Genomic DNA, 230,686 nt, shown 5'->3' with positions numbered 1-230,686 from the left:
TTGTGAGTTAGCTACGCGCCACTCAGCAATATCAGATGATTTACGGCTAAAAGGCTTCTGAAAATCAAGGCTTTCAATATTATCGGTAATTAAGCCATAGCGATCAACCATAAAGAATGCTTTATATGCATCTTCTCTTGTGATCCCATCATCAACCATTGCATCTAAAATAAGATTGGCAATCCCCACACCTGCAGATCCAGCACCTACTACTATAATTTTCTGTTTTGCTAGTGGTACTCCTGAAGCGATAGTAGCAGCAAGAAGAGCACCAACAACAATTGAGGCAGTACCTTGAATATCATCATTAAAAGTACATAATTCATTTTTGTAACGATTAAGCAGCTTTAATGCATTTGGCTGGGCAAAATCTTCCCACTGTAATAATACTTTTGGAAAACGTTTTTTTACTGCTGTAACAAATTTATCGATAAACTCATCATACTCAGCTCCGCGAATTCGCTTATGGCGCCATCCAATATATAATGGATCATTAAGTAACTGTTCATTATCAGTACCGACATCAAGAATAATCGGCAAAGTTTTGTTTGGGGCAATCCCAGCACAGCCAGTATATAAGGATAACTTCCCGATTGGGATTCCCATCCCACCAGCACCCTGATCACCAAGTCCAAGTATCCGCTCACCATCTGAAACAACGATAACTTCGGTACCATCAAAGTAATCATGATCAAGAATTTCATCAATTGCATCACGATTTGGATGACTAATAAATACTCCACGCGGACGGCGATAGATTTGACCAAAATGTTGACATGCCAAACCAACTGTAGGCGTATAAACTAAAGGCATAATCTTTTCGATATATTTATTTAATAAGGCATAAAAGAGAGTTTCATTTCTATCTTGTAGGCTACGTAAATATATATGCCGCTCAAGGTCTGTCGATTTATCAAGGATTACCTGAAAATTTTTATCAACAATTTCTTCAAGTGGAAAATTTGATGGTGGGACTATCCCACGTAATTTAAAATTAACCCGCTCTTCATGGGAAAATGAGCGTCCTTTATTCAGTAATGGATTATTAATCAAATCATAACCATACACATCCAGTTCAACGTATTTCTGACCTTTATCATCTTTTTTTATGTCAATTTTCATCTTTTCCATTCCATTAAATGCAATAAGCAATTATACTAAATATCGAGCCAAACTAAAGGCATAATTTGAGAAAATAACCACAATAAAAACCCACACTATTAAGCATGGGTTTTTATTTCAAGATTAAGTAAAATCAGTTGCCATGATAGGTGACGGTTTTTGGGTCATCAATAGCCATAGTTACAGTTTGGAGTGTATATGGTCCAGGTGAAGTATAGGTTACCCCTGGGGTTGGGTTATTACCTGGTCCACCAGGATTATAAAATGGTAAATACCCATTCGCAGCCGGAATTTCAACAGCGGTGATCAAACGCATTGCTGATTCATCACCCTTTAAAATAAAGTCAATGTAATTATCACTATCCTCAGTATATGCATCGTTTATTGACTCGCCAGCAAGACCTAAATCTGCAAGTCCAATTATTTCAATAGAACCTTGAGGGAAGCTATATACATAATTAGTGGCTGTCAGCCAAGTAACCTCACCAGAAGGACTAGTAACCTGTATCCTAAAAAACTTCTGAAAATCTTGAGGTTGAACAGCTGCAACCCCATCGGGAGAGAAACCACCAGTAGTATAAATACGTAGGCGATATTGTGCATTACTTTCTCCATAATAAGCCACCCCATTATTAGGATAACCACCAGAGAAGGCATTACTTTCTCCAACCCCTTCACCTAAGATAGACATTCTACTAAGTTTAGCTGCTACTAAAGTTGGTCCTCCATTGCTTGTATATGGATTGGTACTATCTTTACTTAATCCAACCGCACTAACCAAGCCTTGTGGACCAAGCATTTTAAGGTTTTTAACAATCGTTACTTTGGTCGGGTAAATTGCACCAGCTGTTCCCGGCGATAAGCGATTACCAAATTCTCCAAAAATAACTATGCAGCTACGTTCGTTATATTCAAGATTTGGACTTATCGATGCCACATAAGGCGTAACGACTTTTCCGGTATTTAAAGTAACTGCAAAATCTTCTCCCTTAACAGTACTTGGAAGAACAGGCCAGCTAAAAACAATTGGCATCGCATCAGCATAATAGGTTGGATAACCCCAAGCAAGTTCTACAACAGTAGGTGTTTTAGAGGAAGTAAGTGCTAAATACGGTGGATTTGGCGTGGTAACTATTTCCCATGCCCCTCCAGCAGCTATGACAAAGCTTTCCCCTTGCTGTACACCCTCGATTCCTTCAAAACCATAACCTGCAGACATTATTTCTGGTTTATCACTCCACAAATCGGCATTAATAATAATATCTTCCCATAAAGTATGCGAAGCTGGATTTGGAGAAACAACAACTTCAAGTGCTGGATTCACTGGATTATTCAGATTATCTGCAATAACCTGTATTTCCCCTGAGCTAGTATTTGTAATAAGATACTGATAGTAGTTACGAGAATCAGTAATATTTGACTCACTAGCAGGCAATTTAAAACTAAACGTATAACTTGCTCCAGGAGCTATATCTCCACTTAATGAAAGATTTGTATCTGTTACAATACTTTCAAGCCATGTAGCCAAGGTTATTTTTGGATTAATTATTGAAGTTGACTGAGACGTATTAGTTACAACTATTTCGGTTGTAGCCCCCGGACTGTAGAGTGGAGTATTAGTAGAAATACTAGTTGCTGTACTTGCATTACCACCTCCACTGCTACAACCATAGATTGTAAAAAGGATTATCGATGTAAGGCTTAAATTTCTCATTATAGGTTACTCCAGTTTTTTGAATTATATCACTATATAAATTCGTCTAGAGTAGCTGGTCTGGATATTTATCGAGCATCTTTGAGCCTAGATAATACATTTAAACAATAATAACTTGTTTTATTTAAATAATTAGATTAATACAGTATATTGCATTTCTACTACAACAATAGATCTCTTTTATAACCCATTATTTTACTATTAGGCTAGGAATAAAGACTTTAAGAAACAGATTAAGAAAGAGGTCTAATGAAGCTTAAGTTCGCACCTGTTCGACTGAGGCGACTGCCGACTCATTTTGGATATTGAGATCAGCCTGATAAAAATCTTGATTTTCGATTAGTGCCAATTGAAAACCATGTAATACCTGCAACTCAATAGTAGCTTCTTCAAGCTGAAAGCCAAAAACATGCCCACCAAGCCTACGTAAATCATCAATAAAGTGGAAATGAAATCCGGGTACATTTAGTTGTGCCATATACTTGGGAAACCAAACACCAACCATCACACCTGAAACGTTACTCGCGATAAAAGTTGTTTGTAAGTTAGGCAATATCTCAGTAAGTCGTTTATAAGGACGGCAGGTACAATGCTCACTTCTTAAATCAAGATGCTGAAATTTACCAGTTACACGAATGGCATAAATAAGATTGGATGAGATAAAATGCTCTGCAACTACAGCTTCAAGTGACTTAAAATCTAAATCTTTGACAGTAAACTTCTGCTCTGGAATAAATTTATTAACTACCGCAAAAGGAGTATGAATATCTTTATCTAATATGTGTAATTTACCAGTTGCATCCGCACGATAACATATTCCCTCATGAATTATCAATTCACCATCAATATTATCTAAAGCACCAAGCCCAAAATCACCATGCTGAAGCATCTGCTCCATACTAGTATCACCAGCATAAACAGCTTCTAACAATGAATTAATCGTACCCGTCTGATAGATATTGTGTTTGTTCATTTAGATACGATAAGTTGTTTTAGTCATTACTTTTGATGACAGCTTCATTATTTTTTTTACCACTTCGGGCAATTCAGCCGCACCATTATCATGCGCCATATGTGCATGTTTGATTTCATCTTCACGCATCTGTTCCAAAATTGCCCTACTTTTATTATCGTGCTGTGGCAATTTATCCAAATGTTCAGTCAAATGACTCTCAACCTGCTTTTCGGTTTCTTCAAGAAATCCAAGATTCCATTTATCGCCAAGAATACCAGCAGTCACCCCTATTGCTAGGCTACCAGCGTAAAACAATGGATTCAGAAGACTCGTCTTACCTCCTAATTCATGAATCCGATGTTCTGTCCATGCTAGATGCTCAGTTTCTTCAAGTGCAGCATGCTCAAAAGCTTCCTGATTAGCTTTATTTCGTGTAGTCAATGCCTGACCTTGATATAAACCCTGAGCACAAATCTCACCTGTATGGTTAACACGCATCAAACCAACTATATGCTTACGCTCAGCATCAGTGTATTCACCATCGCTAATTGTTTCATCCGGATGTGCTCTATTCGAAAGCGGCTTATGAAATAATGTCTTTAAAATTTTATCAAATTCAACTATTGCTTTATCAATCATGGCAGCACCTTTTTCTGATTATTTTCTATCAAATATAATATAGACAGTGTATAATTATACATCTTTAAATCTTAATTTACTAAATATATCATTTATGGGAGTCCCTGATGAATTTACAAAATATTGATGCTGGTAATGGTGATGAGTTTAATGTGGTTATTGAAATCCCTGCAGGTTCAGCACCAGTAAAATATGAAATGAATAAGGAAGCTGGCGTTTTATTCGTTGATCGTTTTGTTAGTACTGCAATGTCATATCCAGCAAATTATGGTTTTATTCCAAATACTTTATCTGAAGATGGTGATCCAGCTGACGTTATCGTATTTACTCCATATCCGATTGCGCATGGTAGCATGGTTAAATGCCGTGCACTTGGTGTGCTACGCATGGAAGACGAAAGTGGTGTTGATGCTAAAATTCTTGCTGTACCAACTAAAAAAGTATGCCCACTATATGCTGATATTGACACCTTAGATCAGTTTCCACAATTAGCTGTACAACAAGTGGTTCATTTCTTTGAAAACTACAAAAAACTTGAAAAAGGTAAATGGGTTAAATTATCTGGAATAGATGATGCAGCTGCTGCTAAAAAAGAAGTTGAAGTATCAATCGCAAAATATCATAAATAAGAAGTCTAAATTTCCTTATCTTTTTAATATTAAGCCAGAATAATTCTGGCTTAATATTTTTCTATTGTGCTGATCGTAAAATAAAGGGGAAAAACATGATCGGTAAATTAAAAAATCGTCATATTCAGATGATAGCTATTGGTGGCGCAATCGGCACTGGATTATTTTATGGTTCAGCCAAATCGATCCAGCTAACAGGTCCATCTATTGTTTTAGCCTACCTGATTGGTGGCTTTGTAATGTACGTGATTATGCGCGCGCTTGGCGAACTAACTGTTTATGCGCCAAACTCTGGGGCTTTTAGCCATTATGCTTATCAATACGTTGGCAATTATCTTGGTTTTCTATCTGGTTGGTTTGCTTGGTTTGAATACACAATCGTTTGTATGTTAGAAGTAACAGTGGTTGCGGCATTTCTTGATTACTGGATACCCGGTGTACCACACTGGCTCACAATCGCTGTAATTCTCGGAATCTTCTTCTTTGTTAATATGCTTCAGGCAGGGCTCTTTGGTGAATTTGAATTCTGGTTTGCCGGGATAAAAGTTGTAACTATCATATTAATGATTGCATTTTCAGCATATTTGATTTTTTTCAATGATAGTACCCATGTTGAAGCTATTGCCAACCTAAAATTCTCTGTTAGTAATAATCTTTTTGCCAAGGGATTAGAAGGGTTTCTATTTTCAATGGTTATGGTAGTATTTTCATTTGGTGGCGTGCAGTTTCTTGGAATTGCAGCGGCTGATGCCGAAAATCCAGCAAAAACTGTACCTGCTGCCGTAAATGGTGTAATTGTCAGAATCTTGATTTTCTACGTCGGTACACTACTTGCAATAGTTTGCCTTTACCCGTGGGATAAATTAAGCACTGATATTAGCCCGTTTGTGGATGTATTTGATAAAGTTGGTTTCCATTTTGCTGCCCAGATCATGAATATTGTCGTTATAACGGCTGCATTATCAGCTTTTAATAGCTGCTTATACGCTGCTGCAAGAATGATTGCTAATCTCGCAAGACATGGTAGTGCACCGAAGTATCTAGCAAATACAGATAAACAAAATGTACCCAAAAATGCCGTCATTACCACTTCAATAATCGTGGCATTGACGGTACTTCTTAACTATCTAGTACCAGAAAAAGCAATTAATTATTTGATAGCGATCACTACAACATCAATTATTATTACCTGGACAACCATCCTGATTTGTCATCTTGGCTTTCGGCGCAAAATTGCCAAGGAAAATATCAGCTATAAGCTACCATTATCGCCGTACTCAAACATTATTGCCCTTGTCATGCTAGCATCAGTAGTAGTGATAATGCTTTTCATGCCAGAAATGCAAATGGCAGTATATTTGATGCCGGTTTGGATTGGAATAGTAACCATTATGTATTTTATTGCAAAATTTAAAGATTCGCGTTCAATTCCAACTAGCCGTTAAACCTATCATCGAATAAGGTAAAAAGGAAGCCAGACTATTAAGTCTGGCGAGGGAATAAGTGGAAGTCGCAACCATATTTATGATTGCTAATGATATTGTACTTAAATTCACATCTACTGTTATATCCATTTTGGACAATTGAAACTAAATTTAGTTATACTTCTTCGCACCGCACAATAAATTTATGATAGAATCATTAAAAATCCATGAATCACATTCTCATCTCTGGGCAGGGCTAAATGACAGGTTTCAACTTTCAAGAAAAAGATAATTGCGGCGTTGGTGTAGTTGCCAATAAATTTGGTATCAAAGATCACGATATTTTACTAAAAGGTATCTCAGCATTAATCAAGCTTTCGCATCGCGGCGCTGTTCAATCAGATGGTCGTACTGGTGATGGCTGCGGTATTCTGACACAAATTCCAGCGGAATATTTCCATTCCTTATTGACTGAAGATGGCGATTTTCAACTAGAGGAATTATTTGCAGCGGGAAATATCTTCTTTTCCCTTGAACACATAAGTATTGGTGAACAAAGAAGAATAATTCGTGAGGAATGCGCGCGTATCGGCTTTGAAAGTATTTTTTTTAGATTAGTACCAATTAACGTTTCAGTTCTTGGACGGATTGCTAAAAATAGCCTGCCACATATAGAACAAATATTTATTAATGCTCCTGAAAATATCGATGCGACTAAATTTGAACAGTTACTTTATATATTAAGAAAAAATATTGAAGCACGCATGGCTACTCATCATGATTTTTTCGTTTGTAGTCTCTCAAGTAAGACTATCATTTATAAAGCACTCTGTTTACCGCGTATCTTAAAAGAATTTTACCCTGATCTGGCCGATCCATTATTTAAAACTAGTATCTGCGTTTTTCATCAGCGTTTTTCAACCAATACTCAGCCAAGCTGGCATCTAGCACAACCTTTTCGTTATTTGGCACATAACGGCGAAATAAATACTGTTTCAGCTAACCGAGCTTGGGCAAAAGCACGTAGGCTTGGTTTATTACCATCAGAGCTACAGGAAAAATTTATTAATGTAAGCAGCTTAGTTAGTGAATATGGGTCTGACTCATTTAGCCTAGATAATATGCTAGAAATGCTAATAATGAGTGGCATCGATTATAAACAGGCGCTACGCACCCTGATACCACCATTTTCGGAAGATAATAACCGTCTTGCAAGTGATATTGAAAAATGGTATCAAACTGTTGGCATTGGCTTTGAAGCATGGGATGGTCCAGCTGGGGTCGTAATGACTAATGGTACACATGTAATGTGCACACTTGATCGTAATGGCTTACGTCCGCTACGTTATTCAATTACTCGAGATGGAACAGTAATTGTCGCATCGGAAACTGGTATCATTGATTATGATAATGAAGAATTCATAACTAAAAGCCGACTTGCTGCTGGCGAGATGTTAGTCATCGATACCGAAAGTAAAATGGTATTATTTGACAAGGCAGTTTATCGCCAATTTAACCTTGATCTAATAAAAGATGACCATTATGCAACTATAAAACATGATTTAAACCATAATTTAGCACCATTAGCGGAAAATATTGATACCTATAAAAAACTATTCCACGTCAGCTATGAAGAAATGGAACAAGTTATGCGAGTTATGGCACTTGATGGTGTAGAACCAACCATGTCAATGGGTGATGATGCCGCAATAGCTGTATTAAGTAGTGCTATTCGTCCGCTTACTGATTATTTTCGCCAAAGCTTTGCCCAAGTAACCAACCCAGCGATTGACTCACTGCGTGAAAAATATGTAATGTCGCTAAATACCCATATCGGAGTAAAACCAAATCTGGTTACTAAAAAAGAATTGGCTGGCTATAAACTGGAATCTCCTGTTTTAGATAGTTTTCAGTTTAATCAAATACTTAGTGCGAAAAATAATTGGCAACGGAATCTACAGATCAATCTATCATACAGTAAATCAGAATCGCTAAAAGAATCGCTGATTATTCTTGCTGATAAATGCATAAGTGAAGTAGCATCCGGCATTAATGTGATTATCTTAAATGATGAAAATATCTCCAAAGAGGAATTAATTATTCCTGCCGCATTAGCTATTGGGGCAATTCATAACCGCTTAGTTGATGCAGGATTAAGACATCAGGTTGATCTGATCGTGGCAACTGCGACTGCACGTGATTCACATCATTTTTGTGTCTTATTGGGCTATGGCGCAACGGCGATTTATCCTTATCTTAGCTATCAGCTAATTGCTGAATTACACACTTCAATTAAATCTCAGGAACCATTAGCCAAACTGATAAATAATTATCTTGCAACCATCAATAAAGGCATATTAAAAATTATGTCAAAAATGGGGATTGCAACAGTAGCTTCTTATCGCGGTTCGCAATTATTTGAAGCCCTTGGGATTAGTAGTGAAATTTGTGATATTTGCTTTAACCAAACTAGCTCCAGAATTGAAGGGCTTAATTTTGCTAATCTCGAGGAAGAGTTGGCAATTACGCATAAAAAAGCTTGGGATAATAGCGAATATTTAGCTATGGGTGGTGTCCTCAAATACTCTTTCTTTGGTGAATATCATGGTTTTAATCCAGATGTGGTTGCCAAATTACAAAAAGCAGTCAATACTGGTAACCTAAATGATTTTTATGAATATTCAAATCAAGTTAACCAACGTAAGCCAATGTGTATTCGTGATTTATTCAAATTAAATCTTACTTATAGCTTAGGTGATCTATCAGAAGATGATTTATTAAATCCACGCATGGATGGCATTGATGAACTTTGTCGCAGGTTTGATAGTGCTGCCATGTCAATTGGTGCATTAAGTAAAGAAGCACATGAAGCATTAGCCCTAGCCATGAATACTATTGGTGGGCGTTCTAACTCAGGTGAAGGTGGCGAAGATCCGCTACGTTATGGCAGTATGACTAATTCCAAAATTAAGCAAGTTGCATCCGGACGATTTGGAGTAACTCCAAGCTACTTGATGAGTGCAGAAATAATTCAGATCAAGATTTCACAAGGTGCTAAACCGGGTGAAGGCGGACAATTGCCGGGTGAAAAAGTTTCCGTTGAAATTGCTAAACTACGCCATGCAACGCCCGGAGTAACGCTAATCTCCCCTCCTCCACATCATGATATTTATTCAATTGAAGATTTGGCGCAATTAATCTTCGATTTAAAACAGCTAAACCCCGGAGCAATGATCTCGGTAAAATTAGTATCCGAACCGGGAATTGGGGTCATAGCCTGTGGTGTTGCCAAGGCACAAGCTGATTTAATCACTATTTCTGGTTATGATGGTGGTACTGGGGCTGCTCCGGTAGTATCGGTCAAGCATGCTGGTAGCCCTTGGGAACTGGGTATTGCTGAAACTCATGCCGCACTCGTTGCTAATAACCTGCGCCATAAAATCCGCCTGCAAGTTGATGGCGGGCTAAAAACTGGATTAGATGTAGTAAAAGCAGCGATTCTAGGTGCAGAAACTTTTGGCTTTGGAACCGCACCAATGATTGCCCTAGGATGTAAATACTTACGGATTTGTCACCTAAATAACTGCGCTACCGGACTTGCAACCCAAAATGAAAAATTACGACAGGAACACTTTAATGGTATTCCTGAAATGGTAATTAATTTCTTCCGTGGAATTGCCCATGAAGTAAGACAAATCATGCATTATCTGGGTATAAATCATCTAACTGATCTAATCGGTAGAACTGATTTGCTAAGTATCCTTGAAAACCCAAATGGTAAAAAACTTGATCTAAAACCAATTCTAGAATTAGCGGCAATAAATTCAAACTATCCGCGTTATTACAGTGAGGCTAATATTGGACACGATCGCGGTGTATTAAACCAACGGATTTATGCTGACTGTATGGAAGCGGTTTATAATCTTGAGCCACTTAATAAACACTATGGCATCTATAATACCGATCGTTCAGCTGGCGCAACATTAGCTGGTGAAATCGCTAAAAATTATGGTAATCATGGACTTGATAATCCAATCCGGCTAAACTTTAAAGGAATTGCTGGGCAATCATTTGGTGTTTTTGCTTGCCGTGGAATGGAGTTATACCTTGAGGGTGAAGCCAATGATTATGTTGGTAAAGGTCTTGCTGGTGGGAAACTGGTTATTAAACATCAAAATCCAAATATTACTTCAGCCGTCACGGTAATGGGAAATACCTGTTTATATGGTGCAACTAGTGGCTTCTTATTTGCCAATGGCAATGCTGGAGATCGGTTTGCCGCACGTAATTCAGGTGTTGTTGCCGTGATTGAAGGCTTAGCTAGTAATGGTTGCGAATATATGACTGGTGGAGTCGTGAGTATCCTTGGGAGCATAGATCAAAATTTTGGAGCTGGGATGACTGGTGGACTTTGCTATATTTGGGATAATCTAGATAAAGTACGCGAAAATCTGAACCCCGACTTTATTGAAGCTGATTATCTAAAAAACATCACAGAAAATAAAGATGAACACTACGCATATCTCAAAGAACTGATAGAAAAGCATTATCAAGAAACGCGATCAAGCCGTGCAATGCAGTTTCTAGCTGATATTGATAGTAACATCAATGAAATTGTACTTATCAAACCTAAAGCAATAAAAGCCGCAGATTTAACCAGATTTCTGACAAGGTAATAACCATGAAAAAAAATGTTAATAAATTTATCGAAACTAATCGTCAGGATCCGGCAAAAATAAATCTGGAAGAACGAAAAAGCAGGTTTATTGAGATTTATCAGCCACTAGCGAATGAGCAGCTAAAAGATCAATCTGAACGCTGTCTAGATTGTGGTAATCCTTACTGTCAGTGGAAGTGTCCGGTACATAACTATATTCCATTATGGCTAAAACTGGCAAATGAAGGCAGGATCATAGATGCTGCCAAACTATCTCATTCAACTAACGCATTTCCTGAAATTTGCGGGCGTGTTTGCCCACAAGATAGGCTATGTGAAGGTAGCTGTACCTTAGAAAATGGGTTTGGCGCGGTTACCATTGGTAATATAGAAAAATATATCAGCGATGAAGCATTTAAACTTGGTTGGAAACCCGACTATCCAGAAAAAAAATCTGATAAAAAGGTAGCAATTATTGGTGCTGGACCAGCTGGATTAGCTTGTGCCGATCGCTTATTACAAGCAGGAATCAATGTTGTAATCTATGATCGGAATAGCTTCATCGGCGGCTTACTTACTTTTGGTATTCCTGCCTTCAAGCTTGAAAAAGAAATTATCAAAAATCGTTATCAGTTACTTCTTGATGCTGGTGCTGAATTTAAACTGGGCATTGAGATTGGTAAAGACATTGAATTAACAGAACTAGTAGCATCACATGCTGCGGTATTTATCGCAACCGGTACATATCAATCACTTAGTGAGCCAGCAATACTTAATCATGGAATATTTCATACTGAAGCGATTGACTATCTGCAACAGGTAAATCAGGACTTGATTGATAATAAAGAAATCAGCCTAAAAGGTTCAATTGAAGGCAAAAAAATTGTTGTCCTTGGTGGCGGTGATACAACCATGGATTGTATTCGTACCTCAATCCGTCTTGGTGCAAGTAAAGTAACTGGGATTTATCGGCGTAATGAAAAATCAATGCCGGGTTCTAAGCGAGAATATCAGAATGCTTGTGAAGAAGGTAGCGAATTTATCTTTAATTCTCAGCCAGTTGGGCTAATAATACGTGATGAAAAGCTACATGCGGTTAAGTTTGTCAAAACAGAGCAAGTAACTAACTCGGATGGTAAAACAAGCCTTGAACATATAGCTGGTAGTGAATTTGAGATTGAAGCTGATGTGGTAATCACTGCATTTGGTTTCAAACCTGAACAATATCAATGGTTAACCCAGCATCAGGTGCAAACTGATCATCATGGGCGAATTCGGGTACAAAAGGAACGCCTACAAACTGCCAATCCCAAAATCTTTGCTGGGGGTGATATTGTCAGAGGCGCAAGTTTAGTAGTCCATGCAATTGCGGATGGAATAGCTGCCGCTCGTGAAATCAAAGAGTTCATAGAAGGAAACTAAGAATGGATCCAGTTTATATCAATTCTTTCTGGGTAGCATTTGGGGCTATGCTGGTTCTTTTGATGAATTTTGGGCTCGCATTTTTCTATGCTGGACTTGTATCTGGAAGAAATGTGCTAAATACCATAAAAATGAGTATCATCACGCTTGGGATAGTACCAATTGTTTGGTGGCTATGCGGTTACTCGCTGGTATTTTCGGGGAATAATGCTTTCGTTGGTGGATTTGATTATCTTTTTCTAAATGGAATTAGCCCAGTAGATATTTTCCCTAATACCAAAGTTTTAACCATTGCTTTTATTTGTTATCAGGCAATGTTTGCCAGTATTGCCCCAGCAATCATTTCTGGCTCAGGGGTTGAACGGCTGAAATTCAATGCTTACATTGTTTTTATCGTGCTATGGATAGTTTGTGTCTATTGTACTATCGCGCATACAGTCTGGGATAGTAATGGCTGGGCAGCTCAATTTGGTGCATTTGATTTCGCTGGTGGTGTAGTTGTCCATGTTAGTGCCGGATTCTCTGGCTTAGCGCTAGCTGTAATGCTAAAACATCGCAAAATTAGCGGACTACATGGCAAACATAACTTACCCTTTATGGTATTAGGCTGTGGTATGCTTTGGTTTGGCTGGTTTGGGTTTAATGCTGGCTCTAGCCTTGAATTATCACCAATAGCAATGATAGCCTTTGAAAATACCATGTTTGCGGCATCGAGCGCAATGTTTGTCTGGATTCTTTGTGATATTCTTTTCAAAAACCCCAAAAGTATTTCCGGAATTTCCACCTCGTTGATTGTTGGGCTGGTAACGATTACCCCAGCTGCTGGTTATGTTAGCTGCTCATCAGCGATTGCAATTGGAGCAATAGCCTCAGCTATCAGCTATACTTTTATCTTACATGCTGCCAAATTTAAGCGTATGGTAGATGATACCCTTGATGTATTTATCTGTCATGGTATTCCAGGTTTTATTGGCGGTATTTTGGTAGGTGTCTTTGCTTCAAACAAAATTAATCCAGCAATTCCAGATGGCGCTATTTATGGTAACTGGTCACTGTTATACAAACAGTTAGTGGTAACTTCTCTTGGCGCACTTTTTAGTTTCACTGCAACATATGTATTACTTGCAATCATCCATAAAACCATTGGTTTACGCGTTAATGCTGATGATGAAGAGTCTGGGCTTGATTTGGCAGAGCACGGTGAACGCGCATATAATATTGACTAACTCTATAGTATTCCAAAATAATAAATCCGGTAATCTACCGGATTTATTATTTTCACCTCATCAATTAATGTAAAATATTACCAAAATTTTAAGGCTCATTATATAATTTATTGCCAGATTAATAGTCCATCTAGGAATCTCTGGCAGCCAAGCATAATATCTTCATTAGGAATTATTAGTGATGGAGTAAACCTAGTAACATTCGGTGAAGCCATCAGCGTTGCAACTTTATTCTTAAAACCTGCTTGCATAATTTCTTTGGCACGTCCAGCGTAGTTATCATTGAGTTCCATGCCAATTAATAAGCCTTTACCACGAATTTCTTTATAAATATCAAGCTTATTATTAATTTCTTCGAGATGTTGTCTAAATAGTTGTGCTTTTTGCTGGACACCATCTAGTACTTCTGGGGTATTGATGATGCTAAATGCTTTCGTAGCAACGGCACAAGCTAGCGGATTACCGCCGAAGGTCGTCCCATGAGAACCAATCTCAAACCCTGAGCTATATTTGTCTTTTACTAAGATAGCGCCAATCGGGAATCCTGCACCCAATGCTTTTGCCAGACAAATTATATCTGGCTCAATATCATAATGCTGATAGGCAAAGAGCTTGCCAGTTCTACCAACTCCAGTCTGTACTTCATCAAAAATCAAAATTGCTTGATGCTTATCACATAGTTCGCGTAGCTTTTGTAAGAATTCTGGGTTTGCCGGGATAATTCCGCCTTCAGCTTGTATCGGCTCAATAATCACGGCAGCTGTTGATTCATCAATCATAGCTTCGATACTCTCGAGATTATTATATTCTGCATGACTGATCCCAGTAGGTAACGGGGCATAATCTTCACTATATTTACTTTGTCCACCAGCTGAGACGGCAAATAAGGTTCTACCGTGAAAACTATTCTTAAATGAAATAATCTTATGTCTATCTTTGCCAAAGTTTTTCAAATTATAGCGCCTAGCCAGTTTTAGCGCGGCTTCAATCGCTTCAGTCCCAGTATTACAGATAAAAGCCTTATCACAGCAACTATTTTCAGTCAGTAATTTACCGAATTCCAGTGCTGGTTGATTTACCATGATATTACTTACATGCCAGAGTTGTTGTGCCTGAGCTGTCAATGCAGCGATTAATTCCGGATGGCAATGCCCAAGGCTATTTACCGCTATCCCGGCTGCGAAATCGATTACTTCCGTACCATCTGCATCGTACATCCTTGAGCCTTTGGCTGAAACAGGCATAAAATCAACCTGCCCATAAATATCAAGAAAGTATTTACTATAATCTTGCCGTATGTACATTGTTAGTTTTCCTCTACTGTTATCTAAATTAAATATACTCAATCAGATTGAAGATTCATGGTAGGCGACCAAGCGCTGTTGCCTACAACTAGTAAGCAAAGAGCTTAGCAACAAACCCAGGATGATGAATCTGTTTAAGTATACCTTATTGATTTGCTAGGTAATCAAGCATCAATTTACCCACCTGAGCATTACTAATTAGCGGAACATGATAATCAATAGCGCTCCGTCTAATCATATATTCATCTAGATTATTACTGGCATTATAATTATTTTCCGGTATATTAATGATTAAACCAAACTCCTGCTTTGCAATTGCTGGCTTAATTGTATCTCTCACATGATGCTTTACCTTGATTCCATTATCGGTGAGTAGCTGATAAGTATTGCAATAGCTACTAATTTCCCATCCTAAGCCTAATAATTTCTCTAGATTTGCTAGTGTTTCCTTATTAAGAATATATTCTGGTAGCTGAATTAATAATTTATTGCTATTAATATTCTGCCCGCTTGCAATCCATGATTTGAAAAATGTCGTAGCCAAGTTATCACCGATACAGGCAACTTCACCAGTAGCTGCCATTTCAACCTGACTAACTGGATCTGCCCCTTTAAAACGATTGTAGGAAAATACCGGACATTTCACACCGATCTGTTCGGGTGTATGGTTAAGCGCTGCAACCTTTTTCTCAAGTAAAATATCAGCAATCAGACTAACCAGATTAACCCCGCTTACCTTAGCAATAAAGGGTAGGGAACGCGATGCCCGAACATTGCATTCGATTACCAGTAAATCATCATCTTTTAGAATAAGCTGCATATTAAATGGACCATGTAGCGTAAGCTTTGCTGCTATCTTAATCGAGATTTCCTGAATCTTTGTCATAATCTCAGTAGCGAGGCTTTGTGCCGGATAAATAATCGTTGCATCGCCAGAATGCACACCTACATTTTCAACGTGTTCAGCAATCGCCAAGAAGATTATCTCACCATGCTGGCAAACTCCATCAACCTCGATTTCTTTGCCATCTTTGATGAATTGACTAATTACTGCCGAATTATCAGTGGAAACTTTATTTTTTGTCAGATAAGCGATTAGCTCATTATCATTATCAATTACTTTCATTGCTGAACCTGATAATACAAACGAAGGTCTGACTATCAGCGGATAAGCATGGGTGTTTATAAACGAACGAATTTCTTCAAGACTATTTGCATTTGCCCAGTGTGGTTGATTTATTTGACAACTAGCAAGCATAGTTGCAAATTCTTGCCGATTCTCAGCCTGTAGAATCTTATTTGCCGGTGTTCCAAGTATTTTATAATTAAACTCTGCTAGCTTTGGCGCTAGATTATTGGCAATTTGTCCACCTGCACAAACGATAGTAGCTGTCGGATTTTCAAAATCAAGAATATCGGCAACTCTTTCAAAACTAAGTGGCTCAAAATAGAGGCGCTCTGATTCGTCATAGTCGGTTGAAACTGTTTCAGGATTTGAATTGATAATGATTATCTGTTTGCCTTTTTGCCGTAAGCTTCTAGCTAGATTTACCGTACACCAGTCAAATTCAACTGACGAGCCAATCGAATATGGACCCGAGCCAAGAATACAGATATGTTCTTTTGATGCGGATAAATCATGATGAGTCCCATGATAAGTTAGATATAGATAATTGCTTTTGGCTGCCATTTCACCTGCGACGGTATCAATCTGCTTCACTACCGGGATGATTCCATAACCATAACGTAATTCTCTAATTTCATTTTCTGTTAGATTATGGATTTCACCGATAACTTTATCGCTTAAACCAAACTGTTTGGCAGCTAGTAATACTTCATAGTTAAGGCTAAGATTTGCCAAGTCTTTGGTAAAATTGGCAATCGCTGCTATTCCATTAAGAAACCACGGATCAATATGTGATAGTGTATGAGCTTTAGTAACTGTACCACCAGCAAAAAACCATTTATAAAGCGCAAATATTCTCCTATCTGTCGCAAATTCAATCTCGTTCTCAAGCGAAACCGCATCTCCGAATGGATAATCATGCAAACAAGAAGCCCCGATATTTAGCATTTGTACTGCTTTTTGTAGGGCTTCAGCAAAGCTTCTGCCTATACCCATTACTTCACCGACACTTTTCATCTCGCTGCCAATTTTTCTATCCGCAGCTGGCATTTTGTGGGTGTCCCATCTAGGAATTTTCACCACCACATAATCAAGAGCTGGCTCGAAATAAGCGCTAGTTGATTCGGTTAGGCTATTTTCTATCTTATAAAGTGGTAACCCAAGGCATAGCTTGGCTGCGACAAAAGCAAGCGGATAGCCTGTTGCTTTTGATGCTAGCGCACTTGATCTGGATAGCCGCGGATTCATCTCAATTACCCGATAATCACCATTTTGGGGATTAACTGCAAACTGAATATTACATTCACCGATTATGCCAAAAAGCTCTGCACATTTCAGTGCTACATCTCTTAGCTGTTGATGCTCATTATTAGTCAGGGTTTGGGCTGGTGCAATAACGATACTTTCTCCAGTATGGATACCCATAGGGTCAAGATTTTCCATATTGCAGATGGTAAGCGCATTACCTTCCATATCCCTGACTATTTCGTATTCAAATTCTTTCCAGCCAGTTAGGTATTCTTCGAGTAAAACCTGTGGTGTGACAGCTAGTGCCTGAGTTACTTTGGTAATTAATTCTTCTTCGCTACTAACTTTGCCAGAGCCAAGCCCACCTAATGAGAATGCAGAACGAAGCATTAATGGATAGCCAATTATCCCTGCATTGGTAATCGCTTCTTCCAATGAGTTAGCTGCTTTACTGAGTGGTGTTTTTATTTGCTTATTTTCAAGAGTTGCCTTAAAAAGATCGCGATCCTCAGTTGCTTTTATTGAAGCGATTGGCGAACCAAGTATTTGGATATTATACTTATCAAGGATACCACTGTCAGCTAGTTCCACCCCGAGATTTAATGCAGTTTGTCCGCCAAAACTAAGCGCCAGAAGCTGGATATTTTCTGTTTCAATTATGCTTGTTACTTCGGCTAGCGTTAATGGTAGCAAATAGGTTTTATCTGCCATTGACTCATCAGTCTGTACGGTCGCAATATTTGGATTAATCAAAATTACCCGATGACCTTCGGATTTAAATGCCTTGATTGCCTGTGAGCCAGAGTAATCAAATTCGCCTGCCTGTCCAACTCTTAATCCACCAGAGCCGATCAATAAAATATTTTTCATGTTACCAATCCCTGAATTTTAATCTGGTTAAAAAAATTCTCAAAGAGAAACGCTGTATCATTTGGTCCGGCGGCTGCCTCAGGATGAAACTGTACCGCTGAATATGGCTTATCACAATGACTGATACCTGCAACACTACCATCATGCAAATGTTTGAAGCTGATACTCCAGTCACTAGCGATGCTTTTTTCTTCCAGTGCATAGTTATGATTCTGTGCCGTCAGATAGCACTTTAGGGTATTGGTATCTTGACAAGGCTGGTTTTGTCCACGATGTCCAAATTTTAGCTTATACGTACTCGCTCCACTAGCTAAACCAAGTAATTGCGACCCTAAGCAAATACCAAAGATTGGCTTATTGCTTGCTAGTGTTTTTTCTAGAACCGTAATACTTTTCCCATAGTCTTCTGGGTCTCCCGGACCATTTGAAAGTAGAATCCCAGCATAGTCCTCATTGCTATAATCATAATCGTACGGTACCTGTTTGATACTGACATCAAAATTAAGTAGATAGCGGATAATGCTTTTTTTAACCCCACAATCAAGTAGGATGATTTTATGCTTACCATTGCCGTGATAGATGATTTCCTTCGTACCTGCCATTTCATGTTTTCCCGATAATTTAGGTAGAGTATTTTTATTTTCTGAGATTACACAATCCATAGTGCCATCTTCTCTAAGGTCTCTGGTTAGCTGCCGGGTATCAATTCCAGTAATAACTGGAATATCATGCTTTTTAAGCCAATCAATAAAGGATGTGATTGCTTGATGATGCTCTTGATTATCAACTATCTGATTGCAAATTATTGCTTTGACATGAATCTTGTCTGACTCAAGATTTTCCTGTAAGCGCACACCATAATTACCGATTAATGGATAGGTAAATACCAGAATTTGTCCTGCATAGGAAGGATCAGTTAATGTATCTTCATAGCCAGTCATCCCAGTATTAAAAACCAGTTCACCATTTATGTCCTGACTATTATAATTAGCTACCATTCCCGAATATTGCTGCCCGTTGGCAAGAGTTAGCCAGATTTGCATTTTAAGCTCCGTTAATTGATGAATTTTTGTGGTTTAAGTCTTAACGCGTTTAATTTGATAAACCCTTTGGCATCGGTTTGATCATAATTGCCAAGTTTATCCATGCTAGCAATATCATGGTCATAGAGTGAATTGGGTGAGTTTCTGCCAAGAATTATGACATTGCCTTTATATAAGCCTAATTTAACGCTACCATTGATGCTCTTTTGGCTAACTTGATTTGCTTGCATTAGCATCTGCATTTCTGGACTAAACCAGAAGCCGTTATAGATTAATTGCCCGATTTTTGGTGCATTAATTGCTCTTAGCAAGATAACTTCCCGATCTAGAACCATGGTTTCCAGATCCTGATAGGCTTTATGAAGAATAGTGCCACCCGGAGTTTCATAGATTCCTCTTGATTTCATGCCAACAAACCTGCTTTCCACAATATCAATTCTGCCAATTGCATTTTTGCCACCAACCTCATTTAGGTAAGAGAATATCGCTAGTAGGTTATGTTCAATAGTCTGTTTGTTATTATGATCAGTAACTTTTAATGGAATACCTTTGTTAAATTCGATAGTTAAAGTTAACATCTCATCCGGTGCCTCCATTGGTGACAAGGTTTTTTTATACATATCATCAGGTGGCGTTAACTCTGGATCTTCCAAAATCCCGGCTTCATAACTGGTATGCATCAGATTTTCATCGATACTATATGGTTTTGCCAGAGTTGAAGTTACCGGGATATTGTTATCTTTAGCATAGTTTAGTAAATCGGTTCTACCTGTAAATTTCTCTAGAAATTCAGCTTCTTTCCATGGTGCAATGATGGTTACATCCGGGATAAATTGCAAAAATACCAATTCAAATCTGATTTGATCATTGCCTTTCCCAGTTGCGCCATGGGCAAGGTATTTGATATTATGAGTAAGAGCATAATCAGCCATTTTTTTCGCAATTAATGGTCTTGCTAGCGAAGTACCAAGAAGATAGCGATTTTCATAAAGAGCACCAGTTTGTAATGCCGGGATTATATAGTCACTAACAAATTCCTCTTTACAATCAGCAATGATTACTTCTTTTGCACCGATTGCTAAAGCTTTTGCTTTAGCTTGTTTAAAATCTTCATCTTGTCCGACATCGGCAATGAAAGCGGTTACTTCATAGCCTTTGCTAATCAGCCATTTCAGAATTACCGAAGTATCAAGTCCGCCACTATAGGCAAGAAGTAGTTTTTGTGTCATAATGTGCTCCTTTTTATCTTACTCTTTGTCTTCCAGTCTTGTTCACGTCCAAAATTGAAATACTTTGAGTTTATATTGTTATAAAAAACTTTCTTAGACTAAAAATAGATAAATTTTGCGCTTCAAACTTAATAATTTACCTATTCTTATGATTTATAAAGTTCATCCTAAAGAATTTTGTTTTAAATCCTGAATTTGCTGATATAGTAAATCTAGCCCCAAATTTCCGGTTGCACCCTGATGCTTCTTTGCGAGTATATTGCTAACTGGATCATTTAACTCTAGTTTATCAATATTTAGTGCCGTTTCACGGTAAGCGTCACGAAATGGAACTCCGCTAGTAGCTAAAGCCAATGCATGATCTGTTGCAAAGACTTCCGGGCTAAAGCCTGCTAGGCATTTTTCTTCATTTACTGTAACTTTTGCCATGATTAATGCGACAACTTCCAGTGATTGCTGGGTAATCTCAAATGAGCTAATCAATGGCTCCTTGGTTTCCTGAAAATCACGGTTATAACCAGAAGGTAAGCCGCGTGAAATTTCCATTACCTGCATTAATTTACTAATTACGCTAGCTGATTTTGCCCGGATTAACTCAAATGGATCGGGATTTTTCTTATTTGGCATTAGACTACTTCCCGGACAAAACTCTTCTGGTAAATTTAGGTAGCCAAATTCAGGTGCTGCAAAGATAATTATATCGGTAGATAATTTTGCCAAATCGAGCATAATCTGACTTAATCCATGAATAATTATCCCTTCAAATTTACCGCGGCTATTATTAGCATATAGTACGTTGTTCTGTACTTTGTTAAAGCCCATTTCTTGGCTTGAATATTCTCTATCTAATTCTAAATTTACTCCGTAGCTGGCGGCAGAGCCAAGTGGTGACTGGTCGATGATCTGGTAAGCATTGTTTATTAGCTTTATATCATCAAGTAGAGATTCAAGCATTGCGCCACCCCAAAGTCCAAACGAAGAAGGCATTGCTTTTTGGAAATGAGTTCTACCGACATAGGGAATATTTTGATATTTGGAAGTAAAGGCATAGAATACTTCGAGTGCGGCTATCATAGACTGATAAATATCCTCAAGTTTAGCCTTGCTATATAATCTTAAGGCGGTTAATACCTGATCATTTCTTGATCTGCCAGTATGGATTTTTTTGCCAATATCACCAAGCTTTGCTATCAAATGGTTTTCAATTGCAGTATGAATATCTTCTTGATCCATGTCGATATTAAAACTATCCGTTACAAGTAGTTTGATTATCTCTTTTAGCTCAGAAGTAAGAGCCTCGCATTCAGTTGGGCTAAGTAAATTGATTGTTGCAAGCATTTTGGCATGAGCAATACTTGCTAGACAGTCATATTTAGCAATTTTAAGATCAAGTAATGGATCCGAACCTGCCATAAATGCTTCCAGATCGTGGTTTATCTGATAGCCTTTGTCCCATAGTTTAGTCATTTTATCTTCCTTATCTTATGGATAGATTGCGAGTTGAGTTAAGCCACTAGTTTCAGGTAGCCCAAACATCAAATTCATATTTTGGATTGCCTGTCCAGAAGCACCTTTTATAAGATTATCAATCGCGCTTATGATTATCAGGTAACCAGTTCTTTGATCCAGATGAAGACTAATATTGCAGTTATTAGTCCCAATGACTGTTTTAAGATCCGGGCGCGGTAGTGAATTAATCTTTATAAACTCTTGATGCTGATAAAAACTTTTATAACAGTCAATAATCTCGGTTTGGCTAATATTCTTCTTTACTGGTGCATAGATAGTTGCCATTAATCCACGTGGAATCGGGATTAAATGGGGCGTAAACTGAATGGTAAAATCTTTGCCTGCCAAAATGCCCAATTCCTGTTCAATCTCGGGAATATGCCGATGTATCCCACCTGCCTGATATGCCGAAAAGTTATTACTTACTTCACAAAAATGGGTATGTGGGTTAGGAGTCTTGCCAGCCCCGGATACCCCAGATTTTGCATCAATTACTAAAGGATGATTTAGCGGAATATCCAGAAGCTGATTTTTGATTAATGGGGCAATCCCCAGAATACTTGCGGTTGGATAACAACCCGGATTAGCAATTAGTGTTGCTCTTTTGATGTTAGCCGCATTAATTTCCGGAATACCATATACTGCTTGATCTAATAACGATTGACTAGCTGCTGGGTGCTGATACCATTTTTGATAATTTGCCCCATTTTTTAGACGAAAATCACTACTTAAATCAATTATTTTGCAATTATATTCAATTAGTTTACTAACCGCTGTGATTGATTTGGTATGTGGTAATGCCAAGAAAACCACATCGCTATTTTTTGCTATCGCTTCAATATCAGGGTTACTAAAACTATAATTATCAGCAGTATCAAGGTGTGGATAAATATCACCAACCTTACTTCCGGCATTATTCTCTGATACCAAATATTGTAATTTGACATTTGGATGAGCATTTAATAGCCGGATTAATTCTACTCCGGTATAACCAGATGCTCCAATTATGCTGGCTTTGATTTTCATGCACTTGCTCCTTTTGTTTGTAACGTACTTTTATCTATAGCTGTATTATTTGATGATGATTTATAAATAGTTGTGCCTATTTGAGCTATTCCCAAAGCTATATTAGCAAGTGCTGCGGCTTTATTGCCATTTATGATGTGTGCGGTATTTACCTTACTACCGACCGCCTGATAGCATGCTTCTAATTTTGGGATCATCCCAGCACTTATTGAGTTATTATCAGTCGTCAGTAAATGTTGTAACTCTGTCAAACTTAGTTCTGCAACAAGACTACTCGGATCTGGATAATTGCTATAATAGCCATCAATATCACTAAGGAGTATCAGCTTTTCGGCAGATATTGCCTTCGCAATCGCCGCCGCAGCAAGATCAGCATTTATATTAAGTATTTGCCAATTTTCATCAACCGCAAGTGGCGCAATCACTGGGATAAATCCATTTGCCAGTAGCTGATAGATTGGTTCTGGGTTTACGCTAGTTACCACGCCAACATAACCATAAGTAGCAATATCTAGCGTTTCTGCGATAAGTGCGCCTAAAGTATGAAGTGCCAAACCACTAGCCTTGATAGTTTGTTTATTTAGTTCCGCTACTAGCTTGGGATTAGTGATACCAAGTAGTGCCATTTGCGTAATTTCAAGCATCGCAGCATCAGTTACCCGTAAGCCATTTTTAAATTCAGACTTAATCCCAAGCTTATTGGCTAATTGGCTAATCTCCGGGCCGCCGCCATGGACAATTAGTGGTTGATAACCTTTTTCTATCAGCGATTTAATCCCCGCTATAATATGCGTAAGTTCAGCCTGATTATTAAGAATGGAGCCACCACACTTTATTACAACTCTCATGTTTTTTGAGTTTTCTACTTTGTCGGACATCAGGAAATTCCCTTAAAAAATCATTTTTCTAATAATTAAGCACTAATAAACTGCTAACCATATGTTGTAAGAATTAGGAACAAAGCGACGCAGTTTACATGAAACGTAAATAAGGAGCTTTGTGACGACGTTATTACAATATAGAGTGGGCAGTTACTTTCATAGCTTATGTCCGATAGGCTGCATTAATCTTGACATAATCATAGGTAAGATCACAGCCCCAAGAGGTGCTTTTTTCTTTGCCCAAACCAAGGTCAATATTGATTTTTACTTCTGCTTGCTTTAAAAGCTTGGTTGCCGTATCTTCGCAAAAATCAAGCGGTACTCCTGCGGAAAAAAGAAGCAGATTTTCAATTGCAATTTCTAGTTTATCGGCTTTTACCTGAGTATCAGAATAACCAACAGCACAAGCTATCCGCCCCCAATTGGCATCATTACCAAATACTGCTGCTTTGACTAGCGATGAAGAAACTACAGCTTTTGCGACTGATTTTGCCTGCTTAGAGGTTTTGGCACCAGAGACATTAACCGTGATTAATTTACTTGCTCCTTCACCATCCTTAGCAATTTGTTTGGCAAGATTTATGCAAAGCTCCAGTAGAGCATGGTAAAAAATTTGTCCATCAATTGACTGAAGGTTATCAATAGGATTATTTTTGGCAAGACCATTCGCCATCGCTACTAGCATGTCATTTGTTGATGAATCACCATCAACACTAATCATATTAAATGAATTTTCGGTTGCAAGACTCAATGCTGCTTGTAATGCTTCAGCTGTGATCAATGCATCGGTGGTGACAAAAGCAAGCATGGTTGCCATATTTGGATGGATCATGCCAGAACCTTTGGCAATTCCACCCAGCTTGATGATTGTTTCATTACTGAGTTTTACCTTAATCGCCGCTTCCTTGATAAAGGTATCGGTAGTTAAAATCGCGGTTGCAGCTGGATTACCAGTCTTATTATCTAGAGATTTAGTTAGCTTAGGGATCCCCTCAATTAGCGTATCAATAGCAAGAGGTACGCCGATCACCCCCGTACTAGCGACCCCAATTAAACTTGGGCTAATTGCCAATTCATCTGAGAGTGTAGCTATTGTTTGTTTGACATGGTTTACGCCATTTTTACCGGTACAAGCATTGGCATTGCCACTATTGATTATGATTGCCTGTAATTGTCCATTTTTAAGATTCTTTTTGGTTGCTAGTAATGGTGCCGCCTTAACCTTATTTTTGGTAAAGACACCCGCAGCGATTGCTGGTACTTCGCTATAAATCAGAGCTAGATCCGGCTTTTGCGATTTTTTCAATCCGGCACTTATCCCCGAAGCCTTGAATCCCTGTGGGGCACAGATATTTTTTTCGATCCATTGTGGTTTTTTATTCATTTTTTTATCCTAAAAATAAATCTTTACTTTGTTAATACTCACATCAGTGTCTTTTGGGACTTTTTAGTTTTGCTGTGGTGAGAGTGTTGCAACTAATAGAGCTTTTATTGTATGCAGCCGATTTTCTGCTTGCTCAAACACAATTGAATTTTTGCTTCTGAATACCTCATCACTCACTTCCTTAATATCGATTCCATATTCTTCGCTGGCTTTTTTCACGGCTAGTGTATGATCATCATGAAAAGCTGGTAAGCAGTGCATAAAAAGAGTATTCGGGTTTTGTGTCGCATTCATTAGTTCCGGCGTGATCTTGTAGTCTTTAAGTAAGCTGGCACGTTTTTGTAACTCATGCTCTTCACCCATTGATACCCAGACATCGGTATAGATTACATCGGCATTTTTTAAGCAAAGAGGATCGGAGCTAATTTCAATTTTTGCACCATTTTTATTTGCCGCCGCCAAAGCCTTATTCATAAATTCATCTTTAGGATGTAACTCTTTGGGACCAAAACCAACAAAATGCATGCCTAGTTTGGCACAACCATACATCCAAGCATTAGCCATATTGTTTCTGGTGTCTCCAATATAGGCAACCTTGATTTCAGATAATGGTTTATGTGGCAATTTTTCCTGAATAGTTAGTAAGTCTGCCAATATTTGCGTTGGATGATCTTCATCGGTTAGCCCGTTATAAACTGGGATGCCAGAATACTTTGCCAAATCTTCAACTGTCTTTTGGGCATAACCCCTAAATTCAATCGCATGGAAATATCCTGCCAGCACTTTTGCTGAATCTTCAACCGATTCTTTTTTACCAAACTGTGAACTAGAAATATCGATAAAGCTGGGATATCCACCTTCTTCAATAACACCGATTTCAAATGCACTTCTGGTTCTAGTTGAAGTTTTTTCAAATAAAAGAGCAATATTCTTTCCCTGTAATAAGTTACCTGGGATACCTTGTTTCCGTTTTAGTTTCAGTTTGGTAGCTAGATCTAGCAAATAGTAAATTTCGTTAGCAGTAAAATCGAGTAAACTAAGAAAGCTTTTATTGTATAAACTGATATTCATCATTAAACCTTTATTTATGGATTATTGGCTAATTTATAATTCCGCTAATCCGCTGATTAATATGATTTAATTTGAAATTGCATGTGTTATACTCAAACTGTTTGAAGTTCCTAGGTTGTTGCTTCGCTTCTTACCTACTACTTGTAGGCTGCGTCGCTCGCGCCTACCATGAATCTTCAATCTGATTGAGTATATAAGGCTATTATCTTGGCATAATTGGATAGTAAAATAGATCATTAATCTAGTTAACTACATAGAACTAATACCAATATCAGGAATATTTGCGCTGATGATCAGACAGATATAAAAATCTATTGAAAAGATAAAAATATCACGCTGAAATCAGGGTAATAAAATACCTGAATTATGCAATTTAAAATTTATGGATAAATGTTGAACTAAACTTATTTCATGAAGATGAAATGTTTAGTAGATGAAAGCTTTTAGCTTCGTCGAGAAGAAACTGAAGAGTATGAATTGAAATTAAATGCTGAAACTACTGAAGCAGTTTGGCTAGATAGCGGCGGTTTAAATTCGCATTGGTAGAGCGATTTTTTCATTTAAATACTCCATTAGGGAAAATAATTTAATTAAGTTTGGAAATTGTAACAATAGCTATTTAGATTTGTCAATATATTTTTCAAATATTTTTTGCACTGCACCCATCGAGGGTAGAAATTAGTTTGCTATTTCTGTTAAATTTAAACAATCTTTTTTTAGTGGATATATTAACAAAGTCAAAGATTTTAGTTTTGTCCTCGCCTCATATAAGAGAAGCACCCATAATTAGATAATGATAACATTTAGTCAAAATGAATAGTATTACTCCGGCAATCCCCAGTGGAACAATTTAGGATAACATGGTAACTATTCATTCAATATGATATTAATCAAATCTTATAAATCTGGTAGATCATCGGATTTTCTATTTTCACCTCATCCATTTACGTATAACAGTTATACATGAATAATCATCAAAATTCGTATAATACTTATACGAATTTAACTATTTCAATTAGATAGCCAATAGAGCTAAAATAAACACTGCATAGATAACTCTTCGTACTTCAATCTTAATATTGATTTTGTCCTGCGTGGATTGGAATTAATTAAGAATGCTGTAATACAATAACAAAGATTTCGAAGATATTAGATTTCTATATTAGGAGGAAATAAAATGAACAGTAATATAATATATTTAAAAATCCGAAAACCGCAAATGCTAAAAGTAACATCCGTTTTAATCGGAATATTTCTAGCTGGCTGTAATGGTGGAAATAGCTCATCTTCTACAACTTCGGCAACACAAGGAGTGATTGATAATATTAACATCAATCGAGATAGCCAGTTAGCCACTCAATTATCAATTGAGACAACATTATTAACAGAGAATCAAGCTAATAGCAAAGCTATTTCAGACAGTAGTTGTATGCAGATACTACCACAAAATGGTAAAAATATGATTACCAGCTACTCCGGCAATCAATATTATAGCCCAGCCCAAATAAAGTTTACGCTACAAAATAAATGTTCAACCTACATCAACTTAAATGGTTTGACCGCAGTACTCTCTGGTATTAATATCAATGGCAAATCTTTTGCCAGTGCTGGTGGTTCAATTAAATGGATTGATCAGGATCAGCTAAATGGCGCACCGTGGCTTAATATTTCTTCTGCCAATAGCGGTAGTAATATTACACTAAATCTTACAACCCCTAGCTGTAGTGGAAATTATTGTGACTGGGCAAAAATGCCACCTAATTCAAGTAAGACCATCACTATAAATACTGCAGTTAATAGCGCTATCAATAGCTTTACTGTTAGTAGTCTGACACTTGATGGAGTAACACCTCCACCAGCAGTTGAGAGCGGCTCATTACAGCTAATAATTGATAGTAGCTCGTTAAAGTCTTTGTGTACGACGACCAATTGTGCCATAGGACTAGATTTAATCTCTCCAGCATCACAAAAGATCGCTAGCATGAATATAAATCCAAAAGAAAGCCCAGTTTATACCGTTAAATATAATGGCTTATTGATTGGTAATTATACAGTTAGTGTTAATGGTAGTAGTTTGCCAAATCCACAGGGCGGAAGCATTACTTATAAAACTGAGCCAGCGTCGATACCGGTTAGTAAAAATACCACCACTAGTGCCCAAACTACCTTTAGCTATATCCCAGCTAAAATACTTGGTAGCTTGACAATTACTAATCAAAATTTCCCAGATAGTACATTATTTGCCAATATCGGTGGCTTACCAGGCAGTGTTACGAGTGCTAGTAACAGTTATCCATTTACTATTAATCTTAATAGTTCAGCAAATATCAGTGGACTAAATACTGGAAATTATACTATCAGCGTTCAGGGTCTAGCTGATCCGCTTAAAGGAGTTTATTACAAAGCCGATCCATTATCTCTATCAATAGTTGATAACCAAAACACTGCTAAAAGTCTGACATTTAGCAAATTAGCAACTAGTAGCCTACATAAAGTTACGTTTAGTGTAAGTAATCTACCTGCTACAGCAACTAATGTTAGCTTTGCTGGACAAAATGCTGCATTCAAATATAATACCGATAGTTTGAGTAATGGTGATTACTGGTTTGCCAATAATGAATCAGCGATTGCTATAAATATTGCTGTTCCAACAGGTTATACTGTCAGTTATTCACCACAGGTAATAACACCAGCAACAACTAGTGTGAGTATTAGTTTTCAGGCAATTACTAATAGCTATCTGACAACCAGCAATGGGCAAATTGTTGATAGTAGCGGCAATATTATTAAACTAAAAGGTATCAACTGGTTTGGCTTTAATAATGGTGGAACCATGCTTGATGGTCTATGGAGTTCTGATCCATTAAGTGGTGATTTTTCAACTACAGTTCAACGCATCAAGGCACTTGGCTTTAATGCTGTACGCTTACCATTTAGCTTCAAGGATCTGGCTAAATCACCCAATAATTTCAGCCATAGTAATTGTCCAACGGCAACTAATTCACAGCTTCTGGCAAATTTGACTAACCCTAGCGTTACACCAGCAAGTGGAACATCAATTCCACCATTAAGCTATGCACCAACCAGAGCTAGCAATATGTGTAATGACTATTTACCCAATAATTCAACGATGGATCGCTTTATCTGGGTGATTGATTTCTTTGCCAAAAATGGCTTTTATGTCCTTATTGATGACCATTTACGCGAAGATCAAACTATTTTAAATAGCGGTGTTAGCTCGTGGGCAAATCAATGGAAAGATCTGGCTACTCGGATCAAAAATGGGATGCCAGCTAGTAGCTCAAGTAAAGTTATGTTTGATCTATTAAATGAACCGGATAACTTTGGTATTCGCTGGGAAGCTAGTGGCTCAAATCCAAGCCTTGCTACTGCTTATCTAAGCGCAATGGATGCAATCGCCACAGTATTACCGAATAATATCTATATGGTTGAAGGTACAGGTCAATCCGGTATCAATGCTAACTGGGGTGATGGTTTTGCTACCAATAAAACTCTGATTAGTCAATCGGGATTAAGTGATCCAAATGGATTCTTTACTGCCGTATTAAGTAAGCCATATGTTAATCAGGTAGTTGTCTCGCCACATGTCTATCCACCGACAGTGACCAATGCTAGCAGCGATTATTTTGGTAGCGGTTTATATAATCGGTTGAATAATTCATTTGGTTATCTAAATTATACAGGTTATTGTGTAAATAGCAACTGTCATAAATTCCCGGTAGCAATTGGCGAATTTGGCTCAAGATTTACCGATAACCGTGATTTACTGTTTTTCAATAGTTTTGCTTCGTATTTAAATAGTAGCAATGATGCTAATGATGGCAAACATCAGCCGATTTATAACTGGTTCTATTGGTCATGGAATGCCAATAGTGGCGATACTGGGGGGTAGTAGATGATAGCTGGAAAAACATTAACTGGAATCGGATTGACTATCTAAGTCGTGGGATATTATCCGGACAAACAGTTATTAATCCTTCGGGAATCGGCTTACAACCATGGTATATTAAATAATGTAAAAATAAAGGTAGCCTATGGGTTACCTTTATTTTGCCTATACCAAAATCAATTATTCATGAATTATCTTCAAGCATTACAATATATTGCCGCCACAAACTTTGTGGTATCGTTTGGTGCAATTTTAGCTGACGGGCTAAATCTATTAGTCTGGCAGAATCATTAACTATATTAAACTTAGGGCATATTTGCGTTGAAATGGTTTTGGCAATAGTTCCCCTAGTCACTTTAAGCATCTGGGCAACAAGCTCTTGAGAAAAACCATTACAAATTAGGAATAAGATTTCATGTTGTCTTTTTGATAGACTAATCTCCAAATTTTCAGCCGTTAAAGAGTTAAGTGCTGGAATGCTATCAGCGTTGGCAGTTGAAATAAACTCATGCAAACCAAAAAGATAATGTTTGACTGAATTAGACAATAAGGCAACTACCTCTCCGGAAGGATGCAGGATCGGTGTTAAAATACACAAGTAACCATGAAATTGTCCAGCATAAGGAATCATATCTATATAGCTTACTGATTTTTTATTATTAATTGCAAGAAGTTGAGTCTGGTATATCTTTGCACAAGCTCCAAGTATATTATCCGTATCAAGCCTATATTTTTGCTTTAATCCAGTTATAGACTCTTCTAAGGGCGTAGCATAACTCATACCAATACACTTATCCGCCGAGTCAATTGCTATAGAAGCTGCACTTTTTTCGGTTATAAATAATATCTTTGCATCTGCCGAGAATAAAGTAGTAAAGGAATTGCTTTTTGACATCCATTGAAAAGCAGGCAAAATAATTTCCTGTACATATTTATCTCTTTCTTTATCAGTCAATTTTTTCATGATAAACTCCAGTTACTAACAAATGACAATTAGCGTAACATCCCTAATCAAAATAAAAATGTACTAAAATGACAAAGAACACTAAGATTCAATCCAGCAGAAAGATCTCTTACAATTTACTATTTTCCACCGCGCACAGACCAAACGGAGTAAGAGCCGGACAAATCAGAATAATATGCACTTAAGCCGGTAGCCATATTTACATACCAAGCCCCGCCACCAACACCACTATACGGTGTGGATGACCAGTAACCACTACCTTGTACATCACTAAATATTTCGGTACCATTTAGCCAATCTGCTTGGTTTCCATTTGTTGCAGAATAATTGAATAAACTTAATAGTTCATTAATATTGGGTAAGCGCCAGTCGCTATAGCCACATAAATGGTAGCCAGTTGCGCTCGAATCTGTATTCATTTGCGCTACTAGATACTGTGCTGTACCTACCGTAGAACTACTTCCCCAGCTACCAGTTCCAAGCAAGTTTCCATTTCTTGGCCACATCAAACCAGTTAGATTATCAATAACACACTCTTCAGTTGTATCTACAGTAAAACGTGTAGTTGGCCACTCTTTACCAACACCAGCCGCAGCAGTATCACCAGGTGCAGCTTTGGGGGCGTAAGCAATATTCGCTGCATTGGCTATAATAAAAAAGCTACTTAGAAGCAAAATTTTAACTATTTTATAATTCATAAATTTATCCCTTTTAATTCAATTGGCTGCTGAAATAAGAAGTAATTACCTACTTCGTACTGGCCAAACATAAGCACCACCAGCCAAATTTTTGGGTAAAGTACCATTAGAACCATCCGCCAGATTAAGAATCCAAACTGAAATATTATCACTCATTGGTGTAGATGACCAATAATAGTCAGCCTGAATGTTAGTAAACCCTTGAGCAATTAACCAAGCCGCTAAATCACCATTCGGTGCTGCATAATTAACTAAGCTCAGTAATTCTGTTTCAGTTGGCAATCGCCAGTCTGTATAACCGCAATATGTAGCGGGAATAGCAGGAGAAGTTTGTGCACTTGCCCATGTATAAGTTGTACTGCTTGGTGCTTGTACCCACATCAAACCTGTTAAATTATCCACCCTTACTTCCTGCCCACTTGGGCAAGCACTACCATTTTCAGCAGTTCCGGCTTCAAAACGTGTGCTTACCGTACCACCACTACCCCAAGTGATCCCGGTATTAGTATCTGATGCAATCCCTTCTTGTGGAGCAGGCAAGTAGATATACGGTGTAGTTATGATATAGCTGATTGAGTTACTGCTTACTCCAGTTCCGCTTATGGTTGCTCCATTAGTCGCTGATAATAGGATTTCCGTTTCATTAGGTGTATATGGGTCATAACTAGGTAGTCCTACTGTACTATTATCAAAACCAGTATACCATGGGATTATACTAAAAGTACAGTTAGTCGTACCAGACGTATCCAAGGCACATGGGCTTGGATCTGATACTATCGTCCCGGTTACTGAATTTGCAAGTGTCGCAGTTAATGTTGATGTGCCACTGCCACTTATTGTTGCAGTGAAAGTTATCGGCGAAATACCCATTACGTTTGTTGCATCACCTTGAAGATTACTAATAGTAATTGCTGGGGGCGCTGGAGGAGGAGTAAGGTTAACATACTCTTCTGTCCCACCCATTGGCTGATTAGTATATGTTCCAGAACTATCAGTCCAGCTGGCGGTCACATTCTGCAATAGAAGATTATGGCTGCCAGCATCTGCTGAATTTAAAGTATAAGTATCAGTACATGTACCATTGGTAGCCGCCATTGCTACATCATTACAACCATGAGTACTTAGTGTCCAGCCTGCGGGCGGTGTATAGCTAGTCGTAAAGCCGCTCGCATCTATTACAGAATCGTTAGTATAGGTTACATCCAGTGTATAATTGGTATTGATATATCCAATATATTGATCAATAGAACTACCATCTCCATCAATGAAGCTAGCTCCAGTTATTGCTGAAGTATAGGTTGCTGATGGAGCTGCGGTTACGCTACCATTTAAAGTAGCAGTATTGCTACTCTGGGTCGCTCCACCTGTATATGGAGTGTAACTAACGGCAAAACTAGCGATTTTTGCTCCAGTTGTTACATCATTAGCTGCTGGACCAAACTGCGTTGCAATAGTACATGTGGCTGGGCTTGCCTCTAATGTTCCACCAGAAAGACAACTTCCGCCAGCTATAACACTAAATAAACCACTATTCGTGCCAGTTATATTAAATGTAAGATTGCTTGCTGCAACTTCGCCACTATTTGATAGTGTAAATAATGAGCCAGCAGCACTGGTAGATGTGGCATTATTCGGAATTGATGCATAATTCATCGTACTTGGCGATAAACTTAGATTTGCTGTTGACTGGGTAACTTTATAATTTACGCCCACTGTTACTGGTGTTGCAGCTATACCATTATTATAGTCGTAAGCAATACTTATATTACCAGCCGCTTGTGCGGTTACCGTCGAATTGGTATAAGTCACCGTTACTGTACAATTCCCTCCATTTGCGGTAAGTGTATTACTAATCGTTGCTGGTTGGGTTACCGTACATTTTGTAGCTGGATTACTTCCGTCACTAATAGTGAAGTTATTTGGTAAAGTCAGAACAAAATTATTTTCATTGGTATTGCCGGTATTGGTGATTGTCAGCTGCCTTGAAGCAGTATCATTTGCTGTCGTTACAAAAAAATCATCATCCGGATTTAATATGGCGGTTAATCCTGTAGCTGGAACTGGCGTAGGTGTTGGAGTAGGCGTAGGTGCTGGAGTGGGTGTAGGCGTTGGTGTCGGACTTGGCGTTGGTGTTGGATTCACATTTTGATCAGCCGCCGCAGCAATAGTAACCTCTTTTTGTCCATTATAATAAGTCAATACTATTTCACCACTTGAGGCTGATTGAGTTGGATCTTTGAGTTTTAATATTGCAGTAGTTCTACCGCCACTACTTAATCCTCCAGAACTAAAGGTTACCTCAATATTTGGGTTACTTGCAGTAAGACTTTGTAACTCTGCTGTTACACTACCTGTGTTACTGAAGGTTACCGACTGCTCTGGATTGTTTTGATTCAAGTAAACTGCTGAGGGGAGCATTTCTACTATACCAATATCACTGGCAGTAGTTAAGGTGCTACTTGTAGTGGCTGTTGATACTATCTCTGTTGACGAAAGATTTTTCTTGGAAGATTCTGTAGATGATGTTATAAGTTGTGTTTGGACTTTTATAACCTGAGTCAGGTTATCGCCTACGGGTACTGGCAATAAGATACTAAAGGTTTTACCCTGGGTATATGCACCAGCTCCGGCAATCAGTTGCTGATTTGGAATAGGGGTATTATTGCCATCTACCAAAACCACATTATTGAAGTTGCCAGCATTGGCTGAGGCTACTAGCCCTGCTACTAATATATATGGCGTACCATTAATTACGGTATGGGAATAGTTTAGCGTAATTCCATCCGCACCACTCAGGTTATTATATGCAGATTGCTGGATTCCCATTGCCGGGGTTACGACCGATTGGGCTGACTTACTTAATTTGCCCAAAAGGCTATTATCATTATTTAGACTTATGCCTAAACTTCCAGCAACTGCTCCTATTGGTACAGTTACTTTCAGATTACATTGCCCGTAAGACTCTATCACACTACAGTTTGCTGCGCTTGATGGATCGATCTTTGCACCTTGTGCGCCACCAATTATATTATTCAGACTATAATGTAGATTCTTTACTGCTGTATTGCTTGGGTTATTAATTACTACATAACCAGTATTGGCAACACTAGGATTACTATAAATCGTCCTCGGTGTGATTATCTGTAGTGTATTTACATCCCCATTATTGCCACTACTACTTGATCCACCTCCGCCACCACAGGAAATTAACCCCAATAGTATTGAGCATAATAATGTTTTTTGGAATACACCATAAGATTTTAAATACTTCCTATTCACTCTACCCCCATCTAGCCAATCTGAAGATTGTAAATTATAACAGATATTCGTTACAAATCACAACGATTTGCCTGCTCACCGACATATCTACGGCAAAGGGGAACAACGCTATCATCATCCTGAAAAGATGTAATCCCCAAATCAATTGCATGACGTAAAGGGCTATTCATTTTAACGGCAAATGAGATCTCATCATTTTCCAAGGTTACTGGGCTTACGGTTAAATCATTCCGATTATGCTGCCTTAAATAATGAATTGCAACAGGAGTATCACTAACAATTCCGGCTACTTTATCCTTCTCCAGTAATTTGATTGCCGCTTCCATATCTCCTACCCGAGTAACTGGAATACCATTTTTTTCTGCAACTTCAACATCAAACTCACCAGAAATACCAGCTACACCAGCTATTTGCAACCCTTCAAGACTTCCTGAACGATGCGCATTTTCATAGCGTGCAATCGTAAGTGCTGAAGTAAAATTGGCGTTAATTGCAGTAAATATCGCCGCGGCAATTATGATCCAAAAAATACCGATAATCCGCCCCTGTGTAGTTACTGGCATATAATCAACTTTTTTTTGAAAAAGATGTAACCATATTCGTTGAGTTAAGTTTGGATATTGGATATTACTATTATTTAAACCACTTTTTACTTTTTTATGTTCAAATAGCCACAATAGTGTCAAATATCCAGCAAAAGATAGAATAAGAGCAACGATTATATGCAGAAGATTTTTACTAATTAAAATTTTTGCAATATCAAAAATTCCAAGCTCATGTTTTTTGATAATAACACCAATAGAACTTAGATAAAATGGTCGAGAAAAATCAATTACCTCAAGTCTTTTAGCTGAAACAGATACCGGACCTATTACTACATCAAGCTTATTAGTATTTGCAAGTGTATTAACTACACTTTCCATATTATCGCTACTTAATGGAATATAACGATACTCCCAATGATTTAATTTGGCAATTCTGTCCCAAATATCTACTGCAATACCGGAATAATGTCCATTAATATTTTGGGCAAATGGCATATCCATTAATACACCTACCTGAATTGGATGCTCTTTACTCCCTAAATCATCAGCAAATGAAAGCGTAGCCATAATAGTGAAAAAAAAGTAAAAGATCAGTCGTAAACTAGAGTTAAGTAATTTCATAATAATCGCCTCATAAGAATTACTTATTAACCACCAACAATAAGTCCACCATCCAAACGGATTGTTGGTTGACCAACCCCAACAGGTACAGACTGCCCATCTTTACCACAAACACCAACTCCACTATCAAGAGAAAAATCATTACCAATCATAGTGACGTGCTTTAAACATTCTGGACCACTTCCAACTAGGGCGCAACCTTTGACCGGATATGATAATTTACCTTTTTCAATTACCCAAGCAACTGAAGCATTAAATACAAACTGTCCAGAAGTAATATCAACCTGTCCACCTTCAAAATTTTCCGCATATAAACCATAATCTACGCTAGCAATAATTTCTTCTGGAGTATGCTTACCACCTAGCATATAGGTATTTGTCATCCTTGGAATTGGAGTTGAAGCAAAAGATTCACGCCGTCCATTTCCGGTAGATTTGGTATTCATTAGGCGGGCATTTAACTCATCAAACATATAACCTTTAAGAATACCATCTTCAATTAATACATTATGCTGAGTAGGATTTCCCTCATCATCAATATTTAACGATCCACGACGATCACTAATCGTACCATCATCAATTACTGTAACTCCCGGGCTTGCTACCCGCTCACCAATTTTACCACTAAATGCCGAACTTTCCTTACGGTTAAAATCACCCTCAAGCCCATGTCCAACAGCTTCGTGAAGAATCACACCAGCCCAACCATTACCAAGGATAACTGGCATTTCGCCATTAGGACCAGCTTTAGCATCTAATTTCAAAATAGCCTGATTATATGCTCGCTCAATATAACCATCAATAACTTCATCATTAAAATACGATATATCATACCTGCCACCACCACCTGCGCCGGCTCTTTCCATTTGTCCATTCCGGTTCACAATGATACTGATACTCATATGAATTAAAGGACGAATATCACTAAAATGTTCCTTATCACTACGCACTAGATAAATTTGATCATATTCAAGATTTATGCTCGCAATCACATTCATAACATGAGAAAGTTTACGGGCAAGCTGATTAATCCGTTCCAGAATTTTTATTTTACCGATACTTTCCATTGTTGCAATCGGATTACTTAAAGTATATAATGGACTAATTAGTTTTTTATCGTGTGAGTATTTCCCAGACTGGGTATTAACTGGCTCTAGATATAAATTAGCAACTAGATTACTGATTACTTTCTCATTAAGCGCATTAGCATAGCTAAAAAAGGTTTTTTCACCACAAACTGCTCGAATCCCAATACCTTGATTTACAGCGTAGCTACCCGATTTGATTATCCCTTCATCCAGCACCCAAGATTCAGTTGCCGTATGTTGCAGATAAAAATCTGCAAAATCTACTCCTTTAAGCGCTATTTTATTAATTTCTTGGTCAAGAAAGCTTGGTTCTAAATTATTTGCTTCAAGAATTGTAGTAATCACCTGTTGATTAAGCATTTTTCACTCATTAAAAATTTATTCATTATGGTTATGGCTAATTGCAATTCGTTGCCAAATGGCAAGACTTATTACAGCACAAAATATCCCTAGCCCAATTCCAGCAAAGCAATCGCCAAGGAAATGGTAATCAAGAAGTATCAAACACGTAATACCAAAAAACGCCAATAAAAACCAAATATACGCTAGTTTAGGATAAACATAGCTCAACCACATTGCACAAAATACCACATAGGTAGAATGACCAGAAGGGAAACTCCCTTGATTGCCAAAACCATGTAGCCAGTTAAACCCATAAACATTATCATGAATCAAGGAAAGATTATTATTAATCCAAGTTTTTGGCCAATACCTACCAAAAAAAATTTTTAGCCCAGTTTTTATTTCCATGGTTAGCTTCAGCATCAGATAAAAATAAATCGGTGCGGTAAAGCTTAATACTTTACGCTGTTTCTGCCAGTAGTAGATTATTAATGCCAGCATTGCTAATACACTGATAAAAACTGGCATTCCTTCGGTAATTTTACGTAGTTGCAAATAGCTGTCAACGCCATATTGATGAATGGATATCGCAAGTGGACGATCTATAACAAGAATTGAAGTATAAGCCAGTATCCAAAGTATAATGATTATAACTAAGGACTTAAACAGATTTGATTTATTTATTTGTATCATTTTTTAATACCATAAAACACTCTAAATGTTGCTGTAGTTTTGCCGAATTTGCATAATATGGAATCACCTTATCAATGGTATTGCCACAAAACTGTCCAATTAATTGAAATTTTCCTTTATTGGCAGCTAACTGTTGCCACTCAGTATCGCGAATAAATAAATAATAACTCTCGGTAGTAGGTAAATCAGCCAACTCATGCGCTTTGTGATATGGGTAGTTAGAATGAAATTCTAGCGGTAAAGCATTAACATTATAATCATAAACTGGGAGGGACTCTTTTTGGGCATTTACTATTTGCGCTGCCAAATAACCAAAATCATACCGAGCATAAATTCGTCCATTCACGAGCATAATAAACACAAAAGCAAAAGAAATTGCTAATGCCGGATAAATAGTTATCTGTGATAGATAACTGATCTTATTTTTAGTTTGGATAATATAGATTAGTAAACCTAATGGTAGAATAATACTAATACTAGCCATGTCCAGCTTAAATAAGTATAGCGTTAGACCAATTGTAAGTATTATCAATAAAACACTAATTACTAGTTGGAATTGTGCAAGCTTTTTGCCACTTTGTCGATACAAATAATCAGCACAAAGTATTACAGCAAATGGCATAATGATATTGGTATAGTGATCAAGCTGGAATTTGGTAGCACTAAACATAATGAATGTAAGCCAGAAAGCTGCCAATAGATAAACCTGTTTAGCTTTAAGTACTCTATTGGCTTCTTTTTTGAAATTTTTTATTAGCTGATAAGTAGCGATTATAAATACCATGCTCCACGGTAAAAATGCCCATAAATAGGTATGAACAAAGAAGAATATATCACCATGTTTATTGACTATTGGTCCACTATTAAAGAATCTACCAAACTGACTACCCCAGAAATACCAGAGTATCCCGGAAACATGGGTTTGTCCAAAGATTACTTTTTCTGGATGAGCATCAAACTGGAGATAAAGACAAATTAGTTCAGGTAAGATAAATACTAGACTTAGTCCATAACCAAGTAGCCATTTAGGAGTTATTATCTTCTTAAATTGACCACTATATATCCATGCTGCAACTAAACCACTAAAGATAGTAATTACAACAAAGATACCTTTAGTCATCAGTGCTAATGCGGTAAAGAAACTTGCCAATAACAATGATTTAACGGAAGATTCTTTATCGTAGATCAGCCAGTAGTAACAAGCAGGCATTATTTCACCAAGGAGATAAGCTTCTGCCCTGACATCCATTGCGGATAGCATCAGATGCAAACTAGTTACATAAATCAATGTAGCCAGTAAGCCAACTTCGTGATTATAAAGGTGTTTTGCTAGCCGATAAGTATAATAAGCACCAAGGATATGAAATAAATATCCCGGTAATACATAGGCAAATGAATTAATCCCAAATATCTTAAACGATAGCGCTGCCATCCAAAATGGGAAGTGGGGCTTATCGAGCCAATCCTGTCCACCAGAGTATAAATCAATCCAGTTATGTTGTAGAATCATCTGCTTGGCAATATTTGCATATAGCACCGGATCATCATTACGCATTAGCGGTTCAAATAAACCAATCGCCGTAATTGCCAAAGCAATTAGAATAATCAGATAAAAATTTTTATTGCGTATATCCAGCATACCCTGCCCAAATATATAATTTGTAGTATAATTAGTCAATTAAGGTAACTATTGATATAGTACATTCACTATAGCTGCCGGAATATGAGGCAATAGCAAGGCGCAAGGCGACGCAGTCTGGATTGAACTAAATAAGGAGCCTTGCAACATAGCTATTACGAAATAGTACGAGCAGTTACCAATTAAGTAATCATTATACTATCTTTTGGAGCAAGACTAATGGCTGATAGCATCTACACCTTTAAGGCACAGGATATTCATGGTAAAGAGTTTGATTTTGAAGAGCTTCGGGGCAAAGTTGTGTTAATCGTCAATACTGCTAGCAAATGTGGCTTTACCGGACAATACCGTGAATTAGAAGAACTACATAAAAAATACCATGCTGATGGACTTGAAATTATTGGCTTCCCTTGTAATCAATTTGGACATCAGGAGCCCGGTAGCGAACAGGAAATTCTTGAATTTTGTAACCTAAATTATGATGTTTCATTCAAGTTAATGAGCAAGATTGAAGTAAATGGCAATACCGCCCATCCACTTTATAAACACTTGAAACAAAAAGCACCTGGTATACTTGGCTCTAAAGGAATCAAATGGAACTTTACCAAATTCCTAATTAATCGTGATAGCACAATTATTACTCGTTATCCACCACAATTAAAGCCTTCGGAGCTTGAAATCGGAATACAAAGCCTACTAAACATGAAATAGTCCAATAAATAAATTATTCCCTACTCCTAATTTAACTGTTATTTTTTATGGAATCCTGATGAATAGAAATACTACAATAAAAAAATCTGTGCTGGGTGTTTTAGTCGCAACTAGTTTTTTTAGTAATGCTTATGCTGCCAATCAACCAGTTGCACCAGAAGTTGCGACCGCGAAGACGGATAAAGAACTGGTATTAGGTAAAAAAAGCATGGTTGTAACTAATAATCCTTGGGCAAGTCAAGCAGCAAGTGAGATCTTAGGTAAAGGTGGAAATGCTACTGATGCCGCAATTGCAGCAGCCTTTATGCTCGGACTTACTGAGCCACAATCATCGGGAATTGGCGGTGGTGGTTATGCAATGGTTTATAATGATAAGAAGATGAAAGCCTATGATGGACGTGAAGTAGCTCCAAGAAGCGCAAATCCACAGTGGTTTATCGGTAGTGATGGCAAGCCTTTAAGCTTTGATCAGGCAATGCTTAGTGCCAAATCAATTGGTGTACCATCTGAAGTTGCCTTACTTTATAAAATGCATCAAGATAGTGGAAAATTAGATTGGAAAAAACTATTAGAGCCTGCAATCAAGCTTGCGCAAAAAGGTTTTCCGATGAGCCCACGACTATATAATTTACTCGTAGCAGATCAGAATGTATTATCGGCAAACCCGGCAATTACTGCGGTTTATTTTAATAGCGATGGTAGTGTTAAAGCAATTGGTACTACAGTAAAAAATCCTGATTACGCAACTACACTACAAAAAATAGCCAAGGATCCACAAGAATTTTATACAGGTAGTATTGCCAAAGACATTATCAATATTATCAATGAAAAAGCAGGCACTGAGCTTTATACTAAAAAAGACTTAAAAGACTATAATGTAATTGTTTATGATCCAGTTTGTAGTCTCTATCGTAATCAATACAAAATATGCTCAGTGCCACCATCATCAAGTGGCGGGGCAACAGTTCTTGAATTAATGCAAATTTATGCCAATAACTATTCGGGCAATAACCCACAGGATGTTAAATGGGCATATAATTTCCTTGAAGCAAGTAAACTTGCTTATGCTGACCGTAATCAATACCTTGCTGACCCTGACTTTGTCAAACAACCAGTTAAAGGATTACTAAATACAGATTACCTTGCTAGCCGTAGTAAATTAGTAAGTGAAAGCGCACTGGCAACGCCTGTTAGTGCAGGGATACCGGATGGAATTGATAAGAAATATGCACCAGATCTAAGCCCGAAACCACATGGAACGACATCAATGTCAATTGTTGATAAAAATGGTGATGCGGTAACTATGACTGTGACAGTTGAACATCAATTTGGTAGCCATCTGTTTGTGGATGGGTTTTTCCTTAATAATGAATTAACTGACTTCTCATTCAAGCCAGTATCTGATAATGGAAAACCAATTGCAAACCGCGTCGAAGCTGGTAAACGTCCGCGCTCATCAATAGCACCAACCATGGTTTTTGATAAAAAAGGTAAGCTTTATGCCTTGACTGGTTCACCGGGTGGTAGTCAGATAATTTGCTATGTTGCCAAAAATCTGATTGGCATGCTTGATATGGGACTAACACCACTAGATGCGGTAAGTAGTGCCAATCTTTGTGCAGTTAATACCAATCCGGTAATTGAATCTGGTAATGACTGGCTAAATCAGCAAATACCACAATTGCAAGCTATGGGCGAATCAATTGTCCAATCCGATCTGGTAAGTGGCGAAACCAATATTCTTAAAACCAAGAATGGTTGGCTTGGCGCAGCTGATCCACGCCGTGAAGGTGTTGCGATTGGTAATTAGACCATCTAGTCGTAACTTTTGGGTGTTTTTATAGAAGAAAACACCGTTGCTCTGTTGATGAATGCTATGCATAGTACTACTATAGTGAGTATGCTATAGTAAATCACCACCATCAAAATGGGTATAAATTTTTATACCCTAAAACATTATAATCAGCCTCAACACACTCAAATATCCAATTGTTATATATACACATTTTAACAAAAGTTTTAACAGCAGCTTAATTGTGGGTATTTCTGCCCATATACAATTAATTCATTAAACACTTACAATCATGTCTATATAAATAATTGATTAAAATAACAATAATAGTCCGAATGAATAAGCATCTTGAAAAATATATAAGACACTGTGAAGATTTTTACAGTGATACCTTTATGATTGTCCTTGATAGAGATTTAATTGCAAGATTTGCAGGAAATCAATACTTAAAAGTGGGAAATAAAAATCTGCAATCAGTTGTTGGCAAACATATTCATGCAACAGCACTTATACCGGATGAAAATATTCAACCATCACTCAAAGCCTTTAACAAAGCAATAACCGAAGGTATAACAGTTCCAGTATTAATTGCGAACTTACTACATAAAATTGAGGATAAAATACAAGTTTTAGGCGCTTGTATTTCACCCATTATGGAACCAAATACAAGATACGTCATTGGCTTACGCTTTGAATTTTGTACAATAAAAATTGATACGTTTTTTCAAATATTGATAAAAAACGCGCAACCAATAGTAAATAATAATTTACCACATAATGATGAATTTTTAACTAAGCGTGAACATCAGATTGCCTTTTTATTGTTTTACTGCTCAAGCTATGTAGAAATTGCAGAAATTATCAGTCGATTTAATCAGCGAATTATTACCGAGAAAACGGTACGGAATATAGTTAGTCGTTATCTATACCCAAAATTTAACGTTAGTAATAAAGATAGTCTATTGGCTAAATTACAACTACACGGCTATCACAATAAAATACCAAACTCTCTTTTAAGCAATCGCTTTATTGATCTAAGTCGTTAATATAATCAATAATATAGTAGCATAATTAAAAAAACAATTTGTAGCCAATTTCATAATTAATCAGTTAACTTGATTAAAAGATCATGCATTAACATGAAATTAGCTATTGGCAATGCTAATATTATTAGCATTGCCTTTTATTTATTATATAACATTAATAGTATAACAATTAATTATGGAATTGTTCTACACAATAAAGATAAGCCTGCTGAGTACAAACCGGCCAATTCGAGATCCAATATTGAGGCGTATCACCCCAACCTGTTGTTCCTGAAACGGATCCTGAACCCGATGTCCAATCACTACAATTATAACCGGCACCTTGCCCCCCTGTCCAAACCCAACTCACAGATGGAGCTACGAAATTATCTAAACTTGCCAAATTGTTTCCATTACCAATACCAATTTGAGTAGTTTGATCTGGACGATAGTAAACTGTTCCATTATTAGTTGCACTATTCCCTTCTAGCATTGCTTTCCAGTATGTACTTCCTGACACAGGATTATTTGTATCATTCTGGCATAAGTAATTGGCAGCTTCAAAACCAGTAGTAATATTAGTACCGCCAGCAGAAACAGCCGCAGACACCAAATCACCATCAGTAGCACTTGATGTTGCAAAAATACGGCAATTTCCACCGCCACAAGAAGTTGGTGCAGGTGGGGATGCAATTGTAACTGGCGTACTACCATTTTGATACCCAGTTGCACTTGCAATAATAGTAAATTCTGTACCACCAGTACCTGTAGCAGCACATAAACCATTTCCATCACCAATAGTACAAGAAGGATTGGTTGCAAATATAGTACAAGTTGCAGTTCCTGAAAATGGTGCTCCACTAGGACCTGATCCAAACCCATAAGCATTAGCAGAAGTAGGATTTATGGTAACCGTTACAGTAGTATCTAATAAAACTGGGGAAGGGGCTGTAACTGTAACGTCACGGCATTCTGCACCTGCGGTAACAGTTGCACTGGTTGTGACAGTCAATGCAGGTCCAGGAGATGGACCTGGTCCCGGAGTAGGCGTTGGAGTCGGGGTAGGTGTCGGACTTGGCGTTGGTGTCGGCACCACATCTGGATTCACATTTTGACTTGTACCCCCAGTACTTGTCTCTGTCTGTCCACTCGGGTTCGTTCCTGTTACTAGTACCGCATTTGTTGTCGGTGCTACACTTGTATTAATCAACTCATACGTTACCTTGATTACTCGCTGTCCATTTAATATCTCATCTGCTACTGTTATCTTCACATTCGGACTGCTGCTCGTTACCGTTATCTGTGATGCTGTCAAATCTCCTATATTGTATAAGTAACCATACTGGATTGAATCTTTCTGTGTCAGATACACCTGATTTGGTGTTAATTGCAGATTGATGTTATTTCCCTGTGTAGTCAGTGTATAGGTTGCTGTACTCGTACTACTATTTGTCGTAGCTTTTAATGCCTCACTCTTCAGGTTTAGTCTCTCGGCTAAGCTACTTACCGCTGATGTAGCTAGTGTCTGGTACGATGTCTGTACTTTGATATTCTGCGTCAGGTTTACTCCCTGCGGAATCGGTAACTCTATCTCTACTACATCTCCCATTTGTAGCGGTGAACTACCTGGTCCTGCGTTATTACTTGTTACCATCTGGTTCGGAATTACATTCCCACTTTCATCTACCAACTCTATCGTATTGATTGTCCCTACATTTGGTGACTGCACTACTGCGGTTACCAAGATAAATGGTACTCCGCTTTCGCTATATTGCGCTTTGGGATAGAAATATAAGCCTACTCCATTTGCATTGGCTGATTCGCTATATGGTACTTGTTGCACTCCAATTGCTAACGGTGTTGCTGCTTCGGCTCCATTACTATCTATTGCACTTACTACCGTACCTCCTGCTATTGTTGATTCTGGTACTGAGAATTTCAGGTAACAGCTACTTTTTGCTGCTATATTTGCACAGGCTAATGCACTTGCCTGATCCATGGTTATGCTATTTCCTGAGCCTACCTGCTGCCCAACACTATACTTGATTCCACTTATCGCTACATCTGATGGGTTATATACTCCCATGTAGTTGATACCTGTCTTGTTCGCTAATGAAGGTAAGATACTTGGGGCTACAAAGATTAATTGACTATTTCCATTAGGTGGAACTGTGCAGCAGCCACCGCTTCCGCCTCCACACGCACTTAATACCGCTGCGGTTATCCCTGCTAATGCCAGATTCTGAATCCTACGACTTCTTCCATGTACGAATGTCTTTGTTGTCAGATTTTTCATGCATGCCTCTTATACCAATTATTTCTATATTTTTTATTTCTTATCTACCATGTATACTTAGTTTTGCTTTAGTAAATATGGTCATCTCTCAAAATAAACAGGATGATATTTCTTGTCTATCACCCTGCTCTCATGAAGGAATCTTTTATAATGTTGCTATTTAGAAATTGTACTGTACACCACCCAGTACCAAATTCGTTGCTCCAGCACTCTGATTTCCGCCACCAAATGGTACATAAATTGTATCTTCTACTCGTAAATCAAAATGATTACTAATCGCAAATGATCCTCCCACTCCTGCTAAACCTACAAAATTTGACATCGTACTATTCTGACAGTAAGATGATGGAGTGCCCGGATTAGTTGTGCCACTAAAGCTTTGATAGTTAAGACCAGCTCCCAAACGCCCATATAAAGCAAAAACACGACTTAATGGCAAAGTTCCTTTTGCTGCCACATCAAAAATATTATTATATTGTGATGCTCCATACTGACTGCTTGGTAACCATGCATAGCCACCCTCTAAACCAAATGAGCGGTTAAAAGCATAGCCTGCATTTAAGGTCGCGGCAAATGAACCTGTTGGTAAATACTGCATTGTCCCAAAACCAGCGTTGGCATTAATGTATGCTCCACTTCCAGTTAGTTGATCTGCATTACTTAATGCAACAAGCCCCAAACAAACTGCCATTACTTTTAATTTATTCATTTAAATCACTTGCTTTCTTAAAATAATTACACACTAGCAATTGTAAGCTCTCGCTACACTACTGGTATACGGGCAAAAACACCCACAAACATCCATCCAAAGAAAACACCATTTCTCAAAAATAAGACAAGTCAATAGATGCAGATACAAAAGTATTCGTTATCACTAGACACCACAAAATGATGAGGTATAAATTTTTATACCATAAAAATCAGCAAATGTTGTAAAATTACACAGATATAAAAAAACTAACATCATGGACACATCTAACCTATGGAATATAATTACACCCAATTAGAGCGCAAAAAAATCTCAACTAACCGTAAAGAGTACATAGATAGTTGCGGCTTATTGTCTAACTCACTGGCATATGCATTTGTAATACTTGACGAGTTAAATCGGATTTTATTTGTTAATGAAGCGTTTAATCAGTTATTGAAACTAGAAAAACCACCCAAGATTGGTGAAAATTTTATAAAAAAAATCCCAGGGATTTTTAAAGAAAGTAGCATAGAACAACTTATCAGAACTCATGCAGAAATAATTAAGACAAATCAACGTCGAATTTATCTTGAAGTGCGCAAAAATGAAAACATTGTTGATGCATATATTGTCCATAAAACTCCTGTATTTGATCTAGACAATAATTTTCTTTGCTTGCATCTACAGTATAAGCCCTTTACCGTAGCAAGACTTGCTAATCTGGGAGCTAAATTCCATAAATTAGAAGGCTACTACCCATTAAATCGCAACGATTTTGCCGAAGTAACCTTAACTCGGGTACAACAAATGATTATTTATCTTTATGTGCGCAATTATTCATATACGGAGATCGCTGACTGGATGACAAGATTTGGACATAAAATTTCACCAACTGCCGTGAATAAGCAATTACTCAAATTAAAGAGTATTTTTAATGTAACTACCAGTGATGCATTAAAGGACGTATCTTTTAAATACGGATATGATGTTGCCGTTCCGGCAGAGTTTCTACCGGAAGGTTCTCATGACATTACTCATGATGTATTTGATTTGTGGATATGTTAATTAACCCTAGAAGGCCCTAATGCCGCAGTTAACTGTATTTCAACTAAATATGTCGAATTTGCCAACCTTGCTTCAATACATGCACGAACCGGAGCTGTACCCGCTGGAAGCCAAGCATCCCATATTTCATTAAAGGCACCAATATGATTAATACTTGAAAGGTAAATCGTTGCCATTAAGATATTCGACTTATTACTACCTACCTCAAGCAATCGCGACTCTACTGACGAAAGCAGATTTTTTGCTTGTTCACTAATATTTCCATCAAGATTTGATGGCACTTCTACCAAATATACTGTATTATTGTGAATCACCGCATCCGACCACCTCGCGGTTGTTCCAATTCTTTTAACTGACATCGTTTTTAACACCTATAAAAGCTGATAGAGCATTACAAAATACGTTATAATTAAGTCTCCATTCTTTAGGAATCCAAATGGAGAATAAACCCTTATTATATAGTAAAAACTATGTCATTCGTTGGGATGATATGGATGCATTCAACCATGTCAATAATGCCGCGTATTTTACCTATTTACAGGAATGCCGTTTTGACTGGCTGTTGTCCCACAATATAATCATTGATCCAACTACTTTCGGTCCAATTGTCGGTGAAGTCGGTTGTAAATATCTGAAACCAATCACCTACCCAGCAGAAATAGTCGTTGAATTATACTTAAATCATAAAGCTGGTCGCAAAATATATCTTGAACATATTATTCGCGATAAAAATACCCCTGATCTAATCTATGCAACTGCGACCGCAACCGTAATTTGGATTAATTTTACTACCGGACGTAGTATAATGCCACCACCACAATACGATTATATACTTGAAGATATAAATAAAGTAAATGAGGAATTAAAATGAAAAAAAGGACTATTAATACAATTAATCTTATGCTGATCTCAGCGGGGTTTTTAATATCCAGCTGTGCTAATGCAACGGCTAACAACACTACACAATCAGCAAAAAAGCCGATTATTTATGTAGATGATGAGAGCAAGGTTTTTAGCGGTAAGCAACTGGTATTTTTCCGCGATAATAATCCAAGTGCAAATTCAAATGCCAAAGAAATTTCAGATATGGTAATAAAGAATGCTAAAAGAAACCCTAACTTAGACGTAAGAATCACTTATAAAGCTGAATCAGACTTAGCAAATCAGGTAGCAAACCAAGTACATGAACAGGTAAGTAACCAAATTTATATAGAGCATTGCTGCAAACTCGATAGCGGACGAGTTAATTTGAAGGGTAATCAGATAAATATTAGCTATTATAAATAAAAAAAATCGGGAAAGTATCCCGATTGTTTTATTTCAAGTGTACCTGCTATTGAGGTTGAGCCGCACAAATAAAACCACTTACCGAAGCATTACAACCAGTTGGAGTAGTATCCTGAGCCATAATTTGCTGTAGTTGAGTGGTAAATGGTCGCACATCCGCAGACACATCATTAGCTCCAGCATAATTTACATTTGCTGACCCACATATTGAAGAACCATAAGAATGCGCTCCAACCAGATTCCAGTTAGCACCATCCCAATAGAAGTCGCCACCACCAGAATCGCCACCACAAATAATACTATAATAAGCATTAGTTCCTGATGGTGAATAACCATTCATTAATGTGGATAAACCAGTTTCACCTTGATAGCTATTATTAGCAAAATATTCATAGGTAATATAAAACAAATTGGTATTGTATTGATTAGTATTTGTAATACCATATCCTAATGCCATAATATAGCTAGGTTGCGCCATAGTTAGACCACTTGGAGCAAGCTTTACTTGTGAGTTAACATTCATCGACTGAGCACTAGTAAAATTAACTTTTAATAATGCCAAATCGCCATTTTGTGCAGGAAGATAACCACACTCATAATTACCATACTGATTTAGTGTAAAAGGAGCTACCTGGCAATACTGGCTTGGAATATATACTGCAGTAATAGTCCCAGTTGTTCCTGTATTGTTAGAAGCATTTAAAGTTTGATTTATATAATTAACATGAGTATTAGTAACTGAGTCAATCTTAGTAAAAGTAGTTATATTATTAGCCGTAACCTCAGCACCAATAGATTTAGGGTTCCCAACTACACAATGTGCTGCACTTAACACATAACCAACACCTGTTGCAGGATTATAACTAAGTGGCGTTCCAGTACAATATCTACCACCCGTACCATTGGTTAAAGCAACCGCCATGCTTTCCAATGTTGCCTGTGTTGGCGCACTTACATTTTCAACTTGACAATCACTTCCATAAGCAATTTTAGCATTACCTCCAGAATTACTTGAAGATGTAGGATATCCACTAGGCAAGCACTGATAACCACTAGGCAATGTATTTGTAGGATTTGGTGGATAGGTTGTTGAACCACCGCTTGAAGAGCTACTACCGCTATTACAAGCAGTTAGACTTAGTAGCGATAATAAAACCAGACTTATTTTTTTCATTTACTGCACCTTATAACATTTTTTCAATTTTATCATCTGATACCCTACCTTAGCAAACCTCATTACGCCAAATAAGCTGATTTAAGCATTATAAATAATTTAACCATTTCAAATCAGTAAACTATAGATAAACCAAAATCCAACACTCGCCTCTTAATCAGAGAGTTAGTTTTTGACTATCAAGCCCATCATTAAAATTAATTGGCTAGATAAGATATAAATCAGTAATAATTACCCTCTCACCGATATTAAATATAACAAGGATTGATTATGACAACATCAGCGGGCAAATGCCCAGTAATGCATGGTGCAAATACTGAAAATGCTAATAATGTAATGGCATGGTGGCCAAAATCATTGAATCTAGATATTCTACATCAGCATGATAGCAAGACCAATCCACTTGGCAAAGATTTTAACTATCGCGAAGAACTAAAGAGTCTTGATGTAACTGCGCTCAAAAACGATCTAAAAACATTAATGACAGATAGTCAGGAATGGTGGCCTGCGGATTGGGGGCATTACGGTGGCTTAATGATCCGTATGGCATGGCACTCAGCAGGAACTTACCGGATTGCGGATGGGCGCGGTGGTGCTGGGACAGGAAATCAACGTTTTGCCCCACTTAATTCATGGCCAGATAACGTAAATCTAGATAAGGCACGCCGTCTTTTATGGCCGATTAAGAAGAAATACGGGAATAAAATCAGCTGGGCAGATTTAATGATTCTTGCCGGAAACATGGCTTATGAGTCAATGGGTTTACAAACCTATGGTTTTGCTTTTGGACGTGAAGATATCTGGCATCCAGAAAAAGACATCTATTGGGGTTCAGAAAAAGAGTGGTTGCAGCCTAGTGGTGGCGAAGGTAGTCGTTATTCGGGAGAACGTGATCTGGCAAACCCTCTTGCCGCAGTAATGATGGGGCTTATCTATGTTAATCCAGAAGGTGTTGATGGTAAACCTGACCCACTTAAAACTGCGCATGATGTCCGAGTAACCTTTGCCCGGATGGGAATGAATGATGAAGAAACCGTAGCTCTTACAGCTGGTGGACATACCGTAGGTAAGGCACATGGTAATGGTAATGCAGCAAAGCTTGGCGACGCACCAGAAGGAGCAAATATTGAAGAGCAAGGGCTTGGCTGGATTAATAACTCCTCACGTGGAATCGGACGAGATACCGTTAGTAGTGGGCTTGAAGGTGCATGGACAACTAATCCAACCAAATGGGATAATGGCTATTTTCATCTGCTATTAAACCATGATTGGGAACTGAGGAAAAGCCCAGCTGGCGCATGGCAGTGGGAACCAGTTAAAATAAAAGAAGAAGACAAGCCTGTGGATGTCGAAGATCCATCAATTCGCTGTAACCCAATCATGACTGATGCAGATATGGCAATGAAAATTGATCCTGAATATCGTAAAATTTCCGAACGTTTTTATAATGATCATAAATATTTTTCAGAAACTTTTGCCCGAGCATGGTTTAAACTAACTCACCGTGATATGGGACCAAAATCACGCTATATTGGTCCGGATGTTCCAAAAGAAGACTTAATCTGGCAAGACCCAATCCCAGCAGGAAATAAAAACTATGATATTGCTAGTATTAAAGAGAAGATAAATAATAGCGGTTTATCAATTTCTGAACGAGTTGCAACAGCGTGGGATAGCGCCCGAACTTTCCGTGGTTCAGATAAGCGTGGTGGTGCAAATGGTGCGCGAATCCGACTTGCGCCCCAAAAAGATTGGGAAGGGAATGAACCTACTCGCCTTACTCGCGTTTTAGCTATCTTTGAAAAAATTGCGCTAGAAACCGGAGCAAGTATTGCTGATATAATTGTATTAGCTGGCAATACTGCTATTGAAGAAGCTGCTAAAGCGGCTGGTTTTGCGATTAACATTCCGTTTATTCCCGGACGTGGTGATGCTACGGCAGACATGACTGACTGTGAAGCTTTTGAAGTACTTGAGCCTGTTGCGGATGGCTTTCGTAATTGGCTTAAATCCAATGATTATGTTGTGACTCCCGAAGAATTACTACTTGATCGTGCCCAACTTATGGGTTTAACGGCGCAAGAAATGACAGTACTAATTGGCGGTATGCGTGTACTTGGGGCTAATTATGGAAATAGTAACCATGGAGTCTTCACAAATCAGCAAGGCATCCTTAGTAATGATTTCTTTGTTACTCTTACCGATATGGCTTATAGCTGGAAACCAACAGGTAGAAATTCGTATGATCTGGTTGAACGTAAAACCGGCCTAACTAAATGGACTGCTACTAGAGTTGATTTAGTATTTGGTTCAAACTCAATTTTGCGGGCTTATGCTGAAGTTTATGCACAAGATGATAATAAAGCAAAATTTATTAATGACTTTGTTAGTGCATGGACAAAAGTGATGAATGCGGATCGCTTTGATACTCTATAATTAGTAGTACTCAAAGTAGCGCTTGGGCAGCCACTATTCTTTTATAAGTAAATTTATAAAAGCTCTAGTGCGCTGCCCATTTAAATCATTTAATGTGTACTGATCCAAATAATCATAAAATGCATTTACTGCTCCACGTAACATACCACGTAGATCACAATTGGAATGAAGGATACAGGCATCACAATCAAGTAATTCTTCCCGATTTTCCAAAATCATGATTGTCTGACCGAGCTTTAGGCTATCACTAGATAAATTATAGAATAATCCCCCATTGCGCCCACGGACTGAACCAATCCACTTTTGATGAACCATAAAGTTTAAAACTTTTATTAGATGATTGCGCGGTACATTAAATTTCCCAGCGATTTCATCGATAGTCACGAGATCCGATGATTGTTTAAGGTACATGATTGCTTTTAGAGCAATGTCAGTGAATAAGGTTAACTGCATTTTATCTATCTAAGTATCTATTTTTAATTATCCATAAATATACCATAGATAAGCCTCGCATATTCAATACTTATATTTTTAATGCAATTATTTTAAGGCTAATACTTGTATTTAAAATGCAATATTTGTTATAATCATGTTACCGAATAAACAAATGGAGATAAAAAAATGAAAGCTACGCATAAATCAGTTAGTTCTATTCATGATGCAATTGCATATGGATTAGTCAAATTTTTTAGGGCACTTGCAGATATCTACTTTGGTAAGCGATATGCTAATCGAGCAATCATGCTAGAGACAGTGGCAGCTATTCCGGGTATGGTAGCAACATGGCTACTTCACCTTCGCTGTTTACGGCGGATTAAAAATGATAATGGCTGGATCAATCAACTATACGAAGAAGCAGAAAATGAGAAGATGCATCTGCTAGTTTATATCCAAATTGGTAAACCAACCTATTTTGAACGCTTTGCTATTTATCTGGTCCAAATTTTGTTCACTCCTTTCTACCTTTTAATGTATATGCTCTCAAGCAAAACTGCGCATCGCTTTGTTGGCTATTTGGAAGAAGAGGCAGTAGTTAGTTATAACCACTATCTTGAAGCAATTAACAATGGACAAATTGCAAATACTCCAGCCCCAAAAATTGCAATAAACTACTGGAAACTTAATGAAAATGCAACTTTACGTGATGTTGTAATTGCAACTGGAATTGATGAATGTAAACATCGTGATATAAATCATCAACTATCTGATAATATCAATGCAGGCAATAAAATTCTACAGAATATTTATCCTGAAACAAAATGAATAGCTGAAAGCAGAACAAAATGAAACAAGATCTAGTAAATCGTAAAGATATAGAAAAATTGGTAAATACCTTTTATGATAAGGTAAAGATTGATCATAAAATAGGCATATTTTTTAATGAAGTTGCAAAAGTAAACTGGGAAGAGCATTTGCCACAAATGTATGATTTCTGGGAAAGTATCCTCTTCAGTAAAAATGTGTTTAATGGTAATCCAATGAGAAAACATATCGAATTAAATACAAAACAACCGCTAGCTATTGAGCATTTTGATCATTGGTTACAATTATTCACAAGTACTACCGATGAAATATTCTCTGGACCAAATAGTGAAAAAATTAAACAATATGCAGCAATCATAAAAGAAAATTTATCTGCCCGGGTTTTGACAAAAAATCAAATAGGAGAGCCGTCAATAAGATAAATACAAAATTTATTTACCGTCAAATATTAGTTTGTTACATCACAACTTAAATTGAAAAAGGAACATAAAAATGAAAAACTATTCAATCACCAACTTTTATGAAAACATTGAGTTTTCACAAGATAAAGTAATGATCAAGAAAATTCTTGAAACAGCGGTATCTAAAGAAATAAGAATTTGTCTCACTAAAGATCAATCAATGAAAGAACATACTGCTCCAGCCCCTATAATAGTTATGGTCTTAGAAGGCAAAGTTAAATTTACCGTAGCAAATAATGAATACGAGCTGAAAAAAGGGGATACGATAAATCTTGATGCAAAAATCCCACACAGTTTACTAGGAATTGAAAATTCGATTATCAGACTTAGTTTAGCTCAAACCAACCCTAAATAGTATGGAAGGCAGTTATTAGCTATTCTTTTTCCCTATCTGCTATAAGCCTAATACTGAAATTTTTATAATAACTCCGGTAAATTAGCCTTAATTTCCCCAAGAGATAATAGTATAATAAATTCTATAGTCCAATTCTTCGGCATCGACTTTGTAGTAAGTCTCCCCCGACCTTTTAGCTAGAAAAGATTAACCGACATGCCTCAAGAGAGTATATTGCAAGCCACTACCAACCAGATAGCAGGATTGAATAATTCTGTTGGATTTATCCTGACCGATCCAGATCTAAAGATTATTCAAATTAATCAAAAAGCTAAACATCAGCTCTCAATTACGGATGAAGCTAATTGTGGCAAAATCATTGATATTTTTAGCTCATCAAATAGTTACTATGCAAAAAATAGAAGTAGCGATAACTCACTAAATAAATTCCATCGTTCTAGTGATATTGAGAAAATTGTCAACATCATTTATCAAATTGTTATCAATGAAAAAACTCCCGTACAATATATTGCATTCTGGCCATATCAAGGAGAGTATAAATCATTATTAATACATGCTATTCCTGCCTTTGACCAAAAGGCAAGAGTCATTGCAGTAGAACACATCATTTCGGGATATAGTATGTGGGGAATCCAGGAGTATTTCTCATTAACCGAGTCGTTACAAGCAAATTTTCTAATCCCTATGCCGGATGACTTTAAGTTTAAGGTTCAATTAACAAATCGCCAGCACGAAGTTCTTTTTTTGATGGTTTCAGGAATCAGCCAGAGAATGGCATCACAAATTCTTGAAATCAGCTATGGAACTTTATCAAGGATAGTTCGCGAATCAATCTGTCCCAGATTTGGAATTGAGGATAATGACATAATTAAATTGGTAGCCAGAGCACGCAAAATGGGATACGATAAATACATACCACAAAGTCTTTGCCGACCATGCATAATTGTGCAAGACCACAATCTGGTTGTTAAATATTTCAATTTTTAATATAAATCATGGGTATCTAGAGCAATCGTAGTTGATGGTAGCATCTCGGTAGGAATAAGTCGGTTATAGCCAAGCTCTACAAGCTTTACATATAAAGCCTGTCGATTATATACACCGAACTTATGAAATAATTGATCAGTAAATACACAGTCAATTGTTCCCTTACTAATTTTCTTGCCCTCCATTTGATAGATAATCTCGACCATTTCGGCACTATTCAAATTAGCCAAAAATAAAAAGACTATTTGCTTCTCACGTTTACTCAAATTAGGCAATTGCTGATTTTGTTTTTGGGTAAGATTCAAATTTTGATACATATTAATAATTTGCTGTGCCGGATCAAGAGTAGCAAACTCAAATACCTGACATAAAATACCAATTACACTATCAGTCTTCTCCTCGATAATTGGTGATTTAATAAATGTCAATGGAGTCAATTTTCCCTTTATTTTATCAATATGAATAAATGGCAATGCCCTACGCTCTTGAATAATTTGCTTATCTTCACAAATCCGTGAGGCATTATTTTCCTCCCCAATAAACATATCATGTTTACCAACTATTTCTTCAACTGAATAACCAAGAAGGCTAGCAAAATTTGGTGAACAGTAGAGATAACGCGAATCAAGATCTTTTACTCCTATTATCTGGGTTGGAAGCATATTAGCCAAGCTAGCAAGTCTATCAATAAATAATTCAAGCATATGGTAGAGACCCCTGGCAAAAACAAGGTATGAAAATATAAAGGATTTCAATATAATCATGACATAAATTATTTTAGAGTATAAGACATGATTTATTTAATTCTTTTTCTGGCGTTTAACGCAATTGCCCCTATTATAATCTATTTCTGGGGACAAGATATTAATCATGATATTTTGATATTTATTTCTGCCGCTACAGCAATCATAAGCTTTCATTTGCTTAATTTTAGAAAAAATAAACAAACCTATGTCAGAATTATAAAAGATAAAAGCATTTGGGCTGGAATTACAAAAGTGATTGCAACTACAACTTTTATGTGGATTGCTGGGTTTATAATTCCTATTACTTATACTCCATTTATTTTTGTTTTTAGTTATCTGGGCTGGCCTAGTTTCTTTGGTGCTGTGGTAATGGCAACAACAACCCGTAAACCAGTGTATATAATTCAAAGTATAATGATAGCAATTACCTTTATCTTATTTTATTTTGTGACATTCAATAAGTTTTCCCTAATAAAAGCCAGCATTGGAATATTAGTTACAATGCTAACAGGATTATCATTATACCTTTATCTAAGATCATCCAAGGGACTTAATAATAAAGGAATGAACTCACGTCAAATTTTAGCATTACGATATTGGCTACTACTAATTCTGCCACTAGCATTAATCATCTACCGACATGAGTTTCATTTATTTACAACCATGATTGTTTTAAAGGGAGTTATTATTGGTATGATCACACTAGTACTACCACTTTATTTTGGTCAGTTGTGTATCGAGAAATTTGGCTCTGAGAAATTTTCATTAGCAATGGGCTTTACCCCAATACTTACCTTTACATTGCAGTTTATCATGCTAAAAGCTGAATTAGTGGCTATAACCATTGCTATGTCACTTGCAATAGCCATTGCATTCCCTTTACTTGCAAGTAAGGCTTACTCCATGAAAGCCCTACGCAGCAAGGCGGCAATCTAATGCACCATGTATGAGCCCTGTAAATGATTTAATAAACTCGATGGAATCTGTTTATAAACACCATTTTTTACTAAAAACTCTTTCAGATTAGAAATATGATTAAACTCAAGATCAAATTTATTACAAATCGCATTTTTCTTTTTAATAATGGCATCTAATGAACGAGGATGTTCTGGATATAATCGATTTAAAAAATTTTGAATCTGCGTAAGAGCCCAACCAATTGAAACGAGAAAACAAATTTCATGCTCATAAAGTGTAAGTTTATCAATTACTGGATTAAAATCAGAATCAGGAAACTTAACATCTAAATTATCACCCAGAGAATCCATAATTGACATACATTCATTATTTAAGCCAGAGGGAATTTCCTGACAAAGTATTCCAAGAACATCCCTAGTTTCGTTATCTACAAGCTTTGTCCTTAGTACCAATCTGGCATGAATATTATCTTTATAGGAAAAAAAATTAATAGCAGACATAGTTTCTGCGTCTGATCTTATTAATAGATCTTCTAACTCCATTGTCTGTTTACTTATTTTAGGATGGTTTTTCCCCATGAAGTCAATAATTGACTTTCCTAGTACTAATTCTACATTTTCAAGCCCATATACCTCAGCAGCATAATCAGTCATTGCTAAATAATTACCATTTTTATCTTTAAGATAAAAGACATATTTCATCTTTGAAAAAAAATTAATACTATTAATCGCTTGAGTTAAGACAGGATGTAACTCCTTTTTAAACTGCATAATTCCCCCAATTATTAACCAAATATTGCGAGATTCTAGCAGAAGAACTATCATTAGACAATCTGCCAAATTGGCAGTGTATGCTAAATAAAGGATAACCCATCTAACTAAAGAGTAATAAGATAGATAAAAGAAGGTAACCCCATAACAAGATCCTGACCAAAGGTCAGGAGGTTATGGAGGGAGATATGAACTTTTTGATTATTTTGTAGCTAATTTGTTGCTAATTGAAATTGTCGTAAGTCCGATGTGTCAATGCTTATACTCAATCAGATTGAAGAAGCATGGTAGGCGTGAGCTACCCAGCTTACGCTATTGTGTTGCCGTATTGTCTACTATCAACTATTTCGGCTCCACAAATGTAAAGACCCGGTATTATCCGGGTCTTTCTCTTGTATGGGAGCTTGGCAATGTCCTACTTTCGCATGGTATACCCCACACTATCATCGGCGATCACCCGTTTCACTGTCCTGTTCGAGATGGGAAGGAGTGGTTCCAGGTCTCTATTGTCACCAAGCAATTCTTTTGCACGTTCTTTTGAACTATGCGAATTCGGTTTAACAGATGGATTTTGTTTTGATATTAACTATGTTTATTTACTTAAGCTCTTCTCACACTTATCTCAGCAGTACTGCCATGCCTATTTGTAATAACTTCGTTACAAGACTCCTCATTTAATTTCATGTAAATCACGTCATCTTGCGTCTCGTTTTTACTTCATATGCTTTTGCAGTATTTTTACTAAAACTACTAAAATAATAGAGTCAAGCCTCTCGGGCAATTAGTATCGGTTAGCTTAACACATTACTGCGCTTCCACACCCGACCTATCAACGTTGTAGTCTTCAACGACCCTTCAGTGTGCTCACGGCACAAGGGAGATCTTATCTCGAGGCAAGTTTCCCACTTAGATGCTTTCAGCGGTTATCTCTTCCACACTTAGCTACCCGGCAATGCGACTGGCGTCACAACCGGTACACCAGAGGTGTGTCCACTCCGGTCCTCTCGTACTAGGAGCAGCCCCCTCAAATCTCCAACGCCCACGGCAGATAGGGACCAAACTGTCTCACGACGTTTTAAACCCAGCTCACGTACCTCTTTAAATGGCGAACAGCCATACCCTTGGGACCGACTACAGCCCCAGGATGAGATGAGCCGACATCGAGGTGCCAAACACCGCCGTCGATGTGAACTCTTGGGCGGTATCAGCCTGTTATCCCCAGCGTACCTTTTATCCGTTGAGCGATGGCCCTTCCATTCAGAACCACCGGATCACTATGACCTGCTTTCGCACCTGCTCGACTTGTCAGTCTCGCAGTCAAGCAACCTTTTGCCATTGCACTTTCCTCACGATTTCCGTCCGTGATAAGGTTACCTTCGTACTCCTCCGTTACTCTTTGGGAGGAGACCGCCCCAGTCAAACTGCCTACCATGTACTGTCCCCGGTGCTGTTACACCTAGGTTAGAACCTCAAACATATCAGGGTGGTATTTCAACGTCGGCTCCATTGTGACTAGCGTCACAACTTCAAAGCCTCCCACCTATCCTACACAAATATGGTCAAAGTCCAATGCAAAGCTGCAGTAAAGGTGCATGGGGTCTTTCCGTCTAGCCGCGGGGAGATTGCATCTTCACAAACATTTCAACTTCGCTGAGTCTCTGGAGGAGACAGTGTGGCCATCGTTACGCCATTCGTGCGGGTCGGAACTTACCCGACAAGGAATTTCGCTACCTTAGGACCGTTATAGTTACGGCCGCCGTTTACTGGGACTTCAATCAAGAGCTTGCACCCCATCATTTAATCTTCCAGCACCGGGCAGGCGTCACACCCTATACGTCCACTTTCGTGTTTGCAGAGTGCTGTGTTTTTAATAAACAGTCTCAGCCACCATTTCACTGCAACCCCTTACTGCTTCGGAAGTAAATTCCTACACATCATCGGGGCGCACCTTCTCCCGAAGTTACGGTGCTAATTTGCCGAGTTCCTTCTCCAGAGTTCTCTCAAGCGCCTTAGAATACTCATCTCGTCCACCAGTGTCGGTTTGCGGTACGGTCGTGTACAGCTGAAGCTTAGAGGCTTTTCCTGGAAGCTTAGTATCAACCACTTCTTACCCGTAGGTAATCGTCATCACACCTCAGTGTTAGAAAGCCGGATTTGCCTAACTTCCCCACCTACATGCTTAAACCAACTATTCCAACAGTTGGCTGGCCTAACTTTCTCCGTCCCCCCATCGCACTATACATCGGTACAGGAATATTAACCTGTTTCCCATCAGCTACGCATCTCTGCCTCACCTTAGGGGCCGACTCACCCTACGCCGATTAACGTTGCGTAGGAATCCTTGGACTTTCGGCGAGCGGGCTTTTCACCCGCTTTAACGCTACTCATGTCAGCATTCGCACTTCTGATACCTCCAGCATGCTTTTCAACACACCTTCATCGGCCTACAGAACGCTCCTCTACCACTCACATTACTGTGAATCCGCAGCTTCGGTTATCAATTTAGCCCCGTTACATCTTCCGCGCAGGACGACTTGACTAGTGAGCTATTACGCTTTCTTTAAATGATGGCTGCTTCTAAGCCAACATCCTAGCTGTCTATGCCTTCCCACATCGTTTACCACTTAATTGATCATTTGGGACCTTAGCTGGCGGTCTGGGTTGTTTCCCTTTTGACACCTGACGTTAGCACCAGATGTCTGTCTCCCGTGTATTACTTTCTCGTATTCGGAGTTTGCCATGGTTTGGTAAGTTGCAATAACCCCCTAGCCATAACAGTGCTCTACCCCAAGAAGTATCAACCACGAGGCACTACCTAAATAGTTTTCGAGGAGAACCAGCTATCTCCGGGTTTGTTTAGCCTTTCACCCCTATCCACAGCTCATCCGCTAATTTTGCAACATTAGTCGGTTCGGACCTCCAGTGCATGTTACTGCACCTTCATCCTGGCCATGGATAGCTCACCCGGTTTCGGGTCTACACCCAGCAACTATTCGCCCTATTAAGACTCGGTTTCCCTACGCCTCCCCTACTCGGTTAAGCTTGCTACTGAATGTAAGTCGCTGACCCATTATACAAAAGGTACGCAGTCACGGATCAAGTCCGCTCCCACTGTTTGTATGCATGCAGTTTCAGGTTCTATTTCACTCCCCTCCCGGGGTTCTTTTCGCCTTTCCCTCACGGTACTGGTTCACTATCGGTCGATTACGAGTATTTAGCCTTGGAGGATGGTCCCCCCATCTTCAAACAGGATTTCTCGTGTCCCGCCCTACTTCTCTATAGCTTAGTTCTTAATGTCGGATTTCAGATACGGGGCTATCACCCACTATGGCATACCTTCCCAGGTATTTCTCCTATCTCGTCACTATAACACTATACGGCTCCTCCGATTTCGCTCGCCACTACTTTCGGAATCTCGGTTGATTTCTTTTCCTCCGGGTACTTAGATGTTTCAGTTCTCCGGGTTCGCTTCCCTTGCGGGATGACCATTTCTGGCCGGGTTTCCCCATTCGGAAATCTGCGGATCAAAGTCTGTTTGCCGACTCCCCGCAGCTTATCGCAAGCTACTACGTCCTTCTTCGCCTGTAATCGCCAAGGCATCCACCACATGCACTTAGTCACTTGACTCTATTATTTTAATAGTCTCTTTACCGTATTAATAGCTAACTTTGTCAGCTTAGTTAACGCGATAAAAAATTCAAGTAAACTGCTGATTCTCAAAGATTCGTTTCCAAACCTCTAAGATTTTATTTTTTACTGTATGAGTTTCTTTTTGCTTAAGTTTTTTACATATGCAATCTACCCGCATATCCTTTACTCTTCCTAAACATTGCTGCTTAGTCAGATACTGTCAATAACTCTTTCAAATCATTGCCAGATTTTTATAAATATACGCGTTGGTAAATTTTTAATATCTAACTCTATCCATCTTGTTAAAGATCTTAGTACCAAAGTACTTAACATAAATGACTTAATCTTAATCTCATCTACATTAGACACTCTGTCTTGGTGGGTCTGGGAGGACTTGAACCTCCGACCCCACGCTTATCAAGCGTGTGCTCTAACCAACTGAGCTACAAACCCGTTATCTCACCTATACCTGGTGGAGGATGACGGGATCGAACCGACGACCCCCTGCTTGCAAAGCAGGTGCTCTCCCAGCTGAGCTAATCCCCCAAATGTCTTCGTACTACTTTGTCGCTCAATTGCTCATTTAGATCACTAAACTTTGCAATTTCGCTCCGCGTATTACTCGCATTTTTTATACTCTGTATTTCTACTTAGTACCTCTAATCTTAACTACTATAAACAACCAATAAATGTGAGGCATCCAACCATTCTCTAGAAAGGAGGTGATCCAGCCGCAGGTTCCCCTACTGCTACCTTGTTACGACTTCACCCCAGTCATGAAACATACCGTGGTAATCGGCCCCCTTGCGGTTAGCCTAACTACTTCTGGTATCCTCCACTCCCATGGTGTGACGGGCGGTGTGTACAAGACCCGGGAACGTATTCACCGCAGCATGCTGATCTGCGATTACTAGCGATTCCGACTTCACGTAGTCGAGTTGCAGACTACGATCCGGACTACGATAAGTTTTATGAGATTTGCTCCACGTCGCCGCTTCGCTTCCCTCTGTACTTACCATTGTATGACGTGTGAAGCCCTGCTCATAAGGGCCATGAGGACTTGACGTCATCCCCACCTTCCTCCGGATTAGCTCCGGCAGTCTCACTAAAGTGCCCAACTTAATGATGGCAACTAGTGACAAGGGTTGCGCTCGTTGCGTCACTTAAGACAACATCTCACGACACGAGCTGACGACAGCCATGCAGCACCTGTGTTACGGTTCCCGAAGGCACAATCTCATCTCTGAAATCTTCCGTACATGTCAAGAGCAGGTAAGGTTTTTCGCGTTGCATCGAATTAATCCACATCATCCACCGCTTGTGCGGGTCCCCGTCAATTCCTTTGAGTTTTAATCTTGCGACCGTACTCCCCAGGCGGTTTACTTCTCGCGTTAGCTTCGCTACTAAGGTTGCCCCCAACAGCAAGTAAACATCGTTTAGGGCGTGGACTACCAGGGTATCTAATCCTGTTTGCTACCCACGCTTTCGTGCATGAGCGTCAGTTTTATCCCAGGGGGCTGCCTTCGCCATCGGTGTTCCTCCAAATCTCTACGCATTTCACTGCTACACTTGGAATTCCACCCCCCTCTGACAAACTCTAGATGACCAGTCTTAAAAGCAGTTCCCAGGTTGAGCCCGGGGATTTCACTCCTAACTTAATCATCCGCCTGCGCACGCTTTACGCCCAGTAATTCCGATTAACGCTTGCACCCTACGTATTACCGCGGCTGCTGGCACGTAGTTAGCCGGTGCTTATTCTTCAGGTACTCTCAGCGATAGATGGTATTAGCATCTACCCTTTGCTCCCTGACAAAAGAACTTTACAACCCGAAGGCCTTCTTCATTCACGCGGCGTTGCTGGATCAGGGTTCCCCCCATTGTCCAAAATTCCCCACTGCTGCCTCCCGTAGGAGTCTGGGCCGTGTCTCAGTCCCAGTGTGGCTGATCTTCCTCTCAGAACAGCTACTGATCATCGCCTTGGTAGGCCTTTACCCTACCAACTAGCTAATCAGCCATCGGCCGCTCTTTCAGCGACAGGCCCGAAGGTCCCCGCCTTTCCTCCTCAGAGATTATGCGGTATTAGCACATCTTTCGATGCGTTATCCCCCACTAAAAGGTACGTTCCGATGTATTACTCACCCGTTCGCCGCTCGCCACCAACCCGAAGGTCGTGCTGCCGCTCGACTTGCATGTGTAAAGCACGCCGCCAGCGTTCAATCTGAGCCAGGATCAAACTCTTTTGTTTTAATCCTAGACTTATAGTCTACTCTTTTTATAGTGCATTCATACACGAACACACTCGCTTGACGTCTTTGGTTTCCCGTTAGACATCTGCTATTTTTTTGTAACACCATGAAACAGATTATTTAATAACCCACCCCACGGCACTACCTTTTCTATAGCTAGATGCCTCACATTTATTGATTGTTTATCTTGTTAAAGATCTGTTTTGTTTCTCTTTTTATCCCGCGTCTTCATTCGCGAGATCAGTATTATCACACAGCAAACACATCATTGTCAAATGTTTTTCTAGAATGATTAATATTTTTCATTAACTCCAATATGGGTAATCAAAACACAACAAAGAGATACCATCTAAATTATTTTACAAATTTACATTCATCAAGCACATTATTATGGTAATCACATTTAACAGGAGTAACTACCGTAGCATTAAATTCAACGGTAGTTTCCTTACGTAGAGCGTAATTACCAGATTCTTCATGAGTAATTTTGCAGTTATTTATAATATCCGCCGCAGAGGAATTACTATTTAAAGTATAAGTATTGCCACTTTCCCCCTGACAGGTTACTATCTGCTTATCCAAATTGAGACTATTAAATGCATGAACATTAACAATAATAAACATATTAATGATTAATAATACCTTTCTCATTTTTCAAATCCTCTCAAAACCTAGTAATAGCGAAATTAAAAAAAATTAATATATAAGTTAATTCTTAGCAATCTCAACCATCTTCTTATTTTTCTGGTTTAGTTTACGAATAATAATTTCTGCTTCATCAAGTGGTACTGAAATAAATGAGAATTTATCCATAATCCGAATATCCCGAACTTTACGCCCTGGTGTTTTACAATTTTGATGCAATACATCCAATAATACTCTTGGCGTCATACCATCTTTTTTACCTAGCGCGACAAATAATTTCACATTATCCGCACTAATCCGGTTTTGCTCAATTCTAGCATAACTTTCTTCAATAAATTCATCCTGATACTGATAACGTAATAGAGAGGCAACCAAAGTTACTGGGTCATTATTAGCCAGTAACTGATTCGCCAGTTTAGAATAAGAGTAAAAGTCTTTTTCATTGATAATTTCTTCGACGCAAGCTTGCAAATATTCTTCTTTTGCCTTGATTACATCTTTAATTGCTGGAATTTCCTGCTTCTTAATATCAGTTTTAGTGATTTTACGGATTTGCCCAAGACGTGACATTTCTTTTGGTGTAACAAAAGTGATTGCAATACCTTTTTGACCTGCACGACCAGTACGCCCAATCCGATGCACATAAGCCTCAGCCTCATGTGGAATTGAATAGTTAATCACATGCGTTAGATTATTTACATCAATTCCACGTGCTGCAACATCAGTTGCAACTAATAGATTGGTAATCCGCTCTTTAAACTCCCCTAGAGTTTTTGTTCTTTGCCCCTGACTGATATCACCATGTAAAGAATCAACTGCGTAGCCACGCGCTTTAAGGTGCTTAGTAACTTCATCAACTTCTACTTTAGTACGGCAGAATATAATTCCATAAAAATCTTGTTCAAAATCAAGTACTCGGCATAATGCTTCAAATTTGTCGCCTTCTTTGACTTCGAAATAAATCTGCTCAGTAAGTTTAGTAGTTAATTCTTTATTTTCAACTTTTAATATCTTATATTGCCCCATATAACGTTTAGCAATTTGTAAAATTGAGGGCGGCATAGTTGCCGAAAAGAAAAGCATATTTTTTTCAGCATTAGTTGATTCAAGAATTTTTTCAATATCTTCAACAAAGCCCATATTTAGCATCTCATCAGCTTCATCAAGAACAAAGAACTCAAGGTTATTTAACTCAAGAACGCGACGCTCCATCAAATCCATAATCCGCCCAGGAGTTCCAACGATGATATCACTCCCTTTACGGATGCTACGGATTTGTTGCTCAATCGAGGCACCACCATAAACTGCGGATACGCGTAAGTCACGTTTACCAATTAGCGAATACATCTCTTCACAAACCTGAATTGCCAGCTCACGAGTTGGGGTAAGAATAATAGCTTTGATACTACCATCTCTAGTGATACTTTCTATTATTGGAATTGAAAATGCAGCAGTTTTACCTGTTCCAGTTTGCGCCTGACCAATAATGTTAGCTTTTTCAGCCAGAAATTCAGGAATTACCAACGCCTGGATTGGGCTTGGATTTGTAAAACCCTTTTCATTTAAAGCATTTAGCATTTCCTGACTTAAATTAAAATCATTAAATGTTTTCATATAGTTTATCCTTTTTAGACTGCAAATATCTATTACTGCGCCAAAAAGTAAAACTTGATGCAGTTAGCATACTTAGCAAAGTATTAAAATAAAGAAGCAGGTGCAAAAGACCACCTGCTAAAGAATTGTTATCCCTGACGGTGAACCTTGGTCGCACGAGCTTGTCGACCAGCAAGAATCAGAGACTCAGCAAGATTAACATGAAGAGGAAGGTTTGCTGTATAGACTATCAAATTGGCGATATCTTCAGCCTGTAATGGTTCAAACCCATCATATACTTTTTCCGCACGTTCGGTATTACCATGAAACCGAACTTGACTAAACTCAGTATTTACTGCCCCCGGCAATATTTCACTCACTTTTATACCGTGCTCAATCATTTCTTCACGCAAACTTTGAGTAATTGCATGAACTGCATGTTTGGTTGCACAATATACACCACCTTTGGCATACGATTCAACACCAGCAACTGAGCCAATATTAATTATATGTCCAAAGCCTTGTCGTACCATTTTTTGGCTAATTAGCCTTAATACCGAAAGAAACCCTTTAATATTGGTTTCAATCATCGTTTCCCAATTATTCGGGTCATCATCAATAAAATTATCCAAACCTAAAGCCAACCCTGCATTGTTGACTAGAATGTCAATCTCAGAATATGCTTCAGGTAAGTGATTTAGTACCATCTCAACCTGCTTGGCATGGGTAACATCCATTCCAACCACAAATATCTCAATACCAAATTCAGACTGTAAACTCTCACGAAGAGCCTCAAGTCGATCAACTCTTCTAGCAGCAAGAATTAATCTGCAACCATAAGAGGCAAACTCTTTGGCACAAGCAGCACCAATCCCAGAACTAGCTCCAGTGATTAATACGGTTTTATCCTTGATACGATTTAACACCAGTTCGCCCTACCAAATGAAATGAGCATCATGCTGGTCGCCAAAGCGATTAGCACTCTCATAACTATAGTTTTTATAAGCATAACCACCACCAAGATCCTGATACAGCTGAACAATTGTATTTAACTGAGTTTGCTTACTATTCGCAACCGTGATTGCCGCATTATCCATGGTTACAGCATTATTCAGAAGTGTTGGTAAGCTATATAAGCCATCTTTAAAGCTTTGCTGAGCAAGCTTATACGCTACTACAGTACTGTCATAGTATTTAATTTGAGTATCAAGACTTTTGGTAACCTGATCATGTGCCGAGAAATCAGAATCAACTGAAGCAAAAGCATTACGAACAGTCTGTAAATAATTGTAATAAGCATTGTAATATTGACCTTTAGCCTGATCAATTTGTCCATAAATGCTAAAATTAAGGATTGGAATGGTTGCCGTAGCTGTATAGTTCCAGAATTCATTACCTGGAGTGAATAAGCTATTTAGAGCATTTGAGGCAGCACCAGCATTACCATTTAGGCTAATAGTAGGGAAAAACTGCGAAGTTGCTACACCAATATTAGCATTAGCTGCAATCAGCTGTTGCTCTGACTGCTGAACATCCGGACGATTACGTAGTACTGTTGATGGAATATTTGATGGAATCACACCATAACTATTAATCTTCATAAAATCCAAACCACGATCAACATCACCTGGATTTTCATTCAATAGAACTCTTAACGTATTACGTGAAGCTACAATATTTTTCTCAATAATCGGAACCTGTGCTAACGCCTGATTATAATTCTCAATATACTGCTGCAATTGATACAGAGAAATATAACCATCTTTATACTGCTGTTTAGCTAAAGTCAATATTTCACCCAAATCTTTTACCAGTTGTTTTTGCAATACTAGCAGATAGTCATTACCGCGTAAAGTAAAGTAACCACCAACAACCTGACTGATAATACTTAAACGCATTGCATCTTTAGCAGCCACCTGTGCTTGATAACTAGCTTCAGCATACTGAATACTACGAATTGCTTGGAAAATATTTATGGTGTATGCAGGCAGTAAACCAGCGTTATATCCTTCACCATAAACCGCACGCGTTTGATAACCAACCTGCGCACTACCAGTTGGAATCCACGCAGCCTGAACCTGTTGTAAGTATCCTTTTGCAGCAATAACATTACCAACTGCTGCCTGAATATTATTATTATTCTTTAATGCGCTTTCCATCAAATTATCAAGTACAGGATCATTAAATGATTTCCACCAAGCCATCGCAGGTAAATTATCACTTTCAGTTACGGATAAATAATCCCGACTAACCCATTTTTGCGGATCTTGTGTATCAGGCTTATCATAACTGGGCCCAAAGATCGCACATCCACTTAATGCTGATACTATAGACAGTGCAATTAAATTAGTTATTTTCTTGATGCGCATGCAACTACCTCTTGATTATTTATTCCGTTTTTTCCAACCATATACTGTAACCTGCTTTGTCCTTGCCAAAGTCAACTCGTTTTCTGGAGTATCTTCAGTAATAACTGACCCAGCACCGATTAATGAGCCATTTTTTAATGATACTGGTGCAACCAACATTGTACCAGAACCAACAAAAACATTATCACCTATTACAGTTTTAAATTTATTTTGCCCGTCGTAATTACAAGTAACACTCCCAGCTCCAACATTCACTTTACTGCCAATATTAGCATCACCAATATATGTCAGATGATTTATCTTTGAACCTTTACCTACCTGGCTTTTCTTGATTTCAACAAAATTACCGACATGCGTATCTTCCGCAAGCTCAGTCCCCGGACGCAGTCTAGCATATGGACCAATTTGCGCACCTGCTGAAATTCTAGCTTCCTCAATAATAGTATATGGCTTAATTGTAACATTATCTGCAATTGTAGCATTTTTGATAATACATCCAGCTCCAATAGTCACATTATCACCTAAAACCACATCGCCTTCAAAAATGCAGTTCACATCAACACAGCAATCTTTTCCAGCTTTTATACTGCCTCGAATCTCAATCCGAGTTTTATCATAAAGGGTAACTCCAGCCTCAAGCAATTTATTCGCCCGATTAAGCTGATAAATACGCTCCAGCTGCTCTAGCTGCAACTTATTATTAACACCTAAGACTTCATAATGATGCGGAGATAAAACATAGTCAATTTCTACTCCATCCTGATAAGCCAAGCCAATCACATCGGTAAGATAATACTCATTCTGGTTGTTATTATTGGATAAACGGCTTAACCAGTCAGCAAGTTTTTTATTGGGTAAAACATAAAACCCAGTATTGATCTCACGGATAAGTCGTTCACTCTGCGAGGCATCTTTCTCTTCAATAATCCCAGTTATTGCAAACTCACTATTTCTAACTACCCGACCATAACCAGCTGGATTATCAACTTCATCCGTTAGCATGACAATACTATCTTGATATTTAGCTAGCATTTTCTGTAAAGTCGCAAGACTTATTAGTGGCACATCACCATATAGAACTAAAGTAACCCCAGAATTACTTAAATAAGGTAAAGCACACTTTAAGGCATGCCCAGTCCCAAGCTGCTGATCCTGATGCGCCCATTGAATTTTATCACCATAAATAGGCAACAGTGTATTTTGTACCTGATCGCCACCATGCCCATAAACTACTATCAGTCTTTCTGGACTAAGTTCTAAAGCAGTATCAATAACATGTTGTAACATTGGCTTAGTACTAACTGGATGTAGGACTTTTGGCAAGGATGAGTTCATTCGTTTGCCTTGCCCTGCTGCCAGAATAACAATATTTACCGTTTGCATCATTTTTGACTTAATTCCATACACAAAAATCCTTGCTAATTTTAGAGCGTTGGTAATTATTATACCTGATTAATACCAAACCTCCAGCGGCTTTTTCCATTTTCGCCAAGAAGATTACTTATTTCATCAAGATTCTCATAACTTAGATTGCTGATTTGATATCCCTCACCCAAGCGTAAATAGCACTGTCCAGATTCATTTTTATAACGTATTTTTAATGGAATTGTACCTTCAGCCGATAAACTCAAATACTTTTGTAATTGTTGCCAGTTATCAACATTGCTTAACTCAAGTTCAAACAAATTTACCCGATTAGCAATCACTTCATTTAACTGTAACACCTGATTCGCATTAACCTTGATTTCATCACGAAATGAATCGTAACTAACTTCTCCAATAACAAAAACCAACTCATCCATTTTCAATAAGTGATTATATTTATCGTATTCTTGATTGAAAATTACAAATTCAAGTTCACCACTATCATCTTCAATCCGAATAAAACCAATTTTACCACCGCTCTTAGTTGGGCGCGACCCCATATAGTTAATTATCCCACCAATTAATACCTTTGGCTTATGCTTTTCATAACGAGCATTAATAATCTCTTGAATATCTTCATCTTCTAAGTTAAATTTGCTTAAAGAGACAATCTCAAGCTTTTTACAAATATCATGATAATCCTGAAATAGGCTACCAGAGAGATAATAACCGATTGCCTGTTTTTCCAAAGTTAGCTGATCTTTGGTATTAAATGGCGGATATTCATCAAGTTCAATAGTCGTTAATTCTGGTTCTTCACTGCCAAACACATCAAAAAGCGAACCCTGATTTTCATTCAGACGTTCCTGCTCGACAAACTCGATTATCTTACCAAGATTATTAAATAACTTAGCTCGATTAGCTTCAAGCGCATCAAATGCTCCAGCCTTTATCAAATTCTCTAGAGTCCGTTTATTGATTGCCTTCTTATCCACTCGGCGGCAAAAATCAATTATATCTTTATAATCACCATTTTTTTCCCGTTCGGCAACAATAATATCAACGACATTCTGACCAATCCCCTTAATTGCACCCAGCGCATAGCGGATTGAACCACCTTTTTCGCCCCTCTTCTCAGCTACAGGCGTAAAGCGATAAAAAGATTTATTAATGTCCGGTGGTAATATTTCAAGTTTATTATCGACACAATCCTGATAAAACTCATAAAGCTTGTCAGTTTTATCCAACTCTGAGGATAAAGTTGCCGCCATAAATGATGCTGGATAATAAGCTTTAAGATATGCGGTGTGATATGAAACAACCGCATAAGCAGCGGTATGTGATTTATTAAACCCATATTCGGCAAACATTGCCATCAAATCAAATAACCGTTCGGCTAAATCTTTATCATAGCCCTTAGCTAGTGCACCTTCAGTAAATATTGCCCGGTGCTTTGCCATTTCTTCTGGCTTCTTTTTACCCATAGCACGACGCAGAAGATCAGCCCCCCGAGCGTATAACCACCAATAGTCTGCGAAATCTGCATTACCTGTTCTTGATAAACAATCACCCCATAAGTTGGGTCAAGACAATCGCGTAAATCGGGGTGAAAGTAATCTATCTCAGCCTCACCTTTTTTTCGCTTAACAAAATCATCAACCATCCCAGAACCTAAAGGTCCAGGACGATAAAGTGCCAATACAGCAATAATATCTTCAAAACGGCTGGGTTCAAGTTTCACCAGTAAACGTTTCATTCCCTGCGACTCTAGCTGAAATATTGCAGTCGTATTTCCAGCTTGCAAAAGCTTATAAACATTTGGATCTTCAAATTCAGAATTAGATAGATGTAATCTTACTCCATGTAGGCGCTCAATATTCTCAACAGCCTCCTGAATAATCGTTAGATTGCGTAAGCCCAAAAAGTCAAATTTAACTAAGCCAATGGTTTCAACATCATCCTTATCTAGCTGTGAAGTTTGCATACCATCCGCGACATATAGCGGACAGAAATCAGATAATTTACTTGGTGCAATCAAAACGCCAGCTGCATGCTTACCAACATTTCTGGTTAAATCTTCAAGCTGCTTGGAGGTTTCCCATAAGCGTAATAAATCATCATCAGCATTATCAATTCTAGCTTTTAATTCTGGAAACTCATTATAGGCATCTTCAAGCGACCAGCTTTTTGCTGGAGTATTCTGGATAAGTTTAGAAATTGAATCACATAAACCATAAGGTAAGCCAAGTGCCCTACCTACATCCTTGATTACTGCTTTGGATGACATAGTACCAAATGTTGCTATCTGTGAAACAGCATCTGCACCATACTTATCCTGCACATACTGAATTACTCGTTCACGTTTATCTTGACAAAAGTCGATATCAAAATCCGGCATTGACACCCGTTCTGGGTTAAGAAAGCGCTCAAAAAGAAGGCTATAACGAAGGGGATCAATATCAGTAATACCCAAACTAAACGCAACTAGAGAGCCTGCGCCTGAGCCACGCCCCGGTCCAACGGGCACACCGTTATTTTTTGCCCAGATAATGAAGTCAGCAACGATTAGGAAATATCCGGCAAAGCCCATCTGAATAATCGTTTCAATCTCGCGTTCAAGTCGCTTAGAGTAAGTTTCAGTATTTTCTTTACGGATATTTTCATCCGGAAATAATTCAATAAGCCGCTGCTCTAAACCTTTATATGATAGTGATGACAGGTATTCATCAAGTAGCTGTCCATCGGGAGTTGCAAAATTTGGCAGAAAATATTTACCCAGAGTTAGTTCCAAATTACACTTTTTGGCTATTTCTAAACTATTTGTAAGTGCAATTGGAATATCAGCAAAAAGCTGATGCATTTCTTCGGCAGATTTAAAATATTGATCCTCGCTATATTTAGAAACACGTCTTGCATCATCAAGAATCTCACCATCGGCAACGCAGACACGAACCTCATGAGCAGTATAGTCTTCGGGTTTTAAAAATTGAACTGGGTGGGTAGCTACCAAAGGAATTTGCAATTCAGAACTTAGCTTGACAGTTTCCTGCAAGAGATCTTCGCTATCTTGGTATGAAACTCGTTGCAACTCAAGGAAATAATTATCAGCAAAGGCTTCTTGCCATTTCTGAGCGGCTGATAAAGCATCTTTGTAGCGATTTTGTTTCAAATACTGGCCTACGTCCCCATGATCTGCACCAGAAAGTAGAATCACATCTTGGCACGAAGTCGATCTTAGCCAGTCTTCCTTAATGTAGGGCATATCAAGAATTTTATTCTCAACATATGATCTAGTAAGCCATTCGCAAATCTGACGATAACCAGCCAGATTTTTTGCAAGTACCAATAAACAATAGTTAAATTCAGCACCCTCAACATTAATCTCACTGCCAATTATTGGCTTTATTCCAGCTTCGCGGCAACCTTTATAAAATTTCACCAAGCCAAACATATTTTGCAAATCAGTCATGGCTAAAGCAAGCATATTAAAATTTTTTGCCTGCTTAATAGTTGGCTTAATCCTAAGCGTACTGTCAGTTACTGAAAACTCAGTATGTAATCGTAGATGAACAAAATCACTCATAATATTATCTAATATCTTATATAGTAAAGTTTTTAAATTGCTGAATTAACCTATCTTTTACTCCAATTATTTCTTTTGAGGGAATATATTCAGGATGAGTAACTTCACCCCAAATGGGGTTTGGATAGTGTTTATCATAAATAAACCTAGGAATGATATGCCAGTGCACATGAGGTGTTACATTTCCAAGACTAGCAACATTTATTTTATCTGGATTATAAACATCTCGGATTATCTTTTCACTCTCTAATATGGCTTTAAATAAACTCAAAGCATCCTTATCATTAAGATCAGAAATTTCTTTTACATGCCTATTTAAAACAACACGAATAAACCCCGGATAGTCAGTTTCGGAGTCAATCAATATAATACGATATAGATCACAATTAAATAAAATTGTTCCACCTATATTGTCACAAAAAAAGCATGAATCCATTATTTTTCTCATATAGCCAAAGTAAAGTTCAATTAATTAGTATCAATAAATGACAAAAGATGCCATTAATGACACCTTTTATCATTCACACACCTTCATCAGCGAACGTAATGAAAACTTTGTGGCACCTCTTCAGGGTCGTCATAAGTTACATATTCCCAGCTATCCGGATGACTGAGTAACTTGCGAAGTAATTTATTATTAACTGCATGTCCAGATTTATAGCCCTCAAAGCCACCAATAACCTGATGACCAACAATATATAGATCGCCAATCGCATCAAGTATTTTGTGACGAACAAACTCATCATCAAAACGTAACCCGCCTTCATTAAGAATAGCATCGCCATCAAGAACCAGTGCATTATTCAGATTACCACCAAGCCCAAGACCATTATTACGCATACTTTCGATATCACGAACAAAACAAAATGTTCGTGCGCGACTAATTTCATCCACATAAGATTGCTTGCTAAAATCAATTTCACAGCTATTATTTTCAGGTTTAAATAATGGATGATTACCAAAATCAATACTTAATTTAACCTTATAGCCATCAAATGGTGTAAATTTTACCCACTTATCTGGTTCCACCACTTCTATTGGTTCTTTTATTCTGATATATTTTTTCTTTGCATTTTGATCAATAATCTCAGCTTGGCTTAGTAGATATAAAAAAGAATTGGATGAGCCATCCATAATTGGAATCTCTGGAGCAGATAATTCAACAATAATATTATCAATTCCATAACAGGCAAATGCTGACATTAAATGCTCAATCGTACCCACTCTTACACCTGCTTCATCAACAAGAGTAGAAGATAATCTGGTATCATTAATCAAAAACGGATGACATTGTATAGCAGGAGTATTAGGCAAATCAGTTCGAACAAAAGTAATCCCCTGATCAGCTTTAGCTGGCTTGAGTGTCAAAGAAACCCGGCAACCAGAGTGAAGTCCGACTCCAATTACTGAAATCGGATTCTTAATAGATCGTTGATGAATCATGAGCGATTTTTACGGAAAAATGCCGGAGTAGAAAATACATTTTTGTTAAAGTTAGCAAAAGGATCATTAACTTGCTCCTGCTGGCTTGTTTCTGCGGCACCTTCCACAGCTTGATTAGCAGCTAGACCCATATCCTCTTTGGCAAAAACTGGCTGAAATTCATTACCTGCGCGCATATCGGTAAGACCTGTTGCAATAACAGTTACACGTACTTCCTCTTCATCCATATCCTCTATCTCTGCCATGCCTGATTTAAAATCAGCTTCTGGGTGAATATGGCGCTGGATAATCCCAATAATTTCGTGGTACTCACGCATTTTTAATGCGCCAGGTGCAGAAGATATGTTCACTAATACACCCTTAGCACCATCAAGAGAAACATCATCCAACAATGGACTATAGATAGCCTTCTCGGTTGCTTCCTGCGCACGGTGCTGCCCTTTAGCCGCCGCCGAGCCCATCATGGCTAAACCACGCCCAGACATTACCGTCTTCACATCAGCAAAATCCAGACTGATTAAACCAGGAGTTTTTATAACCTCAGTAATCCCAGCTACCGCACCACGTAAAACTGCATCCGCAGCAGCAAATGCCTCACGCATAGATACATCTTCATCAAGTTCAGTCATCAATTTTTCGTTTGGAATAACAATCAATGAATCAACATGTTTACGTAATTCTTCAATCCCATGATCAGCAATCTTACGGCGTTTTTCACCCTCATAATCAAAAGGTCGAGTTACAACACCTACGGTTAGAATATTCAGGCTTCTAGCAATATCAGCAATTACTGGCGCAGCACCAGTTCCAGTACCACCACCCATACCTGCGGCAATAAATAGCATATCCGCACCTTTTAATAATGCTGCAATTTTCTCGCGGTCTTCCATTGCCGATTTTTGCCCAACTTCAGGCTGACTTCCAGCACCCAGCCCACGAGTTAATCCATGGCCAAGTTGCATCAAATGATGAGCTTTATTACGACTTAAGGCTTTGGCATCTGTATTAGCACAGATAAATTCAACATGTTTAATGCCATTTTTTACCATATTATCAACAGCATTACAACCACCACCACCGACACCAACTACTTTAATAACTTCACCGACATGAGTAAATACTGCTTCTATATTATAATTACTTTCCTGTTCTGCCATTTCAAAGAATTGATTCATTATAAAGCCTTTACGTATTTCTGAATATATTTTTTATTTTTTTAAAAACCTGACCAAAACCAATCCCAGAATCAGAATCATAATTATAAGATTTTTGTGTCAGCACTTCATTGGCATAATATAAGGCACCGAGGCTGGTAGCATAACGCGGATTACAAACCATATCCGCAAAATCACCATAATAATCTGGAATACCAACCCTTACAGGCACGTCAAAATATTGTGCCACAAATTCTTTTAGGTTTCCAAGCTGTGCCGAACCTCCAGTCACAACAATACCAGAGTTGATTATATCACATAAATCATTGTTATTCAATTGAGTTCTTACAAGCCCAAAAATATCTTTTAACCGCTCAACTATAACATCTGTCAAAAGTTTACGTGAAATCACAGTATTTTCACCACGATGATCAGTCAGGCTAATTCCCTCATGAGCATAGCGTGAATGACCAAAATTGCCACAACTACCATAATTAAGTTTTAGATCTTCAGCTAGATTTCTTGAGACTTTAAGTACCGCAGCAATATCACGCGTAATGTCTTCACCACCAAGTGGAATTGAACTCAAATGGCGGATAAAACCATTTTCATAAACAATTATATCCGTTGTACCCGCACCAATATCAATCAAACAGCAACCCAGCTCGCGTTCTTCATTATTAAGTACTGCCAGTGCGGAAAGCATTGCCGATGGAACAATTTTAGCCACATCAAAATTGCTATACGCGATTGCCTTTTTCAAATTTGTCAATGGTAATTTGCCCGCAACCATTATATTTATATTTGCATTAATGCTTTGGCAATTCAAATTTAGTGGGTTTACAGTATAACGCTCATCATCAATCAGATACTCCTGAATTTCAAAATCAACAATTTCATAGTTTGCTGGAATTGTAATTTCTCTAGCTTCATTAATCATATACCGGATGGTATCTTCCGTAACGACTGCGCCATTCATCTCCTGACGGCTATGTGAATAGACATTCCTGAGATGTCCTCCGGTCATATTAACAATTAGCGCGCCCTTGGAACAATCTGCACTAATTTGCGCTTCATGGAGGGTCTGTAATATTTTTGCGCCAACTTTCTCAACTTCACAAATAAGTCCATTACCAAGCATTTTAAAATCATTATTGAGCTTATTATTCACAAAATTGTAATTACTAAGTCCCAATACCTCTAATTTTTCACCTAAAAGTCCAACTAGTGAAGTAATTTTCGAACTTCCAATATCCAGACTGAAAATTAACCTGCCGCCACTCATTTAATGTACCCCTTTAGTTTGTACTGTAGACTCAGTTTTTTTCTTGATAAACACGCTACTTTCATAATTTATTGCTAATGCATTTTTATAGCATAAGTTAATACTATTAAGTTTTGGATTGAGTAAATAAAGCTTATTCCAGTATAAGTTAAGCCTTGCTAAACCATCAGTTAAATCTGAAGAACAAATTTCAACATTTAAATTATTTTTGGTTGAAAATTTGGTTATTAATGGCGAAGTTAGCCAAAGTTTAGTTACGCTATCACCATGCTGAACAAGCACACTCTCAATTTGCCGATATTTTGCAAGCGCTATAGTTGCTTTTGCTGTCGAAACATAAAAAACTGGCAGATTAAGCCCATCATCAGCACCATCAAATATTTCACCATTTTCAGCTAACATATCTTCATCACCAATTTTGGCTATAGCTTTATATTCGTTAATATGAACAATAATGGTATGCGGAAAATGACGCTTTACATTTACCTCATCCACCCATGGAATTTCTTGAAAAGCAGACTTTAATCCGGCAATATCTAAGGTAAAAAAAGTACCATAAAGACGGTTTTGCGCAATATAGGTTAATTGAACTGGCGTAACATGATAGATATCACCTTCAATGATTACCCGATTAACCGTAAACCAGTTTCTGGCGACATAATGGACTGCGCAATAAATAAGAATCAATACACTAGCAAAATTAATCAGATATGCCAAACGATTATTAAATTTGGCATTATCAAAACTTAATGCACCAAGTCTATTTAGCAATTGAAGCCCCATCAAGGATCATCAGACATAGTTGATCAAAACTATAACCCGCGGCAGCCAGTGACATTGGTACCAAACTATGATTGGTCATTCCCGGTAAGGTATTGATTTCAAGAAAATAAACATTATTCTCTTTATCAACCATAAAGTCAAGGCGAGCGACACCGCTAGCACCAATGGCATTATAGCCAGCTAATGCCCAATCATTGATTTTTTGCTGTAATGCACCCAAATCATACGGACAAATATATTTAGTATCATCAGTAAAGTACTTATTCTGATAATCATACTCTCCTTCCGGAGCTTCGATTTTTACAACGGGATATACCTTACCATCAAAAACCGTTATCGTATATTCATCACCAACTACCATCTCTTCAATCAAAACTCGTTCGGAATTTTGAAACGCAAAATCAATTGCCTGATAGAGCTGATTTTCATCATAAACTTTGCTTAAACCCAAGGTAGAACCATCATCAACCGGCTTAACAACGACAGGTAATTTAACCTGTAATTTAAAATCACCCTGCTTATAGCCTGTCTTCTCCAAATATTGCGATTTTGCCATTGGAATGCCAATAGACTGCCAAATCAGTTTAGTTCGGTGCTTATCCATACCAATACTACTAGCCATTACCCCAGAGCCAGTATATGGAATACCTAAATACTCAAGTGCACCTTGTAGTTTGCCATCTTCGCCACCTTTACCATGAATAATAACAAATGCCCGAGCATAACCATCAGATTGCAAATGCTGCAAAGGCTTTTCTGCAGGATCAAAGGCATATGCATCAACACCACTTTTTTGCAATGATTCTAATATTGCCCGACCACTAATCAATGATATTTCTCGCTCGGGAGTATTCCCACCCATCAATACTGCGACTTTACCATATTTTTTATTCATTACTTATTGGCTCTTAATTACGTTTAATTTAATCTTCAAATAATTAATGCGTACCCGCAAGTTTAGCTGGTAATTTACCAACACTTCCTGCACCCATGGTTACTACCAGATCACCATTTTGTAGTACATTAAAAAGTTTTGTCTCGGCATCATCCAGATCTTCGGCAAAAATTGCATTTTCATTACCCTGTAAGCGAATTGCCCGAACCAAACTTCGCCCATCTGCCAAAGCTAACGGCTTTTCTCCTGCCGCATATACTTCAGTTATAATCAGCTGATCAACATCAGTCAAAACAGAAACAAAATCATCAAATAAATCACGCGTCCTAGTATAACGATGCGGCTGAAAAACCAGCACCATCCGCTTTTTAGGATATGCACCACGTAAGGCACTCAAGGTTGCTTTAACTTCCACTGGGTGATGCCCATAGTCATCAACAAGAATCGCTGCTTTATCACCAACAACAATATCTGGATAATGTTGACAACGACGTCCAACGCCATGAAAGCCAGCAAGTCCACGTGCAATGTCTTCAATCTTGCCACCACAGTCTAATGCCATCGCAATTACAGCAAGGGAATTAAGAACATTATGTACCCCTGGCATATTTACTACAATCGGGTAACTTAAATTAAGCCATTTAATATGTACGCGATAATGCATTGTTCCACCAACCGCCTGTATCTCTGTAGCGTATAAATCAGCATAATCGCCAAAGCCATAAGTAACAAGCGGTCGTTTCACTTGCGGAATAATCTCTTGTATTCGCTTATCTTCAGCACAAACTATTGCCCGTCCATAAAATGGTAGGCGATGAAGAAAATCAACAAATGTTTGCTTCAATTTACCCTCATCATGATCATAGGTATCCATATGATCAAGATCAATGTTAGTAACGATAGAAATCATTGGGCTTAGGTAAAGAAAAGATGCATCTGATTCATCTGCTTCTGCAACCAAATAATCCCCATCACCAAGCTTTGCATTTGAACCAGTAGTTGCAAGCTTGCCACCAATAATAAATGTTGGGTCAAGCCCACATTCTTTTAATACTTCGGCTGCTAAGCTAGTAGTGGTAGTTTTACCATGTGTTCCAGCAATAGCAATTCCATATTTGAAACGCATCAATTCAGCCAACATCATTGCGCGTGGAACGATTGGAATATTACTCTCGCGAGCATAGCTAACTTCTGGGTTACTTTCATCAATCGCAGTTGAGGATACTACCACATCGGCACTCCCAACATTTTCGGCACGATGACCAATTGCAACTTTGATACCAATATCCAACAAGCGATCAGTATTATAACTTTGCATAGCATCGGAGCCAGTAACGCTATAACCAAGATTATGTAGGACCTCAGCTATACCAGACATCCCCACGCCACCAATTCCAATAAAATGGATCTGTTTTATCTTATGTTTCATTCTATACGCGTCTTATTGTTCTACAACATCAACACCTGCTGGTGCTTTAAATTTGAAATCATTTGCTGGAATATTAATACCAGTTTGTAGATTACTAAATTTCAAAGTAGATTGGTTTCCAAAATTATCAATAAATTGCATACTGGATAGTTTCTGTTTAGAATCAAAGCCCATTAATACCGTCTGGAAGCCATTATTATCATTGGCAGCTTTGGGCTCAATTTTCACCCAATTTAAACCATCACCCTTATCTGCAACAGAGGTAATTTTATATAGTGATTTAATGTTATTTGCCCCGGCAAGAACTGCTGCCGGAGATTTATCAATTGAAGAACCGAGTGCTTTTACTGTTACCTGCTGCAATGGCTGATCATAAATATAAATCTTACTCGCATCACTAACAATTAACTGTTTATCTTCGGTATATTCCCAACGAAATTTATTTGGGCGCATTATTTCCATTGTACCATGTGTAGTTCTGGTTTTTTTACCAGTTACAACTGTTTGGGTAAAGTCTGCTTTCATGGTTTTAGCATTGGATAAAAAATTATCCAGCGCTGCTGAATCCGCATAGGCATAAGAAGATACAGCGATTAACATAATTAAAAATTTTTTCATATCTAATACTCAATATAACTAAATAAATTCCGTTTTTTGTGCCCGAGCTATCAAATTAACCACTTCGGACTTAATATCTGAATTTTCATAAATTATCCGGTAAACTGATGCCACAATGGGCATATCAATGCCAAGACTCAATGCCTTTAAATGAATTTCTTTAGCGGTTAATACGCCTTCAGCAACATGCCCCAATTCATTAACAATAACATCTATAGACTTGCCTTTGGCTAATTCAAGCCCAACCTGACGATTACGTGATAAATCTCCAGTACAGGTAAGGATAAGATCACCAATCCCAGTCAAACCATAGATCGTCTCACGGCGTCCACCTAAAGCCAAAACCAATGCAGCTAGTTCATTGAGACTACGCGTAATAAGTGCCGCACGAGCATTAAAGCCTAATTGCATTCCATCTGAGATACCAACAGCAATCGCTAATACATTCTTGACTGCCGAACCAACTTCACTACCAATAATATCATCATGCGCATAAATTCTAAAATTGGGAATACCCTTTAATTTTTGCATCCAATTAATAGCAAAAGAAAGATCAAATGCTGCCAAGGTTATTGCTGTTGGTAATTGAAGCGCAACCTCTTTAGCAAAAGACGGACCCAACAACAAACCAAAGCGTTTAAACCCCGGTAATACCTCATTAACAATTTCATGAGAAAGTTTGCCGCTATTTGCTTCAAAACCTTTACTAACCAAGATCAGATCCGGAATTTGTTTAGTTTCATTGGCAATTGCCGCAAGCACTCCGCGAACCGCATTTAATGGCGTTGCTATAATAATCAGATCAGCATTACAAGCACTAGAAAAATCAGAAGTAACACTAATATTATCTGGAAAGATAACATCATCTGGAAGATACCCGTGATTAACTCGCTTAGTATGGATTGAAAACACCTGTGCCTGATCTCGCGACCACAACAGCACAGGTGCTACTTTACTAAAGGCACAGGCCAAAGCTGACCCCCATGAGCCAGCCCCGAGAACTGAAATACGCATTACAAGATTAATTTATTGCAATTGTTTCTGGCGCAGTAGATTGTGCCTGAGCCTGAATTTGCGCTTGTTTTTGCTGATATAAATATGCAAAATTAATTGGCGCAAGAATTACAGGAATAAAACCAGCACGTGTAGTTAAATCAGTTACTGCTTCACGTAGATATGGGAATATCATATTCGGGCACTCAATATTCTGAATCAATTCCATTTGATCAGCAGGAATATTTTTTAACTGGAATATTCCAGCTTGGTCTAGTTCAATTAAGAACATTTGCTGTTCACCAATTTTCGCATTTACAACTGCATGTAAAACTGTCTGATAAACACCTTCTTCTACTTTTTCAGTATTAAAGCTGATATTTAATTCAATATTTGGCTGTTCACGATTTAAAAAAATCTGAGGTGCATTTGGAACTTCAAGTGATACATCTTTAACATAAAGCTTATCAAGACTAAAAATTGGTTGATTATTTTGTTCTGACATAATATTTCCTTTTTAAATTAATAATTTTGTTATGATTACTATATACGTTATTTACCAAGCATTTTATCTAAATCACCACTGCGATTTAACTTAGCTAAATCATCAAACCCACCGACATGGGTTTCACCGATAAAAATCTGTGGAACAGTCATTCTACCAGTAATTTCAATCATTTTATCACGCTCTTCTGGGAGTAAATCAATACGAATCTCTTCAATATTATTCACACCCTTTTGCGCCAACAAATTTTTTGCCATAACACAATAAGGGCATGTTTCTTTTGAATATACTCTAACTTTTACCATTTATACATATTCCTTAATTAAAATGCCACGCTCCACCCAGCAATAAACTGGTAGCAGACCATGAACCAACATTTTGCCCATTAGATGACATACTTACTGGAAGTAAGCCACCGTAATTCATTGCCTCTAAATGTACATCCCACTGTTTAGATATCATATACTCAAGCCCTAAGCCCATAGCGACAGCAACACCAGTTCCAGAAGGAAGACTTCCCCCTCCAGCACAAGTAGTTGTACAGTATTGCCCCATTTGCGCATACGCTAAAGCCAATCCTAGTTTCGCATATACCGAAAAATTACTATCTTCAATCGGTAGTCTGCCAACAGCTAAAAGATCAAGTAACTGCGCATTCAGATTAAATGTGCTATTATCGTTATTTGAGCTAATTGTGGCTCCAGTTATGGTATTGGAATTAAAGAAATATTGATAACCTAATTCAACACCCCAATTTTTGGTAAAAAGATAGCCTGCATCAATTCCAAGCTGTGCCCCTGGTGAAGTTGCCGACACCGTCAGCTGTGAGTTACTAATCTGCTGTCCAGCCATACTATTATTGTAAATAAAGTTCTGCCAAGCAACTCCAGCATCCAGCCCAACATAAAACTCTCCTGCCGATGCAGTACCGATTGTAGCAAACAATAATAAAAATTTACGCACATTACGCATAAAGTTCTTTCAATCAAGCAATATTAAAAATTATAACTAACTAGATGAATATAATTATAATTTCTACTACCGCACTTAATCTTTGATTGGTATATAATAATGGACATTATTGTAACACAATAAACTAAACTGATTAATCAATAATTTATCGATTAGAGTGTAGAAGCATTTTACTGATTAATACTTAAAAAACCTCAGTTAAGAACCTATCAGCCTTAATTCAGGCAATTTTGATAATAACCAGAAAAAGCTTATGCAAAATTTAAACAAATAAACTCACACTCGGAATTATGAATAAACCCTAATGAAAGACAATCAATCATGATTTTAAGCATGACAGGCTATGCCAGCCGGACATTACAACTGGAATCTCAAATAATCCAGTTAGAGATTCGTTCAGTAAACCACCGCTTTCTTGACCTAACACTAAAACTATCCGAAGAAATAAAACACTTAGAATCTAATTTCAGAAGTCTAATTGCTGAAAATGTATCCCGCGGTAAGATTGATGTCAAAATCTACATAAAAGATAATAAAAGCACTTCAGTACAAATTAATCTAAACCAGCCATTACTACGTGAGTATTTGAAACTATCTGAAGAACTTCAAAAATTATGCACGCAAAATATAAGCATAAGCATGCATGATATCTTAAATTTTCCAGGCATTGTCAATCAGGAAGCAAGTTTTAGTGAAGAAATGAAGCTGGTATTATTTAGCGAGCTAGATAAACTAATTGCAGATTTTAGAGAATCACAAGCATCTGAAGGAAAAAAAATAACACAACTATTAACAGAGCGAACTAGCGAAATCTTTAGTGTCATTAAATCATTAAAACCACTTGTAGAAAATGCTACTCTCGAATATAAAGCAAAATTGACTGAACGGCTGAGAGATTTCCTCAAAGAATCCGATGTAAACGACACCAGATTACAACAGGAATTTGCATTCTTTTGCCAAAAAATAGATGTAAGTGAAGAGATTGATCGACTGCATGCCCATACAACAGAACTAAGCAATCTGCTAACTAAAGGCGGCAGTATTGGTAAACGCTTGGATTTTATCTGTCAAGAGATGAATCGTGAAGCCAATACCTTTGGCGCTAAATCAGTATCAATTCCAACCTCTAAATGTGCAGTTGAACTAAAAGTCCTGATTGAACAAATTCGCGAGCAAGTTCAGAATATTATGTAGCATTAGTTGCTATAAACTTTAGCTGCCGAACCAGTGGAGCTTACTTCAAGTTTAAAATCAATCGCGGTAGGCTCGGTAGCAGTACAACTAATATCTTGAGTAGTTTTACCATAAACTCGTACTGGTATCCACTGAGTATCATTACCAACTTTAAATTTATTTCCATCATAAAATTGGCATCTATAGTATAGTTGCTGGATTGAACCACTACTATTTATAACAGTTGCCTGTATATTAAGAAAATTATTTATACGGGCAGAGCGCAGATCCTGAACATCAAGATTATCCACATCGCCAACCTTTACTAAATGAGCATCAATTGAGTTCGGATTTGTCGCACACCCTGAAAGAAATAAAAAAGCAGCTAAACAACTAATTTTCTTCATTTTTAAACCTTTAACATTATTTTGGAATTATTGACTCATCAGGACTAAAATAAACCTGATTACCAATTACTCGCCAGCTGACAATATGATACGCCCCAGTGAGATTTACCTGTAAAGTTTTTTGCCCAAGCGCAGTATTCACAGTAATAGTATGTTTACCCCTAGGAACGCGTACACGGCTAAGATAAATCTGACTAGGCAACATTACCCATGCTCGCTCGTCAGCACGATTAAGGATAACTCCGGCACCTAAGGCAGCAATATTAAGTAAGGTACTACCGTTTTTACATGCCGACTGTTCTGCTGCCAAATCACGAGTTGCACGCAATATATTACGAATAAAAATATTTGGCAAATCATCGTGCAGATATCTCGCTGCCATCAAATTAATATTAGTAAATAAGTATGGCTGAGGATTCTGATTATCAATAGCGTAAGTGTTAGCAAAAGTATTTACTCGATCTGGCACTAAGCCCGGAAAAGATACTGAAATACTATTAGCACAGTTTCGACCATTAATAGAATAGAAGTATGGGATATTCAGGTTATGCGATTTTATCTGCGGTGCATGACCTATTTCTTCAACCAGTAATAAATCAGTCTGATTTTTTCCCGGCTTATTATTTTTATCAAGATTAGCAATACTTTGATTTATCATTGTATCGGCAGGATTTAATTGCAGGGCTTTTAAATAGCCAGGGCGGGAAAGACTATCTTCTCCAAGTGCCTCAAAGACAAAACCAGCTAGATAGTGAGAAAAAGCATTTTGATAACTATTTTTAAGTGCTAATACCTGAGGCGTACTTACTGAGTCAAAATCATAATTCGCTTCATTATTTGCAGCAAATTGATCATAGCTAACCATATTCTGCGGCAACTCCTGACTCTTTTGCGCCATTTCCGCGTACTGAGCATCACGATAATTTTGAATTAACTGCTCAAGCTGATACATCCGTTGAATCTGGATCCGAGCACCATCCCAATCACCCTGATTAAGAGCATTTAATGCGCGATAAGTTAGCAGCATTACTTTTTCATAATCTTTGATCTGATAGTCAAGCACGTTATCATTTACAAGCGTTGCCTGAAATGTATCGGCAATATTACCCCAAGTACCATTATGATAGCTCGCTGCCCATGCATCAACATAAGCATTGGCGGCAATGAAATTACTTTCACTTTGTGGGTATTTTATCCCCATCCGCAATAAGCTGCCATATTCAAGATGATAAAGAACATCATCATTATCATTAAGAGACTGGCTTGCCAAATCTAATCCATTTTGATCTAGTGCAGTGATTGTCCGATCTGTCTCTGACTTATAAGAACGCAACGGATTATTAGCACACGAAGCAGTTAGACATGCTAGAACCACTAATGAGAGTCTAGATATAATCTTAGTCATTGGGCACTAACCAATGATTTAGTTTTGTTGCCAGCTCCTCTATCCCCTGCCGCTTTGGTGCAGAAAATAGCTGAAGGCTCAGATCATTTATACCAAATTCAATTAGCTCTTTTTTAACCTGATTTAAAACTTGAATTTTTTCCTGATTGGTAAGTTTATCTGATTTAGACAATACTATATGTAACGGCTTTTTTGTTACTGAGAAAAACTCGATCATTTGCCAGTCAAGATCTTTTAACGGATGCCTGGAGTCCATTATCAAGACTAATCCGCAAATTTCTTTGCGCTCTTTAAGATAATTACCAAGTAACCCGACCCAGTGTTGACGAATCGCCTCAGGTACTTTAGCATAACCATAGCCGGGCAAATCAACCAAGAAAGTAGCAGGGGCAACTTCAAAGTAATTGATATGCTGCGTCCGACCGGGTGTTTTTGATGTATATGCTAGTCTAGTCTGATTAGTTAGCGTATTTAACAAACTAGACTTACCAGCATTTGATCGACCTACAATAGCTATTTCATAATTTGTCTGAGGTAAACTACGTAGATCATTTACTGTAGTATAAAACCTTGCTTGCTGGAAGTTATAACTCATATTACTTTCTTCTAACCTGAGGTTAATTGGGTTATAATATTAAGCCCCAAAATGCCGCTAGTATAAGCACTTTGCCCAATTGATGTACAGCTACCTGCCCCAGTAGTACTATTTGGGCAGGAATAAATGACACCTGATGAATTTGCAATATATATTACACCACCGTTATTATCAACAACCATTGCCACTGGGTTTTGTACCGTCCATGGAAAAGAAGTCAATGAACTAGTTTGTGCGCCTACATTACCATTTGCTGGAAACAGATAAAAATTACCTGTAGCGGTAGCAATATAGAGATTATTATTAATATCTGAGACTATTTTGATTACATTAGCTATTGCTGCCCCATTACCCGTTGTTACAGACACCCATGAATTAACCGGACTCCCAATAACTCCAGACTCTGCCCATAGCCCCCCAGCATTACCAGCAATAATACCGGTATAAACTGTGCCACTAGAAGCACTTAGCGTTGTATATCCAAGAGCGGTAATATTCCCACCATTGATTCCAACACCCTCCTGAGAACAGTTATTTCCGGTAGCATTTTGCGTACATACATAAGCATTATTAGCATTGGCAAAAAATAATCGAGTACCCGTTATTGCACTGATATTTGTAGTAGGATTAGTTAACCCCGTAGCATATTGCGTCCAGCTAAATGACTCTTTTTGCATACTTGCAGTATATACTGAATTGGAAAGTGATCCATTCGGATTACCATAAATTGTTTGCCCACTAATTATAAGATTAGTTGCTCCCTTAATTGAAGAAGAACCACCAGTTGCATTTCCGGCGTAATTTGAATTTCCGGAGAAGTAAATTCCACTATTCCCGGCAAGATAAAGAAAGCCATAGTAATTATCATTAGCTACAGCATTTGCAATACTCTCAGACTCAGCTTTAAAAGGAGTATTAAACCCATTATTATTGTATGTCTGGACATAGCCATTATAAGCAGGACTACTACCTGTCGAGGAAATCTGCAAACCTGGAGTTTCATAAACTGTCAAACTCGAAGTAGCACTATTCCCACTAGTTACCCAAGGTAGAGTATTATTAACTGTATAATTAGCATTGACGGTTATCGGAGTATGAGTTCCAACTCCGAAAGACTCACCAGTTAGCCATAAATAAAAAGTACAGCTACTACCAGGGTTAATTGTACTACCCAAACAGTTATTTGGATCATAGCTTGAGCCCTGTGCACTTGGATAACCTACGTTACTAGCTCCCGAAACATTCAAGCTAAGATTAGTTATTGGGTAGTTAGTACTATTAATATAATTTTGACCACCATTGTTATTCTGAATGGTAACTGCCATACAATAGGAGGCATTGGTAGAACCATCAGCACAATTCCCCTGCGTGGTAGAGAAATTAATATTATTTTCAACCCCACATGCTACCAGCATTAGCACCATAGCAAACAGTAAACCTTTTTTCATAACAAGATCCTAATATGGAGTTAACTGCGATGCTGTTTGCATTGCATTAATCGTACCACTAATACCAGTAATGGGTGTCCACTCACTAGATGCAGTACTGATGGTTGGAGAAATCAAGTACGCAACTGGTGCCGTTTGACCTGGATAATCATTACTTTGTAATGAGGTACCACCAACAAACACTCCCTGTGCATTATCGACTATAACATTACTAACCGTCCCTGAAACGATATTTTGTCCACTTGGGCTAAGTAATGGGATAAAAGCAGCATTACCACTTTCTATATAAACTGAAGGCTGATTACTTTCAATCTGGCTAATCCCAGCGTACCAGAAAGGACTTCCAGTAAAATTAACATTGTTAAAATAGGCAATCGAATTAACAGGCAAGCCAGGTAAACCAGTTGCTCCCGAATTAGGAATCGGTACCCAGTCCCCACCATTATATGCCCAAACTCCAGTCGCCCCTGCAATATTAAAAGTATTGACACTAGAAACCAACTGATTAATAACCGTATCCGGTCCAGTAATATAAACAGTTGGATTACAAGAAGTTGAAGATATTGTAGTCAAACTACAGTTATAAACATTATTATTATTTGATATATATAATTGGTTACTTACTACCTGCATTGATGTCGGATATGTCGAATTTATACTTGTTGTCCCCATATAATTTACCTCTAATGAGAAACTAGTATATTGTAATTGATAAACCTGTCCCAATGCTGTAATTAAATACACATTTCCTAGTGTATCTGCAGTCATTGCAAGAATAGATGCACCACCTGGCAAACTACCTGTTCCATTTGGAATCTGATACCAAGAAGAAATTGATTCTCCAGTATATTTATAAACATTTCCAAAAATATCACCCGTATATACATTACCAAATGCATCGCGGGTCATGGATTTAACCGAATAACTTTCCGGTGAGTTAGCAGAAACAAAAGTATTAATTGTTGGGGACGTATTTTGTGCATTAGTCAACACCACATTTTGCGGGAAACTACCACCAACATATAAGTTAGAGCGTTCGTTAATTGTCGTCCCAACCGAGTAATTCGCATTACCGTTGGTATAATTAACCGAAAAATTTAATGGATAAACACCAACAGGCATTGACTCATTTACAATCTGAACATAAAAGGTACAGCTATTTCCATTGGTATAAAGCGTTCTTACATTTGGACCTAAAGTAGTTACGCAATTGTTAGGATCAAATAAAGCAATGTTACTGATTTGTTGATAGGTATTACTAAAAGAACTTGAACTAACTCCTGCCGCATTAAAATCAATCATACTAGCAGTATAAGTTGTATTGCCACTTGGACTATAAGCACTAATATAGCTCATGGTAAAGCCGTAACCATTAACCTGAATGTTATTGGCATTCTGCCCGCTATTATTATTAGTCAATGTAAGAGCGATACAATACGGAGAGGTTGAAGGCAAATTTGCATTCATAGGAAACGCGGCTGAATAAGTGGTAGCTGTTGACTCATAACCAGGGTTTGTGCCCGTAACACATTGCCCTTGTGCTGCACTAAGACTTATACTATTAGGGGTTTGCGAACAGCCATAAATAGCACCAACTAGTATTGAAACTGCGATAATCTGTTTTTTCATCTAAATCTAACCCTTTATTAGAATGCAACATTTTTCGGAGTACGTGGGAACGGAATAATATCCCGTACATTCTGAACTCCAGTAATATAACTAACTGCTCGCTCCAAGCCAAGACCAAAACCAGCATGTGGCGCAGTACCAAAACGGCGTAAATCAAGATACCAATCAAGCGAGGCAGGATCCATGCCTAAAGCCTGCATCTTGCCAACTAAGACATCATAGCGCTCTTCCCGAGCAGCTCCTCCAACTATTTCACCAACACCTGGCGCTAGGATATCCATAGCCGCTACGGTTTTACCATCTTCATTTTGACGCATATAAAATGCCTTGATTTCTTTTGGATAATTAGTTACAATTGTCGGTTTACCAACTAATTCTTCACATAAGAACCGTTCGTGCTCGGATGCCAGATCAACGCCCCAATATAAAGGATTTTCAAATTTGCGTCCAGATTTTTCCAATCTAGCAATCGCATCGGTATAAGTTACGACTTCAAAATCATCATTTACCATTTTTTCTAGCCGCGTGGCTACACTCTTATCGATAAACTGTGCAAAAAATGCCATATCGTCGCCATTTTTATCAAGCACAGCCTTGAAAACATGTTTTAGCATGCCTTGTGCCACTGCCATATTATCATTTAGATCAGCAAATGCCATTTCTGGTTCAACCATCCAAAATTCAGCCAAATGGCGCGTAGTATTTGAGTTTTCAGCACGGAATGTTGGTCCAAAAGTATATACTTTAGATAAACCCATACAGTAAGTTTCAACATTTAACTGTCCGGATACGGTCAAGAATGATTCTTTGCCAAAAAAATCCTGTTTATAGTCAACTTTGCCTTTATCATCACGCGGCAATTTATCAAAATCAAGCGTCGTTACCTTAAATAATTCACCAGCTCCTTCACAATCCGAAGCTGTGATCAAAGGCGTATGTACCCAATAGAAGCCATTTGCCTGTAAGTAATCGTGAATAGCAACTGAAGCCGTATTTCTTATCCGCATAACCGAAGAAATCAGATTGGTTCTGATACGTAGATGAGCATGCTCACGTAAGTATTCTACCGTATGACGTTTCGGTGACACGGGGTAAGTATCTGGATTTTCAACAAAACCAGTAACCTCAATACTATCCGCAATAATTTCCACACTCTGTCCGCCACCTTGTGACTCGACTAATTTACCAGTTGCAATTACTGCACAATCTTTAGTCAAATTTACAATTTCTGAATTATAATTAGTAAGCTTATTTTCAGCAATTACCTGAATAGCATCAAAACATGAACCATCACTAACCGTAACAAATGAAAGTCCAGCTTTTGAATCCCGACGATTCCGAACCCATCCACGAACTGTTACACTATCACCAACTTTAGCCACACCAGCTAAAATCTGTTTTACCGAAAAAACCGCCATACTACTCTCTTTATACAAAAATTGCTTTTTTAAAATTATTAATAATACTTATTTCACCATAGCTTATCTTGAAGTTAAAAGTTTAACCGCAGGTAATTCCTTACCTTCTAAAAACTCAAGTAGCGCACCACCAGCCGTTGATACATAGCTGATTTTATCAAATAAATTAAATTTGTTGATTGCCGCGATGGTATCACCTCCACCAGCAAGGCTAAACCCTTTACTATCGGCAATCGCATTCGCTACGATTTTGGTACCATTCGCGAATTGATCAAACTCAAAAACACCAACTGGACCATTCCAGATAATTGTTCCAGCCTCGGCTATAATCTCAGCCAATTGATTAGCAAAGCTACTACCAATATCAAGTATCATCTCGCCTGATTTTATATCATCTAGATGCTTCTCTACCGCCTTGGCATCTGGCGCAAATTTCTCCGCCACCACCACATCATAAGGTAATGGCACTGAAGCACCACGAGCACTCATTTTATCAATAACTTGCTTGGCTTCATTAACTAAATCAACTTCCACCAAAGATCCGGCAACATCCTTACCATTTGCCATCAGGAATGTATTTAAAATACCGCCACCAACGATAAGGGTATCCACTTTATCCGCAAGGTTATCAAGAATAGTTAGCTTGGTAGAAACTTTAGAGCCAGCTACAACTGCAACGACTGGCTTTTGTGGCGAAGAAACTGCTTTAGATAAAGCTTCAAGCTCTTTTGCCATCAATAAACCAGCGCAAATTTCTTTGGCATATAAGCCAACTGAATTAGTCGAAGCCTCTGCACGATGCGCCGTTGCAAAAGCATCATAACAAAAAACATCACACAGTGCAGCATACTTTTTGCCTAACTCTTCGTTATTTTTCTTTTCACCAACATTACAACGGACGTTTTCTAACATAATGATTTTGTTAGTCGCGGGGAAAGTGACTCCTTGTTGCCAGTTATCCACAACTGGAATTTCACAATCAAGAAGTTTCCCTAATCTGACCGCAACTGGAGCTACCGAATCTTCAGCTCTGATATTTCCTTCTGCTGGACGCCCTAAGTGTGTAGCAACAATAACTTTTGCACCATTTTCAAGTGCATATTTAATGGTATTAACCCCAGCTTTTATTCTCGTATCATCTGTAATTATCCCATTATCATCTAATGGAACATTCATATCGGTGCGGATAAAAACCACCTTACCCGCCAGATTTAAATCTGTAATTTTATTAAATTTCATTCTAATTCCAATTTGTTACCACTAAAACCTAAACATGCTACAATAGCGCGAGCTAGTTTGTGTAAATATAAAATTAGTATTTTACACCAAAAACAGATTGTTACGACAGCGAAATTAATAAAAATCACAATTTTAGACCAATAAACACATATGAAACAAATAGTAGTTGCATCGAATAACAAAGGTAAGCTTGAAGAACTCAATACAATTTTTGCCACTTATGGTATTGAAATTGTTCCACAACAGGCATTAAAAGTCCCAGAAGCTGATGAGCCACATATCACATTCATTGAGAACTCATTGCATAAAGCAAGACATTGCGCACGAATCACAGGACTACCAGCCCTTGCCGATGATTCAGGAATTTGCGTAACTGCGTTTGGTGGTAAGCCAGGAATTTATTCGGCACGTTATGCAGGCACACCAAAATCCGATGTAAATAATTTAAATAAACTCCTTGATGAGATGAAAAACATTGATAACCGAGCCGCCTACTTTTATTGTAGCTTGGTTTTTGTTAGATCCTATGATGACCCACAACCAATAATTGCAGAGGGTATATTTTGTGGCGAAATATCGAGGGAAGCTCGCGGACAATTTGGGTATGGCTATGACCCAATATTCCTGATTCCAGAACTAGGAAAAACTGCCGCAGAGTTAGGCACTTCAGAAAAAAATCGCATAAGCCATCGTGGACAGGCGATGCAGCAAATGATAGCTAAACTAAAACAATTTAATTTAATTTCAGGAGAATAAACTCATGCAGCATGATCCAGCATTCGCATCTCTTGTAGATGAAATCCGACCGCTAATCAAAGAATTAACGGTTACACAGGTAAAGGAAAAATTTGACCGCAATGAACAATTTACCTTTATTGACGTTCGTGAAGATCACGAGTGGAACAAAGCATCTTTGCCCAATGCCATTCACATTGGACGCGGAATTCTTGAACGTGATATTGCAACACAGATTAATGACAAAAATCAGGAAATCGTCTTATACTGCGGTGGCGGCTTTCGCTCAGCACTTGCCGCTTATAATTTACAAAAAATGGGCTATACCAATGTTTATTCTATGGATGGTGGCTTTAGAGGCTGGCAGGAACTCGACTATCCGATCAATAACAAATGATATAAGTAGGTTTAATTATCTACCAATAGTCTATTAGTATCTAAATTACCCATAAGCAAGATGATAACTAATGCCCTGAGTTTGACAAGGCATTAGTTATCCAAGGGAAAGTAAGACTTAACTAGGGTAACTGACCAGAAATGGCAACTGCACCACCGGGAGCTGGAAAGTCAATATAAACCTGATTATTTGCTCCACTAACTCCGGAAACAACTACTCCAGTAACTCCAAATACCTGTCTAGTAGCAAGATTGATCACCGCAGGAATCCCGTTAATCAATACCGTCATTGGGGAAGCTGTACCATAGGCTGTTAAATTCGTCAAAGGAATATGATTACCTGTCGTTACCACACTTCCAGCACCAATTCTCGGGATAACATTATAAACATCTCCAGAAGGCGTTGGAGTCGGGGTTGGTGCTATCGTTGGTACTGGGGTTGGCTGATTAGGTGTTAAACCTGTACCGGGCGCAGGAAAATCAATTTCTACATTATTTCCTGATCCAGTAATATTTGAAACTACTATCCCATTTACTCCGCTAATTGATTTATGAATTAAATCAATAGTAGTTGCGACACCATTTATATAAACTGTAAATACTGGAGATGAAACTAAGAAAGATATTCTATCCGCAACTATCTCCCCATTGGCCTTTTTCACAACGCTGTTGGTACCAATTCTTGGAAATACACTATAAGAACCTATTGCAGGGGTCGGAGCAGGAGAAGGCACTGGTGTTGGAGCTGGAGCTGGTGGCGCAAAAGTTGGAGTTGGTGTAGGTACACTAGGTGTCACCCCGGTTCCTGGCGCAGGGAAATCAATAAATAAAGTATTACCCGGCTGAGATATTGATGAAACTACTACGCCATTTACCCCCACCACATTTTTACTTAACAAATCAATAACCGTTGTTGTGCCATTTACCAATACAGTAAGTGGTGAATTAGTATAGAATGTCGTGTAACTGCCAAGTGGCTGACCAGATAAAGTTGTAACAACACTACCATTACCAATCCGTGGAGTCACACCATATTCACCAGAAACCGGAGCAGGAGCTGGTGTTGGTGTTGGTACAGGAGTTGGTGTTGGCGATACAGTTGGAGTCGGGGTTGGACTTGGTACTGGAGTAGGAACAGGTATTACCACATCATCGGACAATGGAACAATATGAATCCCACCCGCAGATGGAGCAGGAAAATCAATTGAATAATCACTAGTAGAAGTATGATTAAACACTACCCCTGAAAGCATAGGGCTATTTGGCTTGACAATTAATGGATCAAGATAGATTTTAGCATCCTGACCATTTAGGTTAAGATGAAGTGGCATACTTACGTTGGTTAGGATCTGGTTATTATGAAGTACAGCATTATTGTAAGTAACTGTAGAAGTTGCGGGGATATGCACTGTAATATTGTATTTTTTATTATCAACATACGGATTTGGAATTGTAGTACCTGACATATCATGTAATGTAACTGTTAGCACTCCGGGACTAGCTGCATTTGGTTCGTGCAAAGTACCATCCTGACCCAATGCATCATCATAAGCAAAGGTATAAACTGGCTGATCATGACCATAACTATGTAATGCTTTTGAATATAAATCATACCACGGACCACCTGGCAGATTAAGTAATGAATTGAAAGTAAAAAATTTACTGCGGTTATTATCAAAAAAGCTGCGATTAATAATCGTACCACTTGGAGCTGGCAATAGCCCAACTTCAAAGGCAGAAGTCAATTGCCGAATTATAATAGCTTTTGGCGTATTGTTAGCGGCATCAAAAGTATCACCAGCGCCACCAAAAAATGGCGTTGAATCACTTGGCATATCAACGATAACCGTGTTGTTAGCTGCATTTTTAAAAACAAACTGATTACTACCATTGACTGTTCCTGTATAAATATCATTAGCTGTACCAAGTTCACTACAATCAATTTTTAAGGTATTACCATTTTTATAAAAATTAAGTATCTTATCAATATAATTGGCAAGATAGTCTTTATCAAATGGTACAGTTCCAGCCAAATTGGTAACCATAGCCTTACCCGGGGCAGTTAAACGAAGATCAGTCGTTGCGCCAGAAGTTGAATTAATATACTTTAAGACAAGCTTACTCCATTCATGAGTCGGAGTTTTATCTTCAGTAGCAAAAACATTAGCTACATCATTATAAATGGTATTTCTTGAAACAGTAAGTCCAGCTTTCTGTACCGTTACTGATGATGGCTGTTCCATGCTTATCGGTAATGAAAAGAAATCTACTGCGGTTGGATTTGCCCATACACCAATATCATTATAGCTAAATTCAACCTTGTCATAAAGTGTGTAATAATTGGTATCACGTGGATTAAATCCGTCGGGATCAATAACTAACCGACTATTTGGATCATAATATAGATCAAGCGGCTGCCCAATAGAAAAATAGATTCGCCCAGAAATAACTTTGGGCAGATAAATTAAAGTATTACCAGCATTATCTTTGGGCAAATCATTTAATGATACTTTTTCATAATTAAATAAGACTGTATTCGCATTAGTTACTTCACAAGTTCCGATTCCATTTGGATCAAACTTCATGACACATTGATCATTGCCGGCAGTGGCCTTGATGAAGAGATAAACCGGAACACCGCCAAGGTTGGTATGATTAACTATTTTTAGTGGTAAGTAACCTGCTTTTGTCTGTCCGGCACTTTTAGTAGTAACGACTAGATTACTTGCAGTAGTTGTACCTACCCCACCACTACTTCCAGAATTATTTGAGTAACAGGCTACTATAATCGGACTAAAAGCAACCAGTATTGATTTGCGTAGAATTGAATTCATTTTTTACTTCCCTTGTAAATGTCATTATTTGTTGACAGATTTGATTATCCCATAAACAAATTAATTTGAATAGCTGCCAAAGTGGCAGAGGGAAGCTAATTAAAAAAGTAAATCAACTCTGAGAGTAGATAGAATTTAGCCATAAAAAAACTCCGGGAGTAGTTTTCCCGGAGTTGATACAAGAGGCAGCAAAATAGTAGGTTCGATTTATTAATAAGCAAAAACCATGGGAACCTCAATTGCAATCAAGCACGTATTTTTAAGCGCCTTAAAAGAAACCTCACTAACTTCACTAATCGCAATCGCATCACGGGTTACTAACTTACTATTATCTAGTTGAATTTCGCCATTAATTAACATTAAAAATACGCCATTACCGGCTTTTTTGATTGAATATACAACTTCAGCATCCTGATCAAATTCAGCTAATGAAATATATGCATCTTGATTGATTTTAAGACTCTCACCATTACCATCGGGAGTAACTAGTGTATGCCAGATATTTTTCTGTTGCAGACGTTCGGTAAATGATTTTTGATCATAACCCGGTTTGATATCTTTGTATTTCGGGAATATCCAGATTTGAAAAAGATTCAAATCTTCAGTCATCGACGGATTACGTTCACTATGTGTAATCCCTGAGCCAGCACTCATTACCTGAATTTCGCCAGCAGTGATTTTTTCCCAGTTCCCCATACTATCCTGATGCTCAATAGTCCCGTTATGTACTATTGTAATAATTTCCATATTATTATGTGGATGGGTTGGAAACATGCTATCTGGTTTTATATAATCATCATTTATTACCCGTAGCGCACCAAAATTCATACGGTTACGATCAAAATACTCACCAAAACTAAATGTATGATAAGTATCAAGCCAACCAAAATTCAGGTGACCTCTAGAATTAGCACGAATAATCTCTGTTTTCATCTCTATCTCTCTCTTATGATGTAAAAATTACTGAAGTCATCGAAAGCGAACCATAAATTATCGCTTGATTAAATAGCGTAACCTCATCTGATTCATTTGCAGCTCCGATCGCATATAAAAGCGGTATAAAATGATCTTCCGAAGGCACAGCAAGTCTGGCATCAGTTAATTTGTCGTAATTTATAATTGCAGCATGATTATTTTTAATCAGCATATCACTGATGGATTCATCAAATTTTTTAGCCCACGGATAAGTATTTCTCACATTATGCCAATCAAGCAATCTTAAATTATGGACAATATTACCACTAGCTAAAATCAAAACTCCCTCTTCGCGTAATTTGCAAAGTTTGCGAGCAAGCTCATAATGCCAGCTTGCAGTTTTATCACGCATGATGCTCAACTGAATAACCGGAATATTTGCTTCTGGATACATATGGCAGAGAATACTCCAGACACCATGATCAAGCCCCCATTCATGATTAAGAAACACTTCTGGTAACTCAGCTGTTCCCGCCAATATTTCTTTGATATGGCTAGCAAGTTCAGGATTTCCCACAGCCGAATAATTAAATTTATGTAGCGACTCAGGAAACCCATAAAAATCATGAATAGTTTGATTTTGCTTACCACTGCTTAATGCCAGCTCATCAATATACCAGTGAGCAGAAATTGCCAGAATTGCTTTTGGAGCATCAAAGCTACTGGCAACTTCCCTCCATTTACTGGTAAACTGGTTATTTTCCAAAGCATTAATTGGTGAACCATGCCCAATGAATAATACTGGCATTAATTTTGACATAGCTAGAAGATTAATTAAATTTTAATGCTAATTCTGCAACGTGCTTACCAAGATGCTTGGCAGTATCCAGATCACCTTTTGGCGGAACAACATCAGCACCTAAGTCAGAATCAGACTGCGCATAAGCACCAAGAAAACCACCCATACGATTTAGATCATTGCGTTCAGATTTGGATGAATTTGCTGGCAGTAAATCAAGTGGCACCCATAGCATACCATGTTGTCCGGCAAAAGTTATTAACTGCATCATTGAATTAAACTTATCCCCGTTAAGGCTTGCTGAATTGGTAAATCCGGCAGCAAGTTTATTTTGCCAACCACGACTAATCCATACTTTAGAACTTGCTTCCATAAATTTTTTAAATTCGGCAGAAACACTACCCATATAAGTCGGCGCACCAAAGATTATCGCATCTGCGGCATTCAAATCATCCCAATGTGCCTCAACATCTGTAACACTAATTAATTTTGCTGTTACTCCAGCTACAGAACCAGCACCTTCAAATACTGCCTGCGCCTGCTTAGCTGTATGTCCATAACCACTATGAAATAAAACTACAACTGATTTCATACTATTTTCCTTAAAAAATTTTTGATTAAGTGATTCTAACATAGCCAAATTTCAAATAAAATAGACTAAACACAAGTTTTCAAACTATTGCACCAAAGAGTGATAAAATATATTCATATTGAATACATTTAAGGAAACTAAAATGGAAAATGAAATCATCAAACCCAAACAATTTGCGCAGATGATAGGTAAATCAGTACTAACGCTGCAAAGATGGGATCGCGAAGGAAAACTGCCTGCCAAACGCTCGACAACAAACCGCCGTTATTATACTTACCAACAATATCTTGAATATATTGGCGTTCATGCTTCGGTATCGGCAAAAACTGTCGCCTATTGCAGAAGTTCATGTGCTCTTGATTACAATGACATTGAACTGCAAAAGCAGCATATCACCGAATTTGCACAAAAAATGCATATGGCAATTGATGAATGGTATATCGATCATAATAGCAGCCTTAATTATCAAAGAGAGAACTTTAATCTGCTAATGGAACAGATCGAACAGGGAAAAATTCGGATGCTATTCCTTGCCCATAAAGACCGACTGGTAAGATTTGGCTATGAATGGTTTGAAGCATTTTGTAACCGTCATGGAACAGTGATTCATCTAGTTTGTCAAAGCCAGTTTACTCCAGATAAGAAAGAACTTTTGGCTGAACTAAAGCTGATTATAAACATGTTTAGCAGCAAAATCGAAGAATTAGGTAACCAAAAAGAACAGATTATTGAACTGATAAATACCCTCGAAAAATAACCCCACTCTACACGATCAGTACATAACCACACATAATATACTGACATATATAAATAAAAACACCAAATACTCAAGTTATCCATAAATGGATAACTGATATTCAAAATCATCTATTTTCATTTATCCGCCAAACATCTATAATCTCGCTTACTGGGAAACTTCTGATAAGAAGTCCCACATTTTCTTCCCCAATTGGTCCGGATATTATGTTCGGGCCTTCTTTTTTGCCTGCCTTAAATTAACCTTACGAATTTTAATATTGCCTGAAGGTTTGGGCGTTAGTGCCATGACTGACTAACCCATTAATTTGTTTGATTCAAATGTTGGCTAAGCTTTTCTGGCTCATACATTTCAAAATAGTATCGTATGTAATCAACTATAGCATCTCGGTTAAGCGGATAATAATAGCGACATAATTTTTTATACAGCAATAATATCTCATCATCGAAACAAAAATCTAATAATTTATCCAAAGTACGTAAAATATATTGTTCCTCTACAATTTTTGTACGAATAAAATGGTGTCAAGCCTCCATATTTAGGTTGATACTAACTAGGATTAAAGTACTCTTCATATAGTTTATTAAGAAACTGCTCAATTCCGATATTTTCTATAGTTTTCTTATCTATTTTACGTATAATAAAATTAAAAACTTCGCCTACAATATCAATAAGACCTGAAAAAATTTCTTTCGCCCCTTTATAATTATCATAGTTTAATGGATTTGATATATCTCCTTTAAAGTGCTGTAATTTTTCTTTAATTACTTCAATCTCAGATATAGTTAATAAATCATAATAAAGAGATCTTAACTCTAAATCATATCTTACAATCACAATATTTAACAGTAAAAGATAATATGCAGCATTGTGATTCTGTGCTAATAATATCTTAAAGTCATGTCCTTTAAAAATTTGATTTAGCCTTGTTAAATAAAATTTAGCAAATTTTTGCACATTTCTTACTGTCAGGAAAGATAACCATTCTGATAGAAATAAAAAACTCTCAGCATCATTGTCAAACTCTAATTCCTGTAAAAACTCACGTGGATTATCTTTCACTGGAGTTTTAATATTAATTTCAAGATCAATATATTTTGTTAAATAATATTCATCATTACCACTATTCTTGCCATAAATGTGTTGTAGCTGAGATTCAAATTGATGCCGATTCATAATCGTGCAAAACTGCAGGTTTGTAATAAATTTTAACTGGTGAACTATGTTCATCACTCTATATGAAAACTTGGGATTTGCCCGATCAAAATCATCAATAAAAATAATTAATTTCTTTTTGTCATATCTATCAGCTAGAGCATTAATTATTTTTTCCAGTTCCTGTAAAGCTTGTTGATATACTCGAACATTAGATAATTGCGCACTGATTAAATCCTCATTACCATCATTACCATGCTTTGACTCAGTCTTTTCATCAATTACAAAGTCTTCTACTGTTGATAGAATTCGCTTTAGGAAACCTGACTGATCAATAAGTAAAGACGTCCAAGATAGTACATTAAGTAGCATTGCTACAGCAGAGAAAATCTTTGCATTATTCCCACTAGCACCATTGGACTCACATTCACTATTATTTACATAGTCAAGGATAGTAATTATAAAAGGCACCAATGGATCCGCACAGTAATCATAATCGGAAATATTAACTTTTAAGGCTAAAAACCCCATCCTCTGTAACCCATTTAATTTACTCATTACAAGATCAGATACATAGGTTTTACCGCTACCCCATTTTCCATTAATATTAAGAGTTAGATTATCATTATTTTTAAGTACTGTAATTATTTTTGAAACTTCATTATTTCTTAGTTCTGACATAGCGATCACCTGGATAAATATTTATTGCAAAACGGTTCTACATAGAATAACAAACTAAAAATTATTTCTATTTTACCATAATATTTCAACCTAATAATATCACAATTCTTTTATCTCTAAAGTATAATTTACTTGACAATAGTTTACTAGTAAACTATAATTCTTAGCTAAGGGGAGGTAGAAATGACAACAGCCAAACAACCAAGCGAACTCAAATCACATATTGGCTATCAGCTAAGATGCATTTCTAATGCAGTTTCACATTCCTTTGCCCAAAAGCTTGCAAAACATGAAGTAACGGTAGCCGAATGGGTGATTCTTCGAGAAATGTATACAAATAACGAAAGCACTTCGCCGGGCATGATTGCTGAATTTACCGGACTAACTCGCGGTGCAGTTTCTAAATTGATAGACCGACTGGTACGTAAAAAGTTAGTCAGCCGGAGTGAAGCTAAAGCTGATCGCCGTTTTCAGCAAATAAAGCTATTACCAATAGCAAAAGAACTTATTCCAAAACTTGCCACAATTGCTGATGAAAACGATCATCATTTCTTCTCAGTATTAAGTGCAGTTGAACAGGAAAATTTAATGGAAATACTGATCAAGCTTATTGAAACTCATAAACTAAAAACCAATCCAATTGAATAAAGGAATAATCATGACTAAACTAACCGATAAACTTATTGAAGCACAAAAACATGCCATGTCAATCCGCCCGGCTATAGGAGGTTTTCCAGTACTTGCGGAAGCACTTCGCCAAGTGGGCATAAAAACTAATCGTTGGCATTTGCCTTCTTGTCAGTCAATATATGAACTGGAAGAAGGAAGTGTTGTCCAACAAGGAGCGCCACTTGTCAATGGCACTCATCAAATTCCGGCATTTGATGAGGAGGCATTGATTACAGCAATCAGACAAGATCAGCAAGGTCAAACAACCTTCCCTGAGTTTTTACAAGCAGCGTGGAATGCTGGCGTCATTAGCTATGACGTTGATTTCTTGGCTAGAAAAGTTATCTACTATGGCGTAAATGGTGAGAGTTATTGTGAAGAATATCCGGCAGTAGAGATAAAGTTATCATAGCTCACAACATAATCGTAATAACAATCGCGATTACTGTATAAATGATGGTAATTTATATTTATGATGAAAGCAAAAACAAACTAAAAGGAGTCTCTTAATATTAGGCTATTTTTCATCAGCTAAAAAAATAGCTAAGTAACGCTATTATTAGAGATTTTTCACTTACCCACAAAAGCTGTGGATATATCTGTGGATAACTTTTTTATAAATAGTCTAAATCCATTGAAACACGGGATTTTAGCGCATATATTAGCATAGACTTATTTACAAAATATAAAATAAATACAGTATATTAAATAAAGTCAAGTGAAAAAATAATTTAATTTTTTTCTTGACTTTATTCCGGTGGATAACTTTCTTTAATTTACAAGCTTTTACAGCAAAAATTGCAATTTTGCATAACTGTTTTTCATATTTAAATCCGCTCAAAGTACCAAATTTTAAATCGGTAATACTTTTTGCCAGCGGGTAATCGTTACATTCTTAAATAACCCAGCTTTGCTATATGGATCGGCAGCCGCAAACTCTTCTGCTAGTTGCCTAGAGCCAGCTTCAATAATAATCATGCTGCCAAAAACAGCTGTTCCTTCACCGTTAAGTAACGGTCCACTACCGATAATCTTTTCAACATGGCTATTTAACCATTCACGATGTTTTTCTCGGTGTTGTAAACGAATTTCATTATGTTCCGGTTTATCAATACAGTAAATTATATACATCATTTTAATTTCTCCTGAATTTAGTTTTTTTTATTTATACCAACTACCATTGATTTTTTCATTTCAAACTTACACACAAACAGCAAAGAAATGACTGCCAACCCTGTCGCAAAGTAAAAAACTTGACTGAACGCATTATCAAAAAAGGTCATATATTGTAAATGTACATTTTTCCCAAAAGCAGCAATCCCATTTGTCAGTGCATTTTTGACTAAGGCTTTACCTAGATTAATTTGATGTAACTCATGTAATAGCGAGTTTGAATAAATTAATTTAAAAAGAGTTAAGCCAAAGAGACTTCCCAAAGAGCGGAATAACCCAAGTAAAGATGTAGCAGTACCAATTAAGGATGGCTCAACACTTCTTTGGACACTCAGTGTTAATAATGGCATTATTGCCCCTAAGCCTAAGCCAAGTAAGATAAGTGATGGTAACGCAATTAAATGTACCGTTAACGCATTTTCAGGTAATGAAATTGATAAATACGCTACAATCAAGAGCATGATACTGATAATAATCCCCTGCTGATAACTCATATGTCTAACAGTTAACCAACCAGCTATAACGGGTCCAATTATCATGCCAATTTGCACTGGCTCAATAAGGATTCCAGACATACCCGAGCTTACCCCGATTACATATTGGAAATATTGTGGTAAGAAGAAAGTTGCTGCGGCTGAACTTAGCGCAGAAAGAAATACCACCGCAAGAATTGACACTAGTGTTTTATTGTTAAATAATCTTACTGGAATTAATGGTGATTTTGCTCTTAACTCCTGAACTATGAAAACAACAAATAGCAGAATGAGACTGATGATAGAAATCAGATTTTTACCATCAAAAAGAGTGACTCCGGCTGAAAGCTGATTTATAGCATAAAGTAAATCCGCAATCAGCAGTGTTAGCAAAATAAACCCACCATAATCAAAACCAGTTTTTGCCGCATTTTGATACTTTATTTTTGGCAGATAATAATGAGATAAAACCACCGCCCCCAAAGATAAAGGGATATAAAGCAAAAAGATTAGCTGCCATCCAAGATACTCGGAGATTATACCACCCAATAATGGCCCTGATAATGCAGCAAAGGCAGTTACTCCACCAAGGATACCTTGACAAATACCTTGCTGCTTTTCTGTTACTGTTTTACCAACTAGAATAAAGCCAAGCACCATTAATCCACCACTACCAATTCCCTCAATAAAACGCGCTAAAATGAGAAAGTTAATAGTCCCAGCAGAAGCACAAAGCGTTGCTCCCAGTGCAAATACTAACAATGCAAATTGAAGTAACCTCTGAATGCTGATGGTATCAGATAAACGCCCATAAACTGGTGCGGTAATTGTAGCCGCAAACATATATGCAGTCATCACCCAAGCTGAATTTTGCGAATCACCTAAGCTCCCAACCATCACAGGCAAAATCGTTGGCATTACCGCCATATCAAGTGAAGCAACCATTATTGCCAACATCATCGGGCTTAACATTATTAACAAATTATTTTGTCTAAAATTCATGATATTCTCCTAGTTAGCAGTATAGCCACCGTCCACATATAAAACGTGTCCAGTATAAAAATCAGATGCTTTGGAAGCAAGAAATAGTAGTGGTCCAGCCAGATCTTCCGGCTCAGACAACCTACCCTTTGGCATTCGCATCAAAGTACCATTCCGTACTTCTTTGGCAAAGTCAGTATCTTCAAACATCCATGCGGTGAGTTTGGAACGAAATACCATTGGTGCAATCGCATTAACAGTTATGCCAGAAGCTCCAAGCTCACAACCTAATGCACGGGTAATCCCATCAATTGCAGATTTAGATGCACAATACGCAGTATAGCCATGCCCGGCACCAAGTATGCCACGGATGGAAGACATAAAAATAATTCTACCACCCTCCCCCTGCTGTTCCATTTGTCTCGCAGCAGATTTTGCAATTAACCATGCTTGGGTAACATTCGCATCCATCACATCCAAAAAACGCTCTGTAGACATTTCACCAATCTTTGCTTTATCATTCTTCCCAGATCCAACTATTAAAATATCTACCCTACCGTACTTGTCTACAGCCGCATTAATTATTGCATCACAACTTTCTTCCCGATCAGGACGTAAGGCAACTGTTTCAACACCATTGCCATATGCTTGACAGCGTTTTGCTACATTTTCCAATTCAACCTTGTTTCCTGCTGCCAAAATAACTTTAGCACCAGATGCTGACATCAATTCAGCTGCCATTGAACCAAAGGCTCCAGTTGCCCCAGTAATTACAGCAACTTTACCTGATACAGAAAAAAGTGAAGCTGGATTATTAAGATAGTTTGTCATGATGGTTTCCTTAAATAGATTATCTTTGATAACGGTATTTTAAGACTATCACCTAAAAGTAACAATCATCACTTTTGTTGATTGTCAATCGCAAGAAACATATAGCAATATATAAATTAAGCTTACACAATTTATTGGAAATAATATGAATATAATATGGAGCTAAAGAAAAATATCGCTAGAAGAACTACTTCTGCTAGTACCTGCAAAAATTTGGCACCAATAGATAAATTGGTGCCCCTTAAAATCAAGCAATATTAACTACAACTTAATTTACCTTCTGAAGTGCACATGCTCCGTTTGGATTAACCATCACATTATAGCTATGCCCTGCTTCAAGTTTAGTCACAGAAAGCTGATCTTTACAAACATATTGTTGACCTTTGCTGGTTTTAGCTGAATCGCCGTAAGATACTAAAAAATGTTGCTTGTGGATAGCTAAATAGGTAGCCAAAAACTAACTGCCACGATTGATAAACTAAGGCTGCCCCAAACGCGTTATTTCGGTTCTCCATCTAGATAAGGAAGTTTGCGTGATTGACCCAATATACCAGATAAGACATGTATAACACCATGGATAGCAAAAGAATTACTATTTTCACCGTCCAAGACTTTTCTGCTACTAAAGTAAACCCAAAATAAAAAGTAAAGAGTGTTCCACAAAAACGCCCTTCAGACATCATAGTCCCAGTCATGAAACCCGGCATGATGCATGCTAAATTAAAAAATGCTTCTTCGTAATATTTTTTCACAAGCATATAGACTGATAATGCAAATGAGGTCAAAAAGATAACAGAGTTATGATAATCACTTAACATTATCCATAACTGACCAAATAAATGTGCACTATCCCAGCCTTTCCTGCCCCAAGCTTTCTGAATGTGCTGAAAAGCCAGAAAATCCCCAGCTCTCAGCTGAAGAAATATCATGTATAAGAGTAGCCCAGCAACAGCAACTATTGAAAATATAATAATCTGCTTCAATGGTCTTTTGTCGCGCCACATGCGAAATATAATAGGTACAGCCAACATTACACCAACAGGTCTGGTAGCAGAGAGAAGTCCACCAACAACACTTGCAGTAAATGGACGGCTAGTTTTTAGATAATAAAATCCCAAGATCGAGAGGAGGATAAATAAGCCTTCAGTGTATAACGATGCAAAGTAAACACTAAATGGAGAAAAAGTAAGTAAAACAACGCCAAAACGGCTATTTAGATCATTAAATGATAAACGGAGCAATTTATAAAAAAACACTACGGCAATAAAAATAAAAAGCTGGTTTAACAAGATCCCTGCAATCACAGCATCTAAACTAGTTACCCAGCTAACAAGCTGCACTAGATTTGGATAAAGCGGAAAAAAAGCCCAGTTAGCAAGCCCTTTCCAGACTTTAGGATGTGTCCGAGTTACATGATCATAACCCTCATTAATGATTGTCAGATACCACTTACAGTCATACTTGCACATTGCAGAAGCAAAGCTACCCTTATTATGCAAGATAATGTCGTTCGCCAAGTTAAACTGATAGTACATAATGATCCGGCTAACAATAAAAATTAGCAGGACAAACATAAACCAGTTAGATTTTAAATATTTATCAACCATACAATTTTTTCAAAATTTTTGCTAGTTGTGATTATAGCAAAAGATAGCCCCACATAATAAAAAACCGGAATTATATTAGCAACCACCCCACTGTAAAAGTAAGCCTCAAGAATAAAAATCACTGCATAAATTCATTAAACCGCTATATAAGCTATAATATCTTCCTCTTAATAATTATTCTTCATGATTTCCCACATGCGTAATCTGTACCTGTTTGCCTTCTTTCTTGTAATCTATGAGTTTACTGCCTATTCAGCCAACGACATGATCATGCCTGGAATGATTGAAGTAGTCAAACAATTTAACGCACCAATCAGTTATGTTGCCCTATCGCTTAGCCTCTACATGCTCGGAGAATGCGCCATCCAGCTCTGGCTTGGACCACTAGCCGAAAAATATGGCAAAAGAAAAGCTATTCTTTATGGTAATTTTTCTTTCCTGATTTTCACGCTCATTATTGCCACTAGCACATCAATTGAACAATTTATGCTTGGACGTTGGCTACAGGGAAGCGGTATGGCATTTATTGCAATGGGTTACGCACTGATACATGAAAAGTTCAATGACAAAAATGCTGTCAGAATTATTGCCATTATGGGAAATGTAAGCATCCTTGCACCACTAATTGGTCCATTAATTGGAGGCGTCATCGTCAGTGTTAGTAACTGGCATTATGTTTTTGTATTATCCTTAATTCTCGGTAGTATAAGTCTAATTGGGCTATATCGCTATGCTCCAGAAAGTAATACAAACAATGACCAAATGAATTTTAGAAAAATTCTTATTCATTACAGAGAAATTGCTTACTCAGCAAATTTTATGCAGGGAGTATGCTCAATACTTTTTGCGGCTATGCCATTATTAATCTGGATTGGAATAGCCCCCAATTTGATACTCTATAATCTAAAGTTAAGCTACAGTAAATTTATTATCTATCAGATGATTGCGATTGGCGGACTTTCAGTATCAAGTCTTGTAATTCAATTTCTTGCTGGGAAATGGGAGCTTCACCAGCTCATAAGACGAGGCTGTTATATTTCGCTTGGCGGAATAATCCTGAGCCTCATTGGTTCACAATCAATTAATATCATTGCAATTGGAATATTTATATACAGCTTTGGACTTGGACTTAGCAACGGAAGTATTATCCGTATTATAATGAGTAATAAAAATCTATCGCAAAGTATGACCGCGTCACTAATGACCTTTATCCAGACTCTGGCTTTTGCACTGGGAATTGAGCTAAGTGACTTTTTTTGTAATAAATTCAACTATTCAGGATTTAGCTTCACATTTGCCTGTACCATTTTTGCAATTATTGCAACTTTGGTAACCAGGAAATTTGCCAAAGCCAACGAAAGCCGCAACTGGCAATAAAGAGCTGTAAGCACCTATTCTGTGCTATAATATGCTATAGTTTTTGACTTATTTTTTATAAAGGACCAGATTCATGCAAAAAATAAAAGTAAATAATCCGGTGGTGGAACTTGACGGAGACGAGATGACGCGAATCATCTGGAAATTCATTAAAGAAAAACTAATCCTTCCTTATGTTGATGTAGAAATCAAATACTATGATCTAGGCATGGAATCACGTGATGCAACTAATGACCAAATTACTATTGATGCAGCTAATGCAATCAAACAGTACAATGTTGGAATCAAGTGTGCAACCATTACACCTGATGAAGCACGAGTAAAAGAATTTAACCTAAAAAAAATGTGGAAATCGCCAAACGGAACCATCCGCAATATCCTTGATGGAACAGTATTTCGTGAACCTATCATCTGTAAAAATGTGCCTCGTCTAGTACCAAATTGGACTGCGCCTATCGTAATTGGGCGCCATGCTCACGGCGATCAATATAAAGCAACTGACTTTGTGACTAAAGGTAAGGGTAAACTTACAATCACTTACACACCGGAAAATGGTGAACCAGAATCACATGAAGTATATAACTTCGATGGCGATGGTGTTGCTCTTGCAATGTATAACACCGATGAGTCAATTCGTGGCTTTGCGCGTTCGTGCTTTAATATGGCTTTAACCAAAAAGTGGCCACTATATCTTTCAACTAAAAATACCATTTTAAAAAAATACGATGGTCGTTTTAAAGACATCTTCCAAGAAACTTATGATTCAGAATTTAAAACTCAGTTTGATGCAGCAGGTATTACCTATGAACATCGCCTAATTGACGATATGGTTGCTTCAGTTCTTAAATGGAATGGTAATATCGTTTGGGCATGTAAAAACTATGATGGTGATGTACAATCAGATACAGTTGCCCAAGGTTTTGGTTCTCTAGGTCTAATGACATCTGTACTGGTAACTCCAGATGGTAAAACGCTTGAAGCTGAAGCAGCACATGGTACAGTAACTCGTCATTATCGCGATCACCAGCAGGGTAAAAAAACCTCAACCAATCCAATCGCCTCAATTTTTGCTTGGACTCGTGGACTGGCTCATCGTGGCAAACTAGATAACAATCAGGCGTTGATTGATTTCAGTAACAAACTTGAACAAGTATGTATTGAAACTGTTGAATCTGGCAAAATGACTAAGGATTTGGCAGTCTGTATTCATGGAAATAAAGTAACTTCGGATCAGTATCTAAACACTGAAGATTTCCTTGATGCATTGGATCAAAATCTGAAAGCTAAATTAGCTTAATATATCAAATATGCCCACCAAAATAAATGGTGGGTATTTTTTTACTCTGGCGTATTCTTGGTTATTATAGGTATTTATGCTATAATTACCTCTTCAAAACATAATTACTATGTATATTATTAGGCAAAATACATAGTAGGTGCAAGCGACACGGCTTACAGTTAGTAATTAGATGCATTACAATAAAACTATCCACCGGATAACTCTATGATAGTTTCTTCAAATAATTCCAAGCTACAAACTATACGATTCTATATAAATAGTATTTAATTCACTTGTTCACCTAATATAAGTTCTTATCCAATAAATAAATGAACTTATCAAATAACAGTAGTTATGTTAGATCCCCTTATAATTGAAATGGAATATAAATGGATAACAAAAAGAGTATTTTGCTTTTTGCGGTATTTTTCATAATTTATGAATTTAATGTATATATTGCAAACGACATGATTATGCCCGGTATGATTAGCGTTGTGAATGAATTTCATAGTTCAACAGATAATATTGCCAAGTCCTTGTCGCTCTATATCATTGGTGGAAGTACACTACAGATATTTCTCGGACCGCTTTGTGATCGCTTTGGCAAACGAAACATCCTATTATTTGGGAACTTACTGTTTCTGGTAGCAAGTGGGATCATTCCCTTTGCAACCAATATAGGGCAATTCCTTACCGCACGCTACATTCAAGGTTTGGGATTATGTTTTATCTTTATTGGCTATGCTACAATTCATGAATTGTTTGATGATAAAATGGCTGTTAAATTATGCTCATTAGTATCAAACATTAGTATATTTGCGCCATTAATTGGACCTGTTATAGGTAGTGCAATTATCATAGCTGCTAATTGGCGTTATGTATTTATAGTAACCGCAATTCTAGCGATTGTTTCATTAATTGGACTTGCCAGAAATATGCCAAATAGTAAACCAAGTAGTGAAATAATGCCGTTTAAAGAAATTCTTGTAACGTATCGTACAATCATTACTACCAGATTTCTATTACAAGGAGCGATAATTATCGCAGTAATCTGTCTGCCAATGATTGCCTGGATTGGACTAGCTCCAGTTCTGGTACTAAAAACACTAGGGAAAAGCTATAGCGATTATATAATTTATCAATCACTAGTTTTTGGTGGGTTTATTTTAAGTAGTATTAGCATTCAGTTTCTTGCTGGTCGCTTCAGCTTTTATAAGCTTATTACGCGTGGAACAGTTTTATCTTTTATTGGACTATTAATTGCTGCCATTTTCCATATGCATACCTGGATTTTTATCATGGGAATGTTCCTAGCTTCTTTCGGAATTGGTTTATATAATGGCTCGATATTTCGGATTGCGATTACTTCAACTGGAGTATCTAATAGCATGAGTGCTGCAACACTAAATATCGTCCAGTCTGCCAGTATGGCAGCGAGCATTGAAATCGTGAATAAAATCTGCGATCACTTCAATTATAGCGTTGCCAGTTTCGCAATAGTAAATCTAATTTGTGGAATAGTTATGCTAATAATTTGCTTTAATTTTGCAAAACTGGTAAAGAATCGCAGTTGGCAATAAAACCTCTCTATTGCTTATGCTTGCGACCAAAAGGAATCATGCGCATTAAAACTTCATTTTTATCGACCAAATGATGTTTTAATGCTGCGAGCACATGTACCGCAACTATTGCAATCATGGTATTCGCTAAGATCTCATGCATCTCAGCAAGTATGTGGCTATTCTGGCTACTTTGCATTTGAATAATCTCAGGAATAGTAAATAAACCCCAAAACTCCAAAGAGTAGCCGTACGAATTAACCATTAAAATCCCAGATACAGGGACTAGCAGCATAAATAAATATAATGCCAGATGCCCTAGCTTGGCTCCAGATCTTTCAAGCATAGTTAGCGATTTAACTGGAGCAGGATACTGATCCAAAATCCGCCAGACAATCCGGATAATTGCTAAAGCCAAGATTGTAAGCCCTGTTTGTTTATGAAAATTATACAGACTAGTCTTATCTAAAGTAAGCCCAAGAAAGTAGTTTAACAGTATAAGTATTGCCATTGTCCAGTGTAAAAATTTAGCAACTCGACCATAACTTACATAATCTTTGTCCATTGATGTTACCTCTTCTGATTTTTACGCTCATCACGGCGTTGATAATATTTAGTAAAATTAACAAAAAAACTTAACAATACAAATAATAGATATATAATCAACCCTAATTCAAGGGCATAGTCAACCTTTAAATACTTGTCAAAAACCTGAATTAAAACATATACGATAATAATTACAGACATATGTAACCATAAATTATTTCGCCATTTTAAAATTTTTCGCAACATGATTTTTCTTTAATGTCATAAAGTAAACAATTAAATTATTACGCTAAAACCATAAAATATCCGCAGTACTTACGCTCGAATTTTCTTATTACCTTTGGCTTTTGATTTCAAAGTAAATTTATATAACTAGATTTGTGATTGTAGCATAAGCTGCAAGCCAGTATTCCGCTCAAGTTGGTTTAATATACTTCTATCAAGGTTAGTCTTAGAACTAAAAATTGTCACTCTGTGCTTTGCCCTAGTTACGGCAGTATAAATTAACTCTCGGCTATATATTTCTTCTAGCTGCTTAATATCGGGTAAAACAATATTTACATTATTATACTCTGAACCCTGTGATTTATGTATTGTAATTGCATATGCCAGCTGATATCTAGGTAAGATCTCCGGAATGAAGCTACGTCCATCAGGAAAAACAACGATTTTCTGACTATCACAAATCTGGCAAATACCAATATCACCATTAAAAAGACCCAACGCATAATCATTACTTAATATCATTATAGGTCGCCCAGTGTACCACTCTTCATTAATAGATAGTTTATGCTTAATGCGTTTTTCAATCAAAAGATTTAAATTATTAACTCCAAAGAAACCATTATTAGTTGCGGATAAAACTACTTGCTGGTTAAATGCCAAAAACACTTCAGATATATCAATCTTAGTTGCAGCATTTTCTTGTAGAAAATTACCATATCTATCCCAACAATCACCAGTTTTAAATAATTCAGACATTAATTCGCTCATATTTAATGGCCGAAGACTAGTCTGACTACCCTCGGCTAATAAATCGTAGACTAAATCAAGATTCCCACAAAGTATAGCTAAAGATAATTTACTGATTTCGCCATTACTCCGATTACTCACTAGCAATTCACTTACCAACTGCTGATTTTTCCCACTTGCTATATCATCTATTTGAAATAGTTCCGGCTGTAGTAATTGAGCTTTGGCTTTAGGACTTTCATAATGACAGAGGGATTCAGATTTCACAAGAGAGGCAAATACATAGCCCTCCTCAACAGAAGATAACTGATTTCTATCACCTAAAAATATTATATGCCTGGTTTTTAAGGGATCTATCGCAGAAAGTAATTTACTAAATAAAGAAAGACCGATCATAGATGATTCGTCGACTATCAGAATATCAACATCAAGACTGTTTGTTTCATTATGGCGAAAATATATGCTATTCTGACGATACCCTAGTAATTTATGAATGGTTGTAAAGCTGCTACTATTGGCAAATAACATTGTAAATAAATCGCATTCTAGTGGTAATTCATGGCGTTTAAAAAACTCCAGAGAATTCATGATCGACTCTTTAACCCGATTTGCCGCTTTTCCTGTTGGAGCACATATTTTAACGTTTAATTTATCATTATAATAAAGATTGGATAATGCCCATAATAACAAAGTAACTGTGGTTGTTTTACCTGTACCAGGACCACCGGTTATGATGCTTAATTGACGCGAAATACAATTTTGAATTGCAGCAAACTGCGCTTGATTTGGTAATTTATGAGTATTTCGGATAGCTCCCAGTTGCTCAAGTATGCTAAGAGCTTTATCACTATCTGGATATACTTTCCCTAATTGACTAATTTTTGTAGCAACCCTGTATTCATAATAAAAATAGCGATTCAAATATACTAAATTATGGAAAATAACAATTGGTTTTGCTGGAATAACTGGAGAACCGCCAGTCTTATTATCAAGATTCATAGGGGCAGCAAGCCCAGAATCAAGTAGTAATTTCCTGATCTGATCCGAAGACTGATTTAATTTATTCGAAACTACTGCCAGATTGCTACAGCTATGTCCACTTAATAAGTCCGATTGTAAAAGATCAATTATAGCCAGTAATATGGATTTTTCTTTTTCATCAATTATGGTATCGGCAAGTTTAATCAATTCAGTACTAAAGTTAGCCATCTGGATTGCCTTTCAATAAAGCATCAAGATCGCGGATTAAATTCTGACAATTAACATCAATATACACACCTGCATATGTTTCCTGATTCTCTTGATAAACTGCCCGAACATAAAAATAAATCGCACCACCTAACATCGCACTAGCATCAGGAATTGCAAAAAACTGTTCCAAATAACGTTTGATAGCTACCAGATAAAGTAAATACTGCAAATAATAATGGTGATCTGCCATTGACTCAATTAACACATTCTCAGATGCTTCATGATTTGTGGCAGATGGATAAGCTGTAAGTTTATTAGTTTTATAATCAAGCACCCAATATTTATTATCATACATGAAAAATAAATCAATAAATCCATTTAAAAATCCAGCATTAATTTTATCAAGTGATTTTACTGCCTCAGTAAATGGATGGCTAGCACCAAAATAATCTGCGATAAGAATAGCGAGATCATTTTTAAAGCTAACCGGATTTGTAATTAAAAGGTTAAATTCTAGCTCATGCTGTGAGGAATTTCTTAGTGCATTGAGGGTAAGTCTATCCATTAGTGGATAATTAAATACCTCTTCAAGCATTGATTTTAGCTCTTTATGATAAATTTCATTTACTACATTATGCTCATGCAAAATAGTTGAGAAACTAGCATCACTAAGAGGATAATTTTCACATAACTCATGAAATAATACTCCAAAACTAGCTCCACTTAACTCTTTATCATTTAATACTGAATAGCGATAAGTTATCTCCTTGGCTAATTCGCCCGGTTCAGCAACATAATAATCAGCAACCATTTGAGTTGTACTATCGTGCCGAGTTAGTGCCGTGTAACTTTGGCGGGAATATCTGGGTGATAAATCTATATTTGCAGCAAATAAACTTAAAGGAAGAAAATCAATTTTGTTATCTGCATTATTAAGTCTTAATTTATCTAACTCTTTTTCACTTAGCTCATCTCGATTATAAACAGAAACTCCCGGAAGGTTTACATTATTTTTTATTGCCAAAGATGGATTATCACAAAAAAAATGTGGGTAATTAAATAACGGATGACTGGTATCAAGCGGGTCTTCAGCTATATAACCAAATAACTCGACCAATTTATCCGGACGTTGTAAAGAATTATATTTACCAGTAGATTTAGTAATTGTTGGCTGTTTAAGATAAATATAGATCCGACTTTTTGCTCTGGTTAGTGCTACATAGTTTAAGCGATGTGCTTCTTTGTTATCATTGCTTACAATTTTGTGTCCAACATCACTATCCATCACCATTATGGGATTAATCTTATCCCCATCACGATAGCTGCTAAAAAAAGGACGCCGATAATTAAAATCATAAGTTCCATCTAACTGAATTCCGCTCTTGAAATATGGACAGAACAGTACCTCATATTCCAAACCTTTAGATTTGTGCTGGGTAGTGATTATTATTTGCTCATCATCGTTATCTAAGCGAATAAGCTCTTCACTACTACCATCAAGCTCTGTTATCACATTTTGCCGAACTGATTTTATCCGTTTATCAAACCAAAACACCAATTCAAAGTTATTTTTTAGTAACTCACCTTCGCGATTAAGCAACTCTCCAAGTTGCCATAAATTGGCAATAGTTCTACGACTTATTTTTTTGTCAAGACCAGATTGGCTATCTAATTCGATATCTTTTAAAAAGGCATAAATCATGGAAATTATACCCTGAGCTTCCCAGATTTGTTTATAGCTAAAAAATCGTTGTTGCCAAAGCATTAGAGTCTGATTATTAGCCTCCATATTTAATTGCAACAAATGTAACGGTACATTAAATAATCCTGAACTCAGTGCTTTTATAAAACTACGCCGATCAGATAAATCAAGAAGAGAACGAAATAATAATAATAGATCATGAGCAGTAGTTGAAGCATAGATACTACCAAGCTTTAGCTCACTAGCTCTGATACCATAACGGGACAAAAACGAGACTATCTCACTCGCTTCACGGTTTTTAGTAACAAGTATCGCTATTTTCCCAGACAACTCTGGATTTTCATTTAGCAATGCCAGAATTTCAAATGTCATGCTGATTAATAATTTTTGCTGCCGTAGATCTTTTGTTACTCCGCGTACAGCAACCAGTTGCACTTCGGCATCATAGAAATTTGCGTCAACACCTCGCTTTGCCACAGAGCTTTTTAACTCACTAGCAGTAGGTAAAACTAGCTCTGAATTATTTGCTGCAGCAATTACTGGATGATATCCAATTCCCGCCCCTAAAAAACTTAAACTAACATCATCAATTCGCTGATTATCAAGACTAAATAGCTGATTGACAAAATTCATTATATTCGGATGAGAACGAAAGTTATGTTCTAAAATAAGGGAAGAACCGATTTGTTTCTTAGCATCTAGATAAGTATCAACATCTGCACCACGAAAACGGTAAATTGCCTGCTTGGGATCACCAACTACTACCAAATGTCCTCGAACATTGGTTTCCAAATAGTAGATACTACTAAATATCTGCCATTGCAACGCATCAGTATCCTGAAACTCATCAACAAAAGCCAGCGGAAAACTGATATATAACTTATCAGCAAGGTTTGAATTATTTCTGACGGCATCAGTAACTCGCTGGATTAATTCATCATAAGAAATCTGAAAATTATTAGCAGGCAAATCAGGAAAGCTAATTACAAGATAGTTAATGACTGCTGATAAAAATTGAGCTTTTGCCAACCTAAATTCATCTGAATTTTTTATTAATTCACGATTAGTTAACATAGCAAAATTAGGCTCAACTCCAGACAAATTATATTTAATCCGGTATCCATCTTTAGCTACAATAAAAAGATCTTTAGGCAACTTAGCAGCAATAGCCTCTGGCAGACTTATATCTTCTCCACGATTATCAAGAAACATTGCCGCCAGATTTGCCATAATAGCATCAACATGAGAAGCAAACTTTAGCTCCGTAATAATAGATTTTCGGATAAAATCTTCAACAAGGGTATTAATTAGCTCAGTTTTACTAGCAACCAACTCAAAATCAGCATTGACACCACAGTCAAACTGATAGTCATGCAAAATTTTATTACAAAACCCGTGAATAGTATAAATTGCAGCCTGATCAAAATTTTGTACTGCGCGATTAAGAATCGTAATGTCTTTATCAAATTCATTTTGCTGAAGCCTACTCATAAGGTATTCAGAAAAAGCATCATCGCTAAGAGCAGAACAGATATCAGGATTATTGCGCAAATAAATCATTTGCGTCATAGTTACTTGAATTTGCTCGCTAATCCGGCTTTTTAATTCATCAGTCGCATCATTGGTAAAAGTTACCACTAAAATATTTTCAATGGCTAATGGCAATCTAGCATTATCAGCTTGTGTTCCTTCGAGCAATGCCTTGATAAAAAGACGTTCTATTGTCCAAGTTTTACCAGTACCGGCACTAGCTTCAATCACATGCGCTTGATGCGCCGTATTAAAACTGATTTGCTGTAAAGGGTGTAGCGTGCTCATCATAACTCTTACTCAATTTAGATGGAAAACAAGATGCAGCCTAGGTATAACCTTGAGGGTTTTTTTGCTGCCAGTTCCACGTATCGCGACACATTTGCTCTAAATCATAAGTAGTTTGCCAACCCAATAATTCCAAAGCCTTTGCCGGATTAGCAAAACACTTGGCAACATCACCAGAACGGCGCGGTTTAATCTGGTAATTGATTACCTTACCACTAGCAAGTTCAAAAGCTTTGACTACATCTAGGACAGAATAACCAGTTCCAGTACCAAGATTAACGATCAATTCACCGCCATTTGCTTCAAGATACTCAAGTGCTTTAAGATGCCCACGTGCTAAATCAACCACATGAATATAATCACGAACACCAGTACCATCATGGGTTGGATAGTCATTACCAAACACACTTAAACATTCCAGCTTACCAACAGCAACCTGACTAATATATGGCATAAGATTATTCGGAATACCATTTGGATCTTCACCAATTAAACCAGACGAATGTGCCCCAACCGGATTAAAATAGCGGAGTATTCCAATCGACCATTCACGATCGGCAGCATAGATATCACGTAAAATTTGCTCCATCATTAGTTTAGTCTGCCCATATGGATTAGTCGCAGATAACGGGAATTCTTCCGTTATTGGTACACTTATTGGATCACCATATACTGTAGCTGAGGAACTAAATACAATTTTCTTAACGCTATATTTAGCCATAAGCTCAAAAAGGATCAGACTTCCGCTAACGTTATTCGTATAGTAACGCTGTGGCTCCCTAACCGATTCACCAACCGCTTTCAATGCTGCAAAATGAATCACTGCCGAAAAGTCATGTTTTTGAAAAACTTGTTCCAAAGACACTTTATCAAGAATGTCACAATTATAAAAAATTGGACGTTTCTGACATATTGACTGAATTCTATCTAAAACTTTAATATTTGAATTAATAAGGTTATCAACAATTACAACTTCATAACCAGAATTAAGTAATTCCACTACTGTATGGGAACCAATATAACCCGCACCACCAGTTACCAGAATCGTTTTCATTTATATACTCTTCTTTTTTGAGAATTATTCTTTAAAATATTATTTTTTTACTGCGATTGCAGACTCAACACTATTATCATCGATCAGCTTAGTTAGGTAGTCCGCAGGGATTAGACCAGAAACAATCTTACCATTTGGCAAGACTATCGTTGGGGTGCCAGTTACCTGTACCAAATTATTGGCAGCATCCTGCATTTTAGTAAGTCTCCCCGCATTTTCACAGGTATTATACTTAGTAAGCGGGATTCCTTTAACCATAGTACCAAACATTGCACTTTCAGGATTCTCGGAGCATAAAATTCGTTTGGAATCATTTACAGCATCAGGATGAATCGGTAGTGGGTATAAAAAATAATAAACTGTCACATTTTTTAACTTGGGAATAGTTTCACCCTCAAGGCGTTTACAAAATGGACAATCTGGATCAGTGAAAATTGCGATCTTATCCCGACCATTACCAATTATTTTTTTCATGGCAATATTAAGTGGTAGTTTATTGAAATCTATGCGATTCAAAGCTTCGGTTCTAGCTTCGGTATAATTTGTTTTACTGGTTAAATCAAGTAAATTACCTACAAAAGCATAATTTCCGGTAGAATCAACATAAAAAACTTTACGCCCAGAATCAACTTCGTAAATACCGGGCACTTGCGTCGGGATTATCCTGTCAATAGTCAGGTTAGGTAAGTTATTATGCAGATTTTTTGCTATCACAGAAGGAACTGTAGCATCGGCGGCAAATGAGTTTGTAATTGATATTGCCAGTAAGCCACTTAATAGCAGATTATAAACAGATAAACGCATTTAATATATCCCAGAAATTAAAACAGGCTTGCATAATACAAGCCTGTCAGTCAATAATTACAAAGAATTATTTTGCCGCTGAAGCACTAGGTGCAGATGCAGCAGCTGGAGCCTTACCAGAAATTTCATCCAGTTTAGCATTTAATTGATCAGCTGGAACCATACCCGGTAATATTTGTCCAGTTGATAACACGATAGTTGGAGTACCATCAACTTGTACTACTTCAGTACCAACTTTCATAACTTTATCCAAACCAGAAGTATCACAGCTAGTATTTGTCGGTAAAGCAGTATCTTTCTGCATCCATGCAGCCCAAGTAGCAGCACGGTCTTTACTACACCAGATCTGCTTAGCATGAGTTGCAGCATTTGGGTGAATTGGCAATGGGAACAAGAAGCTATAAACCGTTACATTCTGAAGTTGTGGCACAACTTGTTTCTCAAACATTTTACAGTAAGGACAATCAGGATCAGTAAATACTGCAATCTTACGACTACCATCACCATTTACCTGTTTAATTGCCAAATCAAGAGGTAACTTGCTGAAATCAACTTTAGCCAAATCCTGCATTCTTTGCTCTGTTACACTTTGCTTAGTTGCTAAATCAACAATATTACCAAACACCGCAAATTTACCATCTGTTGATACATAAAAAATTTTACGCCCAACTACAACTTCATATAAACCGCTAATTTTTGTTGGGTTTACTTGATCCACCTGAGTTAAACCAGGAACCTGCTTAACTAAATCAGCCTTGATTTTATCTGGAGATACAGAGTTGCTTCCCCCACCATTGTTATTACATGCTGCTAAACCAGCAATTAACATTAAACCAACCAATATTTTCTTCATGTATTTCTTTCTGTGACAAAATAATATTTCAATTCAAGTGTTGTATTATAGCAGCAGTAGCATAAAAAATCTAATAATTTATCGCATTATTAATCAATATTTTTTTCAATGGTTTGATCGAGTTAACCAGATTTAAACCAAGATTTCTAAGATAGCTTGCTGCTAACGAACGATTATTAAATAAGCGTTGTAACGAATGACAAGTTAACTGCATTTTTCGGACTTCAAACAAGCGATCATAATTATATCGCGCCAAATTAGCTTGTGATAATTGTAAAACACCTACTCGCGAGATTAGTGCCGATAATTGCCATGCATCACCAAAACCAAGATTAACCCCTGCCCAGCAAGAGGATGGATAGTATGAAAGGCATCACCAATCAAAATTACTCTATCTTTATAACACTTCTCGATCAAGTTAAGTTTTAGCGGAAACGCTTGAGGTTTAGTAATTAACTCTAGCTTACCAAGTTTATTTTGTGAAGCCTCTTCCACTGCACGGACAAAACCATCATAAGATAAGTCTAGAAGTAATTCAGGATTAGATGTTGACCAGACAATTGAGATTTTTTTATCCGGTAGAGGTAGAAAGGCAAGAATACTATCACCTAGGAACCATTGATAGGCAGTATTAGCATGATCTTTTTCACAATTGAAATTCGCAACTACACCTGATTGTTCATAGTCAATCTGCTGACTATTAAAGCCTACTACTTTCCTGACAAATGAATTACCACCATCCGCCGCGACCAGTAAGCTTCCGGTATAAACACTCTTATCCGCCATCACTACACGAACTTCTGAGATCTGATTGTCTATCGTAGCAATTTGCCCATAACACATTTCCAAATTAGGATATTCTTCCAGCTTGTCTAATATAGCTTTCTGTAAATTACCATATTCAACCAGTCTTGCAAGATATCCATCATAAGCATTACCAGAATCAAAATCGATTGCGCCATTGGCATTGCCAAATACATTCATTTTTTCTATTTTGCCAACTCGTGACAAATCAGGAAAAACGCCAATCTTTGTGAACTGCTCAAAATTTTTGGGCGATACTGCGTAAATTTTACTGTCTAATGGAGGATTCTCAATAAATTCAGGTTTTTTAGCCTCAATGATAAGAATTTTGGTATTTGGACTATGACTTAAAACATCAGCAGCAAAAGCACTTCCAACGAGTCCTCCACCAATAATAATAATATCAAATTCTTTATTTACTGCCATAGATTAATCTCTTTGCAATTTTGTTCTGAATAAATGGAAGATTACTTAACCCAATTATTCCAGCTCCACGTAAATGCTGAAATAATTGTCCAGGCTTCTCAACAAAGCTTGCCAGAAAATGGGTAAACCCAATTACACTATTAGCATCATTTGACCTAAACTCATCAAACCGCGCTATCCGATCAAAATCAATTTCCTGGCTAGCTTCAAGCAAATGAGCAAGAGTTGCTACATCACGTAAACCCAGATTTAAGCCCTGTGCTGATATTGGATGAACAGTCTGTGCTGAATTACCAAGCAGAATCAAGCGTTTTTTTAGCCTTGTTTGTGCCTGAGTTAATTTTAATGGAAACGAAGATATACTTCCGGATAACGATGCCCCGCCTAAACGACTGGTATAATGCTCATCAAGCATCTTTATGAATAGATCATTATCAATTAGCACCTTCTCAACAAGTTCATTATCAAGTGCCCAAACCACCACATAATAACTATCGTGAGGTAATAAGACTAAAGGACCAATTCCAGTAAAGCGCTCAAAAGCTCCATCACCGACTGGAGCTTTAAGCTTTATTTTTGCAATCACAGCCTTTTGCTGATAATCATGCTCAATTCTTTTTTTATCAGCGGCTAGCAATTTCCCACCTTCTGCCATAATCAATAACTCACTGGTATAAGTTAATGAATTACCTGTCAAATCAGTGCAATTTACAACTGCATAACCGGAAGAGTCATTAACATTATTAATTGTAGCATTTAATAACTGAATATTGGGATAAGATTTAACCTGATTTAATAGATGCTCGCATAAATCAGAATAAGCAATAGTATAACCAAGCTCAGGTAAACCAACCGACTCCGCTCTAATATTACTAATACCAAGACCAGCATGGGATATTTGGACACAGCGAATCGGGCTTACTCTAGCAGACAACCAACCATTTACTCGCGCCAGAACCTGCATACTAGCATAAGAAAGCGCAAGAACCCGACCATCCTGATGATAATCAAATTTCTGATCAACTACCATCACTTTTTTATTCTGTTTAGCAAGATAAAGTGCTAATGTAAGCCCAACAGGACCACCGCCTGCAATTATTATCTTTTGATGTAGCATTTAGATTTATCTAACATTTATAATCAAGCACAATCGCCGACTGAATTCCATTAACCAGCAGTGGAAGAATATCATTTTGAGCAATTGCTTTGTGAGCTTCATTTTTAAGATAAATATCTCTGGTTTTTTCGCTTGCAAATTCCATAATAAAGGCATAATTAAAACCCTGATCCAGCGATTCAGGGCTACAATTTTTACCATAGCTAAAAGACAAAATCTCGGGAACTTCTTTATTTTTTAATGCTCCCAACTTCTCAATACTTTTTTTAATCTTAGATTCATCAATCATTGGCGAAAATGCCAGTAAGACCAGATGTTTAATCACCGATGGCTCCCCAAAATAATATAAAATAATAAAATAAAACCCAAGAGTAAATCTTGGGTAATCTATTAATATTGAACCTGCATCTTCATAATGTCTTCATAACTCAACGTAACATCTTTAGCCTTAGCTTTAGCGTAAATTGTATCAGTTACTTTTTGTTCAATCGCCATTGCACGCGCATTATTAACACGCTGATTATCCTGATAGTACCAGCTAACATAATCAGCTGGATCTTCATACATGGTAGCCATTTCTTCAATAACTTTTTTGACTTCATCATCTGTCGCAGTTATTGAATTCTCTTTAATGAACTCCTGAACCAATAAGCGAAGCGTAACCATTTTTTTAGCATCATTTTCAAACATTTCATGAGTAAACTTCATCTGATCAGGTTTATATCCCTGACGTTTCATATTTTCTTCAGCATTTTTCATCATATTATGAATTTCTTCATGAACCAAAGCACCCGGTACTTCAAGAGGAGAAACTTCAGCTAAAGCTTGAAGAGCATTATCACGTGACTTGATTCTTAGACGGCGCTCAACTTCACGTTCCAGATTTTCTTTAATCTCGCTACGTAGGCTTTCTTCCGTTCCATCTTCTACACCAAGAGTTTTGATAAATTCTGGTGTTAGCTCAGGTAATTCCTGTTTTGCAACCAATTTAACAGTAATAGTGAATACTGCGGTTTTACCCTTTAGATTTTCAGCATGATAAGTTTCAGGGAAGTTAACATTTACATCCTTACTCTCACCAGCTTTCATACCCTCTATTCCAGCCTCAAAGTCAGGCAACATCCACCCTTGACCTAAGACAAAAGGATAATCTTCAGCTTTACCACCTTCAAATTCTTCACCATCAACTTTTCCTAAGAAGTCAATCGTAACTTTATCTCCAGTAGAAGCAGCCGCATCGCTATCTACATGAGTAGCACGCTGTTTACGCAAAATATCAATTGTTGTAGCAACATCTGCATCTGTCAAATTACATACTGGTTTCTCAACTTCTTTATCCGCAAGATTACCCAAAGCAACTTCTGGCATCACTTCAAATGTAGCAGCAAAAATAAACTCTTCACCTTCACTTGAAGTAAGATCAAATTTAGGATAACCAACAATATTTAATTTATTCTCAACCAGCTGATCAACAAATTGTTTATTAATCTGTGCATTTAATGCATCTTCATAAGCCTTACCACCATACATCTGTTCAACTATATGTTTAGGTGCTTTACCTGGACGAAATCCTTGAACTTTAGCCTGTTTTGCATATTTCTTCAATTCATTTGCAACTTCATTATTCACAAGCGTCTTATTTACATTAAAACTGACTTTACGCTCCAAAGTGCTAACCACTTCAACTGACATCTAAATTTCCTTAAAATAACAAATACTTAAATTAAACTGGTATTATAGCATAAAACTATTTACCCTCAATATAATTATCCCCATCCCATGCTAAACAATAAAAACTCAATTATTCAACATAATATGATGGATAATTAAAGATAATCTGATCCAAATTAAACCCCTGATTTTTAGCTATAGCTAAAATCCGCTGAATATCTTTTAGTGGTGGGGATTCAACTTTTGCAAATAACCATAGGTACTTATAATCTGGTGTTCCAGCCAGAAAATAATCTTTATCAAGATAGAGAATCCAATAGTCATTACGCCCAAGATGCGTCCAGCGTAACCAGCCAGGCATTGAGGTAGCCACAAGCCTACCATCTCCAGCATAGTTTTCTTTTGTCAGGTAAACAAGGGCATTAAAGGCTTCTTTATCACCTGAAACAGTTGCACAGCTATTAGTAAGCTCCATTTCGCCACTCTCAGCCTGAATCTGGGTAATTATTGGCGCCTGACAATGTCTAGCAAAATAAGTAGGTAACCTAGAGATTTCATACCACTTACCCGAAATTGTAGCCGGATCAAAATTTTTGATAGCCACTACAGTTGCTACTGCGCTTTCCGTTAAAATATCCTTTGCATAAATATGATTAACCAGAACCATTAACATAGTTATACCCAAAAATATTTTTCTCACTCTAAAGCCTAACCCTATAAAAATTTAATTAACATAAATACCACTTAGCTCTACAACTTCAACACTTAATTTAAGGTTTAAATCATTACCTAGCGACTTTAATAACCGTGCTGAAATACAAGTTTTCAACTCTTCGGCTAGCCGCTTTAATAATTCTTCACTTCGCCCCTTCAAGACTCTAACCTCAAGGTGAATAAAAGCATTTTTAACTTCCCCGTTACCAAGAAGATAATCTTGATGTCTGACCACTCTACTTTTACACGACTCCAAACTCGTAGGCAAATTTTCTACCAGCATTTGCTGACAATCATGTAAAATATTTAAGAGCTGACGGTTTTCCTCAATAATATTATCCGAACACTCTAGTATTAAATGTGGCACTTTAAACCTTTTTAAGCGTAAATTTATAAGATAAAAAATATGGCAATTATTATACGCGAAGTTTTACAATTAATTGATTAATTTTTATAATGGTATGGACTAAATTATGAATAATCTGATTATATTTGCTCACCCCAACCTTGCTAGTTCCACTGCAAATAGCAAAATTATTGAAAATCTTAGAACTAGTAATCTGAATTTTAAGATACGTCACTTAGATGCATTATATGATTCATACAAAATAAATGTCGATGCAGAACAACAGGAACTAATTAATGCAGATAATATAATACTTCAATTTCCTTTTTACTGGTATTCATGCCCAGCATCTCTCAAGAACTGGATTGATCAGGTGCTCACATTTAATTTTGCCTATGGTCCAGACGGAGATAAGCTAAAGGGTAAAAACTTGATTTTATCTTTTACGGTGGGAGGTCCAGTAGAATCATATACCCCTTTGGGTTACAATCACTTCTCTGTGCATGATCTGATAAAACCATTTGAACAAACAGCATACTTATGCCAAATGAATTATCTTCCACCTATTTTTACTCACAGAATGATATATATTCCCGGAGTTTACAACATAAAGGAAGAAGTTGAGGATAGAGCGAATCTACATACACAAAGGTTAATTACCGCACTACAAAATCTAGATAAGAATATATAATGACAAAATAATTCACAGCAAAATGATATAATCTGTTTCTTTTTATAGCAAATTTTACTAGCTTTATTTGGGAATAATTTAAGGAGGCAACTTTGAAAGCAATTAACACACCAAATGCACCACAAGCCATTGGACCATATGTACAAGCAGTCCAATTAGGAAATCTCGTTTATACTTCTGGGCAGATACCGCTAGACAAAAATGGGATTCTTATTGGCGAAGAGATTAAAGCGCAAACTGAACAAGTCATGAAAAATCTTGAAGCTATTCTAATTCATTCAGGTACCGATTTAAACCGAGTAATTAAGACGACCTGCTTTCTTTCAGACATGAATAACTTTGCAGGCTTTAATGAAGTTTATAGTCGCTTCTTTGACCGCAGCTTTCCAGCTCGCTCATGTGTTGAAGTTGCAAGACTGCCAAGAGATGTCCTTGTTGAAGTTGAAGCAATTGCTGTAATACCACTATAAATAGGTAAGCAATGGAACAACAGCTAACTACAAGTCAATTACTACTATTTACCGAACGCTATAACAAGTACAAAAAGAGCTTGGGAATCGCGATTTTGTTATGCTGTTTTACTGGCTTTATTGGTGGACATAAGTTTTATATGCGAAAAACAGGTAGCGGAATATGCTACTTGATTTTTTGCTGGACTCTTATTCCCACCCTATTATCAGCTCTAGATCTGGTAGTATTACCTTATCAGATTAATCGTTATAATAATTTATTGGCAGTTGAAATTCTAAGTGACATTAATCCAAATGCAGAAGCTGCAGGCACTCTGGACATATTTAAGAATAAACACTCAAAACCATTACTTTTTTTAGCTAAAACCATTTCATTTATAATCATAATTATGGCAACTTCTGCCATTTATAAAACATTTCTAGCAGATGACAATAGCTGGGAATTAAGCGCTCAAGGTCCACAGAGGCTGATTGATCAAATAGATTATATTCACAGATCTCAACAAAAAGAACCAGCCCATTATGCTATAAATTATGATGGATTAGCACTAACTATGCCGTTAGAAAAAGCTAAGTTAATTGGCTATGACCAATGTAATTCAAATAAAATCTATACTGTATGTAGCAACAATAAAAACACCTACCCTGATTTTTATCACTATCAAGTAAAGTATGCAATTGCTCAATTTGATAGTAACGACCAACTTATTATTATTCATATTTATCCTAATAGCCTCCCTAATTACAATCAGCTTGCTAGAGAAATCCCGTTATCTGCGCATGGAACAAGGCATAGTGTAGAGTATATGGAAGTATCCGGATCACATGAAGAAATATTTATAAATACGATTGAATCGAGTATTGATCTTTACGATAATGAAATAATTCAGAACTATGCTAAAAAAATTAGCCAACAAAAGATTCTACAATAGTAAAAAGCACCCAATGGTGCTTTTTACTTTAATCACATATTATCATAAAACGTCCTGAATTCGGTACCGTCATAATAAGCATAAAGGGTTTGCGCAACACTAGTAGTTCCAGTTTCGACATAACCATCTTTATCTATAGCGATTAAACCAACATAATCACCATCAGCATCACTTTCGGCAATAGAACGCTTCACTGCTTCAGCTAAGGACATACCATCTTTGACACGGGTGTGAACTTTTGCCGCTACAGCTTTATTCACGATTTGCTCACCAATTCCGGTACACGAAATCCCCATTGCTGAAGAAGCAAAATTGCCAGCTACTGTCGGACTGTCGCCAACACGCCCTGGAACTTCAAATCCGGCTCCACCAGTAGAAGTAATAGCACACAGCCGCCCCTTATCATCTAGCACAACCACTCCAATTGTACCAGTAAGACCTTTCTTCAGATCAAGATATTCATCCCAACGTTTCTGCGTCATTGGATTATACGGCATCATTTTTAGCTTCTGATAAGCATGATTAGTCGCATGTTCTGCAGCAAGAATACTATGATGCTGCTTTTGTAACTCATAGGCTACCACTGATGGATAACGAACATTCTGAATATTAATAGCCGCAGAAAACTTGTTATTAATACTATCCATAAAAGATGCGGACATTCTTATCTGTCCATCCTGCTGAACTCTTGAACCTGTACCAGCATTGAAAATTGGATCGTCTTCAAGCATCTTTGCTGCCAATAAGGCCGTGGCAACAGCATCATCATTAGAATCAAGAAATGAATAAGCTTCCTTTAAAATAGGAAGCAAATGGTCATGATATTCAACAAACGGCGTACTGGGTGCTTCCCGCGCACCACAGCCACCATGAATAACTATTCGTTTCATACACTTTGCTTTTTATGAATAACTTCGTGCATTTTGGGATCATAACGATCACCGTCCAGCAATGTATGAATCTTAACACCAACCAGACTTATCGCATCCCCTGGTGCAGTACTTGCAACAGATGAATATTCGACCTTTGACATATCAACGATTGTTAAGGCTCCACTACCTACTGCTTCAATATCGCCATCAGGACCGATAATTGCAGCGGTGTCTTCATCAACACCAATCCCAGTTTTGTAAGGATTATATGATAATGCCGTCAACAATCTTCCCAAACGGTTACGCTGTGAAAAATGCTGGTCAATCATCACCTTATTGGTTAGCCCTAGCCCTGGAGCAATCGTAACACCACCAACGCGCGGAATCAAACCAGAATCACCTGAAGCAATCATATGTTCTGGAATGAATGCTGCCCCAGCAGATGTTCCAGCAACAGGAACTCCTTCAGCATTACGCTTACGAATCATTCGTGCAACAGTAGTTCCACCCAGTACCGTAGATAACAGTAGCTGGTTACCACCGGTCATAAAAATTCCGGTAGATTCAGTCAACTGCTTTACGAATATCTCGTTATTTGCATCCTGACGATTAACAATATTATTGTTATATATCTTAGTAACCCCTAAACGGGCAAAAATTTCAACATAGCGATCACCTGTATCTTCCAGGTTTGATGCTGTAGGAATTATCGAAATAACTGCATCTTTGCCGCCACTTAATTCAACAAACCTTTCTAACACCCGAGGATTAACTTCTTTTTCTTCGCGCCCACCAATAGGTATAATAAAGCCACGCTGCGGCTTATGTTCCATACTCATTTATTTCCTTTAGCTCATGAACATAAAATAGTTAATAACTAATAAGCCATTATAACTCAATGGCTGTAGCAAAAAAACTTTGTACAGCCATAAAAAAGATACTTAATCCATTATTCTACCAAATTTTACCAGAAAGTTCTTACATTTATGCATCTAAGATGCAACATTAACACTCTTCAATTTGGCAATAACTCCGGGGATATCTTCCTGACACAACATAATAAAAATTTGATCTTCATTACTTTTAGCGAGTGCAATTTCTGCAGCTTCAATCTCAGTATCAACTGTAGCAATAATGTTATTCTCATCAAAACCATTCTTGATCAAACTTTTTTTAAGCATCTCTGCAAGTTCACCACGTTCTGCTCCACGAGCATAATTATGGAACTGTTTGATGATGATATTGTCAATTTTATGCTCAATTACACTCTTTGCAATGTCTTTAATCATAAATTTACGATCACCAGAGAAGCCAAGCAATGCGGTCAACTTTGTTTCAGGGCCAGCAATCTGTCTTGCGAACTTGAAAATAGTTGCCACCGCAGCATGATTATGACCATAATCAACAATAAAACGGCTATTATTAATTTCAAAGAAATTAAACCGCCCTTGATTATTTTCATCATTAACAAAAGCCACTAAACCATCATGAATTTCCTGATAGGTACGCCCAAGCTCAAGACTTAGACAAATCGCAACTAATACATTTTCAATATTATGCTTTGCCAAACCTTTGTAGGTTAAATCAACATCATTGATATTAGCAATAAAATGTTTTTGTCCATCACGATGCACATAAAAAGCATCATTATCAACATAACACGCATAATCGCCATCTTTTAGATAAGAAAGAATCTCAGCTTCGGGTAGTTTTTGGCTAACATAAGCTTTAAGATTATCTATCTTCAGCATAAACTGATGGGTCAGGGAATCATCCAAATTAATAATACTATGTCCACCTGGTTTTACACCATCATGAACCAAAAACTTAGCTTCAGCTAAATCTTCGACCGTATCAATTCCATTCACACCAAGATGATCAGCGCCAACATTCATTACTGCAGCACCATTAACGCTTGAGGTAACAATCCCACGCTTAATGAGTCCCCCACGGGCAACCTCAAGCACCGCAACTTCTACCCTTGGATCAGTAAGAACAGTCTGGTTACCTCGTGGGCCAGAAAGATCCCCCTCACTAACGATTTGACCATCTACCATCACCCAGTCAGTTGAACAATAACCAACAACTTTACCAGCATGCTTATTTATAAAACTGGTTAAACGGACAGTAGTGGTTTTGCCATTAGTACCAGTTACCATGACACTAGGCACTTCATAGATTTTATCCCACGGCACATCACCAAAACCAATATCATCAAGCTTAGCAATAAACGCGCCCTTGCCGCTACCAATACTGATAGTTCCCTCGTCAATAAAGACATTTAAAGAACGTTCTCTTGCCTCTTGATAGATATTCCGCACAGTAATATAGCGTTCGCGAGATAAGACATACTCTAAATAACTAACTTCTTCATTAAAATCAGGTATTTCAAGACCATCAAATACGGCTGTCACCATATCCAACGTTATGCCTAATATTTTACATCCAGCATAAGTATAATCATATTCAGTAGGGATTGCAAAGATAAATCCTTTACTGTACACACGCTTATAGATTGGGACATCGTCCCAACCCAAAGCATCAAGAACTTTACGCAACTCAGTTTCGTATGCAGTAACAAATGCAGCCTTCTGCTCATCGCGGGTAACGATCTCCATGATCGCCCCCACATCTTTGAAGAACACATTTGCACCAGCTAGCACCCGAATCGCTTGTGCATCTTTTTGAAACATGCTAATTTCCTTAGTCGTTAAGCTCTTCTTCAACTTCAATTATTACACCACGACTATCAGAACGGATAGTTGCGTTACTAATTGCATCAGATACCAGATCAAGTTCTACTTTATCTAGTAAATGATCTTCTGCACGCATCTCAACTTCTTTAACTCGTGTGTTACTTTCAGATTTGAAGGAAGTAATCTGTTTCCAGCAACGATTTACTTTATCAGCAAATACCACTACAAAATCACCTTCGCGAGCATTACTTAAAGCTGTATTCACCGCTTCAGTTTCATCGTGAATAATCTGGATATTTTCAGACTTGGCACCGTATTTTACTAGTAATTCCTTGATTAACCCAGGTATTTCACCATCTTTACGACCACGACGGTTATCATCCTGTTTAAGCACATAGTGTGTAAAGTGAGCAGGTAATAACTTAACACTTTCCTCAATCAATTCATTAGTACGATCACCCGGGAACGTAATTACTGCAACTTTTTTACCAGGTACATTCATTTGGTCAACAAACTTACAGATCATATTGATTGCAGCCGGATTATGACCGTAATCTAATAATACTTTAAATGGATGCTCATCATAGAAATTCATACGACCTGGTGTCTGATGATAGCTATTAACAAAGGTACGCATACCATTACGTAAATCATCAAGACTCATACCCATACTGTATGAAATTGCAATAGCAAACATTGCATTCTGTACGTTATGAATAGCTTTACCTTCAAGTGTAGCAGGAATCAAATGTGTCCATAACACTGGTACATGTACACCATTATCAAAAATAGTAATCATGTCACCATTAACACCTTTTTCAATAATAACTGCCTTACCACCAAGACGGATATGCTCACGTACTAACTGATGTTGAGGATTCATTGTTACATAGAAAATATGCTCAGCTTCAGTCGAAGCCGCCATTTTCAAACATTCAATATCATCGGCATTTAATACCGCTGTCTTACGAGCTGCATCAGTTACAATACGTTTAACTTTAGCTAATTCAGCTAAGCTATTACCTGCTTTGATATCAATATGATCAGCAGATACATTCAAACACGCACCAACATCACAAAACTCATAACCAAGACCACTACGAATCAAACCACCACGAGCTGTTTCAAGTACCGCGATTTCAGTATTTGGATCTTGCAATACCATTTGTGCAGATACGGGACCAGTTGTATCACCCTTAACTGTCAATTTACCATTGATGTAAATACCATCAGTTGTAGTTAAGCCCACTACTTTACCAGCTTGTTTCCATAAATGCGCAACCATCCGAGAAGTCGTAGTTTTACCATTAGTACCAGTAATCGCAACTGTTGGAATACGTGCCTTTTCTGGCTCAGGGAATAGCATTTCCATTACTGCACCAGCTACATCACGTGGTTTGCCTTCAGTTGGCGCAACGTGCATACGGAAACCTGGAGCTGCATTCACCTCACAAATTCCACCACCGATTTCATGGTATGATTTACTAATATCAGTGATTAAGAAGTCAACACCACCAACATCAAGACCAATTGCACGAACTGCGCGCTCAGCCATTTCTTTATTATCAGGATGTACTTGATCTGTCAGATCAATTGCAGTACCGCCAGTTGATAGATTTGCTGTTGCACGTAAATAACATACTTCGCCATCTGCCAATACTGTTTCTGCAGTGTAACCTTTTTTATCTAACATTTGGATTGCTTGATAATCAAGGAATAGTTTTGTCAAAACTTTTTCGTGTCCAACTCCACGGCGTGGATCCTGATTAACTATATCTACTAATTCAGCAATAGTCTTTTTGCCATCACCGATTACATGTCCAGGTACACGTTTGGCAACTGCAACCAGTTTACCATCAACCACTAGCATACGGTGATCTTCACCCTGGATGAATGATTCTACAATTACCTGACGTGACACTTCTGCTGCAACGGTAAATGCTTCAACAATTTGCTCATCAGTAGTCAAATTGATTGAAATCGCACGACCATGATTACCATCAAGCGGCTTAACCACTACCGGAAAACCAATTGCGTTGGCAGCACGCACAGCTTCACGCGCCGAAGTAACAATTTTCTGACGTGGCACTGGTAAACCAAGGCTATCTAATAAATTAGCACAAGCACCTTTATTACATGCTAACTCTAGTGCAATATGGCGTGTTTCACTGGTAATTGTTGCTTGAATACGTTTTTGATATTTACCATAACCAAGTTGCACCAAAGAAGCTTCATTTAAACGCAAATAAGGAATATTACGTTCAACTGCCGCGTCAATAATTGACTGGGTACTTGGACCAAAATTCATTTTTTGCGCAAAACGGATAAAGCGTACTTTTTCCGCTTCAAAATCAAAGTCTTCTGCAACTTTATGCTCAACCTGAGCTTTAATTTCATCAGGCATAATTGAAATCAACAAGTCACGAGCCAGTTCGCAAGCGCGAATACCAACATCTTCTTGTTTATATTCAAATACTAAATTATATTCACCATCTTTACCTGTGGTGCGTGTACGACCAAAGCTAACCGGCGTACCTGCCAAAGTTTGAATCTCAAGAGTTACATGCTCCCAGATATGACCAATCCAAGTACCTTCATCTTCTCTAAGCCTACGAATAAAACCACCCTCTTCACCGTGTGAACAGTGATGTTCCTGCAATGAAGGAACTGCAGCAATCAACTTCTCAATAAAACTTTGCCCTAGCTTGACAGACGGATATTTTTCCAAAACACCTATATCAACCACATGACGAATTACCGGAAAATTTGCATAAATATTTGGCCCAACATATACGTTAGTCGCTAGGATTTTCATTTCACATACCCTGTAAAAAAATATTAAAACCAGCTCCTATTTTATAGCAAATCTCGGATTTAGTTGGTACATTTTGATACAAAAATAATACTGCAATGCACAATTATAGATAACCCTCTTATTTTTGAAATTTATAAAAAACAAATCAATACATTAAACAATCAAGCCACAATAAACATAGATGCATTTTGCAACATTTTTAATAATTTACCAAATATAAGCAATAAAAATAATTGCAAAATAAGCAATAAATAAAACATAAAAACAACATAAACTATAAAAACCTAAAAAAAAACTTAATTTTGCATGAGAAAAAATACATCTTTTAGGGAAATTTGCGTGCTAAAAATGAAAAAATGCCTCATAAAAAGAGGCATTTAAAAGAGAATACTCAAAAAAAGAGCTTAACTATTGCTGGATCAATTCTATCTTATATCCATCAGGATCAGCGACAAATGCTATTACAGTAGTACCATGCTTCATTGGCCCTGGTTCACGCGTAACCACCCCACCATTTAATTTGGCAACTTCACACGCTTGATAAATATCATCAGTACCTAGAGCAATATGCCCAAAGCCAGTTCCTAAATCATAGGAATCAGTATCCCAATTATGAGTTAGCTCAATCACTGTATTTTCTTTTTCATTGCCATAACCGATAAAAGCAAGGGTAAACTTACCTTCCGGATAATCATTCCGGCGAAGTAACTTCATCCCGAAAGCTTTAGTGTAAAAATCAATACTCTTATCCAGATTACCAACACGCAACATCGTATGTAAAATTCTCATTCGTATTCCTTATCTTTTAAAAATTATTTCGTATCATTCTTAGCTGTTTAAAATATTCAAAACCATTAGTAATTACTGATTCTGATTTTTTACCAACAACGGACCATAATCTAGCATCATTATCACGCAAAAACAGATTATATTTTAACTCATCGCTTAGCACAGTTGGCAGACTATTTTGCTTTTCGAATAGTTTGCTGTCGATCTTATTTATAAAGTCAGCATAGTACTCCTGATTTTCATTATCCAATTCAAGAGTAAAACGCAGATTATTTAAGGTATATTCATGAGCTGGATAGAAAAGCACATTATTATCAAGCCTTTTTAATTTAGCTAGCGAATCATACATAAGCTGATAATCATTGGTAAAAACTCTGCCACAACCTAGTGAAAATAAAGTATCACCACAAAAAAGATGCTTATTATCAAATAAATAACAAACGTGCTCATACATATGCCCAGGAGTTAGAATAACCTGAATCTGAGGAAAACCATCAATCTGAACATTACTAGCATCAGTTAATTGATCTGAGAAGTTATCAACAATCTGTGGCGAATATTTATTAACTAGCCCAGCTACACCACCGATATGATCACTATGCCCATGGGTTAATAGGATACTATCCAAATGAAGATTATTTTGCTGCAAAAACTCATCCACTGATTCAGTAAGGGTGGGATCAACCACAATTGCTGATTTTTGGTTATAAATAACCCAGATATAGTTATCATTTAGTGCCCGCAAGGCTTTTATCTGATAGTTCATATTTTTGCCATTGCCTGCTCTAGATCAGCAATAATTGTTTCGGCTGCCAATAGGCCTAAAGAAATTCGCACCAAATTTGGTTTCAATCCCTTTACCTGAACCTTATCATAATCATCTGCCACATATGGCGCCATAACCAAATTTTCATAGCCACCCCAGCTAAACCCAAGATGAAAGGTAGTCAGGCTATCAATAAATCTTGCCAAACCAGCGTAATCTGAAATATCAAGTTCAAAACTGATAAGCCCGGTATAGCCATTAGCTTGCGACCAGTAGAGTGCTTTTTCTTCTTCATTATATGCTAAAGGATGATTCACCTTAACTATTTTAGGATGAGCAAGTAAAAATTCAACTACTTTAGCCGTCGGTAACTGAAGAGCCTCAAGTCTTGAAGGCATAGTTCTTAATCCGCGTATCAGCAAAAATGAATCATGTGGAGACAATACCGCACCATGTAATTTGAACGCATAGATATCAATATCATGCATTAGCTTCCGTGAAGTAATAACCGCACCAGCCATTACATCGGCATGCCCACCTATATACTTGGTACAAGAATGAACCACGATATCAATACCTAAAGTTAGTGGCTTTTGATAAAGTGGTGTCGCAAAAGTATTATCTATTACCGATAGCAGATTATGTTCACGGGCAATCTTAACTAATTTACGTAAATCTACCACCTGAATATCTAAACTTCCCGGAGATTCAACATAAATCATTCTGGTATTAGTCTTAATCGCAGAACTTAATTCATCAAGATTATTTGTCCGAAGATAACTATGCGTAATGCCAAAGCGCTCAAGAAATCCGGCATAGATCATTGTTGGCGCATAGATAGTATTAAAAAATATAATGTGATCACCAGTTTTCAGATGTCCAATTATTGCCGCACTAATTGCCGCCATTCCGGATGAAAATACCCGGCAAGCTTCGCCCTGCTCTAGACGAGCTAGTTTACCTTCTAGTACATTAGTGGTTGGATTATTCCCACGAGTATAAACGTACTGATGATGCTTATGCAGATGATAATTACGATAATCTTCAAAGCATTTGAATGAAAATAATGAACTTTGCACAATTGGTGGAGTTATTGCGTTATATGAATTACCCTCATCAACTAGACAAATTTCCTTATCTCCTGCTGAGATTGAACTCGCATAGTGAGTAGCCATTTAATCCTCCTCACTTTCCAAATCAAGTTTAGCATGCTTCAAAGCATCTATTTCTGCTTTAGTTAATTTGGGAAAATCAATATCTAGTCCATTAATTGAATCGGCAATAATATCAGCAATTATCGCCCGGGCAATTTTCTTATCATTTGCTGGGACTATCACCCATGGCGCATAAGAATGTCCAGTATTAGATAATAAATCTTCATAAGCTTCTACATAGTTATCCCAGAATTTGCGTTCTTTAAGATCAGCTGGTGAAACCTTCCAATATTTAGCCTCATTAGTCAAACGATCAAGTAAGCGGTTTTTTTGTTCAGCTTTGGATATATGCAAGAAGAATTTCAAAACAACAATTCCATTCCGCGCCAAATGTTTCTCAAATGCATTAATATCCTCATAACGAGATTGCCAGAAATCTTTATTAACTTCTGGAGTGAGTTCGCTAGGTAATTGCTCCATATATTCAGGATGAACTTTAACCGCTAGGACATCTTCATAATGCGAACGATTGAAAATAACAATCTCACCGCGTGCCGGAACGGCTTTCTGATAGCGCCATAAAAAATTATGCGAATGTTCTTCTGCGGTTGGAACTTTAAATCCCTGTACCTTACACCCTTGTGGATTTACTCCACTCATGATGTGGCGGATAGTTCCATCTTTACCCGAAGTATCCATCCCCTGCAAAATTATCAAAACCCCATATTTCTTACATGCCCATAATTTTTCATGAGCAGCAATCAGCTCTTCACGGCTTTTTTCCAACACTTGAAAAGCTAAATCATGTGCTTTCTTTTTCCCAGCTTTTTTTACATCTTCTTGACGATAGTCACTTGGATGTTTGGATAACTTAACCTTTTCTAGCTTACTAATAACAATATCTTTAAATTGCTTGTTTATCCTTGGTTTGGTGATAGACATTTAATTTCCCCTTTTAATTAAATAATATGTAATTAGCTAGCTTATAATAAACTGATCATGGAGCTTAGGAACAATTTTCTCAATACTCTCACTCGCGATGACCATACTTAGATTAATATTACTCGCACTATAAGACAGCATTTCGGCTTTTAAACCTTGATCTTCAAGAAGGTTAAAGACGTTTTGCATCAATAAAGGAGTATCCATAATTTTTTCACCAACTAGCGAAATACTACCTAATCCACTACGATATTCTGCAACTGCAAATTCATTTAATTGTTTTAATGCATCTTCAAGATTTCCGACATTATCAAGCGTAACTGAGACACTAACTTCCGAAGCACTTAGCATATTTACTGAAATATTATTTTCACTTAATATAGCAAAAACTCGTTGTAAGAATCCTTTAGACAAAAACATGTCCGGAGAACTGATATTAATTAGCGGAACATCCTTACGCCAAGTAACAGCTTTGACATGATGGGTATTATCTGCATCATGATTAATTAAGGTACCGTGATTATCCAGGTTAAACGTATTTAAGACCCGTACCGGAATATCTGCCTTAACTGCAGGCTGAATCGTTCGTGGATGAAGGACTTTTGCACCAAACATTGCAAGTTCGGCGGCTTCCTGATAAGAAAGCTGATTTATTAATCGGGCATTTGTTACTTTTCTTGGATCCGCCGAAAAAACCCCATCAACATCAGTCCAAATTTGAATTTCTTTAGCACCAATCGCATAGCCAATTATTGCAGCCGAATAATCCGAGCCACCACGACCAAGAATAGTAGTTTCACCATTAACCGTCGCACCAATAAAACCAGTAATCACCGGAACTATTTCATTTTCAACTAAGGGCAGGATATTTTTCTTAGAATGTAAAATTGTCTCGTCTGATAGAAAATCAGCGCCACCAAAATTATTATTAGTAATTATGCATTTAGTGGCAAGAAGTCTTTCTGCCTGAATTTTATTATTTACAAGATAACGACTGATCAAGTAAGATGACATTTTCTCACCAAAAGCAACAATGCTATCATGCCGTGCAAGTGAGGAACTAAAATCATGTGCTTGCATAATATCTTCAAGCTCTTCAAGATAAAAATCAATTTGTGCACTAGCATTTTGATTACACGGAGAATTTTGACTAAAAATATTATCAATCCATTGCTGATGCTTTAGACGTATTTCTGCCAAGATATCCTGTATCTCACCTTTATTACTAGCATTACTCAATTTTACCAGTAAGTCGGTTACACCACTTAGGGCTGATACAACAATAATTGGCTTTTGCTCTAGATTGCTTCTCACCTGTTTTGCAATTGCTGCAACACTTAAAGGATTAGTTACTGACGTCCCCCCAAATTTCATTACTAGCATTCTTTTACTCCCACGCATCTTGATCTGAAATCATTATTTTAGCGCAAACCCTAGCATTCATGTGGATATTCAAACTAAATCTGCCAGCGGAGATAATAATATTTTGCAGCGCAACAAATTTAACCACACACACTATCGATAACACTCTGATTTTAAACAATATTAACAAATTAATTTATTTTATAAATTTGAATAAGGATAAAAAAACAATCTCTCATTATAATCCCGGCATGTTTAATTTACTGGAGTACTTAATGAAGAAATTACTATACTTAATCGCTATATTTTTTATCGGAAAGACTTATGCTGTCAATACCAACCTTCCACCTAGCACAACAATTAACTCATCAGAGTCAGACATTATCTTAACTAAAGAAGAAATTCGGGCATTAAAAAAACTGGCTGAACAGCAAAAAATCGAATCCTATTCCGGTGATTTGGGAACCGCACCAATAGATAAAACTATTAGTTCAACCGGAGCTGCTTTAGAAGAAACACCTTCAGGTCCACAGGTATTTGCCTTTTTTAGCCAAACTCTAGCAAATGGTTTATACTATGAAGGTCGTTTATATACAAAATATAATATGCAAAGCCAAAACCCAGCTTTCCCAGATGTTCCAGCTTCATCAGAGAATAATCCTGAAGGTTATAAGGCTGTGTTTAAACTTGGATATAACTTTCATATAACTGATGATTATGATATTACACCATATTTACGACTAGAAGCAGGTAAAAATATGAGTCTGGTATATGCAGACACGCAAGGAAATTATATTAACTCAACAAATTATGCAATTTTACCCGGCTTTAAACAAACTTTTAAGTTAAGTGATAAATTTGCGCCATATATAGACATCTATGGTGGATTATCACAAGTCTCACTGACCGGAAATCTAACAGAAGGACCAACTCCAAATCAAACCATGAATGGTAGCGTCCAGCAATATCAACTTACCACCGAACTGGGTTTTGCCTACAAGATTACGCCACATCAGGCAATTATCCCATATATGCAATTTGTCTATAATAGCAATAACCCAGATACCATTGCAGCTGAACCATATAGCAAAGGTGGATTTAATATTAGCGAATTAAGTAGTAGTCAACAAGTGTATGCAATAAAGTATAGTTACTCATGGTAAAGATGAAGTTCTGACATTATTATATCCATACATTATCAGAAATTAATTAAAGATAAATATAATCAAACATTAAATGGGAAATTAAAGTATAATTTACTGAAATAAAATTATATCTTATAAGGAAATGATATGGATTTAGGTGCATTTTCAGTAAGTTTAGCAGTAAAAGATATTGAAGCTTCACGTAAATTTTATGAAAAACTTGGGTTTAGCATCTTTGCTGGAGATCAGGCACAAAACTGGCTAATGCTAAAGAATGGTGAGCATGTGATTGGTTTATTTCAGGGAATGTTTGAGAAAAACATTCTGACATTCAATCCAGGCTGGAATTGTAATGCTGAAAAGCTGGAGAATTTTACCGATATCCGTGAGATTCAAAAGCAGCTAAAAGCACAGGGGGTTAAATTTACTGTCGAAGCAGATGAAAATTCTACGGGTGCCGCACATTCTATGCTAGTAGATCCAGATGGAAATACTATCCTTCTGGATCAGCACGTTTAACGGAGATATATTCTCTCACAACTGCTAATAATCAATGTAACAATTAGATTCGCAATTAGTGCTATGATACCGACATTTAAACCGTTTAATACAGTAGGTAAATAATCGTTAAAATTGACCTTGGTTAGTATCGATATAAACATGATCATGACGCCAATTAACATACCACCAATTGCCCCTAATTTACTAACTGGGTTATTCTGGCAAAAGCTAAAGACTAGGGCTGGGAATAATTGAGATACCAGCCCATAACCAACGATCAATAATCCAACTATAGTTTCACCACCATAGCTATTGGCAACTAGTGCTATTAGCATTATAAATGGGACACTTAGTTTGACTAGTAACATTTCTTTCCGAGCACATGCCGGAATAACTGGAATCATGATGTTTTTGATAAAAAGGGTTGCAATCGATAGAAGAATTATTGACCCCGGAACTAGTGCCGTCAATACCCCGGCAGCACCGATTACACCAACAAACCAGGGACTAAAGGTATTTATTACTAGCCGAATAAGCGCCAAATCACTTTGTGCTTTATTTAGTCCGGGTAATTGCAAAGCCGCAACAAAACCAATTATGAAAACAAACATCAGTAGGAACTGGTAAAGTGGCATCAAGATAGCATTTTTCTTTAGTACATTCGCACTTTGTGAGGTATAGAGTGAAGTGAAGCTATGTGGCCATAGATATAAGCCGATTGCACTTAGTAAAACGGTTGAAACAAACCATACCGGATTAAAATCCTTATTACTAATCATCGTAAATCCCGGATGCTTAGCTTCCACCAGATTAATCGTATTTTCAATTCCACCATAATAATGATATGGCAAATAAACACCTAGAAAAAAGACAATGGCAAGAATCAATATATCTTTTACTACCGCAACCCGTACCGAGCCATGCATACCAGCAATTACAACATAAATCACCATCAGAGCGGAACATAGCCAAATTGCAGAATTTGCCGAAATAACACCATAAGAAGTCTCACTAACAATGATACCAAGCCCTTTGATTTGTAAAATTAGGTATGGAATCAGCGCGATAAAACCAATTAGCGAGACTAAAATCCCCAATGCCTTACTATCATATTTCCGGATATAGAAATCAGATTGGGAAATCAGATTATGTTCTTTAGCATATTTCCAGATTGCGGGTAATAGCCAGTAGCCAAGAACGTAAGCAATCGGGGAATAGCAAAGAATATAATAGCAAGCACCACCTTTATTGTACGCAAGGCTACTACCACCAAGAAAAGTAAAAGTCGTATATAGTTCGCCGCCCATCAGAATAAAAACAAGTATAACGCCAAAGCTGCGTCCGCCAACCGCCCATTCTTCAAGCTGATGACTTTTGCCTTTTACCTGTACAATTGCTAAAATAAATGCTAGCGTAGTAATAATAGCTAAAACAAAAATTGCACTATTCATTTGTTTTATTTTTCTCTAGCAAAAAAACAATATACATAAAAACCGTAGTTAGAACAATCCAAAACATAATCCAGAATAAAAGAAATGGCAGACCAAGAACTCTCGGCTCTACCCGATTGGCAAGAAAAGGGGCAAATAATAATGCAAAACATGGAATTGCTGCAATTAAATGAGTTAGGCGCATTTATTTCCACCCAAATATTTTGCTACTGCCCCAAGAAAGATTTTCATACTAACGGCTAAGGCATCTTCATCAATATTAAAGCGTGGATGGTGATGAGGATGAATAATCCCTTTTTCTTCATTACCTGCACCAACAAAAATAAAACAACCCGGTACTTTAGCCAAATAAGCTGAAAAATCCTCACCAGCCATATTAGGTGCCATTTTATCAACCCACCCACTACCAAGCGTATCAACCACAACTTCTTCAACAAAGTTGGCTACTTCATGATTATTAACTACTGGATCATAACCATAAGTATAATTAAACGCATAATCTGCACCATGTGCACTAGTTATTCCACGAATAATCCGTTCCATAAGTTCAGGAATGGTATGCCTAACTTTATTATCAAAGGTACGAACCGTCCCGGCAATTTCTGCCGTATGTGGCAAAATATTATGCGTTGTACCACTAATAAACTTGGTAACCGAAATCACTACTGGCTCCAGCGGATTAATTTGCCGTGCAACGATCTGCTGTAAATTGGTAACTACCTGTGCACCAATAGTAATGGTATCAATCGCCTGATGAGGAAACCCACCATGTCCACCCTTACCTTTTATTTCCAGATTAAATACGTCTGGTGCTGCCATCATTGCTCCACCAATTACGCCAACTTTCCCAATTGGCATCGTTGACCAAAGATGAATCCCGATGATCATGTCTACATTCTCAAGAACCCCCAGATCAACTAACTCTTTTGCACCACCTGGCGGTGTTTCTTCGGCATGCTGGAAAATCAGACGAACTTCTCCAGCTAATTCATCTTTATGTTGGCTGAGAATTTTGGCTACCCCAAGTAAGCTTGCCGAATGTCCATCATGTCCACAAGCATGCATTACCCCATTATGCTGTGATTTGTAATCACATTCATTTAATTCAGTAAGGGGCAAAGCATCCATATCGGCACGTAAGGCCAATACATTACCCGGCTTATTCCCGATCAATCGAGCCACCACACTATTTGGCGTTGGGCGTGAAATCTCATAAGCACTAAATTGAGTAAGTAGATCCGCTACATAATTAGCTGTATTAAATTCATTATACGATAGCTCTGGTTTTTTATGTAGCTCACGTCGCCAATTTATAACTTCTGGATGTATATTAGTAACTAATTGGGTAATATTCATTATTATTCCTTTATTCTATAAGCGTTTAAACGCTCTAAATATGCCAAAATGACCTAGCTATTTTGCGCTAACTGATTTTACCAATAATTCCCGTCCAGATAAAAAATCATAATTAGCATAGGCACTACAAACGGGGCAAGGATCAAATAACTTTTGCAGATGAAATTCAGTATTACAGGATTTACAGATTACCCGCGCCGGAATAATATCTATCTTCAATTTAACATCTGCTAATTGGAACTTAGCTGCAACCACCGGAAACCAAAATTGCAAAGAGTCAATATCAACCCCAGCTAATTCCCCAATAGCAATATTGATACTGACAATATCTTCTGGCAGAATAGTTTTCTGCTTTAATACCTGTTTTATAATTCCTTCACATAAAGAAAATTCATGCATGATTTATAACTACATTGCATAGTATAGTTTATGTGCCGAATATATTTTCCCACTTGGCAGGCGGCATTTAGCATGCTTTTCCGCTTTGACTTCACCGCCTTTAATCGCACAATAAACTTGTTCTGGTTTATCATAACCGGTTATCTTTATCCCACCAACAGGACATGCACCACTATTTAGTGCTTTAACCTCACATTGGCGATTATCATCAAAAATACATACCTGATAGGGCTTATGACTACCTGTGTATTGAGTAACCATTTTACCGCCATTTTGGCTACATAATCCGGAAACATTATAATTCATTAATTTTTTATACTTAGTTGGCTGACTAGTATTACTTCCATCAGCATATGAAATTAACGCTGTAAATGTTAATAGTATAGTTAAAAACCATTTAACCATATCAATCCCCAATCTTAAACAACAAGGGTTAGAGTTTATCACCGTTAGATGATATAACCACATGTTTTTCAAGATTATTGCATAACAAATTGTTACCAATAAATATTTTAATGAACAACTAATGCATTTAATGAACTCAGAGAAATCGTGCTTCCTGGCTTAAGAGATTTTTTCGTAACAGTAGTTGCAATATTATTATCCAACATATATTCAACATTATAATTATTGACTTTCTTGACAGTCTTATATTGAGTTGTACATTGCTGACTCGTTTTCTGCTCAGCAACATATTCTGGCTGATTTGAGCGCTGGATCGCCCTTCCCGTTAATGCACCTGCGGTAGCACCAACTACAGCGCCGATAGCCGTACCAACACCACCTTGTTTAATTTGATTACCAATGATCCCCCGGCAACAGCTCCAGTAGCTCCACCGACAACCCCTCCAGTCATGCCATTTTTTTGATTTTGAACATACTCCGTGCTAGTTACATTTTTACAGCTTTGATAAGGTTTCTTTACCTCCTTATAATTTGGGGTTACTGAAATTATCTTTACCATTTGGCTAGTCGTTGGATTTTGTAGAGGTAATGTTTCTGGATTATTGGCAGGTGCAGCAACAGAATCCAGTTGTTTTTTCATATCATAATACTTGGTAACACCAACACTCGCTGCTGCGACACCAATGATACCCATACCAGTTAATAAATAGGTCTTAAATCTGCTTTTGGGTGCATAGCCCCTACGTGAATACTTGTATCTAGGCTCAGGATAGTTATCATTATGTTGATCCATATCATAACTATATTCACGATTTCGATACTGGCTTTTTTTATGACTCATATTTACCTCATATATAGAAGGATACAACCATGATTATATCCTGTAATTATTCAAAAATCATATTGTAGAATTACAAACCATAAAATATTTTACAATAAAAAAAGCCTGCAAAAATGCAGGCTTCCCATAATTCTGAAACGAATTAACGTTTAGAGAACTGTTTGCGGCGACGTGCTTTACGCAGACCACATTTTTTACGTTCAACTTCACGAGCATCACGAGTAACAAAACCAGCTTTTGACAAAGCAGGTTTTAATTCCGGATTAAAGTCAATCAAGGCACGAGTAATACCATGGCGAACTGCACCAGCCTGACCTGATTCACCACCACCCAATACATTTACTTTGATATCGAATGTAGATAAATGTTCAACAAGCTCAAGCGGCTGACGCACGATCATGCAGCTTGTAGGGCGAGCAAAATATTTGTCATATTCTTTGCCGTTAACTTCAATTTTACCTGAACCTTTGATGATAAACACGCGCGCTACTGAACTTTTACGGCGACCTGTACCATAATTATAGTTTCCAACCATTTAATGTAATCCTATTAAATTTCTAATTGCTTAGGTTGTTGTGCAGCATGCGGATGAGATTCACCAGCATATACCTTTAATTTTTTGATCATAGCATAACCTAAAGGACCTTTTGGTAACATTCCTTTAACAGCATTAATCAAAATTTTCTCAGGTGCTTTTTCCAACATTTGGTTGAAAGTACGCGAGTAAATACCACCAGGATAACCAGTGTGACGATAGTATATTTTTTGCAATGTTTTTTTACCAGTAACAACAAGTTTGTCAGCATTGGTAACAACTACAAAATCACCAGTATCTACATGCGGTGTATAAATAGCTTTATGCTTACCACGTAATACGTGAGCAATTTTAGATGCCAGACGACCTAATACTTTATCTTCTGCATCTACAACAAACCACTCGTGATTTACTTCATGAGCTTTTGCCGAAAATGTTTTCATATATGAGTTCCTAATTTTTAATAATTACAAATATCTGAGTAATTAACTCAGTGCCTACGACATTAAATATTTGTAACGGTAAGTGGTAGGCGTGGATTATAGCATAGTATTAGCAAAAAGCTCAAGCGGCTGGATACATTTTTTTAAACCCATTGACAGCGCTTACTCTATTGTGTTAAATTTTCGCCTTTATTAGCATTTTCTAAATTTATGAAACCCAAAACCCCTGCCATATTCAAGAACGTATTCATTATCTCTATTGTTGTAATTGCCGGATTAGCTTGGACATTCAAAATAACCTACGAAAGCTACCTAAGCCGTAAAAAAATCCATGAAGGATTTTTGATTATTACTGCCATACAAAACCGTCTTGAAGGATATGCTGATGAAAACTCTGGCATTCCATACTACCCAAAACTGGACAACGAATCTTTTGGATTGCCAAATCCATTTAAAATAAATGGAACCTATATAAATCAGGTTACCGCATTGAAACCGCAAAATAGTAGCGAAATCTCACTCATCGCAACAGTTAACACCATTGAAGTACCCAATCTTGAAAATGGCGATGACCACCCACTATCTTCACCCCATATAAGATTTACTGGACGATATGCACATGGTGGCATAATCTGGCAATGTAGCTCTGACCTCGCACAAAGATATCTACCAGACAATTGTCATGGCACATAAAAAAGAGTGCAAGTGCACTCTTTTTTATTCAGTCTCAGCTAAGTCGTTATCGATAACTTCAGTTTCAATTACTTTCTCTAGATCAACCAATTTTTCACCATCAGATAGATCAATCAATTTAACTCCTTGAGCTGAACGCCCTGTCTCACGGATGCTATCCACTTTAGTACGAATCAGGACACCACCAGTTGTAATCAACATAATTTCATCTTCATCAGCAACTAGTTTGGCTGCAACCAGTTTACCATTGCGTGCAGATTCACCAATTGCTTTAACACCCTGTGTACCACGTGAAGCAAGCCGATATTCAGCAACGGTAGTTCGTTTACCATAACCATTTTCAGTTGCCGTTAATACATTGTCATTAACATCATCAGTAGTTAATAAAGCAACCACACGACAATCATCACCTAACTTGATCCCACGAACACCACGCGCCTGACGCCCCATAGCCCTAACTTCTTCTTCATTAAAGCGAACCGCCTTGCCACCATCCGAGAAGATCATGATTTCTCGTTTACCATCAGTTAATTCAACCCCGGCAACATGATCGCCATCATCAAGACCAATTGCAATAATACCACGGCTGCTTGGACGTGAGAATTCACTCAGATTAACTTTTTTCACTACACCCTGCTCAGTTACCATAAAGACAAATTTATCTTCACTAAAGTCTTTCACTGGCAGAATATTGGTAATTTTCTCATCCATTTGTAACGGCAGAAGATTAATAATTGGTTTACCACGCGTAGTACGGCTACCTTCAGGTAGGTTATAAACTTTAAGCCAGTACATCCGCCCAAGCGTTGAGAAGCATAGCACGTAGTCATGTGTATGGGCAATAAATAGGCTCTGGATATAATCATCTTCACGGGTTGCCGCGGCAGTTTTACCACGTCCACCACGTTTCTGGGTACGATACTCATCTAATGACTGAGTTTTAACATAACCCTCTTTAGATAAAGTTACAACCATATCTCGTGGCTTAATCAAATCTTCCATATCAATATCAGCTGAATCAAACTCAATCTCAGAACGGCGTTTGTCACCAAACTGTTCCTTGATATTAGTCATTTCAGTTGCGATAATCTGGTTAACCCGCTCTGGTTTATTCAAAATATCAATTAAATCAACAATCAGATCCATGATTTCATGGTATTCCTGAGTGATTTTTTCTTGCTCAAGCCCGGTTAAACGTTGCAAACGTAGTTCTAGGATTGCCTGCGCCTGAATTTCAGATAGATAATATGCACCATTAATCAAACCAAAGCGCTTATCAACACCATCCGGACGCACGTATTCAGAATCAACTCGCGACATCATAGTGACAACCAGCGAAGATTCCCAGCTACGTTCCATCAAACGCCCTTTAGCTTCGACTGGAGTTTGCGAAGTTTTAATAATTTCTATCATCGGATCAACATTTGCTAAGGCAACTGCCAAACCTTCGAGAATATGTCCGCGATCTTTGGCTTTTCTTAATTCAAATAAAGTCCGCCGTGTTACTACTTCACGGCGATGATAAATAAACTCTTCAAGAATTGATTTAAGGTTAAGTAAGCGCGGCTGACCATTAACCAGTGCTACCATATTAATCCCAAAACTATCCTGCATCTGAGTAAGTTTATAGAGATTATTTAGCATTACATTGGCATTTTCACCACGGCGTAACTCAATTACCACGCGCATCCCGGATTTATCCGATTCATCACGAATCTCGCTGATACCTTCAACGATCTTTTCTTTAACCAATTCACCAATCCGTTCACACAGCTTGGCTTTATTCACCTGATATGGCAATTCATCAATAATAATCGCTTGACGATCTTTGGCAATGTCTTCAAAATGAGTACGGGCACGCATGATTACACGACCACGTCCAGTTTTATAGCCTTGATGAATATCCTTGATCCCAAAAATAATCCCCGCGGTTGGAAAATCTGGTGCCGGAATAATCTCTATCAATTCATCAATAGTCATTTCAGGATTATCAAGAAGCGCGAGTGCACCATCGATAATTTCGGTAAGATTATGTGGCGGAATATTTGTTGCCATACCCACCGCAATACCAGTAGTTCCATTGATTAACAGATTTGGAATCCGCGTCGGCATTACCTGGGGTTCAGATTCAGAACCATCGTAGTTTGGACCAAAATTTACGGTTTCTTTATCAATATCAGCCAGCATCTCATGGGCAATTTTTGACATCCGGATTTCGGTATAACGCATAGCTGCCGGAGAATCACCATCAACCGAACCAAAGTTACCCTGTCCATCAACAAGCATGTAACGCAATGAGAATGGTTGTGCCATCCGGACTATCGTATCATAAACAGCAGTATCACCATGTGGATGGTATTTACCGATCACATCCCCGACAATACGCGCGGATTTTTTGTATGGTTTATTCCAGTCATTGGAAAGCTCATGCATGGCATATAATACTCGGCGATGAACCGGCTTTAAGCCATCACGAACATCAGGAAGCGCACGTCCAACAATTACGCTCATCGCGTATTCAATATAGGACTGTTTCATTTCCTCTTCAATGTTGATATTTACAACTTCTCGTGCAAATGAATTAATCAATGGCGACTGATCATTACTCATCGGATACCTTTAATTCTAAAATCCGTTATCTAAAAACTTAAAACAGCCAGTATTTTATCACATCCTCGGAACGTGCAACAGACTCAAGCATAAGGCACAAATTTAGGCTTATTTTAATAATTCAGAATTATTAATTCTTGGCTTCAAAAACCAGATTACCGCAACAACCGCAATCACCCCAAGTACAGTATCAACGATACGATGTTCTGTTATCAGGTAGCCATCTGGTTCAATAAGATTCATCATCACCGTAACGGCAATTGTCAGAAAAAATGTATAAGCACCATAATGACGAGCTAATGCAATTACCATCAAAAACATCAATGGCAGCATCAGTAACGAAAGCACAATTTTTGATGAAATTAGCATAATTACGATAAATGCCAAAACGCTACCAAGTAAAGTCCCAGTAAGTCGATGACTAATTTTTTTCTTGGAAACATCCAAATCTGACTTTAATAACAGCATTGCTGTCATTGGCACCCAATACCCTTGCGGCAAACTAAACAAATAAGAAATAGTATTACCAATCACAACGGCAAGGGTAAGTAATACCACAAAACGTAAATGTTTTCGATAATCCGGAAATAGCCGCGCCAAACTAAGTGGACGGGCTTTAGTTTCAACATCATCTTTGATTGGGAATTTTCTATACCATAAATAAGCTGCAAGCCAAGTCAGTAAGCCTCCTAAAGTAAAGAAAACACCATACCAAATCGCCCCGGGCAATTTATCCGGCATCCCACTACCAACGATAAATAAATCAGCGCTAAACAAAAAAATGCTGGATAGCATATGATCAGCACTAGCACTAAAAGCTACCAAGGGGATTAGAATTAGTAAACCAAGCGTAGTTAACCAGTACGAATGCCCAAGATAACTCCCCATAAAAAAGGCAAAGCCAACGATGATGGAGGAAGCAAAAGTATAACGTAACCTACGATTCAATGAACCACGTAGCGCAATAGTCTGAAGTAGTCCAATTACAAGAGCGCCAATCAATGCCATTAAGACATTAAGATTTTGTAGTTTAAGAACTGAATGGATCAGCCCAAACAATGAAACAATAATCCCTGACTGCACACCAAGAACAATCGTTGCTTGATGTCTAGTTTCAAAATATTTCTGTTTTAGTTCTGCTAACATTATTTCTCCTCGCAAAATGTTTAGCTGGGGATATACCAATTATATACTATTTTCCCTCAATTAGCACCGCATATGGCTCTAGCTCTAAATCATTATACCTGATAGCATGATTATTGTGATTAAGGATAAAATCGGTATTGCCACGCCGGATAATCTCAACTCCATCTGGAGTTAGCCTTGCCGGGATACTTTGTAAACTAAGTACCTGCGATGCCAGATTAAGCCAAAATTCTTTATCATTAATACCTGTCGCGATATGGATTAATTTACCCGCCCCAATAACGGTTTCGGTTACGGCAGCATAGCTAGAAAATTCATCGCTATAGTTATAGATGGTTTGAGCATCGCTTCCAGTGGTAACTTCAAGCATATCGCGCCATACACCAGCTTGATATTCTACTCCGGATGGATTACGAATTGTAACTTGGCTATTATTCCCAAGCGATTCGATATAATAGGCTTTTAGCCCGGCAACTTTAAGCCAAGGATTATCTTGATTAAAATAAACCGAATTATCCTGATCTTTAATTGCGGCACGGAATGAACTAATTACAATTCCACCGTTTTGGATAAAATCGACTAGCTTAGTGATTTGCTCTTTAGTTAGTAACAGCGGTGCAGGCAATAATACCACTTTATAAGTATCGATTGCTTGGCGAATATCAATTACATCAATCGCCACATTATGCCGGATAAATCCCTGATAGAGGCGGAAATGCTCATGATGAATATCCATTGAAACTGACTGTGGCTGGATTTTCCAAGCAAAGATATTATCCGGATTATAGATTAGTGCTACTTCGGCTTTGATTGGTTGATTAAGTTCACTTGCATATCGGCGTGCTTCATTAAAAACCTGCTGCATTTCGTGATAACGTGGACCATCCTGATTATCATGATCTAGTACCCCATAGCAAAACTGCTCTGCACCTTTAGTTGCAGTACGCCAACGGAAATAAATTAGATTATTGCAGCCATGTAGCATTGCCTGCCACGACCATAATCTTGCCTGCCCCGGACGCGGTAAATAACCCATAATCGTATGCGCCTGTGCGCCGATTAGTTGTTCGGTTATCCAAAAATTCTTGCCCGGTAAAAAGCCACGTGTCTGATCTAGCTTCATAGCTATCTTACCATATTCGACTGGCTGCTCTAGTCCACCCCAAACCGGATAGTTATTAAGAGCTACTACATCTAGACACTCGGAAATATCGGTAAAGTTCTGTGCCTTATTATAATAATCCCCCGGATAATTATGCGTAATTTGCTGACTTTGCGGGATTATCTTACGTAGTATGGTAGCCTGTTCACGAGTAAAACGGGTAATGGTTTCTGCCCGGAAACGATAAAAATAAAGCATTAAGCCCGGATTTTTGGCGGGAATCGTTGGGCGCGGTAGTTCTATCTCATTAAAATCATTATAACTTTGCGACCAGAAAACCGTACCCAAACGATAATTAAGCTCTTCGACTGACTCAAACTGAGCTTGCAGATAATTCTGAAATTCACGCTCACAATGATTACAGTAGCACCAGTCGCTAGTTTCGTGCCCAAGCTCATTATCAATTTGCCACGCAATTACCGCCGGATGATTCGCATATGCTTCTGCCATTTTAGTCGAAATCAGCGCACTTTTTTCACGATAAACTGGGGAGTTAAGACATGCCTGTCGCCGTCCACCGAAATGGCGCTTAATGCCAACCTCATCGACCGACAGCACTTCAGGGTATTTTTTGGCAAGCCATGCTGGCAAGGTTGCCGTTGGTGTTCCGAGCATCACTTTTAAACCATAGTGTTCGGCTCGATCGAGTACGTGGGCGAAATAATCAAAGTTAAATTGCCCTTCCTTTGGCTCCATCAAATGCCAAGCAAATTCGGCAATCCGAATGCAATTAATCCCAGCACTCACCATCCGCGCCAAGTCTTGTTCCAAAAATTCTGCATCCCATTGCTCGGGATAGTAATCTACACCTAAATACATCTTACACCTTATGTATAGAAAAAATTTATTTACAATCTTTTAACCTTAAATCTTATTTAAGACTATATAAAAAAATTAATGATAAAACCAAGACTATGTAGTTAATTAATAAAACAGATAAACCAAATTTCAGTAAATGATTTTCTTTGATATCCCAGGTACTACTATTCATATTGACATCTTTTGCTATTGTTATAATTAATACAATAATAGGTAAAGAAGTAAAGGCAGCATGCCCAGCAGCACTATTTTGTAATGCCGAAAATAATAATCCATGATGTAAGCTTTCCCCTATATGCTGTTGTACAGTCATAACTAACGCATTTCCACCTAAATTGGATCCAGTTATAAATCCACTCATAACGCCCAATAATGGAGATAATATAATTACTGACGAAGCTCCACCAATGTTTTGTATTGCTTTAGCCAGTGTTGTAACCATCCCTACTTGATTCATTGTTTGCGCCAAAAGAATAAAACAAAATAAACTTAAACAAGCAATACGAACGCGTTTCCATAAGGGTTTATGTTCAATTTTAATAGGATTTACAAAGTAGCAGATCATGCTAACAAGAAGTAGAACTATTCCTGGACTATTAAATATGCTTAAAGATACTGAGCCACTTTTTATTACAAATAGTTTATTTAAAAATATATGTACCGAGTTGATACTTCTTGTTATTAGGATAATTAACAAGATAGAAAGATATGGAGAAATCAATTTCAGTCTCATAAAAAGGTTAGAATTTCCTAAACCATCACCTTCCATTTTTCTATTTTTTAAAACTAAAAACCCTATTATTGCGGTTAATAACCCGGCCAAAATAGCACTAACTTCAACATAACCATAATAGTTAAAAACATGTAATAGTATTGAAAATAACATACCAAAAATAATACCAATATACCAAAGGCTAAGTTTATTCATGATTTTCAGACTGATTAATGAAATAATAGGAAAAATTAAAAAACTCATCTCTGATGTAGCGTTTCCAAGCTCTTTAATCGAATAGCCACTTAATCCTGCACCAACTACAGTTGCCAATCCGAGCGTTCCCCAAGGTAAGATCATCATTCCTAACATGGATAGCTTATATGCCTTTTCTTCTTCAAATAGTTTAAAAAATATCGGGATACCTAAAAATAATGATACCCCAAATCCAGTTAATGATTCTAATGCTGGCAAAATACCAAGTAGTAAAATTAAGGCAAGTTTCTCCTTATCTATCTTAAATTCAGATATCCAGTTAACCAAATCAATTAGTTTTCCTTGTCCTTTTAAAATAGCATTTAAATATAAGCCAGGTACTATTACTATAACAGCACTAAAAGTTAGTATACAACTAGATGAAATAATTGATATTATTGAATTGTTTGAATTAATATTAAATTTCTTACTAAAAGTAGCTTCTAAAATTGCTAAAAACAATCCTACAAGTGCAGCAAAAATTGTACTTTTCTTGAAAAAAATTATTGCAATTGCGCAAACAATAATTGGACTCATAGCCTCAATTATCGAAAAAATCTCCATTTTATGTCTTTCTCACCTAAAAATGATTTCTCGTTATATAAACAACTAATTTTTCTTTGACTAGAAATGCTATAAGGTTTTTAAAATAATCATTTATTAATTAGATGTAAAAGCAATCAGTAAAATGCTTTGTGGATGCATAATCGGTAGCTGAATCCCAAGATTAGCAATAACCTTACCACTTAATAACAATTCTCCATTACATAGCGGCACCGACTTTTTCATTAAATAACCAGTATTTTCTTGCGAATTTAATAGTTTCACACGATAATTTTTGCTTTCATCCAGATAAGGAATCATTAATTTGCTAGACACTTGATTAACTGGAAAGCCATTTTGGGCAACCGCAAATAGTGCCTGAGTTTTATCAGCACTGATTACCCCATAGATTTTTTGCCCGGGGTCAAGAGTATCAAGCCAGATAAAATCACCACGATGAATTAGACTACGATATTTTTTATACAAATCGATATATGTTTTTAATTGTGTACATTCATAAGCAGTCAATTCGAGTAGGTTTTGTTCAAAGCCAAGATTAGCAAAAAAGGCAGTCAAAATCCGATATTCAAGAGTATTTAAGCGATTAGTCGTATGTGCCTGCTCGGGTCCAAAATGTGAACCCATTAATTCTGGTGGAAAAAAATAGCTAAATCCTTCCTGAATACTTTGTCGCTCAACTGGATCATTACAATCCGATGTCCAGACTCGATTGGTATAGCGAAGTATTCCCAAATCAACCCGCGCACCGCCGGAAGCACAACTTTCGATTTCAAGCCTTGGAAAAAGCTGATTTAATTCATCCATCAGCCGATAAGTAGCCAAAACCTGATCATGAACTCCCGAATAGCCAAGAGAATTACCCGGCTGTACCAGATCACGATTCATGTCCCACTTGATATAAGCAATGTCATATTGATTAAGTAAATCAACCATACAAGTCTTGATATAACTATAAGCTTCTGGATGAGCCAGATTTAGGACATACTGATAGCGTCCAAGGGGCTGCTGGTAGCCAGCTAAGTGTAATACCCAGTCAGGATGCTTGCGAAACAACTCTGAGTCAGGATTGACCATTTCTGGTTCAAACCATAAGCCAAGCTCCATACCAGATTTTTTAACCTGTTCAATTAGTGGAGTTAGCCCATTCGGATATTTATTTTTATCAACAAACCAGTCACCAAGCCCAGCTCGTTCATGATTGCGTCCATTGAACCAGCCATCATCAAGAACAAAGCGTTCAATACCAAGGCTGGCAGCTTTGTACACCAATTTAAACAACATTTCCTGATTATGTTCAAAATACATTGCTTCCCAAGTATTGATATGAATTGGGCGATAGCTACGTTTATGCTTGGCAAATCTGCCACTTTCACGAATAAAAGCATGGAAGTTATGACTAAGCTGATTCAAGCCTCCATCCGAATAAGTGGCATAAAGTTTAGGGCTGGTATAAGTTGCACCAGAGGATAAAGTCATCTCACCGGGAAGAAATTTCTCACCAAACTGAACTAGTTTTCTACCATCACTAACCATGCTTAATTTATAAGCATGATTGCCACTCCAACCAAGATGAAACGCGTATACTTCGCCAGCTTGATGACTAAATCCATTACTACCACAAATTAATAGTGGTGGATTATCATTTGATGTCCGCCCTTTGAGATTCTCTACCAAATAGCAGGGTTGATTAATCAGACTTCGTTGCTGTTGAAATTCATGAATCCAGCGCCCGTGAAATTGAATCATTTCATTGACTTTCGCTGGTAATGCTAGTGAGATAAATAATTCATTTAGCTGGTAGCTATCATTAACAATATTCGTTAAGGTGATTTCCTGTTCGAGAATATCCCAGTTGTTTAGTTCAAGCTTGATCGTCAGTTGTAGACCAGCAATTTCATCTCTAGCGTCTATTTCTAGACTTCCTGATGATGCCTCCCGGTAAGTTAGCTGCCGAAATTGTGGCGCCCAAGATTGCTGTCCACGACTACCTGAGAACGCATTTAGCTGAAATGCGCCATTCCCGAGCAAAGGAAAGATAGTTAAATACTGTTCATCATCAAGAAAGGCTTGGGGAACTGGCAATTCGCTATATTCTATAAATTGTGCCTCTTCCGTACTAGTAAGAGATAGCTTTTTGCCCCAATAAATAATTTCTGGAAATTTGCTAGGAATGACAAGTAAGATTAATTCAGTCTTATTCCCAGTTAGCTTGATTAACTTCTTCATTATCGAATACTTTATTTGTAATTATTCATCTATTAATTAAGTATAGATTAACTGCTTCAATGTATTGTAAAAGCGAAAAACAAGGTGACACAGTTTACATAAAAGTAAATAAGGCGCCTTGTGACGAAACCATTTACAATATAGTGAACAGTTAAGATAGTTCTTCTTTGCTGACACCAAGCTTAGTACATAATTCGCCAAGAACCTTGTCATGGAATGCTTCAGTTAGTTGCACTTTTTTGATAAAGACTATAATTGAAAGTACAAATAGAATTATTGGGATACCAAACATGACTATCTTAAATTTAAGAATACTCCCCGGCATAGCTGCGACACTTTCAGCGGTCGCATTATTGGTCATTGCCACCCAGATTGCGGTAAAGCCAACCACACCATTGGAAATTGCTCCTGCTAGTTTATCGAGTAATGGTCTAACACATAAGGTAACGCCTTCAGAGCGAGTACCAGTTTTTAGCTGCCCATATTCCACGCTATCAGTTAACATCAGAAGGATACACACAAATAATATCGGATAAGGAAAGAAAAATAACACATAGCCAGTTAAGATTATAGAAAGCTGTTTACCTGCTAAAGCAAAAATAATCAGCCCAATTATCATGGTAATCACGCCAACGCAAAAAAGATTTTTGCGCCCTTTAAATACGCGACTAAGAACTGGGAATAATGCAACTGCAATAAAACCAATTGCCAGATTAAGCGTACCAATTATCGCAAAACTTGAAGCATCGCCAAAAATATAAGTGAAATAGTAAAGTAAAAATGAAGAGCAGATCACATAACCAAGAGCAAATAAGCCATAGGATACCGCAACCCAGAGTAACTGATCGTTATGTCCGATTGCCTTAAATACCGTCATGATATTAGTTTTTTCGGTTGATTGACGAAGAGCGGATTCCTGCTCTTTAGCCCCGATCACGGTGATAATCCCACCAACTAGCGAAACAACCGCCACCAAAATCGCAAAGACTAGCCAACCCTGTTTATCGCCAATCACATTACCTGATTGCGAGTGGTTTTTAGAGAAGAATAGTACAATTGGGACAATCGAAAAAGTAACAATCGACTGCCCAAGAGTAGAGGCAATCCGCGCAAATACGCCAACTGATTCACGTTCTTTACTGTCAGTTGCTAATGCCGGGATCATCCCCCAAAAGGCAATATCTTTAAATGAATAAACGATATCCAAGACAGCAAAAATCACAATAAACATAATTATATAAAAAGTTGGATTGGAAGTTGAAAGCCCGCCAAGATCAGTAAAAAGTAAAACAATACAAACTGAACCGATAGTCCCACCAAATAATATCCATGGTTTAAATTTACCGAGTTTAGTTCTGGTATTATCAACTACACCACCGATCATCGGATCAATGATAAGTTCGACAAAGCGTAGTACAAATAGCATGGTAGTAACTATCGCAATCATGCGTTCACTAGTCGCTTCACTTATTCCGGTGTGTCCCGGATTAAATAACTGTGAAGTAATAAACATAATCAGATACGAAGATAAAGCAGCATAAAACACATCATGTCCAAATGCACCACACGCATAAGAAAATAATGTTTTACCAAACCCCTTTGGCTTATTCATAGAAATTCCCCAAAACATCAAATCAGCTAATGAAAGGCTGAATTAATAATTAACACAACAACCAAAACACAAAAATCTTATCACATCAAGGGATAAACACTAGTTTAACCTGCTGCAAATTACGGCTGTACGCTTTTGGATTAAATAATGATGGAATAAATTTCTCCATCGGTAATCCATCATATTCACCAATGACCTGAGAATTATACGGAAGTGTAATATCACTATCTTTTTTGATAATTATAAACTCGCGATCGAATTTTTCCAAATCAGGAACACTCTCGGTGTAAAGGACATTCGAGTTAGCATGAAATTGCAGATTATTGATTATTCCACTTACCCCGACTATAGTTATTGGTGCTAGAGAATGATTACGCGTAAAATGAGCGACGTTGTAGCCAATATCATACTTCTGATAAATTCGTCCATTCACAAGCATGATAAACACAAAAGCAAATGAGATCGCTAATGCCGGATAAATAGTTATCTGAGATAGATAGCTGATCTTATTCTTGGTTTGGATGATGTAGATTAGTAACCCTAATGGTAGAATGATACTAATACTCGCTATGTCTAGTTTGAATAAGTATAGCGTCAGACCAATCGTAAGGATTATCAATAAAATACTAATTACTAGTTGGAATTGTGCAAGCTTTTTACCACTTTGGCGATATAAATAATCAGCACAAAGTATCGCGGCAAATGGCATGATGATATTGGTATAGTGATCAAGCTGGAATTTGGTAGCACTAAACATGATGAATGTGAGCCAGAATGCGGCTAATAGATAAACTTGCTTAGCTTTAAGTATTTTATTAGTTTCTTTTTTAAAGTTCTTTATTAACTGATAAGTAGCGATGATAAATACCATGCTCCACGGTAAAAATGCCCATAAATAAGTATGAACAAAGAAGAATATATCACCATGTTTATTAACTATTGGTCCACTATTAAAGAATCTACCAAACTGACTACCCCAGAAATACCATAATATCCCGGAAACATGGGTTTGTCCAAAGATCACTTTTTCTGGATGAGCATCAAACTGGAGATAAAGACAGATTAATTCAGGTAAGATAAATACCAGACTTAGCCCATAGCCAAGTAACCACTTAGGAGCTATTATCTTTTTAAACTGACCGCTATAGATCCATGCTGCAACTAAACCACTAAAGATAGTAATTACAACAAAGATACCTTTAGTCATCAAAGCTAGTGCGGTGAAGAAACTTGCCAGTAATAATGATTTAAGAGAAGATTCTTTATCATAAATGAGCCAATAGTAACAAGCTGGCATTATTTCACCAAGAAGATAGGCTTCTGCTCTTACATCCATTGCCGATAGCATAAGATGCAAACTAGTTACATAAATCAATGTAGCCAATAAGCCAACTTCGTGATTATAAAGATGTTTTGCTAGCCGATAAGTATAATAAGCACCAAGAATATGAAATAAATATCCCGGTAATACATAGGCAAATGAATTAATCCCAAACATCTTAAACGATAATGCTGCCATCCAGAATGGGAAGTGAGGCTTATCGAGCCAATCCTGTCCACCGGAGTATAAATCGATCCAGTTATTACTATTCGCAATAGTTTTACTGATTACCGCATAAAAATAAGCATCATTACTGTTTAAGACAGGAGAAAATAAACCACAACCACTGATTAACAGGCAAACAACAATCAGTTTTAACAAAGACTCCTGATAATTGCTAGCTTGCTGCATAATCAATTTACAAAAGACATAATTTGCCAGTCATTGGCAAGAGCGATTTCACGCAGAATATCATCAGGATCAACAGCAATTGGCACATCAACCTGTTCAAGTAACGGCATATCATTATGTGAATCTGAATAAAATGTATAGTGCTCCGGATTATTACCAGTCTTTTGGAGCCAGTCTTCTAGATGAACTAGCTTACCCCGCCCCATACACGGCTCGATTTCTACTTCGCCAGTATATTCACCAGCCTCATTTATCTTTCCTCTAGTAGCAATTAAATAATCTACCCCGAAAAATTCTGCTACAGGCTTTGCAATATCTTCGACCGTGGCAGTAATCAAGATAATAAAATCCCCGGCTTTACGATGTTTTTCATATTGAGCTATTGCTTTTGGGCTAATTGCTGGTTTTATTACCAGATCGAAAAACTCCTGTAGTAATTCTTCACGTTCTTCTTTTGGGAAAAGCTGCAAAATACCCAGCTCATAGCGGTAGGAGGCCTCCATATCAAGAATCCCTGCCTGATAATCAAAAAGAAATTTTTGGCGTTGTTCGTGTTGGGCTTCAGTTATTAAACCACGTCTAGCCAGAAAGCCATTCCAGACCGTGCCCGTATCGCAAGGAACCAAGGTATGATCCATATCAAATAAAACTAATTTCATTGTTACTCAATCAGGATAAAGATTTACTTGTGGCATACAAAGTTAACAGCCACATAAAAATCAAAATAAAATAATTTTCAGGAAATTGGATAAATCACAGAATTTGCAATTGCTTTAATCTGTCCAAAATGCCATTTTTATTCAAGCCAATACTTCCCAGCATTGCTTTAGGATCACCATGCTCAATAAATTGATCTGGTATGCCAATTGTAATCACCTGCTTTTTATATATTCCCATTTCTAACATTGCCTCAACACAAGCACTACCAGCACCCGCCATAATTGCATTTTCTTCTACAGTTACGATATAGTCGTGCCCAGCAACCATTTCACTAATTAAGTTCCGATCCAATGGTTTGACAAAACGCATATCACATACTGTTGCATCAATCTCATTTGCAGCTTCAAGAGCAGGATAGACCATTGAACCAAAAGCAAGAAAAGCAATTTTTTTACCGCTACGTAATACCCGACCTTTACCAACATCCATCAATTGGCTATTAAATGTCTCAAGTTCTTTACCTATACCCGACCCTCGTGGATAGCGAACTGCAACAGGAGCATTTAATCTAAATCCAGTGTAAAGCATTTGATAACATTCATTTTCATCACTTGGTGTCATAATTATCATATTAGGAATACAACGCAAAAAGCTAATATCAAAAGCACCATTATGAGTTGGACCATCAGCACCAACAATCCCCGCACGGTCAATAGCAAATAACACCGATAAGTTTTGAAGTGCAACATCATGAATTAGCTGATCATATCCACGCTGCAAGAAAGTTGAATATATTGCTACAATTGGTTTTATACCCTGGGTAGCAACCCCAGCAGCGAAAGTAATAGCATGCTGTTCTGCTATACCAACATCAAAGAATTTCTCTGGATACTCTTTGGCAAATTCAACCATACCAGAACCTTCGCGCATTGCCGGAGTGATTGCTAGAAATTCATTATCCATTTTGGCAATATCACATAAAAACTTACCAAAAACTTGCGTATAGGTCATGGCACTCGCTTTTGCCTGCATTCCTTCATTAGGATTGAAAGTACTTACTCCATGATAACCTATGGGATCATTCTCGGCTAGTTTATATCCCTGCCCTTTTTTTGTCACAATATGTAAGAACTGAGGACCAGTGAGATTTTTTAATTCATTCAATGTATCAATAAGTTGATCCAGATCATGACCGTCAATAGGACCAATATAATTAAAGCCCAATTCCTCAAACATGGTACTTGGCATTATCATGCCTTTCATATGTTCTTCAACCTTATGTGCCAGTTTCTGCATACTTGGCACTACACTTAATGCTTTATTAGCGGTATCTTTAACTTTGTTATAGAAACGCCCGGCAAGAATCTTTGATAAGTATGTGCTCACCGCTCCAACATTTTCAGAGATGGACATTTCATTATCGTTTAAGATTACCAGCATATCGGTATTTAACCAACCTGCATTATTTAAGCCTTCAAACGCCAAACCAGCAGTCATTGAACCATCACCAATTATGGCAACCACTTTATCCTGCTTACCACGCTGACGATTACCTACTACCATGCCTAAAGCGGCGGATATTGAAGTTGATGAGTGTCCAACACCAAAAGTATCATACTCACTTTCATCACGCTTGGGAAATCCTGCCAAACCATTAGTCTGACGCAAGGTATCCATTTTATTACGCCTACCAGTCAAAATTTTATGGGGATAGGATTGATGCCCAACATCCCAAACAAGCTTGTCATTTGGCGTATCATATACGTAATGAAGCGCAACCGTTAATTCAACACTCCCAAGATTGGAAGCAAGGTGTCCCCCAGTTTTACTCACATTATGCAAGATATATTCGCGTAACTCATCTGCCAATTGTTTTAATTCGGTACGATTAAGATTTTTTAAATCGTGAGGATAATTGATATTTTCTAGTATATTTGTGTAGGTCATTATTTAATAAATTCTAAGACAAAATTTTATTTTAGTAATGCAATATAAATCAGTCCACTTTTTGGACAATAAACAATCCAATGATTATTATGAATTGCGATAATAAACACAATCCGCTAGGTATTGCAATTGCTCGCTGTGTTTATGAGCTTTAATCAAACCTTTAATTTCACTATGCAACTGTTTAGCAATATGTTGTGTTTGCGTCAAGCCTAGAATATTAACATATGTAGCCTTGTTATTTACCTGGTCTTTATTTGCCGTTTTTCCTAAAGTTTCAGTATCTTCAGTAGTATCAATAATATCATCAACTATCTGAAACAAGAGTCCTATTTTTTTTGCAATTATATCAAGCTCTTTTAACTGTAGCTCACTTGTATTTTGTCCCGCCAAGAAACCTGCAAGAATCGCAGCTCTTAAAAGCGCCCCTGTTTTTAACAGATGCATTTCCTGTAACTGCTCAAGAGTTAGCCTTTTGCCCGTACTTAACCAATCAATTGTTTGACCACCGACCATCCCCTGCGAACCAATTGCATGCGCAATAAGATTAATAATATTAAGCCGCGACTTTGCTTCTACATGCAGCTCGGAAGAACTTAAAACTTCAAAACATAAGGCATGCAGAGCATCACCAGACAAAAGTGCAACTGCATCACCAAATACTTTATGATTAGTTGGTCTTCCTCTACGCAAATCATCATTGTCCATAATAGGTAAATCATCATGAATCAGTGAAAAACAGTGTATTAACTCTATTGCACAGCCAATTGTAATTGTTGCATCAAGATTTGCATCACTGAGGATCCCAGCGGCTATTGTAAATCTAGGGCGAATTCGCTTACCACCATCCAAAGTTGAGTATTGCATAGCTGACAACAAAGTACCACATTTTGCTGGCTGAGCCAGAATATGATGTAATTTTTGTTCAATTAATTTAATATGATTATTATTTATAAAATCCTGATTATCCATTTTTCTCTTTACTGAGTAGCAAAATCTTTTAATTGGTTTGAGTCCTGATCAAGTATCTTTATTTTCTGCTCAATATCCTGTAGTTTTTCTTGACAAAATTTAACTAGATTAACGCCCTCTTTATATTTATTTAATGCCTGCTCCAAATCGATATTACCAGCTTCAATATCATCGATGGTTTGCTCTAGCTGTTTTATTGCCATTTCAAAATTTAAATCCTGCTTTTTAGTCACAATTTTTCCCTGCAATTAATTTTTTTATCGGCTTTATAGCAACAATACATAAAATAAATATCCCAAAGCTAAAAGCCGCATAAGTTTCAAATGAACTACGATAAACACCTTGTAATGTAGATAATGTAGCATTACCACTATCATATACGGCAGATTGTGCCAGATAGCCCGCAAGTTTACCACCAAAACCAATCGACATTAGAAAAATACCCATCATTGCACCATTTAAACGCTGAGGAACGAGAGTACTCACCATCGCCAAACCAATTGGTGAAATAAATAATTCACCCAATGCAATTATCAAGTAGCTCATAATGATAAATAGTTGATTTAGTTTAACCCCATGGTTCTGCGCATAATATAGACCTAAAACCAAGATAAAGAAACTAATTCCATTAAATAAAAAACTTAGACTAAATTTTGCCGGAATTGAAAAATCATTATCACGCTTTTGCAGAAATAACCAGAACATATTCACCAGCGGACCAAATAAAATAACCCCAAGAGATTCAAACGCTGTTAATGAGCTTTCAGGAAGTGTCAGGTGAGTTACCCGCGCGGTACACAGACTAACTGAGAAAAACTGTTGAAAATAAACCGCCCAATACAATATTGAAAATAACACCAATATAGCAAAAGCTATTAATTTTTTTCTTTCAACTCCTGTGTGTATTTTAATATTACTTAAGATAAAAGCTGCACTTAATATAGCAATTATAACAAATAGCCATTCAGCAATTGAATCATTATAAATACCAACAAATGCAATTGCTATCAACGCGAATATTGCAATAAATGCCTTGATATTATCAATTCGCGAATGTCGAATTTCACGAATATCATACAGGTTAAACTTCGCTTTACCCACTTTAAAGGTTATAAACGCAGTTGCAAGACCAATTGCGGCAGAAGCAAAAACTGCGTGCCAACCAAGATAGGTCTTGATAAAACCACCAAGAAAACTACCGCCTATTGCCCCAAAATAGATTCCAACATAGAATAAAGTATAACCCATTTCTTTCTTTTCAGGGGTTTCCTTATAAAGAAGACTTAACATGCTTGAAATATTAGGCTTTAATAATCCTGTTCCCATCGTAACGGTTGCAAGACCAAGGACAAAAATATTCACTGAAACTGCTAGAGTCAATAATAGATAACCAATGCATAGTGTTGCTGCGCCAACCAAAATAGCCTTATCATAACCAAAATATTTGTCGGCAATAATCCCACCAAATATGCTATTTATATAGGCTAAAGCTGTAAAAGACCCAACCATAGCATATGTAGCGGAGTCATCAAGATTAAGCTTTTGGGTGGCATAAAAAACCAGTAAAGATTGTAAAACATAAAACCCATATCGCTCCCACATTTCGGTGAGAAAGAAGATAGAAAACCCTTTTGGCTGAGACTGATTGAGCATGCATTAATCCTTAGTGGCTTAAAAAATTACTGACAATTATAGCATAGATTATAAATAAATTTTTCTGCGGATGCTCAAGGATTAAAACGGGTCAGTCAGTTATATTTTTATTAGTTATAATATAAAAAAATATTTGCAAGTATACGAATTAGCGGATATAATAACTACCTCATCAACACGGAAGCTTGGCAGAGCGGTTGAATGCACCGGTCTTGAAAACCGGCAAGGGTGCGAGCCCTTCGTGAGTTCGAATCTCACAGCTTCCGCCATCTAATACTATTAAGTAAATAAAACATCTCAAAAAAATAATTTCCAAGAACAGCTTCATAATTATTCAATTGGTTTAATTTACCACATTACTGATCTATAAGCTCTACCAGAACATGAAATAAGAACTAGGTAGCAACGGGTGCCACACTTTACAGAATAAGCAGAAAATCTTACAACAGCTTTAGCAAGAGAAGAACAAATATTTGTTTAAGCCCCCCTAATACACTGAGAGCTAAATTAACGACGCACCACTTCAAGAACACCATTTACATTAAACAACTTACTCATAAACCAAGTAAAATTAAACTCTTTACCAGGTACCTGGATGGTAAAAGTAGCAATAGCCTTGTTATTTCTTGTAACTGTTCGTAAACCAATAATATTTATTTTCTCAATAGCAAATACGTCTGTAAGATCACGTAATAAGCCATGTCGGTCGTTAGCAACTATCTCTACATCAGTGTTATAAGAAGAATCCTTAGCTGAATCAGCCCATTCGACATGAATAATTTTATGAGGAGTAACTTTTGATTGCCTGCGAATTTCGGCACAATTACTGCGATGAACAGCAACACCGTTACCTTTACTAATAAAGCCAATAATTTCATCACCAGGAATCGGCTTACAGCATTTTGCAAAGCTGGAAACAATACCACTTACACCTTCAACCAATATACCGCCCGAAGATTTATTAATTGCCCGTGGTAATTTTTCCTTACGTTCTTCAAGTTGTTTCTCTAAGTCACTATATGTCAACTCCACCCGTTCTGCTTTTATCGGCTCAATCAGTTTCTCAATTACATCATGCAGTGTTTGTGGCAAAATATCGCCTTTACCCAATGCAACCTGTAAGTCTTTTTCATTGGTATGATTAAGCTTGGATACAATTTCTTCTGTTTTTGGTCGGGACGCACTAGGAAATTTACCTAATTCGCGTTCAAAAATTTCCTTGCCCGCCTCAAAAAAATCTTCATTATTCTGATTCCGAATATAGCGCCGGATGTGACTAATTGCTTTACTACTTTTAACCCAACCTTCATGCAACCAGTTTATACTAGGCCCCCCAGCCTTAACCGTCATTATTTCTACGCGTTGACCATTACTTAGTGGAGTGGCAAGGGTAACAATGTGTCCATCAATCTTTGCGCCACGACAGCGATGTCCAATGGAACTGTGTACTGCGTATGCAAAATCAATCGGAGTTGACCCAGCTGGCAAAGTTATCACTCTTCCGTTAGGAGTCATTGCATAAATGCTATCACTAAATATCTCATTTTTAAATACTTCAGTAATATCTTTCTGGATCGCAGATTCATCGCGCCAATCAAGGAGCTGGCGAATCCAAGCTATTTTTTCTTCAAACTTAGGATTATTCTCGCCACCTTCTTTATAACGCCAATGCGCTGCTACACCATATTCAGCATGATCATGCATCGCATATGTCCTAATCTGGATTTCAATAACCCTATCTTCTGGACCAACAACGCAGGTATGCAAACTCTGGTAATTATTTGGTTTGGGATTAGAAATATAATCATCAAATTCCCCCGCAACCGGAGAATATTTGGTATGTACGATACCAAGTACCGTATAGCAATCTTTAATTTCTGGAACAATAACACGCAATGCACGTAGATCATATAATTTTTCAAAACCATAGTCTTTTTTATGCATTTTTTTCCAGATTGAGTAAATATGCTTAGCTCGCCCACTCACCTGAAAATCATGGATACCACTTTCAATCATTTGCTGAGTTAGATAATCCTTGATATCTTCAATATATTGTAGTCTGGCTTCTCTACTCTCGTCTAGGAGTTGTGAGATCTTTTTATATTGTTCTGGATGAATATAACGAAAAGATAAATCCTCTAACTGCCATTTAATTTGCCAAACACCAAGACGATTTGCAAGCGGTGCAAATATCTCCATTGTTTCAAGAGCAATTTTTTGTTGAAGTTGCGGATCTTTACAGGTCTTGAGATTCAGCATTAATTCGCCACGCCCAACCAGCATGATTAAAATAACCCTAATGTCAGTCGCCATCGCAAGTAGCATTTTACGAATAACTTCAATCTGTTCTTTCTTTTCATGCTCATCAATAGCTAATTCAAGATCACCAGATTTACGAATCTGAGTTACTCTATCTATCTCACCAACCAGACTAACTACGACGGGTGAAAAATTCGTAAGTTTATTTCTCCAACTTTCACAAAATTTTGGTAATGCATAAAGAATCGTTGCGGTTACAGCATCTGAATATAGATGTAACTCAGCAACCGTATTTGCACATTTTAGTGCATGAATAAGCATATCCGCAGTAGTAGGGTAAAAAACCTGCCCTTGATAATACTCTTCGGCTAATTCTATTGCTTTTTCAAATTCACTAACTTCATCAGCCTTAAAGCGGGTATGTTGTAACTCGAGCCAACTTTGTACATCTTTAAAACTATTTTTTACGGTAACCATTTATACTCACTATTTTTTCTTAACAATAACAATGCTAAACATTTTTTAACTACTTATACTGTATAATCCCTGTAACTGCCGTAATATGTGGCAAGAGCAAGGCGCAGGGCGACGAGGTTTACATAAAAAGTACACAGGAGCCTTGCAACGCAACTATTGCGAGTTATACGAGCAGTTACACATTTTCTACTGTAAATAAGCGATTATATTGCCTAAATGCATACCTGTCAGTCATCCCTGATATATAATCAGCTACAACCCTTGGAAGACCATCTTTATCTATTCTATTTTGAAACTGTGGCGGTAAAATTTTAGGATCACTGATAAAAGCACTAAAAAGTGCTCTAACAACATTTTCAGCCTTATACCTAAGTTGCATTACAGTATAATGTTTATACAAATTCTTATGTAAAAACATTTTTAACTCTCTTTGTAAGGCATGATACTCATCACTATATCGAACTATTGGTGGAGCTAACCTTACATCACTACTAACATTGTCAATCTTATGTTTAGCTATATTTGACATGGTACTTTCGATTAATTGATAGATACTACTATTAATCAGATGGCGCACTAATTCTTTATGTAAGCGTCGCCCCGCTAATTGCGGATATTTGGAACAAATCAGACTAAGCTGTTCGCGAATAATAGTTACTTCTTCAAGCTGTTCTAATGTCAAGAGATTAGCCCGCAAGCCATCATCAAGATCATGAAAATTATAAGCTAACTCATCTGCAATATTAGCTAATTGTGCCTCAAGGCTTGGTTGCTCTTTGTTAATAAACCTCAGCCCCAATTCACCCAACTCTTTAGCCTTACTAAGGCTACAATGTTTTAATATGCCTTCCAAAGTTTCAAAAGTAAGATTTAAACCATTAAATTCTGCATAGCGCTCTTCAAGCTCGGTAACTATTCTCAAAGATTGAAGATTGTGCTCAAAATGCTCACCATGCTTAACCATGCATTCATTCAAAACATCCTGACCAGAATGACCAAATGGCGTATGCCCCAGATCATGTGCAAGGCAAATAGCCTCGACTAGATCCACGTTAAGCCTAAGCGCACTAGCAACAGAACGCCCAACTTGTGCCACTTCAAGACTATGGGTTAATCTAGTCCGGAAAAGATCACCTTCATGGTTAATAAATACCTGCGTTTTATATTCGAGACGACGAAAAGCACTGGAATGGATAATTCGATCACGATCACGCTGAAAATCAGTACGATATTTTGGTGGAGCTTCGTTATACTGACGACCACGCGTAACAGAAACTGCATAATTTGCAAGTGTGTGCATGCCAGTTGTCTCTCTCTAAGATTCAGATTAATCGACCTAATTTAATTAAGTAGTCTAACAATATTATCACAAATACGAGTAGTCGCGTTACTTATAGCTAAACCATGTGCAGCTCTACTCATTTCAATAATTTTTTCATGAGGTAACTCACTAAGAGTTGATCTTAATGTTTCAGGAGTCAGCTTTTCTTGAGGCAATAATATTGCAGCTTGATTTTGTGCCAGATATTTTGCATTAGTAGTTTGATGATCATCAACGGCATATGGATACGGAACAAAAATCGCAGCTATTCCAGCACAAGCAACTTCCGCAACAGTTGAAGCTCCAGCTCGGCAAATAATCAAATCGGCATCGGCATATGCTTCAGCTATATTATCAATAAAATTCACTACTTTTGCACTTATTCCATTAGCTTTATATAGTTCTTCAACTGGCTTAATATCACCGCGACCAACCTGATGAAGAATATTCCCAAAATTACTCCCAGCTAAAGCCAATGGAACATTATCATTTAATGCTTTGGCACCAAGACTACCACCAATGATTAATAAATTCGGTTTTTCTTTTATGGCATCATAATTACGCTGATTACCAACTTCAATTATCTCATTGCGTACCGGATTACCAACTAACTCAGACTTAGAAGAAACTAATACCTCAGGAAAGGCAGTTAACACCCGATCAGATATTTTTGCTAGCATCTTATTGGTAAGACCAGCTACCGAATTTTGCTCATGAATTAAAACTTTGCGGGCTGTAAATTTCGCCATCAAACAAATCGGAAAGGTCGCATAGCCACCAAAACCAATAACCGCGCGTGGCTTATACTTAATAATTATGCTTAGACAGCAGAGTGAAGCTTTAATTAAGGTATAAGGAAGTGAAAGTTTACGTATGAATCCTTTATTCCGAATACCACCAATAGTCACCGTTTCAAGAGTAAAACCATTTTGTGGAACAATCTGATTTTCAAGCCCGCTTATTGCACCAACCCAAATAATGGTATATTGATCTTGCAGTGCCTTTGCTACTGCCAAAGCTGGAAAAATATGCCCACCAGTGCCACCTGCCGAAATAAGGATTACAGGTTTCATTCGACCTTAACTCCCTGCCGGACTAATTTATTTTCATAGTCAATTTTGAGTAATATTGCTAACGCAATACAATTAACTAAAATAGAGCTACCACCAAAAGAAACAAATGGCAAGGTTAACCCTTTAGTTGGTAAGATCCCAATACTTACACCTATATTTACTATAGCTTGCGCAAAAAACCAGACACTGATTCCCTGTGCCAATAAGCCTTGAAATTTTCGCTGAGGCAACCGCTTTGCCTCACTAGCAATAATAGTAAATCCACGATAAAAAATTATCCAAAAAAGAACCAATACTGCGATAACACCGATAACACCAAACTCTTCACCAATAATAGCCATGATAAAATCTGTATGAGCCTCGGGTAAGTAGTATAATTTTTCGATACTATTCCCTAAGCCAACACCTAGCCAACCACCATGACCGTACGCCAAAAGTGAATGGCTTAATTGATACCCCTTGCCTAATGAATCCTCCCAAGGATTCAAAAATCCAACCACCCGTTTCATACGATATGGTTCAAAAACAATCAACAGAACAAATGCAACCGCACCAAGTAAAACCATCGCAATAATCAACCGAACATCAAGATCAGAAAGAAAAAGGATTGTAAGTGCAATTAAAAATACTACTGTGGTTGAACCCATATCAGGTTCAGCAAGTAATAAACCACAGATTGTCAATAAAGTTATTGTAACTGGCAGGACATCACTTCTAAACTTTCGGAAACTAAGGGTTTTGCCACAAAAATAATTTGCCATATAAATGGCAATACCTATTTTTGCCAGTTCTGATGGCTGCAAATTAAGTAACCCCAATGGCAACCAACGCCTAGAACCATTTACAAGACGACCAACATGCGGGATCAAAACTGCAATCAGAAGGATAATCACACCAACAATAATCTTGTTAGAGTTTTTTTGCCAAAACGAAGTTGGAAGATTAAATGCCAGGACGCCTATAACCAAGCCAAGACTGATTGCCATTACATGGCGAATCATATAAAAATATTGATTACCACTTCCTGAGTCTTTTCCAGCATACGCTATTGAAGCCGAATAAACCATCAATAGACCTAGTGTCAAAAGAAGGATTGCCGCAAACAATATATTATTATCAATTCCAACTTTTATATTTCGCGGCTTTGCCGGGCTAAATTGGTTAAGGGTTTTTCTGAATAAGCGCATTTACAGTATCACTAAAAACTTGTGCCCGGTGTTTATAATTGGTAAACATATCCCATGAAGCACAGGCAGGGGAAAGTATCACTGCATCACCAGCAACGGCATTTTTATGGCAGGCAGCAATGGCATCTTCAAGAGTTGAATATTTAGCAACACTCGGAACTCCATCAAGAACTTCAGCAATTTTATTCGCATCCTGCCCAATTAGTGCCACAGACTTACATTTATTTTTCACCATCGTACGTAAAGGGGTAAAATCCTGCCCTTTACCGTCTCCGCCAAGTATCAGATGAACCGGACGATCAATACCACTAACTCCAGCAATAACCGCACCAACATTTGTACCCTTTGAATCTTCAATGTAAATAACATTCTTTGCTTCAGCTATCTTTTGCATGCGATGCTCTAGTCCGGCAAATTTAGTTAAGGGTTCAAGAAGATCAGCTAACTGATAACCACAAGCAACTAATAGCGCAAGGCTAGCCAAGCTATTTTGATAATTATGCCGTCCAACCAGCTGTAATTTCTCAGTATTAAGGACAGGTATATTATTAACCGCAAGAAAAAGCCCTTCGGTATTTTGAATCAAGGAATACTCCGCATTTTCACTACCAAAGAATGTTTGCGGTAAATGACTACGACTCATCGACATAACCAAAGGATCGTCAAGATTTAATATCTGAACTTTGCAATTATTAAAAATATTGGCTTTGGCATAAGCATATTCAAGTAAATCTCGATAACGGTCAAGATGATCTTCGGAAATATTTAAAACTGTAGCACTATCAAGCATTAAGCTATGAGTTGTTTCCAACTGAAAACTAGATAATTCAAGAACAATTAGCTCTGGATAAGTATTGCTTGCTTCAATTGAGATCAGCGCATCAAGTACCGGAGTACCAATATTGCCCGCTACAAGTGTATTAACTCCCAATTCAGAAGCAAGAAAACCAGTCAAGCTAGTAACTGTAGTTTTTCCATTACTCCCTGTGATTCCAATCACTTTAGAGTCCCAAGCTGAGATCTCTTGAGCAAAAAGCTCAATATCGCCTACAACCTGTTTATTATTAGCAAGTGCTTCCTGAATAGCTGGCTCGTAAATCGAGACTCCCGGACTTACTACCACAACTGTGGCAGCTTCCAGATTTTTATAATCAAGCTTGCCACCAACCACGGCTACATTATCAATAAATTCGGGCGGGGTATCTCTAGTGTCTAATACATTTATAATATTGGACTTCCGATGACTAAGATAACGATATATCGAACGCCCGGTTTCCCCAGCGCCAATAATTACAAATGTTTCCTGACTAAAATCTATTTTTCGCATACATACTCATTAATTAGGCATTTATCTTAGCTTGATTGTTGAAAGACTGATAAGTAAAAATATTATACTAATAATCCAAAAACGCACTACAACCTGAGTTTCTTTCCAACCTTTTAATTCAAAATGATGGTGAATTGGTGCCATAAGAAAAATTCTTTTTTTCCTAAGTTTATAAGATCCAACTTGCAGCATTACTGAGATAGCTTCAATTACAAATAATCCACCCATAATACCAAAAACTATTTCCTGCCGAACAATAATCGCAATCGTACCTAGTGTAGCACCTAGTGCAAGTGCACCAACATCACCCATAAAGACCTGTGCTGGGTGAGCATTAAACCACAAAAAGCCCAGTGTAGCACCAACAATTGCGGCACAAAATACAACCACTTCATGCGCTAATGGAATATGAGGAAGATAAAGATAGTTGGCAAAAATCTTATGCCCGGCAATATAGGCAAAAATTGCAAGCCCCAGAGAAACAATTATTATTGGAACGGATACTAGACCATCCAGACCATCGGTTAGATTAACCGCATTTGAGCTACCAACAATAACAAAGTAGGTCAAAATAAGAAAACCAACTACTCCAAATGGATACTGGATTGATTTAAAAAAAGGCACCACAACTTCCGTAGTATTTGGCATTTCAACTACATAGACTAGATATAATCCGGTAATTAGAGCAATCAATGACTGCCCGATCATTTTCGCACGCGGGGGTAAGCCTTTCGGATCTTTGTAAACAATTTTACGATAATCATCAATAAAACCCAAAGCTCCAGTTGTAATCAGGACAAATAATAGTATCCAGATATATTGATTAGAAAGGTCAGCAACAAATAATGTAGTAAGAATAATTGACAGAATAATCAAAACCCCACCCATAGTCGGAGTACCAGATTTTACTAGGTGAGTCTGCGGACCATCGCTACGTACAGTTTGTCCAATTTTTAAGCTAGTGAGCCAACTAATAACTGGTTTGCCTAATAGCATAGAAATGCTGAGAGAAAATATCCCTGCCAAAAGAGCACGAAAAGTCACATAATCAAAAACCCGGAATGCCCCAATATGTTTTTCCAGATATTGTGCCAATAGGTAAAGCATTCGATATCCTTTGCAAATGTCACGGTATTAGCACGCAAAGTGCCTTTACAATATTTTTCTACCTAAACTGAGTTCTTCTGCTACTTCTCCCAAATGCATTGAATTTGAACCTTTGATCAGCAACGTTGCATTTTTTGGCAGATTAGTCAGGCAGTATTTTACTATATCCTGATTAGTGGCAAAATGGATTTTATCCCGACTAAAAAATTTTGCCGCGTGAGCTGCCAGATCACCTACGGTTAGGAACATATCAACATTGGCGGCGGCAGCATATTCACCAATTTCTTGGTGAAATTCAAACTCATGTATCCCAAGCTCTTTTAAATCAGCAAAAATAAACCAGTATGGGCGGGGCAAACCTTGAATTGCATTCAGGGCTGCTTTTACCGAATCTGGATTTGCATTATAGGTATCATCTATAATCAATGCGCCATTAAATGCATTTTTTAATTCCAGCCTACCCTTATAACCAGAATAGCTTTCAAGCCCACTTTTAATTGATTTTAACGAACACCCGAGATTTACTGCTAAGGCAATTGCAGTTAATGCATTGTAATAATTATGTTGCCCCAAAACCCTAAGCTTTACTTCCATCTCACCAAGTGGTGTAACATAATAACCAACTCCATCTTCTATTAACTTTAGATAACAATCGGTCTCTTCTTTACCATAAACAAATGTTTTACATTTTTTTATATCATTGTCTAACCAAAGTTTTGTATATTCACTGGAAATATCAACACAGGCAACACCGCCATCATTAAGTCCATGATAAATTTCGCCTTTAGCCCGAGCAATATCTTCAATACAACCAAAGTGTCCGGCATGCGCAAACATTACATTATTTATGATAGCAACTGTTGGATGCCCAATTTTACTTAAATAATCCAGCTCACCACTATGATTCATACCCATTTCAAAAATTGCTACTTTATGACTTTGCTTAAGCCCAAGTATAGTCAAAGGTAACCCAAGGTGATTATTCAAATTACCACTTGTCGCCAGGACCTGTTCCTTACCAAATTCACGATCACAAATACTTTTAACCATTTCTTTAACTGTGGTCTTACCATTACTACCGGTAATGGCAGCAATAGGTATTGTAAACTTCTTCCGATAATTAGCAGCAAGCTTACCAAGGGCAAGAGTAGTATCACGAACCCGAATCAGATTTGGCAATTCCAAAGGGAAATCAGCATTAACAATTGCAAAATTACCAGATTTTGCCACCACCTGACTGACGTAACTATGTCCATCATTGGTATCACCACGAATTGCCACAAAAAGACTATTCTCTTTAACTTGCCTGCTATCAATAAAAACTTGTTTTATAATAGCATCACAATCAAAACTCTTTGACAGTTCCCCTTCTGCCATCTGTGCAATTTCTTTTGCGCTAATTTTTAGCATGATTTTTAATCTTCCCCTGATTATGGTAGTTTTATATTATATTTTTAAATAACCCCTAAGCACTAATCACTCCTGCTGCAAAATTTATCGATTATTATTTTTTTCCGCATTATTATTTGGGTAGATTAAGTACCGATCAATCTTTAAAAGCCCGATTTGCTAGCATTTGTTGTACAATTTCAAGATCACTAAATGGATACTTCGTACCTTTTACTTCCTGATATGGTTCATGCCCCTTACCTGCAATAAGGACAACATCATCTGCCAAAGCCATATTAATTGCCTTATGTATAGCCTCCTCACGCTTGACTTCAACCAAATAGTGCTTATTATTTGCCATTGCTGGTAAAATATCAGCTATTATTGCTTCAGGCTCTTCAAATCTTGGATTATCAGTAGTTAGAATTATCTTATCGGCATATTTTGCAGCAGCTTCTCCCATTAATGGTCGCTTACTACGATCCCGATTACCACCACAGCCAAAAACACAAATTAACCGACCTGTGCCTTTTATTTCTTTTAATGTGGATAAGGCTTTCTCAAGAGCATCTGGAGTATGCGCGTAATCTACTACAACTAATGGCTTACCATCAATTATCTTGGCATCCATTCGTCCGGTAACAGGTTTCAATTGAGCAATTAAGTCCTTTATTTGTGAGAAATTAATATTATTCGCCAATAATGAAGCAATTACCGCTAAAAGATTATAGATATTAAATAAGCCTATTATTGGTGCATAAATTCGCACTTCCTCTTTAGCGTAAGTTAATACAAACTCACAACCACGATTTGATAAGTTTATATCTTGAGCACGAACGTCCCCGCTATTAATACCATAGCTTATTATATTAACTGTGCTTTGAGAGGTTACCAAATTTGCAATTATTTTCTGACCATATGGATCATCACTATTAATTACAGCATTCTTTAAGCCACTCCAATAAAAAAGCTCTTCTTTTGCCGCAAAATAATTATCCATCGTCTGATGGTAGTCAAGATGATCCTGAGTTAGATTGGTAAAAATAGCAGTATCAAAATTAACCCCATTAACCCGCCCTTGATGAAGCGCATGAGATGACACCTCCATCGCCAAAACATCTATAGCTGCATTTTTAAACTTTAATAATAGTTGTTGTAAGGTAACTGGATCGGGTGTAGTTGAGGCATAATCGTTCAAGTTAGGATATACTCCTGCTCCGGTAGTGCCTATAATTCCGGTTTTATAGCCAAGGAAAGCATAAGCCTGATTTAGCCAGTGAGTAATTGAGGTTTTACCATTGGTTCCAGTAACAGCAAAATTCTTTATGGATTTAGAAGGATAACCATATTTATGTGCAGCAAATATACCAACTAGTTGCATTAAATTCTCAACTGGATGGTTTTCTAATTTTATCGGAACACCAGAATAAGGTGGTTGATACAAAATTGCAGCAGCACCTTTCTCAATCGCAGAATTAATGTATTCTCGACCATCATTTGCCGTACCCCTATATGCACAAAAGACATCGCCAAGATTAATCTTACGACTATCAATGACTAAGTTAGCCTGATTGGCAAGCAATATGCCCAGCACATTAACGTGCTGGGCAATTATCTCATCTGAAAGCAGATTATTTTTTAAACTAAACACAGCTACTCCTATTTATCCGGCTGAACCCCAAGCACTTTTAGCGTTGGCTCGGTAATTGCGGCAAATACAGGCGCAGCTGTCTGTGCACCATAATAAAGTCCTTTGGTAGGCTGATCTATCATTACAGCAACAATTATTCTAGGATTAAGCGCTGGTGCAAACCCAACAAATGAACCAATATGTTTTTTGTCAGTATAACGCCCATGTTCAAGAATCTGTGCAGTACCTGTTTTACCCGCAACTGTATAATCCGCAACCCGAGCATTCTTCCCAGTTCCTTCCTCAGTAGTTGCAGCTAGAATTGAACGCATGGTTGCTGCCGTACCCGGTGAAATAACCTGCTCACAAGTTGGAGTATGTCCTGACTGTAGTTTATTAAAGTTAACCGGAAGCAAACAGCCATTATTGGTAAAGATAGTATAAGCATGAGCCATCTGAAACAAACTTACCGAAATACCATAACCATATGACATTAATGCCTGATCTACAGGATACCATTTACGCCAGTCATTTAAAATACCTTTGGTTTCCCCAGGAAATCCAGTTCCAAGTTTTTGACCAAAACCTATTTTACGATAGTATTCCCATAAAGGCTGCGGCTTATATTTCATGGCAATTTTTGATGTACCGATATCACTTGAATGCTGAATAATTTCTGCAACAGTCATACGTGGATAGGCATGATCATCTTTGATTAATTTTGGTCCAACCACATATGGATGAGTATCAAAGACGGTTTGAGGCGTAACAATTTTATCATCCAAAGCTTTTGCTATTACCAATGGTTTCATGATAGAACCCGGATCATAAACATTAACTGCGGCACGATTTTTTAGCATGTCAGGATCAATACCACCTCGATTATTTGGATTATAAGTTGGCATATTAATCATTGCCAGAACCTCTCCAGTACGCGCATCAAGAACTACAGCCGAACCACCCTTAGCAGCAGATTTTTCAACCTGTGCTTTTAATGCAGTATATGCAATATATTGTATCCGATTATCAATTGAAAGTGCAATCTGCTGTCCATTTTTGGCTGGTTGCATAACTCCCACATTTTCTACTACATGACCACGCAAATCTCGGATAATCTGTTTAGACCCAGCTTCTCCCTGCAAAAGTTTGTCATCAGCATACTCAATGCCCTCAGCACCTTTATCATCAATATTATTAAAACCGACCACGTGAGCAGTTACCTCACCACTTGGATAATATCGCTTAAACTCTTGCAAACTATAAATACCGTCGATATTCAAATTTAAAACATCTCTTGCCTGCTGTGGCGACATCGCCCGTTTCAAATAAACAAAGGTCTTATTTTTATCATTCAATTTAGTATTTAATTCAGCAACTGAAATATTCATTGCTTTGGCAAGCTGGGTTACCTGAGCCTCACTCAGGTTCTCCATTTCAGATGGATCAGCCCAGATGGAATCAACTGGGGTACTAACTGCTAATGGACGATTATTTCGATCAGTAATAGTTCCACGCATTGCAGTTAATTTCACTGTTCGCAAAACTCGAGTATTTAGCTGATCAGATAGGAATTTACTACTAACCGTGTTAATATATGCAAGACGCAATAAAACGGCACAAGTTAACCCTAATGCAATATAGTTTATGATACTAGCGCGATCTCTACCTTTTGTCAATGAAGCGTTGGATGACTCCGGCTTTATTTCTGCTGCATCACCATTTTTTATTCGCCAGTACAGCTTTTGGATATCGTCATTTGCTATCATTTTATTTTAATTCCAAAATATGTTGTTTATCTGCCTCTACCAGCCCCAAGTTATGCAAAGCATAATCCTGAACTGCCAAACCGGAAGAGTAAGTACCTTCTTCAATCTCTAAACGGGTGTACTCCTTGTTTATCCCATCCATTTTATTTTGCAATTGAGATAACTGCATATAATAACTTCTTGCCTGAAAACGCTGATTTATCAGTTTAAAAGCACTGCCAATCAGTATTGCCACCAATAGAAGATTAAATAATTTAAGTACATTATCCATAATAATTTCTTATTTTTGTGTAACTTTTAGTCGTTCAAGACAACGTAATACGGCACTTCTACTCCGACTATTTTCATCAACTTCAACCATAGAAGCGCGAACCTTTTTGGCTATTACCTCAAACTCTGCTTCTGCACCAGTTACCATTGCCCATTTTGGCAATTTATCAGCTGAGGCACGCTCGTTAAATGCAATTTTAACTAAACGATCTTCTAAAGAGTGAAAGCTGATAACTACAAATCGTCCATTCAAAGTTAACATCTGCGGAACATCTGAAAGTATTTGTTCCAGATCACCTAGTTCGTTATTTATATGAATTCGTATTGCCTGAAATACTCTGGTTGCCGGATTTTTCCCTCGCTCACGGTATGGAATCTGTGCTTCAATCAACTTTGTCAATTGATGTGTAGTTGCCAATGACCTGACTTCACGCTCACGCAAAATTGCTTTAGCAACTCTTCGTGAAAAACGCTCTTCACCATAACGCCAGAAAACATCCACCATTTCTTCTTCACTAGCGATCAATAACCATTCTGCCGCCGTGATTCCTTTACTATTATCCATCCGCATATCGAGCGGAGCATCATGGCGAAAGCTAAATCCTCGCTCTGCATTATCTAATTGTGGTGAAGAAACCCCTAAATCAAGCAAGACTCCGTCAACTTGGTTTATTCCCAGATCAAATAACTGCTTTCTAATACTTGCAAAGCTAGCATGAATAATTTTAAACCGACTATCAAAAAAATTCTGCCTTGCATGTGTGATTGCTTCCGGATCTTTGTCAAATGCAATCAACCGACCATTTACGCCTAACTTATCAAGAACTGCTCGGCTATGGCCACCACGTCCAAAAGTGCCGTCTATATAAATGCCATCAGACTTAATATTTAATAACTCAACCGACTCTTGAAGCAAGACTGAATAATGCATAACCTACTACAAATTAAACCCGTTAAGTAGCTGCGCCAAATCTTCTGCTGAAGACTGCAATGCTTTTTCTGTTTCCTGATGCCAGCTATTTTTATCCCAAAGCTCAAATTTATTGCCCATCCCAACCAATACTATTTCCTTATCTAACTTTGCCATCTGCTTCAATATAGCAGGAAGGAGAACCCGTCCCGACTTGTCAATTTCAAGATTCTCAGCGTAACCAAGGACTAGGCGCTGATAACTTTTCACTAATGGATGCAGCGAATTTGGTAAATTCTGCACTTTATCACGCACAACACCCCATTCGTTTTCAGGATAGATTAAGAGGCATTGCGCCGACTCAAGAGTAATAACTATCTTGCCGCCAGAAAGACTCTGGAGGATATCGCGATATTTAGCTGGTATAGCCAGCCGATTTTTCGGATCAAGATTAAGATGAGTTACCCCACCGAGCATTAAATTTACCCCACAAATAGACACATTACCCCACAATGCTACACTTTATCACGAAAACTTCAGCACTGTCAAATAATTGGCAAAAAAGCAGAAATATTTCAAAGGTTTTATAGTTACTAATAGATTTTTACCAACAATTGTAGGTAAACAACTACAAATTTAGGGAATCTTAAAAAGAAACAGGGTAGTAAATACTACCCTGTTCGCCGAATGACTCAAGAAGTGATTAATTTATTTTCTAATCAGAATTTCAGAATATGAACCATATCCCGGGTCATCACTTTCAGCTAGCGCGTCCTTGCTATAGCTTCTATAAGTAATCGTTACTGCTTGGAGCGACTGCGAATCGTGTGTTGGTGTTAGCACTAAAGTAGGATAAAAAATAACTCCATCATTGCTAAGTGGAGCTAACTCAAATACCAACGTATTCCCATTATTAATCCTTAATGATTTGACAGCAGCGCCTTCCCATTTACATTTACCTGAAGAGCATTTACTGACAATACTAATTTTGCCCTTGTTAATTTTAATTGTTTCAATATTTTTTCCATTGCCAGTATATGTTCCATCAAAATTGTAGGCGTGTGCTATACCGACACATGCCAATAAGATAGTAATCACTTTTTTATTCATAATAGAACTTCCTATAGCTAAGATAAAGGGCAGTAGGTACTGCCCTATTTGTTTAGGTACTTAATAATAAGATTACCAGATGTGTAGATACCGTTGACCAGTTACATCCTTACCACCACCATCAATCCGAACATTTAAACCAGAGTTAAATTTTATTTGCGAATGATCAATCATTGTCCCACCTGAAACAGGGTCAATTTGCTGACAGTCAGAGGTAGTACAAACTACACCTAGGCGCACCCTATAGTATCGTTGATCATAATATTCACCTTGAATTTTTAGCATAAATATATAAGTAGAGCCATTATAAATGTAAGACATCGGAACTGTATAGTTAAGGTTACCACCATTAGGAATAACCCCTTCCGTAAATAACATACCTTTGTCATCCAGCCATCTTAGCGGATTATTATATATACTTGAATTAATAATTTGATCATCAAAATTATGATCTGTATCAGAATTAAAAGATAGAAGTTTTCCATCGGGTACAGACAATTCTATTCCTATGCTAAAGTTTCTCTTATCAGTTCCATTATTTTTCACTCCAAGATGATGAACCCATTCATTTTTGGCATTAATAATACTCTTATTGGAAGCAACTACACCAAGCACATTCTTTACACTATCGTCATTTTCCTGCAAATAGTTATAATTAGAATAAACCTCTTTTTCCTCATTCTGACCGTTTTTATTTTTGCAAATAACTGAAATATATGTATTCCAAGGTTTAGATGGCTCTACCGCAGCCTTCCAGTAGGTAATATTTGGAATATCCGTATCTTTATAATTACAACCAATTGTAGCAATATTTTTTTGTAGCTCTTCAGATAAGCCCTGATAAGGAATAAATGGAATGCCATTACTAGCAAAAGTTGATTGCGCAACTTTAAGTTTATCAATCTGTTGCTGTGATACAGTAGCATCAACCTTTTCCCATGATGTACCAACTGGCGGTAGAATTGAGCTATCTTTAAGAATATCCTGATACCCTGGATCTTTCATAATCGCACTGGAAATATCATTCAAAATAATCTTCTCTTCCTGTGCGGTACTGGTTAATTTAGCAATCAAATCCGAAGCTATTAGATTACATTGGAATCTACGACTCAATACCTCTTCGTGAATGTTTTCTGCGGTACCACAAAGAGACACTAATGATTGTCGAATTGAGTCCAGTCGATTAGACTCGTTGATTTGATTATAGAAACTATTAAAACTCTTCAATTGGGAAGTAAGAAATATTTTTGCTGATCCGTCTTTTTGCATAACACCCGCCACATTACCATTTTTTTGTAAAAACTCACTAAAGTTTTTATAATGACCACCATTTAAGATCTGATAATAAGAATCACGTAATGCTGACCATTCTTCTATCTTGTTATTAATTTCAGAAATATTTCTGCTTAAATTTTGATGATCCATTTTATCTGCCAGTTCCTGAATCTGATAGCCGATGGCATCCAACTTGGCATCCATTTCGTTAAGTTTATTTTTGATTTCATCTAAACCATTAAGTACATCGCCCTGAAAACTATCACAGGCTCCTTTTACCACCCGATCAGCAAAATCAAATGGACCGTTAAAGCCTGGGATTGGGAATAATTTAAGGGCTGAAAACGCAGTTAAAATACCAGAGGTATATTGGCTACAGGTTGAGCCATTTGCCGATTTAAGCTGGACTTGGGCGCGATTTAGCGCTAATGACTTTAGCTCTGCCTGTTGTTTTTTTCTTTTTGAGAAAGGACCACCCGGAAGTCTTTTACCTGCATTTAAATCAGCAAGCAGCTTGGTATAAAATTGATCATCGGTTTGTTTCCCTTGTACCACCATTGCTTTATAATAAAGCCCTAATTCTTCAAAATTATCCGGGCGTTTGTCTGGGCTACAATAGCAATCAAAAAATGTATCCAAGCGACTACTTAGATTTGCAGCAAGTAGCTTATCTTTGGCTTTAAGCTGTCTATAAACATATGTTCCCAACATCACATCACTGGTTTCTATTTTACCGAAATTACCCGCGACATCAACTATGGTATAAGCCGTGATTAGTTTATTCTGATTATAAAATTTAAGCGTGATAGGAGCTTGTAAACGCTCATTAAAATCAAGAGGGCAAGTCGCACCTGGAGCGCAACTAAAACTCTGATTTAGAATTTCCTTATTTTGTTTATCTGTAATAATTATTTTGGTAAATGTAGTTTGCTCGGTATTAACTACGCTTAGCTTAATCGGTTTAACATAATAGCTATTATTTCCTGCCCGACTATTATCGCCATCATCACCACTATTATTAATGCAACCAGTAAGGGTTATGCTTCCTGCCAGCATCAGACTACTTACAAGAACACATGATAGTTGTTTTAATTTATTTGGTTTCATTGAAATTTCCCTTTTTATTAATAGTTAATTGGTTTATCTATTCGATGACATCATTTTATTCTTTGGCAAAAAATATAACTATAGACAAAAATGTCTAATAGCCGCTATAGGTAGATTTTATAATTAGCATTTTTGTAATGTATTATACTGTAATATAATTATATTTTATAATGCAAACAAACTTAATAGTATAGTTTAACCCAAAGATGTATACGAAAGGAGTAGATAAATTATCTACTCCTTTCGTATACATCTTTCCTGACTAGCTCCTTGCCTTATTATGCCTTGCCATAAAGACTTAATAATTCAGAGTTCTCTATTGACCTTGTTAGCTTCTATTGCCAAAATAGTGCCATCATAACCATCGCTCCAGTCACGCATCAGAATATTTAATTTTCCGCTTTGTAAGTTATTCCATTGCCATTGATAAACTTTATCTAGGCTTTCATAAGCCATTCTCTCTAGACTATAGCTCAGGTTTTTTGTGATGAAATCACCATCTGGAGTTAATTGCAATTGATTGACAAAGAAACTATCGAAACTGCGATTTTCAAGATATTGACTATTTTTATTAATTAATTCTCCAGTATTTGTAGTATTTGGCCATGGAGAATTAATCGTATTACGTGGCCACGCAAATGAATATTTTGGATTTTTAATGATCTCTTGTGCCAGCTCAGTATCAGGCAGAATAACAATTAAATTTGAACCAAAGTTGCTATTCCAAATATCTGCTAACTTACTACTAGGATTAAATTTATCATAGCTGATAATTCTGCCATCAAATTTTACCTGAATAAAATCCAGAAGTGTGGACAGGCTATTTTTGTCATAACCATAGATATGCTGTAAATCAAGAATAACCATTTCCTTTGGGTGCTCATTTAAAAATGAATCTAGTTGCATTAATGAAGCTTCAAAGCTCTTTTTGCTTAATAGTGTATGAGAAATATAGTTTTTACCATTCTGATGACATAAACGAATATCAAAATAGCGAATTCCCCGATTTAACTGTTGTGACATATCCAGATACTGAGCTTTAGCAAATCCCATTCCGAATTTCTTATACCACGCCGAATCAGGATCCGCTTCACATAGACTGGTTGATAAATCATTAGTTAAAGAGTCATGTGTTCCTGGTAATACTAGTGTTGATAATGACTTATTTTGTAATTGATCTTTCATATTCCCCATCCAGTTTGCATATTCCTGTATATTTTTATCCGCAGGGGTAACATTAATTACAATTAAATCTTTATCTGATCCACGATCATATGTATTGTGTGCATAAGAATTAGTTACAAAATTAGCCCCTTGAGAGCTTACCCACGCGTTAGTCCCAGTATTAGAAATACTATAAGAGGTGCGGGCAATAAAATCGCCTTTCGCGCTATATAGTTCAACTTCTCCTTTTGAGGTGCTATATGAGCAGCCTTTTAATATATCATTTGAAGCTTCAAGATAAATGTTTGCAACATTAACTGATCCAATGGTGGTGTTTATTTGTTCTTGACCGATAACACAGCTTGAACTAACTGATTTTACGGTAAGATATTCTTTAGTAGCATTATCAATTACCAATGTTGCCCCACGACCAGCAAAGGCAGTAATATGAAATAAAATAAATGAAGCCGCAATAATTCTTCTCATTTTTGTTCCTTATTGATTAACAGTTTATTAAAGTATTTTATAGATAAGATTATCCGATAAAACTTGGGGCAAAACAATCGACAGTTTTGTCTAATAAAATACCCCAACTACTTAATCAATTGGGGGTATTCATCGAACTTTCTTTGAAATGTTAGTCTTTTTTAGGTAATACTTCATAGTTTTCATTTGAAGTACCGCTAATTCTCCACTCGCTAGGAGAATTATTATAGCGATACTCAATTTGGTTATCATCGAAATCAAAGAATTTATCATTTTGTAGAGTCAATTTGGTACCGTCATCCCAGACTAAAGTATTTTTATTTTCACGATGACAGCTTTGATCATTATCCGTATTAAGACAACCAATCCCAATCCATTGTGCAGAAGAGTTAGAGTTGATAAATTCGATTTTTAATAAGGCCTGTTTTCCATTATAAGAAATCAAATGCCATTGAGCATACCAACTTTGTGGAATATCTTGATTATATAGCGTTTCTTTACTACCAGGGAAGTTCATTGTCACCCCGTAACCGTTTTTATCCAGTCCATAATCTTTCCATGGCAAAATTTGTCTGTCATTACCACTGATTTTATCTCGGTTATCCAGATAGCGTTCAGGATAGACACTAACATCTTCACCCAATGCTACGTTGGCAGCAGCCCAATAAAATCTGTCAATGTTGTGTAACTTATCACTCACTAGCGAGTCAGCCATGATATTTACATTATTTACATCGTGCCAGTTCCATGCAGTTGAAATCTGATTTTTAGCACTAAAAACACTCAAATCATCAGAATTAAAGCTATATGCCCCACGATTAGTATATACCAACATTTTAGGATAGTTAGTATCAAAACGTAAGTGATCATAGGTAGTTCCCATAATTTTTGTGCCTGCGTATTTATATAATATATCCTGGTGTACGTTGCTGAATTTAGCTGTTTTGTTAGAATTCTGTGCAATCATACATTTAGCACCTAAACGCAAAATGCCATGTTCATTATCAAGCCTGTCAAATACCATCTCACTAATTGCACATTGACCTACAGCTGGTTTATTGCTATTAAATGTATTATTATCAAGTAGTTCTGTAGCAAACAAATTATTAACCCTCGTATATAGATCCTGATTACTAATTGGGGCAAATCCTGCCTTCAGATTTTCACCCAGTTGTACATATTCACCATTATAGTATTGGTTTAGCAGTTTAACAGCTTCTTTAAATCCTTCTTTACCGTGCCATTTTGAATCAAGTTGTGGCAATGAATTTAGATCAACATTGATTCCAAGCGCGTACATATATGCCAGCTGAGCTAGCTGTATATTATAAAGTTTCTGATATGCACCAGATAATTCGCTCTGATAATGCATATTCTGCTGATTATAATAATCTATCTTAGCCATAAAGTTATTTTCAGGAACTCCGCTAAATAATGCTTCAACATACATTTCTTTCCGGCTTTTTAATAAATTAAAGAAAGAAGCGCCACCGCTGTTGGTATTGATATATTTTGCTTTAAACCGTGAAAACAAAATGCTTGAGTTATTTTTACCAATTACCTCTTCAACATCATCTTTTCTGGCTTTTTGGCTGGCTGCATAATCAAATAGAGCATCCAGATCCTTAGCACTAATACTTGAAGAACTATTGCCAAAAATATTTTGCTGAGTATATAGATGATATTGCTCTTGCACTTCCCGCGCAGTCGCATCTGGTTCTTTTAATACTTCTTCAAAATTTGCTTTCATCTGGGCATTGTAGAAATTTTTTACCAAATTTAGGATATCATTTTCTAGATTAAGTGATTTATCCAGCTTTTTATCCATTTCTGCTAATTTATCCTGAATATCTTTTAAACCATCTAATATTTGCTGCTGGCTATCATCTTGAAAAATAAGACCGCCTAACCAGCCGGATAGTAGATTAAATCCAAAATTACCCGGAAAAGCAAAGAAATTACCAGCAAAAGAATCAACAATTGTTTTACTAATATAGTTAGTTGGAGCATCTGATGCTTCTGGAGCTACTTTTATTACTGCTCGTTGGGTATTAGCTTGTGATGCCGTTGATTTTACTGTTGCTGCATTTGTATTAGCTGTACCACCAACATTGTTATTACATGCTACTAAAATTAAGCTACTGGTTAATACACATACTAATTGTTTTAATTTAGTTGTTTTCATTTTTCAGACCTTTTTAGAAGTTGATTACTTTATCTATCTCATGTCATCATTTTATTCTTTAATCAGAAAGATAACTATAGACAAAAATGTCTAACAGTCTGGATTTAAGCACTAGGCGCAGACCTAGATAAGACACTTAGCACATTGAAAATAAACAGTTTGTGACGATAAAATTGAATTTAATGGCAAGACCTAATTCGTAGAAATACTAAGGGAGTAGATAAAATATCTACTCCCTTAGCTAAAAAAGTGATGAAAACAATAATCAATAATTATGGCTAACCCTTAATCATTGGCACGACAAATGGTTTAAACAAGGACGATGGAATGTATTGAAAATAACCACGTTCCATTGCAAGCTTGGTTAGATAACCAGTATTAGAGCCTGGAATATTAAATTTCACACATAGTTTGGTAGCGATAATTGTGGCGATAGTACTTCGGCTAGTTTGTAAGGTTTGCGCTATTTGCTCCTGATTTAAACCATTGGCTAGTAAAAACATAACCTCCTCTTCCCGTCTAGTCAGTTCTATTTTGTCCGGAAAATTATTCTTGGTATCTCCGCTATCATAGAGAGTATAAAAGTGCTCCTGGAAACCAAAAAACTTGGACTCAATCGCGTGACTCTGAATTGCAACCACCTCACCAGCTTTATTGACAATTGGAACATATGTGACAAGGTAACTATTAAACTGGTTATTGTACGGTAATAAATCGAAGAAGCTTATTGCCCGTTTATTCAAAAATACATCTTTCTGGAAATCAAGTATCATTGCAGCATATTTATTGATAGAGTCTTTATGTTCATCACTATAACTTGAACCAAAAATTGCTCTGGCAAGCACATGGCAGCTATCATCTTCATAACTGATGCCAACAGCGTTTTCCCAAAACTCGTATCCCAATGATTTTGCCGACTGATTGGTACAAATCACAAGTTTAAAACTTTGATCATATAAGCATGAGTACATAGGAAGATCAAGTAATTGAATGAAATTATTAGTTATGTATTCATTTAAAAATGGTTCATGACTGAAATTTGCCATAATTGCATATCCTGAAGACTATAGAATAAAGTTTGCCCAAGAATCGAAATTATAACAGATCTCTAATGTGAAAATTATTAGAATGGATTAATATCACAACTCTAATTACAGGATTTCTGAAGTATAGTATAGTATTTATCATGTGGTGGATTAGCTAATGCTTTAAATTTAAAGCAGTATTTATAACCATACATACCACAGATATGACAGCTTGCAATTAGCCCGGTGTCCTTATCGATATTGCCATCAGCTGCCGCTTCTTGATAGATTTGTACTGGCGTATAACTAGCAAACTTCTTTTTATAGTATGAGTCACGTTTTAGATGAGTGATAATTTCAACTTTGTTTTTAGTATAATCATAGCTAAGGCTACCAATATCAGTACTTTCTGCATACGGTGCAATATTTGAATATTTTACGATGATCAGATTATTCTTGATTTGGACCGCATCTTTATAATTTCCCGGACAGTAGGTTAACGCACTTACCTGATACGCATTTTTACCAGTTATTGTTAGGAATTTACACGCAATATTACTATCCATATCCATTGTACCACCACTACCACCAAGAATTATATAGACTGAGGCTTTAGGGTAATTTATCAGCGATAACATATTTAGGGTAAATGAATTACCCTCCTTACCTAGATTAATCTTTTGCTTATTCAGAAGTAGACTATCACCATCGTTATCAGAATGTTTAATCATCACACTACCAAACTGATTACTAGAATTTTTTACTTCATAGCCAAGATCTTTAATTTCTACTGCATAAGAATAATTAATACTAAATAGCAGGCAAGATAATATTAGTCTTCTCATTTTGAACTACTTAATCAGACAATTTGTTGATTTGGCATTGGGTCCGCTACAGCTAATATCATAATTAGTACCTTTATTATCAAGCCCAGTACAAATAGGTACACCATTTGCCCCCAAGCTACAATTCATGGTTACTTTTTCACCAAGACTATCGCCAATGCTACACTTTAATTTATGGTCAGTAGAAGTAGCACAATTCATCGCAAATGTAGTTCCATCGGAGGATTTACCACTACAATTAGTACCTCCTTTGGCATCTGATTTGCAGTCCATATTCAGATTATGTTGCCCATTTTCAACATAATTACCACTACAGCTTGTCTTGCCATCACCTTTGGGCGTACAGGACAGCCCCATTACATTATTACCACTTTCAAGTGCATTACAATGAATAACACCATTGGCATCAGCCTTACAATCGGTTGATATATCCGCATACACGGAAGCAGAAAACAGAGCCAGAACACAAAAAATAATTTTAGACATAGTTATAAACTTAAAAAAGAGGCTAGCAATAAAGCTGCTTTAATACTTCAAGTACTTTGATCACATTATCATCGGCTAAGGAATAATAAATTGTTTGCGATACTTTACGTGTTTTCACCAGATTATCATTGCGTAAAATTGCTAGATGCTGTGAAAATGCTGATTGACTAAGGAGCGAGAGTCGTGAAAGCTCTCCAGCACTTAATTCACCACCCACAAGATGGCATAAAATCAGAAGCCGATCTTTATGCGCCATTTTTTTTAAAAGATTTACCGCTATCTCGGCTTTTTCTTTTAGTGCGGTTAATTCATCTAATAACATAGCAACTCCAAAGTTTGTTTTATTACATTATTTTAGGTTTTAATTGTTAATTCTGTCAAATAAAAGCACATTTAGCCCATATTCGCGGATATGATAAAATGAAGATCAAAATTAATACTGCATACTTAAGAGGGAAGAGACTATGCATAAACTTCGTTTACTGACAATACTTGGAGCTGTTACATTAAGTTCATTAAATTCTTTTGCACTTGATTCTGTAGCTAACGCAGATCCTCGTGGAAACATAACAATTAACCAAAAAACGACACCTGCAACGAATTTTGTTGAAATAAGTCCAGCTGCATATTATCATAATCTACAAGAAATCCGCAAAATGGTTGGACCGAATGTAAAAATTTGCGCAGTAATGAAGTCAAATGCATACGGACATGGCATAGATAATCTGATCGCCGAAGCATTAAAAGCCAATGTTGACTATATCGCAGCTGTCGATAATAATGAATTCCGCTTACTCTCCAACCGAATCAAAGCCGCACATAAAAAAACACATTTACTACGAATTGCACCGGTGACGAAAGCCGAATTAATCGAAGCCCAAAGAGGAAACTGGAACGTAGAAGAAATCGCAGGTTCGCTTGAAGAAGCCAAAATGCTATCTGATACTGCCGTTGAATTATCGAAAAAACTGGGTAGAAAAGTCATAATAGCTATCCATGTCAATGTAGAAACAGGCATGGGACGAATGGGATTCAGAGATGTTAATGAGATAAAACAAGCGATTACCCTACCTAACCTCAAGCTAGTTGGAATAATGACCCATTTTGCCAAAGATTATGAAGACCCCCCAATTGACTATACCGCAACTAGAGCACAATTAGATACTTTTGAATCGGTTGTTAAAGAACTTAATCTAGATAAAAGTGTTATTCAACATGTGGCAAACTCTGGTGCTGCAGCTAAATTTCCATGGGCACGCAAGGATATGGTTCGAGTGGGCTCACTAACTTATGGTGAAGATTTGGATGATAGGCAAGATCCACATCATGTATTACAACCCGTAATGCCTTCTTTCAAAAGCACCGTCGCCATTATCGAACGGAATGTTCCACCGCATTCACCAATTAATTATGATGCCATGCAGTACACTCGAAGCGATAAACCTTCTACTACAGCAACGCTTAGAATCGGTTATTATAATGGCTTCCCACAATACGCTTTTCAGGAAAGTGCGGTAGTATTAATTCGTGGGCAGAAATTCCCGGTAATTGGCAAAACCTCAATGAATATGTTGGTAATTGATATTACCGATGAAAATCAGCAAAATCCGGTTAAACTTGGTGATGAAGTTGTACTGGTTGGCAAACAGGGAACACAACAGATAACTTGGGATGAATTTGCCGCTCGCAACAAAATGGGTATTGTAGAACAAGTGCTACTAATAGGTAATCAATCTCCACATGTGATAATCAAGGATAAATAAAATTTCAACTAATTCACTAACATTAAAACAGCTACCACCATTATCATTATATATCCATATGCCGTGGTGTGTAAAGAAATGCCCGTATTGTGACTTCAATTCACATAATTTAAAAGGTGATTTACCAGAAGAACAATACATAAATGCATTATTAGCTGATTTGGATCAGGCGCTTCCCTTAATCTGGGGGCGCTCATTCCAAAGTATATTCATTGGCGGTGGAACGCCAAGCCTTTTTAGTGGCAAAGCCATCGATAATCTTTTAAGTCAGATTAGAACGCGCATCCGACTTTCTCCATATGCAGAAATTACGATGGAAGTAAACCCAGGAACTGTTGAAAGACAATACATTAATGAATATAAACAAGCTGGGGTAAATCGTATCTCGCTTGGGATTCAATCATTTAATAACAATCAATTAAAAGCGCTGGGACGTATCCATGATGCAGATGAAGCTAAATCAGCTATCGAAATAGTTGCAACTACCTTTGATAATTTCAACCTAGATATAATCTATGCGCTACCTAAGCAAACTATCCCGGATGCAGAAAATGATATTCGTCAAGCAATCAGCTTTAATCCAACGCATATTTCAGCATATAACCTGACAATTGAGCCAAATACTGAATTTGCAAAATATACTCCAGTGGGATTACCAGATAATGATACCTGCTATCTAATGCAGGATAACCTTACCTCTATTTTATCTGAGCATGGCTATAAACACTATGAAACTTCAGCTTTTGCCAAAGAAGGTTACCAATGCCAACACAATCTAAACTATTGGCAATTTGGTGACTATCTGGGAATTGGTGCAGGGGCACATTCCAAACTAAGTTTCCATGATAAAATAATTCGCCAGATGCGCGATAAACATCCCACACAATACCAAGAAAAAGTTACATTAGGCAAGCATATTCTTGAAGATCTAATGGTTAATAGTGAAGATTTACCATTTGAATTTATGATGAATACATTAAGGCTCATTGAGGGGTTTAATACCACTTTATTTAATGAACATACGGGGTTACCATTAAATAACGCTCTTCCCCCACTATTAAAAGCTCAAGAGAAGCAACTAATTGAAATTTTGCCAGATAAAATCCGCCCAACCAAGCTTGGGCAGAATTTCCTCAATGATCTACTGGTAATGTTTTTAGCGGATAATAAAAATTAATTCCAGCAAATAATTTACTGATAGTCAAAATGATTTATAATATACACACCACAAAAACATACCGGAGAATAAAATGCTGATATTGCTTATCCACCGTAATGGCAGGATTATTAATTATCAGATTTATAAATTTTTCCAAAAAAAATATAGTCTGCAACTAAATGGCAAAATCGATTTTAGCAATTTTGCTGCAGTTAATTTTACGGAAATTAACTCACAAAATAAAAAAAACCATGATGAAATACGTAATGACTTAGAGAATGACCTACTAAAGAGTCATATAGATTTTCAATTACTAGTTGCTAATTCTCCACTCATTAATAAAGAGCACTCCATAATTGTCAATAAAATAAGCCATGGGGGAGATACTTTTAATGAAATCACATTATTAAGCGAACAGGCAATTGAAAAGCTAGCTGAATACTCAATTCTCGCACCCGGAGATCAAGAAGCTGACCTTGAATTAACCAAAACATTATTAAACATGTTTCCCAAAGCAAAACACTACGCTTCATTTGAAACAGCATTTCACGCTACCATCTCCAATACGCATAAAATGCTACTACCAAGCCTTGAATATACTAGGGAATTTGCCAGAAATTATGGTAAAAATGGCTTATTATTTGCAGCAATAAATCAGCGCCTTAATGACATTACCGAAAAGAAAATAGCAAAAGGCAAATGGTTATTCATTGATATAGACGCCACAGAAACAATTATTTGTGCGGTTAAAAATAATAAAAGTGTTTATTCTACCGCAAGCTTCATCCATGATGAATTACTTAACTTTAAGTCATGTGGACTTATCGATCCACAACTTGCGCTAATAATTGAGGCAAAGCCTACGCAAATATCTAATTTATTTGCAAAGTTAAATTTATCTCAGCTAGATATTCCAAATAAATCAATCTTAGAAATCATAAAATCTGATGAGCCAGCGATAAAAATCTTGGGTAATTATTATTTTAACCAGCTAATTGCTACAATCGGTAAATTAGCAGCAATAATGAAAGGTCTTCATGGCATTGTATTTACTGGTAAAATTGCTGCCTTGGATCCACAAATCCGAGGTAGTATATGTGAGCAACTGGAATGGCTTGGTGTCGAATTGGGTAATAAAAACAATGCAGAAAATAAATTTAAAATCAGTAAAAAAAGTAGCAAAGTTGAAGTCTATGCAATTCAGGCTTCACCACTTGATGGCATGCTGTATCAATTATTAGATCGAATGTAATGAATATTCTAACAATAGACAGCTCTAACGAGTTTCTGGTATTAGGGGCACAATCAGCTACAAATACTGAAAAATCCATGATTAAAGCAGGTAATCGCCATTCTGAATTTATCTTACCAGAAATTGATAATATTTTAAAAAAAGTCCAATTAGATTCAGTCTCAGAGCTGGATATGATTGCCTATAACTATGGACCAGGAGCTTTTACCGGGCTTAGAATTGGTTTAGGCTGTGCATTGGGGCTTGCTTATAGCAATAATACCCCTCTGGCAGCAATTCCATCTTTTTTGCTTTATACTTGTCCGGAAAGTCAGAAATATCGTTTTCTTGCGGTAGCTTTAGATGCACGTCTAAATCAAGTATATTTTGCCGTAATCAATCAAGAGGATTTTAGTTACCGAATTAATCCGTGCCTGATACCACCAGAAGAAATTATTCAAATTTTGGAAAGCGATACTGTACTAAACTCTGATAATTGCTGGATTACGGGTAATGGTATCCCAGCCTATCTTGATAAGACCACTACTTTAAGCAATAAATTTGCATATCTGCATCAGGAATATCCGGATGCTTCAAGAATGCTGGAACTATGTAATCATGGACGCTATCAACGCTTTGATTGTAAAAATGCTGATTTGATGTATATCCGCGATAAAGTAGCCTTGAATCTTGACGAGCAAAAAAAGAGCAAAGCCCAATAATGATAATTCGCGAACTTGGAGCAGAAGAAGTTGGGCTACTAGCTGAAATTGATATATCGGTCAATCCAAGTGCATGGTCAATCGAAAACTACCTAGATGCGATAAATAATGAAAACCAGTATATATTGGGTATTTTTGATGAGTTGGATATTTTAATCGGTGGTATAACCTATAGTAGCGTTCTTGAAGAAGCAGAGATTCTACAAGTTTGTATTGCCTCTAAAGAGCAAGGTAATGGTTATGCATCACAATTATTTAATCATTTATTCGATACGCTAATAAACTCAGGAGTAACGCAGATTTTCCTTGAAGTCCGCTCTAATAATATCCCAGCAATAAACCTTTATCATAAGCTGGGATTTAATATCATAGCAGAACGAAAAAACTACTACAGAATAAATGGCAAACTTTTTGATGCGCTGGTAATGGCAAAAAGCATATGAAAAAATCTGAACAAAACTCTTTATCCCTATTAATTGGTAATTTATGGGTTCCCAAAGCTGATGTAATTGCTGATCTACGGACAAAAAATCAACTTCCAGAAGCTGAGCTAAGATCGATTAGTAATAAAGAGAAAATAAAACCTGATGCTGAAATGAGGGAAATTAATCCAGTAGCAATTATCGAAGAAGAGAAGCCGCTAATTAAACCAGTATTAGAAGAAGAGAGCGAATCAAAGAAAAACATCGTCAGGAAAGACACTCCAGTAGTCAATGAAAGTAGCCCGCAGGCGACTCAACTCACTCCAGAAAAAATGATATTAATTGATAATTGGCAAGAGCTTGAGCATCAGATCATTAACTGCCAAAAATGTAAACTTTGCTATGGACGCAAAAATGTTGTTATCGATCGTGGTAAGCGGAATGCACGCTGGATGTTTATTGGTGAAGGTCCGGGGGAGCAGGAGGATATTCAAGGAAAACCATTTGTTGGAGCATCTGGGCAATTACTCGATAAAATGATAACCGCCATGCAATTATCACCAGAAAATGATGTTTATATTGCCAATGTGGTCAAATGCCGTCCGCCAAATAATAGAAATCCAAATGAAGAAGAAATCGCAGCCTGTAGCAATTACCTTCTTAGCCAGATTGCTATGGTAAAACCAGATATTATAATAACTCTTGGGCGCTTTGCCATCCAGACTCTATTAAAAACTACTCTCGCGGTTGGTAAACTTAGAAATAAAGTTAATTACTACCAAGATACCCCTGTAATCGCAACTTATCATCCATCATATTTACTACGTACGCCGGAAGCAAAAAAGGACGCATGGGCTGATTTGCAGCTAGCGATGAAAACGTTTAAGTCATAAAAATAGGCATCATTAAATGATGCCTATTTTTATATTATCCAAGCTTTTCAACCTGCCCAAACTCCAAATCAACCGAAGTTTCCCGTCCAAAAATCTGTACATTTACACGCAACTTGAATTTATCATAAATAACATCTTCAATGATTGCATTAAAATCAACAAACGGACCATCAACAATTCGGATTTTCTCACCAACTTCAAATTCAACCTTGTGTTTGGCTTTTTCTTTAGAGTCATTAACTTGTTGTAGAATACTATCCACTTCTTTTTGTGAAATAGGTACTGGACGAGAGTCTTTGGCAACCCCAATAAAACTTGATACTTTTGGCGTTTTACGGATTAAAAGCCCCATCTCGTCACTATAATCCATCTTAACTAAAACATAGCCAGGAAAGATCTTACGATCATTTTCACGCTTTTTACCATTCCGTACTTCTTCAATCTTTTCTTTTGGTACTAGAATAATATTTTTCTTGAGAAAATCATCAATCTCAGCATCGCTAGCTAGTTCTGCTGTGATCCCAAATGATTCGCGAACTTGATTAGCTTTATCTTTTTGCCCAGCATATTCGTAATCATTAATTTTTTTGATAATATTAAGTGTCAGTGAACCCTGCACCTTATCTTCCATATTGGTAGCAACTTGTACTACATACCATGCGAGACTCATTAGCTGCCCTTTCCTAAGATTACTCCATACAGAAGCCATGCCAAGCCACTATCTACAGCCCATAAGAATAGACTTAAGATTAGAACAAACAGAAACACAATCCACGTAAATTGCATGGTTTCTTTTCTTGCTGGCCATACAACTTTTTGTAGCTCGCGCCATGAATCACGAATATAGCCATGTAAATTAATACCCATCGGAGCAAGGAAGAAAAATGTACCAGCAGCTGCTAGAATAGATACTACAAATATCCCCCAACGCAACCAAACATTTAACTCTAAACCATAAAATAAACCTAAGCCTAGAAGCAATAATATCAGGGATATATAATTAAATACCACACTCGGCTGTTTAATTTCTTCTGTTTTTACCGGTGAATTCATATTGTAAATACCGTTCTTATAAAAATCAATAGGCAGGAATTATATACTAATTCGGCCATTATAACAATTCTAATTACTTTTGTATTTGATACATAATATGTCATCTGAAATCAGATAACAAACAAGCCGGGAAGTTATAGTCCCGGCTTGTTTTATTTGGCAGGTCAAGAGGGCTTCGAACCCCCAACCCTCGGTTTTGGAGACCGATACTCTACCAATTGAGCTATTGACCTATATTTTTCTAACTATTAAGCAATAATTTTAGAAACAACACCAGCACCTACTGTACGACCACCTTCACGAATCGCAAAACGTAAACCGTCTTCCATCGCAATCGGTGCAATCAATTCTACAGTTATACGAATGTTATCACCAGGCATAACCATTTCTGTACCTTCTGGTAATGCTACTGCTCCTGTTACATCCGTTGTACGGAAGTAGAACTGTGGACGGTAGTTACTGAAGAATGGTGTATGACGTCCACCCTCTTCTTTGCTTAGTACATATACTTCAGCTTCAAATTTTGTATGTGGCTTGATTGAACCTGGCTTAGCTAATACTTGACCACGCTCAACGTCTTCACGTTTTGTACCACGAAGTAGTAAACCAACGTTGTCACCAGCTTGACCTTGATCCAATAATTTACGGAACATCTCAACACCAGTTACTGTTGTTTTTTGAAGATCACGGATACCTACGATCTCAATCTCTTCACCTACTTTGATAATACCACGCTCTACACGACCAGTTACAACTGTACCACGACCTGAAATTGAGAACACATCTTCAACAGGCATCAAGAATGCACCATCTACTGCACGCTCTGGTTGTGGAATGTAAGCATCTAAAGCTTCTGCTAGTTTATAAATTGCAGGCTCACCGTATTGACCTTGATCACCTTCAAGGGCTTTCAAAGCTGAACCACGAATTACTGGTGTATCATCACCAGGGAACTCATACTGGCTTAACAACTCACGAACTTCCATTTCTACTAGTTCAAGAAGTTCTTCATCATCAACCATATCGCATTTATTCAAGAATACAACGATGTATGGTACACCAACTTGACGCGCAAGAAGGATATGCTCACGTGTTTGTGGCATAGGACCATCTGATGCTGCTACTACAAGAATAGCTCCATCCATCTGTGCTGCACCTGTAATCATGTTTTTGATGTAATCAGCATGTCCTGGACAATCAACGTGTGCGTAATGACGACCTTCTGTTTCATATTCTACGTGTGCTGTATTAATCGTAATACCACGTGCTTTTTCTTCTGGAGTGCTATCGATTTGATCGTAACCTTTAGCTTCACCACCGAATTTTTTTGACAGAATTGTCGTAATCGCTGCTGTCAATGTAGTTTTTCCATGATCCACGTGACCAATCGTTCCTACGTTTACATGCGGTTTCGTACGTTCAAATTTTTCTTTAGCCATTTATTAACTCCAAATAAAATTGAAATAGAAATATGATTTTTAAACTAAACCTTATGGTGCCCAGGACCAGATTTGAACTGGCGACCTCTCCCTTACCAAGGGAGTGCTCTACCCCTGAGCCACCTGGGCTTTATATTTTTTACTTAATTGGGAAACTGGAGCGGGAGAAGGGAATCGAACCCTCATCATAAGCTTGGAAGGCTTCTGCATTACCACTATGCTACTCCCGCACGAACCTCAAATTTTATTCTGGCATGATTCTAATATATAGTTTATTTTTTTGCAAGAATTTTTTGATATTTTTCGCACTTAGTTGTCGGTGGTGGAGGGGGCAGGATTCGAACCTGCGAAGGCATTGCCGCCGGATTTACAGTCCGGACCCGTTGACCGCTTGGGTAACCTCTCCATTGACGAGGTGGTTATTTTAACTGAAAGCAACTACAACGTCAAGTTATTATTTACTTTATTTTCAGAGTTTTTTACACCCACCATTCAATTACATTACAAATCAGTAAATTAACTAGCAACGCTGTCACCTGCAACTTTTACTGAATGCTTGCATTTAGGGCAAATATGCTGTGTACCCTTAGTTTTAGTTGTATGCGTCATCATTACCGGATAGGAACATGACGGGCAAACTTCTTTAACTGGCTCATACTTGAATATTGTTTTACACGTTGGATAGTTATTACAAGAGTAAAATATTCCAAACCGCCCTTTTTTAGCAACAACCTTGCCCGTGTTACATTCAGGACATGTAATTGCATTTTCCATCTCTGGTTGATTAATATTTTCGATATGCTTGCACTTTGGATAATTGGCACAAGAGATAAATTTCCCAAATTTACCACTCCTGATTAGCAATTTCCCACCATCTTTTGGACATACGCGATCTGGTACTTCTTCTGGCGCAACAATCTCTTCAGTTTGTCCGTCTTTATCAATCTTACGCATATAATTACATTCAGGATAACCAGAACAGCCGATAAAACGACCATAGCGCCCAATCTTACTCATCAGTTTTTTACCACACTGCGGACAATCCTCCTCCAACACCTCACTGGTAAGCTCTTGCTTGGAAATATTTTGCTTTTCTTTAACTAATGTGCTTAACTCTTCCCAGAATACATCCAGAACTGGCAAGCGATTTTTAGTACCCAACGCGATATCATCAAGGGTGTCTTCCAGATTAGCAGTGAATTGCAAATCAACATATTTTGGCAAATGATTGGTAAGAAACTGGCTTACTACCATACCAATATCGGTAGGCACAAATCTCTTTTTATCCATTACCACATACTCACGCTTTTTCAAAGTAGCAATGATTGGTACATAGGTTGAGGGCCGCCCGATACCTAACTCTTCCAGAGCTTTAATCAATGAAGCTTCTGTATAACGTGGTTTAGGTTCAGTCTGATGAGCACTAATCTCAAGACTATCAATAGGAACTTCCTCGCCTTCGCTTAACTCTGGCAACCTAGCTTCCTGATCTTCGTTTACTTCGTCTTCAATGATTTCTTGATAAACCTTCATGAAACCATCAAAATTAACCATGACTCCATTTGCTCGAAATGTAGTATCCCGAACAACTAAATCAATCGCAGTAGTATCAAGTACTGCCGCAGTTACTTGGCTAGCTAAGGTTCTTCGCCAGATTAATTCATACAGCTTATACTGATCAGCATTGAGGAATGCTTTTACCGATTCAGGAGTGCGATAAATTGAAGTTGGTCTGATTGCCTCATGGGCTTCCTGAGCATTTTTAGATTTACGAGTAAAAACATTTGGTTTGGCAGGTAAATATTCACCTTCAAAATTAGCACCGATGTATTCGCGAATTTCAGCAATCGCCGTTTCCGACAACTGAATTGAGTCAGTACGCATATAGGTGATAAGCCCAACCGTCTCACTCCCTAACTGGATTCCCTCATAAAGTCCTTGCGCTATTTTCATGGTTCGATCAGTTGCAAAGCCTAGCTGCCGTGAAGCCTCTATCTGTAAACTAGATGTAATAAAGGGCGCCGTTGGATTTTTCTTTTTCTGTTTCTTGGTAATCTTTTTAACTACTGCTAAAGATTCACCACTAATTCGCTCAACAATTGATTTTGCTTCCACTTCGGTTGAAATAGTACGTGTCTCAATCTTACGCCCATTATCATCAACTAAACGCGATCTAAACTTAATTCGCCCTTTATGGCTTAATAAATGGATACCGAAATAGTCTTCTGGAACAAATTTGCGAATCTCATCTTCACGTTCGCAGATTAGTCTTAGTGCAGGAGATTGTACTCTTCCTGCTGATAACCCAGGTTTTATTTTTCGCCATAGCAATGGAGAAACATTAAAACCGATCAAATAGTCAAGAGCGACACGCGCCTGTTGAGCATCGACAAGATTATTATCAATTTGTCGAGGATGAGCAACCGCATTTTTTACCGCAGTTTCAGTAATCTCATTAAAAGTAACCCGCCGAATATTTTTACCCTGAGCAAGATTATTCTCACGTAAGATCTCATTTATGTGCCAAGCGATAGCCTCTCCTTCACGATCAGGATCGGTTGCCAGATAAATATCGCTAGATTTGTCTGCTGCAGCAAGAATGTCATCAACATATTTCTTTTTATCATCAATAAACTTATACTTGGGAGTAAATCCGTTTGCAATATCAATTGAACCATTTTTTTTGGGTAAATCACGCACATGCCCCGCAGAACCAAGAACCTTAAAATCCCCCCCAAATATTTGCTAATTGGCTTAATTTTTGCCAACGACTCTACGATCAATAATTTTTTTGCCATATTTTACCTGTTAGTGGATAGTGAAATTATTTAAAAAACCAAATGGAATTTTGGAATCCCCATGCGGCAAAATTTGATACTTATAATGTTGCAAATGAAAAATTAGTCCATCAATTATAGTTTGAACCTCTTCATCAGCTATGCTTGAATTTAACCCAAGTGTTGCCAAACGATCAAAAAGCACTTCTCTCTCACCACTACTAATTAACTTCTTACTTTCCCTTTGCAAAATCTGCTGAATTACAGTCAAAGGGAGACGTTGCTTTTCCCAAGAGCTAATTTCTCGCACAGTTTCAGGGTTAACCTCCATAAAGGAATTTCCATCAAGTATTGGCGCAAACCACTCTAGCATTTCGTGTACCTCTTTATGAGAAAAGCTGTGCTCAGTCAATAATTCATTAACCAAGCCATCCTTATTCAGATAAAGATGTTCATCTTTTTCCGTCATAAATAAAAATTGCAATAACTCTATCATTTATACCTACTTAAAAACACGCTGATATTTACCACCACCGCAATTAGCTATCTGACCAGAGAGCTCTAATTCCAGTAGTTTGCCACATAATTCACCAAAATCATAGTTTAATTTATTCCCAAGACTATCAAGGCTTATCGGGTCAAAGCCCATAGCAAGTAGAACGGGATCATTAGTATCTGAGGCAGATTGCTTTTCTTCCTTTTTCCCTGAAGAGACAAAATGCAACTCTTCAAAAATATCCTGAGCCGTTTCTATCAGTTTAGCCCCCTGCTTTATTAGCTTATGGCAACCACGTGCCATCTGATTATGAATTGAGCCAGGTATTGCCATCACATCTCGCCCCATTTCCAACGCATAGCCAGCACTAATCATTGAGCCACCATCAATTGCCGACTCAACTACCAAACAAGCACGACTTAAACCAACAATAATCCGGTTTCTTTGCGGAAAATTTTGACTAAGCGGTCTTGTTCCCAATGGAAATTCGGTTAAAATTAATCCCTTTTCTGAAATTTCCCGATATAGCCCTTTATTCCCTGCCGGATATTGAACATCAACTCCAGTACCAATCACGGCAATCGTTGAGCCTTCTGCCATAAGTGCTCCCTCATGCGAATAACGATCAATACCAGCAGCAAGCCCGCTAACAATGCAAACATTATTTTCAGACAATTCTCTTGCAAACATCTTTGCATTTTCCACGCCCTGAACAGTTGGATGTCTAGTCCCAACCATAGCTACTTTGTCTTTCCTTGCTAAAAGAGCAATATCTCCTTCAGCAAACAAAACCATAGGTGGAGCCGCAATTTGAGCCAATTCAGTAGGGTATTCTGGGCTTTCAAGAGTAAGAAGCTTACGTTTATCACTTTGTGTTTGCCAGTTTAAAGCTGTTTCAACTGCAGTAAGAGAAGCATCCGACAAAATGCTCTGAGCAACACCCTTACTTACAACATTATTCAAAATAGTCATCGGTTGCTGATAAACATTTTCCACTGAGCCAAAGCTCTGTATCAGCTTTAGCATGGTAATAGAACCAACCCCCGGCGTAAAAGCCAACCTGAGCCAGTTTATCAATTTAATCTCTTTTTCAGCCATTACTGTTGGCTCTGAATAATTGAGTTAATTAAAATTGGTCGTGCCGAATCTGTTATTAGACCGAAAGACATTTTATCATAAACTTTATAAATCAATAACTCCCCAATAACTGTCGGCGGCATAACTAAGTATTTAGGATGATCCATATTCGAAGTTGGATCAATCACCTTGCGAGTATCAGTTATATCAAAAATCATCCCCGTATCTACACCGTCTCGACTACCTCGATTGATAATTACCGTATTATCCTCCGCAGTAGAAGTGATTGCGTCATAAAGTGCAACAATTTTCCCGGTAATAATCATACTTTCCGAACGGTGTGGCGTTAAATCAGGAATCTGTTGTACTGGCATACTCACAACCCGATCAAGCGGACTAACATAATTAACAGTATTGGTTAATTCTAGACTACTAATAGGTCCAATTTGAGTAATGGTTGCATCACCATTATAGCGAACCTCAAAGCCAAGACTTTCTTTGGTATCCGGGTCACTGACTTTTCTAAACTTACTAAAAACTGAAACCTGATCGCCAACTTGTTGTTCTTTGAGACCTTTTACGTAAATATTATCGCCTGCGGTATAGGTAAAATCCCCTGGCGCTCCACCTGAAACCACCATAGGCAATGCTTCAAACTCCCCTTCCGGGATAAGAGTTGGACGTAAAATCAAATTCTTCAGCTTTTTGATAGAAATTGTCGGTAATTCATCGTTTGGTAAATCATGAACTTCAGGCTCAAGTTTCTCTACCGTAACTCCCTGAGCATGGCTAACTGTAAGTAACTTTACACCATCAATAGTTAATATTTGCAAGCTATCCCCGGGATAGATTCTTGTTTTATTAATACTACTAATCCCCAGAAACTGCGGCCAGTATCCTATTTTTTTCAGATACATATGCGCAAGCTTCATGACTGTATCTGTTTTTTTTACAACATAATTTTTTGGCGCAGTAGTCTTGAGCATATTAGCAGGAACACCACTACCACTAAATGTCGAAGACTTTTTCAAACTGTTATCCACAACCTGAATTACGTCTCCCTGACTGGAGGTGGCGGCATATGTTATTGGCAAACAAGCAAAAACCCCACAAAGCAAACCTAATTTTCCTGGCATAAGTAATGCTTTCTTGTTAGAATAATGTATTAAATAATTAATGGTTCACGCAATTTTGTATTTTTATATTTTAGCAGAATATTCTTTATTCCGGTATTAATCTTTCATTATATCGAACAAAAACAATTTGCCAAACCAACTATAAGGGCTCTTAAAATATAGAGACTATCATTAAATAATGGATTTATTAAATAATGGCTTTACTAGAAATATTACATTACCCTGACCAACGTTTACATCTAAAGGCAAAACCAGTTACAAATTTTGATGATGAACTAAAAAAGCTAATTCAGGATATGGCTGAAACAATGTATGCGAATAATGGAATTGGTTTGGCAGCAACTCAAGTAAATGTACAGAAACGATTATTTGTTATTGATTTAGCCAAAGAAGGTGAGCCTAGCCAGCTGGAAGCTTTAATAAACCCAGTAATTATAGAAAAGTTAGGCGAAACAAGTTGTGAAGAAGGTTGCTTATCAGTGCCGGGAGTTTTTGAGACGGTTAAGCGTGCAGAAAAAATAGTCGCAACCTATCAGGATGCCAATGGCGTAGAGCACAAAATTGAATGTGATGGCTTAAAAGCAATTTGCATTCAGCATGAGCTAGACCACCTGGATGGAAAGGTTTTTGTTGAATACCTCTCTTCATTAAAACAAAATTTCATTAAGAAAAAAATGAAAAAACTATTTAAAGATGAAAAATAATATGCCAATCAAACCAAAATACATTTACATCGCTGTGGTTGTTTATTTGATCACAGCTTTTTTTTCTCTCGGACATCTTCATCCAGATGAGTATTATCAGATCCTTGAGTTTGCTGCATATAAGCTTAATCTAAATTCTCCACACGGACTAACTTGGGAATTTTACGATCAAATCCGTCCGGCGTTTCAGGCATGGATAGTTGTTTATTTATATAAATTAATTGCACTAATTAGTGAACCAAACCCATTTTTTGTAACCTTTCTAACCAGAGCTTTTTCTGGAGCATTATCACTAATCGCAATTATTTTATTTATCAATACTTTCAAGGTAGAATTAAAAAGTCCAAGCAAACAGCAATGGTTTATGTTGCTAAGTATTTTTAGCTGGCTTGCAGTATTTAATGGTATTCGCTATTCATCAGAAAACATTTCCGCCAAACTATTTTTAATTGGGTTCTGTCTGCTATTCCAGACGGAATCACGCAAGAATCTACTTACTCTGATTGCTATTGGTTTTTTGATTGGAATGTCTTTCGTTGCCAGATTCCAGACCGGTTTTATGATAGTTGGGCTAATGGCTTGGCTAATTTTCATTAAAAGAATGTGTCCTATTTATTGGTTATCAATCTTAATTGGAATATTTTTAGCAATCGGTGCTGGTGTAGTAGTCGATCACTGGTTTTATGGTGATTGGGTATTCACACCGTGGCGCTATTTTGCAGCCAATATCCTACAAGGTAAAGCCGCATCCTTTAGCGTTGACCCATGGTATATGTATCTCTCAATCGCAGGCTTAGTTCCATATGGGCCATTATATATTTTGGCGGCTCTATATTTTATTATCATGCGTCCGAAACATGCGATTAGCTGGGTGATGGCACCATTTATTATCGGACATTTGCTAGTTGGACATAAAGAGTTACGTTTTCTAACCCCGCTACTGAGCTTCATGCCCTTTGTAATCCTTGATAGCCTACAAATACTTCAAGAAAAATATAACTGGCAACTTGGGAGTAAATTGCGCAAATTGAATACCTTTGCTTGGCGATTCAATCTATTTGGTGTGCTGGTGGTGATGTTCTTCCCATCTGCGATGCAAATTAGGATTAATGAACTGATGTATAAACACTACCAGCAACCAACAGCCTTTAACTATCTTACTGAAGGTGGGAATATACTGGATTTTTATAAACATCTAAATTTACGCCCGGTACCAATTAATAACCCAGCCAAAGTTGATTGTAAGGATAATGAAAACTGCTTGATTGCGCTCACCTGTCAGGAAACGGTAAAATATGGCGCACCACAGGGTAAGCTTATTTTCTCTGACTGCCCAAGCTGGATTTTTAAACTAGATTTTAATGGTTGGCTAGAGCGTACCGCCTTATATAATATTTATGAACTACGGACAATCGAATCACATTAGGAAGTAAAGTCTATGACAAACAGAACCGCGATCATTACCGGAGCGACTTCGGGGATGGGCGAAGCAACTGCCCGAAAACTAGCAGCACTTGGAATGAACTTAATCATCACCGGAAGAAATGAAAGCAAGCTTACCACCCTTGCCAGTGAACTGAACAATAATATAAAAGTAGTATCTAAAAGTGGCGACATCAGTAACCCTAATTTTATCAATGAGCTACTCGAATTTAGCTATACTAGCATAAATCCACAACCAAGTATTTATATTCTTAGTGCGGGAATGGGGCTTCCCGGAAGTATTCTTAGCTCTGACCCTGACAAATGGCGAGAAATGATTGAATTAAATTATATTTCGGTATTACACCAGCTGCGTCAGTGTGCCGAGCGGTTTATTAAAAATCCTACTCATGAAATACATGATATTATCGTAATTGGTTCTACTGCTGGACGTAATCCATCCGCCTTAAATAGTGTTTATGCATCGACAAAAACTGCATTAATTGGCTTAGTAGACTCTTTACGTCAGGAATTATGTCAACATAATATTAGGGTAAGTCTAATAGAGCCAGGCTTTACGGCTAGTGGCTTTCAAAAGGCAGCAAGCTATAGCCAAGCAACCTTAGACAAACTGCAAAATGAATTAGGCGAGATGTTACAGCCCGAAGATATTGCCAACACTATTGCGTTTATGGTAAATCAACCTGCTAATATCCATGTCGATAATATCCGGATTCGCCCACTAAGACAAAAATGAAGATAGTCTGCATTTCAGATACTCATAACCATCATCAAGTTCTTGATGGCATTATTCCCACTGGAGATATTTTAATCCATGGTGGTGATATTGCCATTCATGGTAGCATTCTTGAGATCCAGCAATTTATTGACTGGTTTAGCCAGCTGCCACATAAGTATAAAATATTTGTTGGTGGTAATCATGATGGTGCTTTGGAACACTCAAAGCACCTTATTAATATTCCGACAAATGTCATTTATCTTGAAAATGAGTTAATCGAAATCGAAGATCTTAAAATCTGGGGTTCACCTGTCAGCCCGCCATTTCGTAGTTTTGGCTTCATGTGGGATGATTTAAAGCGCCAAGCTTTATATGCAAATACACCTAAATGTGATATTTTGATTAATCATAGTCCTGCCCTTGGTAGTCTGGATAAAATCATTGAAGAACGGCATGTTGGCTGTGAATTTTTGAAAAAAGCTATCGAAAGAATAAAACCAAGGCTAGTTATCTCTGGACATATCCATGAAGGCTATGGAAAAATTGAACAAAATGGTATTATCTATGTCAACGCTTCAATTATGACGCGCTATTATAAGCCACTAAACCAGCCAATAAGTGTTGATTTATAGCCATGTATGTTGTTAATCTAGTTTTTGATATACCATTACGCCATCATTATAGCTACCTTAGCGATGAATACCTTGAAATAGGTCAACGAGTAAGTGCAAAATTAAGGAATAAAGAACAAATTGCTTTTGTAAATGCAATAGTCGAAGCTAGTCAGTTTCGCGATTACCCGGTTGATAAACTACAACATCTTTCACAAATATATTTAGACATAATCCCAAAAGATATTATCAGTCTATGTAATTTCGCTGCAACCTACTATCATCATTCATTTGGTAGCACGCTTTTTTGTGCAATCCCGGCACTACTGCGCAAAATTAACTCGCGAACTGATATAACATTACCGCAAAATAAACATTATCAATTAACTGAGACTGGCAAAACATATACACCAAGGGGGAAAAAACAGATTAATTTATGGCACCAGCTGAGTTTATCTAGTTTAAGCTGGCAGCAGATAAAAGAAATGCTAGGCGTCAAACCAGACAAATTAATTAATGACTGGCTTAGCATTGGAGTTATCTGTGAAAGTAGCAAACCATTAGCAGCAACTATAACTACAACTATTACCGCCAATGAAGAACAATTAAAAATCATTAATACCATTAGCAATCATCTCGATGAATTTCATCCCGCCCTACTCTATGGTATTACCGGAAGTGGCAAAACCGAGGTATTTTTACAGCTAATACATAAGGTACTAATTAAGCAAAAACAGGCTCTGGTCTTAATACCTGAGATTAATCTCACACCTCAATTAGCAGCAAGGTTTCAAGCAAGATTTCCTTTAGCAAAAATTAGTGTCCTGAATAGTGAAGTAAGTGAGAAGGAACGTTATATTAATTGGCTACAAGCTAAAAATGGTGAGACTGATATTATTCTTGGGACACGACTGAGTATATTTACACCATTTGCCAGATTGGGGTTAATTATTGTCGATGAAGAGCATGATGCCTCATTTAAGCAAAATGATAGTCTTCGTTATCACGCCAGAGATTTAGCAATTTATCGGGCAAAAACACTAAATATCCCAATAATCATGGCATCAGCAACCCCAAGCCTTGAATCACTTTATAATTATAAGCTGGGTAAATTTCATTTATATAAACTAACTAAACGTGCGGTTAGTAATGCCATCTTACCAGAAATCAATATTGTTAATCTGGCACATTATCCGGTTAATCAGGCAGGAATTAGTGACCCTGCGCTTGATGCACTAGCAAAATGTCTAGCCCGTAAAGAATTGGCGTTAGTATTTATAAATCGACGCGGATATGCACCGATTCTTAGCTGTTATGATTGTGGCTGGATAAGTCAATGTAAGAACTGCTCATCACGGATGGTATATCATAATAATAGCAACAATCTGAAATGCCATCATTGTGGTTATCAAACTCGAGTACCAAGCGCCTGCCCGAAATGTCACAATCAATACTTACATACAATTGGACATGGTACTCAAAAACTAGAAGAGTTTCTTGCACATCAATTTCCAAATGCAAAAATACGCAGAATTGATCGTGACACAACTAATCGCAAGAATGACTGGCAAGAGCTCCATCAGGAAATTAACCAACATGAGATTGATATTCTAGTTGGGACGCAGATGCTGGCTAAAGGACATGATTTCCCTAACCTTACTTTGGTTGTCGGAATAAATATTGATAATGCACTTTTTAGTTATGATTTTCGTGCCAGTGAAGATATGTTTAACATTCTTACTCAGGTAACTGGTAGGGCTGGGCGCGCAGCAAAGCCGGGGCAAGTTATTTTACAAACTAATTACTCGGATCATCCAGTTTATCAATTTTTGCAAAAGCATGATTTTGAAGGTTTTATAAACTATACGCTAAAAGAACGTAAGCAAAATCAGCTGCCACCATTTACCTATCAAGCATTAATCAAGCTAAGTAGTACTAGTGAAAAACAACTAATCAGGGGAATGCATGAGCTATCCCTTATTCAGAAAAAATTAAATAGTAAAAACATCACTGTATTCCCGCCAGTCCCCGCTGTCATGTATAAATTACATAACCGTTATCGAGGACAAATGCTTATTTCAAGTAAATCTAGAGAATATCTACATAGTTACTTGAATCAGCTAGAACCATTTTTAGCAGAAATTAACTACTTGACGGTCGCAATCGACGTTGACCCGCTAGAAGTTTAAAATACCTAGATAGAACTGATAAAAACCCGCAATATTAAATACTACTTGATATATAATCATTCTGGTTAATTGAATTACAATCATACAGGACAACAAATGAAAAAACTATTACTGATACTAAGCGCAACAACTGGCATAGTTACAGCAGCAAATGCCGCAGATTTATACAATATTGAATCAACACATAGCTTTGTTGAATTTCATTATAACCATATGGGGTTTTCTAATCCATCAGGCAAATGGATGGTAAATGGAACTCTTGATCTTGATCAAAAAAACCTAGCTAAAAGTAAGACCAATATTACCATCAATATTGGTGATATAGTTACCGGTGTACCTAAACTTGATGAGCACCTAAAAAGTGCAGATTTCTTTGATGCTACTAAATATCCAACAGCAACTTTTGTTAGCCAAAAAGTCAGCAATATCAAAGGTAAGAAGTTTGATCTAAATGGTTTATTAACTTTGCATGGAGTGACTAAACCTGTTACGCTACACGTTACTGAAAATATGATTGGCCTAAATAAAGTTTATGACAAACAGACTGCTGGCTTTAGCGCTACTGCTGAAATTAAACGCTCTGATTATGGAATAGACCTATATGTTCCAGCAGTTAGTGATCTGATTAAATTAGATATCGAGATTGAGGCTCAACTTGCGGATAATAAGAAAAAATAACTCTAAAAACCAGTTATTTGATAATTAGCCAAAATGGATAATTAGATTTATAGAATGAATCTCAGAAGCTTACACTTAGAAATTAGTATAGTGTGTTGAGCATAGGTTTAAAACCTTGATGAGATAAGTTATAATAATTACTGTTCAGATAGATGAACAATTATATTAAATTTTTAGGAAACAAACAATGAAAAAAATCTTATGTGTGTTATTAGCTACGCTTGCTACTGCTTCTTTTGCTGCTGAAAAAGACTGTTCAAAATGGACTGCTGATGAAGCTCCAAAAATCGCACAAAAAGTTCAGGGTAAAGGCGTTAAAGGATTGACTATTAATTATTCTTCTGACTTCGCAACTCAAGCTACTGCATTCCAGTCTGCATTACAAAAACAAGGTGTTAATGTAACAATGGCTCAGGTTAGCGGTACAGGAAAATGTGAATTTACTAATTTTTCTAAGTAATTCTTGAAACATAATGCTAAAAATTGGTTTTTTAGCGTTTCCCGGGGTGCAGGCAATGGATTTGATTGCACCCTATGAATTGCTTGAGGTATGGCAAAATTCAATCAATGAATCTTATATTAAACTATTTATAATTGCTAAAGAGCAATCAGCAATAGAATGTAGTAATTCCCGCTTTTTGCTAACCCCAGATTTCACTATTCATAATGCTCCACAGTTTGATTATTTGATTATTCCCGGTGGCATGGGCAGATGTCAAGCGGTAAATGACAATGAACTTATTTCATTCATTCAAAAACAGCGAGGCGGAATCAAGAAATTTCTGTCTGTTTGTACAGGTAGTTTTATCCTACAAGCTGCCGGAATCCTTGAAAATGAATATGCAACCACTTATTGGCGAGCATTACCAGAATTTATCCAAAAACAGCAAAAAATCAAAGAAGAGCGAATTGTTAAAGGAAATAAAGTTTGGACTGCTGGTGGAGTCTCAAGTGGGATTGATCTGGCTCTGGAATTAGTAAATGAAATTGCCGGAGCGGAACATGCAGAGCTTGCCCGACTATGTTTTGAATATTTTCCACTGCCATTTAGCTCGAATAAAAGTTACAATCTTGATCAATTAAAACCCTATCTGGGGAAAATCAGTAAATTATCAGACATTGCCAAATATATAGTAAAAAATAATTTATCCTAAAAGAGTCTTATGCCAAAAGCCGATCAAAATAATTCAGCCAACCTCAAATTAATCGTAGCTACAACAATTGGCAGTATTTTTGAAATATTTGACTTCATTGCCTTCGTTTTTTTAACTCCGATTTTGGCGGAAATATTCTTCCCTAAAGAGATGGCAAGTAAAGCAGTCTGGTTTACTTATTTGACGATTGCAATAAGCTATTTATTGCGCCCAATTGGCGGAATAATCCTTGGACATCTGGGTGACAAATATGGACGAAAATCAGTCTTTAGCCTATCGATTCTCCTAATGTCTGTTCCATCGCTGATTATCGGAATTTTGCCAACCTATCAACAGATTGGTTATCTGGCAACTCTATTATTAGTCATAATGCGCATTTTACAAGGCTTCTCAGTTGGTGGTGAAGTCCCGGGGTCAATTACCTATATTGCAGAGAAATTCAAATCAGTAAACTATTTTTTTGCCTGTGCTTGGCTAACCTTTGGTGCTAATTTTGCAGTTTCGGTTGGCTCACAGGCAATCAAATTACTCACAGAAAATACCAGTCCTGAATTTATGCATAGTATTGGCTGGCGAATACCTTTTATATTTGGTAGCCTACTTACCATCATAGGCTTTTATATTAGAAAAAGTATCACTGAAAGCGAAGAGTATCAAGAAATTAGACAGTTAAAACAGATTGATAAATTACCCTTACATGATCTAATAACTAATTATAAATATCCACTGATTACTGGTATTTTGATGGCAATAATCGTTTCTTTAACAACCTCGATCTTCCATGTGTTTTTGCCAAATCTATTTGTAACTTATTTCAAATTTAACTTAGGAGTAACAGCAGGTATCAGCTCAATTGGTGCGCTTAGTATGGCTATTTTCTCACTTATTTTTGCCTTCCTCGTAAAATGGTTAAACCCAGTTTTATTAATCCGTCTCGGACTAATTGCATTAATTACAATATTTGCTGGAATATATACAAATATCGTTAATCTCACGACGGTAGCTAATCTTTATCTATGGGTAATTCTGATTTCAATCTTCCTCGCAATGATAAACGGTTTATTTTTTGCAGTCCTTGCCGATTTATTCCCAACCAGAATCCGTTATTCGGGCATTGGATTTTGCTATAATATCGCCTATATCTTTGGCGCTGGAATAACGCCACTTTGGACCAGCTCCATTTTGCAATTGACCGGGCAATATCAAAATATTCTGCTTATTTGCCTGATAATTGCTGTCATTTCACTATTAAATACCATTAATATTAAAAAATTAACCAATTATAACTAAAGGTAACTATGGAATTACTATTTTTACAACCAATTTTTAAAGAACGCATTTGGGGGGCTATAAGCTAAAATCAGACTTTGGTTATCAGATACCTTCAGATAAAACTGGCGAATGCTGGGCAATTAGTGCGCACAGCAATGGTGAAACTACAATCCGTAACGGACAACACGCCGGAAAAACCCTTTCTGAATTATGGAATAACAACCCTGAATTATTTGCAACTGATACTAAGCGCTCATTTCCACTAATGGTAAAAATTCTTGATGCAAAAGATGATTTAAGCGTGCAGGTACATCCAGATGATAAATTTGCCCAACTAATTGAAAATGATCTTGGTAAAGCTGAATGCTGGTATGTTCTGGATGCTACGCCTAATGCACAAATCATTTACGGCCATAATGCAAAATCTAAGGAAGAATTTAAGGAAAAAGCCAAAGCTGTTAAATGGCAAGAGTTATTAACTAAAGTAGCAGTCAAAAGTGGAGATTTCTTTGATGTCCCAACAGGCACAGTCCATGCTTTAGGTAAGGGAACGCTTATTCTTGAAGTACAACAATCATCAGATACAACTTACCGGCTCTATGATTATGACCGCCGTGATGACAAGGGCAATCTACGTGAACTTCATCTAGATAAGGCTTTTAGTGTAATTACCGCACCTCATGAAGGACAAAATGCAAACTATAATACGAAGCAGCTCGGCGAGAAATCATTTCTTAGTGCACTAACCAGTAATAATCATTTTCAAGTTGCCAAATTGGAATTAAATGGTAGTGCAGATTTGACAGCTAGTGCACCTTATTTTCTGGTAAGTGTTTGTAGCGGCTCTGCAACTTTAAATGGAATAACAATAACCAAAGGCGACCATTTTATTATCCCAAATCAAATTCGCAAACTCGAGTTTGAGGGTTTTGCCACACTTATAATTGCCAATGAGACATAAAAAAAGAGAACCTTGATGGTTCTCTTTTTTTATGTTTTGATGATCTTAATGATCAGCAGCCTTGGTTTCCATTACCTCACGCATGCTACTAGCAAGCTTTTTAACAAAGATAAAGATAAGTAGCGCAATAACAGTTGCGGCAACTCCAATAGCTACAAATAATAGTTGATAGCCATGTAGAATATCAAAATTTGAAGTAGTTGCTGACTCATCAACACTACCAAATCCTGCTAGCATACCGCCAAATTTCTGCCCTACGGCTGTCGTTACAAACCATACTGCCTGAGCAAAACCACCAAGCTGCAATGGCATTAATTTAGATACCATCGATAGTCCAATTGCAGAAATCAATAATTCACCCAGTGAATACAAACCATAAGCAAGAAATAACCAGAACATTGAAATCTGTCCATTTGCATCATGAAGAAAACAGCTAACCGCAAGTAATAAATAAGCTAACCCACACACCAACATTCCATAGGCAAATTTTGCTGGAATTGAAATTGGTGCACCACGATGCTCCGATCGCACATAAATCGTAGCCAATATTGGCGATAACAGAAAAATATAAAATGGATTAAAACTTTGCGTTACTTCTGGTGGAATAGTAATACCCAATATATCATTTCTAACATTATGTACGGCAAAAAGTGTCAATGAAGTCGACATTTGCATATACATTACCCAGAAGAAGATTGACTGGATTAAAAGGATGAATGCAATTACCATCCCACGTTTTTCAAAATCACGTAATTTTGAACGAACAATAAAAAATATTACCGCAACTATTGCAGCTACAGAAAATAGTAAGACTTTACTCATTGCCGGATTACGTAAAAGTAGTCCTAAACCATAAGATACGACTACACCAACTAGTGAAATTCCAAGCATAACAAAGAATTTATTACCACCATTCTGCCCGACTTCATTATCAGCACTAACAAAATTCTTGCGTAATGCAAAATAAGACAATAACGCAATAAACATTCCAGCACCACATAGTCCAATCCCAAATCCATAAGAGGTTTTCTGGGCAACAAATGGAATGATAATCATACTAAAAAAGCTACCGAGATTAATTGACATATAGAAATAGGTAAAAGCAGAATCAAAGCGCGGATCAGTTGGTTTGAAGCAACGATTTACATAATTCCCAGCATTAGTTTTAAAGAAGATATTTCCAACCAGAACCATTCCCATCCCCCAGTATAGAAGATGGACGCTAGAAACAATACCAAAGCTTCCATAACCTATCATCAGGAAAATAATCCCCAATAAATAAGTTCTACGTAAACCCAAAACCTTATCGCCTAGGTAACCACCGATTACTAGTAAGGCATACAGTAATGCAGAAAATGAACTAAATAAATCAGTTGCTTCCTTTTCTTTCAGCCCAAACTTTTGAATAAAAAACAACACTGCTACCGCTTGCAAGCCGTAAAAAGCAAAGCGTTCCCAAAATTCAATAAATAAAACTGCATAAAAAGTTTTTGGCATATGCCAGAAACCATGTTTACCAGTATCATGAGCTGCTACATTTGACATCACAAAATCCTTCTATTAAACTCGAAAAGTTTATTATAAACATAACTCATAATTCACCTCTACGAATTTAGACAAGCTTATTAATATAAAAAAGCCAACAGTTTATCCACTAATTGGCTACAACTTAATTATTATTACTGTATTATATATTAATTTTTACAACAAGAATTTTGCAATGCAGTATATGAACGTATTCGTAAAACTCTCCCACAGAATTAACCCTGAAAATTCATCAATGCATTAAATAGTCCATAATTTAAACCAGACTATTTATAAATGAATAATCTTATGCTGATTATCAATTAATGACTCTGGCAATCAGAGCTTTTTCCATCCCAGCCATTCCCGGAAGCCTTACATAAATACCACTACCAGCGGCAACAGAAACTTGTGCTCCAACTTTATCCTGCATTTCCTGAAGCTCAATTACTCGCGTTCCTGATGGGTGAAGAATCTCCAATTTATCCCCAATGCTAAATTTATTTTTTACTTCCACCAATGCATAACCATTGGCATCGATTTCAAGCACTTCCCCAACAAACTGGCTTTGCCTTGATTTGGAATGATTATCCAGATAATTCTGGTAATCTTCGGCATGATGGCGTTGCAAAAAGCCATCGGTATAACCACGATTTGCCAAGCCCTCAAGATCAGCTAAAAGGTCTGGATTAAACGCTTCCCCAGAGACGGCAGCATCAATTGCACGCCGGTAAGCAGCAGCAACTCGCGCAACATAATAGATTGACTTGGTACGCCCTTCAATCTTAAGCGAATCAACACCGATCTTAACTAGTCGTTCAACATGTTCAATCGCACGCAGATCTTTTGAGTTCATGATATATGTACCATGCTCATCTTCATTAATTTCCATATACTCACCCGGACGGGTAACATCTTCCAATAAGTATGAATCATTAGCACAATTATTACGGACAACACCACCCGCAGCCGAGGTTAATGAATGACATTCATCTGCCTCTGATGAATTATTTGTAGTTAGCGTAACATCTCCTGCATCATTGCTATCTGTCTCATGGACTTTATATTGCCAACGACAGGCATTGGTACAAGTCCCTTGATTTGGATCGCGGCGATTAAAATATCCAGATAATAAACAACGTCCAGAATAAGCAATGCATAATGCCCCATGGACAAAAACTTCTATTTCCATATCTGGGCATTGCTGTTTGATTTCTTCTATTTCATCAAGCGACAACTCACGCGATAAAATTACCCGCGAAATTCCTTGTCTTTGCCAAAATTTTACTCCAGCATAATTAACCGTATTAGCCTGTACCGACAAATGAATTTCAGCTTCAGGCCAACGGTCTTTTACCATCATGATTAACCCAGGATCTGCCATAATCAAAGCATCTGGTTTCATTGCCATTAATGGCTCCATATCCTTCAGGTAGGTTTTTATCTTGGCATTATGTGGTAGAATATTACTCGCGATATATAGTTTTTTACCTCGAACTCTAGCTTCTTCAATTCCTTTTTGTAACTGTTCTAGCTTAAATTCGTTATTCCGAGCACGTAAACTATATCTTGGTTGGCCAGCATATACTGCATCGGCACCAAAATCATAGGCATATTCCAAATGCCTGAATGTCCCAGCGGGTAATAATAATTCAGGTTTTTTAATCATCTTTTATTTCCAATCAATTCCAAATAACCATAAATTTTTTTGTATATATGTAGTTACTTACAATGGTAATTACTCATGCTATGTAAGCTCTGTAACTGCCAGAATATGTAGCAAGAGCAAGAAGCAAGGCGACGCGGTTTACATGAGAAGTAAATAAGGAGCCTTGCAACGCAGCTATTGCGAGATAGTACGGCAGTTACTTACAGTGTATAGCTTAAATCTCCAGATCTAAAGCCACACCAATCGGCTTCATCAATTCCACGACTTAATGCCATTACCTTAAATAATTCGCCCATCTGATTTGCCGAGACTAGCTGATTTACTTGATTTGACAGCTTGATATATTCATCATTAGACAAGTTCTTTCTTAATTCACCCATTGTTTCAGCAATCCCCGCATTAATCAAGAATGCGGCTTGATTAACATAGCCAATCAAATCCAAACCAGCATCAATTGCAGTGGTAGCTATTTTTGTCCAATTAACACTGGTAGTAATATCAATTAACCCGGGATAAATAAGAACATCATCAAGGAGGTGGTGGCGGAAGAATCCTCTTAATCGCCCCTTATAAAACTCTTGATGGTAGTATTCTGTTTGTCCATAGCCATAGTCAATCAGTAAGATCACACCATGATTAAGCTTAGTAGCAAGGGTTTTAATAAAAGCAGAATTGGCACCATGCCACTCGCTTTGATAACCATTAGTCCAATGATTAGTTATATCATCGTTATCAGCTTGCCAGCTCGAATCATAGTCTTTATAGATAAATTTACCTTCGGCAGTATAGCTAACCCCGATTTCGTGAATGCTATCCCCCTTACGATAAAGTAATTCACAGGGTTGAGCATCAAGAACTTCGTTGGCAATGATAACCCCATCAAATTTCTCTGGCAACTCATTAAGCCAGACTACCTTATCAAAATAATCCCCAGCTATTTTCTGGATAGTTTCTTTCTGTAACGCAATTAGATCGGCACTTAGCTCCAGTATACAATAGGAGGTAATTTCGCTACCGATTGAATTTAATATATCTGCCGCTAGCTTACCATTTCCAGCACCAAACTCAAGCACTTGAGGGAATACACCAAAATTTATCACTTCCAGAATCTGGCGGGCAAGAGTATTGCCAAATAACGAAGAGACCATCGGGGAAGTAATAAAGTCACCTTCCTTACCAAATTTTTGGCGGGGATTGCTATAATAACCAAGTCCGGGATAATATAATGCCAATTCCATATAACGCTTAAATGGAATCAAACCACCACTTTTACTAATTTCTTCTTTGATAACTGAAGAAAGCTTATCCGTAAGTAACTGCTCTTCATGCGTAAGGTTAAATATTTGCTTATTCATCATCATTATTTCGTTTCGATTTTGTCTTATAGTTGGCAAAGAATTCATCGCGTGAGACCGCCTGCTGCCAGTTAAACCACCAATCTTGGGTATATAATTTAGCAAGTTCAGGATTATCTCTTATCACAAGGAGATTTTCGGCATTTTTCGTTTCAGCAGCTTTGGTAAAATTAAAAGATCCTGTTATTACAGTTTTATCATCAATAATCATTACCTTATCGTGATAAATAGCATGCTTGACATCAATCCGCATATCAAAGCCTTGATTAGCGAAAAAAGTACTCGAAGAATATTTCTGACTTACTTGTGATTTATCCAAAATTAACTTTACAGTTACTCCACGTTTCTTGGCATCCAGAAGACTATTAGCAATATCTTTGGAGGTAAAACTATACGCTGATACCAGAATAGTCTGCTTTGCCTCATTGACTGCCTTGACTATAGTAGCCGTTCCACCATTATTCGGACTAAAAGCAACTTCAATAGTTCCCGTTGCATTAACTACCGTTGGATGTGGTGAACCACTATGCCCAAATAACTGTTCAAACTGATTAAGAATATCATCGCGGGCAAATACCAGACCAATGATAGCCGAGATTAGAATAATTAACCAATATTTTTTATTGCGCATAATTTTAAAAAGAGAAGATTATTGATATGGTAACAAAAGGTTATTTTTTAAACCTAAACTCATTTACCTTAAATACAGCAACGCCAATTATAATACCAAGAATACTTGCCATTACAACATCACTTAGCCAGTGATTTATAGTATAGACTCGGGAAAAATTAACCATCAATGCCCAGATAACTAAGCCAATACGAATTTTTTTTGATTGGTAGGCAAGAAAAAATGGCATTATCGCCGCAAGGGTTGATATAGTATGTCCGGATGGCATACTATTATAAGCATACATCAAATCACCAAAATGCTTGGCACCACTTTCAAAAAAAGCAAAGAAATGCCATTGATCAAGACCAATTGATGGTCGCTGCCGATTAAAAATAAATTTAAGCACTCCGTTTGCCAAGCCACCATAAATGGAACTCATCAGACTGATTCTAGCTACTTGCGATAACTTATATTTATTGAAATAATTTGCAAGCATAAAAATAGTAAACAAAAATCCAGCAACAAAGCCGCCTTCAGCACAGGAGCAAATAAAATCCCAGAATGTATAAGCATGGATATTATCATCAAGAGCTTTCACCCATAAAGTTACTGGTAAATCAGCAAATTTTATTAATAATAATTCAAGAGCAAGTACAGGAATTACCCATAAACGGTAGTGGTATAATTCGCGGCTTAGCTGGCTAAATACCCCCCTCCAGTAGCCTTGGCGTAGGAAACTAATTAAAAACGGTGCTGCGACCAAGACATAAAAAGCCCCCATTACATTTAAAAATGGAGGCATATGATAATTAAAGAAACTCATCATTTAACCAATAAACTGTTTAACTGTAGCAACAATCTTATCCTGAGTTTCTTCATCAAGATATGGATGCATTGGCAAGCTTACAACTTTAGCAGCAACTTTTTCGGATACAGATAAATCCTGTCCATGATAGTTATGTGTAAATATTGGTTGCTTATGTAATGGAATTGGATAATGTACTGCGGTTGGAATCCCATTCTCATTAAGAAACTTGATCAAGCCATCCCGATCATTTACTAGAAGCGTATACTGGGCATAAACCGAAGTATTTCCAGCTGCCAGATACGGAGTTACACAATTTGCATCAGATAAAAGCTGATTGTAACGTACAGCAACTTTTTCGCGTAATTTCACCTCTTCTGGAAATATCCGCATTTTTGCTAGTAGCACCCCAGCTTGCAAGGTATCTAAGCGCCCGTTTATACCAAGAGTTGCATGATGATAGCGTTTATCCTGCCCATGAATCCGAATCCATTTTAATCTAGTGGCAATTTCATCATTATTGGTAAAAATCGCACCACCATCGCCGTAACAACCCAATGGCTTAGAGGGGAAAAAACTAGTCGTTGCAATTGTAGTAAGACTACATGATTGACGCCCTTTATATGTCGCGCCAAAACTTTGTGCACCATCTTCAATAACCGCCAGATTATGCTTAGCCGCAATCGCATTAATTGCGTCAAAATCTGCACATTGTCCATATAAGCTAACTGGTATAATTGCTTTAGTCTTAGAAGTAATGGCTGCTTCAAGTTTCGCCGGATCAAGATTATAAGTTTTTTCATCAACATCAACAAAAACCGGAGTAATCCCAAGAAGAGCTGCCATCGATGCAGTCGCAATAAAAGTAAAAGCAGGGACAATCACTTCATCACCAGCTTTGATATCAAGCGCCATTAATGCCATTAAAAGTGCTTTTGTACCATCGCACACACCTATACAATGTTTCGCACCTGTATAGCTAGCAAGTTGCTTTTCAAGCTCTGGTACTTTATCACCAAGGATATATTGACCAGAATCAAGCACCTGATTAATTTCGTTTAGTACATCATCTTTGATTAACTGATATTGTTTTTTTAAATCAATAAACTGCATTTTAAGTCCATTAGTTATAGATAATTAACTGTAATTTGTTCTAAAATTTTATTAGTCTTTGTTCGGATAAAAAATAATCAAGCTGCAAATCCCAATCATCATGCGGTACTAAGTCAATCAATTGATCGGCATAGCCAACCCCACAAAGAAGCGGTCTTTCTGCCAAGCTAGTAAAAGTTGTATCGTAATATCCGCCACCCTGCCCAAGTCGATAGCCCTTTACGTCTACAGCAACTAGGGGTAATAACACCAAGTCAAGATTATAACATTTTGTTTCACTTGCTAACTGATAATCCTCGGGATAGAACACAGGGCATGACTCTGTTTGCTGAATAATTTTCTCAAACCGCATTAATCTATTCTCTTTATACGCAACTGGCAAAAAAACTTCAATTTCAGACTTCAAAGCATACTCAATGACAGGAGAAAGATTTAATTCACTACCAACGGCATGATAAACGCCAATTTTTTTAACATTAGTCAAAAGTGGTAAAAGATTTTTAAGTACATTTTGGCTTGCTGAAATGGATATTGAGGCATGAAGCAATTTGCGTAGCTGACGCATTTCACGACGTAAAGATTCTTTAGAGAAAGGAATGATATTATCCATACTACACACTAAAACCAATTACGCCGCTTAAACATTACTAGCATACCCCAAGGAATAGCAATCATTAATGCAATCGCCAGATAAAAGCCATAATGTTTATGTGCATAAGGAATGATATCAAAATTCATACCAAAAATTCCGCCAATGATGGTGGCTGGAGCCATGAGACAGGTAAGTACGGCAATAAACTTCATAATCTCATTTAGTTTCAGATTCACATTATTAATGTATAAATCTTGAATATTAGTCACCATGTCCCGATAGTTTTCACTCAGCTCATACGCCTGTATAATATGGTCATTAATATCTTTAAAGTATTTTAAGTTACGTTCTTCAATAAGACTTGATTCACTTCGGATAATCCCGCCGATTAAATCACGTACCGGAATAATATTCCGACGAAGGATGATTAATTCCTTTCGAAGAAGATTAATTTGAAGCAAACTTTGATTATAGCTATTATGAATAACCTCATCTTCCATTGCTTCAATCCGGTTTGCCAGTTTTTCCATTACCAAAAAATAATTATCAACTATCAAATCCAACATACTATACAATAAATAATCTGCTTGGCGCTGGCGCAATTTAGTAGTCGCAATATTTAGTCTTAGTCTTAATGGATCGAATACATCACGAGTATCATCTTCCTGTATCGAAAGAAGGTAATCTTTGCCAAGAGCAAGACTTATCTGCTCACTTTCGACCCTGCACTCATCTTCGTTATAATAAAGCATATTTAGCTGACAAAATAAAACCCCGTCGACTTCGTCAACTTTTGGTCGTTGTCCAACACTAAATATATCTTCAACTAGTAAGCTGTGCACATTAAAAAGTTCACAAATGTGTTCAACATCTTTCTTATTAATTCCACCAAGGTTGATCCAATTAATCAGATCATTGTCACGGAATCTGTCGACTTCAGAGATAGTTAATGCGCTTTGTGAAAAAACATAGGTTCCTGAATAAGAAAATGCAGAAAGGCTACTCCTTTCTGCATACTCTCTCTCACCAGAAACAGTTGGATTAACTAATAGAATATCTTTGCTACGTTCCGCAGAAATCTTTGCGGTAGGCAGAAAATGTTTTAATAATCTATTAGCCATCTGAAATTACCTCATCTAATTATTCATCTTCCGGCTTAGTATAAGTTTTTTTACCCATAACTACCACAAAGAATAGTGGGACAAAGATAATTGCAATCAAAGTTGAACCAAGCATCCCACCAATAATACCAGTCCCAACTGAGTGTTCAGCATTCGAATTGGCACCATGCGCAATTGCCAACGGCAAAGCACCCAAAATAAAGGCAAGCGACGTCATGATAATTGGTCTAAACCGTTGTCTAGCTGCGATTAACACTGAATCAACTGTACTTGCACCTTCGCGCCAGTGTTCTACCGCAAATTCAACAATCAGAATCGCATTCTTAGCGGATAAGCCTAGTAAGGTAATCAGACTAATCTGGAAATAGAGATCATTGTCTAAGCCACGCATCAATAAAATAGCTCCAGCACCAAATAACGCAAATGGAATCCCCATTATTACCACAAATGGTAAACGCCACATTTCATATTGACCAGCCAACACTAGGAAGATCATAATCATACCAAAAGCAAAGGCAAAGGTTGACGTTGTTCCAGTATTTGCCTGCTGGTATGCGACACCATACCAAGTATAGCTATATTCTTTAGGCAAGACTTTAGTAGCGACATCATTCATTAACTGTATAACCTGAGAAATGGTGATACCATCTTTAGGTTCTACAACAATTTTCGTTGCTAGATAATCATTAACTCGTTCAATCACGTCAGGTGAAGTTGACATACTAGTTTTAACCACCGAGTTAACTGGTACCATTGACTCATTTGAATTTCTGACATATAAATTATCTAACTGCTCAGGGCTCTTACGGTATTCAAAATCACTTTGAACAGTTACCCAGAATAAATCACCCATCCGGTAGAAATAATTCACTAGATCTGGTCCATAATTAGCTTCAAGCAGATTATAAATATCAGAAACCTGCAAACCATAAAATTTAGCTCGATCTATATCTACCAAAACATTATAAGCCTGATTATAAGGATTAAATGTATAATAACTTCTTTCAACTAGTGGGCTTTTATTTAATTCAGCCGTCATTTTCTTGGCATAATTATCTAGGTCAACATAACTACCGGTTACTTTATCCTGAATATACATTTCTATACCGTTAGTATTACTGATACCATCAATAGCAGGCTGATTGTATGAGAGAAAATTCGCATCTTTATAAGTTTTGCCAAATTGATTAGCTCTACTAATTAAGACATTAACATCATCTTTTCGCTCATCCCAATCCACCAAGTCCGCAGTTATTGTAGCTACATTGGTTTTTACTGACCCCGCATGCAATTGATCAATCCCAATAAGGCTAATACTGTTTTCAATATTCTTCTTATCTTTTAGGAGATAAGTAACAAAATCATCCGTTACTTTTTCAGTTCTTTGTAACGAGGCATTATTTGGCAACGTAATTTGGGTCATAAAGAACCCTTTATCTTCATTTGGAATGAACCCTACTGGCATGATATGATAAATAAATGCAGTAAGTAATAACACGCCACCAAAGACGCCCATAAATAGTTTACGTTTTTCAAGTAAAAGCTTTACCGCAAAAATATAAGCATCGGTAAACTTCTCAAAACCTTTATTAAATGCGACAAAAAATCTGTTTTTAACTTCTACCTGATGACCATCTTTAAGCATTATGGCACACAAAGCAGGTGTCAAAGTCAATGCGACAATCCCAGATAAAACTACAGAAATTGCAATAGTTACTGCAAATTGCTGATAAAGTATCCCGGTTAAGCCACCCAGAAATGCTGAAGGAATAAATGCACAACATAGTACCAAGACAATAGCAATTAGCGCGCTCGCAACCTCTTCCATCGACTTAATACTAGCTTCTTTGGCACTACACTTCTGTTGTTCCATGATCCGCTCAACGTTTTCGATAACCACGATTGAATCATCAACCACGATACCAATCGATAGAATCAAGCCAAAAAGGGTCAGGTTATTGATACTGAAACCAGTAGCATACATCCCTGCGAAAGTACCAACAACTGCAACCGGAATGGTTAGAATCGGAATAAGTGTTGCCCGACCTTTTTGTAAGAATAAGAATACGACTAATACAACTAGAATACATGCATCACGTAGCGTTTCAGCAACGTTGGTCAAGGCTTTTTTAATAAATTTTGTATTATCAAAGGATATTTTATAAGTTATACCATCTGGGAACTGTTTACCCAACCGCTCCATCGTTTCCATAATTGCAGCATGTGTTGCCAACTGATTCGCACTTGGATCAAGATAAATCTGTAATCCAATAGTAGAATCATGATCAAGCTTATTGATAGTATCATAACTAAATGCCCCAAGCTCAACTCTGGCAATATCTTTAATCCGGATATACTGAACTCCGCTATTCCGTACGACAATTTGTTCAAATTGTTTCGGATCGCTATAATAACTCTGACCAACTAAATTAATTGTCATGAGGCTTGGTCCAGTTGCTGGCGGCGCTGCGACTTGCCCCACTGCAACCTGAACGTTTTGTTCATTAATTGCATTTTGGACGTCGGTAAGTGTTACACCAAGCTTTTGCATTTTATCTGGCTGTAACCAAATTCGCATAGAATAAGTACGTGCACCAGCCATTTGGACATCACCAACACCTTTAACCCTTACTAGCTCAGTATAAATAGCCCGATAAGTATAATTACTTAAATATACCTGATCCTGACGCCCATCCGTCTGCATTGAAATAGACATCAAGACATTTTGTGAACTCTTACGCATGGTCACACCAAGATTTTGAACCATCTGGGGAAGCATTGGTAATGCAGTATTCAGACGATTCAAAACATCACCAATAACGGCATTCAGATTGGTACCTACCGCAAAAGTAACTACCAGATTGTAATCGCCATTACTAGACATCACAGAATTCATATAAATCATCTGGTTGGCACCATTTACCTGATCTTCAATTGGAGACGCTACGGTTTTCTGGATAGTCTCGGCATTGGCACCAGGATAGTGAGCGGTAATTGTAATCGTTGGCGGAGCAATATTTGGATATTCTGCTAGCGGCAAATTAAAAATAGCCACCAAACCACAAATCACGATAATAATTGAAACTACCGATGAAAATACAGGATTATTAATAAAAAACCGTAGCATAGAATACCTAATTTATAAAAATTATTATTTTTTAACTTCTTTATTCTTCATAATCATGGCAAAAAAGGCTGGAGTTAATAAAGTTCCTATTAAAACTGAACCAAGTATCCCACCAATAATGCCCAAACCAACTGAGTGTTGCGCATTGGCACCTGCGCCATCAGCAAAAACCAAAGGTAACGTACCAAATATAAATGTAACTGAGGTCATTACAATTGGTCTAAATCGTAACTCCAAAGAGTGAATCGCACTTTCTTCAGAACTTACCCCAGTTTTCATAATCTGTAGGGCAAACTCAGTTAATAGAATTATATTCTTTGCTGATAAACCAAGTAGTGCAAGTAAGCTAATCTGAAAATATAGATCGTTGGTTCGACCACTAATAAGTAATATGGCAGCTGAACCAAATAGTGCACATGGAATTCCAAGCATAACCACCCAAGGTAAGCGCCACATCTCATACAACGCTGCCAGCACCAGATAAATCATTATCAACGAAAATAAAAAAGCTATTCCTGAAGTAGATTTTGATTGTTGTTGCTGAAAGCTGGTACCAAACCAGTCATAATTATACCCTTTAGGAATATTCTGAACTTCATTAACTACAACTTTCATAACATCAGCCATTGAATAACCAGGTGCAGGAATTAATGTTACCTTAGAAGCAAAATAATCCTGAAAGCGCTGAATTACCTGAGCATCTGTTGAGGTACTGATTTTAACTACACTATTAATTGGAATCATCTTATCTGTTGTAGTTGAGTGAACAAATACATTATCAAGGTTCTGTAAAGTTGCCCGGAAGCGATAATCTGCCTCAAGAATCACCCATACCAAATCCTGCATAATATAAGCGTAGTTTACATAATAGCTACTATACATAGCCTGAACTGAATCATACAGTGTATTCAGATTTACGCCATAAAATTTAGCACGATCAACATCAGGTAAGATCGACATACTAAGTACATTGGTATCAAGAGTCTGAAACCCAGTTGCAACTTCCTTATGTTTTTTCATTCGTTCAATGAATTGTGCAACGACTTTCTGGAGTTTTTTTGGATCACCAATCACCCGATCTTCAATAAAAAACTCTAAACCACCAGTAGTACTTAAACCACGAATTGCTGGCTGGTTAAAAGCTCGGATCACCATACCCGGCTCATGTTTACCAAACTCATTTACCTGATCAATAATATAATCAGCACTACTGTCCTTAGTTTTACGTAAATCCCAATCCTTCAAAACAATAAAGATTGAAGCAGAGTAGGTTTTTTGGCTACTAAAATCAAGAAAATCAAGTCCTGTCACACTCGTTATCGTATCAATACTATGATTTTTAGTAAGTTTTTCTACCATCTGATTTACTTTAGCTTTAGTTGCTTCAAGACTACTTGAGGAAGGCAAATTAATCGTCGAAAAAATAAGCCCTTGGTCTTCACTAGGTACAAACCCAAGAGAAACGGCCTTAAACATGGCTCCCATACCGATTACAACCGCAAGCCAAACCATTATAGCGGTTTTTTTATGATGAACTAAATAAGTGGCTAGGTTAACATAAAACTTAGTAAGTTTAGCAAACCATACATCAAACCAAGCAAGAAATTTTGGCTTTTCCATGCCCGACTTCAAAATAAGATGACTAATTGCTGGGGTAAAAGTAAGGGCACAAATACCGGATAAAACAACCGCACAGGCTATCGTTACAGCAAACTGGCGATACATTATACCACTTAACCCACCCAAAGCCATCACCGGAACAAATACGACACTTAAAACCAGAACAATTGCAACAATTGCCCCAAAAACCTCCTGCATAGTCTCTTCAATTACTTTGCGCAATGACCACTCCGGATGTTCTTCACGAAGCCGTTCAATATTCTCAACAATAACTATGGCATCATCAACAACAATCCCGATTGCCAAAATCAGGGCAAATAGACTAAGTGTATTTAGCGAAAAGCCGACCATATAAAGACACGCCATAGTTCCTATTACTGAAACTGGGATGGTACATATTGCAATAACACTAGCACGCCAATTTTGTAAGAATAGATAAATAATGACTGCAACTAGTAAAAATGCTATACGTAATGTTTCATTAACATTCTTGACTGAAGCTGCAACAAATTTTGAATTATCAAGAGTAACTCGATACTTCAATCCAAATGGAAAGCGTTTGGCATCTTCAGCTATTTTATCTAAAACTTGCTGCCTAGCTTCAAGTTGATTGGCATTTGGCACAGTGTAAATAAACATCAGCGTACATGGATAATTTTTAAATTTACCATTTTCATCACGATAATTAACTTGGGCTATTGTATTATAATTATTTGATCCAAGCTCGACCCTTGCCACATCTTTTATTCTTACCGTCTGGTTATTATTATTTTTAAGTATGATATTGCCAAACTGTTCTGGAGTAGAGTACATTGGCTGACCAGTCATATTAATTGTCAGTCGGCTTTCTGCCTCATTTGGTACAGCGTTGCTTCGCCCAACAATATATTCCTCATTTTGGTCTTCAATTGCACTCTGAAGATCATTTACAGTAACGCTATAACGCTGCATTTTATTTGGATCAAACCAAACATTTATCGCATATGAACCAGACCCAAAAACACTTACCGTACCAATCGTAGGCAATAACAATAAATCATTCTCTACCGTACGCTGTAAATATTCACTCACCCACTTAGGATCTATATATGGATCAGAATAATACGAGACCATCATCAACATATCTGGAGAGCTTTTACGCGCGGTTACCCCTTGCTGCTGTACGGTCATAGGTAATAATGGCATTGCTGCCTGCAAACGATTTAAAACCTCATTAATAGCATAGTTGGTATCCGTACCAACATTATAGTAAAGAGTGATCGAAATTGTTCCTGTTGAAGTGGTTGATGTCATCATATACATCAGATTTGCAACACCATTAAGCTGGTTTTCAATCTGGGCAGCAACAACTTTGGCACCAGTTTCAGCATTGGCACCAGGATATGAAGCACTAATAGAAATAGTAGGTGGAGAAATACTAGGGAATTGGCTAACCGGAAGATTCATCATAGCAACAGCACCACACAACATGATGATAAGTGAAATCACGGTAGCTAAGATCGGGCGACGAATGAAAATATTTAAACGCATACTAACAACATTTTAACCTTATCAAAATCCCAATTATCAGGCAAAACCTTCATCGCAAGCCCTACAAAAAAACTATATCTGATTGCCCTTGCTGTTTATTATCTTTAATTTTTACCATAAGTCAAATAGCGACAACCAAATATTATACACATAATTAGCACCACACCCTAACAAAATTGACACATGAACCAAAAGTTTTAGATATTGAAAAGTCATTATCAATTCTTTTTACATTTCACAAAGTTTCGGTAAATGGGATATAAAACAAGAAAAAAATGATTTACTACCATAGGAAGTAAAAGAATCAAATTTGAGGTACTTTAAGTATAATTTTATTGGAGATAACTCCAGATAAATTCAAGCAAGTATTGAACGGTCAAAATGACAAGTTAAATTAAGAACAATACCATGAATAATTATAAACTACAAAATAACATAACACATAATAAAAAATCCACCAATTAATTACTCATCTGTCTTGATTTAGCTTTATCAACACACTCCTTGGCTTCTCGCATATATCGCAACTCTTCAAACTTGCCACCCAAATCTGGCAATGATAAAGCTTTTTGACAAGATTGATTAGCACTTTCATAATAACCAAAATGATTATAAAATTGTCCTAACGCTACCCAATTATTTCGATCTTGTGGCGCCTTGACTGTAGTTGATTTTATTAATTCAAGTGCCTTCTCTTCACTACCACCAAAAATGATAGGTAGCTCTTCATAATAAACTCCGAGCATTCTCTCTGCACCGTAGTTTCCATAACCGGGATTCAATTCAATCGCCTTACGAAGCGCTGGCATTGTGTCATTCGCATTTGCAGCCATAGCAAGAACACTTTTTGCACGACCATAAGCACTCTGACAGTAAGCGTACCAATAGAACCCTTCGACTTCTTTAGCATTTAACTCCATAGCCTGCTTGGCTGCAGCAACACCATAATTAAATAACTGCGCCCCCGACTCTGTATCAAGAAATTCTTTTTCACCGTAGCCAAAGTTACCAATAAAATAAACAAGACGAGCTGTTTTCCATGAACTTTCATAATTTTTAGGAACCACTGGCTTATTCACTAAATATGCTGCAATTATTTTCTGGTTATCAATATCCTCTCGGTTCTGCCAGATATAATCCAGTAATTTATTTGACAAAGGAGCCTTTAAATCCAGAGAAAATTTTTTGTAGCTAGCTTCAGAGCTTTCTACTCCAGACTCAAATAAATTTTTCTTAATTAGGGCAGACTCAAAGTTAGTTGCCGCATAAGCTGCCATTGAAGTTATTCCGGCAGCAATAATAAAAACATTCAAATTTCGCATATCAACTTTCTTCTTTTTTCGATAGATTCATTACCAAAACAAAGAATAATGGTACAAATAAAGTTGCAATACATGTCGAACCCAGCATTCCGCCAATAATCCCTAAACCAACTGAATGCTGAGAGTTCGCTCCGGCACCTGAAGCGGTAACCAGCGGTACAGCACCCAAAATAAAGGCAATTGATGTCATAATAATTGGTCTAAAACGTAATCTTGCTGAATGTAATGCTGCATCTCTATAGCTCATAGCTTCCTTACGCACACCTTCAATCGCAAACTCAACAATCAAAATTGCATTTTTTGCCGAGAGTCCAATCAAGGTCAATAAACTCACCTGAAAGTAAATATCATTCGGTTTGCCAAAAATTATTAACGTAATAGCAGCACCAAATAAGGCAAATGGAAGCGCCATTAGAATAGATAAAGGCAAAGACCACAGTTCAAATAATGCCGCAAGAATCAGGAATACCATAATCAAGCCTAACCCAAATGCAATTTCTGACTGAGCCCCAGCTAATGCCTGTTGATATGAAGGTCCAAACCATTTAACCGCATAGGTTTTACCCAGTAGTTTTGGTACTGCATCGACAATCGCATCCATTACAGCTCCAGACGTATAACCTGCTTTTTCGTTTGGATTAGCTACAATTTGACTAGCCAAGAAGTCATTCAATCGAGTTACAACCTCAGCACCATTACCATAATGGTAGTTAACCAAACTACCAAGTGGAACCAGTTGATTGGTATTTTGTGATTTCACATAAATTACGTTTAGCAGATCC

General features: G+C 37.3%; 192 protein-coding genes, 7 tRNA genes, 3 rRNA genes and 2 pseudogenes (2 of these 204 only partly in view). 50 read left to right on the top strand and 154 right to left on the bottom strand.

What is annotated here, in order from left to right:
• From CUN60_RS02885 to coq7, 4 genes are all read right to left on the bottom strand, one after another.
• Positions 1–1,122: the 5' portion of an NAD-dependent malic enzyme gene (locus tag CUN60_RS02885; RefSeq protein WP_102950588.1), read on the bottom strand. It extends 594 nt beyond the left edge of the window; 1,122 of the gene's 1,716 nt are visible here — the first part of the coding sequence; its start codon is at positions 1,120–1,122; its stop codon lies beyond the left edge, outside the window.
• A gap of 133 nt (positions 1,123–1,255) precedes the next feature.
• Entirely contained in the window at positions 1,256–2,836 is a 1,581-nt protein-coding gene (locus tag CUN60_RS02880) for a phospholipase (protein WP_102950587.1), read from the bottom strand.
• Between the two features lie 256 nt (positions 2,837–3,092).
• Positions 3,093–3,809 carry an acetolactate decarboxylase gene (gene budA, locus CUN60_RS02875; RefSeq protein ID WP_102950586.1) on the bottom strand — a complete coding sequence of 239 codons (717 nt, stop codon included), beginning with the start codon at positions 3,807–3,809 and terminating at the stop codon, positions 3,093–3,095.
• Entirely contained in the window at positions 3,810–4,430 is a 621-nt protein-coding gene (coq7, locus tag CUN60_RS02870) for a 2-polyprenyl-3-methyl-6-methoxy-1,4-benzoquinone monooxygenase (protein ID WP_102950585.1), read from the bottom strand. It abuts the gene before it with no gap.
• Positions 4,431–4,537: 107 nt separating this feature from the next.
• Here coq7 and ppa point away from each other — a divergent pair, with 107 nt between their 5' ends.
• The 5 genes from ppa to CUN60_RS02845 all read left to right on the top strand — a co-directional run bounded on the left by ppa (position 4,538) and on the right by CUN60_RS02845 (position 13,788).
• Positions 4,538–5,059: an inorganic diphosphatase gene (gene ppa, locus CUN60_RS02865; protein ID WP_102950584.1), complete on the top strand. Its 522-nt coding sequence runs from the start codon at positions 4,538–4,540 to the stop codon at positions 5,057–5,059.
• A 95-nt stretch (positions 5,060–5,154) separates the two neighbouring features.
• Positions 5,155–6,504, top strand: coding sequence for an amino acid permease (locus CUN60_RS02860; RefSeq protein ID WP_102950583.1), 1,350 nt, complete (start codon positions 5,155–5,157; stop codon positions 6,502–6,504).
• 239 nt (positions 6,505–6,743) lie between these two features.
• Positions 6,744–11,159 carry a glutamate synthase large subunit gene (gene gltB / locus CUN60_RS02855; RefSeq protein WP_102950582.1) on the top strand — a complete coding sequence of 1,472 codons (4,416 nt, stop codon included), beginning with the start codon at positions 6,744–6,746 and terminating at the stop codon, positions 11,157–11,159.
• A 5-nt stretch (positions 11,160–11,164) separates the two neighbouring features.
• On the top strand, positions 11,165–12,562 hold the full coding sequence (locus CUN60_RS02850; protein ID WP_102950581.1) for a glutamate synthase subunit beta: 1,398 nt from the start codon (positions 11,165–11,167) through the stop codon (positions 12,560–12,562).
• Positions 12,563–12,564: 2 nt separating this feature from the next.
• The gene (locus CUN60_RS02845) at positions 12,565–13,788 is read left to right on the top strand and encodes an ammonium transporter (protein WP_102950580.1); all 1,224 of its coding nucleotides are present in this window, start codon (positions 12,565–12,567) and stop codon (positions 13,786–13,788) included.
• Between the two features lie 107 nt (positions 13,789–13,895).
• On the opposite strand, the gene CUN60_RS02840 is transcribed toward CUN60_RS02845, so the two are convergent.
• From CUN60_RS02840 to argF, 9 genes are all read right to left on the bottom strand, one after another.
• Positions 13,896–15,092 (bottom strand): acetylornithine/succinyldiaminopimelate transaminase, encoded by a 1,197-nt coding sequence (locus CUN60_RS02840; RefSeq protein ID WP_102950579.1) that lies wholly within the window; start codon positions 15,090–15,092, stop codon positions 13,896–13,898.
• 145 nt (positions 15,093–15,237) lie between these two features.
• Positions 15,238–18,336: a carbamoyl-phosphate synthase (glutamine-hydrolyzing) large subunit gene (gene carB, locus CUN60_RS02835; protein ID WP_222593287.1), complete on the bottom strand. Its 3,099-nt coding sequence runs from the start codon at positions 18,334–18,336 to the stop codon at positions 15,238–15,240.
• Positions 18,333–19,379, bottom strand: a complete 1,047-nt coding sequence (gene carA / locus CUN60_RS02830) for a glutamine-hydrolyzing carbamoyl-phosphate synthase small subunit (RefSeq protein ID WP_102950577.1) — start codon at positions 19,377–19,379, stop codon at positions 18,333–18,335. The genes carB and carA overlap by 4 nt, the downstream gene beginning before the upstream one ends.
• An 11-nt stretch (positions 19,380–19,390) precedes the next feature.
• Positions 19,391–20,608 (bottom strand): argininosuccinate synthase, encoded by a 1,218-nt coding sequence (locus CUN60_RS02825; protein WP_102950576.1) that lies wholly within the window; start codon positions 20,606–20,608, stop codon positions 19,391–19,393.
• Between the two features lie 162 nt (positions 20,609–20,770).
• The gene (gene argH, locus CUN60_RS02820) at positions 20,771–22,075 is read right to left on the bottom strand and encodes an argininosuccinate lyase (RefSeq protein WP_102950575.1); all 1,305 of its coding nucleotides are present in this window, start codon (positions 22,073–22,075) and stop codon (positions 20,771–20,773) included.
• Between the two features lie 15 nt (positions 22,076–22,090).
• The gene (gene argC, locus CUN60_RS02815; protein WP_102950574.1) at positions 22,091–23,143 is read right to left on the bottom strand and encodes an N-acetyl-gamma-glutamyl-phosphate reductase; all 1,053 of its coding nucleotides are present in this window, start codon (positions 23,141–23,143) and stop codon (positions 22,091–22,093) included.
• Positions 23,140–24,021, bottom strand: a complete 882-nt coding sequence (argB, locus tag CUN60_RS02810) for an acetylglutamate kinase (protein ID WP_102950573.1) — start codon at positions 24,019–24,021, stop codon at positions 23,140–23,142. Before argB ends, argC begins: the two co-directional genes overlap by 4 nt.
• A 166-nt stretch (positions 24,022–24,187) precedes the next feature.
• Positions 24,188–25,408, bottom strand: coding sequence for a bifunctional glutamate N-acetyltransferase/amino-acid acetyltransferase ArgJ (gene argJ, locus CUN60_RS02805; protein ID WP_102950572.1), 1,221 nt, complete (start codon positions 25,406–25,408; stop codon positions 24,188–24,190).
• A 63-nt stretch (positions 25,409–25,471) separates the two neighbouring features.
• A complete protein-coding gene (gene argF / locus CUN60_RS02800; protein WP_222593313.1) occupies positions 25,472–26,473 on the bottom strand; it encodes an ornithine carbamoyltransferase in 1,002 nt (333 codons plus the stop codon).
• Positions 26,474–27,656: 1,183 nt separating this feature from the next.
• Here argF and CUN60_RS02795 point away from each other — a divergent pair.
• Positions 27,657–30,392, top strand: a complete 2,736-nt coding sequence (locus tag CUN60_RS02795) for a glycoside hydrolase family 5 protein (RefSeq protein ID WP_102950570.1) — start codon at positions 27,657–27,659, stop codon at positions 30,390–30,392.
• A gap of 181 nt (positions 30,393–30,573) precedes the next feature.
• Here the strand turns inward: CUN60_RS02795 and CUN60_RS02790 are convergent, their stop codons facing one another.
• From CUN60_RS02790 to CUN60_RS02755, 7 genes are all read right to left on the bottom strand, one after another.
• A complete protein-coding gene (locus CUN60_RS02790; RefSeq protein WP_102950569.1) occupies positions 30,574–31,353 on the bottom strand; it encodes a helix-turn-helix domain-containing protein in 780 nt (259 codons plus the stop codon).
• 119 nt (positions 31,354–31,472) lie between these two features.
• Entirely contained in the window at positions 31,473–32,051 is a 579-nt protein-coding gene (locus CUN60_RS02785; RefSeq protein ID WP_102950568.1) for an Lcl C-terminal domain-containing protein, read from the bottom strand.
• 45 nt (positions 32,052–32,096) lie between these two features.
• Positions 32,097–35,330, bottom strand: coding sequence for an Lcl C-terminal domain-containing protein (locus tag CUN60_RS12860; protein WP_158649262.1), 3,234 nt, complete (start codon positions 35,328–35,330; stop codon positions 32,097–32,099).
• 50 nt (positions 35,331–35,380) lie between these two features.
• The gene (locus tag CUN60_RS02770) at positions 35,381–36,496 is read right to left on the bottom strand and encodes a substrate-binding periplasmic protein (protein ID WP_102950565.1); all 1,116 of its coding nucleotides are present in this window, start codon (positions 36,494–36,496) and stop codon (positions 35,381–35,383) included.
• A gap of 26 nt (positions 36,497–36,522) precedes the next feature.
• Entirely contained in the window at positions 36,523–37,944 is a 1,422-nt protein-coding gene (gene tldD, locus CUN60_RS02765; RefSeq protein WP_102950564.1) for a metalloprotease TldD, read from the bottom strand.
• Between the two features lie 18 nt (positions 37,945–37,962).
• Positions 37,963–38,619, bottom strand: coding sequence for a phosphatase PAP2 family protein (locus CUN60_RS02760; protein WP_102950563.1), 657 nt, complete (start codon positions 38,617–38,619; stop codon positions 37,963–37,965).
• Positions 38,603–40,258, bottom strand: coding sequence for an ArnT family glycosyltransferase (locus CUN60_RS02755; protein ID WP_102950562.1), 1,656 nt, complete (start codon positions 40,256–40,258; stop codon positions 38,603–38,605). Before CUN60_RS02755 ends, CUN60_RS02760 begins: the two co-directional genes overlap by 17 nt.
• A 219-nt stretch (positions 40,259–40,477) precedes the next feature.
• On the opposite strand from CUN60_RS02755, the gene CUN60_RS02750 reads away from it, so the two are divergent.
• From CUN60_RS02750 to CUN60_RS02740, 3 genes are all read left to right on the top strand, one after another.
• Complete coding sequence (locus CUN60_RS02750) at positions 40,478–40,969, top strand: glutathione peroxidase (RefSeq protein ID WP_102950561.1); 492 nt, start codon at positions 40,478–40,480, stop codon at positions 40,967–40,969.
• A gap of 58 nt (positions 40,970–41,027) precedes the next feature.
• Positions 41,028–42,779 carry a gamma-glutamyltransferase gene (gene ggt / locus CUN60_RS02745; protein WP_102950560.1) on the top strand — a complete coding sequence of 584 codons (1,752 nt, stop codon included), beginning with the start codon at positions 41,028–41,030 and terminating at the stop codon, positions 42,777–42,779.
• A gap of 317 nt (positions 42,780–43,096) precedes the next feature.
• Positions 43,097–43,807, top strand: a complete 711-nt coding sequence (locus CUN60_RS02740; protein WP_158649261.1) for a helix-turn-helix transcriptional regulator — start codon at positions 43,097–43,099, stop codon at positions 43,805–43,807.
• A 169-nt stretch (positions 43,808–43,976) separates the two neighbouring features.
• On the opposite strand, the gene CUN60_RS02735 is transcribed toward CUN60_RS02740, so the two are convergent.
• Positions 43,977–46,082, bottom strand: coding sequence for a DUF1554 domain-containing protein (locus CUN60_RS02735; RefSeq protein ID WP_102950558.1), 2,106 nt, complete (start codon positions 46,080–46,082; stop codon positions 43,977–43,979).
• A 160-nt stretch (positions 46,083–46,242) separates the two neighbouring features.
• The gene (locus tag CUN60_RS02730; RefSeq protein WP_102950557.1) at positions 46,243–46,791 is read right to left on the bottom strand and encodes an outer membrane beta-barrel protein; all 549 of its coding nucleotides are present in this window, start codon (positions 46,789–46,791) and stop codon (positions 46,243–46,245) included.
• Positions 46,792–47,064: 273 nt separating this feature from the next.
• Between CUN60_RS02730 and CUN60_RS02725 the strand changes: the two genes are divergently transcribed.
• Positions 47,065–47,838 (top strand): PAS domain-containing protein, encoded by a 774-nt coding sequence (locus CUN60_RS02725; protein WP_102950556.1) that lies wholly within the window; start codon positions 47,065–47,067, stop codon positions 47,836–47,838.
• Here CUN60_RS02725 and CUN60_RS02720 read toward each other — a convergent pair.
• Entirely contained in the window at positions 47,835–48,197 is a 363-nt protein-coding gene (locus CUN60_RS02720) for a RidA family protein (RefSeq protein WP_102950555.1), read from the bottom strand. The genes CUN60_RS02725 and CUN60_RS02720 overlap by 4 nt on opposite strands.
• Positions 48,198–48,274: 77 nt before the next feature.
• Between CUN60_RS02720 and CUN60_RS02715 the strand changes: the two genes are divergently transcribed.
• A complete protein-coding gene (locus CUN60_RS02715; protein ID WP_102950554.1) occupies positions 48,275–48,709 on the top strand; it encodes an acyl-CoA thioesterase in 435 nt (144 codons plus the stop codon).
• Positions 48,706–49,125, top strand: a complete 420-nt coding sequence (locus tag CUN60_RS02710; protein ID WP_102950553.1) for a hypothetical protein — start codon at positions 48,706–48,708, stop codon at positions 49,123–49,125. The genes CUN60_RS02715 and CUN60_RS02710 overlap by 4 nt, the downstream gene beginning before the upstream one ends.
• Before the next feature lie 46 nt (positions 49,126–49,171).
• Here the strand turns inward: CUN60_RS02710 and CUN60_RS02705 are convergent, their stop codons facing one another.
• The gene (locus CUN60_RS02705; RefSeq protein WP_102950552.1) at positions 49,172–50,299 is read right to left on the bottom strand and encodes a S1 family serine peptidase; all 1,128 of its coding nucleotides are present in this window, start codon (positions 50,297–50,299) and stop codon (positions 49,172–49,174) included.
• Positions 50,300–50,569: 270 nt separating this feature from the next.
• On the opposite strand from CUN60_RS02705, the gene katG reads away from it, so the two are divergent.
• Entirely contained in the window at positions 50,570–52,735 is a 2,166-nt protein-coding gene (gene katG, locus CUN60_RS02700; protein WP_102950551.1) for a catalase/peroxidase HPI, read from the top strand.
• Between the two features lie 33 nt (positions 52,736–52,768).
• On the opposite strand, the gene CUN60_RS02695 is transcribed toward katG, so the two are convergent.
• Positions 52,769–53,188, bottom strand: a complete 420-nt coding sequence (locus CUN60_RS02695) for an RrF2 family transcriptional regulator (protein WP_102950550.1) — start codon at positions 53,186–53,188, stop codon at positions 52,769–52,771.
• 168 nt (positions 53,189–53,356) lie between these two features.
• On the opposite strand from CUN60_RS02695, the gene CUN60_RS02690 reads away from it, so the two are divergent.
• The 4 genes from CUN60_RS02690 to CUN60_RS02675 all read left to right on the top strand — a co-directional run bounded on the left by CUN60_RS02690 (position 53,357) and on the right by CUN60_RS02675 (position 55,801).
• The gene (locus CUN60_RS02690; protein WP_102950549.1) at positions 53,357–53,998 is read left to right on the top strand and encodes an alternative oxidase; all 642 of its coding nucleotides are present in this window, start codon (positions 53,357–53,359) and stop codon (positions 53,996–53,998) included.
• A gap of 20 nt (positions 53,999–54,018) precedes the next feature.
• Positions 54,019–54,420, top strand: coding sequence for a group III truncated hemoglobin (locus CUN60_RS02685; RefSeq protein WP_102950548.1), 402 nt, complete (start codon positions 54,019–54,021; stop codon positions 54,418–54,420).
• Between the two features lie 70 nt (positions 54,421–54,490).
• Positions 54,491–54,814, top strand: coding sequence for a cupin domain-containing protein (locus tag CUN60_RS02680; protein WP_102950547.1), 324 nt, complete (start codon positions 54,491–54,493; stop codon positions 54,812–54,814).
• Positions 54,815–55,009: 195 nt separating this feature from the next.
• Positions 55,010–55,801, top strand: a complete 792-nt coding sequence (locus tag CUN60_RS02675; protein WP_102950546.1) for a helix-turn-helix transcriptional regulator — start codon at positions 55,010–55,012, stop codon at positions 55,799–55,801.
• Here the strand turns inward: CUN60_RS02675 and CUN60_RS02670 are convergent.
• On the bottom strand, positions 55,798–56,505 hold the full coding sequence (locus CUN60_RS02670; protein WP_102950545.1) for a PAS domain-containing protein: 708 nt from the start codon (positions 56,503–56,505) through the stop codon (positions 55,798–55,800). The two genes, CUN60_RS02675 and CUN60_RS02670, sit on opposite strands and share 4 nt — an antisense overlap.
• A gap of 87 nt (positions 56,506–56,592) precedes the next feature.
• Between CUN60_RS02670 and CUN60_RS02665 the strand changes: the two genes are divergently transcribed.
• Positions 56,593–57,483, top strand: coding sequence for a hypothetical protein (locus CUN60_RS02665; RefSeq protein ID WP_102950544.1), 891 nt, complete (start codon positions 56,593–56,595; stop codon positions 57,481–57,483).
• On the opposite strand, the gene CUN60_RS02660 is transcribed toward CUN60_RS02665, so the two are convergent.
• The 25 genes and pseudogenes from CUN60_RS02660 to CUN60_RS02545 form a co-directional block, all read right to left on the bottom strand.
• The gene (locus CUN60_RS02660; RefSeq protein WP_102950543.1) at positions 57,480–58,235 is read right to left on the bottom strand and encodes a hypothetical protein; all 756 of its coding nucleotides are present in this window, start codon (positions 58,233–58,235) and stop codon (positions 57,480–57,482) included. The genes CUN60_RS02665 and CUN60_RS02660 overlap by 4 nt on opposite strands.
• Positions 58,236–58,637: 402 nt before the next feature.
• Positions 58,638–58,752 (bottom strand): 5S ribosomal RNA (rrf, locus tag CUN60_RS02655).
• Between the two features lie 243 nt (positions 58,753–58,995).
• Positions 58,996–61,862: ribosomal RNA gene (locus CUN60_RS02650) — 23S ribosomal RNA — on the bottom strand.
• A gap of 379 nt (positions 61,863–62,241) precedes the next feature.
• Positions 62,242–62,318 (bottom strand) — tRNA-Ile (locus tag CUN60_RS02645).
• A 17-nt stretch (positions 62,319–62,335) separates the two neighbouring features.
• Positions 62,336–62,411, bottom strand: a tRNA-Ala gene (locus CUN60_RS02640).
• A gap of 169 nt (positions 62,412–62,580) precedes the next feature.
• Positions 62,581–64,110, bottom strand: a 16S ribosomal RNA gene (locus CUN60_RS02635).
• Together the 16S, 23S and 5S rRNA genes with 2 tRNA genes alongside form the textbook arrangement of a ribosomal RNA operon.
• 355 nt (positions 64,111–64,465) lie before the next feature.
• Complete coding sequence (locus CUN60_RS02630; RefSeq protein WP_102950542.1) at positions 64,466–64,762, bottom strand: hypothetical protein; 297 nt, start codon at positions 64,760–64,762, stop codon at positions 64,466–64,468.
• Between the two features lie 57 nt (positions 64,763–64,819).
• The gene (locus CUN60_RS02625) at positions 64,820–66,370 is read right to left on the bottom strand and encodes a DEAD/DEAH box helicase (RefSeq protein ID WP_102950541.1); all 1,551 of its coding nucleotides are present in this window, start codon (positions 66,368–66,370) and stop codon (positions 64,820–64,822) included.
• 128 nt (positions 66,371–66,498) lie between these two features.
• Entirely contained in the window at positions 66,499–67,275 is a 777-nt protein-coding gene (locus CUN60_RS02620) for an SDR family NAD(P)-dependent oxidoreductase (protein WP_102950540.1), read from the bottom strand.
• A gap of 9 nt (positions 67,276–67,284) precedes the next feature.
• Positions 67,285–68,718 carry an efflux transporter outer membrane subunit gene (locus CUN60_RS02615; RefSeq protein ID WP_102950539.1) on the bottom strand — a complete coding sequence of 478 codons (1,434 nt, stop codon included), beginning with the start codon at positions 68,716–68,718 and terminating at the stop codon, positions 67,285–67,287.
• A gap of 15 nt (positions 68,719–68,733) precedes the next feature.
• The gene (gene glmU, locus CUN60_RS02610; RefSeq protein WP_341866039.1) at positions 68,734–70,125 is read right to left on the bottom strand and encodes a bifunctional UDP-N-acetylglucosamine diphosphorylase/glucosamine-1-phosphate N-acetyltransferase GlmU; all 1,392 of its coding nucleotides are present in this window, start codon (positions 70,123–70,125) and stop codon (positions 68,734–68,736) included.
• A 35-nt stretch (positions 70,126–70,160) separates the two neighbouring features.
• Positions 70,161–71,543, bottom strand: coding sequence for a helix-hairpin-helix domain-containing protein (locus CUN60_RS13155; protein WP_245866400.1), 1,383 nt, complete (start codon positions 71,541–71,543; stop codon positions 70,161–70,163).
• A 15-nt stretch (positions 71,544–71,558) separates the two neighbouring features.
• Positions 71,559–73,666, bottom strand: a pseudogene (gene dnaE, locus CUN60_RS13150) (DNA polymerase III subunit alpha); the annotation flags it as partial.
• Positions 73,667–73,682: 16 nt separating this feature from the next.
• On the bottom strand, positions 73,683–74,114 hold the full coding sequence (locus CUN60_RS02600) for an HIT family protein (RefSeq protein ID WP_102950538.1): 432 nt from the start codon (positions 74,112–74,114) through the stop codon (positions 73,683–73,685).
• 86 nt (positions 74,115–74,200) lie between these two features.
• A complete protein-coding gene (gene lpxC, locus CUN60_RS02595) occupies positions 74,201–75,106 on the bottom strand; it encodes a UDP-3-O-acyl-N-acetylglucosamine deacetylase (protein WP_102952427.1) in 906 nt (301 codons plus the stop codon).
• Positions 75,106–76,266 (bottom strand): cell division protein FtsZ, encoded by a 1,161-nt coding sequence (gene ftsZ / locus CUN60_RS02590; RefSeq protein ID WP_102952426.1) that lies wholly within the window; start codon positions 76,264–76,266, stop codon positions 75,106–75,108. The genes lpxC and ftsZ overlap by 1 nt, the downstream gene beginning before the upstream one ends.
• A gap of 28 nt (positions 76,267–76,294) precedes the next feature.
• Positions 76,295–77,548 (bottom strand): cell division protein FtsA, encoded by a 1,254-nt coding sequence (gene ftsA / locus CUN60_RS02585; RefSeq protein WP_102950537.1) that lies wholly within the window; start codon positions 77,546–77,548, stop codon positions 76,295–76,297.
• The gene (locus CUN60_RS02580; RefSeq protein WP_158649259.1) at positions 77,549–78,319 is read right to left on the bottom strand and encodes a cell division protein FtsQ/DivIB; all 771 of its coding nucleotides are present in this window, start codon (positions 78,317–78,319) and stop codon (positions 77,549–77,551) included.
• The gene (locus tag CUN60_RS02575) at positions 78,309–79,226 is read right to left on the bottom strand and encodes a D-alanine--D-alanine ligase (protein ID WP_102950535.1); all 918 of its coding nucleotides are present in this window, start codon (positions 79,224–79,226) and stop codon (positions 78,309–78,311) included. Before CUN60_RS02575 ends, CUN60_RS02580 begins: the two co-directional genes overlap by 11 nt.
• A 43-nt stretch (positions 79,227–79,269) precedes the next feature.
• Complete coding sequence (murC, locus tag CUN60_RS02570; protein ID WP_102950534.1) at positions 79,270–80,655, bottom strand: UDP-N-acetylmuramate--L-alanine ligase; 1,386 nt, start codon at positions 80,653–80,655, stop codon at positions 79,270–79,272.
• A gap of 12 nt (positions 80,656–80,667) precedes the next feature.
• Positions 80,668–81,273: an outer membrane lipoprotein periplasmic chaperone LolA gene (gene lolA, locus CUN60_RS02565; protein WP_102950533.1), complete on the bottom strand. Its 606-nt coding sequence runs from the start codon at positions 81,271–81,273 to the stop codon at positions 80,668–80,670.
• Between the two features lie 18 nt (positions 81,274–81,291).
• Positions 81,292–82,287: an NAD(P)H-dependent glycerol-3-phosphate dehydrogenase gene (locus CUN60_RS02560; RefSeq protein WP_102950532.1), complete on the bottom strand. Its 996-nt coding sequence runs from the start codon at positions 82,285–82,287 to the stop codon at positions 81,292–81,294.
• Positions 82,288–82,294: 7 nt separating this feature from the next.
• Positions 82,295–82,771 carry a protein-export chaperone SecB gene (gene secB, locus CUN60_RS02555; RefSeq protein WP_102950531.1) on the bottom strand — a complete coding sequence of 159 codons (477 nt, stop codon included), beginning with the start codon at positions 82,769–82,771 and terminating at the stop codon, positions 82,295–82,297.
• A 47-nt stretch (positions 82,772–82,818) separates the two neighbouring features.
• A complete protein-coding gene (gene grxC, locus CUN60_RS02550; protein WP_102950530.1) occupies positions 82,819–83,076 on the bottom strand; it encodes a glutaredoxin 3 in 258 nt (85 codons plus the stop codon).
• Between the two features lie 13 nt (positions 83,077–83,089).
• Positions 83,090–83,743 (bottom strand): outer membrane protein, encoded by a 654-nt coding sequence (locus tag CUN60_RS02545; RefSeq protein ID WP_102950529.1) that lies wholly within the window; start codon positions 83,741–83,743, stop codon positions 83,090–83,092.
• A 321-nt stretch (positions 83,744–84,064) separates the two neighbouring features.
• On the opposite strand from CUN60_RS02545, the gene CUN60_RS02540 reads away from it, so the two are divergent.
• The gene (locus CUN60_RS02540) at positions 84,065–84,937 is read left to right on the top strand and encodes a YicC/YloC family endoribonuclease (protein WP_102950528.1); all 873 of its coding nucleotides are present in this window, start codon (positions 84,065–84,067) and stop codon (positions 84,935–84,937) included.
• Positions 84,938–84,939: 2 nt separating this feature from the next.
• Here CUN60_RS02540 and CUN60_RS02535 read toward each other — a convergent pair whose 3' ends face one another.
• The 7 genes from CUN60_RS02535 to CUN60_RS02505 all read right to left on the bottom strand — a co-directional run bounded on the left by CUN60_RS02535 (position 84,940) and on the right by CUN60_RS02505 (position 93,057).
• The gene (locus CUN60_RS02535) at positions 84,940–85,323 is read right to left on the bottom strand and encodes a DUF1425 domain-containing protein (protein WP_102950527.1); all 384 of its coding nucleotides are present in this window, start codon (positions 85,321–85,323) and stop codon (positions 84,940–84,942) included.
• A gap of 16 nt (positions 85,324–85,339) precedes the next feature.
• Complete coding sequence (locus CUN60_RS02530) at positions 85,340–86,728, bottom strand: COG3014 family protein (RefSeq protein ID WP_102950526.1); 1,389 nt, start codon at positions 86,726–86,728, stop codon at positions 85,340–85,342.
• Positions 86,721–87,323, bottom strand: coding sequence for a ribosome biogenesis GTP-binding protein YihA/YsxC (gene yihA, locus CUN60_RS02525; protein ID WP_102950525.1), 603 nt, complete (start codon positions 87,321–87,323; stop codon positions 86,721–86,723). The genes CUN60_RS02530 and yihA overlap by 8 nt, the downstream gene beginning before the upstream one ends.
• 11 nt (positions 87,324–87,334) lie before the next feature.
• Positions 87,335–88,771 (bottom strand): hypothetical protein, encoded by a 1,437-nt coding sequence (locus tag CUN60_RS02520; protein WP_102950524.1) that lies wholly within the window; start codon positions 88,769–88,771, stop codon positions 87,335–87,337.
• A gap of 9 nt (positions 88,772–88,780) precedes the next feature.
• A complete protein-coding gene (locus CUN60_RS02515) occupies positions 88,781–90,400 on the bottom strand; it encodes a hypothetical protein (RefSeq protein ID WP_102950523.1) in 1,620 nt (539 codons plus the stop codon).
• Positions 90,401–90,417: 17 nt separating this feature from the next.
• Positions 90,418–91,818, bottom strand: coding sequence for an asparagine--tRNA ligase (asnS, locus tag CUN60_RS02510; protein WP_102950522.1), 1,401 nt, complete (start codon positions 91,816–91,818; stop codon positions 90,418–90,420).
• Positions 91,819–91,881: 63 nt separating this feature from the next.
• Complete coding sequence (locus CUN60_RS02505) at positions 91,882–93,057, bottom strand: phosphoglycerate kinase (RefSeq protein WP_102950521.1); 1,176 nt, start codon at positions 93,055–93,057, stop codon at positions 91,882–91,884.
• Between the two features lie 150 nt (positions 93,058–93,207).
• Here CUN60_RS02505 and rdgB point away from each other — a divergent pair, with 150 nt between their 5' ends.
• Positions 93,208–93,813, top strand: coding sequence for an RdgB/HAM1 family non-canonical purine NTP pyrophosphatase (gene rdgB / locus CUN60_RS02500; RefSeq protein WP_102950520.1), 606 nt, complete (start codon positions 93,208–93,210; stop codon positions 93,811–93,813).
• 4 nt (positions 93,814–93,817) lie between these two features.
• Complete coding sequence (locus CUN60_RS02495; RefSeq protein ID WP_102950519.1) at positions 93,818–94,189, top strand: rhodanese-like domain-containing protein; 372 nt, start codon at positions 93,818–93,820, stop codon at positions 94,187–94,189.
• Between the two features lie 121 nt (positions 94,190–94,310).
• Here the strand turns inward: CUN60_RS02495 and CUN60_RS02490 are convergent, their stop codons facing one another.
• From CUN60_RS02490 to CUN60_RS02475, 4 genes are all read right to left on the bottom strand, one after another.
• The gene (locus CUN60_RS02490) at positions 94,311–97,022 is read right to left on the bottom strand and encodes a beta-1,3-glucanase family protein (RefSeq protein WP_102950518.1); all 2,712 of its coding nucleotides are present in this window, start codon (positions 97,020–97,022) and stop codon (positions 94,311–94,313) included.
• Between the two features lie 210 nt (positions 97,023–97,232).
• Positions 97,233–97,955 (bottom strand): pirin family protein, encoded by a 723-nt coding sequence (locus CUN60_RS02485; RefSeq protein ID WP_102950517.1) that lies wholly within the window; start codon positions 97,953–97,955, stop codon positions 97,233–97,235.
• A 13-nt stretch (positions 97,956–97,968) separates the two neighbouring features.
• Positions 97,969–98,757, bottom strand: coding sequence for a 4,5-DOPA-extradiol-dioxygenase (gene ygiD, locus CUN60_RS02480; RefSeq protein WP_102950516.1), 789 nt, complete (start codon positions 98,755–98,757; stop codon positions 97,969–97,971).
• A gap of 10 nt (positions 98,758–98,767) precedes the next feature.
• A complete protein-coding gene (locus tag CUN60_RS02475; protein ID WP_102950515.1) occupies positions 98,768–99,328 on the bottom strand; it encodes a flavodoxin family protein in 561 nt (186 codons plus the stop codon).
• A gap of 142 nt (positions 99,329–99,470) precedes the next feature.
• On the opposite strand from CUN60_RS02475, the gene CUN60_RS02470 reads away from it, so the two are divergent.
• Positions 99,471–100,085: an IS607 family transposase gene (locus tag CUN60_RS02470; protein ID WP_102950514.1), complete on the top strand. Its 615-nt coding sequence runs from the start codon at positions 99,471–99,473 to the stop codon at positions 100,083–100,085.
• A 549-nt stretch (positions 100,086–100,634) separates the two neighbouring features.
• Here CUN60_RS02470 and CUN60_RS02465 read toward each other — a convergent pair.
• The gene (locus CUN60_RS02465) at positions 100,635–101,921 is read right to left on the bottom strand and encodes a P-loop NTPase fold protein (RefSeq protein WP_102950513.1); all 1,287 of its coding nucleotides are present in this window, start codon (positions 101,919–101,921) and stop codon (positions 100,635–100,637) included.
• Positions 101,922–102,104: 183 nt separating this feature from the next.
• Between CUN60_RS02465 and CUN60_RS02460 the strand changes: the two genes are divergently transcribed.
• Together CUN60_RS02460 and CUN60_RS02455 are read left to right on the top strand one after the other, a co-directional pair.
• Positions 102,105–102,569, top strand: coding sequence for a MarR family winged helix-turn-helix transcriptional regulator (locus CUN60_RS02460; RefSeq protein ID WP_102950512.1), 465 nt, complete (start codon positions 102,105–102,107; stop codon positions 102,567–102,569).
• Between the two features lie 10 nt (positions 102,570–102,579).
• Complete coding sequence (locus CUN60_RS02455) at positions 102,580–103,002, top strand: DUF1398 domain-containing protein (RefSeq protein ID WP_102950511.1); 423 nt, start codon at positions 102,580–102,582, stop codon at positions 103,000–103,002.
• A 440-nt stretch (positions 103,003–103,442) separates the two neighbouring features.
• On the opposite strand, the gene CUN60_RS02450 is transcribed toward CUN60_RS02455, so the two are convergent.
• The 5 genes from CUN60_RS02450 to CUN60_RS02430 form a co-directional block, all read right to left on the bottom strand.
• Positions 103,443–103,724: a YciI family protein gene (locus CUN60_RS02450; RefSeq protein ID WP_102950510.1), complete on the bottom strand. Its 282-nt coding sequence runs from the start codon at positions 103,722–103,724 to the stop codon at positions 103,443–103,445.
• A 17-nt stretch (positions 103,725–103,741) separates the two neighbouring features.
• Complete coding sequence (locus CUN60_RS02445) at positions 103,742–105,238, bottom strand: MFS transporter (RefSeq protein WP_102950509.1); 1,497 nt, start codon at positions 105,236–105,238, stop codon at positions 103,742–103,744.
• A gap of 9 nt (positions 105,239–105,247) precedes the next feature.
• Positions 105,248–106,048: an SDR family NAD(P)-dependent oxidoreductase gene (locus CUN60_RS02440; RefSeq protein ID WP_102950508.1), complete on the bottom strand. Its 801-nt coding sequence runs from the start codon at positions 106,046–106,048 to the stop codon at positions 105,248–105,250.
• Positions 106,049–106,316: 268 nt separating this feature from the next.
• Positions 106,317–106,502: a hypothetical protein gene (locus CUN60_RS02435; protein WP_102950507.1), complete on the bottom strand. Its 186-nt coding sequence runs from the start codon at positions 106,500–106,502 to the stop codon at positions 106,317–106,319.
• 61 nt (positions 106,503–106,563) lie between these two features.
• Positions 106,564–107,655 carry a mannosyltransferase family protein gene (locus CUN60_RS02430; protein WP_102950506.1) on the bottom strand — a complete coding sequence of 364 codons (1,092 nt, stop codon included), beginning with the start codon at positions 107,653–107,655 and terminating at the stop codon, positions 106,564–106,566.
• Positions 107,656–107,850: 195 nt separating this feature from the next.
• On the opposite strand from CUN60_RS02430, the gene CUN60_RS02425 reads away from it, so the two are divergent.
• The 3 genes from CUN60_RS02425 (at position 107,851) to CUN60_RS02415 (ending at position 111,891) form a co-directional block, all read left to right on the top strand.
• Positions 107,851–109,032, top strand: coding sequence for an MFS transporter (locus CUN60_RS02425; protein WP_158649258.1), 1,182 nt, complete (start codon positions 107,851–107,853; stop codon positions 109,030–109,032).
• A gap of 73 nt (positions 109,033–109,105) precedes the next feature.
• Positions 109,106–110,329 carry an NADP-dependent isocitrate dehydrogenase gene (locus CUN60_RS02420; protein WP_102950504.1) on the top strand — a complete coding sequence of 408 codons (1,224 nt, stop codon included), beginning with the start codon at positions 109,106–109,108 and terminating at the stop codon, positions 110,327–110,329.
• 371 nt (positions 110,330–110,700) lie between these two features.
• Positions 110,701–111,891: an MFS transporter gene (locus CUN60_RS02415; protein WP_102950503.1), complete on the top strand. Its 1,191-nt coding sequence runs from the start codon at positions 110,701–110,703 to the stop codon at positions 111,889–111,891.
• Between the two features lie 7 nt (positions 111,892–111,898).
• Here the strand turns inward: CUN60_RS02415 and CUN60_RS02410 are convergent, their stop codons facing one another.
• The 14 genes from CUN60_RS02410 to CUN60_RS02350 form a co-directional block, all read right to left on the bottom strand.
• Positions 111,899–112,435, bottom strand: coding sequence for a cytochrome b (locus tag CUN60_RS02410; RefSeq protein ID WP_102950502.1), 537 nt, complete (start codon positions 112,433–112,435; stop codon positions 111,899–111,901).
• Between the two features lie 5 nt (positions 112,436–112,440).
• The gene (locus CUN60_RS02405) at positions 112,441–112,662 is read right to left on the bottom strand and encodes a hypothetical protein (RefSeq protein WP_102950501.1); all 222 of its coding nucleotides are present in this window, start codon (positions 112,660–112,662) and stop codon (positions 112,441–112,443) included.
• Positions 112,663–112,788: 126 nt separating this feature from the next.
• The gene (gene recD / locus CUN60_RS02400; RefSeq protein ID WP_102950500.1) at positions 112,789–114,597 is read right to left on the bottom strand and encodes an exodeoxyribonuclease V subunit alpha; all 1,809 of its coding nucleotides are present in this window, start codon (positions 114,595–114,597) and stop codon (positions 112,789–112,791) included.
• Positions 114,590–118,102 carry a UvrD-helicase domain-containing protein gene (locus tag CUN60_RS02395; protein WP_102950499.1) on the bottom strand — a complete coding sequence of 1,171 codons (3,513 nt, stop codon included), beginning with the start codon at positions 118,100–118,102 and terminating at the stop codon, positions 114,590–114,592. Before CUN60_RS02395 ends, recD begins: the two co-directional genes overlap by 8 nt.
• 37 nt (positions 118,103–118,139) lie before the next feature.
• Complete coding sequence (gene galE / locus CUN60_RS02390; protein ID WP_102950498.1) at positions 118,140–119,153, bottom strand: UDP-glucose 4-epimerase GalE; 1,014 nt, start codon at positions 119,151–119,153, stop codon at positions 118,140–118,142.
• A 39-nt stretch (positions 119,154–119,192) separates the two neighbouring features.
• Complete coding sequence (locus CUN60_RS02385) at positions 119,193–119,957, bottom strand: DsbC family protein (RefSeq protein ID WP_102950497.1); 765 nt, start codon at positions 119,955–119,957, stop codon at positions 119,193–119,195.
• A 67-nt stretch (positions 119,958–120,024) separates the two neighbouring features.
• Entirely contained in the window at positions 120,025–120,810 is a 786-nt protein-coding gene (locus CUN60_RS02380) for a DsbC family protein (protein ID WP_102950496.1), read from the bottom strand.
• A 70-nt stretch (positions 120,811–120,880) separates the two neighbouring features.
• A complete protein-coding gene (locus CUN60_RS12855; protein ID WP_158649257.1) occupies positions 120,881–121,024 on the bottom strand; it encodes a hypothetical protein in 144 nt (47 codons plus the stop codon).
• A gap of 80 nt (positions 121,025–121,104) precedes the next feature.
• Positions 121,105–122,040, bottom strand: a complete 936-nt coding sequence (locus tag CUN60_RS02375) for an FAD-dependent monooxygenase (RefSeq protein WP_102950495.1) — start codon at positions 122,038–122,040, stop codon at positions 121,105–121,107.
• Positions 122,027–123,157 (bottom strand): FAD-dependent monooxygenase, encoded by a 1,131-nt coding sequence (locus CUN60_RS02370; RefSeq protein ID WP_102950494.1) that lies wholly within the window; start codon positions 123,155–123,157, stop codon positions 122,027–122,029. Before CUN60_RS02370 ends, CUN60_RS02375 begins: the two co-directional genes overlap by 14 nt.
• Positions 123,158–123,167: 10 nt before the next feature.
• Positions 123,168–123,482, bottom strand: coding sequence for a Dabb family protein (locus CUN60_RS02365; RefSeq protein WP_102950493.1), 315 nt, complete (start codon positions 123,480–123,482; stop codon positions 123,168–123,170).
• Positions 123,483–123,547: 65 nt separating this feature from the next.
• Positions 123,548–124,849, bottom strand: coding sequence for a trigger factor (gene tig, locus CUN60_RS02360; RefSeq protein ID WP_102950492.1), 1,302 nt, complete (start codon positions 124,847–124,849; stop codon positions 123,548–123,550).
• A 109-nt stretch (positions 124,850–124,958) separates the two neighbouring features.
• The gene (locus CUN60_RS02355) at positions 124,959–125,528 is read right to left on the bottom strand and encodes a lipocalin family protein (RefSeq protein WP_158649256.1); all 570 of its coding nucleotides are present in this window, start codon (positions 125,526–125,528) and stop codon (positions 124,959–124,961) included.
• A 24-nt stretch (positions 125,529–125,552) separates the two neighbouring features.
• The gene (locus tag CUN60_RS02350; RefSeq protein ID WP_158649255.1) at positions 125,553–125,909 is read right to left on the bottom strand and encodes a tautomerase family protein; all 357 of its coding nucleotides are present in this window, start codon (positions 125,907–125,909) and stop codon (positions 125,553–125,555) included.
• A 106-nt stretch (positions 125,910–126,015) separates the two neighbouring features.
• Between CUN60_RS02350 and CUN60_RS02345 the strand changes: the two genes are divergently transcribed.
• The 3 genes from CUN60_RS02345 (at position 126,016) to CUN60_RS02335 (ending at position 127,981) form a co-directional block, all read left to right on the top strand.
• The gene (locus CUN60_RS02345; RefSeq protein ID WP_102950489.1) at positions 126,016–126,579 is read left to right on the top strand and encodes an NAD(P)H-dependent oxidoreductase; all 564 of its coding nucleotides are present in this window, start codon (positions 126,016–126,018) and stop codon (positions 126,577–126,579) included.
• Positions 126,580–126,671: 92 nt separating this feature from the next.
• Complete coding sequence (locus CUN60_RS02340; RefSeq protein WP_102950488.1) at positions 126,672–127,049, top strand: RidA family protein; 378 nt, start codon at positions 126,672–126,674, stop codon at positions 127,047–127,049.
• A gap of 11 nt (positions 127,050–127,060) precedes the next feature.
• Complete coding sequence (locus tag CUN60_RS02335; protein WP_102950487.1) at positions 127,061–127,981, top strand: TM2 domain-containing protein; 921 nt, start codon at positions 127,061–127,063, stop codon at positions 127,979–127,981.
• A gap of 32 nt (positions 127,982–128,013) precedes the next feature.
• Here the strand turns inward: CUN60_RS02335 and CUN60_RS02330 are convergent, their stop codons facing one another.
• From CUN60_RS02330 to CUN60_RS02290, 9 genes are all read right to left on the bottom strand, one after another.
• Positions 128,014–128,871, bottom strand: coding sequence for an isoaspartyl peptidase/L-asparaginase (locus CUN60_RS02330; protein WP_102950486.1), 858 nt, complete (start codon positions 128,869–128,871; stop codon positions 128,014–128,016).
• Complete coding sequence (locus CUN60_RS02325) at positions 128,868–129,692, bottom strand: cyanophycinase (RefSeq protein WP_102950485.1); 825 nt, start codon at positions 129,690–129,692, stop codon at positions 128,868–128,870. Before CUN60_RS02325 ends, CUN60_RS02330 begins: the two co-directional genes overlap by 4 nt.
• A 153-nt stretch (positions 129,693–129,845) precedes the next feature.
• Positions 129,846–131,546, bottom strand: a complete 1,701-nt coding sequence (locus CUN60_RS02320; RefSeq protein ID WP_102950484.1) for a Mur ligase family protein — start codon at positions 131,544–131,546, stop codon at positions 129,846–129,848.
• A 10-nt stretch (positions 131,547–131,556) separates the two neighbouring features.
• On the bottom strand, positions 131,557–134,364 hold the full coding sequence (cphA, locus tag CUN60_RS02315) for a cyanophycin synthetase (RefSeq protein WP_102950483.1): 2,808 nt from the start codon (positions 134,362–134,364) through the stop codon (positions 131,557–131,559).
• Between the two features lie 408 nt (positions 134,365–134,772).
• Entirely contained in the window at positions 134,773–135,153 is a 381-nt protein-coding gene (gloA, locus tag CUN60_RS02310; RefSeq protein WP_102950482.1) for a lactoylglutathione lyase, read from the bottom strand.
• 16 nt (positions 135,154–135,169) lie between these two features.
• Complete coding sequence (gloB, locus tag CUN60_RS02305) at positions 135,170–135,919, bottom strand: hydroxyacylglutathione hydrolase (RefSeq protein WP_102950481.1); 750 nt, start codon at positions 135,917–135,919, stop codon at positions 135,170–135,172.
• Positions 135,916–137,094, bottom strand: a complete 1,179-nt coding sequence (locus tag CUN60_RS02300; RefSeq protein ID WP_102950480.1) for a trans-sulfuration enzyme family protein — start codon at positions 137,092–137,094, stop codon at positions 135,916–135,918. The genes gloB and CUN60_RS02300 overlap by 4 nt, the downstream gene beginning before the upstream one ends.
• A complete protein-coding gene (locus CUN60_RS02295; protein ID WP_102950479.1) occupies positions 137,095–138,015 on the bottom strand; it encodes a PPK2 family polyphosphate kinase in 921 nt (306 codons plus the stop codon).
• Between the two features lie 36 nt (positions 138,016–138,051).
• The gene (locus CUN60_RS02290; RefSeq protein ID WP_158649254.1) at positions 138,052–139,398 is read right to left on the bottom strand and encodes an aspartate kinase; all 1,347 of its coding nucleotides are present in this window, start codon (positions 139,396–139,398) and stop codon (positions 138,052–138,054) included.
• A gap of 254 nt (positions 139,399–139,652) precedes the next feature.
• Between CUN60_RS02290 and CUN60_RS02285 the strand changes: the two genes are divergently transcribed.
• Positions 139,653–140,540, top strand: coding sequence for a hypothetical protein (locus CUN60_RS02285; protein WP_102950477.1), 888 nt, complete (start codon positions 139,653–139,655; stop codon positions 140,538–140,540).
• Between the two features lie 129 nt (positions 140,541–140,669).
• Positions 140,670–141,041 (top strand): VOC family protein, encoded by a 372-nt coding sequence (locus CUN60_RS02280; RefSeq protein WP_102950476.1) that lies wholly within the window; start codon positions 140,670–140,672, stop codon positions 141,039–141,041.
• Here CUN60_RS02280 and CUN60_RS02275 read toward each other — a convergent pair.
• The 8 genes from CUN60_RS02275 to rplM all read right to left on the bottom strand — a co-directional run bounded on the left by CUN60_RS02275 (position 141,038) and on the right by rplM (position 146,453).
• Positions 141,038–142,474: a sodium:solute symporter family protein gene (locus tag CUN60_RS02275; RefSeq protein WP_102950475.1), complete on the bottom strand. Its 1,437-nt coding sequence runs from the start codon at positions 142,472–142,474 to the stop codon at positions 141,038–141,040. The two genes, CUN60_RS02280 and CUN60_RS02275, sit on opposite strands and share 4 nt — an antisense overlap.
• Positions 142,467–142,658, bottom strand: coding sequence for a DUF3311 domain-containing protein (locus tag CUN60_RS02270; protein ID WP_102950474.1), 192 nt, complete (start codon positions 142,656–142,658; stop codon positions 142,467–142,469). Before CUN60_RS02270 ends, CUN60_RS02275 begins: the two co-directional genes overlap by 8 nt.
• Positions 142,649–143,830, bottom strand: a complete 1,182-nt coding sequence (locus tag CUN60_RS02265) for a M20 family metallopeptidase (protein WP_102950473.1) — start codon at positions 143,828–143,830, stop codon at positions 142,649–142,651. The genes CUN60_RS02270 and CUN60_RS02265 overlap by 10 nt, the downstream gene beginning before the upstream one ends.
• A gap of 57 nt (positions 143,831–143,887) precedes the next feature.
• Entirely contained in the window at positions 143,888–144,229 is a 342-nt protein-coding gene (locus CUN60_RS02260; RefSeq protein ID WP_102950472.1) for a hydrogenase maturation nickel metallochaperone HypA/HybF, read from the bottom strand.
• A gap of 9 nt (positions 144,230–144,238) precedes the next feature.
• The gene (locus CUN60_RS02255; RefSeq protein ID WP_102950471.1) at positions 144,239–144,634 is read right to left on the bottom strand and encodes a hypothetical protein; all 396 of its coding nucleotides are present in this window, start codon (positions 144,632–144,634) and stop codon (positions 144,239–144,241) included.
• Between the two features lie 349 nt (positions 144,635–144,983).
• Entirely contained in the window at positions 144,984–145,475 is a 492-nt protein-coding gene (locus CUN60_RS02250; protein WP_102950470.1) for a glycine zipper 2TM domain-containing protein, read from the bottom strand.
• Between the two features lie 142 nt (positions 145,476–145,617).
• Positions 145,618–146,010: a 30S ribosomal protein S9 gene (gene rpsI, locus CUN60_RS02245; protein WP_102950469.1), complete on the bottom strand. Its 393-nt coding sequence runs from the start codon at positions 146,008–146,010 to the stop codon at positions 145,618–145,620.
• Positions 146,011–146,024: 14 nt separating this feature from the next.
• Entirely contained in the window at positions 146,025–146,453 is a 429-nt protein-coding gene (gene rplM / locus CUN60_RS02240; protein ID WP_102950468.1) for a 50S ribosomal protein L13, read from the bottom strand.
• Between the two features lie 210 nt (positions 146,454–146,663).
• Here rplM and CUN60_RS02235 point away from each other — a divergent pair, with 210 nt between their 5' ends.
• Positions 146,664–147,146: a pilin gene (locus tag CUN60_RS02235; RefSeq protein WP_102950467.1), complete on the top strand. Its 483-nt coding sequence runs from the start codon at positions 146,664–146,666 to the stop codon at positions 147,144–147,146.
• A 24-nt stretch (positions 147,147–147,170) separates the two neighbouring features.
• On the opposite strand, the gene gyrA is transcribed toward CUN60_RS02235, so the two are convergent.
• The 12 genes from gyrA to CUN60_RS02175 form a co-directional block, all read right to left on the bottom strand.
• The gene (gyrA, locus tag CUN60_RS02230) at positions 147,171–149,756 is read right to left on the bottom strand and encodes a DNA gyrase subunit A (protein ID WP_102950466.1); all 2,586 of its coding nucleotides are present in this window, start codon (positions 149,754–149,756) and stop codon (positions 147,171–147,173) included.
• A gap of 108 nt (positions 149,757–149,864) precedes the next feature.
• Positions 149,865–150,902: an FUSC family protein gene (locus tag CUN60_RS02225; protein ID WP_102950465.1), complete on the bottom strand. Its 1,038-nt coding sequence runs from the start codon at positions 150,900–150,902 to the stop codon at positions 149,865–149,867.
• Positions 150,903–150,948: 46 nt separating this feature from the next.
• Positions 150,949–152,883 carry a beta-galactosidase gene (locus tag CUN60_RS02220; protein ID WP_102950464.1) on the bottom strand — a complete coding sequence of 645 codons (1,935 nt, stop codon included), beginning with the start codon at positions 152,881–152,883 and terminating at the stop codon, positions 150,949–150,951.
• Positions 152,884–152,935: 52 nt separating this feature from the next.
• The gene (locus tag CUN60_RS02215) at positions 152,936–154,414 is read right to left on the bottom strand and encodes an L-lactate permease (RefSeq protein WP_102950463.1); all 1,479 of its coding nucleotides are present in this window, start codon (positions 154,412–154,414) and stop codon (positions 152,936–152,938) included.
• 96 nt (positions 154,415–154,510) lie between these two features.
• The gene (locus CUN60_RS02210) at positions 154,511–156,640 is read right to left on the bottom strand and encodes an alpha-galactosidase (RefSeq protein WP_102950462.1); all 2,130 of its coding nucleotides are present in this window, start codon (positions 156,638–156,640) and stop codon (positions 154,511–154,513) included.
• A gap of 151 nt (positions 156,641–156,791) precedes the next feature.
• Positions 156,792–158,252, bottom strand: coding sequence for a glycoside-pentoside-hexuronide (GPH):cation symporter (locus CUN60_RS02205; RefSeq protein ID WP_102950461.1), 1,461 nt, complete (start codon positions 158,250–158,252; stop codon positions 156,792–156,794).
• A gap of 85 nt (positions 158,253–158,337) precedes the next feature.
• The gene (locus tag CUN60_RS02200) at positions 158,338–159,984 is read right to left on the bottom strand and encodes an ArnT family glycosyltransferase (protein ID WP_102950460.1); all 1,647 of its coding nucleotides are present in this window, start codon (positions 159,982–159,984) and stop codon (positions 158,338–158,340) included.
• Positions 159,985–159,986: 2 nt separating this feature from the next.
• On the bottom strand, positions 159,987–160,643 hold the full coding sequence (locus tag CUN60_RS02195) for an HAD family hydrolase (RefSeq protein ID WP_102950459.1): 657 nt from the start codon (positions 160,641–160,643) through the stop codon (positions 159,987–159,989).
• 94 nt (positions 160,644–160,737) lie between these two features.
• Positions 160,738–162,591, bottom strand: coding sequence for a 1-deoxy-D-xylulose-5-phosphate synthase (gene dxs / locus CUN60_RS02190; RefSeq protein ID WP_102950458.1), 1,854 nt, complete (start codon positions 162,589–162,591; stop codon positions 160,738–160,740).
• An 87-nt stretch (positions 162,592–162,678) separates the two neighbouring features.
• On the bottom strand, positions 162,679–163,563 hold the full coding sequence (locus CUN60_RS02185; RefSeq protein ID WP_102950457.1) for a polyprenyl synthetase family protein: 885 nt from the start codon (positions 163,561–163,563) through the stop codon (positions 162,679–162,681).
• An 8-nt stretch (positions 163,564–163,571) separates the two neighbouring features.
• Positions 163,572–163,796 (bottom strand): exodeoxyribonuclease VII small subunit, encoded by a 225-nt coding sequence (xseB, locus tag CUN60_RS02180; RefSeq protein WP_245866365.1) that lies wholly within the window; start codon positions 163,794–163,796, stop codon positions 163,572–163,574.
• Entirely contained in the window at positions 163,789–165,216 is a 1,428-nt protein-coding gene (locus CUN60_RS02175; RefSeq protein WP_102950456.1) for a peptide MFS transporter, read from the bottom strand. The genes xseB and CUN60_RS02175 overlap by 8 nt, the downstream gene beginning before the upstream one ends.
• Before the next feature lie 179 nt (positions 165,217–165,395).
• Between CUN60_RS02175 and CUN60_RS02170 the strand changes: the two genes are divergently transcribed.
• Positions 165,396–165,485, top strand: a tRNA-Ser gene (locus CUN60_RS02170).
• Between the two features lie 238 nt (positions 165,486–165,723).
• On the opposite strand, the gene CUN60_RS02165 is transcribed toward CUN60_RS02170, so the two are convergent.
• The 20 genes from CUN60_RS02165 to CUN60_RS02070 all read right to left on the bottom strand — a co-directional run bounded on the left by CUN60_RS02165 (position 165,724) and on the right by CUN60_RS02070 (position 189,937).
• On the bottom strand, positions 165,724–167,952 hold the full coding sequence (locus tag CUN60_RS02165) for a RelA/SpoT family protein (RefSeq protein ID WP_102950455.1): 2,229 nt from the start codon (positions 167,950–167,952) through the stop codon (positions 165,724–165,726).
• Between the two features lie 175 nt (positions 167,953–168,127).
• Complete coding sequence (locus CUN60_RS02160) at positions 168,128–169,252, bottom strand: deoxyguanosinetriphosphate triphosphohydrolase (protein ID WP_102950454.1); 1,125 nt, start codon at positions 169,250–169,252, stop codon at positions 168,128–168,130.
• Positions 169,253–169,293: 41 nt separating this feature from the next.
• Positions 169,294–170,346, bottom strand: coding sequence for an undecaprenyldiphospho-muramoylpentapeptide beta-N-acetylglucosaminyltransferase (gene murG / locus CUN60_RS02155; protein ID WP_102950453.1), 1,053 nt, complete (start codon positions 170,344–170,346; stop codon positions 169,294–169,296).
• Positions 170,343–171,533, bottom strand: coding sequence for a putative lipid II flippase FtsW (gene ftsW, locus CUN60_RS02150; protein ID WP_102950452.1), 1,191 nt, complete (start codon positions 171,531–171,533; stop codon positions 170,343–170,345). The genes murG and ftsW overlap by 4 nt, the downstream gene beginning before the upstream one ends.
• Complete coding sequence (gene murD, locus CUN60_RS02145) at positions 171,508–172,860, bottom strand: UDP-N-acetylmuramoyl-L-alanine--D-glutamate ligase (protein WP_102950451.1); 1,353 nt, start codon at positions 172,858–172,860, stop codon at positions 171,508–171,510. Before murD ends, ftsW begins: the two co-directional genes overlap by 26 nt.
• Before the next feature lie 21 nt (positions 172,861–172,881).
• Positions 172,882–173,967, bottom strand: a complete 1,086-nt coding sequence (mraY, locus tag CUN60_RS02140) for a phospho-N-acetylmuramoyl-pentapeptide-transferase (protein ID WP_102950450.1) — start codon at positions 173,965–173,967, stop codon at positions 172,882–172,884.
• A 45-nt stretch (positions 173,968–174,012) separates the two neighbouring features.
• Entirely contained in the window at positions 174,013–175,377 is a 1,365-nt protein-coding gene (locus tag CUN60_RS02135; protein ID WP_102950449.1) for a UDP-N-acetylmuramoyl-tripeptide--D-alanyl-D-alanine ligase, read from the bottom strand.
• A gap of 136 nt (positions 175,378–175,513) precedes the next feature.
• On the bottom strand, positions 175,514–177,007 hold the full coding sequence (locus CUN60_RS02130) for a UDP-N-acetylmuramoyl-L-alanyl-D-glutamate--2,6-diaminopimelate ligase (RefSeq protein WP_245866364.1): 1,494 nt from the start codon (positions 177,005–177,007) through the stop codon (positions 175,514–175,516).
• A gap of 8 nt (positions 177,008–177,015) precedes the next feature.
• A complete protein-coding gene (locus tag CUN60_RS02125) occupies positions 177,016–178,752 on the bottom strand; it encodes a peptidoglycan D,D-transpeptidase FtsI family protein (RefSeq protein ID WP_102950448.1) in 1,737 nt (578 codons plus the stop codon).
• 1 nt (position 178,753) lies between these two features.
• Positions 178,754–179,023 carry a cell division protein FtsL gene (gene ftsL, locus CUN60_RS02120; RefSeq protein WP_102950447.1) on the bottom strand — a complete coding sequence of 90 codons (270 nt, stop codon included), beginning with the start codon at positions 179,021–179,023 and terminating at the stop codon, positions 178,754–178,756.
• Positions 179,024–179,032: 9 nt separating this feature from the next.
• Positions 179,033–179,953 carry a 16S rRNA (cytosine(1402)-N(4))-methyltransferase RsmH gene (rsmH, locus tag CUN60_RS02115; RefSeq protein ID WP_102950446.1) on the bottom strand — a complete coding sequence of 307 codons (921 nt, stop codon included), beginning with the start codon at positions 179,951–179,953 and terminating at the stop codon, positions 179,033–179,035.
• Between the two features lie 6 nt (positions 179,954–179,959).
• Positions 179,960–180,445: a division/cell wall cluster transcriptional repressor MraZ gene (mraZ, locus tag CUN60_RS02110; RefSeq protein ID WP_222593286.1), complete on the bottom strand. Its 486-nt coding sequence runs from the start codon at positions 180,443–180,445 to the stop codon at positions 179,960–179,962.
• A 195-nt stretch (positions 180,446–180,640) separates the two neighbouring features.
• Entirely contained in the window at positions 180,641–181,042 is a 402-nt protein-coding gene (locus tag CUN60_RS02105; RefSeq protein WP_102950444.1) for a hypothetical protein, read from the bottom strand.
• Positions 181,043–181,114: 72 nt separating this feature from the next.
• Positions 181,115–183,424 carry a hypothetical protein gene (locus CUN60_RS02100; RefSeq protein ID WP_102950443.1) on the bottom strand — a complete coding sequence of 770 codons (2,310 nt, stop codon included), beginning with the start codon at positions 183,422–183,424 and terminating at the stop codon, positions 181,115–181,117.
• Positions 183,425–183,730: 306 nt separating this feature from the next.
• Positions 183,731–185,074: a PI-PLC domain-containing protein gene (locus CUN60_RS02095; protein WP_102950442.1), complete on the bottom strand. Its 1,344-nt coding sequence runs from the start codon at positions 185,072–185,074 to the stop codon at positions 183,731–183,733.
• A 151-nt stretch (positions 185,075–185,225) separates the two neighbouring features.
• Positions 185,226–187,259, bottom strand: a complete 2,034-nt coding sequence (locus tag CUN60_RS02090; RefSeq protein WP_102950441.1) for a hypothetical protein — start codon at positions 187,257–187,259, stop codon at positions 185,226–185,228.
• A gap of 278 nt (positions 187,260–187,537) precedes the next feature.
• The gene (locus CUN60_RS02085) at positions 187,538–188,305 is read right to left on the bottom strand and encodes a helix-turn-helix transcriptional regulator (RefSeq protein ID WP_102950440.1); all 768 of its coding nucleotides are present in this window, start codon (positions 188,303–188,305) and stop codon (positions 187,538–187,540) included.
• 101 nt (positions 188,306–188,406) lie between these two features.
• Positions 188,407–189,129 (bottom strand): hypothetical protein, encoded by a 723-nt coding sequence (locus tag CUN60_RS02080; RefSeq protein WP_102950439.1) that lies wholly within the window; start codon positions 189,127–189,129, stop codon positions 188,407–188,409.
• A 6-nt stretch (positions 189,130–189,135) separates the two neighbouring features.
• Positions 189,136–189,615 carry a hypothetical protein gene (locus tag CUN60_RS02075; protein ID WP_102950438.1) on the bottom strand — a complete coding sequence of 160 codons (480 nt, stop codon included), beginning with the start codon at positions 189,613–189,615 and terminating at the stop codon, positions 189,136–189,138.
• Between the two features lie 22 nt (positions 189,616–189,637).
• On the bottom strand, positions 189,638–189,937 hold the full coding sequence (locus CUN60_RS02070; protein WP_102950437.1) for an ArsR/SmtB family transcription factor: 300 nt from the start codon (positions 189,935–189,937) through the stop codon (positions 189,638–189,640).
• A gap of 142 nt (positions 189,938–190,079) precedes the next feature.
• Between CUN60_RS02070 and alr the strand changes: the two genes are divergently transcribed.
• The 6 genes from alr (at position 190,080) to CUN60_RS02040 (ending at position 195,805) form a co-directional block, all read left to right on the top strand.
• Entirely contained in the window at positions 190,080–191,378 is a 1,299-nt protein-coding gene (gene alr, locus CUN60_RS02065) for an alanine racemase (RefSeq protein WP_102950436.1), read from the top strand.
• The gene (gene hemW / locus CUN60_RS02060; RefSeq protein WP_102950435.1) at positions 191,371–192,555 is read left to right on the top strand and encodes a radical SAM family heme chaperone HemW; all 1,185 of its coding nucleotides are present in this window, start codon (positions 191,371–191,373) and stop codon (positions 192,553–192,555) included. Before alr ends, hemW begins: the two co-directional genes overlap by 8 nt.
• A 73-nt stretch (positions 192,556–192,628) precedes the next feature.
• The gene (locus CUN60_RS02055; RefSeq protein WP_102950434.1) at positions 192,629–193,789 is read left to right on the top strand and encodes an acetate/propionate family kinase; all 1,161 of its coding nucleotides are present in this window, start codon (positions 192,629–192,631) and stop codon (positions 193,787–193,789) included.
• Complete coding sequence (tsaB, locus tag CUN60_RS02050) at positions 193,789–194,490, top strand: tRNA (adenosine(37)-N6)-threonylcarbamoyltransferase complex dimerization subunit type 1 TsaB (RefSeq protein ID WP_102950433.1); 702 nt, start codon at positions 193,789–193,791, stop codon at positions 194,488–194,490. Before CUN60_RS02055 ends, tsaB begins: the two co-directional genes overlap by 1 nt.
• Positions 194,490–194,933 carry a ribosomal protein S18-alanine N-acetyltransferase gene (rimI, locus tag CUN60_RS02045; RefSeq protein WP_102950432.1) on the top strand — a complete coding sequence of 148 codons (444 nt, stop codon included), beginning with the start codon at positions 194,490–194,492 and terminating at the stop codon, positions 194,931–194,933. The genes tsaB and rimI overlap by 1 nt, the downstream gene beginning before the upstream one ends.
• Positions 194,930–195,805, top strand: coding sequence for a uracil-DNA glycosylase (locus tag CUN60_RS02040; RefSeq protein WP_102950431.1), 876 nt, complete (start codon positions 194,930–194,932; stop codon positions 195,803–195,805). Before rimI ends, CUN60_RS02040 begins: the two co-directional genes overlap by 4 nt.
• Positions 195,806–195,839: 34 nt before the next feature.
• Here the strand turns inward: CUN60_RS02040 and nusG are convergent, their stop codons facing one another.
• The 11 genes and pseudogenes from nusG to CUN60_RS01985 form a co-directional block, all read right to left on the bottom strand.
• Positions 195,840–196,475, bottom strand: a complete 636-nt coding sequence (gene nusG, locus CUN60_RS02035) for a transcription termination/antitermination protein NusG (RefSeq protein WP_158649253.1) — start codon at positions 196,473–196,475, stop codon at positions 195,840–195,842.
• The gene (secE, locus tag CUN60_RS02030; RefSeq protein WP_102950429.1) at positions 196,475–196,858 is read right to left on the bottom strand and encodes a preprotein translocase subunit SecE; all 384 of its coding nucleotides are present in this window, start codon (positions 196,856–196,858) and stop codon (positions 196,475–196,477) included. Before secE ends, nusG begins: the two co-directional genes overlap by 1 nt.
• Positions 196,859–197,015: 157 nt before the next feature.
• Positions 197,016–197,091, bottom strand: a tRNA-Trp gene (locus CUN60_RS02025).
• Between the two features lie 15 nt (positions 197,092–197,106).
• Positions 197,107–198,297: an elongation factor Tu gene (gene tuf / locus CUN60_RS02020; RefSeq protein WP_102950428.1), complete on the bottom strand. Its 1,191-nt coding sequence runs from the start codon at positions 198,295–198,297 to the stop codon at positions 197,107–197,109.
• Positions 198,298–198,351: 54 nt separating this feature from the next.
• Positions 198,352–198,426: transfer RNA gene (locus tag CUN60_RS02015), tRNA-Thr, on the bottom strand.
• Between the two features lie 27 nt (positions 198,427–198,453).
• Positions 198,454–198,527, bottom strand: a tRNA-Gly gene (locus tag CUN60_RS02010).
• Positions 198,528–198,617: 90 nt separating this feature from the next.
• Positions 198,618–198,703, bottom strand: a tRNA-Tyr gene (locus CUN60_RS02005).
• A 110-nt stretch (positions 198,704–198,813) separates the two neighbouring features.
• Positions 198,814–201,095: pseudogene (gene topA, locus CUN60_RS02000) on the bottom strand (type I DNA topoisomerase).
• 10 nt (positions 201,096–201,105) lie between these two features.
• Complete coding sequence (locus CUN60_RS01995) at positions 201,106–201,570, bottom strand: DUF494 family protein (RefSeq protein WP_102950427.1); 465 nt, start codon at positions 201,568–201,570, stop codon at positions 201,106–201,108.
• Between the two features lie 6 nt (positions 201,571–201,576).
• Positions 201,577–202,668: a DNA-processing protein DprA gene (gene dprA / locus CUN60_RS01990; protein ID WP_102950426.1), complete on the bottom strand. Its 1,092-nt coding sequence runs from the start codon at positions 202,666–202,668 to the stop codon at positions 201,577–201,579.
• Entirely contained in the window at positions 202,668–203,783 is a 1,116-nt protein-coding gene (locus CUN60_RS01985) for a LysM peptidoglycan-binding domain-containing protein (protein ID WP_102950425.1), read from the bottom strand. The genes dprA and CUN60_RS01985 overlap by 1 nt, the downstream gene beginning before the upstream one ends.
• 194 nt (positions 203,784–203,977) lie before the next feature.
• Here CUN60_RS01985 and def point away from each other — a divergent pair, with 194 nt between their 5' ends.
• The 10 genes from def to CUN60_RS01935 all read left to right on the top strand — a co-directional run bounded on the left by def (position 203,978) and on the right by CUN60_RS01935 (position 213,513).
• Entirely contained in the window at positions 203,978–204,487 is a 510-nt protein-coding gene (gene def / locus CUN60_RS01980) for a peptide deformylase (protein WP_102950424.1), read from the top strand.
• 1 nt (position 204,488) lies between these two features.
• Positions 204,489–205,913, top strand: coding sequence for a glycosyltransferase family protein (locus tag CUN60_RS01975; RefSeq protein ID WP_158649252.1), 1,425 nt, complete (start codon positions 204,489–204,491; stop codon positions 205,911–205,913).
• A gap of 12 nt (positions 205,914–205,925) precedes the next feature.
• Entirely contained in the window at positions 205,926–206,666 is a 741-nt protein-coding gene (locus CUN60_RS01970) for an SDR family NAD(P)-dependent oxidoreductase (protein ID WP_102950422.1), read from the top strand.
• A complete protein-coding gene (locus CUN60_RS01965) occupies positions 206,663–207,280 on the top strand; it encodes a metallophosphatase domain-containing protein (protein ID WP_102950421.1) in 618 nt (205 codons plus the stop codon). The genes CUN60_RS01970 and CUN60_RS01965 overlap by 4 nt, the downstream gene beginning before the upstream one ends.
• 2 nt (positions 207,281–207,282) lie before the next feature.
• Positions 207,283–209,448: a primosomal protein N' gene (locus CUN60_RS01960; protein ID WP_102950420.1), complete on the top strand. Its 2,166-nt coding sequence runs from the start codon at positions 207,283–207,285 to the stop codon at positions 209,446–209,448.
• A 96-nt stretch (positions 209,449–209,544) separates the two neighbouring features.
• Positions 209,545–210,126, top strand: coding sequence for a YceI family protein (locus CUN60_RS01955; RefSeq protein WP_102950419.1), 582 nt, complete (start codon positions 209,545–209,547; stop codon positions 210,124–210,126).
• Positions 210,127–210,313: 187 nt separating this feature from the next.
• Positions 210,314–210,586 (top strand): hypothetical protein, encoded by a 273-nt coding sequence (locus CUN60_RS01950; protein ID WP_102950418.1) that lies wholly within the window; start codon positions 210,314–210,316, stop codon positions 210,584–210,586.
• Between the two features lie 13 nt (positions 210,587–210,599).
• The gene (locus tag CUN60_RS01945; protein WP_102950417.1) at positions 210,600–211,280 is read left to right on the top strand and encodes a DJ-1/PfpI family protein; all 681 of its coding nucleotides are present in this window, start codon (positions 210,600–210,602) and stop codon (positions 211,278–211,280) included.
• A gap of 9 nt (positions 211,281–211,289) precedes the next feature.
• On the top strand, positions 211,290–212,570 hold the full coding sequence (locus CUN60_RS01940) for an MFS transporter (RefSeq protein WP_102950416.1): 1,281 nt from the start codon (positions 211,290–211,292) through the stop codon (positions 212,568–212,570).
• 49 nt (positions 212,571–212,619) lie between these two features.
• On the top strand, positions 212,620–213,513 hold the full coding sequence (locus tag CUN60_RS01935; RefSeq protein ID WP_222593285.1) for a type I phosphomannose isomerase catalytic subunit: 894 nt from the start codon (positions 212,620–212,622) through the stop codon (positions 213,511–213,513).
• A gap of 45 nt (positions 213,514–213,558) precedes the next feature.
• Here the strand turns inward: CUN60_RS01935 and CUN60_RS01930 are convergent, their stop codons facing one another.
• The 12 genes from CUN60_RS01930 to CUN60_RS01875 all read right to left on the bottom strand — a co-directional run.
• Complete coding sequence (locus CUN60_RS01930) at positions 213,559–215,058, bottom strand: peptide MFS transporter (RefSeq protein WP_102950415.1); 1,500 nt, start codon at positions 215,056–215,058, stop codon at positions 213,559–213,561.
• A gap of 298 nt (positions 215,059–215,356) precedes the next feature.
• Positions 215,357–216,703, bottom strand: coding sequence for a prephenate-dependent tRNA uridine(34) hydroxylase TrhP (trhP, locus tag CUN60_RS01925; protein WP_102952423.1), 1,347 nt, complete (start codon positions 216,701–216,703; stop codon positions 215,357–215,359).
• Between the two features lie 203 nt (positions 216,704–216,906).
• Entirely contained in the window at positions 216,907–218,067 is a 1,161-nt protein-coding gene (locus tag CUN60_RS01920) for a class I SAM-dependent methyltransferase (protein WP_158649250.1), read from the bottom strand.
• On the bottom strand, positions 218,054–218,692 hold the full coding sequence (locus CUN60_RS01915; protein WP_102950413.1) for a phospholipase D family nuclease: 639 nt from the start codon (positions 218,690–218,692) through the stop codon (positions 218,054–218,056). The genes CUN60_RS01920 and CUN60_RS01915 overlap by 14 nt, the downstream gene beginning before the upstream one ends.
• A 40-nt stretch (positions 218,693–218,732) precedes the next feature.
• Positions 218,733–219,497 carry a phosphatase PAP2 family protein gene (locus CUN60_RS01910; protein WP_158649249.1) on the bottom strand — a complete coding sequence of 255 codons (765 nt, stop codon included), beginning with the start codon at positions 219,495–219,497 and terminating at the stop codon, positions 218,733–218,735.
• Between the two features lie 3 nt (positions 219,498–219,500).
• A complete protein-coding gene (locus tag CUN60_RS01905) occupies positions 219,501–220,592 on the bottom strand; it encodes a DegT/DnrJ/EryC1/StrS family aminotransferase (RefSeq protein ID WP_102950411.1) in 1,092 nt (363 codons plus the stop codon).
• A 40-nt stretch (positions 220,593–220,632) separates the two neighbouring features.
• Positions 220,633–221,202 carry a 5-formyltetrahydrofolate cyclo-ligase gene (locus tag CUN60_RS01900; RefSeq protein ID WP_102950410.1) on the bottom strand — a complete coding sequence of 190 codons (570 nt, stop codon included), beginning with the start codon at positions 221,200–221,202 and terminating at the stop codon, positions 220,633–220,635.
• 8 nt (positions 221,203–221,210) lie between these two features.
• Entirely contained in the window at positions 221,211–222,305 is a 1,095-nt protein-coding gene (corA, locus tag CUN60_RS01895; RefSeq protein WP_102950409.1) for a magnesium/cobalt transporter CorA, read from the bottom strand.
• A 19-nt stretch (positions 222,306–222,324) separates the two neighbouring features.
• Positions 222,325–225,432 (bottom strand): efflux RND transporter permease subunit, encoded by a 3,108-nt coding sequence (locus tag CUN60_RS01890; RefSeq protein WP_102950408.1) that lies wholly within the window; start codon positions 225,430–225,432, stop codon positions 222,325–222,327.
• Positions 225,433–225,456: 24 nt separating this feature from the next.
• The gene (locus CUN60_RS01885) at positions 225,457–228,582 is read right to left on the bottom strand and encodes an efflux RND transporter permease subunit (protein ID WP_102950407.1); all 3,126 of its coding nucleotides are present in this window, start codon (positions 228,580–228,582) and stop codon (positions 225,457–225,459) included.
• Positions 228,583–229,043: 461 nt separating this feature from the next.
• Positions 229,044–229,904 (bottom strand): TRAP transporter TatT component family protein, encoded by an 861-nt coding sequence (locus tag CUN60_RS01880; RefSeq protein WP_102950406.1) that lies wholly within the window; start codon positions 229,902–229,904, stop codon positions 229,044–229,046.
• Position 229,905: 1 nt separating this feature from the next.
• Positions 229,906–230,686 carry the 3' portion of an efflux RND transporter permease subunit gene (locus CUN60_RS01875; protein WP_102950405.1) on the bottom strand. The gene runs 2,414 nt beyond the window's last position, so only the last 781 of its 3,195 coding nucleotides appear in the window; the start codon falls outside the window, past its right edge; its stop codon occupies positions 229,906–229,908.

It is taken from the genome of Aquella oligotrophica, from assembly GCF_002892535.1.
In the GTDB taxonomy this organism is placed as follows: Bacteria; Pseudomonadota; Gammaproteobacteria; order Burkholderiales; family UBA11063; genus Aquella; species Aquella oligotrophica.
The sequence above is the reverse complement of the archived record's forward strand: the minus strand, read 5'-3'. Positions and strand labels throughout refer to the sequence as shown.

What these genes read in the sequence shown, in the direction of transcription:
- CUN60_RS02880 (WP_102950587.1), bottom strand. Translation starts at nt 2,836, where the DNA reads ATGAGAAATTTAAGCCTTACATCGATAATCCTTTTTACAATCTATGGT.
- budA (WP_102950586.1), bottom strand. Translation starts at nt 3,809, where the DNA reads ATGAACAAACACAATATCTATCAGACGGGTACGATTAATTCATTGTTA.
- coq7 (WP_102950585.1), bottom strand. Translation starts at nt 4,430, where the DNA reads ATGATTGATAAAGCAATAGTTGAATTTGATAAAATTTTAAAGACATTA.
- ppa (WP_102950584.1), top strand. Translation starts at nt 4,538, where the DNA reads ATGAATTTACAAAATATTGATGCTGGTAATGGTGATGAGTTTAATGTG.
- CUN60_RS02860 (WP_102950583.1), top strand. Translation starts at nt 5,155, where the DNA reads ATGATCGGTAAATTAAAAAATCGTCATATTCAGATGATAGCTATTGGT.
- gltB (WP_102950582.1), top strand. Translation starts at nt 6,744, where the DNA reads ATGACAGGTTTCAACTTTCAAGAAAAAGATAATTGCGGCGTTGGTGTA.
- CUN60_RS02850 (WP_102950581.1), top strand. Translation starts at nt 11,165, where the DNA reads ATGAAAAAAAATGTTAATAAATTTATCGAAACTAATCGTCAGGATCCG.
- CUN60_RS02845 (WP_102950580.1), top strand. Translation starts at nt 12,565, where the DNA reads ATGGATCCAGTTTATATCAATTCTTTCTGGGTAGCATTTGGGGCTATG.
- CUN60_RS02840 (WP_102950579.1), bottom strand. Translation starts at nt 15,092, where the DNA reads ATGTACATACGGCAAGATTATAGTAAATACTTTCTTGATATTTATGGG.
- carB (WP_222593287.1), bottom strand. Translation starts at nt 18,336, where the DNA reads ATGAAAAATATTTTATTGATCGGCTCTGGTGGATTAAGAGTTGGACAG.
- carA (WP_102950577.1), bottom strand. Translation starts at nt 19,379, where the DNA reads ATGCAAATCTGGCTAACTCTTGCCAACGGGCAGCAATATTCGGGAATG.
- CUN60_RS02825 (WP_102950576.1), bottom strand. Translation starts at nt 20,608, where the DNA reads ATGACACAAAAACTACTTCTTGCCTATAGTGGCGGACTTGATACTTCG.
- argH (WP_102950575.1), bottom strand. Translation starts at nt 22,075, where the DNA reads ATGACTAAACTATGGGACAAAGGCTATCAGATAAACCACGATCTGGAA.
- argC (WP_102950574.1), bottom strand. Translation starts at nt 23,143, where the DNA reads ATGAAAATCAAAGCCAGCATAATTGGAGCATCTGGTTATACCGGAGTA.
- argB (WP_102950573.1), bottom strand. Translation starts at nt 24,021, where the DNA reads ATGTCCGACAAAGTAGAAAACTCAAAAAACATGAGAGTTGTAATAAAG.
- argJ (WP_102950572.1), bottom strand. Translation starts at nt 25,408, where the DNA reads ATGAATAAAAAACCACAATGGATCGAAAAAAATATCTGTGCCCCACAG.
- CUN60_RS02795 (WP_102950570.1), top strand. Translation starts at nt 27,657, where the DNA reads ATGAACAGTAATATAATATATTTAAAAATCCGAAAACCGCAAATGCTA.
- CUN60_RS02790 (WP_102950569.1), bottom strand. Translation starts at nt 31,353, where the DNA reads ATGAAAAAATTGACTGATAAAGAAAGAGATAAATATGTACAGGAAATT.
- CUN60_RS02785 (WP_102950568.1), bottom strand. Translation starts at nt 32,051, where the DNA reads ATGAATTATAAAATAGTTAAAATTTTGCTTCTAAGTAGCTTTTTTATT.
- CUN60_RS02770 (WP_102950565.1), bottom strand. Translation starts at nt 36,496, where the DNA reads ATGAAATTACTTAACTCTAGTTTACGACTGATCTTTTACTTTTTTTTC.
- tldD (WP_102950564.1), bottom strand. Translation starts at nt 37,944, where the DNA reads ATGCTTAATCAACAGGTGATTACTACAATTCTTGAAGCAAATAATTTA.
- CUN60_RS02760 (WP_102950563.1), bottom strand. Translation starts at nt 38,619, where the DNA reads ATGATACAAATAAATAAATCAAATCTGTTTAAGTCCTTAGTTATAATC.
- CUN60_RS02755 (WP_102950562.1), bottom strand. Translation starts at nt 40,258, where the DNA reads ATGCTGGATATACGCAATAAAAATTTTTATCTGATTATTCTAATTGCT.
- CUN60_RS02750 (WP_102950561.1), top strand. Translation starts at nt 40,478, where the DNA reads ATGGCTGATAGCATCTACACCTTTAAGGCACAGGATATTCATGGTAAA.
- ggt (WP_102950560.1), top strand. Translation starts at nt 41,028, where the DNA reads ATGAATAGAAATACTACAATAAAAAAATCTGTGCTGGGTGTTTTAGTC.
- CUN60_RS02740 (WP_158649261.1), top strand. Translation starts at nt 43,097, where the DNA reads ATGAATAAGCATCTTGAAAAATATATAAGACACTGTGAAGATTTTTAC.
- CUN60_RS02735 (WP_102950558.1), bottom strand. Translation starts at nt 46,082, where the DNA reads ATGAAAAATCTGACAACAAAGACATTCGTACATGGAAGAAGTCGTAGG.
- CUN60_RS02730 (WP_102950557.1), bottom strand. Translation starts at nt 46,791, where the DNA reads ATGAATAAATTAAAAGTAATGGCAGTTTGTTTGGGGCTTGTTGCATTA.
- CUN60_RS02725 (WP_102950556.1), top strand. Translation starts at nt 47,065, where the DNA reads ATGGAATATAATTACACCCAATTAGAGCGCAAAAAAATCTCAACTAAC.
- CUN60_RS02720 (WP_102950555.1), bottom strand. Translation starts at nt 48,197, where the DNA reads ATGTCAGTTAAAAGAATTGGAACAACCGCGAGGTGGTCGGATGCGGTG.
- CUN60_RS02715 (WP_102950554.1), top strand. Translation starts at nt 48,275, where the DNA reads ATGGAGAATAAACCCTTATTATATAGTAAAAACTATGTCATTCGTTGG.
- CUN60_RS02710 (WP_102950553.1), top strand. Translation starts at nt 48,706, where the DNA reads ATGAAAAAAAGGACTATTAATACAATTAATCTTATGCTGATCTCAGCG.
- CUN60_RS02705 (WP_102950552.1), bottom strand. Translation starts at nt 50,299, where the DNA reads ATGAAAAAAATAAGTCTGGTTTTATTATCGCTACTAAGTCTAACTGCT.
- katG (WP_102950551.1), top strand. Translation starts at nt 50,570, where the DNA reads ATGACAACATCAGCGGGCAAATGCCCAGTAATGCATGGTGCAAATACT.
- CUN60_RS02695 (WP_102950550.1), bottom strand. Translation starts at nt 53,188, where the DNA reads ATGCAGTTAACCTTATTCACTGACATTGCTCTAAAAGCAATCATGTAC.
- CUN60_RS02690 (WP_102950549.1), top strand. Translation starts at nt 53,357, where the DNA reads ATGAAAGCTACGCATAAATCAGTTAGTTCTATTCATGATGCAATTGCA.
- CUN60_RS02685 (WP_102950548.1), top strand. Translation starts at nt 54,019, where the DNA reads ATGAAACAAGATCTAGTAAATCGTAAAGATATAGAAAAATTGGTAAAT.
- CUN60_RS02680 (WP_102950547.1), top strand. Translation starts at nt 54,491, where the DNA reads ATGAAAAACTATTCAATCACCAACTTTTATGAAAACATTGAGTTTTCA.
- CUN60_RS02675 (WP_102950546.1), top strand. Translation starts at nt 55,010, where the DNA reads ATGCCTCAAGAGAGTATATTGCAAGCCACTACCAACCAGATAGCAGGA.
- CUN60_RS02670 (WP_102950545.1), bottom strand. Translation starts at nt 56,505, where the DNA reads ATGCTTGAATTATTTATTGATAGACTTGCTAGCTTGGCTAATATGCTT.
- CUN60_RS02665 (WP_102950544.1), top strand. Translation starts at nt 56,593, where the DNA reads ATGATTTATTTAATTCTTTTTCTGGCGTTTAACGCAATTGCCCCTATT.
- CUN60_RS02660 (WP_102950543.1), bottom strand. Translation starts at nt 58,235, where the DNA reads ATGCAGTTTAAAAAGGAGTTACATCCTGTCTTAACTCAAGCGATTAAT.
- CUN60_RS02630 (WP_102950542.1), bottom strand. Translation starts at nt 64,762, where the DNA reads ATGAGAAAGGTATTATTAATCATTAATATGTTTATTATTGTTAATGTT.
- CUN60_RS02625 (WP_102950541.1), bottom strand. Translation starts at nt 66,370, where the DNA reads ATGAAAACATTTAATGATTTTAATTTAAGTCAGGAAATGCTAAATGCT.
- CUN60_RS02615 (WP_102950539.1), bottom strand. Translation starts at nt 68,718, where the DNA reads ATGCGCATCAAGAAAATAACTAATTTAATTGCACTGTCTATAGTATCA.
- CUN60_RS13155 (WP_245866400.1), bottom strand. Translation starts at nt 71,543, where the DNA reads ATGGCAAAGCACCGGGCAATATTTACTGAAGGTGCACTAGCTAAGGGC.
- CUN60_RS02600 (WP_102950538.1), bottom strand. Translation starts at nt 74,114, where the DNA reads ATGAGAAAAATAATGGATTCATGCTTTTTTTGTGACAATATAGGTGGA.
- ftsZ (WP_102952426.1), bottom strand. Translation starts at nt 76,266, where the DNA reads ATGGCAGAACAGGAAAGTAATTATAATATAGAAGCAGTATTTACTCAT.
- ftsA (WP_102950537.1), bottom strand. Translation starts at nt 77,548, where the DNA reads ATGAGTGGCGGCAGGTTAATTTTCAGTCTGGATATTGGAAGTTCGAAA.
- CUN60_RS02575 (WP_102950535.1), bottom strand. Translation starts at nt 79,226, where the DNA reads ATGAATAAAAAATATGGTAAAGTCGCAGTATTGATGGGTGGGAATACT.
- murC (WP_102950534.1), bottom strand. Translation starts at nt 80,655, where the DNA reads ATGAAACATAAGATAAAACAGATCCATTTTATTGGAATTGGTGGCGTG.
- lolA (WP_102950533.1), bottom strand. Translation starts at nt 81,273, where the DNA reads ATGAAAAAATTTTTAATTATGTTAATCGCTGTATCTTCTTATGCCTAT.
- CUN60_RS02560 (WP_102950532.1), bottom strand. Translation starts at nt 82,287, where the DNA reads ATGCGTATTTCAGTTCTCGGGGCTGGCTCATGGGGGTCAGCTTTGGCC.
- secB (WP_102950531.1), bottom strand. Translation starts at nt 82,771, where the DNA reads ATGTCAGAACAAAATAATCAACCAATTTTTAGTCTTGATAAGCTTTAT.
- grxC (WP_102950530.1), bottom strand. Translation starts at nt 83,076, where the DNA reads ATGGTAAAAGTTAGAGTATATTCAAAAGAAACATGCCCTTATTGTGTT.
- CUN60_RS02545 (WP_102950529.1), bottom strand. Translation starts at nt 83,743, where the DNA reads ATGCGTAATGTGCGTAAATTTTTATTATTGTTTGCTACAATCGGTACT.
- CUN60_RS02540 (WP_102950528.1), top strand. Translation starts at nt 84,065, where the DNA reads ATGATTTTAAGCATGACAGGCTATGCCAGCCGGACATTACAACTGGAA.
- CUN60_RS02535 (WP_102950527.1), bottom strand. Translation starts at nt 85,323, where the DNA reads ATGAAGAAAATTAGTTGTTTAGCTGCTTTTTTATTTCTTTCAGGGTGT.
- CUN60_RS02530 (WP_102950526.1), bottom strand. Translation starts at nt 86,728, where the DNA reads ATGACTAAGATTATATCTAGACTCTCATTAGTGGTTCTAGCATGTCTA.
- yihA (WP_102950525.1), bottom strand. Translation starts at nt 87,323, where the DNA reads ATGAGTTATAACTTCCAGCAAGCAAGGTTTTATACTACAGTAAATGAT.
- CUN60_RS02520 (WP_102950524.1), bottom strand. Translation starts at nt 88,771, where the DNA reads ATGAAAAAAGGTTTACTGTTTGCTATGGTGCTAATGCTGGTAGCATGT.
- CUN60_RS02515 (WP_102950523.1), bottom strand. Translation starts at nt 90,400, where the DNA reads ATGAAAAAACAGATTATCGCAGTTTCAATACTAGTTGGTGCTATTTAT.
- asnS (WP_102950522.1), bottom strand. Translation starts at nt 91,818, where the DNA reads ATGGCGGTTTTTTCGGTAAAACAGATTTTAGCTGGTGTGGCTAAAGTT.
- CUN60_RS02505 (WP_102950521.1), bottom strand. Translation starts at nt 93,057, where the DNA reads ATGAAATTTAATAAAATTACAGATTTAAATCTGGCGGGTAAGGTGGTT.
- rdgB (WP_102950520.1), top strand. Translation starts at nt 93,208, where the DNA reads ATGAAACAAATAGTAGTTGCATCGAATAACAAAGGTAAGCTTGAAGAA.
- CUN60_RS02495 (WP_102950519.1), top strand. Translation starts at nt 93,818, where the DNA reads ATGCAGCATGATCCAGCATTCGCATCTCTTGTAGATGAAATCCGACCG.
- CUN60_RS02490 (WP_102950518.1), bottom strand. Translation starts at nt 97,022, where the DNA reads ATGAATTCAATTCTACGCAAATCAATACTGGTTGCTTTTAGTCCGATT.
- CUN60_RS02485 (WP_102950517.1), bottom strand. Translation starts at nt 97,955, where the DNA reads ATGAAAACAGAGATTATTCGTGCTAATTCTAGAGGTCACCTGAATTTT.
- ygiD (WP_102950516.1), bottom strand. Translation starts at nt 98,757, where the DNA reads ATGTCAAAATTAATGCCAGTATTATTCATTGGGCATGGTTCACCAATT.
- CUN60_RS02475 (WP_102950515.1), bottom strand. Translation starts at nt 99,328, where the DNA reads ATGAAATCAGTTGTAGTTTTATTTCATAGTGGTTATGGACATACAGCT.
- CUN60_RS02470 (WP_102950514.1), top strand. Translation starts at nt 99,471, where the DNA reads ATGGAAAATGAAATCATCAAACCCAAACAATTTGCGCAGATGATAGGT.
- CUN60_RS02465 (WP_102950513.1), bottom strand. Translation starts at nt 101,921, where the DNA reads ATGTCAGAACTAAGAAATAATGAAGTTTCAAAAATAATTACAGTACTT.
- CUN60_RS02460 (WP_102950512.1), top strand. Translation starts at nt 102,105, where the DNA reads ATGACAACAGCCAAACAACCAAGCGAACTCAAATCACATATTGGCTAT.
- CUN60_RS02455 (WP_102950511.1), top strand. Translation starts at nt 102,580, where the DNA reads ATGACTAAACTAACCGATAAACTTATTGAAGCACAAAAACATGCCATG.
- CUN60_RS02450 (WP_102950510.1), bottom strand. Translation starts at nt 103,724, where the DNA reads ATGATGTATATAATTTACTGTATTGATAAACCGGAACATAATGAAATT.
- CUN60_RS02445 (WP_102950509.1), bottom strand. Translation starts at nt 105,238, where the DNA reads ATGAATTTTAGACAAAATAATTTGTTAATAATGTTAAGCCCGATGATG.
- CUN60_RS02440 (WP_102950508.1), bottom strand. Translation starts at nt 106,048, where the DNA reads ATGACAAACTATCTTAATAATCCAGCTTCACTTTTTTCTGTATCAGGT.
- CUN60_RS02430 (WP_102950506.1), bottom strand. Translation starts at nt 107,655, where the DNA reads ATGGTTGATAAATATTTAAAATCTAACTGGTTTATGTTTGTCCTGCTA.
- CUN60_RS02425 (WP_158649258.1), top strand. Translation starts at nt 107,851, where the DNA reads ATGCGTAATCTGTACCTGTTTGCCTTCTTTCTTGTAATCTATGAGTTT.
- CUN60_RS02420 (WP_102950504.1), top strand. Translation starts at nt 109,106, where the DNA reads ATGCAAAAAATAAAAGTAAATAATCCGGTGGTGGAACTTGACGGAGAC.
- CUN60_RS02415 (WP_102950503.1), top strand. Translation starts at nt 110,701, where the DNA reads ATGGATAACAAAAAGAGTATTTTGCTTTTTGCGGTATTTTTCATAATT.
- CUN60_RS02410 (WP_102950502.1), bottom strand. Translation starts at nt 112,435, where the DNA reads ATGGACAAAGATTATGTAAGTTATGGTCGAGTTGCTAAATTTTTACAC.
- CUN60_RS02405 (WP_102950501.1), bottom strand. Translation starts at nt 112,662, where the DNA reads ATGTTGCGAAAAATTTTAAAATGGCGAAATAATTTATGGTTACATATG.
- recD (WP_102950500.1), bottom strand. Translation starts at nt 114,597, where the DNA reads ATGGCTAACTTTAGTACTGAATTGATTAAACTTGCCGATACCATAATT.
- CUN60_RS02395 (WP_102950499.1), bottom strand. Translation starts at nt 118,102, where the DNA reads ATGATGAGCACGCTACACCCTTTACAGCAAATCAGTTTTAATACGGCG.
- galE (WP_102950498.1), bottom strand. Translation starts at nt 119,153, where the DNA reads ATGAAAACGATTCTGGTAACTGGTGGTGCGGGTTATATTGGTTCCCAT.
- CUN60_RS02385 (WP_102950497.1), bottom strand. Translation starts at nt 119,957, where the DNA reads ATGCGTTTATCTGTTTATAATCTGCTATTAAGTGGCTTACTGGCAATA.
- CUN60_RS02380 (WP_102950496.1), bottom strand. Translation starts at nt 120,810, where the DNA reads ATGAAGAAAATATTGGTTGGTTTAATGTTAATTGCTGGTTTAGCAGCA.
- CUN60_RS12855 (WP_158649257.1), bottom strand. Translation starts at nt 121,024, where the DNA reads ATGCAGTTAACTTGTCATTCGTTACAACGCTTATTTAATAATCGTTCG.
- CUN60_RS02375 (WP_102950495.1), bottom strand. Translation starts at nt 122,040, where the DNA reads ATGGCAGTAAATAAAGAATTTGATATTATTATTATTGGTGGAGGACTC.
- CUN60_RS02370 (WP_102950494.1), bottom strand. Translation starts at nt 123,157, where the DNA reads ATGCTACATCAAAAGATAATAATTGCAGGCGGTGGTCCTGTTGGGCTT.
- tig (WP_102950492.1), bottom strand. Translation starts at nt 124,849, where the DNA reads ATGTCAGTTGAAGTGGTTAGCACTTTGGAGCGTAAAGTCAGTTTTAAT.
- CUN60_RS02345 (WP_102950489.1), top strand. Translation starts at nt 126,016, where the DNA reads ATGAATAATCTGATTATATTTGCTCACCCCAACCTTGCTAGTTCCACT.
- CUN60_RS02335 (WP_102950487.1), top strand. Translation starts at nt 127,061, where the DNA reads ATGGAACAACAGCTAACTACAAGTCAATTACTACTATTTACCGAACGC.
- CUN60_RS02330 (WP_102950486.1), bottom strand. Translation starts at nt 128,871, where the DNA reads ATGAAACGAATAGTTATTCATGGTGGCTGTGGTGCGCGGGAAGCACCC.
- CUN60_RS02325 (WP_102950485.1), bottom strand. Translation starts at nt 129,692, where the DNA reads ATGAGTATGGAACATAAGCCGCAGCGTGGCTTTATTATACCTATTGGT.
- CUN60_RS02320 (WP_102950484.1), bottom strand. Translation starts at nt 131,546, where the DNA reads ATGTTTCAAAAAGATGCACAAGCGATTCGGGTGCTAGCTGGTGCAAAT.
- cphA (WP_102950483.1), bottom strand. Translation starts at nt 134,364, where the DNA reads ATGAAAATCCTAGCGACTAACGTATATGTTGGGCCAAATATTTATGCA.
- gloA (WP_102950482.1), bottom strand. Translation starts at nt 135,153, where the DNA reads ATGAGAATTTTACATACGATGTTGCGTGTTGGTAATCTGGATAAGAGT.
- gloB (WP_102950481.1), bottom strand. Translation starts at nt 135,919, where the DNA reads ATGAACTATCAGATAAAAGCCTTGCGGGCACTAAATGATAACTATATC.
- CUN60_RS02300 (WP_102950480.1), bottom strand. Translation starts at nt 137,094, where the DNA reads ATGGCTACTCACTATGCGAGTTCAATCTCAGCAGGAGATAAGGAAATT.
- CUN60_RS02295 (WP_102950479.1), bottom strand. Translation starts at nt 138,015, where the DNA reads ATGTCTATCACCAAACCAAGGATAAACAAGCAATTTAAAGATATTGTT.
- CUN60_RS02290 (WP_158649254.1), bottom strand. Translation starts at nt 139,398, where the DNA reads ATGCTAGTAATGAAATTTGGGGGGACGTCAGTAACTAATCCTTTAAGT.
- CUN60_RS02285 (WP_102950477.1), top strand. Translation starts at nt 139,653, where the DNA reads ATGAAGAAATTACTATACTTAATCGCTATATTTTTTATCGGAAAGACT.
- CUN60_RS02280 (WP_102950476.1), top strand. Translation starts at nt 140,670, where the DNA reads ATGGATTTAGGTGCATTTTCAGTAAGTTTAGCAGTAAAAGATATTGAA.
- CUN60_RS02275 (WP_102950475.1), bottom strand. Translation starts at nt 142,474, where the DNA reads ATGAATAGTGCAATTTTTGTTTTAGCTATTATTACTACGCTAGCATTT.
- CUN60_RS02270 (WP_102950474.1), bottom strand. Translation starts at nt 142,658, where the DNA reads ATGCGCCTAACTCATTTAATTGCAGCAATTCCATGTTTTGCATTATTA.
- CUN60_RS02265 (WP_102950473.1), bottom strand. Translation starts at nt 143,830, where the DNA reads ATGAATATTACCCAATTAGTTACTAATATACATCCAGAAGTTATAAAT.
- CUN60_RS02260 (WP_102950472.1), bottom strand. Translation starts at nt 144,229, where the DNA reads ATGCATGAATTTTCTTTATGTGAAGGAATTATAAAACAGGTATTAAAG.
- CUN60_RS02255 (WP_102950471.1), bottom strand. Translation starts at nt 144,634, where the DNA reads ATGGTTAAATGGTTTTTAACTATACTATTAACATTTACAGCGTTAATT.
- CUN60_RS02250 (WP_102950470.1), bottom strand. Translation starts at nt 145,475, where the DNA reads ATGAGTCATAAAAAAAGCCAGTATCGAAATCGTGAATATAGTTATGAT.
- rpsI (WP_102950469.1), bottom strand. Translation starts at nt 146,010, where the DNA reads ATGGTTGGAAACTATAATTATGGTACAGGTCGCCGTAAAAGTTCAGTA.
- rplM (WP_102950468.1), bottom strand. Translation starts at nt 146,453, where the DNA reads ATGAAAACATTTTCGGCAAAAGCTCATGAAGTAAATCACGAGTGGTTT.
- CUN60_RS02235 (WP_102950467.1), top strand. Translation starts at nt 146,664, where the DNA reads ATGAAACCCAAAACCCCTGCCATATTCAAGAACGTATTCATTATCTCT.
- gyrA (WP_102950466.1), bottom strand. Translation starts at nt 149,756, where the DNA reads ATGAGTAATGATCAGTCGCCATTGATTAATTCATTTGCACGAGAAGTT.
- CUN60_RS02225 (WP_102950465.1), bottom strand. Translation starts at nt 150,902, where the DNA reads ATGTTAGCAGAACTAAAACAGAAATATTTTGAAACTAGACATCAAGCA.
- CUN60_RS02220 (WP_102950464.1), bottom strand. Translation starts at nt 152,883, where the DNA reads ATGTATTTAGGTGTAGATTACTATCCCGAGCAATGGGATGCAGAATTT.
- CUN60_RS02215 (WP_102950463.1), bottom strand. Translation starts at nt 154,414, where the DNA reads ATGGAGATTTTTTCGATAATTGAGGCTATGAGTCCAATTATTGTTTGC.
- CUN60_RS02210 (WP_102950462.1), bottom strand. Translation starts at nt 156,640, where the DNA reads ATGAAGAAGTTAATCAAGCTAACTGGGAATAAGACTGAATTAATCTTA.
- CUN60_RS02205 (WP_102950461.1), bottom strand. Translation starts at nt 158,252, where the DNA reads ATGAATAAGCCAAAGGGGTTTGGTAAAACATTATTTTCTTATGCGTGT.
- CUN60_RS02200 (WP_102950460.1), bottom strand. Translation starts at nt 159,984, where the DNA reads ATGCAGCAAGCTAGCAATTATCAGGAGTCTTTGTTAAAACTGATTGTT.
- CUN60_RS02195 (WP_102950459.1), bottom strand. Translation starts at nt 160,643, where the DNA reads ATGAAATTAGTTTTATTTGATATGGATCATACCTTGGTTCCTTGCGAT.
- dxs (WP_102950458.1), bottom strand. Translation starts at nt 162,591, where the DNA reads ATGACCTACACAAATATACTAGAAAATATCAATTATCCTCACGATTTA.
- CUN60_RS02185 (WP_102950457.1), bottom strand. Translation starts at nt 163,563, where the DNA reads ATGGATAATCAGGATTTTATAAATAATAATCATATTAAATTAATTGAA.
- CUN60_RS02175 (WP_102950456.1), bottom strand. Translation starts at nt 165,216, where the DNA reads ATGCTCAATCAGTCTCAGCCAAAAGGGTTTTCTATCTTCTTTCTCACC.
- CUN60_RS02165 (WP_102950455.1), bottom strand. Translation starts at nt 167,952, where the DNA reads ATGGTTACCGTAAAAAATAGTTTTAAAGATGTACAAAGTTGGCTCGAG.
- CUN60_RS02160 (WP_102950454.1), bottom strand. Translation starts at nt 169,252, where the DNA reads ATGCACACACTTGCAAATTATGCAGTTTCTGTTACGCGTGGTCGTCAG.
- murG (WP_102950453.1), bottom strand. Translation starts at nt 170,346, where the DNA reads ATGAAACCTGTAATCCTTATTTCGGCAGGTGGCACTGGTGGGCATATT.
- ftsW (WP_102950452.1), bottom strand. Translation starts at nt 171,533, where the DNA reads ATGCGCTTATTCAGAAAAACCCTTAACCAATTTAGCCCGGCAAAGCCG.
- murD (WP_102950451.1), bottom strand. Translation starts at nt 172,860, where the DNA reads ATGCGAAAAATAGATTTTAGTCAGGAAACATTTGTAATTATTGGCGCT.
- mraY (WP_102950450.1), bottom strand. Translation starts at nt 173,967, where the DNA reads ATGCTTTACCTATTGGCACAATATCTGGAAAAACATATTGGGGCATTC.
- CUN60_RS02135 (WP_102950449.1), bottom strand. Translation starts at nt 175,377, where the DNA reads ATGCTAAAAATTAGCGCAAAAGAAATTGCACAGATGGCAGAAGGGGAA.
- CUN60_RS02125 (WP_102950448.1), bottom strand. Translation starts at nt 178,752, where the DNA reads ATGATAGCAAATGACGATATCCAAAAGCTGTACTGGCGAATAAAAAAT.
- ftsL (WP_102950447.1), bottom strand. Translation starts at nt 179,023, where the DNA reads ATGGATAATGTACTTAAATTATTTAATCTTCTATTGGTGGCAATACTG.
- rsmH (WP_102950446.1), bottom strand. Translation starts at nt 179,953, where the DNA reads ATGCATTATTCAGTCTTGCTTCAAGAGTCGGTTGAGTTATTAAATATT.
- CUN60_RS02105 (WP_102950444.1), bottom strand. Translation starts at nt 181,042, where the DNA reads ATGAATAAAAAAGTGATTACTATCTTATTGGCATGTGTCGGTATAGCA.
- CUN60_RS02100 (WP_102950443.1), bottom strand. Translation starts at nt 183,424, where the DNA reads ATGAAACCAAATAAATTAAAACAACTATCATGTGTTCTTGTAAGTAGT.
- CUN60_RS02095 (WP_102950442.1), bottom strand. Translation starts at nt 185,074, where the DNA reads ATGAGAAGAATTATTGCGGCTTCATTTATTTTATTTCATATTACTGCC.
- CUN60_RS02090 (WP_102950441.1), bottom strand. Translation starts at nt 187,259, where the DNA reads ATGAAAACAACTAAATTAAAACAATTAGTATGTGTATTAACCAGTAGC.
- CUN60_RS02085 (WP_102950440.1), bottom strand. Translation starts at nt 188,305, where the DNA reads ATGGCAAATTTCAGTCATGAACCATTTTTAAATGAATACATAACTAAT.
- CUN60_RS02080 (WP_102950439.1), bottom strand. Translation starts at nt 189,129, where the DNA reads ATGAGAAGACTAATATTATCTTGCCTGCTATTTAGTATTAATTATTCT.
- CUN60_RS02075 (WP_102950438.1), bottom strand. Translation starts at nt 189,615, where the DNA reads ATGTCTAAAATTATTTTTTGTGTTCTGGCTCTGTTTTCTGCTTCCGTG.
- CUN60_RS02070 (WP_102950437.1), bottom strand. Translation starts at nt 189,937, where the DNA reads ATGTTATTAGATGAATTAACCGCACTAAAAGAAAAAGCCGAGATAGCG.
- alr (WP_102950436.1), top strand. Translation starts at nt 190,080, where the DNA reads ATGCATAAACTTCGTTTACTGACAATACTTGGAGCTGTTACATTAAGT.
- CUN60_RS02055 (WP_102950434.1), top strand. Translation starts at nt 192,629, where the DNA reads ATGCTGATATTGCTTATCCACCGTAATGGCAGGATTATTAATTATCAG.
- tsaB (WP_102950433.1), top strand. Translation starts at nt 193,789, where the DNA reads ATGAATATTCTAACAATAGACAGCTCTAACGAGTTTCTGGTATTAGGG.
- rimI (WP_102950432.1), top strand. Translation starts at nt 194,490, where the DNA reads ATGATAATTCGCGAACTTGGAGCAGAAGAAGTTGGGCTACTAGCTGAA.
- CUN60_RS02040 (WP_102950431.1), top strand. Translation starts at nt 194,930, where the DNA reads ATGAAAAAATCTGAACAAAACTCTTTATCCCTATTAATTGGTAATTTA.
- nusG (WP_158649253.1), bottom strand. Translation starts at nt 196,475, where the DNA reads ATGAGTCTCGCATGGTATGTAGTACAAGTTGCTACCAATATGGAAGAT.
- secE (WP_102950429.1), bottom strand. Translation starts at nt 196,858, where the DNA reads ATGAATTCACCGGTAAAAACAGAAGAAATTAAACAGCCGAGTGTGGTA.
- tuf (WP_102950428.1), bottom strand. Translation starts at nt 198,297, where the DNA reads ATGGCTAAAGAAAAATTTGAACGTACGAAACCGCATGTAAACGTAGGA.
- CUN60_RS01995 (WP_102950427.1), bottom strand. Translation starts at nt 201,570, where the DNA reads ATGATAGAGTTATTGCAATTTTTATTTATGACGGAAAAAGATGAACAT.
- dprA (WP_102950426.1), bottom strand. Translation starts at nt 202,668, where the DNA reads ATGGCTGAAAAAGAGATTAAATTGATAAACTGGCTCAGGTTGGCTTTT.
- CUN60_RS01985 (WP_102950425.1), bottom strand. Translation starts at nt 203,783, where the DNA reads ATGCCAGGAAAATTAGGTTTGCTTTGTGGGGTTTTTGCTTGTTTGCCA.
- def (WP_102950424.1), top strand. Translation starts at nt 203,978, where the DNA reads ATGGCTTTACTAGAAATATTACATTACCCTGACCAACGTTTACATCTA.
- CUN60_RS01975 (WP_158649252.1), top strand. Translation starts at nt 204,489, where the DNA reads ATGCCAATCAAACCAAAATACATTTACATCGCTGTGGTTGTTTATTTG.
- CUN60_RS01970 (WP_102950422.1), top strand. Translation starts at nt 205,926, where the DNA reads ATGACAAACAGAACCGCGATCATTACCGGAGCGACTTCGGGGATGGGC.
- CUN60_RS01965 (WP_102950421.1), top strand. Translation starts at nt 206,663, where the DNA reads ATGAAGATAGTCTGCATTTCAGATACTCATAACCATCATCAAGTTCTT.
- CUN60_RS01960 (WP_102950420.1), top strand. Translation starts at nt 207,283, where the DNA reads ATGTATGTTGTTAATCTAGTTTTTGATATACCATTACGCCATCATTAT.
- CUN60_RS01955 (WP_102950419.1), top strand. Translation starts at nt 209,545, where the DNA reads ATGAAAAAACTATTACTGATACTAAGCGCAACAACTGGCATAGTTACA.
- CUN60_RS01950 (WP_102950418.1), top strand. Translation starts at nt 210,314, where the DNA reads ATGAAAAAAATCTTATGTGTGTTATTAGCTACGCTTGCTACTGCTTCT.
- CUN60_RS01945 (WP_102950417.1), top strand. Translation starts at nt 210,600, where the DNA reads ATGCTAAAAATTGGTTTTTTAGCGTTTCCCGGGGTGCAGGCAATGGAT.
- CUN60_RS01940 (WP_102950416.1), top strand. Translation starts at nt 211,290, where the DNA reads ATGCCAAAAGCCGATCAAAATAATTCAGCCAACCTCAAATTAATCGTA.
- CUN60_RS01930 (WP_102950415.1), bottom strand. Translation starts at nt 215,058, where the DNA reads ATGTCAAATGTAGCAGCTCATGATACTGGTAAACATGGTTTCTGGCAT.
- CUN60_RS01920 (WP_158649250.1), bottom strand. Translation starts at nt 218,067, where the DNA reads ATGATGATGAATAAGCAAATATTTAACCTTACGCATGAAGAGCAGTTA.
- CUN60_RS01915 (WP_102950413.1), bottom strand. Translation starts at nt 218,692, where the DNA reads ATGCGCAATAAAAAATATTGGTTAATTATTCTAATCTCGGCTATCATT.
- CUN60_RS01910 (WP_158649249.1), bottom strand. Translation starts at nt 219,497, where the DNA reads ATGAGTTTCTTTAATTATCATATGCCTCCATTTTTAAATGTAATGGGG.
- CUN60_RS01905 (WP_102950411.1), bottom strand. Translation starts at nt 220,592, where the DNA reads ATGCAGTTTATTGATTTAAAAAAACAATATCAGTTAATCAAAGATGAT.
- CUN60_RS01900 (WP_102950410.1), bottom strand. Translation starts at nt 221,202, where the DNA reads ATGGATAATATCATTCCTTTCTCTAAAGAATCTTTACGTCGTGAAATG.
- corA (WP_102950409.1), bottom strand. Translation starts at nt 222,305, where the DNA reads ATGGCTAATAGATTATTAAAACATTTTCTGCCTACCGCAAAGATTTCT.
- CUN60_RS01890 (WP_102950408.1), bottom strand. Translation starts at nt 225,432, where the DNA reads ATGCTACGGTTTTTTATTAATAATCCTGTATTTTCATCGGTAGTTTCA.
- CUN60_RS01885 (WP_102950407.1), bottom strand. Translation starts at nt 228,582, where the DNA reads ATGCGTTTAAATATTTTCATTCGTCGCCCGATCTTAGCTACCGTGATT.
- CUN60_RS01880 (WP_102950406.1), bottom strand. Translation starts at nt 229,904, where the DNA reads ATGCGAAATTTGAATGTTTTTATTATTGCTGCCGGAATAACTTCAATG.